Here is a 230,686-nt window from a genome sequence, read left to right on the forward strand (position 1 = left end):
AATATCATTTTTGTTTTTACCAGATACTGATCTGCAATTATTTTCCGGTCTGTTTTAAAATAGGCATAAGATGTTTCAAATAATGTTTTCAAGTCGAAAGGGTGGTCCTTTAGAAATTCATCTCCAAGCTGTATGACTTCATTATATTGTTTGTCATCATTCATCTGGTATAAGTTTCTGCCAAATTGAATGTCTTTATAGGGTTTATAAAATTTATTATCTGTAAAACCAATTAATAATGCCAGTACCTGCTTATCCGTAAGAGTGGAGTCCAGGTTATTATATCTTTTTAATAAGTGATCATAATGAAGGTCCGATTTTTTATTTTTTGTTTCCTTCAGGATATTGTCGAAATCTTTTTTATACTCAAATTTATTCTGAGCAAGGATTAACAGCGGAAAGAAGATGAATAAAATTAAGGCTCGCATGGTTTAGTAGTTTTTATAAAGGGCCAATTTACACAATATGTAAATACTATTTTGTTGGAATTGTGAATTACCCTTACTGTTATCTTAACAATAAGCTTATCGTTTCTGTTTTTTTTATCTATTGGTTTATTTTATTGATATTTTAACCAGATTGTCTGGGTTCCTTTGGATTGGGCGTAATGGACGAAATTTTGAAAATTATTTAAATCTTTAATGTGCTTAAGCTATTGCCGTTTAATTCAAATTTAGCAATTTGACTTTGAATTGTTTAGCTGATTTTGAGCTTTTTCTTTAAAAAATGAATCTTATATTGTAGATTACATTGAATATATAATTGGGGTAGAGATTTATTTGAGGTTATTACTATAAAACCTTCCTACTTCCTCATCACCATTTCCAAACCAATATTTATCCCAGAAAATCCAGAATTCATTCTTATTCTGAGAATCCTGTTCAATTCTGATGTTTGAAGTTTCATTTCCTGCCTTCATACGGACTTTCATTATCCTGCTGGTCCCGGAGTGATGTGGCTGAATATCCTTAATCTTTAACAATTCCGCTTTCAAAGCCTGATTGTCAAAAGTTCCAAATGTATAATCTGACTGGGTCATTTCTGTGTTTGACTTCTTTATTGTTTCGATGAACTCATTTTGGATATTCTTTAGAATGATTGTCTGTAAGGCAATCAATATTATGGCTACAATAAAAACCTGAGTAAGGAGAAACATTCCAATGAGTCTTAATTTTTGATAATTTTTCTTTAAGGATTGAACAACATTTGAAACCAATACTATTATAAAGCCCAGGAAAGCTGTTACTAATGAAAATGGTAATAGTGGAAACAATATTGAGTAGATATATTCAAAATTTTCTATCATAGGTATGTTTTGATTTTCTGTTGAATATGTTTACGGTGTTTATTTAGTATAATCTCCTTCGATAATCAATTTTTCCATAGCGCTTACAATTTCAGAAACAGGAATAGCGAATACCCCGGCGTCTCCTTTGTCAAACTCTTTTTTCCAGGTAGAATATCCGTCCATTTCAAGAGAATCAGGCATTTTGCTGTTTTCTTTATACACTTTAGTCACGCTTTTATCCAGGGCTTCTTCCGACATAGGGATATGGGTTAGTTTTTCTGCAAAACCAGTGGGACTATCAGGGTTTCTCATTTTTAAACCGCTGATAGAAATGTGAATAACTTTGCCTGTTTTAGGATATTCTTCAATCTTTAAAATGGTGACCGTTGAGTTTGCTTCTATAGGTCGGGTTTTGTAATTCCATTCCTGGCCTACACTGTATTTCATATCATTTTTGGTACAGCTTAAAAGAGTAAGAAGAGCAGGCTACTGTTAAGGTAAATAATTTAATCATGATCAATTGGTTTTTTAGTTGAGAATATATTTGATCTAATAATCTTAATCAGGCAGGCTATTCATACAAATGAGTTTTTATTTTTTTAGCTTAAAATAAAGGTTCTCCATTGAGGTCTGTGGTCAGAACTTCACTCATATAATCAAAAAAGGGACGCATGGCCAGCAGGGTTGAAACGACTTCCTTTTGAAAATTATCAGAAAGAACTTCTTTGTCAGTAAATTTCCGCATGACGATGTATTGTTTTTTCCTGATTAAATCTATTGCCGGATGATTTTTATCAAAGCCTCGCGGAGCTGTTTTTACAGACTCACCTTTCAGTTCACCGAAATATTTTATGAAGGTTTTGTCTGAGGTAATCTTTTCTATTTCTGTAGTACTGATTTCAAATTCTTTGCGGATGCGAAGTAAATCCTTAGTTTCCGGTCCCCAGAATCCACCACCTACAAAACTGTTTCCGGGTTCCAGCTGAATATAATATCCACCTCTGAGCATCGGTTTTGAACGGGAATACCCAACTCCAAAATTATTTTTATAGGGAGTCTGATCTTTAGAAAAACGAACATCTCTGTAAATTCTGAAAATATGAATTCCCTTTAAATTGTCATATTCCTGAAGTTCGGTATACACCTGATTGAAAAACGCTTTATTTTCCTTCACAACCAGGTCATATTCTATTTTGTGCTGGGCAAACCATTCGCGATTGTTGTTTTTTTCTAATTGCTTAAGGAATTCAAATGCTTTTTTCATAATGTTGGATGCAGGTTAGATGTTTTCACTTGGAGATATTGTTTTTCAAAGTTAAATACCTTTTATCACTTTATCTATACTATTATAAGCTAAATGTAAAATATCTTCGTTTGTGGAAAAACCAGCCTCTTCCAGAAATTGTATTTTGGACTTAATGTTATTGAATAATTCCAAATCCGGGTTTTTAACATTTTCGATATAAAATATGTCAAAGAGTAAACAGTCACAATCCTCGTAATCTTTTAGTAAAATAAATGATTTAAAGAACAATTGGTAATGATCAATATCCACTATTCTGTTCTCATCATAGTGTAATATGGTTCTTGCAAAAATGGAATGCTCGTAATCTTTAAAATTGACCAGGTCTTCCTCCAGTTCTTTCCAGTCGGACTGATTAAAGGTATCCAGGATTTTATATATCATTTCATTTCCTCCATTAAGCCAATAGTCACCATCTGTATTCCTGTCTTTTTCAATGATATGTTTAATCTCTGAAATTTTATGTGCTGGCATTTCTTATAATGAGTTTTTATTTTCCTAATATATTTTTTAAAAACAGGCCTATTTTAGATCCACTTTTCTGTTCGCTAACAAATGGAGCAGGAATATTAATGTCACTATTGTCTTTGGTCAAATTTTTAATTCCACTATATAAACTCTTTACTTCATTTGTAATGGTAGATACAGAGGTTAAGGGGTAAAATTTATCAGCGGCAGTCATTCCAACCGGGAAGTTGGTTCTTTCTAACCAAAATGGTTCCAGCAAATCACTTATAGGTTCCATGTGTATTTTATCATCAAAACTTTGTCTTGCTTTTTTGATGAAATCTTCATCCCAGTTTGAGTTTATACTTTCAAAATATTTTAATCCTTTTGCTGGGATGTGCAGCAAAAAAAATTGAGTTTTATCTCCGATTTTATAAATATCAAGAACTTTGAAATAGCTGTCAAGGTTCATACAGCAATGTCCAAACCTTTCATTGTCCGGATTTACCTGATATAATTTTGCTGCTTTTGCGGAAGCAATTAAAAATCTTGTATTAAATTTCATTCCGCCACCTCTACAGCTTACATCAAGGAAAAAACCGTTTCTGATGAGCTTTCCTTTTGTAAATTTTTCAGCTACAGAAGGTTTTAAATCACAATCTTTATAATATAATGTGGCTCCGGGATAGGTCCAGTTGATGATTTCTTCAGAATTTTCAAAAATGCCGTTTTCTATTGCTGCCATATCTTTTATTTCTGTTTATACATTTCAATTTTTTCAGATAATCTTTTGGCCAAATAATCATTACCATCTTTTAAATGCTCATAAATCATTTTGGCCTCCTCAAGATATTTTTCTTTCTTCGTCTGTTTCCAGTAATAAGGTGGTGCATATAGATTACAGATTCTATCAGCCATTTTAACCGCCCATATTTCTTTGGGTTGCGCTTTTATCCGGTCTAAACTATCCATCATCTGATCTTGCTTTTCAAGATCCGTGTTTTTGGTTAATGCAAGAACACCTTCTTTAACCTGTTGGCCATATTCTTTTTCAAGGTCTTCTATACTCAAGGTGGTATCTTCAATAGTATCGTGCAAAAAGGCACATTTTACAGCAAGCTCTGTATTAAAATCAGAAGTGTTTCTAGCAGCGTTCATGATTTCAAATACCACACTTCCGATATGATTGATGTATTCAATTTTTTCGTTTTTATTTTGACCTCCATAAGTTTGTCCACTATGGAGAATACTTACTTTTTGCCATATATTCTGCAAATCATCAATAGTAAAAGTATCGTTCATTTTTTTTATTTTAGTTGTAATAATCGATCTGGATTTTCAGCCAGTTTTCCAGTTCAGCGAATTTTTCGATAGGAATATATTCTTTGTAATTATTAATTTTATTTAATAATTCTTCATAATCTTCCGGTTCAAAGTAATCATTTGGATTTTCTTCGTATTCCATTTTTTCTTTATGACGTAATATCATTTGATTGGTTTCTTCAACATGTAAATCAGCAATGAGTTGTTTGGAAGATGAATAGTTGGCCACTACATATTCTTCAATAAAATAGTTCCAGCGCCCAAAATCTTCAGTACTTCTATAATGTAATTCTCCATTGGTAATTTCATATCGACTAATGGTTTCATTTTGAGTTACATAAAATAAAGCATCCTCTAAATAAGGAGATATCGTACTAAGGAAATCATTAAAATCTCTGTCAAATCCATATTTAGTGGATCCTTGAATGGAAATGTAGATGCCTGCTTCCCCGAAATCTATTATTCTGTCATCTTCATACCATTCAAATTTTAGGACTTTTCCATCATGAGAGTTTATGATGAATGTATTTTCAAAAATGTACAATATATTTTTGATATCATGAACTTCATTGATGATGGTGAATTTTTCTGAAAAAATAATCTCTTTGTCTTTGCGGACTTGTAGAATGGCACCACCATAAATCACTCTTGGCTTAAGCTGATATACATGACGTAGATTTCCCATTTTAAATTTTATATATTGTGTTGATTAGATAGCATGTAAAAAGATAAACCTCATTTAATTCTATCCAAATACTGTTTTCTTATAAGTTCAATGACAGGAACGAACAGGTTGATGTCTTCCGTTGAGGCAACCCAGGTATAATCCCTATTTTTATTGGCTAAGCTGATTCCAAATTTCCATTCGGAACCATCCAGAATGATTGCTTTTTGATCTCTTATGCTTTCAGGCAGTTTTATTTGCTCAAGTTTTGACAATTCCTTTTTCAATATTGCCGTATCTGTTTCAGAAAGAATTTTTTCATCAGTGATGACCCTCAGTCTGTCCAGATTATTAATTCCGGAAGTCCATTGTTTTAAGTTGTATTCCGTATCCCATTGCCTGAATTTCGAAAGGATACTTCCATCAGGCATTTCAGCTAAAATGATCTTATAGGGAAATCCTCCAATTGTTGGGAGCTCTGAGAAATAAGCAATGATCTTTTCTTCCGACCTTAGTTCAAAGTTTTCTATTTCAGCTTTAGCAGCGTTCATCAGTGCTTCTATACTGTTTGAAACTCTTTCCATTTTGTTGTCTGTGGGATTAGAAAGAAAGTGTCAATTTTCTACCAAAATCTAAAGAAAGCAGTGAGAGATATTGGTATAAATGAATAATTTTCATGGTTTTAGTTTTTAAAATTAATTGCTATTAGTCTATGGTTCAAGATTTACCTTTTTATTTTTCATTTTTAATTCAATGACTTTTCCCTCTCCGTCTTTTATCTGTTCAGTTTTTAAAGGAATGAAATCCTTAATTTTTTCAGTTTCATAAAAAAAATGACTTTTATCAACAGCGTATCTATAGTTCCCATCAAGAATTTTGAATGTATTGACATCAGCATTCTCTATTTTTGTGATCTGTCTTCCACCACTTGTAGGCCGGGAATAATATACATTTTTATGGTCTTTTGCAAACCAGGAGTCTTCGATCTGTTGAAATGAATTAGGATCGACTTCCTGTGAAATAATACCATTAAAATATTCAGCATCTTTTAATACTCCCTTAAATTCTCTTTGGGCAATCGTTTTTTCGTAAAGGAATCCAAATTCGTTTCTATAAAATGTATTTTTAATATGAGTTAATTCTACACTGTCCTGCAATTCGTATTGTGCGGGATATTTTTCAGACTTCCTGTTATCCTTTTGCAGAATGGCCTTTGTAGAAGGTTGTGAATATTCAGTTTTAGATTTTTTTTCGAAACAGGCCACGAAAAAAAATAATAAATACAATTTAAAAATAGTTCTGAAATTCATAGGAATGATTTTTTTGTAAAATACATAGCAGAACATATAAATGTAATAAAGTTTTCATTCAAAACAAGGATGTTTTAATAGTTTTTAAGTGATCCATATATTGATTATTTGGACGATTTCCCAAGCAGTATTATTTTTTCTGAGTATAAATGCTGTTCCATCACCATAAACTCCATCATGATAATTTGCTTCAATATAAGCAGTCTGTCTATCGTGAGAGAAAAAGACCTTTGAGAATTCTAAATATTTATAATTAATATGATTTTTTTTATCCTGTTCAATTTCAGATAATTTTAAATTTCTATATTTCTTCTGTATAGTTTTGCTTATTTCTGTAATCTTATTTTCATTGTATTGGGATAGGAAATCTTTATAGTCCTCTCTAAACAGAAATTTTTTTGCACTGGCATCCGGTTTTCCGTCTGCTCCTATGGGTAAAAAGTATTTTTCAAAATCATTTTGATCTATAGTATTAAAATTTATTTCAATTTTTATTAGGGTGCTGGAAATTTTGTCCTGGGTTACATCAGTTTTCTTCGCTTTAAGATGATTATAATCAATAATTTTTTCAATAATAAGATCATTGTCTGAACATTTGTTTTCCAGATTTTTAATAGAAAAATTCGAGAGTATAATAACGAAAAATAATAGGAGAGGTTTCATATATTTTGTATTGATTCACGTATTATCTGGTGATAAGATCTTTTTTGTGATCAAAAACTTATTGATCTTTCCAGTTATATTTGGTCATTGTATTAGTTAATTTTTGATCTACAACTTCAATACTGAGTTCTCCGTTTTCTTTTGTCAGTATAATCATACAACCTTTTTCTAAAATTCCGCTAGCATTAAATTCCAGTTCCTTTATTTTTATGGATTGGGTAATGCCATTACAGTCTGTTTCCTGTTTGAATGGCTCTCCTGTATGGCCGTAAAAATGATAATGGAAAATGACATGATCTAATATATTCCTGATTTCAGGCATACCATAATTCTCTTCGCCACTGTTGTCCTTATCATGAGTGATTAAGATATCAAAATTATCTTTTGTTTTAAGCAGTTTCCTGATTTCCTTTTTTTCATAATCCTGAACAAAACGCTTTTCAGATCTTCCTTTCCGGTCACCAATCCTTCCAATACCCACAAAAGTGAGGGTTTCATTTTCCGTTTTTAATTCCTGTTTTAACCCTGACTTGCAAACAAAGACTTTTTCATAAACATCAATGGGAAATAGGCTGTTTTGAAAATTTTTCTTTTCCAGTTCATCCAGAAAATCATGATCTTCATGATTACCACGAACACAAATCATATTGATATTGAGCTGATTTAAAAATGCCTGAATGTCTGGATTTATTTTTGTAAAGTCATCATGAAAACCAAGTTCATCCCTGTCATATTGTGCATGTTTTATGGTTGCTTTGTCCAGGTTTTCAATATTTGGGTAAGCTCCCATATCTCCGCATTGCAATATAAAATCAACGGCATTCCCAGTTTGTTTCTGATATAAATCAACCAATTTAAAGGGCAATAATATTTTACCGTGAATGTCAGAAAAAAGAGCAACTCTCATGATGTTTGTTTATTTAAAATTGATGGAAATGTTTTTTATTAAGTCCAATTTTTAGTGTGATTATATGCTTAAGGGATAAGAAAAGCAATCTATTCTATATGTTTTTATTTTAAATTTCCATTCTCCTCTTTTTCTGCTTTCATTGATAAATTCGTAGACCCTTCCATTTCGGGCATCCAGAAAAAACTGATTATATCGAATTATTTTTTCAGATTCGATTAGGATTTGTTTATAAAGTCTTTTTGTTCTTGCTAAGCATGAATCGGATTCTTCCACTTTATATTGATCCACTCTATAAGTAGAATAAATATAATTCTCAAATATTTTTGGTTTCAAATCAAGATTCGTTTCAGCATTTAAAACACTTTTCATTAATTCTTCGATTAGTAATCCAAACTCTTCTTGGGTTAGATTTAATTCAGAAACAGTATTTTTTATCTGTTTTTCAAATGTTGAATTCGTTTTAGGATATAGTTGTTTTTGATCCTCATTATCAAAATTCCAATAGTCAAAATACATATTTGAGAAAAATGGAACAGCATAGAACTTTTTATTCTTGCTAAAAACTAAAATCTCGTCATAATCTTCTTTTTTAGGATTTCTATAGAGTGAAATAGTGAGAGAGTCTAAATTCACTTCTTTTACTTTTTCAAAGTTTTTGGCAAGCATTGGAAAATTCTGTAAGGTAAACTCTATACTTTTCTTTTCCGAATGAAATTCATTTATTTTTGTTTTTTCACACGATAAAATACACAACAGTACTATAGCTGATGCAAAGTATTTGAATTGTAAATGTATACCTGTTTTCAATAGTATGCTTTTTTTATTTCTTAATTTCTTCAATTAATTTTTCAATTTCCTTTACAATATCTGAGTGGCTACTATTCTTTTCTTTGTCTATTGAAAATAATCTATTGCAAACTTTGACAATTCGGTCTAATACTGTATTGTCATTAGGTGACCAGGTTTCACCAGTCTTCATTTGTCCGTTTGTATCGGTTGTAGCAAAATAAAACATGGTTCCATCAAATCCTCTTTTTTCCTTTTCTGAGGTTTTCATTTGTTGGGTAAGAATTTGAAATAAATTTTCGATTTTTAAATAAAGAGTAGAATCTATTTCGGTTTTATGACTGATTAATTTAACCTGGTTACGTTTTTTAGCATACCAAAAATTTTCAGAAAATCTATTGGATATAATATAATACCTGTTATCTATTGTTTCAACTGAAAAAGCATATTCTTCGGAGAATGAAGGTATTGAAGTATAGCGTGCATAAGATTGTTGTGAAAAGTCTTTATAAAGTTTTGGAAAGATGTCGTTATAGTACTCCCTTAAAGAACCTTTATATTTGTCAAAATTTTCTGAAAGTTCTAAATATCCTTTTTGCCCGAAACATAAAAGTGTACTCAAAGTAAACGATAATATTAAAATTCTCTGTTTCATAGTTGTTTCCAAATTCAGTTCGCTTCCCAAGAAAGTATTTTGTGTAACTTTAATAGAGCAGTTATTTATAATCTAATTTTCTAGCAATTGTCTGTCAAATGCTATCTGTGCATTATTACCTTGCCAGATTACCTTAAAGCCAGATGGGAGAGCCATAAATTGAACGATTTCCGGGCTGAGTGTCATAAATTGTCCTACTGTCATTTGTTCGAAAGACATTGTTTCTTCATTAAAGCGATCTGTCATTGCAACCCATCCTGAGTCTGGATAATCTCCTATCCAACGGAACAAATTGGCCTGTAATCCTGTTTTGATCAACGGATCTACTGTAACAATCTGGTCAAAATCAGGAAAATCAGGTTCTGTTTTTACTCGAGTACAAACGGAAAGTTGTTGGTTCAGGATGTGAAGTGTACGGTTAAGACCTTCACCAAATCCTTGCTGTTCCGGGATGACTTCAAGAATTTCAAAAAAGTCTGACGCTTCATGAAATAGAATGCACCAGGAGAAACATGTAATTTTTTCTCCGCTTTTAATATCTGGTTTTTCATCTTGAATAAATTCAACCAGATATTGTAAAATTGGTTTTAGTTCATCTAGTGAAAGAGTAGTTTTTGCAATTTTTATTTCTTTCTCAATGGATGATTTTAGTCCTTTGGAATAATAATAACTTCCCTCAGAATAAAATTCTATATTTCTGATCTTAAATGTTTTGCTTCTGTTGAAAAATCCCATAGGATATTTTGGTTATTAGTTTTTTTGATTAACATTTCAATTTCCCTTACAATGCCCACCTTGTACACAGTCAGAATTTAGGTATTGTATTGCCCAGCGGATATCTGGTATTCTGTTTTATATTTCCAATATTTCCGTTTCAGTATTTTCATACCTGGTTTTTAAACTTTTAATTTTTGCTTCAAATTCACGATATATATCTTCAATTTCTCCTGGATAAAAATGAAGCCAGCGACTGTGATTTCTATATGCTTCCTGCCCTTCAGCAAGTTTTTTGTTTCTTTTGGATTCGTTTGGTACTAAAATTTTGTTGATGGTTAATTGGTGTGGCTTCAACATTTCAGTGAGTGTATCAAAGCTCGTAATACTTACTTTGAGATCACAGATTAGAATATCATCTTTTGAATGAATAATCTCTTCAGAAATATATTTAAGCTTCTTTTCGTGAGATTCTATTGATGAACGGTAATTAAATTTTTGAAGAATATCATGACAACTGACAATTTTAAAACCTGCAAATTCAGAAATGTTTATATCCTGTTTAGAAACCTGTAAAGTTAAAATTACGGTTATTTTCTTTTTTAACAAGTTTTCTTTTTTCTTGAAAAGGTCAAATAGTCCCATAGATGAGTTTTTGGATACGGTTATTTCTCAAATATAGGAAAGTTCTGATCATTCTAAAGTCTTGAAGTGTAAAAACCGCTTTGAAAAGAGCGGTTTTTATTATTGATTGGATCTCCACTATCCAAAGTTTCCTGAATTTGGATTAGTTGTATTATTTGCACAAAGCCAGGATATTCTATCTTTTGAACTTTTCTTCTAGCAGTTTTTCCATTTCATTATCTTTTATATTATAATGTCTTTTATTGAAAAAAACTGTGCCCCTACGAAATTTTGATTTGGCCAATTAATATTATTGTCTTTTAAATCTTTTTGATAAACTTTATTAATATCAATTTGGTGTATTATAACAGTATTATAGCTCCAGTCCATCTGTGTTTTTTACTCATTTTCAAAAATAAATCCACTTTCCCTGTCCATTTGTTTCCGCTCTTCCTTTGATATTCTTTTCCTTAAGACTCTGGTAGTATACGCTCCTTTTACAATGTTTTTATCAATATACATCCAATCCGTTATATTCTGAGGATTAACTTCAATAGTATCTCCCAGTTTTACCTCCATTGTTGAAATGGGTTCTCCATCTACAATTCCATAAAATTTATGGTCAGAATATTGAACTTCACTTATCCATATATGTTCGCCTCCGGAATCAGGAGTTGTAAATTTTTCTTTCAATGCGAAATTATAATAATCCGGATTGTGGCTCTCTATTGCTTGCCTGAACTGGTATAAAGAGTTTTGTGCATTTTCTATTGCGGTATTCATTTCATTGTCTTCTCCCTGTAAAATGTGTACACCAGGCTCATTATCTACTTTTATAATTTTATCTTTTTTCTGACAGCTTAGTATGGCAAGACATGAAAGCAAACAGATTGAATATTTAAAATGCATAATTTAATCTAATAATATTAATTTGATTTTCTAAATGGCTATCCATTGTTCTTATTCTTTGCTCTTCTTTATCATATTTTTACTTCGTAATGGGTAATGAGTTGGTTGGCATTCTTTAAAATGATTCCACGAGTATGCTTTTCAGCTCCAAGCTTTTTCTCAATATAATTTTTAAGTTTTCTTTGATCGGAGCGAATGAGTTGCCAGTCTAATCGATGAGCTTCTTGTTCATGATCCGGATGTATAGAATCTTTTGCTATCGCTCCTTTTTCGTTAAATCCCATAAACTGTGATGAATTGAGAAAACCATTTTGGATTCCGCCAAAATATAATCTTTGGATTCCCCAGCCTTCACTTGTGTATCGAAATGTGTAGCCGTTACAATATTTGGGATCTAATATCACTTTTCGAACTATATTTTTTGTTTGATCTAACGGATTCCAAAGCCCAAATGTAACGGCATTTTGTTTGCCATTTTCTAGATCAAATTTTTCCAGAATTTCGCTGGTTGAAAAATACTGTTTTAATTCTTCTCCAAATTCAGAATAATGATCAAAAACGAGATAATCAGTTTCTGAAAATATAAAATCCAATATTAATTTTTTATCCTCTAGTGTTCCGAAAAAATCTGTTTGCATGATATTGTATGGTTACTAATATTCAAATTTATCCATTGTTTTAATATCATTTATGCACAACTACATTACCATTATATTATTTTTTTGCTATCCGGAGTTTTCTAGTTTTGGGAGTATACCTTGGAATTGTTGTTCAAAATCGGGAGATTTTGCGCAGCGAGTACACTTTCGCTGATATCTGCCACCTGTATGCTTTTAATCGCTGAGCTGGTGACAGATGTCGTACTTCCGCCGATGATGTACAGTTTATTGTTATATACTTCTGCTGTGGCATGTCTTCTGGGAATCATATTGGATGATAATTGATGCAGTTTATTGGTTGTTGTATCAAAATAAGCCAGAAAAGTTTGATTATTATAACCCCCTGCAATAAAAATCTTATTACCGGATACAGCTAATGAATGTCCGGATATGGCAGCAGGCATTGTATATTGATTGGTCCAGAGATTAGTTTTGAGGTCGTAAACATTGATCAGACGGGATGAGGTACCATTAAAACCGCCAATCACATAAAGCTTATCATTCACAATTTTGCCTTTTGCTTCTCTGGCTGTGGGCATATTGGGTAGTGGATTCCATGTATTGGAAGCAATATCATAATATTGGAATGTATTAGAAAATACAGTGGTTTTAGCTCCGCTTAATCCGCTGCCGCCGAACACATATATTTTACCGCTATAGATGGCAGAGCCTGCATTTCCTGTATAGGAACGATTAACAGCTCCTTTTGTTATGGTATTGGTGGCAAGGTCTACAATTTCAAGATGGCTATTTCCCCAACCGTTAAAAATGTAAATTTTATTATTATAAGCCTCTGAATTAGCAAATTTCTTGGTCAGCAGAGTAGCATTGAGAACACTCCATTTGTTATCCGTAATATTATATTTCTCAATATAATTAGCATTACCTCCCTTGTCCTGATATCCGTTGCTCACATAGATATTATCATCCACAATGACGCTGGTTGCAGCACCTCTGCCTACAGACATATTGGCGAGATTTTTAAAATCAAGGGTTTGTGCATTGGCTAGTAGTGTGCCCAAGAATGAAAGGAATAATAATTTTGTTTTCAATGGTAGGAATTTTAGGGTTGGGTTCTCAATTTCAGAAACAGAAATAGTACGTGAAGCTAGGGCATCTCGTCAATTATTTTTCCTAATTGTTCAGCAATAGAATTTTTTGACATACTTACGATTTTCCATTTTTCGTCATCAAACTTTGAAATGGTGATAAAATGGTTTGCATCAAATTTAAAAGTGTAATAGTAAAAGCCGTCTATTTTGTCAACATTTCCAATAATTTCAATATTGTATTCTGTATTGTTGAAGTTGAAATTAATGATATTAGGTTTATCCATTTGGTTTTAGTTTAAAACAATTTTTATATTCTTCATAAGAAAAGTCATTATAAAAGCTTCTGAAAACTTTCTCAAAAAAACTTTCTAAATAAGCATTCATAGAATATAATGATCCTTCTGCTACTAACTTATTATATATTTCATCCATTTTTTAATTCTTGCTTTTGGATTAAGATTTGATATTTCTCTTCTGATGTATTTTTTGATTTGAATATTTAATATAGTATGAAACAAATATAGTAAAAGCGGGAACAGGAAAGGGAAATGATGCAAACCCATGTTAGCAACAGTTATTATTTTAATTGAATTTCAATCTTTTTATCTTCCATAAATAACTTTATCCAATTCGGATTCTCATTATTTCTTGGAATGCAGTCAATTAAGCTTTTATAATTTTCTATCGCTTGTTCCCCAAACTTGATTTTCATTTCATAAATTTCATTGCCACCATATCCAATCCAGGCTTTTGTTATGATTTGCCTGTTTTTTTCAATAGTATTATAAAGTAAAGATTTTGTGTCTTCTGGTAAATGTTTTATACCGTCACACCAAAAAGTTTTAGCATAATATTTTATATTTTCCCTTTCCTTTCAATAATAAGGTACGCTGCATCCAGCATTTTAATCATATGAATATACGGGTTTATCATATTACTTTCCGGTAGCTTATCATAAATTCCCAGTGAGAAATAGACCATCCCGGATATAGAATAATCAAATTCCTTGACGCTGTATTTTTTGAATGCTTTTTTTAAGACCAACAGTGGGGGTTCTTTCGGTTCATCTTTAGTAAGATTAACATAAGGATCTTTTTTCGTCCAGAATATATCCAAGACTGTATGTTTTTTAGCTTGTTGTTATTCAGTCTTCTTTTGCTAGATGCAGTTGAATGAAACTGTCTTTAAGTTGATATTCTTTATATTTAAATTTTGAGTTCAGTTCACTGCTGTTTCCTAAAACACCGCCAACTCCTGTGATTAATGGATGAATATTAAAATAGATGTCCGTTACCAAATCTTTGTCTATAAAGGCATTAAAAGCACCTGTTCCACCGCCAACTGCCATTTCGTGCCACCCTTTTTGTGACATATATTCAATAGCTTCTTCGGGACTTTTAACAGTCTTGTAGTCTTTTGATGGGTAAGCTTTTTCAGAGAGTACTACGATTTCTATTCCGCTGAAATGGTCTTTGACCTCCTGTGGGAAGGTTAAAAAATTTTCAAAAGTTTTCATGCCTATGACAAGGTTTCCAACTTTTTTAGCGAATGCCAAATAAAACTCCATTGCTTCCGGTGGCAGCTGATGATGTGGATGATCGGATAATAATACTTTACCATTAGCTGAAATGTTGGCAATTACTGTTACTTTCATTTTTAATTTTTTTACCGTGTAAAATTATCTGAAAGAAACTTTACCTTTACTATCCGTTACCTTTTGGAAAGTAACTATTGTATGAGTACTAAAAAAAATGACATCAGTAAAGAACAAATATTGGCCCTTAAAGATGCCATTGAATTGTTGGGCGGCAAATGGAAATTCTGTATTCTGCATAATTTGTATCATCACGAAACAATGCGTTTTAAAGATCTACAGGAAATAGCTCAGGGAATAAGTCCAAAAGTTTTATCCAAAGTGCTACAGGAATTGGAAGAGAATTTACTGATCACCCGAACAGTTAATAACACCAAACCTGTTACCGTTTCTTATGCACTTACCACACATGCCGAAGAAACTGAAGATGTTGTTAATGCCTTAATTAATTTTGGGTTGAAGCATAGAAAGAAGATAAAGGAGAAGTGATTTATATCATTAAGAAGCTGAGCTTACATCAAATCATCTTTTTGATTTGAAAGCTTTATTTTTTTCTCTCTTTTCAATAATAAGGTCCAGCATTTAATCATATCAATATTTGGATTTATCGGCAAGTTATCATATACTCCAAGTGAGCAATAAATTGGCTATCCGAAGTCTCCTGACTTCGGAGTCTTTTTTTAAGATCTATTTTTATTTTATCGGCTCAAAGTCAGGAGACTTTGCCAGCGGGAGAGATACCCTTTATCACCAAGCAAGATACAATCTGACAACCGTTCTTTAATGTCCTTCAAAAAGTGAATATCATGAATAGATGCCGGACTTAGGTCTATACTTTAAAAAACACCGTTCACAGAACAAACCGCGTGAAGTTGTAGCCATAAAAAGACATTTGCTGTGATGCGCAAAAACCTCTGTTTGGATAACAATACTGTTCATCTTTACATATTTTAGAGCGTGCGCTTAAAATAATTCCTATTTTTACAATTAATTTTTAACCAAAAATGGTCAATCTATTTTGGATTATGACACAAAAATAGAAATGAAAATAAAAAAAATATTATTTAGCATATTAACCGCTCTTGTTTTAATGATATCAATATTCCTTTATATGAATAGGGATAAATTTGTCTATGTAGGTTCAGTCGATATTATTGAAGTCGATTGCAGCAAAAAAAATCAAATCTTGAGCGAAGTTTTTGAAAGTGACCAAAGGATTAGAAAATCAAATGAACTCATCAAATACGCTAAAGAAGATCACAGGAATCAGGAATTAGTGATTAGCATTATTGAAAAGTGTGGTATGCCGACATTAAAGGAGGTGGATCAAAAACACATGGATGCAATCTGGTTGGGTCTGCAACATAGTACTAAGGAAATCAGAAAAAAGTATTTTCCACAAATAGAGAAAGCGGTAAAAAATCGAGACTTATCTAAACAGCAATATGCATTGATGAAAGATAGGATGTTAATGGACGAAGGAAAACCCCAAATATATGGTTCACAAATAGAAAATGGTAAATTGTATAAATTAGAAAATCCTGAAACTGTAAACGAAAGAAGAAAAGAAATGGGATTGGAACCAATAGAGGATTATTTAAAGTATTTTAATATTCAGTTCAATCCGAATTAACAACACAACATGTAATCACGTAGACGACTTTGCTCTCCGAAGTCTCCTGACTTTGGAGCCTTTTTTAAGGTCTATTTTTATGTTATCGGCTCAAAGTCGGGAGACCTTGCGCATCGGGGATCTTAGCAATACAATATTATTTACTGCATTTATTTTTCTACTGCTTTTAAAAGTTGATACTTTTCAATTTTTTTGGAATCAAATTTTTTTTCTGGTATTAGTTTGTATGCTTCAAATTCTAAACCTTTATTATTTTGCTTAAAATACTCAATTTCAATATAACTTGAGTCTATAGATAGTTGTGAGTTTCCTTCATTAAAAACTAATGAATCATTTTCTTTCTTAAAAATTAAATTTCCATTCTTCTCGTAGAAATCTATGAATTTAAATTCAGATAAACCCAATGTTGAATTTAAGGTATAAACTAAATTTTTAATATTAATTCCTTTATAATCTTGAATTTCCGTTCGGATAGGTTGTTTTTGTAATGAACGATCAATATTGGATATTGTTTTGATCGTTAAAGTATCATTATTCCACTTTATTTGAAATGGTCGAGAATTCTGTACTCTAAAGAAATCAGTATTATAGAAATCGGGGCTTTCTTTATATTTAACAATTTGTAAAGCATTTACAGATGAACCAAATGCCATTCCGCTTTCAATAGTATATAAATAAACATCGTATTTCTTATTTGTTGAAGATAATTTTTGAATATTCGAAATTTGATCTTTATCATATTTAGAGCAATTAATGAATAAAAAAATAAATATTAGACAACCGAAAATTCTTTTATTAGACAACTTTTTCATAGTATTTCCTTCAGCTGTTTCAACTTGATCATGTATCGTAAATTGAAGCTAAAACTTTAAGTTAAATTACAAATTTTAACTGAAGTAGAAAAATATGTTACCCTTGATACAGAACCTTTGTTATACATGATTTTACCTAGTTATCTTTTATTTTTTCGTCTCCTTTCAATAATGAGGTACGCTGCATCCAGCATTTTAATCAGATGAATGTATGGGTTTATCATATTCCTTTCCGGTAGGTTGTCATAGATGCCCAGTGAGAAATATACCATTCCGGAAATAAAATAATCAAATTCCTTAACACTGTATTCTTTGAAAGCTTTTTTAAAGACCAGCAGCGGATTTTGATATTCTTTCTCCGAAAGTAAGCCAAGACCCAATGGTGAAACATCTTCCAACTGAATATTGACAAACAAATTCTTTTCCTTCAACATTAAAAAGTAGCCTGCACGGACAAATGACCGCATCGCCTGATGAAAATGATAAATGAAAGAAGGTTCTTCTTTTATCCAGCTATTTCTTTTAAGGGCATAGCTCATGATGGTGTTTAAAAGTTCTTTGGTTGCTGCCAGATCATTAAGCTGAAAAAATGTTTCCATCTGCTGTAACTCGTAATATTTCTTCAGGCCTTTCCCAAGCCGGGATTGAAAGTCTGTTTTGTTTTTTTTCATGAGTTTGTATTTTTTGTTGTACGATTTTACCGGCAGTAAAGAAGTAAGCCCTGCAATGCCTGAACTTCCTGTCTATACAAGCCGAATGAATAGGTTAGAATTTGTGTTTTCTAAAAGCCCGAAAGCCGCAATGGATTGTACACCCCATTGTACTGTATCATGATACTTTATGTTGTAAAGCAGACTTAGAAAAAGATGATTGTAGAAAAGCAGAACAGCATGAAAATAAAAACGGCATGAGACTCTACAATATCCGACTTGAGGTACTGGTATACCTGTACACAGATAAGAGAGCTCACGCCTAGGTCGTGAGCCTTTTACTTATCCTCTCGTGTACTTTTAAATTACCAGTTTTCAAGTCGAGATTCTAAGCAATAGCTTCTAATTATTCTTTGAAGTATCGCAAAGCTACATTTATTGTAGCTTATTGTACAAATATAATATAATTTTTGAACTGTAGGTTAATTCAACTACATTTTTTTATTGTAAACTTTCCAAATTGCTCTGATAATGGTATTGCAATGGATAGAATTGAATTTCGAATAGCTTTTGGGAAAAGAGTTGAAAAATTTAGAAAGAAGATGGGATTAAGCTATCGGGAGTTAGCTCAAAAATGTGACGTAGACCATAGTAATATCAGTAAAATTGAAAAAGGAGAAGTTGATTTAAGGATTTCAACAATACAGGAATTAGCTAAAGGTTTAGAAGTTCATCCTCAAGAATTGTTTGATTTTAAAATAGAATAAAAACTAATCTCCGAAGTCTTCAGACTTCGGAGATTAGTTTTAAATAGATTAGTTTTAAATAGATTAGTTTTAAATAGATTGGTTTTATTTTCCAATATTACTTAATATTTACTATCTATAATAATTTAATATAAATTGTTAACTTAAACTTTTCAATATTCCATCGTTGATAATTGTATGTTTAAAATTAACCATATCTGGATATATGTAATTTGCTGTAATTCCCATCTCATTTAATTTAAGTCTTATTGCAGGAATTAATGATTTATGTATATTGATACAGCCTGAAACAGTATCTAGAATCATTAATTCATTAAATTTATCTTCCCCAAGAGAACTTTTAGTATGCTCTACATCTTCTTTATAAGTTCTTTCTAAAGGATACCAAGGATGATTATTAAATAGAAATAACCCCTCTTGATTAATGATATTTGCACTATTAAAAATTTTATAAAATTCGGTTTCAGGTAATATTATACTCATACAATTTAAATCAATTGATTCATATGAAATATCTTTTTCTTTGATATTTTTATCAAAAACCATTTGCCAGGTTAAAAATGCTGTATTCGATTTATAAGTGAAATATAGTGAAAAATAATTGTCGATTTCGTTATCACTAGGAGTAAAATTTATACCATCTATAGCAAAAAATAAAGCAACATATGGGTTATTAGTATAATCTAAAAATGGTGTTGGAACACCAAAATGTTGCATGTAACTTAGATAAGCTAAATCATTGTTTTCATCAATTCCTGAATTTATCAAAAGTTTTTTAACTACCTCATTATTCCATCTCTTTGTTGCGGAAATTAAGTTTGATATAAAGTCTTTATAATGTTCGCTGATCATATCATCAGCTACCTGTTTGTGCAGTTCTTGATTTATATACATTCGTTGAGCAGAATTATATAATTTATATTTGGCTTCTCCACAGCCTCTGTATATAAAGCCACTTCCTGTCTCTTGAAAACCTTTGATTAGCTCAAATATTTTCTGAACATTTTTATCCAATTTCGAATCACCATTTTTAAAAAAATCTTTTTTCTCTTCAAATGTTTTATATTCTTCTAATTTCATATTATTTTGCTTTTAATCCGAGTCTTTTTCATGTTGTATTAGTATTATAGATTAAAAATTCTAATAATTTAATCTAAAAAAACTAAAGCTATACGATGTGATCGTTTAGTAATTGGTTTAATGACTGAATTTGTAATGTATAGAGATAGTATGGATTATTCCATTGAATTTTTACAATACTATTAATTATTATTCGCTCTTTTTTCCAAATTTTCTAAATGCAGCAACAAATTGATATATTAAATATGAGTTTATTATTTTTGATATATTATCAATGACAATACTTGTAGGAGAAATTTCTGATTCTGATTTATCTAACAAAATTTTTGGTAAAAAGTCACTTTTTCTAATTGGGTTTAGAAATTCTAGTAGATAACTTGCATTTTTCCAAAAATAATTAACTCCATTACTTTTACAATTAATTTTGAAGCCTAGGCTATTACAATATAATGAATATAATATAATTGTTGTCGCAAATAAAAGTAATAATGCTCTTTCCCAGCTTTGGCCATGCTTATTTGTAAATTTATTAAGACTTAAATTAATTTTTTCAGCTCCACAGCTTAATGTACTTAAATATGTGTTTAATTCTTCAGTATGATATTGGCTTGCAGTTAGATTATCTCCCATATTCTGATATACTTTCTTTATTTGGCTAAGAGCAAGTTTCTGTTGAGATGTTTTATCAGTATTTGTACTATCTATGTTTATAGGATTAGGTAGAGATGTCCCTGCAAGAGCTATTTCTGTAATTTTTGATGAATCGAATATCATTTTTTGATCAAAAAAATTACAGTCAATAAATGTTGTTTTACCCAAATCTGAATTTTCAAAGGATAACGACTCCGAAATTGAAATTTTCGAAATTGTTATATTTCCAATATTTGTAAAGTTTTCAAATTTTAAAGTGTCTAAATCTAATTCGCTTAAATGATAGAAGGTATCTCTATTTGAATAGCGAGAAATTAGAAAATTCTTTATTCTTGGTTTTGAAGAATACTTTTTAGTATAAGTATTTGTTTTGATATCAAAAAATTTATCATCATTGGGTAAGCAATGAATTTTAACAGGGGTAACGCATTTGATTTCTAAACTACCAATATCACCGCCTGAAATCCAAATATTATTAGTATAACTTCCACCTTCAATTTCAAATCTATTTATTATAAGGCTTTGGTTAGTTTTCAAAACTTCATTTTCATTATTAAGAGTTCCATCAAGCGTGCCAAGCCAATGTTTGAAATTGCCGCCTAGTAAAATTAAGTTTTTGATAGTTCCGCCTCTAATACTTACAAAACCATTAAAATCACCTCTACGAAATAAAACCTTATTGAACTTTGCTCCAAGGAAAATTATGTTTTTATATGTGCCTCCATCAAAAATAATTTCTTTGTCATAAATTTCATTTTCTTCAAAAATAATATCATCACTTAATTTGAAATCTCCATTTAATATGATTTTATCACTCTCATATTGTACAATATATGAGAATAGTTTATCTTGTATAGATGTACCATTTAAAATTTGTTTGAAATCTTTAGAACTTATATCCATGGAAGTATGATTGGTTTTTTTGATAGTTTTAAGTAATAATTATCAATAAATTCCCCAATTTTTTCTCTTGCATGTTTCAAATCATAGTAAGTAGAACTTACAAATACTCTTGGTTTCATGAATTTGTTTAGTTATTAGTGTTTTAAATAAAACCCGAATCTACATATTATATTAATATTTTATATAATTAATGTTATATTTTTTGAAGATTGTTATTTTGTATATAAATTTCCTCCTAAACTAAAATATTAAAAAGGTTTTCCCTTACGGGAAACCATAAAACAAAAAACCGCTCCACAAAAGCAGAACGGTTTATATATTAAATTTGTCTTAGCCACTTGCTACTACATCATTCCTGGCATTCCACCACCCATTGGCATAGCTGGTTCAGCGCTCTTTACTTCAGTGATAACACATTTAGTAGTAAGAAGCATTCCAGATACAGAAGTTGTGTTTTCAAGGACAACTTTTTTACTTGTATTGTTGGTTGTATGTATCCTTGTCAAGGTTTTAAACCTTGACAAGGATATCAATCCAGGTATTACCTTTGCCAAAAAACTGAAACCTTACAAACAAAAAAACCGCTCTACAAAAGCAGAACGGTCTATATATTAAATTTGTCTTAGCGACATGCTACTACATAATTCCTGGCATTCCACCACCCATTGGCATAGTTGGTTCAGCGCTCTTCACTTCAGTGATAACACATTCAGTTGTTAAAAGCATTCCAGATACAGAAGCTGCGTTTTCAAGTGTATTTTATTGAAAATCAATTTCTTTTGTAAGAGGTATTGACTCTTTTTTCAGGAAATTACCATTATGAGCATCATAATAGAAACAGTTTAGGGTATTTTCTTTTTGATCATCATAAAAACTTATTGTGTATACCCATTTATTTGTTTTTGTATCAATAGATGTTTTAATGTCCCAGAAATTATTGTCACTGAATATATTTTTTTGATAGTTGGTGTTGAGCTTTGCTGCTATATTTCTTATGCTTACAAGTTTAATTTTCTTATCAATGAATTCTGGTCTGTCATCATACTGAACATCCATATCTTCTTCTTTTAATAGCTTTCCTTCTGTATTGTATTCTTTCCAGATGCCAGTAGGGTTATATCTTCCTAAATTTTCCTGTTTATAACTTAATTGTAAGTTTTTGAAATAAGAATAAATAGTCCAATGGGAGCCTTTGGTTATTTGTAAGAAGCCTTCTCCTTTTTTATTATAGCTCATGATAATGCTTGTTCCATCTTTACTATTGTAAAAAATACTTTCTTCTTTTACAGTTTGTAGTGTGTTTTTTTCAGGATGAGCAATTAAAGAATCTCTAATTCTTTTGTATGCTATGGTATCAAATTTATTTTCCTTTTTAAAAGGAAAGTACTGAGAATGGGAGAGATTATAGATAAAGAAAAAAATAAGAATTAATATGCTTTTTATCATGGATTGTTTTATGGTAAAAATACAAAAAAACCGTCCTACAAAAGCAGAACGGTTTATATATTAAATTTGTCTTAGCGACTTGCTATTACATCATTCCTGACATTCCACCACCCATTGGCATAGCTGGCTCAGCGCTCTTTACTTCAGTGATAACACATTCAGTTGTAAGAAGCATTCTAAATACAGAAGCTGTGTTTTCAAGAGCAACTCTTGTTACTTTAGTTGGGTCAATGATCCCTGCTTCAAGCATTTGAAGATATTAGTGTTTTAGCTAATATGATTCCATTTTCTCCATGAAATACATCATATTTTTCATTAAATTTTCTCTTCCAAAATAGTTTTTGACAAGCTCATTATTATTTTTACAAAAAGTTCTCTCATTATAAATAGTATAAAAAATAAGATACTGCTGTAATTTTTTTAAGCTTGGCATTCCGGAAAAATTATCTTCATAGATTAAATAGCTATTTTTTGTATTTGCTGTTAGAGTGAAAGGGGCACCATCAATTACTGAGCTTAGTAAATCTGTAATGCTTTTTTCTGAAATTGATTTTATACTATTAAAATCTATAATGATTTCTTTTTCCTTAAGTAATTTTAAAAATGCTGATTCAGAAATTTTGTAAATTTTATTTCCTTCAAAATTATTTTTCTCATACAGTTCCTTTATCATTTTTAAATCATTGTCATTAAGATCAATCGTATAGGACTTTAAATGAATTAAACTGTCTATTTTCTTTGCTTGCTTTTTTGATATTTTGGTTGAGGTATTCTCATATCGGATAGTGGGTAAGTATGTGATTTTACAACTTATGGTATTTTTATTTTGACCTGAAACAAAAATATTTGAAACAGTTATGAAAATTATGGATAATAAGATTTTCATGTTTTTTTTACGAATATAAAAAAACGCCCTACAAAAGCAGAGCGGTTTATATATTAAATTTGTCTTAGCGACTTGCTATTACATCATTCCTGGCATTCCACCACCTATTGGCATAGCTGGTTCAGCGCTCTTTACTTCAGTGATCACACATTCAGTTGTTAAAAGCATTCCAGATACAGAAGCTGTGTTTTCAAGGGTAGTTCTTGTTACTTTAGTCTTTATAAATTGCTAATCTTATTTGATCGAACCCATTTTTTCCCCTAAAACGAAATAGATAGGCATTCAATTTCTGACTTTGCCATTTGATATCATCTCTTACTGTTTCTTCTTTAGATTTTTCCAAATCTTCATATACTTCCAGGTATGGTTGTCCAAGATTTTCATTTAAATATTTTTTGATTTCTTGGAATTTTTCATCAAACTGATTAGTAGATATTTCAGCTTTTTCATTTTCATTCCATTCATAGAACTTGAATAGGGTTTGGTCATCTTTTGTAAAAAAATAATCTACTTTAAGAATGAAGTTATTTTCATTTCTTTGATAAGATTTAGGAATTTCAAATATATGCTTTTCAAAAGTTGGATAAATATCTTCTCCAATTTCCCAAAAATATCCAAGCGTGATATCTTTTGATTTTTTACTTATTTCTTCTTTCTTAATTTCAGAGAATTTTTTAAAAGAAAGATCAATTTCATTTTGAACAGGAACATTATTGAATTTACCTAATGAACAACTGTAAGATATTAGTATAATAAAGACAAAGAGAATTGTGGGTTTCATTATAGCATTATGTTGTTGTGAGATACTACGTATATTTTTTTCATAGTTAGACTTTTGTACTTATAATTAAAGTTACTTATGATAACCCAATATACAAAAACTCAATATAAATCTAAAAAACAAAACCGCTCTACAAAAAGCAGAACGGTTTTAATTTATTTATAGCAGTTAAGACTACATCATTCCTGGCATTCCACCACCCATTGGCATAGCTGGCTCAGCGCTCTTTACTTCAGTGATTACACATTCAGTTGTAAGAAGCATTCCAGATACAGAAGCTGCGTTTTCAAGGGCAACTCTTGTTACTTTAGTTGGGTCAATGATACCTGCTTCAAGCATGTGAACATACTCGTCAGTTTTAGCATTGTATCCGAAGTCTCCAGAACCTTCTGCTACTTTAGCAACGATTACAGAACCTTCACCTCCTGCGTTAGCAACGATTTGTCTTAATGGCTCTTCGATAGCTCTTTTCACGATTTTGATCCCTGTAGTTTCATCAGAATTGATTCCTGTAAGGTTGTCTAAAGCTGAGATTGCTCTTACTAAAGCAACACCACCTCCTGCAACGATACCTTCTTCTACAGCTGCTCTTGTAGCGTGTAGAGCATCATCAACTCTGTCTTTTTTCTCTTTCATTTCTACTTCAGAAGCTGCTCCTACATAAAGAACTGCAACACCACCAGCTAACTTAGCTAATCTTTCCTGAAGTTTCTCTCTGTCGTAGTCAGAAGTTGTAGTTTCCATCTGAGCTTTGATCTGAGCTACTCTTCCTTTGATTTTCGCTTCGTCACCACCACCGTTTACAACAGTTGTGTTGTCTTTGTCAATCGTTACTTTCTCAGCAGTTCCAAGCATATCTAAAGAGATGTTTTCCATAGTGAAACCTTGCTCTTCAGAGATCACCTGTCCACCTGTAAGGATTGCGATATCTTCTAACATTGCTTTTCTTCTGTCTCCGAATCCTGGAGCTTTTACAGCAGCAATTTTAAGAGAACCTCTTAGTTTGTTTACTACTAAAGTAGCTAAAGCTTCACCTTCAACTTCTTCAGAGATGATCAATAGAGATTTTCCACCTTGTGCAATTGGCTCAAGAACAGGAAGCAATTCTTTCATTGAAGAGATTTTCTTCTCTACTAAAAGGATATATGGGTTTTCTACTTCAGCTACCATTTTCTCAGGGTTAGTCACGAAGTAAGGAGACTGGTATCCTCTGTCGAATTGCATCCCTTCTACTACGTCTACAGTAGTATCGATACCTTTAGCTTCTTCTACAGTGATTACTCCTTCTTTACCTACTTTTCCGAAAGCTTCAGCGATCAAAGATCCGATAGTTTCGTCGTTGTTAGCAGATACAGAAGCAACTTGTTTTACCATTTCTGTAGAATCTCCAACTGTTTTAGATTGAGATTTTAAGTTTTCAACAACAGCAGTTACTGCTTTGTCGATTCCTCTTTTAAGATCCATTGGGTTAGCACCGGCAGCTACATTCTTAAGACCTTCTCTTACGATAGCCTGTGCCAATACAGTAGCGGTAGTAGTACCGTCTCCTGCGATATCATTAGTTTTGGAAGCAACTTCTTTTACCATTTGCGCTCCCATATTTTCTACTCTGTCTTCAAGTTCGATTTCTTTTGCAACAGACACCCCATCCTTAGTTACATGTGGAGCACCGAAAGATTTTTCGATCACTACATTTCTCCCTTTAGGACCTAAAGTTACTTTTACTGCATTAGCCAATGCATCAACACCTCTCTTTAAAGCGTCTCTTGATTCAATATCGAATTTTATTTCTTTTGCCATTTTTGATTAGATATTAGATGTTAGATGTCAGATATTAGACAGCTAACAATAGTTTTTTAATTTGATTTTTTTAATCTGAAATCTTAGCCAATAATTCCTAATAAGTCAGCTTCTCTTACGATTAAGTAATCTTTACCTTCTAACTTCAATTCAGCACCTGAATATTTTCCATAAAGAACTTTGTCACCTACCTGAACAGTTGTAGGCTCATCTTTTTTACCAGGTCCTACTGCCACTACAGTACCTTCTTGCGGCTTTTCCTTTGCAGTATCCGGGATAATAATACCTGAAGCTGTTTTAGTTTCTGCTGCGATTGGCTCTACCAGAACTCTGTCTGCCAATGGTTTAAAGTTTACTGACATAATATATTTATTTTTTAATTATTTCTGTGTTGTAATTCTCTAAATGTATGCCATGAGGCGTAGATGGCTGAAATGGCAGACTTTTGAGCCCGAATGTGAAAATATGGCAGAAAAATAAAATAAGAAAGCCGGAAAATTCCGGCTTTTATTGTAAGTGTTTAATTTTTATGAATCCTGCTTTATGGACATTGTTGTCCCGGTCCGATCCATAGAATACATTGTCCTTTGTAATTGCGTTCACAGCAATAACGTCCTGCTGCACCGCCGTTGATTGATTTCTGAGCATCTCTGCTTAGTAATTTTGCATTTTTCATAGTTAATAATATTTAATTTGTATACTTCCTGAACGTTTAAAGTCAATCAGGATTTTGACATTTGGTGTTTAATTAAATCAAAGATAAGTTTTTTCCTTAATATGTGATATATTTTTAATTGTTTTTTTTAGTATAAATTATTGGTTATCAGTTAATACTTGTTCGTTTGTTTGGAGCAGTATTGATTTCAGAAGAGGTGGAAGACAAAAAGAGAAGCCGGAAGATATCTCCGGCTTTTATAATTATTTGTTGTATCAGGGCAGATCTATGGACAAAATTGCCCTGGTCCGATCCAGCGGATACATTTCATATTGTCATCATAATCACAACAAACAAGTTTTCTCGCAGAACCTCCATTAATGGATTTCTGAGCATCTCTGTTTAATAATTTTGCATTTTTCATATATAATACCTTTGTTTTTTTAGCTCCTGAACATTTAATGTCAATCAGGTTTTTTTGACAGCCTGTGTTTTTATTGTTAATTCAAAGGTAAATGTTTTTAATACAGGTTGTTAATCTGTTTGTAGACAGGGAATTGCTATTGGTATTTTGAATGACTGTTTTTATGAGGTCATTTCTAAAAACATTCTTCTTCCACTCATATCCATTTCCTGTTTTACTATTTTTCTTGTTATCGTGTCAATATAATAAGTGGTGGTAGTGGTTTTGTTACTGATATCATCATTTGTTTTCACAACCCAGACCGGTTTCCCTTTATATTCTGACTTTTGGGTATCCAGAATATAGGCCTTCATCATTCCTTTTTTCTCAGATTTTGGATTGTAGTCGAAAATAGAAATTTCGGCAGAATAGTGTTCTTGCAATGGAAGAAATCTTATCAGCATTGCATAGCTGCTGCTGTCAAAATATTGGGTTGCAGGAATATCGATACTATCTTTTTTCTGCAACTTTTTATCCAGATAATATCCGGTCACTTTATCTTTACCGGACTTTAGAACCATGTCCCGCATGGAGTTATAAGAAGAATGATACTCAGGGGTAAAATTTGAAGTTTTTACAATAGTGGAATCTGTCCATTGAGCATCTGGAGCTTGTTTCATTTTTACTATTGTTTTGATAAGAAGATCTGTTTTGTTCAGCTTTTTGGTTTCTGTAATGATACTTCCGATTTCTATTTTTGTACCGGCATTTTCAGCATACCATACAGATTCTGATGTTTCATCTTTGATCAATTTAGAATTGATCTGTACATTTTCTGGGGTAAGAAACTTTTGTGAAAAGAGATTCACGCTGCTCACTAATAAAAGGAATAAAAATGTTCTCATGATCTTTTTATTAGTTAGTTGATCTGAAATTCAAAAAGTTACAATGCTATTTATTCTTTTTGAGGTTCAGGAGAAATATTTTCGTTTTCCATTGAAAATATCACACTGGTGATTTTCCATTCATTTTTAATTTTCACAAGTCCCCAGGATTCTTTGCCCCATAAACCTTTTTTTCCTCCAGCCCAGAAACTGAAATTAAATGTTACAGAAGCAATGCTGCCGTCAGTATCTATATTTACATTAGAAAATTTTTCTTCTTTTACAGATCCTTTAGTAGTGCTTCTGAACCAGGATTTATAATCTGCTGTTTTATGATCCGGAGATTTAGGGTCTTTTTCAATTCTTTTCTGCTGGGTTTTATCCTTATAAACCCCTACCCAGGTTACTGGCCCGTCATAAAATAAGCGATAGAGGCTGGTGCTGTCTTTGGTTTTTAAGCTGGTCATAAAAGTATCCAGCACTTTATGGAGTTCAGCTTTATCTTTTTCGGAGCCTGATTGTGTTTGCGAATAGGTGAGGTTAAATCCGAATAGAAAGATAATGAGCGTTATAATGATATTTTTCATGATTTTCTGTTGAGTTTGGATGAATCCAAATTACAAAAAATACAGAAATAGAATGAAAAAATATTGATTGTTAGTGTTTTAAAAAACAATGTCTAAAATTTTTCACAATGTTTCAGTTCTGGGTTTATCTGTTAAATGATTCTTTGAGGCCTGATTTATTTTCGAAATCACTGCCCCGGAAACGGCAATTCCTATAAAGTTGGTTACCGATCTGGCTTCATTCATAAAACGATCCACGCTATAGAGAAGAGCAATATCTGTCAACGGAATTTTTCCGAATCTGTTCAAAGTGAAAATAAGCGCCAAAAATCCTGAGCCTGGGACACCGGAGGCTGTTTTTGAAGTAATAGAAATGATGATAAAAAGCCACAGATAATCATTGAAACTTAAAGGGATCGTATAAAACTGAACCAGAAAACAACAGGTCACGGAAAGATAGATACAGGCTCCGGCAAGATTAAAATTATATCCTAAAGGAATAATAAATCTTAAAATTTTCCTGCTGTAGCCTTCAGATTCCATTTTCTCAAAAATGAGAGGAAAGGCTGTTTTAGAAGATGAGGTACTGACCACCAGGATAATTTCTTCTTTGATGTTCAGTAAAAATTTCCAAAGGTTAAACTTGAAGAGGTAAGAAACAGCCCCAAGAATTCCAAAAATGAAAACAATATCAGCAATATATACCGTGGCAACTACCTTACTCAAAGGAAGAAGGGTATTGATGCCATATACAGCAACACCATAGGCTATATTACAGAAAATAATGAGGGGAAGAATGATGTAAAGATACTTAATGACGGTGTAAAATATATTCACACCCTGATCCAATATATTCAGGAACTTTTCTTTTTTTGAAGAAAGATTCATAGCAATACCAATCACAATAGAGAGGAAAAGAAAGATACCATGCCTATTGAGATAGATAAGATTGGGCAGACCATCATTTTTGATTTCAAATGTCTTGGGTAAGGATGTATTGATTCTGGTAATATCAATTCCTGTATCAGAACCGGGCTGCATCATTAATCCAAAAACGAAACCCACTATTATGGCGATCGAAGTGATCACTAAGAAATATAAAATAGTCTGCCATACAATATTACGGGCATTTTTGAGCTCAGACAGCTGGCTGATTCCATAGGCGACTGCCATAAATATAACAGGGAGGATCAGTGTTTCCAGGATCATGAAAAAATACCGGCTCACCACTCCCAGTCTTATACTTTCCTCAGGAAGGTAATGGCCGGCCAATACTCCTCCTATCATTGCTGTAAATACATACAATGTAAGGTTTTTAAGGTATTTTCCGGTAAATGTTTTCTGAGGTTGTAAAGGGTTCATCGGGAAAAATAAGCTGTTTTTTACAAAACAAGTTTTAAGCGGTATTATTATTTCTGAAGTTGAAGATACTCATTATTCATTACATTCTTATCATATGGTTCCAAGAAGTAGCGCCCCTATAAGCATGATGATTGATGATCCGATTGCCCATTTTAAAGTATACTTCAGGTGATCAGAATATTCTACTCCTGCTAGTGATACCAACAGATACGTAGAAGGAACCAAAGGACTTAATAAATGAGATGCCTGACCAACAAGACTTGCTCTTCCTAATATTTCAGGAGCAATATCCAGCTGGCGTCCTGTTGCCTCAATAATAGGAAGTATTCCAAAATAATAGGCATCATTCGTGAGAAAGAAAGTAAGAGGAACACTAAAGATGGCTGTAATAATATTCAGATAACCACCCCAGCTTTTGGGAACAATGTCTATCATACTATTTCCCATAGCCTGCATGATGCCGGTTCCGTTAAGGATTCCCGTAAAGATTCCTGCTCCAAAGATCATTCCTGCTACAGACAATGCGTTTCCGGCATGTTTTGAAATAATTTTCTGCTGATCTTTTAGTTTTGGGTAATTGATAACAGAAGCAATACAAAAAGCAATCATAAAAGCAATACCTAATGGAACAATGTCTAATATCATCACAGTCAACAGAATAAGAGTCAAAATTAAATTCACCCAGATCAGTTTTGGACGGAGAAGCTGAGGATCAGATTCTCCGGCAATGTCTCCGGTACTGTATTTTGTATACTTCCCATATTTTGCGATGCGTTTTTTTTCTTTTTTCCCTAAGATGTAGGCTACAAAGATTACCCAGATGATGCCTAAAGCCATAATAGGAATCATAGGCACAAAAATTTCGGTGTGTCCCAGTTTCAGGGAGCTCATCACCCTTGCCGTAGGACCTCCCCAAGGTAAAATATTCATAATTCCACCGGCCAGCATAATAATGCAGGTCAGCGTTAATGGGTTCATTCCTTGTTTTTTATATAAAGGAAGCATGGCTGCTACAACAATGATATACGTAGAAGAGCCGTCACCATCCAGAGAAACCAATGTGGTCAGAATAGCAGTTCCTATAGTTGTTTTTACTGGATTGTCTCCAACTGCTTTTAAAATAAGATTGACTAAAGGCTCAAAAAGTCCGGTGTCTATCATTAAACTGAAATAAAGAATGGCAAAGATGAGCATAACCCCTGTAAGGGCTATTTCCTTGACTCCATTCTTCATCATTTCTCCCAATTGAGATCCAAAACCTGCTAAAAATGCAATGGCTACAGGGATAATGACTAAGGCGGTAAGAGGAGTCATCTTCTTCTTCATGATAAGCACCATAAAGATGATGATCATCAAAAATCCAAGGAATGTAAGCATAGGTGGTTGTATTTGAGGTTATTTATTTTTATTTTTTCTCCAGTCAAAATTGTTTCGATAGCCGATATAGGCATAGTTACTGGTAGATCCGGTTTCCAGCTGGTTGATAAAAGCAACTTCTATGGCTGAGTTTTTTCCTGTTTTTATTCCTATCCCGGCTGTTAAACGGTTGCTGTCAAAAGTTTCTTCTTTGCTGGCATTCATTCTGATTTCATTTTTCAGAATACCATAAAGCCTTTCTTTCTCCCCGGCTTTATTGAATGGGATTCTTAAAGAAATAAGATAACGGAGTCTTACAATGAATTCATTCGGATTACTGATAAACCGTTCCTCCACACGAAATCGGTGAGAAATAGAGGTTCTTCCGATATTACCTCCCAGACTTACCTGTTGGAAAGGTCTTTTTTCATACCTTTCTTTTTTGGTGTTATCAGATTTGTACGAGTCCAGAATAAGAAACATTGCTCCTACAGCAGGTCTTACTTCAGGAGCTACTTCATAATCTACATAGGCAGAAACCAGAAAAAGTCTGGTATCATAGGCGAGGTCAAAAGACCGGTATTGGGTAAGGGCTGTCAACGTACTTTTGTCTGTCAGTTTTGCAGACATGAGGTATTGGAACCACATATTATAACTGTCCCGGCTTTGAGCCATAACAAATTGACTGACACCTAGTAGAAAAAAGGTGATTAACGATAATTTAACTTTCATGTAAAATTGAATTAATATCCTGCTTTCTCAAATATATTTATAAGAAGGAGCCGTGAATTTATTTTTCAATCAATAGCAGTTTTTATCAGTAAACTGCAATCCGGGGAGAAAAAGGTCTTATATTTGGAAGATTGAAAATTGGATATTTTAGATGTTTTTTATTATAAATATTATATTTATATTATTGATTTTTAGAGTTTTACTTAGTGGTAAGATTTTAAAGAGACTGATGGAATATCATTGGGGGCTTTTGCTGAAGTTTCAGCACGTTTTCTTCTTTTTCTTCTTCTTTATCATCACTTTTTTCACCGAAAACTACTTTTTGGATGTTCCTGAGCTCATCTGGTCTGTATTATTTGTAATTATTTTCAATGTTGGGATTTACTATCTGGTCTATTTTTATCTTGTGCCAAGGTTTTATCTTTCCAATAAGTATCCGGAATTTATTCTGTATGCATTCATCTGTTTTTTAGTATCAAGTCTTTTTAGAATTTTGCTGGAACCTGCGGTGTTTCATATGAAATTTGATGAAACCCTTTCCAATACAAAATTCCTTTATAATGTCTATACCGCTCAGGGCATTGTGATACTGGTGGCGTCATTTCTGGGAATCACGAAGGATAAATTTTTGATCGAGCAGGATTTTAAAAATTTAGGGGAAGAAAAAGACCAATTGTATCTTGACCTTTTAAAATCGAAACTAAACCCTCATTTTTTGTTGAATACTCTTAATAATATTTATTCCAAAAGTTTTAATCCATCTGAAAAAACATCTGAGTCAATCTTACAGTTAAGCCGTTTGCTGCAGTATGTTATTTATGATACCAATAAGGAAAAAATTACGTTAATGCAGGAGTTTTCAACGATTAAATCATTGATTGGACTTTACCAGCTAAAGTATAATAACCTATTGGATATCAAGTTTGAAATAAAAGATGATGAAACGCTGGAACTTATTGAAGTACCGCCATCAGTTTGTCTTACTTTATTTGAAAATGCTTTAAAACATTCAGCAGTGGGAATTGAAGAGAATAGCTTTATCAAGGTATCTTACAAAATACAGGATCAGGAATTATTATTTGAAATTAAAAATTCTGTAGCCAAGAACCGGAATCTAGTGAATAACTTTAATGATAATGGATTTGGAAATGAAGCGGTCATCAGCATTCTGGAAAAATATTATCCTGAAAGATTTACTTTTATATCGGAAGCGGCTGAGAATAATACATACGAAACTACTTTAAAAATTAAACTATAATGGCTAACCTGACTATCGTAGGAGTGGATGATGAATATCCCGCGTTAGAACTTATCCGGCACTATTGTGATCAGATAGAAGATGTAGACTTGCTGGAGATATTTCAGAACCCGGAAGAGGCACTGCAATATTTACAGAAGAATAGGGTAGACCTTGTTATTCTGGATATTAATATGCCTTATATCAATGGGATTGACCTTTTACTTAAGCTTCCCTATAAACCATTATGTATATTTCTTACCCTTGAAACTCAGTATGCTGTAAAAGCATTTGAATTGGATGTAGTGCATTATCTGGTGAAACCTGTAGATTTCGAAACATTTAAAAGAGCAGTATATAAAGCAAAGGACTTTTTACAGTTTAAACAATCTGCAGAAGATAAAAAACAGGAAGATTTCATTATGTTTAAATCTAATTATATCATGAATAAAGTCCTTCTTCAAGATATAAAGTGGATTCAGGGGTTTGGAGAATATATTATTCTGATCACTCATTTGAAAAAATATATGATCCTGGAACGGATGTCCAATTTTGAAGAAAACTTTCATAATTTAGGATTTATCAGAATTCATAAATCTTATATTGTCCTTTCTTCTCATATCAGTTCATATGATTCAAATACGATTTATCTGAAAGGAGGAGAGCAGCTCCCATTGGGAAGAACTTATAAAAAACACCTGAAAGAATATTTAGGGTAAAAAGTATAGGTTAAATTTTTATATCTATTTCTAATGTAAAAATAAAAAGCTCACTGATTCAGTGAGCTTTTCGGTTTTTGTTTGCCGGCAATTATGCTTTTTAGCTTTTTCCTGCTGCCTGCATAGGATTTACTTTTCCATTAGAACTTCCTCTTGCAGAACTTCCATCCTGTTTCTGTTTGAAGAGCTGGAATTTTGAAGTTTCCCTACCGGAACCATTGTTGGTCCATAAATTATTGGTGGTATCAATATCAGCAGTTTCTCTCATAGGATCTAACTGAATTGATTTCAATTTTTTATCAAAATAATAGGTCTTTGAAACTTTTTGTTCGTTAAGTCTCCAGATCTGTGCCGAAGATTTATCGTACAGCTTTGTACCGTCTTCAAAGGTGAATTCGAGGATAATCGGCATTACTAATCCGCCTTTATTCAAAAAGTCGATCTGATAAGCGGTAATATTTTTAAATTTCTCTTTATCCTTAGCATCTAGAGGTGGAGTAGCATCTATTTTAGAAATATATTCCTTGGTGCTTACTTTTTCCTGACCTCTGTCATATCGGTAGTAAAAATCCTGTGCATCCTTATCCTGATCAACATAGAATTTAATATTTTTATCTTCTCTGTTTCTGATTTTTGAAAGATCTTCGAAACTATTTACCAATGGCTTTTCAACCTGATACTTTATTTCTGTAGCAGCTTTTGGATCGGTATCCAGATTAGGCGTTGCTACGGTTACCTTATCAATGGAGATATCTACAGGATCTGTTCCGTAGAACCATCCTCTCCAGAACCAGTCAAGGTCTTCACCACTGGCATCTTCCATAGTTCGGAAAAGGTCTGCAGGTTCAGGATGCTTAAAAGCCCATCTTTTCGCATAGGTTTTAAAAGCCTTATCAAAAAGTTCTCTTCCCATAATGGTTTCACGAAGAATATTCAGTCCTGTAGCAGGTTTTGAATACGCATTCGGACCATACTGAACAATGTTTTCTGAGTTGCTCATGATAGGTTCCAGCTGGTCTTTTGGAAGTTTCATATAATCTACGATTGTCCATGCCGGACCTCTTTTAGACGGGAATTTATTATCCCATTTTTCTTCCGTAAGATATTCCGTGAAAGTATTCAGACCTTCATCCATCCAGGCCCATTGTCTTTCATCAGAATTGATGATCATTGGGAAGAAGTTGTGGCCTACTTCGTGGATAATTACTCCGAGCATTCCATTTTTTGTTCCTTCAGAATACGTTCCGTCTTTTTCCGTTCTTCCGAAATTGAAGCAGATCATAGGATATTCCATCCCGTTGGCGGCTTCTACAGACTGAGCTACAGGATATGGATAAGGAATGGTAAATTCCGAATAGGTTTTTATTGTGTGAGCTACGGCCTTTGTGGAGAATTTTCTATAAAGTCCATAGGCTTCTTTAGGATAAAAACTCATTGCCATTACCTTATTATTGTTTTCAGGAATAGTAACATGCATTCCGTCCCATACAAATTTTCTTGAAGAAGTCCAGGCAAAATCCCTTACATCATTCGCTTCGAAAACCCATGTTTTTCTTTGTTTCGAATGATTCTTTTCCGCTTTTTTGGCTTCATCTAAAGTGACAATTTCTATAGGTTCAGAAGCATTTTCCGCTTTTCTGTATCTTGAAAGTTGATCTGAAGTTAATACCTGATCGTAGTTTTTACATTCTCCCGTTCCGCCTACAATGTGATCGGAAGGGACATTCATAGACACTTTAAAATTTCCGAAAACCAGGGCAAATTCACCTCTTCCGGTAAACTGATGGTTTTGCCAACCCTGGAAATCGCTGTATACACACATTCTTGGATACCATTGTGTCATCGTATACAGGTCATTGCCATCCTCAGGGAAATTTTCATAACCACCACGGCCTCCCATCTTCATTCTGTTGGAAATATTATAGTTCCAGTCTACTTTGAAAACGAATTTTTCTCCTTTTTTCAACGCTTTTGGAAGGTCAATACGCATCATGGTTTTGTTAACGGTATACTTTAGAGGAGTTCCGGAAGCATCCGTTACTTTTTCAAGAATAACTCCATATCCGTTATCCTTTACAGGAAGTTCCGTTACCTTAAGCTGTTGATCCGTTGTTGACGGGCGAAGGACTGATGATGTATCATATCCTGCATTCCTAATGCTTGAATGTTCATTTTCATCCAGCTGAAGCCAGATGTACTCCAGTTCATCCGGAGAATTGTTGTAATAGGTAACTGTTTCAGACCCTTTCAGATTTCTTTTATCCTCGTCAAGGTAAGCCGTAATATTGTAATCAGCCCTGTTTTGCCAGTATCCGTGTCCCGGAGCACCGGAAGCTGTTCTGTAAATATTGGGTGTTGGCAGAATACTTCCCAGCTGTTCAAACTTGTTTCCATGATTGCTGCCCGGATTATTCTGAATATTTTGTGCGGTGAAACCTGTATATGCAAATACAGAAAGTGAAAGTATAACAACTTTTAGTTTCATAACCGAAATGATTTAATAATGATCAAAGATAGTAATAAGCAGTTGAAATAGTGAAAAATTTTCATGTTTAGAAAGGAATTCTTTCCAAAGTCATTTTTAGAGATAATGCAAATACTCCGGATGAGACAAAAAGAATCCAGTCTTTTTTGTTAACCTTAAAAATAGTAAGCAGAATAAACAACAGTATTAAAATAGCACCTACAATGACGATCTGTCCCAATTCCAATCCGATATTGAAGCCCAATAATGGAATTGCAATGCCCTGACTTTTAGCAATCATCACTCTGGCAGTATTGGCAAAGCCCATTCCATGAACAAGTCCAAAGATCAGGGCAAGGTAGTAATTGGCCCGCATCAACGTCTGTTTCTGATTTTTCATAATAATATTATCCAGAGAGGTCAGAACAATGGTCAGGGGAATTAAAAATTCAACCCAATCAGAAGGAACCCTGAAAACATCAAGGATACTTAAAGCCAGTGTAACAGAATGTCCAATGGTAAATGCGGTGACAAGGATCAGAATCTTTTTCCAGTCACTGTAGGAATAAACAGCGATCAAGGCTAAGACAAATAACTGGTGGTCTAAGGCATCAAGAGAAATAATATGTTCCCACCCAAGGTTTAAATAAAAGAGAAAATCTTGCATATATAGTTTTTGTATTTTGTAAATAGGAATAAATTGTTGATTTTATTAGTTAATTATTGTATGTGTATGGAAATGAGTGCTTTGTTGTTGTGTTTGGTGTTAAATGTGTAATTTTATTGATGAAAAAAATATACACAATGAACTTTAAAAAATTATTTTGTACAAAAGTACACATTACAAGTGTAGGTAAAAGGCGTGTTCAAAATGCGATGTCTGTTTTTCTGATATTTTGTTGCTCTTTGTATTTTGGGCAAGTCCAAAAGTTAGATTCACGATTTAAAACTTTATTAAACAACAAAAAAAATGTAACCAAAGGAATTAAAGGAGAAGATTTGAATAATTTGGAAAAACAACTTGGTGCCCATTTGGTAGTAATGGCTAAGGGTACACAGACGATGTATTCCTGTATCATTTATACTAAGGATCCTGAACGTTTAAAATCGGAAGGTATTTTGGTTCAAAGTGTTCTACCTAATTTTGCCACTGCTTTGGTGAGCATCGAGGACATTGAAAGACTACTTCAACTTCCTTATGTGACTTCCATTATGGCACCACGTTTTGATAGTATCAATAACGATGCAAGCCGAGGACAATCAGGAGCCACACTTCTTCAAGATGGAGTTTTTAATAATACCGCTTATAACGGGAGTGGAATTTTGGTGGGAGTTTTTGATACAGGTATTGATTGGAAACATCCTGATTTTAGAGGAATAAATGATCAGACTAAAAGCAGAATTTATTCAATCTGGGATCAAACGCTGACTGCTCAAGGTACAGAAGCCCCACCAGCAGGGTTTAGTAACGGAGTAGAATATACCAGAACACAAATTGAGGATGAAATCGATGGGACTCCTACAAATTTTGTTCGTGAAAGAGATATAAACGGCCATGGCACCCATGTAGCCGGAACTGTAGCGGGGAATGGTGCTGCTTTCTCGGATCTAAGACATAAGGGGTTTGCTACAGATGCAGATATTGTGATTGTAAAAGGAGGAGATGGAACTTTTTCATCGAACAATACAATAGATGCATTAACTTATTTTAGAAAGGTAGCAACTGCACTTAATAGACCGATTGTAGTTAATATGAGTATTGCAGGGCATGTTTCAGCACATGATGGACTTGCAGCACAGGAAGTGGCTGTTGATTCTTTTACTGCATCAGGTCTAGGAAGAGTAGTGGTGATTGCCGCAGGAAATGATTTTGGTAAAAACATTCATAGGAATGTGGATATTGCTTCAAATGCTACCGGATCCTATGTATTCACAGTAGGGAGTGATACATCTACATCATCAGTGTTCTCATTTATAATGTTTGCGAATAATGATACTTCTGTAACTGCTAAATTAACAACCCCGGATGGACAGCAGTATACACAGAATATTTCTACAGATACCAACCATAGTATTCTGGGGGGAGCCTTTACAGCAACAATATATAATTATTGGCATGTAGACAATAACAAACGTTTTGTTGAGTTAGTCGTTACCAGAAATGCGGGAGCTACTGCTGATTGCCAGGGGATGTATACTTTGGAAATTACAAATAATGGAGCTGGCCAGATTTCTACAAATGGATGGCTTTACGGTCAAGAAGTTGCTACAACGCTAAAGGATGGCAATAATGATTATGTGATAGGTACTCCCGGAAATGCTACGAGTGCAATTACAGTGGCATCTTATAATGGAAGAGCTAACTATTTGAGTAGTGTAGATAGTAATTTACGTTTTGGGATAGGATCAACTGTAGAAGGAATTTCTACTTTTAGTAATAAAGGTCCAAGGATAGATAGTGTTTTGAAACCCGAGATTACTGCTTCTGGGCAGTTTGTAATTTCGGCACTGTCGTCATCTAGTCCAAGAGGTTTGGATCCACAGGCAGTAGACCGTATCAGTGATAAGTATGTTGTTGATAAGGGAACGAGTATGGCTTCTCCAGGGGTTGCGGGAGCGGTTGCTTTATTGTTGCAGGCGAATCCAAATTTAACGGCTTCAAATGTTAAATCCAGATTGACCAGTAATGCAAGAAAAGATGCTGAAACGGGTAATCTTCCCAATCCGAGATGGGGATATGGAAAATTAGATATATACAAAGCTGTTGCAGATGAGATAGGCTGTGCTGTTTCAGAATTTGAGAGTATTAATTATGATACACAGTTTTATGAGGATTCAGGTGTTGGTGCTGTTAATGTGGATAAGAGTTTTATGGCAGTAAAATATACACCTTCCAAAACCGGTAAATTAAGTGGAGTGAATTTTTTTGTTGCTCATGGAGATCTGGGAGATGTACCATTTACTATTGATATCAAAAAGGTTGACGCAAGTGGGAATCCAGGGGAATTGATTACCTCAAAATCATTTACTTCAATTAAAAATACTTTTTATCGAACAGGATGGAATTATATCAATCTTTCCGATTTAAATGTAAATATTACAATGAAGGAAGATTTTTATGTGGTGTTAAACACTTCAGCAGGAGTAATGACTTTGTTCTTTGAACAGGTATCCCCTAATGGTGGAAGAAGTAAGGTATCTAATGATGGTACAACTTGGATCTCTGCAGATGGTAATTTAAGAATCAGAGCTGTTGTGTATGAAGATAAACCTGAAATAAAAAAGCTGGCCACAGCTAATTTATCTAAAACCACAGCAATTACAACAGGCAAAAATTATTATACTAATAATTGCGAACTTATTACGAGAGTAGAAAAAGAGGCAATAAGTACTATTTCAGGAAATGTCACTTCAAAAGTATGGGTAGATGCTGCACAACCCAAGTATGTTTCAAGAAGATATGAAATAAATCCTACAACAGATGCTTTAATGGCAACAGGGAAGGTAACTCTTTATTTCAGTCAGGCCGATTTTGATGCTTACAACCTTACAGGCAATATAAAAAAATTACCTACTTCCAGTACTGATGATGTTAATAAAGCGAATATCATAATAGAAAAGTATGCAGGAACAAGTGCTGGAAATACAGGAACGGTAGCTTCTTTTGGCAGCCCTGCTACCATGGTTCCCCTGAATGTTTCTGATATTGTATGGAACGATACCTATAAATATTGGGAAATAAGCTTTCAAAATACAGGTTTTGGAGGATATTTTCTGAAAACAATCTCGTTATCGTCATTGGGAACGACAGATATTAAGTTGAATTCAGAAGTTAACCTTACTCCGAATCCGGCAAAAGATGTTGTTAATGTTATATTGGGAAGATATTCCAAAGCGACAGTAGCAATCTATGACGCCTCGGGGAAATTGATTAAAATAGCTAATGTTAATAAAAGTTTAACCAAAATTAGCGTCTCTGAACTGGTAAAAGGAATATACTTATTTACCGTTACACTGAATGATAATACGGTGGTTACTAAAAAAGTGATTAAAGATTAAATCTTATTATAATTAAATAATCAAAAGAGAGCAGCAGTTTTTATAACTGTTGCTTTTTTTATATTTGCTAAAAATAAGATGAATGTCTGGTAAACTTTTTTTTGGATTTCTTTTTATACTAACTTCTGTTTTTCAAAGTTTTGTGGATAAGGAAGCTTTTCACCCTTATCATGTAGGCTCTGTAGAAATTAACTATAGCTCAAAATCCAAAACTTTTGAAGTAACCGGAAGATTCTTTTTAGATGACCTAGAGAATGGATTAAGTAAAAAATATGCCGGCTCTTTTCATTTTAATGATGAAAAATATAAAGCTAATATCAACGAAGCTTTACAAAAATATTGTCAGGAGTATTTTAAACTAAAAACCAATAATAAGTTTTTAAAAATGAATTATATTGGGTATGAAGAAGATCATGAATCTGTAAATGTCTATCTTGAATCTGAACCCGTTGCTAATCCTAAGAAAGTGGAAACAGCTGTAAGTTTCCTGTACAATCTTTTTGATGATCAGATCAATATTGTCCATATCATTGTAAACGGAGATCGAAAGAGTGAAAAATTAACGTATCCTAACCGTTATCTGTATAAACAGTTTTAATTTTCCAACTGAATAAGAGTGTTGATTTCTTTTGCATGGGCCAAAAGATCAGGGAAAAAGTCATTATAACATTCCTGAAGGATATCTTTATGATTTAAAAAAGCTTCAAAAACAGGGATATCTTTATCCAGATATTTTGCTTTGTTCAATACATTTTGGATACTGAATTTAATGCCCCAGTCTTCACGGTAATTGTAAAGCCAGTCGTCATGTTCCATTTTGGCCAACATTATTTTGAAACTGTCAGGTAACCACTCTTCATTAGCATTTAAAACTCTGTACACCCGCTGAGAATGAGCCTTCCATTCCGTCAGGGAATTTAAAGAAAGATCATTGGCTACAAAATAATCCATAGAAACATCTACAAATGCTCCGGCGTAGAGTCTTACCAAAGGAGCAAAAACTTTTTTAGCTTCATGAATGGCAGGGTGGGAGTCTGTGAAAGTATCAATGGCGCGGTGTAAAGTAATTCCATCCTGAATGTCTTTTGGAAAAGAAAAACGATCCCTGTTTCGGATAAAGTCTTCCAAAAACTGGCCGACAATTTGTCCGTCAGTGAAAGTGAGAAAAGAATGAGCCAGATAATTCATAAACGAATATAAAAATTTTTAAACAAAGTTTTACTATTGCTTACCGTTTCTACCCAAACTCCTTTTTCAATTTCAAGATATTTAAACTCAATGTCGTTTAAGATAACCTCTTCCGGAGAAACAAGGCTGAGCTGAAGTTCATCATCATTAATAAGACATTTAAACTGTACCGGAAACGAAAATAGATTCTGAATCTGCAGATCTTTGTAACCATAAACAACTGTACAGTCTGAACCTAATGGTGTAAAACGTTCGTCGTCCTTGTAAATATCTATCGAATGTGGATATCGTTCCAGAACTTTCAATCCGGATTGAAGCGCCAGATAATATAAAATAGAAGAGAACTGACAGATCCCGCCACCAAAATCACTTGAAATAGTATTGTTGATGAGGTTTCTTCCTTCCTTAAAATTATTTTTTTCGCTAGGTTTTCCAATCATTTTCCAGAAAGAAAATACTTCACCGGGATGTATAATGAGGTTGTTGATTTTATCACCTACAACTTTTAAATTGTGAATTTTATTCTGATGAAAAGCCCCACTTTTAATAATTTGCTGGAAGCTGACGGTATATTCTCCAATATTTTCTGAACGATATTCTTTAGGATAAGCATAATTGTTTTTCCGTTCATTAAAATACCGCTGCAAAAGTTTCATCTGCAGTTTCCATGAATGAGGGAGCCAGTTTTTCAGTCGCTGTTTCATCTCTTTTCCAAAATGGTAATATGATAGGAAGCCCAGTTTTTCAGAAAGGAGCGGCAAAGAAAATTATCCAGTGGAAGAAAGAATCTTCTGATTGTTTTCGGCACTCTGTGAATCGGAAAAAATAACACTCCGGTTGTATTGATAACTTTCCATTGATCTTTTGAAAGCGCTGCAATATCTGAAACTGAAAAGCTGTTTCCGGCATGCCAGTCCTTTTGTGGAGAAACGGATTTTTTTCTGCTTTTTACAGGATAATCGAAAATAAGATTTCCATTCCTGTTTAATTTCTGATAACATTCGTTTAAAAATGCTTTCGTTTCTTCCCGGTTCTGATGCATGATGACATGAAAGCAGAAAATACAGTCGAATTCCTCATGAAAAGGGATGTCTGAAATTTCACCCGCTTTCAGAATTTTTTCACGATATTTCTGACGGGCGACATCCAGCATATTTTCACTGAAATCTGTTCCATGGGTAGCAAAATTTAACAAGCGACCTGTTCCGCATCCGAGATCCAGAACCTTTGTATATTTTTTGCCCCGGAAAAAAGAGGTTAAAAAAGACCTTTCCTGTTGGTCAATGTATTGTCCGTAAGAGTTCCCGAAGCGGTTCTCATCATAGGATTCTGCGAGGTTGCTGTAATATTCAAGAATACTAGTTTTCATCATTTGAAAAATCTTTTGTTAAGATCTTTAATTTTATTGACTTCTACAATTTTTTTTCCGGCATAATGAATTTTTTACAGTCCAGACTAATTGGATTGTTCTTTTCTGAATTCAGAAGGTGTCATCCCTGTCATTTTCTTAAAAATCGTATTAAAAGCTGTTTTTGAATTGAAACCGGACTCAAATGCAATTCCTAATACAGAGAGCTTATGATAAGAATCATCAGTAAGCATTTTCTTGGCATGTTCTACTCTGTATTTATTCACAAAATAGAAAAAATTCTCCTGAAAACCGGTGTTGAGAAGATAAGAAAGCTGGTGTGCATTGATCTTAATAAGATCTGATAATTTCAATAGGTTCAGATCACCGTCCAGATAAGGTTTTTCGGTTTCCATTAAGACAATTAGCCGTTGCTTTAAAGATTCAAATTCATCATCCGGAATCAGTTTTTTTCTTGATATTTCTTCCGTTTCACTTTCCAGTTCAATAGAAAGAAGTTCTTCCCGTTGGTTTTTGTTTACCGGATAAATCTCCTTTTGTCTGAGGACATAATAAAGCGTACTGTAAACAATAAATAGAAATAACAGATCCATAACTAAATGCTGATGCATTTTATACACAAAAGTGTTGAACAGTTCATAGACAACCGTTATCACAATGGTAACGAAAAGAAGAAAACTTAATCTGATCAGCCATTGCAGATCTATATTCTCTGTATTTGCTGAAATGGTTTCAATTCTCTTCTGATGTTTTCTGATTTTAAAATAAATAAGTGCAATGTAGGGAAGATTATGGGAGACATCAATAAGCATTACAATACTTCGGATAATCGGATTATTTTCCATATTAAAAAGTAATACCCAATAAATTACCGGAGTAATAAAGCAAATAAGATCTGTTCTTTTAAATCTGTAATCAGGATTGATAAAAAATATAACACTGAAAAATAAAAAAATAGGAGTAAAGATCTGTGCTGAATATAACGTAAGCGTAAACCATGAATCCGTTGGAATTCCACAGAAATGCAAAATATCAAGGAGCCAGTAACTGGACCAGAGGAATATAAATATCCCAAAAAAGAAGTTAGCCTTTTTGTTAACCCGCATAGGATTAATCAATACTGTAAATGAAAGCAAAGTCAAGCCTCCATAAAGCAGTACGAGGACAAACTTCTGAATATTTTCGGGTTGCATTGTTTACATTTTTTTAAAAAAGTCTTTCGTGGAAATCTTCAATTTTGCTTACTTCCTCAATCTTAATACCAAACTTTTTCTTCGGAAGTTTATTGAGATTGGAAATGAAAATTTTCTCGTAACCCAATTTTTCGGCTTCAGTAATTCTTTGTTCTGCCTGAGCAACCGGACGGATTTCTCCGCTTAAGCCGATCTCTCCGGCAAAGCAGTAATGTTCAGAAATGGCTATATCTTCATTGGATGAAAGAACAGAAGCTATAACTGCAAGGTCTAAAGCCGGATCATCCGTTTTTATTCCTCCGGTAATATTAAGGAAAACGTCTTTGGCTCCAAGTTGGAACCCAGCTCTTTTTTCGAGAACTGCCAGAAGCATATTCAGCCTTTTGGAATCAAATCCGGTACAGCTTCTTTGAGGAGTACCATAAACGGCTGTACTCACCAAAGCCTGAATTTCTAAAAGCATCGGTCTGTTACCTTCCAGGGTTACTGCAACTGAGTTTCCGGAAAGCTCTTCAAACTTTTTGGTGATAAGAATTTCTGAAGGATTTTTAATTTCCTTTAATCCCTGTGAGATCATTTCGTAGATTCCGATTTCAGAAGTAGATCCGAAACGGTTTTTATTGGCTCTCAATAATCTGAAAAGGTGATTTCTGTCTCCATCAAAGTTTAAAACCACATCTACCATGTGTTCCAGTACCTTGGGTCCGGCAATCTGACCGTCTTTGGTAATATGGCCTACCAAAAATACAGGAATACTGTTTTCTTTAGCATATTTAATGATTTCATTGGAGCATTCTCTGATTTGGGAAACGGTTCCGGGAGAACTTTCTATCAATTGGGACTGAAGTGTCTGAATAGAATCAATGATCATGAAATCCGGTTCCAGTTTTTTGGCTTCATGAAGAATTTTTTCCAGGGATGTTTCTGTAAAAAGGAAACAGTTCGGATTTTGAATATCTGTTAACCTGTCAGCTCTCATTTTAATCTGAGATGCACTTTCTTCCCCGGAAACATAGAAGATTTTTTTCTTCATTTTTAAGGCAAGCTGAAGCAGCAGGGTAGATTTCCCGATTCCGGGTTCGCCACCGATCAGGGTAACGGAGCCTAAGACAATTCCTCCTCCCAGAACGCGGTTTAGTTCTTCGGAAGGTGTTTTTATTCTTGGTTCTTCACTGGTTTCTACCTCAATGATATTGATGACATGTTGCTTGGTTTTTGAGAAAGGTACCGATTTGCTGTTGGGTTTTTCTACCACTTCTTCTACCAGAGTATTCCATTCTCCACAGTTTTTGCACTGTCCCATCCATTGGGAATATTGGGTTCCGCAGTTTTGACAGAAATATGCCGTTTTCAGTTTTGCCATACTGCGAAGTTATAAAAAAAGCTTTTTTTTCTGAGGCTTACAGAGATTTAAATATCAAAAACTCGTCTTATTCGCTTATAGTATGTGTTTGCATACTTGGAATAGATTTTATTCTCTCGCAGATTTGGCAGATTGAGTAGCTAAGAAAGATCAGTGTAATCTGCAAAATCTGCGAGAGAAATTATCAGTTAAGAACATTTACTTTCCCGGAAGAAACTGTGAAAATTCCAAAATCATCAATCAGCATCTTCTCTTTTTGAATAGTATTGAATGCCATAACTCTGTCCAGCTCTTTCTGTGAACGTCTTCTCATGATCCAGTCCTTATTCTGATGATTATTCAGTACATAGGCAATCATTTTCAATTGTGGATGCCAGGGTTGTCCTGTGTACACAATGTGAGAGTCCTTTTCTGAGATGGAAACAATTCCCTGAATAGCTTTACTTGCCATCTGATTATCTCCAAAAAGTTCAAGAATACCGGAAACGATGGTGATATTGGGTTCAATATTCAGTTTTTTATACGTCTCAGGATTAAAACAATCAAAATTAGTAAACCGGATCTGTTGGTAACCTTTTTCTTTAATCACCTTTTCACCGATTTCGATATTAGACTTTACAAACTCATTAATGACAATTTCAGCTTCAGGATATTTCTCTTTAATATCAAATAAATAATTTCCGGTACCTCCGGCAATATCAAGAATTTTAACAGCTCTTCCCTGTTGTTTAAGTACCTGAATATTTTGTTCTAAAAGCTGAAGTAAATGTTGTTTTCTGATACGGATTCCTTTCCAGCCAATGGCATTGAGATAATTCTTATCCATCATTTTTCCAAAACCTAATTTTCCTTTCGGCTGGTTCTGATAAACATAATCCAATGAAGCTCCGGAATCAAATCCATACTTTAATCCGATAGCCATTCCATTGCTTATTTTTCCGATCTTTCCCAGGGAGAGTTTCTGAAGTTTAAAGTTCAGATTGTTTCCAACATTATTTTTCAGATCCTGCTCTTCTTTTACAGAAAATGGGTCAGGGGAAAGATGGGTCTGTTTTGGAACTCTGTTGAAACATTTTTCAGCAAAATTCACAATTTTATCGTATACTTTTTCTTTTCCGGAATCGAATAAAATTCCGTGGAAGAAATCAGGCAGTACCTCGTACTTTTTTAAATCCGTATCCAGTTTGTCATGGAATATTTTTTGGTCTTTATTAAAAACCACATGATCTTTTTCTGCAGCTAAAATCAATGTTGGAGTATCTATTGCTTCAGCATCTTCTGTTAAACGTTTTCCAGCTTTGGCAAGATCAATAAGAAGCTCCGCATCAATGGATCTGGAGATCAATGGATCAGTATCGTAAGCTTTCTGTTGTTCAGGATCATGGGTCAGCATCTTCGATTTTACATAACTTTTGATGATTAACCCTTTTTTCAGCTTGGTTCCCAATGTAATCATTTCATTAGCCAAAGGAACAATAAGATTAATCCTGAATGCCGGTGCCAAAAGAGCCATGCCTGCAATACCAGGAGCAAAATCATGAGCCCAGGCAGCAGCAACCACTCCGCCTATACTATTGGCAACTACAAAAATATCTGAGATCTTCACCTCATATTTTGTGTAAAGAAATTTTGAAAAAGCATTCAGATCGCGAACATAATCCATGAAAACGGATGAGGTTGTAGCAGGAGTATGGCCATGGCCACGGAGATCAAAAGCAAAAATATTATATTTCGAAAACTGTGGTGACTGAGCAATATCATTAAGCCTTTCAGAATGTTCATGACCTCGGTGGATCATGATGATGCTTTTCTGATGGGGCTGGTAATTCCATTCCCTGTAAAAAATCTCATTGTTATCAAAACTTGTAAAATGTCCGCTGTTCATAGGTTAAAATTTTTTGAGAAAATCCTGCAGGTAAGAATGGATAATGATATGCTTATTGCTGGTTTTCATAATGGTTATTGCTTCCTCTAAGGGTAAAGATAAAATATTTTTGATTATCAGAATCCCGATTACAGAACTTCTGGTAAATCCCATTGTACAATGGATGAGTATTTTCCCATCTTCAGGAAGATGTCTGTGGGTTCTGCTGATTTCTGTGATGAGAGATTGTGTTCTTTCAAGATCAAATGTTCCTATATCTAAAATAGGACGGAAAAAATAATTAGCCTGCTCTTTTAGCAATAAGTTTTCCTCAATTTCAGGAGAAAGATCATATACAAAAGTATTTTTATCTGGCTTAAAATATTTTAAAGTTTCCTGATCCGGTTTTGATGAAATATAAATACGGGAAACGGGTTCAACAGGTGTTTTATTTTTTCGGAGAAGTCTCCAGAATATCCGGTACATTAAAAGATATGGGAAATAAAAGATCTTTTTGGTCCAGGAAATGTTTCCGTTTCTATCTTTTAAGAAATAGGTATTGTCTTTTTGATAATGATAACCGATGCAAAAATTCATCAGAGCCGGCCATAGCAGGATTAGTCCTAGTTGCCCTGAAAACTGATTCAATAATAATGCAGTTAGAATAAACATCCAGGCCGATAAAAAATAAAAATTAGCGACATGAAAATTCCTGTATTGGAAATCTTTTTTTCGGTAAGGAAAGATGATAAAACTGATATGAGAAAGTATAGCACCCGTTATGATGTCAATACCATGATGCTGATAGGTAGTTAACGTTGAAAATCCTAATAAAATAAGCAAGAATAGTAGAAAAGTCCTTCCTTTTTGTAATGTTCTGAAAACAGACCAGAAGATCAATGCATAGGAAATATGTAATGAAGGAGCCTGATTAAAAGGTGAATCAAATGTTTTTAAAAACTGAAAAGAATATCCCAAAATGAAATTTTCAATATCAGGTTTTTGTAAAGAAAACTTTAAAGGAAACAACAGAAAAGAGATCCCTGCAATAATTGTCACAAAGAGCATTCTTTGGGTCAAAACCTTAAGCTGTTCTTTATTAGTACAAAGGAAAAATACCAGATAGAAAAATAATCCACTGGTCATATACGGAATAATCGTCCATGGAATAAACGGAATATATTTTTCAAAGTTAAAAACAAACGATGGAACCTCCGGTAATGCTGAAATATGCCACGCCGTATAATTGTAAACCACAGTGAATACAACGGAACAAAGTATCAGAGCATACAACTTCTGCTGTATTTTCAATCGTTTTTCATCCATTTTGCTTTTCTGAACATAATGATATTTAGTAATGAAGAAGGAAGCAGGGATAAAGATTTCATCATCCACTTCATTTTTGCTGGAAAAATAACTAATTTTTCTTTGTCTTCAATGGCTTTGGTAATAATAGAAACTGCTGTTTCCAAATTGATGAGAAATGGTTTTTTGCTTAAATCATTTTGATTCAGCTTACGTAATTTTTCAGTATCCACATAGCCCGGTGCAATAGTGGTTACAGAAATTCCAAAAGGTTTCAGGGCACGGCGGTAAGCATCAGCAATCTGAATGACAGATCTTTTACTCTTAGTATATAAACTGGAATTTTCATAATTCATAATTCCGGAAACTGAGGCAATGACAGCAATATTTCCGCTTTTCTGCTTTTTCATAGCTTTTCTTGCAGCTTCAAAACAGTTCACCGTTCCTAAAATGTTAGTCTGCAGCATTTCCTCCGCTTCTTCATAGGAGATTTTTCTTGCCACATCTTCTGCATAGCTTCCGGCACAATTAATAAAGATATCAAGTTGATCTTTATCCACAAGGAAAGACTTTAATGTGGATAAAACAGAACTCATTTCACAAACATCTGTCTGGAAAACCTGCAAGGTTTCGAAATGGCTATCGGTAATTTTTGCAGGATCTCTTCCACAAACTCCTACACAATATCCTTTTGAAAGATAATGCCGGGCCAGAGAATAGCCAATACCAGATGTTCCGCCTGCAATAAAAACATTCATGAGTAAGTTGTGATTTTCAATTGTATGTAAAAATAAATTTTAAAAATGAAAAATAAGGATGTTTTGCTACGGATACATAATAATTTTATTTTCCCACAGATGTTGCAGATTTATACGGATGACTCGTTTTGAAGTGGATGTCTTGATCTCGGAAAAAATCAGAAAATTTTTGATTCATATTTTGACATTGTGGATAACTTTTTTATATTATAAATTAGACTTGTTTATGAAAAATCGTTTAACAGATGTAATTTATAACTTGTTGAATTTTTGATGAATATGGAGATGTGTTTTCTGCAATTCCATATTGTGGATAACTTTTTTAACCGCAGACTGTACAGATTTACGCAGGTGCTTGTGGATAATAAATCAGAAATTTTCAACACTTTTATGTGTTTTTTATACGAAGACTTGTTACTTGAAAATAATCTTGGAGGTTAAAACTTTTGTGGTTAAAAAAATTATAATTTAGTCTTTATTCCTTTCACGGTTTGATCAAAACCATACTGCCACTGCATTTCCATATCCTGTACAAATTGCTGATAAGTTTTCGGCAATGAAAAATCAATCTCCAATTTTTTCCAGTTAATGCTTTTTTCCGGATAATGACCTTTTAAAACTTCTTTTATGCTGGTAGTGTCAATCTGATAATCAACTTTAATCTGATTGGTTTCCAATAATCTTTCATTAGCATTGAAACCAAAAACCGAACGGATTAGTGCCTCTTCAATTGAGGTGTAAGGCTGTTTTTTCTCAGTAATGATTTCCTGGGAAAGATGTTTTGCCAGTTCAATGGGAATAAGATCAATAACTCCGCCCATAAAATAACTCTGTTTGAGAAGTACAGGACTCACGTAAAACATATCAGAGATAGAAGCTCTTGTACTTTCAAGTAGCGAAGCGTCTGTTATAAGTTTAGAATCTTTTTCAACGGCGCTGTTTTTAAAACTGTTGAAAGTAACGGAAATATGCTCCGCGTTTATTTTTTTCGCTGTTTCAGAATCAGTGAAGATTACTTTTCTGAACAATTTTTTTTCATTTCTTGTCTGTTGGGACTCCTGTGGACTAAAAAGAAGTTCAGATCCAATAATAAGGGTTGGAATTTCTTTTGAAAACCTAGTACCTTTTAGTGAGGGAAAACATTCAGAAAGATCTTGAGGCATTTTCACAATATACCGGTTGAAAACATCTTCAATGAATGGCGCTTTTCTTTTATCAAAGCATTTTTTTAATGAAAAAACACCTATCTCAGAGAGTTTTTTATGTTTGGTCAATGCTGTTTTTGATACAAACTGATAGTATTCTTCTGATTTCATATATTCCTTTCGGGAAAAATGATCAGGAAAAGCGTTGATAACAGTTGCTGCAAAAGATCCGCCACAGGTTGCAATGAGAATATCCGGTTTCATACCAAGTTCATCCAGGGCTGCAAAAATACCAAGGTAAATCATTAGCCTTGTTCCGCCTCCTGAGAAAATGACTGATCTTTTAAATTTTTCATCCATGATTTTAATTCTTTATCAAAAATGAAAGGATCCAGAAGAATAGTGGAGCATTAAAAATGAGACTGTCCATTCTGTCCAAAAGGCCTCCATGGCCGGGTAGGAGTGTGCCTGTATCTTTTACTTCTGTTTTCCTTTTTAGATAAGACATGAAAATATCTCCGCAAAACCCTGAAATTCCCAAGGCTATTCCAATAATACTATTGGTGAAGATACCGGTTTTCAGTAAAAAGGATCCTAAAATATTACTTAGGATCACCGTAAGAAAAATGCCTCCTATAAGTCCTTCTCGCGTTTTATTCGGACTGATTTTGGGTACGATTTTATGTTTGCCAAAGAATTTTCCCATCAGATACTGAAAAACATCATTGAGCTCTGTTACCACAACAATGAAAATAATGGAACTAAGCCCATTGGAACTGCATCTTATCCATAACAGATGTGGAAAAGCAAAAAGGCAGACCAGCAGAGCAATAAGAATCCCATACAATTGTTGTACAGAAGCTCTTACAATTAAAAAATAAAGAAAGACAGTAGCTCCTAAGATAGAACTGTACAAAAAGTAATATTCAATATTAAAAAAGTATAACAGTAAAAACTGGGCAATTCCAATGAATATAGCAGGATTTACAGGATTTACAACTTTAAGCATTCTTGAAAGTTCAAAGAAAGCCTGAAAGCTTATCCATGAAATAAAAATGGTCATGGCAAGAGGATGTGAAATTCCGAGGGCAAAAACTATAATGATATAAATCCAGGTCTTTACTCTTAAGGGAACGTCTGCGAATTTATTTTCTTCAGGCTTCATTCAGTGATTTCTTAAGTCGGGCATAGGTACTAATCAGTAGTAGAATGATGATGATTTCTATAATATAATTTGAAACCGCTGTGATGCTGACCCCAAAAAACACAAGTAAACCATATAATCCTAAGATAAGCGCACGATCACTTTTCCCCATAGGGCCATCATAACGACGCTCTTTTCCTACAATTTTTCCTATCAGTCCTGCAAATTCATTAATCACACTTAAGACAATGAAAATAACAATCAGGTATATACTTTCGGGCTGAAATTTTAACAAAGGGAAAAATATAATGACATCAGACACAATATCACCTACCTCATTTAAGACTTCTCCCAGTTTGCTGGTTTGGTTGAATCTCCTGGCCATCATTCCGTCTAAAGCATTTAAAGCCATTCTTAAAAGCAATCCGATCGGAAGACTCAGAAAAAGCCATTTTGATGAATCTGCATTCCAAAAAAGTACCCCAATTATAGCGGATAACAGAATTGAACTGATTGTAATCTGATTGGCCGTAATTTTATTCTTATTTAAAAATAATAAAACAGGAGTAAGCAGCTGCTGGAATTTTGGTTTGAGTTTATATACCGAAATCATGGTGATTATTACTTTGTATCATTTGTCTTTATCAAATATAGAGAAAAATTTTAATCAGGATTTATAATTGTTTGAAGGGTGTTTCTACATTTTAAAAATCTAAAAAATTGCTTTGTATCTCTTTTTCCCATAACTTTGCACAAACCTAATCTAATGAGTAAAAAGAATACAAAGTACATCTTTGTGACAGGAGGTGTAACTTCATCTTTGGGAAAAGGAATCGTGTCTGCTTCTTTGGGACTATTGCTAAAATCACGCGGTTTTAACGTAACGATCCAAAAACTTGATCCTTATATCAATATTGACCCGGGAACTTTGAATCCTTATGAACACGGAGAGTGTTATGTGACTGAAGATGGTGCGGAGACGGATCTGGATTTAGGTCACTACGAGCGTTACCTTGATGCTCCTACATCCCAAAACAACAACGTTACTACAGGAAAAATCTACCAGACTGTAATTGAAAAAGAAAGAAAAGGAGACTTTCTTGGAAAAACAGTTCAGGTAATTCCTCATATTACTAACGAAATTAAGCGTAGAATTAAAATCCTTTCTAAACAGAACTACGATATCATCATTACCGAAATCGGAGGAACTGTAGGGGATATTGAATCTTTACCATACATTGAAACTGTTCGTCAGCTGAAGTGGGAACTGGGAGAGAAAAATTCTATGGTGATCCACCTTACACTATTGCCTTACCTGGCTTCAAGTGGAGAATTAAAGACAAAACCATCTCAGCACTCCGTTCGTCAGTTGATGGAAAGCGGAATTATGGCTGATGTATTGGTTTGCAGAACAGAACATAAAATTCCAAAAGATCAGAGAGCAAAACTGGCTCAGTTCTGTAACGTTCCATTGGAAAACGTTATTGAATGTAAGGATATGGAAACTATTTATGAGGTTCCAATGTATCTTCAGAAACAAGATTTCGATGACGTAGTCTTGAAAGAACTGGATCTGAAAAGTGATAAAGATGCTGATCTTAAAGACTGGAAAACTTTTGTGAAAAAATTCCAGAACCCTAAGAGAACTGTTGAAATTGCATTGGTTGGAAAATATGTTTCCCTTCAGGATTCTTATATTTCTATTGCTGAAGCATTCAAACATGCAGGAGCTGACCTTGAAACTGAAGTAAAAGTAAGATGGGTATACAGTGGAGATATTACAGAAGAGAATATCAAAGAAACACTTAAAGGTGTTAATGGTATCCTTGTTGCTCCAGGTTTTGGAGACAGAGGGATTGAAGGAAAAGTTCTTACTGCAAAATATGCAAGAGAAAATAAAATTCCAATGTTGGGAATCTGTTTAGGAATGCAGATTATGACGGTTGAATTTGCAAGAAATGTTTTAGGACATACAAAAGCAAACTCTGTGGAATTTGATACGGCAACTCCGGATCCTGTAATTTCATTAATGGAGGAACAGAAAAATGTGATTGATAAAGGAGGGACGATGCGTCTTGGAGCGTGGAAATGTGCTTTGAAAAACGGATCTAAGCTATACGAAATCTATGGAAGTAAAAATATTTCTGAAAGACACCGTCACCGTTATGAATTCAACAGTGATTATCTTCAGGAATTTGAAAAGAACGGTTTCTTAGCTACAGGAACAAACCCGGAAACAGGATTGGTTGAAGCATTAGAATTACCAGGACATCCATTCTATGTAGGTGTACAATATCACCCGGAATACAAGAGTACGGTAGCTACACCGCATCCTCTATTCAGAGCTTTTATTAAAGCTTGTGAAACTTCTAAGTAAGATATTTTAGTGTGGGAAGAACATAATATTCAACCCAACATCAACAAATAAGGTAATTTTTTACCATAAACGTCTATCGATAAACTCAGGTTGATTTTTCTCAGCCTGAGTTTATTATATACTAATGTATTATAGTATAGAGTTTTGATAAAAAAACAGTATTTTTGTCAGCTCAAATAACGTACTGGTGTACGTACATTTTAAGTTTAAAATTTTAATCTAAAATAAAATGCAACAAAACAACGGAATCGATAAGAAGCAGATGATTAGTTTCGCGGTTTTATGCCTGGTTCTCTTCGGTGCAATGTTCTATTTCCAGAACAAGCAGATGAAAGAAGAAGAGTTAAAAGCTCAGCAGCAGAAAACGGAACAGGTGAAAAATGTCGTAAAACAAACTCAGGCCACCAATATCAATCCAAATGTAACTCCTAATGCGATTCAGACAGCTAATTTGTCTAACAAAGAATTGAATGTCGAATTCTCAAGCTTAGGGGGACAGGTTTCTAAAGTTCAGCTTTCAGAATACAAAGCATACAATAATAAAACGGATCAGGCTGACCTTCCGCTTTATCTTATCAATAAAAATAATTCAAACTACGGATTCCAGTTTAAAGATAAAACAGGGAAGGTAATCAATACTAAAGATTTAGTTTTCTCACCTACTGTTAACGGAAATGCTGTAACGATGACCGCTAACTATAATGGAGCTGTTATTCAGTTTATTTATACATTACTTCCAAAATATACACTTGATTTTAAAGTAAGAACTCAAGGTCTTGCAGCAGTTACTTCTGATAACAAAGCCGATTTTATCTGGGATTATAGTGTAAGAAACCTTGAAAAAGGTAGAGCTCAGGAACAATCTCACTCAGAATTCTCTTATGCTTTCAATAATTATAAAGATTATGATTATGATGGAAGAACCACAATGGAGGAGGAAAAAGAAACTCTTAACTGGATTGGAGTAAAACAGCAGTTCTTTACTTCTGTTATCGAAGCTAAGAATGGATTTACTCAAAGTAAGGGGAATCAGGAAAATGTAGAAGAAGGAGAATATCTGAAGAAATTAAACTATGAAGGTTTTGTTCAGATGACCGGAAGTGAGCTGAATCAGGATTTTACATGGTATTTTATGCCATTGGATTTACCATTATTAAAATCTTACGATAAAAATTTTGATGAAATTCTTCCGTTAGGTTGGTCTTTCATTGGAGCAATGAACCGTTATTTCTTCATGTGGTTATATGCAATTATTGCTGGATGGGGATTGTCAGCAGGTTGGGTAATTTTTGCAATGACAATTATCGTAAAATTGATTCTATCACCAATTATGTACAAGCAGCATAAGCTGAGTGCTATGATGAAGGTGATTCGTCCGGAAATTGATGAAGCAAATGCTAAGTTCAAGGATGCGGATCCAATGAAGAAGCAGCAGGCTACGATGGAGATCTACAGAAAAGCTGGAGTAAATCAGATGGCAGGATGTTTACCGGCGTTGGTACAGATCCCTATCTTCTATGCATTATTCCGTTTCTTCCCGAACTTTATTGATTTAAGAGGTCAAGGATTCTGGTTTGCAAAAGACTTAACGGCTTATGATGATTTGATTAAATTACCATTTAAAGTTCCGTTCCTTGGAGATCACTTAAGTATCTTTGCATTGGCTTGTACAATAGTTATCTTAATCTATACTGTAATGACCTCAGGAAACATGCAGCAGCCACAGCAGGAAGGAATGCCAAACATGAAAGTGTTAATGTATATCTTCCCGATTACATTCTTATTCTTCCTGAACACTTCAGCATCAGGTCTTTCATGGTATTACTTTGTATCGAATGCAATTAACATCCTAATCATCCTTGTTATTAAATATGTAATTCTGGATGAGAAGAAAATTCATGCTCAGATTCAGGCTAATAAAGAAAAGCCGAAAACGGAAGGTAAATTCCAGAAGAAGATGAGAGAAATGATGGAGCAAGCTCAACAGCAACAGCAAACTCAAGAAAAAAACAAAAAGAAATAATCGATAATCTATCATAATAAAAAAGAGAAGCAAATTGCTTCTCTTTTTTATTTTATATAAAGTTTAATTTTTTAATTAGTCATACTTTAATCTGAAAGACTGTCTGTGATGTTTTGTTGGCCCATGCTTAATTAATGCTTCCTGATGTCTTTTTGTAGCATATCCGAAATTGGTATTCCAGCCATATTCGGGATGTTCCTCGTGAAGATCAATCATTAATCTGTCTCTGTAGTTTTTAGCAAGGATGGAGGCTGCAGCAATGGCTAAAACTTTGGAATCACCTTTTATGATGCATTGATGGGGAATATAATTATAAGGATGGAATTTATTGCCATCTACCAAAATAAGTTCCGGTGTTATAGCCAGTTTGTCTAGGGCTCGATGCATTGCGTGGATACTGGCATTGAGGATGTTATGCTCATCAATGAATGCTGGTGGAAGTTCTGCTATGGCATAGCTCTTTACATTATCTCTGATATAGCTGTCCAGATTCATTCTGGTTTTAAACGTTAGTTGCTTGGAATCATTAATGAGACTTTGTTCAAAATTATCATCCAAAATAACAGCTGCGGCGACTACCGGCCCGCTTAAACACCCTCTCCCTACTTCATCACATCCTGCTTCAATGTAAATGTTTGACCAGCTTTTTATTAAGTCCATATTTTTTTCTACTGGTACAAAAATATAACTTTTTTTTAAGTTTTTTTTTTTTGATATTTCTCCAAATTGATAGTTGCTATGCATATCCTTGTTTTGTTGAAAATATCCCTTTTAATGGGTGTTTTCAATCTGTTTGTGTTATCGTTGTTTTGGTGAATTATTTACAATGATAACCCACTATTTGTTGAATTTGATTATGTTATTTTTAATATTTTAACAAATTGTTTGGTAATTTTAAGAAACTTTCACATATTTGTAGCCAAATAAAAAAAATAATACATTCATGAAGAAATTAACAACGAGTGTTCTGATTATTGCACTCTCTGCTTCTTTTATTAATGTAAATGCCCAGAAAAAAGGGAATGATACATTGAATACTCAGAATATCGGAGAGATTGTGGTAACGGGAGCATTGGGAATTAAGAAAAAGCAAGATGCGATTACGGGAAGTACAGCTCTTGTAAAAACCGAAGAGCTGACTAAAGCTGGTAACCCGAATGCTGTTCAGGCATTAACAGGTAAAGTATCCGGTCTTTATATCAACGTTCCTAATAGTTCGGTAAATGGACAGGCAACGATTAATTTAAGAGGACAGAGATCTTTAACAGGGGATAACGGTGCGCTAATCGTTATTGATGGTGCGCCTTCTACAGCTGCTATTTTCCAGCAGTTGCCTCCTGATGTTATTGAGAGTGTTAACGTATATAAAGGTCAGCAAGGATCTGCATTATATGGTGAAAGAGGAGCGAATGGTGTAATTGTTGTTACAACAAGAAAAGGAACGAAATCTGAAAAAATTCAGTTTACCCTGACTTCGAACATAGATGCGTCTTCTGTGTATAAAATGCCTATTATTCAGGATAAGTATGGCCAAGGAGGTCCTGGTGGTGACTTTACTCCTGGACTTCCGGAAATGGGTGGGACTACCTGGATTCCTTATGAAAATACATCTTGGGGTCCTCTTTATTCTGATCCTATTATAGCAGGAAAGAATTTAATTATAGGAACACCTGATGCAAACGGGCAGTTTGTTATGGGAAAATATGCTCCCAGAAAAAACCATTTTGCAGATTTTTTTAAAACAGGAATACTGTACCAAAATGGCTTAACTATGAATGTTGGTGGTAGTGATGCTTATGCGTTCTTCTCTTTCAACAGAACTCAAAATGATTTCGTTGTAGACAAAGACAGGTTAAATAGAAATAATATATTATTTAAAGCAGGAAAAAAATTAGGTAAATTAAGAGTGGATGGTACTTTCAATTTAGTTGATCAGCAAACATCTGAAACAAACTCGAATTTATATGATGACTTGATTCAAATGCCTTCAAATGTTGATATCAGAGCTTTCTCTAAACCTGATGCAGAGCATTATTTCACTACTTATGCAGATAATCCATATTGGACGATAGATAACGAAAGATATAATAATAAAAGTACGACTTTCAGTGGTATTTTAAATCTTGAATATACTTTTAATGATCATATTAGTTTATCATATTTAGGTAATGTTTTGAGTATTTCTGCGTTAGGGGAAAGTTATAATAATGGCTGGAGGTTCGGTAAAGTGTTTGCCCCTACAGGTACAGCTTATGATGACAAATCATTCTTAGATTTTAATCATACCAATATTGAATCCAGCTATTATAAAAGTGTAAGCAGAAGATTCAATTATTATGGAGATATAATGTTGAATTTTAATTATAAGCTTACGGATGATTTAGGATTGAAATTAAATATTGGTAATAACGTTCGAGATGATTCTTTTACAGTGGCTACTGTAGGAGGAACCAATCTTCAGATTCCAGGTTTTTATCATATAAATAATGTAGGAAATCCTTCTCCGTTTTCTGAACTTCAAAATACACAGACACGTATAAGAAGTATTGCGGGTTTTGCCAATTTAGATTTAGCATATAGAGACTTCTTATTTTTAAACTCAACATTTAGAATCGAAAAGAGTTCTGTATTATCTACACGTGATACTTTTACTCAAGAACTTAAGAATAAACCTTATTCATACTATTCGGTAGGTCTTTCATTCGTTCCAACAAAAGCTTTTGAAATATTGAAGGGAGGTGTTATGAATTATGCGAAAATTACAGCATCTTATACTAAGGTAGGAAGTACTGCAGCAATTGGTGCTTATGCAACTGATGAAGTTACCGGATTGATCCCATCTGGATTCCCAATGAATAATGCATCATATGTAATCAATAGAAATCCAACAAATCCTGATATTAAGCCTGAGTTTACGAATACTAAAGAAGCTTCAATTCAGTTAGGTTTCTTTGAGGATAGGATTACTTTGGGAGGATCTGTGTTTACATCTGGAGTTACAGATTTGATTACTAATTCTTCAATCTCTAATGCAGCTGGTATTACGACATTGAGAGATAATATTGGTGATGCAACCAATAAAGGGCTTGAATTGGACCTTGGGCTTACTCCGATAAGAACCAATGATTTCGAGTGGAATATCAGAGGTTCATATAGTACTTATAAATCTGAAGTTACAGATCTTAAGAACGGTGTGGATGATATCTTATTATTACAAGTTGGGCGTCCATCTGCAGGGATTTATGTTAAGAAAGGAGAGGAGTATCCTTTAATTAAAGGGACAAAGTACCAGAGAGATGATCAAGGTAGAATTATAGTTGGGAAAAATGGTGTGCCTTTAGCTACTTCAGGTTTTGAGGTGTTGGGTAAAGTAACTCCTGATTATATCTTAGGATTCAGCACTTCTTTCCGTTATAAAGGATTTAGACTTTCAGGTACTGCAGATTATAGAACCGGAAATAGCTTTATATCTATTACTAAACAATTACTTGGATTTACAGGAGCTTTAGAAAAATCTGCTGATTATGATAGAAGCCAGGGATATGTGGTACCTAACTCTGTGCAGAATGTAGGAACAGCTGCCAACCCAGTGTATGTTACCAATACTACTGCTGCTTTGGGAGCAGATTATAACGGTGCAATTACTTACTTCACGGCAAATGGTTATTATAGCTCTGTTGGTGAAGAATTCGTTGTGGATGGAACGGCTTTTAAAATTAGAGAAATTGCTTTGAGCTATACATTACCTAAGTCTATTCTCGCAAATACTTTCCTTAATAATCTTACGTTTGGGGTTTATGCCAGAAACCCTTTTGCTTGGTATGCTAAAAGTAATAGAAACTTTGCTGATCCTGAAACAGCTAGCAATACGGGTGCTGTCAATCAAAGACCTGGACAGGCGCTTGGAACTGGAGGACCAAATGCTTATGGTGTTGCCTATACCGGGCAGTATCCTACTACTAGAACTTTTGGGGTTAGTATGAGTGCATCATTTTAATTAAAATCAAGAAATGAAAAAAATAAATAAAATCAAATTAATTATGCCTTTAGCGGCATTGGCTCTAAGCTTAAGTGCTGTGTCATGTAATGATTACTTGGATATTAATGAAAGTCCAAATGCAGGGCATATCGAAAACGTTTTACCTGAGCAGGTAATTCCTGGTGCTATCAATGAATTGTTTATTACACAAGGAGGTGAAGGTGGAGGACGTTCCGGTTCAATGATGACTTTTGGAAACGTGATGATGAACAATTGGGCTACAGATGTTTATAATACCGGTGGGGTATATAATGCAGAATATACTCTAGGGGCTGTAAATGACAGTTTTTATAGTAATATTTGGAATAGAATTTATCTGTACGCTGCTAATCTTAAGTTAGTAGAAGATTATCCTAACGCTGATCATGCTCAGGATAATTATGTAGCGATCGCTAAAATTGCAAAAGCTTTCTATATGCAATACATTGTTGATTTATATGGAGATGCTCCGTATACTGAAGCTTTTTTACGTTCGGCTAATACTACTCCTAAATATGATGATGATAAAGAGATCTATAAGGCTTTGATTGGTGAACTTGAAGCTGCGAATGCTTTGATTGACCTGAAGCATCCTGATGCTAAAGCAGCTACTACTGATCCAATCTTTGGGGGAGTTATGAATAATTGGAAAGCATTTTCAAATACTATTAAGTTAAGAATGCTTTTAAGAATGTCTAATATGACAGGGGATATGGCAACTTACAGAGATCAGAAACTTGCTGCTCTGTCTGGAGCTCCATTTATTAAGGATAATGTTATTAATAATCCAGGATATTCTTCAGCTAACAATGCTAGAATGAGCCCTTTTCTAAGTTCTTATAAAACAACAGCGTCTGGTTCTGCTGCATCTACCTATATTTGTGCATCTGAGCATATTGCGAATTGTTTGAATGGAAATCTTATGAACTCTACTGAAGCTTATTATACTAAATTTAATGGGATTATAGATCCTAGAAGATTTAGATTATTTACATCAGTAACTTATAATACTGTTCCACAGGTGAAAGGGATCAGACAAGGAGCGAATGCAGGGCAGCCTGGTGCTCCGATTGATAACAAATCTTTATCTGCTTTGGCGCTTGGTAATTTTGTTGGATCAGCAACGGTAACTACTGTAGGACAACTTATTACTGCAGGAAATGCCAGGGGGGGGATTGTAATGTCTCTGGCTGAAAGTGAATTTTTACAGGCCGAGGCTGCTGTAAGGTATCCGTCATTATTTGGAGGAGCTCAAGGACACTTTGATGCAGGTATTGATGCGTCAGCTAAATGGCTGGGAGCTGCTGATATGACTGCTTATAAAGCAACAATTGCTACAAGACCAGGGCTTGGTCTTATGGGGTCTACGAATCAACAAATTGAAGGTATTATGACTCAGAAGTGGTTAGCTTTAACTAATGTTAACCCAACAGAGATGTTTATTGAGTATACTAGAACAGGGTATCCTGTAACTCCAATGGCTGTAACAAGCTCACAAGCGAACAGACCATTGAGGTTATTCTATCCTAATTCTGAATATGGTGCAAACGCTAACAACGTACCTAAGGTAACCACTGCTCAGATGTTTACTAAGAATCAGACTACTCCATTCTGGAATCAGAACTAATTCTATAAATTTTAATATATTTTTTGAAGGCTGCCCTTTTGGGTAGCCTTTTTTGATTCATTAGAGGAAACGATCTTCATAAAAATGTTTATTGGACTATGAAAAAAATACCGCTAAATGGGTGTGGGCGTAAAATTTTATTTTTATAAAATTCTGTAAAATACCCCAATTTTAAAAAAAATAAATCTGTTTTTTTTTAAAAGGTTTCATCTATGCTTTTGTTTTTTTAATTTATTTGTACTAAAGTCTTTTTTATTGTTTGCACGACGTTTTTAACAAAATTTTAAATAAAAAAAAAGATATGCATAACATTGTTTGTTTGTAGTAAGTATTGATTTTATTTTTCTTTAATTTATTTATTATATTGTAATACAGTGTTTTAAACATTATTTTGTTAATTTTATATATAGAGAATATCAATGAATTATCTAATTGGTATATATGGAAAAATAGTAATTAATTTTTTTTTAATTTTCGTTAAAAAGAATGATTTTAACGTATTTTAATAATTTATTGTTTGTTAATTTTTTGAATATTTAAAATATTGTTATTTTTTTTGAATTTTCCTTTGTGCTTTTAAGAAAGTTTTACAAATTTGTACGGATATAAAATTAATTTGATATGAAGAAACTAACTACGAGTCTACTTGTTGTGGTTTTGTCTTCATCTGTTGCAATTGTAAATGCACAGCAGAAGAAAAACGATACTGCTACACAGACTAAGGAAATTGAGGGTGTAGTGGTGACAGCACTCGGTATTAAGAGAGAAAAAAAAGCTCTTGGATACGCATCTCAAGAAATCAAAGGGGACCTTATTTCTGATGCAGGGCAGACGAATGCTGTAAGTGCATTATCAGGAAATGTTGCGGGGGTTCAGGTTACTGCTCCATCTTCTATGGGGGGGTCTACAAGAATTACAATGAGGGGGATCAGTTCTGTAACTGGTGAAAACCGTCCGTTAATTGTAGTTGACGGAGTTCCTTTGGATAACTCAAACGTTAACAATGAGGATACTCAAAGAGGAGCTGGAGGTAGAGATTATGGTGATGCTACATTTGATATCAACCCTGATGATATTGAAAGTGTAACAGTTTTAAAAGGAGGACCGGCCGCTGCCTTATACGGATATAGAGCTGGAAATGGTGCTATTATTTATACTACAAAATCAGCCAAGAAAGGAAGAACAGAAGTTCAGTTCAATACCGGTGTTGCTTTTGAATCTATCTACATAAGACCAAAATTACAAAACTTATATGGAGGTGGTTCAGAATTGGCTCTGCAAACTCAGAAAATTGATGGGGTAACTTACAATCTTCCTGAATTTGGAACAGATGAAAGCTGGGGTCCTAAATATGACCCGAATTTATACTATTTAGGCTGGGATTCTTTTGATCCTGAGTTTCCTGACCAATATATGAAGCTGAAACAATGGGTTGCTCCTAGAAAAGATGTTGATGACTTCTTTAGAGTTGGAACGACTTATACCAATAACATTTCTGTTGCTAAATCATTTGAAAATACGAATGTAAGATTATCTTATACCAATACAAAAATTAACGGTATTGTACCAAATTCAGAAATTAAGAAAGATAATTTCAGCTTAAATGTGAGCTCTAAATTATCTGACAACTTAAAAGCTGATGCACTCTTTAACTATGTTCATACTGCTGGTTTCAACAGACCTGAACAAGGGTATGGAGATAATTCAGTAGCACAGAAGTTTTATCAGTGGGGACAGAGACAGCTTGATTTTGCAGAACTTCAACGTTATAAATTACCATCAAATGGAATGCAAAGATCATGGAACAGAACATCATGGGATGATGGTACTCCTAATTTCTCTGACAACCCTTACTGGACTATCTATGAAAATACTTCAGATGACAACAGACATAGATTCTATGGAAATGCAGGGTTAACATATAATTTCTCTAAGAAAGTATATGTTTCCGGTAAAGTATATGGAGATACGTATTCACAAACCATCACTTCGAGAGTAGCTATTGGATCGGCTGCACAATCTCAGTATAACGTTAGAAAAAGTAATAACTCTGAATTCAACTATGAAGGAAGACTACACTATAATGATAATTTCGGAGATTTCAGTTTAAATACCTTTGCAGGATTTAACATTATGGACCGTAAGTGGGATATCATGGAAGGTAAATCTGTTGGGGGATTAATTATTCCTAATTTATATAACTTATCTAACAGTAGAGAAGTTCCAAAAGCAAGCAATGCATCTTATCACTTGGGGGTACGCAGTTTATTTGCGTCAGTTTCTTTGGGGTATAAAGATTTCTTATTCTTAGAGGCTACAGGTAGAAATGACTGGTTCTCCATGCTAAATGAAGATCAGTTCTATCCTTCCGTAACAGGTAGCTTTGTGTTCTCCAAAGTTCTTAAAGCAGACTGGATCTCTTTTGGAAAGGTGAGAGCAGGATGGTCAAGAATTGCAGGAGGTTCTGATCCTTTTATCAGAGGAACTTTTGCAACTATAGGGAATTCATTCTGGGGAAGCCCTACTTATTCTATGCCTGTTATTAAAGGAGAGCCAAACCTTAAACCTGAGGTCAAGACTACTAAGGAAATTGGTTTAGAAATGAACTTCTTTAAAAATAGAATTGGATTTGATGTTACTTATTATGATGTGAAAAGTACTGACCTGATCCTTCCGTTACCAATTGATCCTGCAACCGGATTTGGAAACAGAAGAATCAATGCCGGAGAGATGACCAACAAAGGTATCGAAGCTATGGTAAATATTACTCCTATAAGAACTGATGACTTCTCTTGGGATTTTACATGGAACTTTACGAGAAACAGAAACAAGCTTGTAGAATTACAGGGAACTCTTGAAAATTATATCCTGACTAATGCTCCGTTCAGAGTACAGTTAGCTGCTCAGGTTGGATATTCATACGGTACAATCCTGGGAACTGATTTTGTATATGATGCCAATGGAAATAAGGTAGTAAATGAAAATGGTGTTTATAAGGCATCCGAAATTAAGTCTTTAGGTTCAATACTTCCTGATTACAATATGGGATTCAGAAACTCATTCAAATATAAAAGTTTTGGACTATCATTCCTGATTGATGTTCAACAGGGTGGTAAATATTTCTCAACAACTCATATGTGGGGAATGAATAATGGTATGCTTGAAGAAACAGCTCTTGGAGGAAACAGAGAAGCTGGTATGATTCTTCCGGGTGTTAAAGAAAATGGTGCTCCTAACGATATTCTATTAGATGCTCCAACATGGGGGAAATCATATTATAACACTGTTGATGCACAGAATGTTTTTGATGCAAGTTACATTAAGTTAAGAGATATTACTTTATCTTATGATTTACCAAAATCATTTATAGGTAATTCTATTCAAGGTATCAGAGTATCTGCATTTGCAAGAAACCTTTTTGCTTGGAATCTTGCCTTCAAGGGAGTTGATCCGGAAAATACTTCTTATGGATCAGGTAATATTCAAGGGTTAGAAGGTGGTTCTTTACCATCTACAAGGATGTACGGAGTTAATGTGAATTTTAAATTTTAAATTACAATGAAAAAAATATTTTCAATAATAGCAGTAGCAGGTTTATCTTTAGCGCTTAACAGCTGTTCAGATAAACTAGATGAAATTGATGTCAATCCGAATTCTACAGAGAATCCTCTGCCGACCGGATTATTCAATAGTGGGAATAAAGAATATATGGACTATACAAGAGATGGGTGGGTATCAGGAAGAATGATGTTACCATTTGTTCAGTATTCTGCTCAAAGACAATATACTGAAGAGGACAGATATCAGTACAGACTTACTACGGGAACTCAATTGTGGGCAAGAAGCTACTACGTAGCACAGGATTATAAGAAAATTATTGATTATAATACCGATCCGGCTACTAAAGTTAAGATGCTTGCCTATGGAACTAATGAAAACCAGATTGCAGCGGCAAGAATTATGTTATCTTATGTGTTCGCTAACTTGGCAGATGCTTTTGGAGATATTCCTTATTGGTCTTATGGTAATAAAGATGCTGATTTCCAGGCATTAAATGTTGATGCAACATTACAGCCTAAATTTGCTACACAGCAAAAAGTATATACAGATGTCTTAAAAGAGCTTAAGGAAGCTTCAGAAATGCTTGATCTTTCTACAACAACCGTTTTCTCTGAAGGTGATCAATTGTTTAAAAGTCCTGCTAAGCTTAAGAAATTTGCAAACTCATTAAGATTGAGAATTGCAACCCGAGTAAAAGGAGTTGTTCCGGGAGCAGAGGCACATATTGCAGATGCTATCGCTTCAGGAGTAATGACCTCTAATGAGGATACTGTGGGCTTAACTTATGAAAGCAACCTGGTTAATCCATCACCATTCTTTTCAACTTACATTGACAGATCTGATTTTGCTGTTTCAAAACCTTTTGTTCAGTTGCTTAAAGGAGAATCTGGAGTTTTTGGGGTAGATCCTAGAATTTTTAAATATGCAGCTCCAATAACTGTGTCCGCAAGTGATATCAGAGCAGGTACAATGACTGAAGCTACAGATATTAGCCAAATCCAGGGAATGCCTTATGGTGTGCCATCTACATTGACATCAAGTCAGGCGGGTACAACAAGTTACTTTGGTAAAAATATTCTAAAACCTGGCGCTACCGAAATATTCATGGAATATGCAGAAGTAGAGTTTTTATTATCAGAAGCGAATGGCTGGGCACAAGATCATTACGAAAAAGGAGTGAGAGCTTCTATGCAAAGATGGGGAATTGATGCTGCTAAAATCAACACATTCGTAAGTGCACTTCCTGCAGCTAGTAAGGCTAATGTAATGACGCAAAAGTATATTGCATTATTCATGCAGTCTAATGAAGCCTGGTCAGAATATAGAAGAACCGGATACCCGGATACATTGTTAAAGCCTGGGCAAACAGCTAATCTTAATAAGCCATCTGCAACAGGGCAAACTACTTATACCTTTACCTCGCTTATTGCTGGTTTAACAGATGTACCAACCAGAATTTTCTATCCAACTACCGTGCAGACATTAAATTCAGCGAATTATCAAGCTGCTTCTGCTTCTATTGGAGGAGATAAAATGGATACCAAATTAATTTGGGATAAAAATTAATACACTTAACAACATTCATATTATACCGCCTTCGGGCGGTTTTTTTATTTCATCTATGTATATAAAAAAAGAGGTCTTTAAGACCTCTTTTTTTATCCACCACAATTTACAGATTTCGGTACGCAGGCTCCCCATTCCTGGCATTGCTTGTAGCCATCAGGGCATCTTCCCCATGGTTCGCAGCAAGGAGCATTTCCGGCAGTAATTTTTTTAAGATCTGTTTTTGTGAATTTTTTTAGATTTTTCATAATAAAATTTTGTTTAATTAGTAATGATAAATATATGAAAAATATAGGCAAGGCTTTGGTTTTCAGAGTGATTGTTAAAAAACATATCAAATAATTGAATGTCTTCACTTGCATTATAGACTTGTCTTTTTTATTTCACTAAATTTGTACTTTAAATTTTGAGATGAATATTAAAGATATTATAGAACAAAAACTTTCAGAGGTCATTTTAAATGTATATCAGTTAAAAGACATCAATCTGGAAATTCAGGAAAATAAAACGGAATTTGAAGGTGATTTTACCATCGTTACTTTTCCGTTGGTAAAACAATTGAAGAAGAATCCTGAAAGTATTGGAGTTGAATTAGGAGAAGCTTTAACGGAGCAGACAGATCTTTTTGAAAGCTTTAATGTTGTTAAAGGATTCCTTAATGTTAAAGTTAAAAACCAACTGTTTGTAGATAACTTCAGATCCGTTCATAATGGTTTTTCAACAATAGATAAGAAAAATGCTACTGTAATGGTAGAATATTCTTCACCTAATACCAACAAACCTCTGCACTTAGGGCATATCAGAAATAACCTGTTAGGGTTCTCCGTAGCTCAGATTCTTAAAGAGGCTGGTTACGATGTGATCAAAACCCAGATCATCAATGACAGAGGAATTCATATCTGTAAATCAATGTTGGCTTGGGAAAAATTCGGGAACGGAGAAACCCCTGAAACAACTCATACTAAAGGAGATAAGTTTGTTGGAAACTACTATGTAGAATTTGACAAAAACTATAAGAAAGAAATTTCTGAACTTGTAGGCCAGGGAATAGGAGAAGAGCAGGCTAAAAAAGATGCTCCTATCATAAAAGAAGCTCAAAAGATGCTTTTGGATTGGGAAAATGGCGATGAAACGGTAAGAAATCTTTGGGCAGAAATGAATTCTTGGGTATACAAAGGCTTCAATGATACTTATAAAAGATTAGGCGTTGACTTTGATCAGGTTCAGTATGAAAGCAATACTTATATTTTAGGAAAAGATCTTATCCAGACAGGTTTGGATAAAGGAGTTTTATACCAAAAAGAAGATGGTTCAGTTTGGTGTGACCTTACAGATGAAGGATTAGACCAAAAGCTATTACTACGTTCTGATGGTACTTCAGTTTATATGACCCAGGATTTAGGAACGGCTGTAGAACGTTTTAAACAAAACGATATTCAGAAGCTTATTTATACGGTAGGTAATGAACAGGATTACCACTTCCAGGTTTTATTTAAAATTCTTAAGAAATTAGGATACGAATGGGCAGATCAGTTATTCCACCTTTCTTACGGAATGGTTGAATTACCGGAAGGTAAAATGAAATCCCGTGAAGGAACTGTTGTAGATGCTGATGACCTAATGCAGGAAATGTATGAAACAGCAAAATCTAAAGCACAGGAACTAGGGAAGTTGGAAACTCTTTCTGATGAGGATAAAGAAACATCGTATGAGACGGTTGGTCTTGGAGCACTGAAGTATTTCATGCTGAAAGTGGATCCTAAGAAGAAAATGCTATTCAATCCTGCTGAAAGTATAGACTTTAATGGAAATACAGGGCCGTTTATTCAATATACTTACGCTCGTATTCAGTCATTGTTATCGAAGGCAGAGTTTGCCTATAGAGAAACGGCTGATGTGGTATTGAATCAGTTTGAGAAAGAGCTGATAATGCAATTGGCCAACTTTAAAACAGTAGTGGCTAAATCAGCAGAAACATTAAGTCCTGCTTTAGTAGCAAACTATGTATATGATCTTGTAAAATCTTATAACTCATTTTACCAGAATAATCCGATCCTGAATCAGGATGATGAAAATATGAAACAGTTCCGTCTGAATCTATCAGACCTTACAGCAAAAACGATCAAAAAATCGTTGGAATTGCTGGGAATCGGAACAGTAAACAGAATGTAAAAAGTAAGCCTCCTGAACTTCAGGAGGCTTTTTTTATACTAATAATCTGTAAATTCTAATTTAGAAGCTGCTTGAAATAATAAGATAGACGGAATTTTAAGAATACGAACTGCGTTACCCAATACCGTCATTCACTTTTCTCCTCATGCATCTGTTTCAGACTATCTGCATATAGCTTCGCAGCACTCCATCGGGCATGTTTTGACAATATTACTTTATATCCCTTTTTGTAGGTGTATACTTTAGTGAATTTGGCCCCGAAAAATATGAGCATACAGGAATAGTTAATCCACATCATAATAAGGATTACCGTTCCGGCAGCTCCAAATGCTGAAGTAGGTTTAACTTGGTTGAAATAAAGACTTAGTAAAAATTTTCCCAGGGTAAATAAGGCCGTTGTTAAAAAAGCACCTCTCCAAACAGATTTCCAGGTGATCTGCACATCCGGGAGTACTTTAAACATTAGGGCAAATAAAAGCATGACAAGCCCAAACCCGATTGAAAAATTAACAACCTCAACAAGAAGATAGGTTTCGAATCCAAAATACTGGGTGATGATTGTATTGAAAAGGCTGATTAATGAAGATAGAACCATTGTGATCATAAGCAGGAAGCCAAGAATAAGAATCATTCCCAAAGAGTTGGCTCTATCCAGTAAAAACTTAAGCAGAGCTTTTTTAGGGGCAGATTCTACATCCCAAAGGGAATTCAATGTATGCTGAAGCTGAAAGAATAGGGTAGTGGAACCAAAAACCAATGCTCCTACTCCTATGGCTTTCATAAAGATATTCTTTTTGTCAATTAGAGCTCCGGCGAGCATTCCTTCTATGCTCTTGGCTACATCAGGACCCATAATTCCACTGATTTGAGTACTGATCTGTCCACGGATGGCTTCTTCACCAAAGAAATTTCCCAGCACCCAGATGATAATGATTAATAATCCCGGGATGGAAAATATGGCGTAATAAGCCAGGCTCGCTGAATCTTTGGACGCAGAAGAACTGTTCCATTCAGTAAAGGTTTCTTTTAAAACCTCCCAGAAAAATTTAATATTATTGATCATACTAAAAAGGATATCCGATGGCAATATTTAATACAAGATTGTCTTTCCTCCAGCTTGAATCTCCGAAATTGATTTTGTCGAAGGCCCATCTGTCTCCCTTTTCATAATAAGGTACTCTCAATGGCATGGCTAAATCCAGCCTTAACACTAATATAGAAAAATCCAGCCTTAGACCAACCCCAGCTCCTACAGCAATTTCATTCAGAAAGTCTTTTGAAAACTTAGCACCTGGTCTTAGGGGATCACTATTCAGTAACCAGATATTTCCCGCATCTACAAAGACTGCGGCATTTAAAAATTTATATAAATTAGCGCGGTATTCTGCATTTAATTCCAGCTTAATATCACCGGATTGGTCGAAATAAGTTCCTGGCTTTATCGTTCTTGGGTCAAAGCTTCCAGGTCCTAATGTTCTCGCACGGAAGGCTCTGATGCTGTTACTGCCTCCCGAGAAAAACTGCTTGGAGAAAGGAACAAATTCTGAGTTTCCATATGGATAAGCAATTCCTGCAATAAGCCTTGTAGCCAATGAGGATTTTTCAGTGAATTTATGGTAAAACCTGAAATCATTTTCAATTTTAGCATATTGGCTGAAAGGAATTCCGAAGATCTTTTTTTCCTTATCTTCTTTTACGTTAGCTCCGGTAACCAGGCCTGTGATATTTCCTGCCAGATCAAGGGTTCCTTTATAATAAAAGGTATTCTTTTTTGGCAGCATGGTATTGGTGTAAGTATAAGAATAGGTAGGACCAAAGATAAGCTGCTTTGCAACAATTCTCTTCATTGCCGGATTATCAGCAGAGTTGGCTTCATATTCTGCAGTAACTTTTTCCGGAGATACCAGGGTGATATCAATTACTTTCAGCTCATGTTCTTTTCTGGCATTTTCCTTCCATAAATATCCGAATGAAGCGGTGAAATTATTAAGCGTGTAATATTTTGTCCTGTTCTGGAATTCATATCCCAATGTAATATTCGTTCTCGGAACAAATTCACTGGAAGAATGAAAGCGGAAAGGAGCTACAATTCTCGGAATGGAAAGCTGAACATTGGTTCCTGCACGGAAAATATTATTCGCATCCTGAGCACCTCCCATCTGGAAATCAAAAGCTCCATAGATAGATGCTTTAAATTGTTCCGCTCCCCTGAAGAAATTTCTATGGGTCCAGTTCAGATTAAGTTCACTCCCTGCATAGTTGGCAGAATTGGTTCTTCCCAAGGCTTCAAGCCTTAAAGATTGAATCTGTCTGGGAGTCAATAAATAATATGCATCAAACTTATGACTCAAAGAATCCGAAGTTACAAATTCATTTTTCACAAATTTGAATACTCCTAAACTGATTAGTCGGTTCAGGGTAAGATTGTGATTGGAACGGTTGTAAAGATCCCCTTTTTTAAAATATAAAGCTCTGTCGAAGATCTTCGGCTTGAATTTATGCTGCGGATCAATCACATAAATATCATCAAATGCATACTTGCTCAGAGAATCACTGTTCATCGGAACGCTGTATTTTCCTGCTTTTACATCCTGAATATTATAGTTAGGGAATACAATTACCTTATCAATACTGAATTGTTGGGTAGACAGAGCCGGAGTGTTCTCTTTCAGTTTTACATTCAGCTCAACTTTATGATTTTTGTTGACTGTACTGTCTGCCTGTACAATGATATTATCCGGATGGAAATAATAAAACCCTCTTTCCTTTAAATTATTATCAATTCTTTCCCTTTCTGCTTTAATAACATCCAGATCAAATGGTCTTCCGTTTTTAAGAAGCGTCTTCCCTGCTACATTCTGAATTTCCTGATTAACAAGAGTAGAATCTTTCTGAAACTTCACCCCATCAACCAAATACCTGGCGCCGGGCTTTAAGGTATAAATTACTTTCGCCTTTTTATTTTTTGAAACCGTATCATACGTTGCTTTTGCATTGAAATATCCTTTATTTTCAGAATAATTTTCAATGATGTCTTTATTGAATTCGCGGTCCACATCCCCTAATAATACAGGTTTTTCCCCCATTTTATATTTAAGCCAGTAATTGAAGCCTTTATCTTTTTTAGGTTCTTTGGCAATATTGTAGAAATAGAGCTTAGGGCGCATTCCTAAAAATGTAGAATTCGGTTTAGGAGTAAGATTGGCTTCCAATGCAGCCTGAAGGTCCTTTTTTTCTTTTTTGGAAATAGTGTCATTCTCAATCTTTACTTCAGCACCTGTATAAAGCATCTGGTTTTCTTTCAAAAACCTGGTGTTACTACAGGAAACTACAGCCGAAGCAATTCCGGAAACCAACAGATATTTACAATATGTATGAAATGTATTATTCATTATTTAAATTCTACCACTTGATTGTTTTGATTCTTTTTAGGCTTTTTCTCTTTAGATTTCTGGAAAATCTCGCGGAACTTGTCATAATCCAGCGTGATGATAAATCCAACTCCGGTTTCTATGATTTGCCCCTGAAGAGCTACTTGATATTCATCCTTACGATAAGCCCGCAACATATACCTTCCATCTTTGGAAAGGCTGTAATCTACAGAAACATTTCCTGCAATATTCGTCATGTTTTCATTCTGACGGGCTTGCCCTTCCAATCCGAAGTTACTTCCTACCGTTACTTTCAGCCTGTCATTCAGTAATTTTTTGCTGATATCCACATTGAGATCAGTTCTGGTATTTTTCTGTCCGGTGGAATAATCTTCCGAAGAATCCAATCCAAAGTTAAGATCTACTCCTTTGATCAGTCCGGATGCCAGATTGTTTAACTGTTGAGAAAGAATTTTACTTACACTCTGTCTTGCCATTGTTTCAGCAGACATTCCTGCGCCGCTTTCAAACGGATTTTCCCCGATGAAACGGTTCAGAAGCAATAGTGCAAATACTTGTTTATTCAATTCAGATTCCTGGGTTCTAAGCTGAGCCAGTTTCTGATCAATGACATCCTTTACATTGGATGATACCGCATTGTTTTTCTCTTCTGTGGTAATATCGAAAGTCAGCTGCGGTTTCAGTAATTCACCTTTCATTTTTAACAGTGTATTGAAAGGTATTCTCTGCTTATACTGATTCATGGTGGCAGCACTTTCATTACCAATCTGCTGTTCTACGAGATCAATGGGAGCAGCTTCAGTTTTATATACTGCTGTAATATCCATGATCGCTGTCGTTGGTTCTCCTGTCCAGGTTATGGTGCTTCCTTTCTGGATATCAAACTTACGCTTCAGGAAACTCACTGAAAGATCATAGCTTCCTTTGTTCACTTCATAAACTCCTACCAATGTAGTTTTTCCTGAAGGATCAATACCCCCCGTTAATTCAGCTTCTCCCTGAAGCTGGACGAAATCCCCGTTGGCTTTATCTATGACAATGGATAGTTTTGCTTCTTTGCTTACTTCAATATTAACGCTTACATCCATTCCTTTGATGCGGCTTTGAGTATCCAGCGAATCTGTCTTGATTGTTTTATTTAAAACTACCTGATCCTGATCCACAAATTCTACAATGCCATCTCTTTCCTGTAAAGAAGGATTAGATTGAGGAAGAACAAACGTGAAATCTGTATTATCTGCAACACTCAGTCTTCCATCTACTTTTGGTAAATCCAGATTTCCTCGGATACGGAGACCGGCATCAATCGCAAGAATACCATACATCATGGCATCGTTTGATTTCTGTGAGTTAACCACTTTGAAATCCTTGGCGTTTACATTAAGATTGAATGCGAAATCTCTGTAGGTTTGGGTAAGAACTTGCCCATCTACAATCAGAGCATTCCCGTCCTTATCTTTGATTTTAAATTTATTAAATTCTATACCACGGTTGGTGAAATCAATCTCATCATTCAGTTTTCTGAAATCACTTCCTGTTTTTGCAATTTCCAGTCCTGCATCATTGAATTTTACTTTTCCGAGAATATTCGGCTGATCTGTTGTTCCGGTAATTTTCAGGTTCCCGGAAAGGTAGCCTTCCGTATTGGTAATTGCATTCATAGAGAAACCTTGAATACTCTTCATCTGAAGTTGGTTGATGGCCATATTCAGGTCAAAAGAACTTGAAGCAGTATTGTAATCTCCAAGAATTCTTACATCATTATTGTTTCCGGAAAGGGCAATGTCAGCATTTAAAAGTTTCGGTGAAGAATTATTTACTTTTACTGCCAGGTTTCCGACAGGACTTCCATAGACAATAAGATTGGAAACATTTAGATCAGAGGTGAAAGTCATATCTTTCATTACATCTCTAAGCTGGGCTGTTCCGTTAATTGTTCCTCTGGCCAGAACTGTATCTTTTTTAATCAATTCTGTAACAGTTTCGATTTTAAAATCTTTTAAGGCTATGTTCAAAGGGCTACTTGGGATTTCACTTTCCGACTGAATGGAAATCTCGCTTCCACCATTACTTAATCTGAAATTATCCGCTAAAATTCCTTTTTTGCTGATCTGAATTTTATTGTTCTCAGCCACGTTCCAATCCGCATAATTTAGTTTTAAACCATTTGGATTCAGGGAAACCTCTGTAATGTCATTCAATGATTTTGCATTTCCTGCAATCAGGAATTGAGTGGCGTCTTTATCATCTTTTGTGGTGATATTGTAGTTGATCGTATTGTCAGCAACATCCCCATCAATATTGATTTTTTTCAATGAAAAGCTCGAACTTTTTAAAGCGGCAACATTCAGACTGTATTGTAATGCCTGATTTTCATTAGTGACTTTTAATGTTCCTTTTTCAATCGTATTTTCACCATACAGCAATTGAGGAATCTGGCCGTCAATTTCAATTTTTTGAGAATCGGCATCATAGTTTCCTGCCAAATTAATGGTTTCAAAACTTTTCAGATCCGGAACAAATTTTCTGATCAGATCATCATTCTTAATCTTTGCAGTAAAGTTGAAATGCTGGCCTGGATCAATTTTTTGAGACTTATCCGGTTTCTGGAACTGATAATACTGATTAATAGTTTGGGTTAAGGCACCGAAAATCTGTGTAAGTTTGTATTTTCCTTTCAGTTCAACATCTGCAATCTGAGAATTGAAAATAATCTGTGTAGAATCTTTAGTAGATAAAGTTTTCAGATTCACTTCCTGTACCGGATACACTTCTTTGGTATCAGAAAAAGCGAAATCTTTAAGGTTTAAATAACCGTTCAGATTATTCGGATCAAGGCTGGTAAAGTCACCATCTATTTTTCCGGCAAGAATCATTGGTTTTTCATAGAAACCGAGTTTGTTGACATCCAGTTTGATAACTTCACCATTGACCTTAACGGTTGGATTTTTTTCATCATAGACTCCTGAAGCGGTTAGCAATAAGCTGGCGTTAGGATCTTTTGAATTTAAAACAACATGGTAAGCCCCTTTATTGATCTTACCGGTTAAGTCCATGTTCTGATAGCGGTAGCTTTTGTAAGTGGCAGAAGCTACATGTCCTTTTACATTGGCATTGGCATTTTTGAAATCAAAACTCTCTCCTTTAGCAGAAATTTGAGCTGTGACAGGACCAATATCTTTATTCTGGATGATCTTTCCAACCTGTATTCCCTGAAGATTGGCTTTCACATCATATAATTCATGATTTTTTCTACGCATATCCACATTGGCAACAATGGCTGCATTTCCAAGGGTAGAATAGAGGTTAAGGTCTGTATTGACTATTTTTGTTGTTCCCTTTGCCGTTCCTTTAATGCTGAAATTTGACGGAAGAGAGATATTCGATGGAATCGTATTTTTTGGAACTAAATTGAAAATCGTTTTAGCGTTGGAAGAAAATTCCCCAATTCTCAGATCGTAATACAGCTGATCAGGATTCATAGCATTTTTCACTCTTCCGGATGCATTTACTCTTAACTGGTCCAGTCCTGTGACTTTAAGATCCTGAATTAAAAGATCATTTATGCTTCCTTTTACATTGGCATTGACATTCAGAATTGCATTTGGATACTTATTGAAAGGAACTGTATTTTTTAAAGTAGGAACAAGATTTAAAATATCAGAAAACCCGATTTTTGAATCTTTGATATTCGCGGAAATTTTCACAGCCCCTAAATTTGAAGACAGTTCGTCAATGGAATTATAATTTAAAATAACCTCATCACGCAACACTGTTTTTGGAGTTTGCAGGTATAAACTCTTCAGATAAGCTTCTTTTTCAGCATAGACAAAATCTGTATTGAATTTCTGGATATCCAAGCCTCTTGCTTCCTGAATTTCTGCGGAATTAACCGTTCCTGCAAAAGTATTGTTCTCCATTTTGAAACTTCTCACCTCAACATTCATTTTAGAGAAATTCAGGTGATTGAAATCTATACCTTGTTTGGTTGGAGCAATGGCGGTGTTATTATAGGCAACTTTTACATCATTTAAAACCAGCTTTCCTAACAGAAGATTCATCGCTTTATCCTTTTCGGAAGCTTTTGAAACTTCAGGTTCTTTTTTATTTTTCGGATTGGCATTTTGAGCCGGAAGATAAAGGTTGGCATTGATATCAGCTCCGGAAAGGAATATATTGCCAATGTTGAAAGCATTATTCTCAAGATCAAGTTTATTGACCTTCGTACTTAGTTCTTTAAATAGAACTTTAGCGTATGTCTTGGTATTTTCATCACCATAGTCAATATTGAAGTGAGTAAGTTTGATTCCTCTTAAGCCAATATTCATCGGCTTTTTCTCATTAAGGGAGTCTACTTTTTTCTCCACCTTTTTAGAAACTTCTTCTACAATACCTTGTTTGAGTTTTAATTTTAATCCATCAAGATTAATATCATTGACCGCGTAGGCATTTTTATTGAGATCGAATTTCTTTACTCTGGTATCAAAAGATTTAAAATAAAGATTAATATCATTCTTCGATTGTTGATCATTGAAGGTAACCCCAACATCTTTTAAATTGATTTTATCAAGAGAAATAATGAAGGGTTTGGAAGAGCTTTCTTCTTTATCAGTGGTTGCAAAAGCATCTATGATATAATCAAAATTGAATTTGCCATCCGGTTTTCTTACAACATTGGCGCGGGCTCCTTCCATATCTACAGAGGTAATGTCCGCTGTAGAGTTGATAAGCTTCAGCATCTGTAAGCCTACATCAAGTTTTTTTACAGCTAATAGAGTATCTACATCCTGCCCTTTGAGATAGAGATTTTCCATGACAAGACTGTTGGGGAATCCAATATAGACTCTTTCCAGGCTTACTTTGGTGTTGATTTTTTTCTCCAGGTAAACAATCAATCGGTCTTTGATGAAGTTTTGAACGGCTGGAAGTCTTAAGCTTAGGATCAACAGGGTAAGCAAAACCAATATTGAAATAAAGGTTATTGCAATACGCCTTAGTAGTTTGGTAGTGTTGATTTTCAGTTTCAAAAGTGAGAAGGTTTCTAACAAAGATAATAATACTATTTTATTCAGTCTTTGTTGTGGTATCCCTTATGAATGCAAAAATCCTGCCTTGGCTGCCTTATTATGGAATTTTTAGTTGTGTAGTTGTCAAGTGAATAGTTGAGTAAGACGAGCCAAGGTGTGGATTTTATTTTTTAAAAAGCCCCCTTTAAATCATTTTTTTAATGTTGAAAAGGTTAGCAAAAATGAAAATTCAAATGTTAGTGTAGTTGCAAAGGGGGCTTGGCATGGTTTATATGAATTAAGATAATAAATTTTCTAGTTGTTTCCGTTTTCCCATTTTACATCCTCTCCCTGTGGTGCAGCACCGCCTTGAGCTTCAGTAATAGGAGCAGTTTCCTGGTTGATGTGATAGATATAGGCTGCAATTTTTTCAGCATCTCTTCCGGTAATGGTTCCATCCTTGATGAAAGGTCTCATGGTAGGATTGTTTGGAGAACCATTTTCAAGCATCCAGAAAACATTTTTAAATAAACTTTTTTCTTTGATATTAATCCAGTGAGTATCGGTAAGGTTAGGACCAATTCCTCCTTTTCCTCCATCTCCGTGGCAGGTTACACAATTGGTTTTGAATAATTCCTGACCTTCTGCTATATTATCTGCACTGTATTTTGCACTTTCCAGATTAATCTGTGGAGCAGTTTTCTCATATTCTGCGATGGACGCCAGCATCGTTTTGGCTTCTTTGGTGTATTCAGCTTCCGGGTGGGCATAATCTGTGAATGAAAAGGCCATCAGATACACTACACAAAAGATACATCCAAACCAGAACAGACCTATCCACCATTTGGGAAGAGAGTTGTCAAGTTCTGTAATTCCATCGAAACCATGGTCAATCAGAATATCTTTTTCTTCGGTAGCAGATTGTTTTTTGAAGGCAGAGTTCCAAAGTTTCTGATAATAAGGAACATTCTTTTCCTCAAGATATTGTTTTTTCTCTTCCTCTGATAGTCTGCTGAAACTTTCATTTTCAATCATGTCTCCAATGGAGTTCATAATCATCAGAAGGATAATCGCAATCAATATCAGTGCCCAGAAAAAGGGTGAGGAAAAATATCCTGAATCACTGGCAAACATTTCAAAGGCCATGATCGTTAAGCCGATTGTTGTTGCGATATATATTGAAATTGGGGTTCTCGTTTTCATTACATCAATTTTTAATGATTACTCAGCACTTGCGGTTTGGATCTGTGTTGTTTTAATATCTGTACCTAATCTTTGCAGGTAGGCGATCATTGCTACAATTTCTCTTTGTTCAAGCGGTACATAAGCTCCTCCTTTTGCTGTTTTTTCTTTAGTCATCTGATCTTTTACATCGGTAGCTTCTGAATAAATTCTCTGTACAATAGCTTTTGACTGGTTGTCTGCCCATTGGTTAGCAGAATCGATCTGAGCTTTGGTGTAAGGAACATCAAATGTGTTTTTCATTAGCTTCATTTTATCCACCATCTGAGTACGGTTCAGTTTGTTGGTAATCAGCCAGGGGAAACGTGGCATGATAGAACCTGCAGAGGTAATTCTTGGGTTGTACATGTGCTTAAAGTGCCATGAATCCGGGTTTCTGCCTCCTTCTCTGTGAAGATCCGGTCCTGTTCTCTTAGAGCCCCAAAGGAAGGGTCTGTCGTAGATAAATTCTCCAGCTTTAGAGTATTGTCCGTTCTTTCCTTCAAATCTTACTACTTCATCACGGAAAGGTCGGATCATCTGAGAGTGACAGGAGTTACATCCTTCACGGATATATAAATCTCTTCCTTCAAGCTCTAAAGGGGTGTATGGTTTCACCGCAGTGATTGTTGGAACACTTTGCTTCAGTGATAAGGTTGGAACGATTTCCACAAGCCCACCGATAGCTATGGTAATGAAGGCCAGGATAGAAAGTAGGGTAGGTGTTCTTTCTAACCAAAGGTGTACACCTTCACCTTCTTTTCTTGTTCCCCCAATATTAGCTAATGCAGGGGCTTCTGCCGGAACATTTTTCTGGAATGAACCTACTTTAATAGTTTTGATAACGTTGATCACCATTAAAATAGCTCCTGAAAGATAGAATATCCCTCCTAAGAATCTCATTTTAAAGTAAGGAATGATCGCTGTAACGGTGTCCAGCCAGTTTTTCCATAATAAGGTTCCATCCGGGTTGAACTGTTTCCACATCAATCCCTGTGTGAACCCTGCAATATACATCGGCACGGCATAGAATATGATTCCTAATGTTCCCAGCCAGAAGTGCCAGTTGGCAAGTTTTACAGACCAAAGTTTTGTTCTCCACATGATTGGAACCAGGTAATATACCACCCCGAATGCCATGAAACCATTCCATCCAAGAGCTCCTAAGTGTACGTGACCAATAACCCAGTCAGTATAGTGACCAATTTTATTTAAAGATTTGGTTGCTAATAAAGGTCCTTCGAAAGTGGCCATCCCATAACAGGTAATGGCTACCACAAAGAATTTAAGGATCGGATTTTCTCTTACTTTATCCCAGGCTCCTCTTAACGTAAGAAGACCATTCAGCATTCCTCCCCAAGATGGAGCAATCAACATGATAGAAAACCCAGTTCCTACAGCCTGTGCCCAAGCTGGTAATGCTGTATATTGTAGATGGTGAGGACCGGCCCAAAGGTATACAAAGATCAGCGACCAGAAGTGAATAATGGATAATTTGTATGAGAATACCGGTCGCTGAGCTGCTTTTGGCATAAAGTAATACATAAGACCCAGTACAGGGGTTGTTAATACAAATGCTACTGCATTGTGACCATACCACCATTGTACTAATGCATCTTTTACACCTGAGTATACAGAATAAGATTTCCAGCTTGTGAAAGATAACGGAACTTCCAGGTTATTGAAGATGTGAAGCATGGCTACGGCAATCCATGTGGCCAGATAAAACCAGATGGCTACATATAAATGTCTTACTCTTCTTTTGGCAATAGTTCCGAACATATTGATTCCGAATACAATCCATGAGAATGCAATTAATATATCAATAGGCCATTCATGTTCAGCATATTCTTTTGAAGTGTTGATTCCCATTAAGAATGTAATCACTACGGCAACAATCATAAACTGCCATGACCAGAAGTGAATCCATGAGAGGGTATCACTATACATCCTTGTTTTCAGTAATCGCTGCATGCTATAGTACGCACCACAGAAGAAGGAATTACATACGAAGGCAAAAATTACAGCACTGGTGTGAAGCATTCTGATTCTTCCGAAGCCCATCGCTCCCTGAGTATTAATTAATCCCTGAATATTGCCCGAAGCTAAACTTTTAATAGTTGTATCATCTGTACCGAATAAAAATTCAGGTAATTCAGGATAAAAAAGCATCAATGCGGCAGTAAGTCCCAGCAGAAATCCGACAAGTCCGAATGCGATTGTTGCATAGAGGAATGCTCTGACAATATTATTGTCATAATTAAATTTTTGCGTCTCCATAAATTCCAATAGTGTTTACCGAGGTGATATTTGCTCTGAAAAGGGTTTATTTTTCGCCGTTTTCTATGTTAAAAGTAAATATCATGTAACGTGTATAATGTTTTGCCAAAGGTATTTATTAACTTTGTTGGAGGCTAATAGATAATCTTCTAAAATATACCGAAAACTACTAAAACAGAAATGATGAAAATATGTGGACAAAATATCAGGAAAATCCGTAGGAGTAAAGATTTTACGCAAGAGTATATGGCTTTTGAAATGGGTATTTCCCAAAAGGCATATTCCGATATTGAGAATTCCAAGGTGAAGATTAACCTGGAAATCCTGACTAAAATCTCAGATATTTTAGAGATCAAGCCTTCCGATATTTGCAGCATCTCTCACAAATGTGGAATAGATGATTATGAAGATAAATACCAGGGATTGCTGGAGTATATGAAAAAGAATAATATCCCGGTTCCGGATGAGTATCTGGAAAATGGGAAATAATATAGCTGTTCTGGCAACGGGATTTTAAATAATGACTGATTAATCAGCCTTTACTCAATGGTAAAGGCTGATTTTTTATAATTATTATAAGTCCACCTCTGAATTGAAAAGGATCGTTATTAGGTTTTCTTCTTTTAGCCCGCTGGATTTCTCAATTAACCCCGTGGAATGTGAATTTCTCTGAAAAGTTTTTATATATTTAGCGACCGAATAATTCATTCAATGAGCAACGAAAATAAAACAGGACAAAACGAGACTTTAGTTAGAGGATTAACAAATCGACATATACAATTAATTGCCCTTGGAGGTGCCATAGGAACCGGATTATTTCTGGGAATCGGACCGGCAGCGGTGTTAGCTGGTCCCTCAGTGATTTTAGGGTATGCCTTAGCCGGAATTATTGCCTTTTTTATCATGCGTCAGCTTGGTGAAATGGTTGTTCAGGAACCGGTATCGGGAAGTTTTAGTCACTTTGCTTATAAATATTGGGGAAATTTTCCGGGCTTTGCCTCAGGGTGGAACTATTGGATTCTTTATATTCTGGTAAGTATGGCTGAGCTTACAGCAATTGGTCATTATATTCATTTCTGGTGGCCGGAAATACCACTCTGGGTATCCAGTTTATTCTTTTTTGTAGTCATCACTGCGCTTAACCTTGCTTCTGTAAAAGTGTATGGAGAAACTGAATTCTGGTTTTCTATTATCAAAGTAATAGCAATTATTGCGATGATTGTTTTCGGTATTTATCTGTTGATTAGTGGAACCGGAGGTGAAAAAGCTACAGTCACAAACTTATGGAATGACGGCGGATTTTTTCCGAAAGGATTATTCAATAAAACGGAAACCGGATATTCCGGATTATTTGCAGCAATGGCTATGATTATGTTCTCTTTCGGAGGATTGGAACTCATCGGGATTACTGCTGCTGAAGCTAAAAATCCTGAGAAAACTATTCCACAGGCAACCAATCAGGTGATCTACAGAATTTTAATTTTCTATGTTGGAGCCTTAGTGATCCTGTTTTCATTAAGTCCATGGAGAGAAATTACAGAAGGTTCAAGTCCGTTTGTGATGGTGTTTCAAAATTTAAATGGATTAGAATTCAGTCTTTTCGGTAAAGTAATCCAATTCAATACTTTGATTGCAAATATTCTTAATCTTATTGTATTAACTGCTGCTTTATCTGTATATAACAGTAGTGTTTACAGTAATAGCCGTATGCTTTTCGGATTGGCTCAACAGAGGAATGCTCCTAAGTTTTTGAAAAAGCTTAATAAAAATTCTGTGCCTATCAATGCAATCATTGTATCTTCATGTTTTGCCGGAATCTGTATTATCATTAATAAACTAGTACCGGAAAAAGCATTTCAGTACCTGATGGCTCTCGTAGTGTCTACTCTGATTATTAACTGGATAATGATCTGTTATACCCATTTGAAATTTAAGAAATCAATTACCAAAGAAGGAATTCAATCGAAATTTCCATCTATATTCTATCCGGTTTCCAATTATATCTGTATTGCGTTTTTAGTTCTTATATTAGGACTGATGAGTATTACAGGAATGGAAATTCAGGTGATTCTGATTCCAGTATGGATAGGATTTTTATTTGTAATGTATAAGCTTTATAAACCAAGCTAACATATAATTAACCATATTTAATGTAATGAAAGATGAAAGCCAATGTGAGGTTTTCATCTTTTTTTATTATTATTTTTCCGTAAATTGGTAATAAAGAATTAAATACTTGGAAATGAAATTTTGATCCTTATAATGTGTCAGAATCAAGTTTTTTTTGATGATTTGTTGTTTTTATAATAATGTGATATGCAGGCTAATTTTAGTGAGATACAGAAGATCATCGACCATATTGAAGTCAATTTTGATAGGGAGGTCACAGCTCATGAAATAGAGTCTATATCTCATTACTCATATCGAAATTTTCAACGTATTTTTTTCAAGCTTTTCAACGAAACGGTTTCTGGCTTTCAAAAGCGTCTGCGTCTTGAGAATGCCTACAAAAAACTGATCTATACAGAAGATAGTCTTTCTGAAATAGCATGGCAGGTGGGATATTTCAACATTCAATCCTTTTCAAAAGCATTTAAAAAACAATATTCAATATCACCGGCAGAGGCAAGGAAACAGAAACAGGATATTTTCAAAAAATTTATAGAGAACCATCAGACAGATCTTAAAATTGAGTTTAAATATAAAGATGCAGTCTCTGTTTACTGCAAGTTTATTAAAGCTAAAGACTATAATAACGAAGAAATAGATGCTCTATGGAAAGAAATTGAACCGGATACTGAAATATTCGACGCAGCCTACGGAGTAATTCGTGATCAGCCTTTAATTACCAATCATTCGCATTGCAGATATGGTGCAGCTGTGACTTCTGATGAGGTAATCAAAGGATTTGTGGTAAGTGAAATTTTTGGCGGAAAATACGCAAGGTTCACTCATTATGGTCCTTATGGAAATATTTTGGAGACCTATCGTTCATTTTATCAATTGTGGCTTTCTGAAAAACAGTTTTTGTTGGATAACTCCGATGTTATTGAAGAGTATGAAGAACCGGAGATCACTCATATTTATTTTCCATTGTATGGGTAAGATGTCCTTTTTGGACAAGAATTGCTTTTTAGAGTCTTTAATTTTGCAACAGTAAATAACCAGAAGGGAATTTATACTGCAAAACTTAAAAAGACAAAGTACAATGAACAAAAAATTATTTCTCCTGACTTTATTTTTCTCTTTCTATAGCAAAGCGCAAATTTCTGTTCAGGCTTATGCTGGAAATAAAGAAACAGAAGTGCTGGGGATTTATGATAAAGATTTTGGAAGTAAATGGAATTATTTTGCTTCGGGAACTATTGGATATGATTATAATCTGAAAAAAGTAAATCCTGAACTCTATCAAAATATTAATTATGGAATAGGAAGGAATCTAGGAGTTTCTGCAGGAGTTCATATTTCAGATAAAGATATTATGCCTTCTGTAGGATTGGCTTACGGAAAAGGAAATGATGTTTTTGGAATTAGTGTTTTTCCTGCATTTACTTACTCTACAGATGCAAGGGAATTCGGATTTGGGTTATATTCTTTACTGGAATATACTCCAAAAATTAATGATCACCTGAATTTTTACAGCATGTTGATTCTTGAGTCTGATTTTAGTTTTAAAGAACACCAGTCCAGTAATCAAATCATTCGTCTGGGACTGGAAAACAGAAAGAACATGCAGTTCGGGATAGGAAGTAATGTTTCCCAGACCGGAAGCAGTTTTGAAACCGATATCAACTTCGGAATATTTATTGGAAAGAAATTTTAACAATATGAACAAATTATTCACCCTTACTTTTATACTTGGATTTATGTATACTATGGGACAAACCTATCATTTTCCTGAAGAATCTTCACTTCACGAAGGAACCTGGCTGCAGTGGCCTCACCACTATCAGCATGGCGCAACGTATCGCCAAAGAGTAGAACAAACCTGGATTGATATGACAAAAGCATTGCAATCCGGTGAAAAGGTACACATTATAGCTTATAATGCGGATGAAAAAAAGAGAATCATTAAGCTTTTAGAAGAAAATAAGATTCCGATGAAGAATGTTGACTTTAGGATTTATCCTACTGATGATGTATGGATCAGAGATAACGGCCCCATCTTCGTAAAGGATAATAAAGGAAATGTTTTAATTGAAGATTGGGGGTTCAATGGCTGGGGCGAAAAGTTCGACTTTGAAAACTGTGATGCAATTCCACAGCGTATAGGAAAAGATCTGGGAGTAAAAGTGATTAATCTGAATGAAGAAATGGTGAATGAAGGTGGAGCTGTAGAAACCGATGGAAATGGAGTTCTGATGGCCTGTAAAAGTTCAGTAATCAGTCAGAAGAAAGAATCTACAAGAAATAAAGGAATTACAGAACAGGAAGCGGAAGAAATGTTTGAAACCTATTATGGAGTTTCCAAAGTGATATGGCTGGATGGTGTTACCGGATTAGATGTTACAGATATGCACATTGACGGTTTCATGAAGTTTGCCAACTCTTCTACCATGATCACGATGAACGAAGACGATCTCGTAGAACTGGGGCTTTCCGATAAAGATATCAATACACTGTATACAGCTTCTAATGCTGAAGGTAAGGAATATAAAAAAGTATATCTGCCAGCTACCAAAAATAAAGTGAAGACAGCTTATGGAAAACAGCTGGATGAAAAAGGTTCTTATGTTAATTATTATGTAGCGAATACTGTAGTTCTGGTTCCTAATTACGGAGATCCTAATGATCAGGTTGCTAATCAGATTATTCAGAAGCAATATCCCGACAGAAAAGTAATCGGGATAGATGTGAGAAATTTATATGAAAACGGAGGGATGGTACATTGTGTTACCCAGCAGCAGCCTGCCGGAAAATTGATGAAGTAGCATAGAACTTATTAAAACATTATGATACAACTATAATTAGAGGTATTATAATGTTTTTTTTGTAGGTTGATTTTTTTATAGAAATTGCATACTTATTTATTTCATCTTTTGTATTTGTGTAGAAGGTTAATAAAAAACATGATAATTAATAGTTAGGTAGATTTTGTTATTAATATGTAATGCGGTATAATCAATGATTTACATACTGTTTGATGGCTTGGTCTGTTATTTTTTTGTAAATTAGTAATGGAGGATTATTCAAATTCGGGTGAGAATTGTAATCTGTTTTTGAAATTCCGGCGGACGAGCCGAACACCGCATCACAAAGTAGGCAGACTTAAAAAATGCTCCTATGGCTAATCTATTTCAAACCCTTACCAATACGGTTAAACATTGGTATATTCCATTGATTTTTGGAATTCTCTTTCTGCTCTGTGGTTTTTATGTATTCAGCGTGCCACTTGCAACGTATGTTACACTTTCCATTTTTTTCAGTGTTTCATTCCTGTTCTCGGGGATTACAGAAATATTCTTTTCCATACAGAACAGTAAATCTCTTCAGGGTTGGGGCTGGTTTCTGGTAAGTGGACTTCTGACTACAGCAATTGGGATTTATCTGATTGCTTATCCGCAGATTTCAATGTCTATTCTTCCGTTTGTGGTGGGATTTACTTTGTTATTCCGTTCTTTTCAGCTACTGGGTTTTGCTTTTGATCTGAAAAGTATGAAGATAATGAGTTGGGGGAATGTAGCTCTGGCAAGTGTAGGAGGTATTATCTTTTCTTTACTGTTGATATTTAACCCAATATTTACAGGGATTTCTTTGGTAACATTAACAGGGGTTTCCTTCATTTTTATTGGAATAGCTTCTATTATGCTGGCTTTAGACCTCAGAAAAGTTAAAAAAATTCCTGGAAAAGTAAGCCAGGAACTTAGGGATAAGATCAGATCTTTACAGGATGAAATTGATGATCTCAAAAAATAATTGATTAGCAAATCATAATAAGGATCTCCATTGGAGGTCTTTTTTTTGAATTAAATAGCCTTGTCAAGGTTTAAAACCTTGACAAGGCTACCAAGTCCTTCCTAATGAATCTTCTATTATTCTTAAAATTAATTTGCTGGAATTTTTAATTCTTACTTTCCAGGCTTTTCTTTCTATTGTTTTTATTAAATTAGCTTTAGTCTGAAGTAACTGATTACTTTTAAATACATCATAGAAATATGAAAAAAATACACTAATAAGCTGTATGGCCATATCTGCTATAGCATTCTTCCAAACAACTAAAGCCAAAGGAGGAGATAGGTTGGTCAATAAATATAAATTAAGGCAGCCCGAGGATTTTTCTGTCCCACCGCCGGTTAATCCTTTTCTGCTCAGTTTCCTGATGGGAATAAAGCATTTGTAAAAAGTTGCTGATACAAAATCTACAGAAATAAAATGGGGTAGCAGGAAAAAATAACAAAAGGAGATAAAGTGATAGATATTGTGAGAATCCCATTTCGTTATAAAAATGGAAAATAGCAATTATTATGATTTGGAAAAGAATGTTACTATAATTCAATCAATACTTAAAATAAAAATTGATACTTAGACAAGTAGATTTCATCAAAATATATTGATAATTTTACCTCAATCATAATGATGAAAGCTATTAAAAGAATTTTCAGCTAAAAAATAATTAATTATGGAAGGTGAAGTGAATTTAAAGAACATTTTGAAAAATTTAAATCCATCATTGAATGAAGGAAGATATGTGTATTGTACAGTTGAAAATATCGATAAAATTCCCTTGTCTAAAATCTTGTTTCTTTTTAAGGAAATAGAGAGTATAACAGTGGTAGTGAAAAAAGAAGATGCAGAAGAACTGAATTTAGGTTTTAGCTATGTGGCTTCATGGATTACTTTAGAAGTTCATTCTTCTTTATCAGCAGTTGGGCTAACGGCAAAATTTTCACAGGCTTTGAGTGAAGCCGGGATTAGCTGCAATGTAGTCGCAGCTTATTTTCATGATCATATTTTTGTTGATGAGAAAGACGCTGTGAAGGCTATTGAGGTATTGAACACTCTTAAAGGTTAGCATTGTTAGTTATTTATAAACATGATAAATCGATTAGGTCATGGAAGATGAAGGTATAACGATTTTAGATATCAGGAAACTTATCAATATTCTGTCCGATAAATTGGAAAAACTAGACGATAAAGAGGTTGTGAAACTTGAAGATGATTTGTATTGGAATATTCTTGATGAGGAATTGTATAACCCTTATGATGAACCTGCTCAACTTACAATGGGAAGTCTTACAGAAGATTGGGAATTCTTACAAAACGTTCTAAACAGAGAACGGGAGATAATTGATTATGATTTGTATAAACTGGCTTCCATCTTAAAGTTTCTTGGAAAGAAGGGTATGATTACCTAAAAAGTAGAGCGTTTTATTGTTTGTAAAGATGTCTAGATAAAGACCTGTAAATGTATTTCTACAAAACGATTATTCCTGATAGACTTATGAAACTTAAAACAATATGAAAAATAATATCCAATGAAATACTTAAAAGTTTTTATTTTTATAATCTGCATTTTTTTTATTTTCCATTGTACGGACAAGAATGAAAAAAATATACAAGATTTTAATACATATTCATTCAATACTGTTTTGAAAGGTGAAGGAGCGTATAATATAGGCTATGAATTTGAGGTCAATAAAAAATATTATGCAGAGAAAGAGTATGACTTTATTTATTATTCAAAAAGCTTAAGGGAAAGACGGTTTCTGATACCAAGAAGTTTGGAAAATGATGAGTTTCCTATTTATTGGAGAGAAGTTAATCTTCCTTTTAAAATTATTAAAAAAGCCAACAGTGATACATTACTCATTATCAAAAACAATAAAAAATTTATATTTAAAAGAATAAAAAATAGTGATTAAATAAAATGGCATTAATAACATTATTGATAGGTTTAGTTTTGATCTATTTTAAATTAAGCTCTAAAGAAAACGTCTTTAACGTGAAAAGATATGATGATTCTATGTATGATAAAATGCTTTATTATAGAGGGTGGGTTATAGCTGTTTTATTAATTGTGATCTCTTTGGCAGCCCTTTTTAAAAATGCTATAGATTTCATTAAATAGAAGTGTTTATAATCATAACTGCTTCCTTTCGTGAACGATCAGTAAAAATCTGACTCTAAAACGAATTCGATTGTGAAAATTTGAAGGAAAACTAAAATTAAAACAGGTGCGTATAGTATCTGTATTTTATTACATACATAAAAACAAAAAACCACCCTTAAAAAGAGTGGTTTGTAGACCCACAGGGATTCGAACCCCGACTGACGGTACCAAAAACCGGAGTGCTACCGTTACACTATAGGTCTGCTTTATTTTGGTTTTGCAAATTTATATATTTTTTTCTTATTTACAAATATCTTCCCTGAAAATTCTTATTTTTTACTTAATATAGAGTCTCATTTTTCTATTCAAATATATCTCTAACCTAAAAACAAAAACCATCCTTAAAAAGGATGGTTTGTAGACCCACAGGGATTCGAACCCCGAATGACGGTACCAAAAACCGGAGTGTTACCGTTACACTATAGGTCTGTTTTATTTTGGTGGTGCAAATTTACAGCTTTTTTCTTTAGATGCAAGAACTTTTTGATTTTTTTTTTAAATTTACTGTGGATTTTATTTACGGAAAATATGCTGATAGACTTCAATAATCTCAATATTAATCAATTATCCTTTCATTCGGATTTTGAAAAAAAAGTAAGAAATTTTTTAGAAGAATGGATTTCTGAAGGGAATACTGTAAAAGTACAGACTTCAGGATCTACAGGAATTCCTAAAATTTTCGGAATCGAAAAAAAGAAAATGATAAATTCTGCAGTAATGACCTGCAATTTTTTAGGCTTAAAAGAAGGTGATACTGCATTACTATGCCTGCCTGTAGAATATATTTCAGGCAAAATGATGGTGGTACGTTCTATGGAAAGAAAGCTCAGACTAATAGTGAATGAACCCTCTTTACATCCTGTTGATCATTTGGATCAGGAAGTAGACTTCTGTGCCATGACCCCACTTCAGGTGGAAAATTCATTAGATAAACTCCATTTAATCAAAAATTTGATTATTGGGGGAGCTGCTGTTTCTAAAAGTTTGAAAAATAAAATCCTTCAGATGAATCTGGACCTGTCAAATAAGATCTTTGAGACCTATGGAATGTCTGAAACACTTTCTCATATTGCTTTAAAACGATTGATGCCTGAACCGGAAGATTATTTCACTGCTTTTGAAAACGTTACCATTTCCCTGGATGAAAGAGGTTGTCTCAACATCTTTGCTCCTAACGTTAATGCGGAAGTTTTGGTAACTAATGATTTAGTTGAAATTAAAAATAATAAACAGTTTAGGTTTCTGGGAAGAATAGATAATGTAATTAATTCTGGTGGAGCGAAAATTTTTCCGGAAGCATTGGAAGCACTTGTCAAAAAAGAAATTCCGAATGAAGCAATCTTTGTAGGTTTACCTGATGAAAGGTTAGGCCAGAAATTGATATTAATTGTTGAGGGAGATCAATCTGATGAAATGGTTCAGAAAATTTCAAGGGTTTCTTTTGAAAAGAATTTCCACAAACCGAAAGAAATTATTTTTATCGGTAAAATTCCAAGAACACCTAATGGGAAGGTTAACAGGATGGAGCTATATAAACTTATTAGTAAAGATATTTAAAAAGTGAAATTCAGCGAATCTAACCTCCAAAATTAAAAAAAATGAAAGATTTTTCAAGAGAGCTCAGTTTCAAAACTTCCCGAAGCAGTGGAGCAGGAGGACAGAACGTTAATAAAGTAGAAACTTCAGTTACTGTACTCTGGAAAGTGATGGTTTCTGAATTTTTTAATGATGAAGAAAAAGCATTGATTCAGGAGAAACTTAAAAACAGAATCAATGCAGATGGCTTTTTGTTTCTAACGGTTTCTGAGAGCAGGACCCAACTTATGAATAAAAATAAAGCCATCGGGAAAATAACAGAAATTGTTAACAAATCTTTGATCATTCCTAAGAAAAGAACTGCTACAAAACCATCAAAAGGCCAGAAACAAAAGCGATTGGATGCAAAGAAAAAGCTTTCTGATAAAAAGGAAAACAGACGCTTTAAACTTTAATGAAACTCTTTCGCTGAATTTTATTTTTTGCCGAAATTATTAGCCATGATAAAAAACCAATTCTATAGCAGCCATAGATTTGAGCGAAAATAAAGTAGAGATTACGAGAGTTTCCTTAAGTGCAGTGGCTGCATTCCGTTTTTAAGTTCTATATTTGTAGGAATTAAAACAACATCATAATGACAGCAACCATCTTTTTATCTGAGGATCGCCGACGAGCAGGATTGTTGCTGTCATTATTGTATCTGCATACAGATTCTTTTCTGAAAAGTTCTAAGGACTTTATCAATTAAGCCCTGTCAGGATCCAAGACAGGGAATTATTCCGGATTTTTTATTTATTGTTTTTTGCGGTTTTCTATGAAAGAAGGCATATTTGCGCCTGGATTTTACATTGGATCGTTTGGGAAATACTGCATTTTTAATCTTAAAATTGAAAAAAAAATGTCCGATCATATTACGGTAACCACTGGAATTTATGATGCTATAAAAGATACCCTTAGAAGGAAAAAAGTAAGCATCGAAGAAGAGAAAAGATTAACTGAAGAACTGAGAAAAGCCAAACAGGTGCTGAGAAGAAACCTGTCTGAAGATATTGTTACAGTTAACAAAAAAGTGACTTTAAGAGATCATACACTGGATTTTGAACACGAATATATTTTTGTGCCATCTACCAGAGAAAAGCTTAAGAAGAATAAACACTCCATCCTTTCAAATATTGCATTGGCTGTAGTTGGGTATAAAGTAGGAGATATCATCAACTGGCCTTTCAGGGAAGGGGAAAGAAAAATTGAAATTGTAAAAGTGGAAGCCTGGGAAGGATAAAACTTTGTCATATAGGGTTGAATTTACGAAGAAAACGTAGTCCATGTTGGGCTGCGTTTTCTGTTTCTGGAGAATAAGTGTTGGAAAACGCTAAGGCGCAAGTTTTTTACATACATGATGTTTTAAGGCGCGAAGATTTTATCTGCAATAAAATTGTATGCTGTTGAATGATTTGCCACGAATGCACGAATAATTTTAATTATGCTTGTAACTATGTGGTGAAAGATTTTAAAACAAATAGGCACATAGATTTTAGAGAAGATAAGGAGTTATCTGATTTTCATATAAAGAGCATTCATAAAAGAAATTCGCGCATTCGTGGCTAAAAATAAGTGTTATTCTTGCTGAAGATCTTTGCTCTTCTGGCGCCTTTGCGTTTATCCAACAAAATATGTCCTAATGCAATTTTGAGTCTGATTATTTAACAAATGATAAAAAAGCATCTTGGTATGAGACTTTCTTCAAGTGCTTGGGCTGCATTCCGTTTTTAAGTTTTATCTTTGCAAAAATTAAAAAAATGAGCAAACCGATAACTGAATTCATAGAAAAGTATTACCTGCACTTCAACGCAGCTGCATTGGTGGATGCTTCTAAAGGATATGTTGCACATCTTAAAGATGGCGGAAAAATGATGATTACTTTAGCTGGAGCAATGTCTACTGCTGAATTAGGAAAGATTCTTGCTGAAATGATCCGTCAGGGGAAAGTAGATTTTATCTCTTGTACAGGTGCCAATCTTGAAGAAGATCTAATGAACCTTGTAGCACACTCTCACTATGAAAGAGTTCCTCATTACAGAGATTTAACTGCTCAGGATGAGTGGGATCTTTTAGAAAGAGGTTTGAACAGAGTTACAGATACTTGTATTCCTGAAGAAGAAGCTTTCAGAAGACTACAAAAACATATCGTAGAGATCTGGAAAGATGCTGAAGCTAAAGGAGAAAGATATTTCCCTCACGAATTCATGTACAAAATGATCCTTTCAGGGGTATTGGAGCAGTATTATGAAATTCCTAGAGAAAACTCATGGATGATTGCTGCTGCAGAAGCAAACTTACCAATCGTAGTTCCGGGATGGGAAGATTCTACAATGGGTAACATCTTCGCTTCTTACTGCATCAAAGGAGAGCTTAAGGCTACTACAATGAAATCAGGTATTGAATATATGACTTATCTTGCTGACTGGTATACTAAAAACTCAGCTGGAAAAGGAGTTGGTTTCTTCCAGATTGGTGGTGGTATCGCAGGAGATTTCCCTATCTGTGTAGTACCAATGCTATACCAGGATATGGAAATGCATGACATTCCTTTCTGGTCTTATTTCTGTCAGATCTCTGATTCTACAACATCTTACGGTTCTTATTCAGGAGCTGTTCCAAATGAAAAAATCACTTGGGGTAAATTAGATATCACTACACCGAAGTTTATCGTTGAAAGTGATGCAACAATCTGTGCACCATTGATGTTCTCTTATATTCTAGAGAATGCTTAATTAATAACTCTTTACGAGATTACAATATTTAGCGCTTCAATCTTTTGAAGCGCTTTTTTATTTGGGCTTCTGATACTCTTTTTTTTGCGCTCGCAGATTTTGCAGATAACGCAGATTCTTTTTTAATGGTTAGAAACTACAAAACCACAAAATTTTTTGCCACGAATGCACAAATATATGAAGTATGATATTCTATGTGCCTATGTGGTTCAATCTTTTTAAATCACATAGGCACATAGATTATAAGTGTAATTTAAATTATTCGTGCATTTGTGGCAATCATTCAGTAGTATACAATTTTATCAGAGATAAAATCCTTGCGCCTTAAAGCATTATGCAGGTAAAAAAACTTGCATCTTAGCGATTTCCAACAAACTCAGAGTTAATATAAAAATAAACATTTGAGTTATCCGCCAAATCTGCGAGTCAATAAATTTATTCTAATCAAAATCTGTGAAAATCTGAGAGAAATAAGATTAATCCAAAGAATTAACCAGCACGAAATAACGATATGCCAGAATTCCTTTTTCAACTTTTGTCAGCTTGTTCGGATCCTTATTACTGAGCTTCGGAAGAACCTTTTTATTAATTACATTCAGTAAATGGAAAAATGATTTTTTCATATCTTTATCTTTTAATGAAACATCATTGAGGTTGTAAGAGTTCAAAAATGATGCAAAAACTCAAAATTCTTTTCCCAAGACTTTAGATATGGACGAAATTTTCAAACAACAGGTATACGAAGTAGCGAAGCTTATTCCAAAAGGAAGGGTTTCTACCTATGGTGCTATAGCAAAAGCGGTAGGGTATCCTAATCATTCCCGTCATGTAGGAAAAGCAATGGGTGGTTGTCCTGAAGATGTTCCTGCTCACCGCGTCATTTCCAGCTCAGGAACCTTATCTGTCCCGGAGTTCCAGAAGAAGCTAGAAGCGGAAGGAATTACTGTGGAAAACTTAAGGATAAAAGGGTTTAAAAAACTGTTTTGGGATCCTATGGTGGAATTGTAACCATCACAAAGTGATTATTGGATTTGCTTTAATAGTATATCTGGTTAACTTTGCGAAGAAATATATTATTTAAATATTTTATAACAAAACCATGAAAAAAACTCTACTATTACTCTTAATCACTGTAAAGTGTTGTCTTTTATATGCCCAAACAGCTCCAACTATGGAATGGCAAAAAGTAACAGCAACAATAGGATTCCATACTCGAACCAATGATATTACCCAAACTTCTGATGGTGGATATATTTCAATAGGACAAACAAATACAGTACCCGGATCTAATTATGATTGTGTAATTAATAAGATCGATGCAAATGGAAACCCTGTCTGGAGTAAAACTATTGGTGGATCCAGTGTAGACTACGGTAGAAAAATTATAAAGTTAGCTGATGGTAATTTTATGATTATTGGTACTACAAAATCTACAGATGGTGATATGTCTGGTCATTATGACTCTGAAAAGATGTGGGTTTTCAAAATGGATGGGACTGGAAATTTTATTTGGAAAAAGTTTTATTTTGGAGAAGGGCTTTATGATATACTACCTGTTGCAGACGGATATATTTTGCTTGGAGGAATATTAAATGGTGGTTTTTCAGATATCAGAGTTAACAAAATTACTTTAAGTGGGGATTTGGTGTGGTCTAAGACATATGGAGGTACTGCTGATGAGGTGGGAGCCAGAATAGGCACAACTCCAGACAATAATTATATCATTTTTGCTGATACAAGATCTAATGATGGAACAATTACTAATAATCATGGAGGGCAGGATATATGGATACTCAAGTTAGACTCTTCAGGAAATTTACTGTCTCAAAAAACGTATGGTGGCTCTGGATGGGAGTCTGCTACTGATTTTGTTAAAGATGTTGACGGTTATGTATTTTGGGGACAAACAGGCTCTATGGATGGAGATTTAGCTGGTATTGCAACTGATGCTGATAATGATTTTTGGATTTTCAAAACTGATTTTGATGGCAATATTATGTGGCAGAAAAAGATTGGAAGTGAGTATGCAGAATATTATAATATGGGCAAAATTATAAAATCTACAGATAACAATTATATTACATTAGGAGTTGTATGGAATGGTAATAAAACGGTATATGAAAGTGGGTATCATGGTGCATCTGATATTTGGTTAGTGAAGTTTGACCGATTAGGAAATATTCTATGGAAGAGATGCTGGGGAGGGTCCTTTTATGATGAGGCTATGAATTTTGTACAGAATACTGACGGAAGTATCGTTGTTGCAGGGAGTACACGATCTGTGAATGGAGATTTGGTAGGCTCAGGAAAAAATACAGAATGGGAGGATGGTTGGATTTTTAAATTATATCCGGAAGCTGTTTTATCAACCCATGAAATTGGAAGTAAGCAGGCAAATATTTATCCAAATCCAACTTCTAATTTTATAAACATTGAAACCAATACAAAAATAGAAAATATAGAAATCTTTACTTCAACTGGACAGTTTCTAAAAAGATCAAAAGAAAAGAAAATTGATATTTCATCTTTTACAAAAGGAATTTATGTCTTTAAATTACAGACTTCTGAAGGAATAAAAATCTATAAAATTATTAAGGAATAATAAAAGAATCCAGCGGCTTTGCCGCTGGATTCTTTTACTTTATATGCGAATTTAAATTTCGATTACTTCTTTGCTCTTGTTGAAGGAGTTTGAGGACCTTTTAATTCCTCTTTCAGTCTTGCATTTTCTTCTTTTAATAAAGCAATATATTCTTGAAGGTTTTCAACAATTGATCCCGGGATATTATTATATTGATGCTGAGTATTAATCGCACCTGCAGATTGGTCATTAAATACAGGATGATCATTATTAACAACTATAGCAGCTGTCTCTTCTTCATAAATATCTTCTAAAGGAACATCTAAAAAACGGGCAATTTTGTTCCACTCATCAGGAATAATTTTTACATCACCACTTTCTTTTCTGCTATAGTTGGATACATCTGTAGCGATAAAATCAGCTATCTGCTGCTGAGTATAGCCTTTTTGCTTTCTGATAAGACGTAATTTTTCTTTTTGCATGACCGACATTTTATACAAAAATGGCGAAAAAGCACAATGTATACAATAGAAAACTGAAAAAAGAGCCGATAAATTTTCACTAGGGAGTGAAGATGAACTACAAAAGGCACAAAAGCTTTATGATTAAACACTTTAGTTTACTTAAGTAAGTTCAACAATAATGCCGCATAAAAGTATACATCAGCAGAAAATCTTTTGTGACTGTTGGGGTAAGGGATTAAAGGCTTTAGTTTCAAAAAAATAAATGATTAATCATTCTGTAATGTTGGAAAACGCTAAGACACAAAGGTTTTATCAGGATTGTGTATATGTAAGGGGCAAGAAGCTCAAAGATTTTCGGCAAGAATAACACTTATTTTTAGCCACGAATGCACGAATTTTTTATTGAAGCTCATATAAAGTATGATAATTTTATTTCCTTATATTGTTTAAAATCTTTTATTACATCGGCGCATAAGTTATAAGTGTAATTAAAATTATTCGTGCATTCGTGGCAATATTCATCGGTCTACAATTTTATAGTAGATAAAATCCCTGCGCCTTAAAACATCATGCATTAATAAAAAAAATTGCGCCTTGGCGTTTCCAACATTTAATGCAAAAAAAAGACTGTCTCATTCGAAACAGTCTTCTGTAATTTATTTTTCAAGTTGCTTATAGCTTCTCTGTATAAAATCTGTAAGGTCTTTTCCTTTCAGTAGATTTTGAGATAACTTAGCAAGATCTAAAGCGTATTTAATCAGGCTTTCTTTCTCTTCAGTATTCTCAGTTTTCAAGATCTGATTAGAAAGTTCACTGTTGGAATTCACAACAAGGTTGTACATTTCCGGGAAACCACCCATTCCAAACATACCGCCACCACCTGTTGCCTGCATTTCTTTCATTCTTCTCATGAATTCAGGTTGAGTAATGGTGAATGGAGCATCGCTGCTGTCAAGATCCTCTAACTGAACAGTGAATTTAGAATCATGGATCGCTTCTTCTACATTCTTTTTCAAAGATTCTTTTTCAGTTTCGTTTAGTTTTGAAATAACAGGTTCATCTTTCTTGATAAGATTATTGATGTGATCTGCATCTACTCTTGCGAATGAAATATTTTCTTTTGTAGTTTCCAGCTTCTGGATCACGTGGGAAGTGATTGGAGAGTCTAATAACAGGACTTCATATCCTTTATCTTTTGCAGATTGGATATAACTGTGTTGCTCATCGGCATTGGTTGCATATAGAATTACAAGCTTGTTATCCTTATCCGTTTGAGTAGGCTTGATTTTATCTACCAATTCATTCCAAAGGAAGTATTTTCCGTCTGTTGTTGGGTATAATGTGAATTTATCTGCTTTTTCAGCAAATTTCTCTTCTGTAACCACTCCGTATTCGATGACTACTTTAATGTCATTCCATTTTTGTTCATAGTCTTCACGGTTTTCATTGATTAAAGAAGCCATTTTATCTGCTACTTTTTTCGTGATGTAAGAAGAAATTTTCTTTACAGCACCGTCTGCCTGAAGATAAGAACGGGATACGTTCAATGGGATATCCGGAGAATCAATTACTCCTCTTAAAAGCATTAGGAAATCCGGAACGATACCTTTTACCTCATCCGTAACGAATACCTGGTTTTGGTATAACTGGATTTTATCCTTATCAATATTTAAATTGTTGCTTAATTTAGGGAAGAATAAAACTCCTGTAAGGTTGAAAGGATAATCTACATTCAGGTGAATGTGGAATAAAGGTTCTTCGAACTGCATTGGATATAGTTCGTGATAGAACTTCATATAATCCTCGTTGGTAAGATCACTTGGAGCAATCGTCCATGCTGGAGTAGGATTATTGATAATATTATCTACTTCCTCAGTTTCTGCAATGGCATCTTCCGGAGCGTCTTCCGGTAAAGGAAGCGTATGTGTTTTTGTTCCGAATTTAATAGGAACAGGCATGAATTTGTTATACTTTAATAACAGTTCACGGATTTTTCCTTCTTCTAAAAACTCTACAGAGTCTTCTGCGATGTAAAGAATAATTTCCGTTCCTCTTTCTGTTTTATCAGTCGTTTCTTCAAGAGTAAATTCAGGACTTCCGTCGCAGATCCATCTTACTGCAGGTTCATCTTTGTAAGATTTGGTAAGGATTTCCACTTTTTCAGCCACCATGAAAGCAGAGTAGAACCCAAGTCCGAAGTGTCCGATAATTCCTGAATCCTTTGCACTATCTTTATATTTTTCCAAAAACTCTTCAGCTCCTGAAAAAGCTACCTGATTGATGTATTTTTCAACCTCCTCACTGGTCATACCGATACCCTGGTCGATGATACGTAAGGTTTTTTGCTCTTTATCAATTTTAACCTCAAGTTTAGGATTTCCGTATTCTACCTTTGCTTCACCTATACTTGTTAAATGCTTTAGCTTTAAAGTAGCGTCCGTAGCATTGGAAATCAGCTCTCTTAAGAATATTTCGTGGTCACTGTAAAGAAACTTTTTAATAAGTGGGAAAATGTTTTCCACCGATACATTAATATTTCCTTTCGTCATAATATTTTAGATTTTTAATTTTCAAATATTTCTCAAAAAAAATACCATGAAGCAGAAAGTGACAGAATGACATTCTTTTGATGGGTGGAAATGAGGAATATTGTGGATTTGTCAAAGAAATATCATACTTTTAGTCCTTAAAAATTTTTAAAAATGAAGATGAAATGTACAGTTTTTATTCTGTTCATGATGGCCTGTTGCCTGTATGGACAGAAAAAGCCATTAGACCATTCTGTGTACGACAGTTGGCAGAATATTGGCTCGAGAAAAATCTCGAATGACGGAAAATGGGTGGCCTATTCTGTGGATGTTCAGGAAGGAAATTCTAACCTTTTTTTATATTCAGTTAAAAATAAAACTTCAAAAAATTTTGCCAGAGGAACAAAGGTGGATTTTACGAATGATTCGAGGTTTGCCGTTTTTCAAATCCGCCCGTTGTATAAAGATATAAAAGCGGTAAAAGATAAGAAGCTTAAAAAGAATAAGTTAACAAAAGACAGTCTTGCGATTGTTGATATTTTGAGTGGTCAGACAGAGAAAATTCCTAATGTAAAAACATTTAAAATCCCGGAAAAGGCAGGTTCATATATTGCATACCTTCTGGAAGATACCAAAGATAAATCTTCTAATGATGCTTCTGATAAAGAAGATGGAGAGGAAAATAAAGAGGAAGATAAAAATGTAAAGCCATTGCAGTTAGTGGTTCGTAATCTTTTGGATGGGAAGAGTACAACTTATGATAATGTGATTCGCTATGAGTTCAGTAAAAATGGGAGGCAACTCGCTTTTATAACGAAGAAACCGGACGAAAAAAAGGATAAAAAAGAGGGAAAGGATTCAGCAGATGAAAAATCTTCAGATAAAAAGGATACTGACAAATCAAAACCAAAGAAATATGCACTTGAAACCGTACAGGTAGTAGATCTGCAGAAAGGAGCAGTTACTAAAATTTCAGAAATGGAAGGTGATTTTTCACAGTTATCTTTTGATGAAGAAGGGAGCCAGCTGGCATTTGTGGGAACTTCTTCTGCACAGAATGATCTGGTGAAGCTGTATAATCTGTATTATTTTAATTTTAAAGGAAATAAAAAGGAGCAGATAACCCATGAAAGTGGGCAAATGAAAAAAGATTGGGTAATTTCTGAAAACCGTTTGCCTTTATTCAGTAAAAATGGAAAGCAGCTGTATTTCGGGGTTGCTCCCAAACCTATTGCAAAAGATACTGCGATGATTGCCAATGATCACGCAGTGGTAGATATCTGGAATTACAGAGATGATTATTTGCAAACCGTACAGCTAAAGGAATTGAAAAATGATCTGAAAAAATCTTATGCAGCAGTAATGCAAACGGAGAAACCGGATTTCTTCAGAAACATTGATGGTGAAGATTTAGATACTTTAAGAGTAGTAAACCAAGGAAATGCTGAATTTGCACTAGGAGTTACCAGTTTAAACAACCGTATCTCTTCACAATGGGAAGGTTCAACAAAGAAAACATATTTCCTTATCGATAATAAAACAGGAGACAGAACCGAAATTATTAAAAATTTGGACGGTTCAGTGGCTGTATCTCCACTGGGAAAATTTGTTGTCATTTTTGACAGAGAAAAAGGGAGATGGTTGAGCTATAATGTTAAAACCAAACAAACACTTCCACTGAGTACAGGATTACCGGTTTCTTTTGTGGATGAAGAGTTTGATATGCCAGACTTTCCATACTCTTATGGTATTGCGTCATGGACGGATAATGATGAATCTGTGATTATTAAAGACCGTTATGATCTTTGGGAGTTTTTCCTGAATGGTTCGAAAAAGCCAAGAAATATTACCAATGGATTTGGGCGTAAAAATAAAATAACATTTGATACTTATGATTTAGATAAGGATATTAAAAGCTTAAACCGAAAGTCTTCTATTTACTTATCAGCATTTGATAATACATCTAAAGCTAATGGGATTTTTAAAACCTCTATTCAGTCGAATGCTGATCCTGTAAAAATTCAAATGGAAGATGTATGGGGATACAGAAGTCTTCAAAAAGCGAAGAATGCAGAAGAATATATTTTAGTAAAAGAATCATATACAGATTCTCCGAATATTTTTACAACATCAGACATATCAAAACAACAAAAGCTAAGCGATACCAATCTACAGCAGAAGCTTTATAATTGGGGAACTGATGAATTGGTACATTGGACTACCCCAAAGGGAAATACGTCTACGGGAGTCTTATTTAAACCGGAAAATTTTGATCCGAATAAAAAATACCCTATGATTGTCTATTTCTATGAAAAACTTTCTGATAATCTGAACCGTTATGTAGCTCCGTCTCCAACACCTTCAAGGTTAAATATTTCTTATTTTGTGAGTAATGGATATTTGGTTTTCACACCTGATATTTCGTATACAGATGGCCTTCCCGGAGAATCTGCAATGGAATATATTAATTCCGGGGTTGAAAAGCTGAAGCAAAATACTTGGGTAGATGGTACTAAAATAGGAATTCAGGGACAAAGCTGGGGCGGTTATCAGGTAGCTTATCTGATTGCTCATACTGATATGTATGCAGCGGCGTGGAGTGGAGCTCCTGTTGTCAACATGACTTCCGCCTACGGAGGAATCCGATGGAGTACGGGAATGAACAGACAGTTTCAATATGAAAAATCGCAAAGTAGATTAGGAAAGAACTTATGGGAAGCTCCGGATCTTTATATTAAAAATTCACCGCTTTTTACTATCGATAAAGTAAAAACTCCGGTAGTTATTATGAGCAATGATAAAGATGGAGCAGTGCCATGGTATCAGGGAATTGAAATGTTTACCGCGTTACGCCGCCTTGGAAAACCAGTATGGCTTCTGAATTATAATGGTGACGATCACAACCTTATCAAACGTCAGAACAGAAAAGATATTCAAATTCGTGAACAGCAGTTTTTTGATTACTATCTCAAAGGTGCTAAGGCTCCGGTTTGGATGACAAAAGGAGTTCCGGCTACCCAAAAAGGAAAAGATTGGGGATTTGACTTAACAGATGATAAACCTAATTAAAATAAATTCGGCGGAGCCTTTGGCTCCGCCGAATTTATTTTAAAATTTCTCAAAAAAAAACAAGGATAAACTGACACAATGGCATTTTTTTATGATGGGCCTATTGTGAGCTTTTATTATATTTACCGCCAATTTTAACAACAATATGGGAATCTTTGATTTTTTTAAGAAGAAAAATAACAGACAGGAAAATGTCAGTACTCCGGTTCAGCAGCAAGAAATGCCAGAGGAGAAAATAGCAGAAGAGAAAGTAGAGGAAATAGTAGAGACCATTCCGGAAATGCCAGTGCAGTCACACGCTGTAGAAGAGAAAAAGGTAAATGAATTATATGAAAAAGTCAAGATTTATAGTGATTATATCGTGTATTCTATTGCACTTCAACTGAGAGGAGATTTTGCCCCAATTTCAGCATTTGAAAAAGAAAATGGCGAAGTAGAGGGATTTGCTTATATGGTTACAGATCCTACTTATGGGCTTTCACCACAGGTGGTGCTTAGTAACATGAAAGAGAAGTTTGAAAGAGAACTGAAAGAAGGGAAGATAAAGTCATATGCTGTTCTATACCATTCTCAGTTTAATGATGATGGAAATCATGCTTTGGCTATGAATCCCGAAGATCTTAAAGCAATTACATTATCATATCACTTTAATGATTCTGAAGAAGGTAAAATTGCATTACCTTATGTTTTTGAGAATGAAAATGTCACGTTTAAAGGTTTTGCAGGATTCTCTCATGAAGAAAATAATGAGATTATGAATACTCAGTTGGTGGATGGTAAAGATTACTTCACAAACAAGTATGAAATTAAAAGTCCTGAAAGTACAAATGAAGCAGGAATTATTCTGAAGAAATCGAATGTTCATTCTCTAGCGAATATGTGGGGTGGAATTTTTGGGTTTCAGAATTTCCAGACTCAGGAGAAATTTGCTCAATATTTAATGGAAACCATGGCTTTATGCAGAGTAGATGAGATTGATGCAGAGGAAAAGGCTAAGCATACAGAATTTGGAGATATAAAGTTCAGAACGATTATTTCAGATGATTTTAATGGTATTTATCCGGAAGTAAAAACTAATTTCTCTCTTGATTTTGAAACAAAAGAAATTCGTGAATGGGAAAATGTGGATCATAATGAAGCTATTGTAGGTGGAGTTGCGAGAGATACTTTTGGACTTTGGTTCTTTCCTACAGATTATGCAGAAAACAAAAATAAATATTTTACACAAAATAAATTAAATGTTACGATCAGTGGGATTGTTTTCGTTTTAGATCTTCATGAGAGTTTTGATTTACCGGACGGTACAAAGACTGATGAAGAGTTTACTGCATACAAGCCAAGTCAGGACCTTCCAGATTATGGATGTATTGATTTTATTGGTAAGGTACTCGACATTAAAGAAACTGAAGTATTGGAGGATGGAAGTGTAAAAGGATATATGCTGAAATTAAGACTGATTACCAATCCGGAAATGGAAGACTTCTTCACAGTTGATGCTTTTGTGAACAAAGAAAATATGAGATTTGAAACGCTTACAGTAGGAATGCAGGTTGCAGGAGCAATGCAGTTACAGGGAAAAATTACTGGATAAGAAATATCTATAAAATAAAAACGGTCTGAAAAAATTCAGACCGTTTTTTATTTACTATTTGTTTTTCAACTCTTCTTTGATCTTGTTCTCCAATTCCTCGGCAAGTTCAGGATTGTCTTTTAAGACATCTTTTACAGCATCACGCCCTTGGCCTAGTTTAGATTCTTCATAACTGAACCAAGAACCACTTTTCTTCACAATTCCCATATCAACAGCAGTATCAAGAATTTCTCCTACTTTAGAAACTCCTTCACCATACATAATATCGAATTCTGCCTGTTTGAAAGGTGGAGCGACTTTGTTTTTCACAATCTTCACTTTCACACGGCTTCCGATTGCTTCATCTCCATTTTTGATTGGTGCGCTTGCTTTTCTGATATCAATTCTTACAGAAGCATAGAATTTAAGAGCGTTACCTCCGGTAGTAGTTTCAGGGTTACCAAACATTACACCAATTTTTTCTCTTAACTGGTTGATGAAAATTACAGTACATTTCGTTCTTGAAATGGTAGCTGTAAGTTTTCTTAATGCCTGAGACATCAATCTTGCGTGAAGTCCCATTTTAGAATCTCCCATTTCCCCTTCAATCTCAGCTTTTGGAGTAAGAGCCGCAACAGAGTCAATAACAACAATGTCAATAGCTCCTGAACGGATCAGGTTATCAGCAATTTCTAAAGCCTGTTCCCCGTTATCCGGCTGAGAAATGATAAGGTTTTCCAAATCGATTCCTAATTTTGCAGCATATGTTCTGTCGAAAGCATGCTCAGCATCAATGAATGCAGCAATACCACCAGCTTTTTGAGCTTCAGCAATTGCGTGAAGGGTTAATGTTGTTTTACCTGAAGATTCAGGTCCATATATTTCAATGATTCTTCCTTTTGGATATCCTCCTATACCTAATGCGATATCTAATCCTAAAGATCCGGAAGGAATTACTTCTATAGTACTGTCTATAGCACTATCACCTAAAGTCATTACTGTTCCCTTTCCGTATGTTTTATCTAGCTTGTCAAGCACTAACGCGAGTGCTTTCTTCTTATCATCAATGTTACTCATCTCTATTAAATAATTTCTCAAAAATACATAATTTCCCAATCAAAAACTAATATTATTTCTCTGTGAAACCGGTTTTTAGAGTTAAAAAATGATAAAATTTTAGGGCTGATGTTCTTCATAACGAGATAGATGTGAATGCAAGCTTGAAGAGGCTTGAAAACATAAATTTAAGATAAGAAAGTTACGGTTGGAAACAGGAAGTGTGAGGATGGAAGCTATATTGAACCGAATGATTTCTAGGAGTTATAGTCTTTACAATTTATTTACTATAAAAAAAGCTTATCTTAAAACATTCTTTTAAAGATCATGCTATGGACAGAAAATTAAAATTATTCCTGATTAAATCTTTTGCTGTATTAGCTGTTATCCATCTGGCTTACTTTATATATGGATATGTAAAGTTTAAAGGTCTTCAGGAAATTTATGATAACACAGAATTTTACAGGTTTAAATTTTACGATGATGTTTCCATTTCTCACGTTTTCGTAACCGGTCTTTTTTTGTTTTTCTTTGTTATTTTTCTCTTTATAAATCATCCCAAAAAAAGTAATAGTATTTCCCAAAAATTGAGAATGGGTGGTATACTTCTATTAGTGTCCTTTTTGTCCCTGACCTTTTTCATCAGTTATAGTTTTGGTTTCAATGCAAAACTAAGAACCGTGTTGCCCGAAAAGGATCTTAATAAAGATAAAACACTACTCAATGTCTTACAGCCTTTTTTATACAACTATACTTCCTATAGTTCAGAGAACCTGTTTAATCCCAAAAATATTTTATACCCCAAACCTTACCCTGTGGTTGAACTAAGAGATACGGTGTACTACGAACCGGGTAATAATAAAGATTATTCCTCGACAGAATTGAGGTATTATAGTATTGATACTCTGAGAATGCTGAGTTCTGATGATAAGAAATTAAGCGATAGATCGAAAGTGGTACTTGGCATTCTTGGGCTTAATGCCGAGGAGCTGGGAAGAAGATTTATTTCTAAAAAGGAGATAGGGGACAGTACTGAAATTCTATTTCAAGGAATAGAGGTATATCCCGAATATGATGATAAAATGTGTGTTTTTCTGGAAAATAAATATTTGTTTTTTCCATTACATAGCATTCCTGAGCAGAAGCAACAGTATCAAAATGCAGTCAAAAGGTACAATTTGCTTTACAACTACAGTCAGGATTCATTGCTTGTCTCGTTTCAGAAACTGGATGTCCTTTTTAAAAAATATGGTGTAGAAGCGGAGATTGTTCCTAAAGATCTGACTAAAGATGTCTTTTATTACCGGGATCACCGGCAGGAACCTTTGAATGCAATACGAAATACTTACGAAAGAAAGGGCTTAAGGGATAAATTTGCAACCCTTGATCGCTTGTTCTACAAGCCGAATTATCTTCATCCTTCCATCAGAGAGATCTTTTTCAGTGCTGTGATTGGTGTGTGGTTTATTTTATTGGTCATGTATCTGATCTGGAATTTCACTAGAAAAAATCTTTCTTCAGATAGCATTAAAGAAAATAGCTAAAGGTAACCTTACATGTTTTCAACTGTATTGAGAATATTAATTTTTAGATGAGGATAGGTACCCGTTTTTAATGGAAATTTGAATTTTTAGTGATGTTCAGATAGTCTTTCAATACCTTCACTTGGTCTTTATTTCCTCTTTTTATCCTTGAATCACGACTTACAAGCCTATCATAGATTTTGTTGAAGAGTATTTTCGATTTTGGAAACAGCATTTTGTTGGAAACTTCAGGGATCTGAAGTCGTTTGCAGACTTCATCATCCAGCAGAAACCAGGTACAGCAGATATGAAGGTATCTCAGGTTTTTTCTTTGGAGTTCAAATTTTAAAATAGGATTTTCTAATGATTCATCCAATAATGAATGGGCCAAAAGAACAGAATCTTTATCAGATGGTGGCTGAATAGAAGTCCATAAATAGAAATATTCTGTAGCCTGTTTTTTATCATCAGGAAGAAGCTGCTCAGGGATGCCCAGTAGATATCCAACGTACTTCCACAGATGAAAAATACCCTGTTCTTCTTCAAGAGAGATCGTATTTCCTAATTTTTGAAGACTGTGGAGAAAAACCAGACTGAATCCTATGTAAGTAGCCATCATATCCCAGGAATTAATAGGTTCACCCCAGTTTTCTGTATCCCATTCCTTATAATGTTTTTTAATGGAAAGTCTTGCGTAGGAATGGATCAGGCGGGTTTTGATAGCAAACTCGTAGCCTTTAGCATGAATTTCCAATGCATTATATCGGGTAGCATTTACCCAGAAATCCAAAGTTTCTGAAAGACGCTTCACAGCTCCTTTTTTCAATGCTTCTGTAACAATGAGAGGTTTGTTGAGGTAAGCATAATCATACCCTCCGATCAGGCAGTAATCTCTTAGAGAAATTAAAGAATCGAGGTTACTTCGCATACAGAGTTCGGCACCGCTTTTTAAAAGATTATAATCAAGCCACTCAGGAATTCTTTGTGTTTGTGCAAATAGTTTTTTTACACTTGCAGGAACGTCATCATTTTCTGAAACACCATTTCGGATATACCCTTCAATTTCTCGGGAAGCTTCATGATATTTTTTAGTAAAATAGACCTCTTTTACCACATCATCTCCGGTTTCGTCCACATGATAAAAGAAAGGAGCATATTTTTCAAAATCTTTAAAACTCACTTCAGCACCGGAAAACTCTATCAATAGTTTTCCGTTACCACTTTCCCAAAAGTTTTTAAAATGAGGTGCATCTTTAAACCGTGGCTGTATCATTGTTCATTCCTTTATCTATAAAAGTACAAGTTTTACACCGAAACTATTAAGTGAGATTTGTCAGTAATATCGTTAATATCATTTTTTAATGAGGAATTGATCTGTTTTAAGTTATTAAAAAATACCACAAAAGGGTAATTTACTTGTGTTCATTGAATTTTGAAATTTGTGTTAAAAAATAGCCATGAAAAAATATTTATTATTACTAGTACTTTTAGGAGTCGTAGTTTCAGCACAAGAGAGTTTTAAGAGGGTGTATCATATCCCGGCATCGAAAGGTGAGATTTTATTAAAAAAGGATGTTTCAGTAAAGTTTGACAAATGGAGTAAAGGTGAGTTAGATTCCATTAAACAGATTTATGTTCCTGAAAGCATGATTAAAATTAGTGAACAAATTTCAATTAATAGTGTATTGCAAACTGTAACAAGAGAAATTAAAGTTGACACAGCCTTTTATAAAACTTTAACTGTTAAAAGAAGTGAGATTGCTAAATGTGGCTTTTGGGGATATGTTAAGTTTGATGATAACAAAATTATAGCTAATAAAAATAGCTGTAAAAAAGATGAAAAGGATAATATTTATTACTATCAGCTTAAGAATCGGGATCAGTTAAGTCTTTATTTCATTGAAGGAACAGTTTCAGCATTTACAGTACCAATAAAATACAGGTTTAAGCAACCAAATGTTTCAGAAGAATTTTCTTCAGCAAGCTTAAATGCCAATCTATTTGGGGGAATTTCTTTTGGTATGTCCAGCTTTTTTTATAGAGATAAGGTTGGAAGTGTAACAAATAATCATAAATTAACATTAGGTACATTTGTCGGTTCTTCTGTTGTTGAGCTTAATAGTAATAATACCTCTGCTTCTGTAGATCCTCTCCCTAATGATAGAAAAATAATAAAAGGGTTAGCCAGTATAGGATTGGGGATTGCCTATTCTTATAATAAAGTAAATTTTGCAGGTTTTTTGGGTTGGGATTATGCAATAGGAGATGAGGCAGAAAAATGGAATTATAATAAAAAACCCTGGATAGGAATTGCAATCGGTTATTCTTTGTTTAATTTATAAATTTATAGTGAGGACTGAACAAAAAAGCCTTCCCATCGGGAAGGCTTTATATTACTTATTGCTTATCGCTCATTACTTATGATAAAGAAGCAGCGTGTACAAGCATATCAACTAACTTGTTAGAGTAACCCATTTCGTTGTCATACCAAGAAACAAGTTTCACAAAGTTAGGAGAAAGCATGATACCAGCATCTTTGTCGAAGATAGAAGTTCTCTTATCTCCTACGAAGTCCTGAGATACTACAGCCTCTTCAGTATATCCTAGGATACCTTTTAATTCACCTTCAGAAGCAGCTTTAATTACTGCACAGATTTCTTCATAAGAAGCAGCTTTTTCAATTCTCACTGTTAAATCTACTACAGAAACGTCAACAGTTGGTACTCTGAAAGACATACCTGTTAATTTTCCGTTTAATGAAGGGATTACTTTTCCTACCGCTTTAGCAGCACCTGTAGAAGAAGGGATAATGTTGTTTAGAGCAGCTCTACCACCTCTCCAGTCTTTCATTGAAGGACCGTCAACAGTTTTTTGAGTAGCTGTTGTAGCGTGTACAGTAGTCATTAAACCTTCTACGATTCCGAAATTATCGTGGATTACTTTAGCTAAAGGAGCTAAACAGTTTGTAGTACAAGAAGCGTTTGATAAAATTTTGATATCATCAGTAAGTTCCTTGTGGTTTACTCCCATTACGAACATTGGAGTATCATCTTTAGAAGGAGCAGAAAGGATTACTTTCTTAGCACCAGCAGTAATGTGTTTTGCAGCACTGTCTTTATCAAGGAATAAACCAGTAGATTCAACTACGTAATCTGCACCAATTTCGTCCCACTTTAGGTTACTTGGATCTTTCTCAGCAGTTACTCTGATTTTTTTTCCGTTTACCACAAGATCATTTCCTTCTACAGAAACTTCACCTGGGAAAATACCGTGTACAGAGTCATATTTTAACATGTAAGCCATGTATTCTGCATTGATTAGGTCATTGATTCCTACAACTTCAATGTTGTCTCTTTCAGTCATTGCTCTGAAAACAAGACGTCCAATTCTACCAAAACCGTTGATACCTACTTTAATTGTTGACATAATAGTTTGTTTTTATTAGATTTATAAAAATAATTAGATTGCTAAAATTTCTGAAATCAACATTAAATCTTTATTGATTTCGTTATGTTTTTTAATGGCTTCTTCAATAGGTGTATACACCACATCATTGGAACGCATTCCTGCCATTACATTGCTTTGCCCCTCCATTAATCCTACTACGGCACCATATCCCAATCTGCTGGCAAGTACTCTGTCTGCACAACTAGGAGATCCTCCTCTTTGCATATGTCCCAACACTGCTACACGAATGTCATAATCAGGGAATATTTGTTTTGTTTTTTCTGCCAGTTCATAAACATTGGCCAGTTTTTCACCTTCAGCTACCACTACGATGCTGGATGACTTTCCTGTTTTTTCAGCTTTTCTGAATTTCTCAAAAAGATCATCCGTGCTGTCTTTTTTCTCAGGAATAAGAATATCCAGAGCACCTGTTGCCAATCCACTGTTTAAAGCAATAAAGCCGGCATCACGACCCATTACCTCTACAAAGAAAACTCTGTTGTGAGATGTTGCTGTATCACGGATTTTGTCAATCGCTTCCATCGCAGTATTCAGCGCAGTGTCATATCCTATCGTATTATCTGTTCCGAAAATATCATTATCGATGGTTCCTGGAATGCCGATTACTCTGATTCCAAATTCCTCATTGAAGATCTTGGCACCAGTAAAAGTTCCGTCTCCACCAATACATACCAATCCTTCAATACCCAGCTTTACGCAGTTATCATAAGCCTTCTGACGGCCTTCTTTGGTTCTGAATTCAGTAGATCTGGCAGACTTTAGAATCGTTCCACCTTGGTTGATTATATTTTTTACGGAACGGGCTCCCATTTTCAGGAAATCATTGCTGATAAGGCCATTGTAGCCTTCCCTTACTCCGTAGCATTCAATATTATAGTAATTAGCGGTTCTTACTACCGCTCTTAATGCTGCATTCATACCTGGAGAGTCTCCTCCTGAAGTAAGAACTGCAATCTTTTTTACAGCACTCTCTTTCATCTAGTAAAAAATTTCGAACACAAATTTACAAAAACAAGTTCAGATAATCGTAGTAACTTTTCAATAGTTTTGAATATATAGAATTAAAAGCTTCTGAAGTTTGTCGGTTTAAAAATATATCGCGCGGTTTTAGTCTCTGAAGCATTCACATCAAGATCATACCATGGCGAAATGTTTTTCTGAAAAGGATTGGATAACAGGTGTATAGATTGAGCGGGTGTGAATCCCTCACTCAATAGAAATAATTTTTCACCCTCCTTATTCTGGCAAACTCCGGCAATAAAAACCACATGTCCCGGACTTCCGGGAGTGATCAGAATATCTCCTGTTTTTAAATCAGAGCTTTTTAACACCGGTTGGGTTTCCTTATTGAGTGAAATAGTTCCCGCATAATTGAAGATGAGGTCCAGATAATCTCTGAAACCCTGATAAGAATCATCAAATCCTGCCGTTTTTCTGAAGCTTACAGCATTACCATTAACGAAAGCTCTTGTTCCGTTTTTATAATCATTCCAAGTGAGAAGATGGCCACTGGTAAAATGAAACTTAATATCATCTGTCTTTTTTATTTTGTATAAAAATTCAGCTCTCAGGCGGATCACTGCATCTGCACATTGTTGAAGATCTTTATTTCCGGTATCAATATCAAAAACAGCTTCATGAAGATGCTGTGTGGAAATAGGAGAACCGTCATATCTTAAAATCTGACTTCCATAAGGTTTCAGTTTAAAATTTTCAATGAAATATCCAAAAGAATCAGGCTTTTCTTCCTGCCACTGATAATCTTTGGGGGGAGAAAATCTTTCCTTGATGGTATTTTTATCTTGATGGATTTTTGAGGTATTTTCTGCGATGAGGTGTTCATTCTTATCGGGTTCTTCCAAAAGTCTGTCACCTGGCTTTTCTTTACCGCAACTTATGACCAATAGAATAATGATGAAACTTAATGTAATTTTTTTCACGGTGTTTTTTTGATTCGGTTACAAATATGAGAATTTTTGTGAGATTTTGAAACTGTGAGTTGGCCCACCTTTGGTTTTGTTGGAAAGTGCTAAGAAACAAAAGGATTTACAAGGTTTTTTTAGCCACGTATGCACGAATGTTCATATTAAAATAAAATAGCTCTAAGATCTATGTTTCTATGCGGTTCAATCTTTTTTAATCACATAGAAATATAGATGATAAGTGTACATTAAACTATTCGTGCATCCGTGGTGATTATTCAGCAGTATTCAATTTTATCATAGATAAAATCCTTGCGCCTTAATAATACAGCCTATTCATAGTAATCTTGCGTCTTTGCGTTTTCCAACACATTATCACCTTCAGGAATCAACAGTTTTCCCCAATCATTCAACTGCCACAGAATGGTAACCAACTTTTCCCCAAGTTCAGTCAGAGTATATTCAACTCTGGGAGGAAGCTCATTAAAAGACTGCTTCGCCAGAATGCCATCCTCAACCATTTCGGTAAGCTGCTGATTAAGAACCCTCCGGTCTACTTTCGCAATTCCACGCAAAAATTCACTGGGACGTTTCTTTCCCTCATTAATCTGCCAAACGATGGGAATTTTCCATTTTCCACTAATGGTATTAACGGCGACTTCCAATGGACAAATTTTATTTTCTTCAGCTCTTCCCTTTATTTCCATAAAATTGACTTTTTTATCCCTATGGGTGAAAAATATGCGTTATTGCTTATTTATAGCGGCTTTTAGACCTTTGTAAAAATAATAAAATTTAGAAAAATGAATACACTGGCCAAACAGATCGAACATTTGAATCAGGAATTATCTTCGCAGCTTCCACAGGAAATACTGGAGGCATTTGGAAACTCTATAGAGGATTTAAAGACAAAAAAAATTAATGAAAACAGCGTTCAGATAGGAGATCAGATGCCGGAATTTTCATTGCCCAATGCTTTTGGGGAAATAATCAACTCTGAAGACATCCTAAAAGATGGGAAAATGATTTTAGCCTTTTACAGAGGAAGCTGGTGTCCTTACTGTAATCTGGAGTTAAAATTTTTACAGGATCATCTTTCCAGAATAAAAGATAAAGGAGCTACTTTAATTGCTGTTTCTCCACAAAGTCCGGATCACTCTCTTAGTATGGTGGAAAAAAATAATCTTGAGTTTGAAGTATTGACTGATCTTGATAATAGTTTTGCTAAAAAACTTGGAATTGCTTTTCAACTGCAGGATTTAGTTCTTCCTTATTATAAAGATCTTGGAATAAATCTTTCTGATTTTAATAAAAATGATGATAATGTTTTACCGGTTCCAGCTGTTTTTGTGGTGAATGAGAATAGAGTAGTTACGTATAAATTTTTAGACGTAAATTACATGAATCGAGTAGATGTGGAAGCATTAATAAATTCATTATGACAGAAAAAAGAAAAGGAGCCCGCTCTATAAAAGATATTCCTGCTGATATTTTATTACAGTTGAACAGAGGTGAAATCGAAACAGCTAATCTTACAGAATGGCTGGCCGTAGACCAAAGACTTTTACTTAAAAATTTATTAGAACAGAATAATAGAGTAGAATATTTAAATCCGATTCTGGAAAAGGTGGGTCAGTTGAAAAAGCAGACAGTCAATACAACCAATGAAGCTATTGGATTGGGAATCCTTGATCTTGCACTCAAAAACCGGGATGAAAATTTTCTTTCAAAGTTATCCACACACCAGGCGGATCTGGTTCGATGCTGGGCAGCTTATACCATTGGGCGAAATAACGCTTTTAATATTGAAGAAAAGCTGGAAAAGATCAAATCCTTTGCCTCAGACACTCATTTTGGGGTAAGAGAGATCTGTTGGATGACAGTACGTCCGGACATTTCGAAAAACCTTGAAGAAAGTTTGTCAATCTTATCAGGATGGACGAATCATGATAATGAAAATATCAGACGCTTTGCCAGTGAATCCACAAGACCAAGAGGAGTGTGGTGTGAGCATATCGATGAATTAAAACAAAATCCCGGATTAGGACTGGAAATCTTAGAATCATTAAAATCTGATCCTTCAAAATATGTACAGGATAGTGTCGGCAATTGGCTGAATGACGCCAGCAAATCCCAACCGGAATTTGTAGTGGAGATATGTGATGAGTGGCTTCGGAAAAGTGATACCAAAGAAACTCAATATATTGTTAAAAAAGCACTGCGTACCCTCCGTAAGTGAAAGTTATCCAAAAAGTTATAATTTGAATTAAAAATATACTCAGATTTTTTCCATATCAAACTATCAGCTAAATTTTATAGTATCACATCAAAAGACGATTGATTTTTGATGCTGAGTTTTAACCTACCCTTGTCAAGATTATAAACCTTGACAAGGGTAGAAAGAGAGAAAACCAGATTGAAGCATTTTGGAAATCAATAAATGAATTGTATTAAAATCATCTGCATAAATCTGTAGTTAAAAAAGTTATCCACAATATGGGGTTGTAGAAAAATATTGATATATCTATCATAAATACAATTGATTATAAAATGTTCTGTTGAAAGGGTTTTTCAGCAATAACTCTAATTGATAAGCTGAAAAAGTTATCCACAATATTGGAATAAGAATTAAAGCCATTTTAAATTTTTTCAGATCAAACTATCAGCTAAATTTTATAGTATCATATCAAAAGACGATTGATTTTTGATGCTGAGTTTTAACCTACCCTTGTCAAGGTTATAAACCTTGACAAGGGTAAAGTGACATAAAACCAGATCGAGGCACTTTGAAAATCAATAAATGAAATGAATAGTATTAAAATCATCTACGTAAATCTGTGGTTAAAAAAGTTATCCACAATATGGAATTGTAGAAAAGTAGGTCTCGTATTTATCATAAAATTAAGAGGTTATAAAATCCCTATTTTAAAAGACTTTTCAAAAATAAGTCTAATCTTCAATGTGAAGAAGTTATCCACAATGTTAAATATGATTAAGAAATGTTCTCGAATTTTTCCGCTCAAAATATCCTTCTAAAAAAGAATCATCCGTGTAAATCTGTTCAATCCGTGGTTAAAAAAGTTATCCACAATATGGGATTGTCGATTAATAGATGCTCTATCTATCATAATTATAGTAGTTTATGAAATATGCTTGTTGAAAAGGTTTTTCAGAAATAATTCTAATAAATTGTGTTGAAAAGTTATCCACAATGTCAGAATATGAATTAAAACTCTTTTCAAAGTTTTCAGATCAAAATATCAACTGAGAAGAGAATTATCGGTGAAGATCTGTGTAATCCGTGGTTGAAAAAGTTATCCACAATATGGGATTGTCGATTAATAGATGCTATATCTATCATAATTACAGTAGTTTATGGAGTATGCTTATTGAAGAGGTTTTTCAGAAATAAGTCTAATAAATCGTGTTGAAAAGTTATCCACAATGTCAGAATATGAATTAAAAATCCTCTCAAATTTCTTCAGCTCAAAATGTCATTTAAAAAAGAATCATCCGTGTAAATCTGTTCAATCCGTGGTTAAAAAAGTTATCCACAATATGGGGTTGTCGATTAATAGATGCTATATCTATCATATTTATAGTAGTTTATGAAATATGCTTGTTGAAAAGGTTTTTCAGAAATAAGTCTAATAAATCGTGTTGGAAAGTTATCCACAATATGGAAATTTGAATTTGAATCATCCCTATTTAAAATCACCATTTCTCAGTCAGATACTTCCAATATCTTTTAGGAACATGTTGTACATGAAGTTTCAGGTTTTTCCTTTCAATAATATTGGTTTTTGTAAAATATCGCTGCCAAAGCGTTTGATAGTTCTTTTCCTCCTCATGAAAGTTCTCCTGATAATTCCTGATATCCAGTTTTTCATCCGGATAAAAGAAATCTGAGGTTTCCAGATCATAAAGAATTCCATAGTTTCTTCTCAAGTCATAGATCATCCACTTCTGATCCTGATAACGGTCACTAAAATGTTTTCTGATCAAAGGAAGAACATTGAAATCAGGATCTATTTTTGAGAAGAAAATATCGTCCTGCATTTTCTCGAAACGGACAAAAGCGGTCATTCGATGACTTTCTCTGTCAACTGACTTACAGATTTTGGAAATCTTCATGATATCAGCATCTGCGTAGTTTTCCAGAATATTTTCTTCTGGATTTTTTATAGATTGTCTTACTGCGGATAATGTTACTTTCTCCAATTCCGGATCTTCAGATAAGAAAACTTTTAAAAGTTTATAAATACCCTGCTTACCAAGATTTTGTTCCAATTTTTTCAGGACCCGATCAGATTTATCTGCTTGGGTAATGACTTCATGGATCTCAGCAAAAATATTTTCCTGATGGAATCTTTCTTTGCTTGCTATTTCTACATTCTGATAACGGTATTCGAAAACTTCAAATATCGCTGTGAAAAGGCCCTCAAAACTGCCATCATAAAGTATTGTGTGCATCTGATATAATAAATCTAAATTGTATAAATAATTTTTTGAAAACTGTCAGACGATTTAATCATCTTTAAAAGCTTTCTAACCCAAGAAAGTTTATTAAATTTATTTTTCGGAATCCGTCTTTAAATTCAGTACCGAAGATACTCTAAAAATAAAATACTAGGATGAACTCAATGATCATAAAACCTAAAAATGAGATTCTGAAAAAATATATTCAGTATTTCCTGTTCTTTAAAAAAACGGATCAGGAACTTTTAAATTATACTACTTTTCCCAATACTAATCTCTGTCTTGCAATTTATAAACACAATCAGGTTTCCTATACCAATGAAGGTGAAACTAACCTTTGTGAAATTACCAACGGTAATACTTTTATAAGCCGGTTATATGGATTTCATAAAACTCCTTTTAATGTAAATATTCATTGTGCCCTGGATCAGATATGCATTGTTTTTCAACCTTCGGCTCTAAGGGTTTTTACTGATGAGTCTTATGAAAATCTCATGCTTTCCGAGACTGTTTTTGATGAGATATTTCCTTTTGAAAGAAATTTCCTTGATGAAATTTTTGATATGCCTGATTTTGCAAAAAGAGCTGATGCGCTTGAAATTTTGCTTTGTGAAAATTTAAAAGACAATATCCCCTACAAAATAAAAGAGGCATTGATCCTTATTAATAATAATGAATTTCTAAGTATTGATGAGCTTTCTAAGAACCTTAAAATTAGTGAAACTACATTATTCCGTTTATTTAAAAATAATTTGGGACAGAATCCTAAATCTTACCTAAAAACAATACGATTCAGGAACGTATTAAATGATATTTTGAAACCGAGAAATTCTCTCACAGGAATTGCATATCAAAATCAATATTATGATCAGTCTCATTTTATTAAAGATTTTAAAAATCTTACAGGATTCGCACCCAATAAAATAGCAGAAAAAATATCTGTGACCCAAAAAGATTTAGCATGGATTTATCAAAAATTAGAAAATGAATGATTTTTACAATTTTTATACTCTTTAATTGTTGTTTTTTGCCTGAAAATATTGTTAATGAAAATTAAACTTTTTGTGTGGATTGCTGTTGTGTTTTCCTGTAATCTTTGGAATGCACAGACCTCATGTAATTGTAAAGAGGTGTTACAGAAAATAATTTTGAAAATTGAAAGCGAATATCCCGGATTTGATACCAAAACAAAAGATAAGCTTCTGTATGAAACCTTGAAGAAAAATACGCTTACTTCTTCTGATAATGTGAAGAATGATGAGGCTTGCCTGGATGTGTTGAAAAGCTATACAGGTTTTTTCAAAGACAGGCATATTTGGGTTCTGCCCAACCAGGTCAGCCAGGCTGTTCCAAAGCCGGAGATTAATACTAAGCCATTAGATATAAATCTTAAAAAGTTTATTAAAGATATTCAAAAGCAAAAAGATGAATTTGAAGGAATTTGGAAAAATGACGATTATGAAATTGGTGTCAAGAAAATAAATGACAAAGAATATGTAGGATTTATTATAAAAGCCGACCCAAAATACTGGAAACCTAACGAAATTAAATTCAGGTTATTCTCAGATGGAAGTTATGAATATTACAGCCAGGATCATTCTATACAAAAAGGAAAATATAAGATGTATGACAACACACTTTTATCCTTTAATGAGATCAAAATCAATTTTGTAAAACAACTCCCTCATCCAGCATTGAGTGCTACAGAAATTGAAAGTAAAATAAGCGAAATCAATGGAACTTATATCAAAAAAATAAGCCCAAAAACAGTGATGATCAGGCTTCAATATTTCAGTTATTCATTTGTAGATAAAATAGAAAAACTACTGAAAGACAATAAGAAAACTTTGGAGGAAGCAGAGTTCTGGATTATTGATGTAAGAGGTAATGGAGGAGGAACAGATAATGCTTATAGAAATATTTTGCCTTACATTATGACCAATTCTATAAGAAAACTTGGCGTTGAATATTTAGCTTCACCTACATTAATTCAGACTTCGGAAAATTATTTAAAAGGAATAATGAAAGATTCTATTAAAAATAAAGAAGAAATAATCAATTTAAAGACAAGAATTGCGCAGCTAAAAAATAGACCGGGAGAGTATGTGAATCATAACCAGAGTAAGGTCGCTGTTGATTCAGTTTTTCCAGCTGCTAAAAGTCCTGTTCAAATTGTAATCTTAGCAGATAACCATACCGGAAGTGCTGCTGAAAATTTTCTATTAAGTGCAAAACAAAGCAAAAAAGTTAAAATTATGGGAACTCCGTCTTCAGGAGTTCTGGACTATGCTAATGCAATGTTTTTCGACTATGGATGCAATGATTATAAATTACTGATGCCTACTTACCGATCTTTCAGATTACCGGACTATCCTATTGATAACATTGGAGTTCAGCCAGATATTTATCTTGACGAAAGTGTTAAAGACTGGGTTTATTTTGCGGTAGGTTATTTGGAAAATTAAAATAAACTCAACTGCTGTGAAAATTGATTATGAAATTTAGAAGAACTTCCACCAATCAATAGTTGTCTGAAGTTTTTATCCGTTAAATATTTCAGATAGGCATTGCCTGCATTAAAATCAATAAAATATTTAGCTCTGTTAACAGCTGTTCCCAATTGTTTCAAATGATCCAGTGTTAACATCTGAAAACGTCTTGCACTGATGATTTTCTGAGCAGATTTGACTCCAATTCCCGGAATTCTTAAAATCATCTGATAATCGGCAGTCTGGATATTTACTGGAAACTGATGTAAATTTCGGAGTGCCCAGCTCAGCTTGGGGTCCATTTCTAAATCAAGAAAAGGAATATTGGGATCTAAGATTTCTTCGGCTTTAAAGCCATAAAATCGCATCAGCCAGTCAGATTGGTATAATCTGTTTTCACGAAGCATCGGAACTGCAGTAGTGAGTGAAGGAAGTCTGTTGTCCTCTAAAACCGGAACATATCCTGAATAATAAACTCTTTTTAAGTTGAAATTTTTATAAAAGTGATCTGCAACTTTGATAATTTGCAGATCATTTTCATTAGTGGCTCCTACAATCATTTGTGTAGATTGTCCTGCAGGGGCAAATTTAGGAACCTTCTTTAAAATCTTTTTTTCGTCCTGATACTGGATTATCCCTTTTTGAATATATCTCATAGGGTTGATCATATCCTCTCTGTTCTTTTCAGGAGCTAATAATTTTAAACCACTTTCGGTTGGGATTTCCAGATTTACCGAAAGCCTGTCCGCATATAATGCTGCTTCCTGCATTAATTCATCGCTCGCTCCCGGAATAGATTTCAAATGAATATAACCGTTGAAATTCTCTTCCAGACGTAATTTTTTGGCAACTCTTACAAGCCGTTCCATCGTTGTATCTGCATTTTTGAAAATTCCGGAACTTAGAAATAATCCTTCAATATAATTCCTGCGGTAAAAATTAATGGTCAGGTCTACAACTTCCTCTACCGTAAATGCGGCCCTTTTTATATCATTTGAACTTCTGGATACACAATAAGCACAATCATAAATACAATGATTAGTCAGTAAAATCTTGAGTAAAGAAACACATCTTCCATCTTCGGTATAGGTATGACAAATGCCGCTTGCGGAACTATCCCCCAAAGCCCCTTTTTTATTCTTTCTGGTTCCTCCGCTTGATGAGCACGAAACATCATATTTTGCAGCATCTGCGAGGATTTCAAGCTTTTCTTTAAGACGGTCAAAATTCATACAGTATAGGGATCGATATTATTTATATCGTAATTATGTTTTAATTTTGTTCAAATTTAGTTCCAAAATTGATAAATGTCAACCTTTTTTCATAGAAGTTATCAACAAAAAAGAGTCTCAAAATCATTATATTTACGCCTCATTAAAGTTTATATCATGAATCATAAACCGATCGAAGGTTTTTCCAAGCTTCCAAAGCAGGGGAAAATCGACTGGCTTGTAAACGAATATCTTGAAGGTAATCAGGAATATCAAAATATATTAAAGCAATATTGGAATGAAGATGCAGATCTTCAGAAACTTCACGAAGAGTTTTCTGAAAATACAATTTCCAATTTCTATATGCCCTACGGAATTGCGCCCAATTTTTTAATTGACGGAAAATTATTGGCACTTCCAATGGCCGTTGAGGAAAGTTCAGTAGTAGCAGCTGCTTCCAAAGCTGCAAAATTCTGGATTGATAAAGGAGGTTTTAAAACAACTATTATCAATACAGAAAAATTGGGGCATACCCATTTTATTTTCGATGTAGAACCTCACAAATTATTACATTTCTTTAATTTCAGTTTAAAGAAAAAATTACTTGAATCTACAGAAGATATTACGGCCAATATGAGAAGACGTGGCGGTGGTATTCTGAATATCAGCCTTGTGGATAAAACAGCAGAAATGCCTAATTACTACCAGCTGAAGGCTAGTTTTGATACAGTAGACTCAATGGGAGCTAACTTTATCAATTCATGTCTTGAACAGTTTGGAAAAACCCTGAGACAGGAAGTTGCAACAAGCGATGACTTCACTCAGGAAGAAAAGAATTCATTGCAGATCGTAATGAATATCCTTTCCAACTTTACCCCTGATTGTATCGTAAGAGCTGAAGTTTCCTGTAAAATGGAAGACCTGAAAGATGACAGCGGAATTTCTCCTGAAGAATTTGCTGCTAAATTTAAGCAAGCCGTTACCATCGCGGAAATTGAACCTTACCGTGCAACCACTCACAATAAAGGAGTGATGAACGGAGTAGATGCTGTAGTAATTGCTACCGGAAACGACTTCAGAGCAACAGAAGCTTGTGCCCATGCATATGCAGCAAGAGACGGACAATACAGATCATTAACTCATTGTACAACTGATAACGGAGTTTTCAGATTCTGGATAGACCTTCCTATTTCTGTAGGAGTAGTAGGAGGTTTAACAAATCTTCACCCTTTGGTAAAATTCTCTTTAGCTTTACTTGGAAAACCATCCGCTCAGGAATTGATGAGTATTCTGGCTGTTTCAGGATTGGCCCAAAACTTTGGGGCATTGCGTTCATTAGTAACAACAGGAATTCAGAAAGGTCACATGAAAATGCACTTACTGAACATTCTGAACCAATTAGGTGCTACAGAAGAAGAAAAAGAACATTTTGTAACATACTTTAAAGACAAGACAGTTAGCCATCATGAGGTTATCAATGAGTTTAACCGAATGAGAGAAAACTAATGTTACAGATAATTCTGCCCATCCTGTTTCTGGCCTTTGGATTCTATTTAAAGAAAACAACATCACCTGGTTTCAGAACTTCCAAGAAATTTGCCAATATGTTTATTATACTGGGGATTTCTACCTTGGTAGCCAAGTTTATTTTAATGTATTTAAATTCAAAATAGTGAAAAAAAAGGTCTTATTTTTCATGCTGGTTTCCGGTTTAAGTTTTTCACAACAGAAAAATTTAAAAATAAGTGACTTGCAGCCAAAAACGAAAGACTTTGTTTTTCCTGTTATTTCCTATTCCGATAATTCCGGAATAGAGAACAAGATCAATCTTTTTCTTCAGGTAAGCGAACTGGAATATATTCCCGCGTCAGAAGGAAATCCTTCTGAAAAGGTGAATGCAGGAGCTACTTCATACGCGAACTATGTATATTTCTATGATTGGAAAAAGTTGGAAACCCCTAAAAATATTCTAAGTATCAGTATTGATGGTGAAGCTTCAGGAGCTTATCCCGAAGAATTTTCAGACTGGAAAAATTTTGACTTGAGGACTGGGAATTATATCAATGCTGAAGATTTGTTTCAGGTGGGGGCTATTAAGACTATGAATGGTTTGATTCAGAAGAAAATCGAAAAGAGAGTCAATAGCTTTCTCATCAAGCTAAAATCTCAAAAAAATGCCTCAGAAGAAGTTCAGGAACAGATTGGCTTATACGAAGGGTGTTTCACGGATTACACATTGAATGGCATCAGGTATTTCTTTGGAAAAGATAAGTTGACCTTTGTGGCAGGCAGATGCTCCAATCATGCGATGCGGGCTCTGGATGATTTGGGAAGCCATAAACTTGAATTCACCTTTAAAGAACTTGAAAAATATTGGAGCCCTTATGCCAAAAATCTGATTTCCGGTTCTGAAAAAATTGATAGAACAAGTCCTGGAAATAAATTGTACAAAGGAAAAATTGATGGAAAATATCCGATTACGGTTTTGTTCAACGAAATCAATGAAGACGATTCCTTCTCAGCAACTTATTGGTATGATAAGAATAAGAAACAAATCAACTGGAGAGGAGAATTTGTTCATGACCATTTTTCAATCACAGAAGACGGTTACCATAGTGAAGAATTGAAACAATGGATACCAAGAGCCTTAGTGGAAGCCGATTTAAAAGGAAATAAAATCATTGGAACCTGGCAGGATAATAAAACAAAAAAATATTTAACCCTAGAATTAGAAGAGTTATAAAATGAAAACAATTACTTTAGTTTTTGGAGCAGTTTACGGAATGATATCTGTAATCCTGGGTGCATTCGGAGCACATGCTTTAAAGAAAATATTAGCTGTTGAAAGACTGGAAAGTTTTGAAACCGGAGTACGATATCAGATGTACGCAGCATTTTTTCTGTTGATCATCGGATATATTTTAAAATTTGAAACTTCTGCAGAAAAATGGACGTCCATTTTAATGATTGCAGGAACATTGTTATTCTCAGTGAGTATCTATTTCCTGAGCATGCAGGATTACCTGGGAATGAACCTTAAATTCTTAGGACCTATCACTCCGCTGGGAGGTTTGATGATGATTTTAAGTTGGGGAATGCTGATTCTTTATTTTGCTAAAAACAAAATTTAAAAATGAAAATCAATAGAAGAAGACGGATTATAAGAACGTTTAACCTTTTGGATCAACCGATGAGGTTCAATCCGTTCGTATTCAGCCGTACTTTTTTCATGTGGGCCTTTACAGGGCTGGTAGGAGGTATTATTGCCGGTGGATATTGGATCGTGCTGGAACATTTTACTGAGTTTTTAGCCCATTTCCAGGGCTGGCAGGTAATTCCAACAATGGCAATCTGTGGACTGCTGGCAGGTTTGGTCATTCATTTTATAGGTGACCCTGGAGAAATCCATCTTATTGTGAATAACATCAGATTCAACAAAGGAAAACTGGAACCTAAAAATAATCCATCCATGATTCTTTCCTCCCTCTTTTGTGTGGCATCTGGCGGAAGTTTAGGACCGGAAGCTCCTTTAGTACAGGTTACCGGATCTACAGGAACCTGGCTTGGGAAAATTTTCAGATTAAAAGGCGAAGAACTGCGTTCATTGAGTATTGCAGGGATGGCTTCAGGTTTTACCGCTCTTTTTGGAGCGCCACTTGGAGGAAGTCTCTTCTCATTGGAAATTTTACATCATAAGCATGCGGTTGAATATTATAAAGCCATTATTCCGGCATTGGTTGCAAGCTGTTTCAGTTATCTGATGTTTGCTTTAATTATTCATTTGGGAATTGGAGCAACCTGGGATCTGAAAGCTTATCATTACACCGGAGTGTATGATTTTCTATACGCAACTTTATTTGGGGCTGTAGGAACCTTTTTTGGCTGGATTTTCATCTTTGTAGTGAAATTCTTCAAAAAGGTTTTTGAATACAGAAAATTTCCAATCTACATCAAAACATTAGCAGGAGGGCTTCTGTTAGGAATTATTGCTTACAATTTTCCGATCACAAGATACTTTGGACACAACGAAATCAATCAGTTAATCGGAGGTAATTTCGGATTGAACTTCCTGATTTTGGTTTTGGTTTTTAAAATATTAGCCATTGCTATTACGGTTACTTCAGGCTGGAGAGGAGGTTTTATCATTCCGCTATTCTTTGTAGGAACGACTTTGGGACTCATTATCCACAATTTATTTCCAAGTGTAGACACAACTTTAGCTATTGTAAGCTGTATGGCTGCTATTAATGCTTGTGTAACAAGAACACCAATGAGTACAACCATTATTCTGGGAACATTAACTGGGTTTACCTATTTTGTTCCGATTTTGTTCGCTAGTCTTACAGGATATTTCCTTGCTCCGAGAATTCCTTTTATCGGTTCTCAGTCGGAAAAGCTTGTGGAAGAGTGATTATAGATTAATAATATATTAAAAAGTCAATGTTTAGGGATAAAAACATTGGCTTTTTTGTTTTTTTATGATAGTTTTGCCGCTCGAAATTTGAAACTAATGAACAGGAAGGAATTTATTTCAAGTACCCTTAGCGGTATCTTATTAATGGGGCTTAGCTCATCGCTTATATCATGTATAACAGATAGTATAGAAAATGATGAGATCTATTCTGAAAGCTCCAGTGATGATAAAAAAACTATTTTTTTAATATCATCAGGACGCAGTAAAAATATCAAAAGTAAAAAACTTATTTCTGCAAAAGTAACTTTAGAGCGTGCTATAGCCGGAAACTTTGTGATTTTTGGTTATATAGCCCCAACAAGCAAATTGGTGAAGGTGTATTCTGCAAAAAACAATCTTAAGATTTTTGAATTAGACAATAAACTCAGTTATGTAATTTTTAATCAGCCTGTTGAAATGAATTTACAGGAGTCTGATAAAAAACAGCATTTCAGATATCTTGATGTGGAACAAATGAATGATATAAAGAATTTTAAAACTTTAACTTTTTAGGAATGAGTTGGGTAACTATTACAGATAAGATATCAATGAATCCGGATGCATGTATTGGATGTGGTTTGTGTATTGAGGTGTGTCCTACTGAGGCTATAAAACAGAAAAGTATATATTTGGATGTTGATGGATATGTGATGTTAAAAGACAGACTTATTTATATCAATCCGGATGACTGTGTAAGTTGTGGAGCGTGTGTACCTGGCTGTCCTACATGGGCTATAAGTGATGGTGGTATTCCGGGAGGAAGCGGGAATGGAGGAAATGGGAATGGCAGCGGAACTGGCGGAAGTAATCCACAGGATCCAAAAGATGTTAAAAATGATGATCTTAAACCTTTTAAATGCGCGTATCAACTGGTTCAGCAATTGCCTAATTTGGACAATAATATAGGAGATATGATGAAGTCTGTTTTTCAAAATAATAGCAATGTTAATATTAAATTCAGACCTAAAAGCGGTATGGGAAATGTAGATGGAACTACCTTTGCTTCTTATACCAATATGGGAACATTTAACGCTACAATCAATATTAATGAAGATATTTTAAACTATGCAACTAAAGAGTATATTTTGGTCACATTATATCATGAAGTTCTTCATGCATATCTCGGATATGAAAAATACAGGTTAGGTGATGAAGCGTTTTATGAAGAATATCCCAGTGTTGTAGTGGGAGTAGATTATGATGCGAGTGGAGTGGCCATCAACAGGTTTACATTTTTATCAGATCATGGTCAGCTTGGCCCCTATATAAATGATCTTCAAGGTATTCTTTTAGATTATAATCCAAGCCTTCCTCCTGAAGTAGCAAGAGCAATGGCAAAAGCAGGAATTACAAAGCTGACACCGGAAGAATCTGCATTAAATAGTGCAGAAAGAGATACTTCTAAAGGAGGAAGTAAAGGAACTGTATGTTTATAAAAATATTAAAAATGAAAAGGATCTTATTCATATTGGTGTGCATTCCCTGTTTTGTTTTCTCACAAAAATATTTTTTACTGGATAGTTTAAAAAACGATTTCAAGGTAGAAACATATACGTTGGATACCTCTGAATTGTATGGAGTAAAGAAAAATATCAATGTGTATAATGTTCACCTTACCAAACATGATATTCTTTTACTTACAGTGCTTCCTGATCTGGATGAAAGAATCCTTCCGGGAACAGATGAAAGAGGGCAAAACTGGACTATACTGGATGTCGGGAAGTTAAAAAAGGAGGATATTATCTCAAAATCAAAAGTAAAAGAAATAGCTTCTGACTGGATGGCTTCCAATACTCCGGACAAAAAAACTATGGATTTCAGGGTAGTGAAAAAAATGAATGACAGTTATTATGTTTCAAAAATGTGCCTGACTGAACTTTTCAGGATTACTTCTCTAAAAACACCTTTTATTTCTTCATATGGATCACTGAATATTGCTGAACCGAAAACTACAATAAAGGAGGTGGAGAAGAGTTTTAAAGAGCAGTTTCCCAACCGGAAATTCATTATGGATGTGACAGATATAGACTATCTTAAGAATCTTGATGATCCGTTCAGTTTTAGAAATTATCTTTCCAAAGAATATACAATCCAAGGAAAAAAAGCCTATCAGTTTTGGACTTTTGACGGCTGGTGGATCATTGATGGATATAATGAGCACCGTGGAATAGACAGATTGGTATATATGCCGGAAAAAGGAATTGTAGGCGGGTCCTATGATTTTTATTTCAGATACCGCTCCAGGATTTCAGATTACAAGTTATGGAACAATATTGTGAATGAAAAAGTAATGATTGCTGAAGAGGTGAAATAATAGGATCACTATTGAGATGAACTTAAACTAATTGATTTTTATCAATAATTTTAAATTTGCCTTCAACTTCTCTTTGGTAATTCTTTAAATCTAAACTCTTTTTAGTAAATTTGTCAACCTTTAAATATTAAAATAAAATAATAAAAATAATATGAATCTTCACGAGTATCAATCAAAAGAGATTTTATCAAAGTATGGAGTAGCTATCCAACGTGGTTTCGTTGCAAACAACGTAGAAGAAGCTGTAGCAGCTGCTGAAAAATTGACTGCTGAAACCGGAGCTCAGGCTTGGGTTGTAAAAGCACAGATTCACGCGGGTGGTCGTGGTAAAGGTGGGGGTGTTAAGTTTTCTCCAAACATGGATAAACTTAAAGAAAACGCTCAGAATATCATCGGAATGCAGTTGGTAACTCCACAAACTTCTGCTGAAGGTAAAAAAGTACACTCTGTTTTGGTTGCAGAAGATGTTTATTATCCTGGAGAATCTGAAACTAAAGAATTTTATGTTTCTATTCTTTTAGATAGAGCTGAAGGGAAAAATACAATCGTATATTCTACTGAAGGAGGTATGGATATTGAGCACGTTGCAGAAGTAACTCCTCACTTAATCCACAACGAACTTATTGATCCAGCTATCGGTCTTCAAGGATTCCAGGCTAGAAAAATTGCTTTCAACCTAGGTCTTGAAGGGAATGCTTTTAAAGAATTTGTGAAATTTATTTCATCTCTTTACAATGCTTACACAGGTATTGATGCTTCTCTTTTCGAAATCAACCCAGTGTTGAAAACTTCTGATAACAAAATTATCGCTGTAGATGCTAAAGTAACTTTAGATGACAACTCATTGTTCCGTCACAAAGACTTAGCTGAACTTAGAGATACAAGAGAAGAAGATCCAATGGATGTTGAAGCTGGTGAAGCTGGTCTTAACTTCGTAAAATTGGATGGTAACGTTGCTTGTATGGTAAACGGTGCTGGTCTTGCAATGGCAACTATGGATATCATCAAATTATCAGGTGGTAACCCTGCTAACTTCCTTGACGTAGGAGGTACTGCTGATGCTCAGAGAGTACAGACTGCTTTCGGAATCATCTTAAGAGATCCAAACGTAAAAGCAATCCTAATCAACATCTTCGGAGGTATCGTAAGATGTGACAGAGTTGCTCAGGGTGTTGTAGATGCTTACAAAGCTATGGGTAGCCTTCCGGTTCCATTGATCGTAAGATTACAGGGAACTAACGCTGTAGAAGCTAAAAAATTAATTGACGAGTCTGGTCTTCCGGTTCACTCTGCAATTACTTTAGAAGAAGCTGCAAACAAAGTAAAAGAAGTTTTAGCATAATCTAAAATTTTCAGATAAAATAAGAAACCGTTTCATTTTTGGAACGGTTTTTTAATGCGTATAATAAACTATATTTATGAAAAACTTATACATCCCTGAGCCTTGCTCTGAAAACTGGGAATCTATGTCTCCACAGGAAAAGGGCAGGTTTTGTTCTGTCTGCAGTAAATGTGTGATTGATTTTACTCAAAAGAGTCCTCATGAAATTGAACATATCCTCACTGAAAAAGAAAATGAAAAGGTTTGTGGTAGATTTTATAATCATCAGCTAAATATTGAAGATGGTCCATCACAAAAAGTTAAAAATCAATTCTTCAGATTTATTCCGAATGTTTTTCAAAACAGTAAAATTACACTTGCAGTACTTTCTTTGGTTCTGTTTCTAGCCGGATGTTCAAAAGAAAAAGAGATGAAAACGGGTGAGGTAGCTGTAGAGCTCAATGAAGATACGCTGCCTAATGAAAATATAACGTTGGGAGAGCCTCTTAAGATAAATAATGATACTGTTGCCCAGATGCCCAAAAAAGACAGTGCTGTAGTTTCTAAAAAGCATAATAAGAAATAGCTTACCGGATATTATAAGAACACAAAGTCTTTTTTAAGATACATTTCTATGTAAAATCTATGTGGTTCAGAATTTTTAAACCCCATAGGCTTTATACATAATTAAAATTATTCATGCATCCGTGGCGATTATCATCCAGCATACAATTTTATCGAAGATAAAATCCTCGCGCCTTAAAAACACTCACATATCCTAAAATCTTTGAGCCATTGCGTTTACCAACAAATAAAAGCTGCTCCAAAAATTGAAACAGCTTTTTATGATTCTAGTTTATCCACAAACATCTGAGAAATCCGCTGGAAATATATTATTTACTTATTTTTCTTCTCTTTTCAATGTAAAAGATTCTTCCTTCGTCAGATGACAGTAAGACAAATCATATATAGTTATCTAATACTACTTATCCTGACTTTCAGGTAAGTTACTTTCTCCATTTGTAATACTAATACTCGTTGGAGTTACCAACTGGATTTTATCCACATCAAATCGCTCCTTAATGTTTAAATAAGCTTTACTTTTTACCTGTGCCAGATTAGCTCCAATTTTAATCCAGAATTTAACCTGTAGATTAAATGAACCCTGTTTCAGATCGGTAAAAATGACCTCTGCGGTATCCAACTTATCCACATTATCAAGGTTTTTTACCACCTCCAGAATACTTTTCTGGGCTTTACTGATATCTTCATCAGCAGGAATTTCAAAATTTAAGATGATTCTGCGCTGAGGTGAAGCTGTAATATTATAAAATGGAGCATTGAAAACAACCTGATTCGGGATGTAAGCTTTCTTACCATCATCAGTAAGAATTTTTGTAGTTAAAAATCCGATTTCCTGTACCGTACCGGAATGAGCTCCGATGGTAATATAATCACCCACTTTAAAGGCTTTATCAATGCCAATAAGCATTCCTGAAAAGATACTTGAAACAAGGTCTTTTAATGCGACTCCGGCAATAACTCCGGCTACTCCCAAACTTCCTATAAATTTCCACAGGAATCCACTGAATCCCATAATTTCAAGGGAAATAAAAGTTCCCATCAGCATAATCAGGAACCTGAATATACTGATTAAGGTCACGAGTGAGCTCTCTTTATCACTTTTAGGGAAGAATTTGTGAAATAGTTTTACAGCAATCTGGCTCATGTATTTACTTGTAATGAGGAAGAATGTAAATACTAAAATGCCGACAATCAGTTTAGGGGTAAGCTCTGCAAACGTTACATACCAACTTTCCAATACCTTATACACCATGTCAATATAGGTGAGTCCGGTTTTCTCCATGAATAAAATTTTACCTTAAAGATATAAATTTTCATTAAAAATTTTGTTAGTGTCAAAAAGTCTATTAAATTTGTAGACTAACAAATGCGAAATATTATGTCAATCAAATTAGGAGATACAGCACCCAACTTTCATGCAGAAACCTCTGCAGGGGATATTAATTTTTATAGTTACCTGGGGGATTCCTGGGGAATTCTGTTTTCGCATCCGGCAGATTATACACCGGTGTGCACTACAGAATTGGGATATACTTCTAAATTACAATCTGAATTTGCCCAAAGAGACACAAAGGTAATTGCTTTAAGTGTGGATGGGGTAGAGGATCATCAGAACTGGGTAAAAGACATTAATGAAACTCAGCATACTGAAGTTCAGTTTCCGATCATAGCGGATAAGGATAGAAAAGTTTCAGAACTGTATGATTTTATTCATCCTAATGCTTCTGCTACAGCAACAGTGCGTTCGTTATTGATTATTGATCCAGCGAAAAAGGTAAGGCTTATTATTACCTATCCTGCCTCTACAGGACGGAATTTTAATGAAATCCTGAGGGTATTGGATTCTTTACAATTGGTTGACAATTATCAGGTGGCTACTCCTGTCAACTGGGAAAACGGAGAGGATGTTATCGTTCCGCCAACGGTTTCTACAGAAGAGGCCATCAAAAAGTTCCCTAAAGGCGTTACGGAAATAAAGCCGTACCTAAGATATACTCCCCAACCCAATACATGATTTATTTGATTTTTTATAGTTTAGTTTTAATTTGTACGAAGAGCGCCCCGAAAATAAATTTCGGGGCGCTTTCAAATTTTTTATAAAGTGTATAAGTAATTGATTACTTAACGTCGTTAATAACTTGCTTAGCTTTAGAAGTTGGTAAGTAAACACTAAATCCAAGATTAAAAGTAATGTTAGATGTTAATCCTGTATTTCCAAAACCTGTAACACCAGCATATTTTACTAAACCTTCTAGTCCGATATTTGGAGTGATAAAGTAAGAATAACCTGGTCCTGCACCAAAGTCAAGACCTGTAGTAGAGTTACCTCCTTGGCTGATAGAATATCCACCAACACCTACGTTACCTTCGAAGAACCATCTTCCGTGATGTAATAAGTTGTTAACACCTTGTTCTCCCGGAGAAAGATAGTAACGTCCTAAAGCTCCTACACCATAATCAAATCTTGTACTTGAATCTTTAGAAGATTTACCGATACCTAAATTTACATATCCACCAACAGCTACATTATCTTCAATGAAATAAGCTCCTTTTGGTTGTAGGTTAATTTGGTATCCACCACCTGTGTTTAATCCGAAATTACTTGTTACTAAACTACTTCCTACCATCCAATTACCTTTCTGAATCTGAGCGTTTGCAGTTGCTGTTAAACCTGCTACGGCTAATACTCCTGTTAAAATAAGTTTTTTCATAATTTATTATTTTAATAATTAAATGTTTATTATTCACGAATTATAGAAAAAACAATAAATGTGCCAGAGTCTTAATTTTAGACAATTTTTCTAAATTAATGTTAATAATATCAATGAGATATGATGGAAATTTTTAACATTATTATTGAATATTTCATAATTATTAATAATGAAGTCAGAAAGCCAAAAGGGAATATTATTGAATTTTTGAAAAATCTTAATTCTCTTTTATCATTTTAAATACACAAAAGGAGAATAGATATAATAAGTCCTGCAATCGTAAACTTGATTCCACGCTTGAAAGCTTTTGTCTTAGGATTAAACATCCAGAAACTCGAAATCACAAAGAAGAAAAGTGCAACTCCGAAAAATACACTTAGAGGTGCTATGGCATCTTTAGACTGTGATTTGTGAAGAGAAACCATTTTATCCAGTACAAAAGGCAGTTCCATTTTTGAATACTTAGCAACCCCTGTAGAAGAGTCATAGGTTCCTTTTTTAAAATGAAGAACGGTACCTTCAGTTTTTTCCACTTCAAGACCTTTCATTTTCAATTCCTTTTTCAGTTCTTTTTCAGAAAGGTTTGCGGATAAAGTCTTTTCGTACTTTTTTTCACTCTTTAGAAAATCGGTGTCTCTGTAGACCAAAATAATTCCACTTACGGCATACACAGCCATAATACCTGCCAGGAAATACCCCAGATAACGGTGTGTAATTCTCATGAAACTTCTTGTGTCTTTAATCTTATCCATATCGTTTTTTTGTTTTGTTTTTAAATTTCAAAAGTGGAAGCTGCAAAAATGCAATTTCCACTTTTAATAAAGAAGTAATTATATGTTTAATTCTACAGTTTGTATGTCAACGTAAAATAATAATTTCTTGGAGTAATCGGGTTTACTGAATAATTCTCGTGAACATTATAATTGACTGTATCAAATAGATTACCCACTCTTCCCTGGATAGAGAACTTATTCCACTCGTAGCCAACTGATACAGAAACAGTAGTATAGTCTTTTAAATCAAACATTCTACTCACATTGTCTCTACTTGTATTTGTGGATTTTGAATCATTCCATCCCGCGATTCTGTCTCCGATATAATAAATTCCAGCTCCAACTTTTAATCCTTTTACATAATTTGTAAATTTATAGAAAACAGAAGCATTCGCTGTTGTAGCTGGTGTTCTTACCAGTCTTTGTTTTTCAACATATCCCTTTTCAGGAGTGTCAAGGTAAACAGAATTGTTATATGAAAAACCTCCGATGATAGATAAGTTTTCTGTAGGATTTCCTGTAATATCTAATTCTACACCACGGCTTCTCATATTTCCTGCAAATTCTTTAAGATTGGTATCTGTTGAATTTACCGGTGCTCCGTTTGTAGAAGAAGCGAACCAATACGTTTGATAATAATTATTGTACATAATCTGGTAAGCCGTTAAGTTAACCGCTAAAGCATTGTTCCAGAAATTCTTTTTAACACCAATTTCGTATTGATCAACGGTTGATGGTTTTATGCTTTGTCTTGATAAAGTTGTTAACTGATTTTGAACATCTTTATCAATTTTAGTGGTATTTACTGTACCAAATTGATCCGAAGTATATCCTGCATTTGATGCAAACGAATTTGTATACGTTGCAAATACCGAAAGGTTTTCATTTGGTGCATAAACCAAACCTACTTTTGGAGAAAATGCATTGTCAGATGTTGAAGAATTGGCTACTTCAATTTTATCATTTAATGTAAAACGAGTAGTCAGTGTAGGCATATTTTCTATATAAGACCATCTTAGCCCGGCAATTACTTTTAGTTGCTTTGTTAAGCTGATAAAATCCTGTGCATAGAAGCCGATTCTTCTTGTATTGATTCTATTTCTTGTACTAAGAGTAGAATTTGGTATACCTACATTTCCCCATGTTGAAGGATCATCAAGATATAAAAGATTTGTTGGACCCGTGATAGTATAAGCATAAGCATCTGCCTGGCTATAATCTGCATCTGCACCAATTAATACTTTATGGTTGATTGTTCCGGTATTGAACTCACCATTAATGTTTACTTGTGCAGAAGTGTAATTTTGCTCGTTGTAAGTTTTACCAAAAGGCCTTTTCCACGATAATCTGTTAGGATCTACAGTTTTATCTTTAGTGTCATATATCCATTGTACTCTTTCAGAAGAAAAATAATCTTTAGTATAGTTTTGGTAAGAAGCCGTAGCATTCAAAGACCATCTTTCGTTAAATTGGTGGTTAAAGGTTACATTCGTAGAAGCTTGCTGTACATCCTGATATTGCCAGTATGTTCCAAAGAAGACATTTCTGGGAAGAGCGTCATTCAATCTGTAGCTTTGGTTTTTTTCGGTAATAGATCCAAGTCCGAAATCCGGGGTGAAATTATTTTTAAGATAATCTGCCTCAACAATTAATTGAGATTTTTCACTTAAGTTAAATAAAAATGAAGGGTTGAAGTAATATTTTTCAGACTGTACAACATCTCTGAAACTTTCAGCATATTCGTAAGTTCCGTTTACTCGGAAAGCAATATTTTTAGATAATGGGCCATAAACATCAACTGTTGGTTTATAAGTATTCCAGCTTCCACCATTTAGTCCTAGACTTCCGCCAAAATTGAATTTAGGCTTTTTGGTAATCATGTTAATAATACCTCCGGCAGCCGTATTTCCATAAAGCATTGCGTTGGCTCCTTTTAAAACTTCTACTCTTTCAAGACCACTTACTTCCGGAAAAACTCCGCTATTTATTCTTGATCCATTCTTGAAAATATTATCATTTCCTAAAATAAAACCACGCCCACCAAAGCTGTCCTGAGAATTTCCTCTGGATGAAGTAATATACATCCCGTTTACATTCTGAAGAACATCACTCAATTGTTTTGCCTGTTGCTGCTCAATGATTTCATGGGTAACGATAGCAATCGGTTGAGGGGTTTCCATTACCGTCAGATTAGACTTTGTCGATAATGGTCTCGCCTGGTTTGGATTTCCAGTTTTGTGAAGATTAATGTCTTCAATGGTTTGGGTTCTGATAGTATCTGCTTCAACGTTTTTCAGCTGTGAACTTGCTGAAACAGCGATAAATAGAAGGCCTAAAGAAAGTAGTTGTCTTTTCATTTTATTTTTATGTAGAACAGTTTTAAATAAGGCGCAAATGTAAGTATTTGTTTAGAATGAATAAAAATTAATGTATGATTTTTGTCATGTCTTTTAAGGGTGAAATATATGGATTGTTTCTATCCTTATTGTAGATGGATAATCCGGCGTTTTTTATGAATATATTTGTTGAAAAATTAAAATATGCAACTGGTAAAAGCAGGGCTTTGTGCCTTTGGAATGAGTGGAAAAGTATTTCATGCTCCTTTTTTAAAAGAACATCCGGGGTTCTTTATTTCTGCAATAGTGGAAAGAAGTAAAGAAGATTCTAAAGAAAAATATCCTGAGGCTACTATTTATCGTTCGGTAGAAGAGATGCTGCAGAATGCAGATATAGAATTAGTCATTATCAACACTCCGGTTCAGACTCATTATGAATATGCTAAAAAAGCATTGGAAGCTGGTAAAAACATTATCGTTGAAAAACCATTTACTGTAAATGTAGAAGAAGCGGAAGAGCTGGTAACACTGGCAGAAGAGAAAGGATTATTTTTAAGTGTGTATCAAAACAGAAGATTTGACCGTGATTTCCAGCAGGTACAAAAAGTTTTAAAGGAAGGGAAATTAGGAAATATCAAAGAGGCAGAGATCCGTTTTGACAGATTCCGTACTACGCCAAGCGGTAAACAGCATAAAGAAAATCCGGATCAGATAGGTTCGGGTTCACTGCATGACCTTGGAGCGCATCTTGTGGACCAGGCGGTACAGTATTTCGGGTATCCTGAAAAACTTTTTGCTGATGTATTTTCAATGAAAGGCACAGAATATGCCAATGATTATTTTGAAATCCTTCTGTTCTATAAAAATGATCTGAGAGTACGATTAAAATCTTCCGTTTTCACTAAAGAAGATCATTACGCTTATAAAATTCATGGTGATAGAGGAAGTCTCCTTCAGGAAAGAACCGATAATCAGGAAACGGAATTAGTGGCAGGTGCCATTCCTGTTTATGGAAAAGAATGGATGCAGCCTTTGAAAGAAGCAGACGGAATTTTAAACTATCTGAATGAAAATTCAGAAACAGAAAGAATATTTACTTCAAGCGAAGCCGGAAATTATATGGATTATTACCAGCAAATCTATGAACATATTGTATTTGGATATCCTTTACCTTCACCGGGAAAAGAAGTGATTCAGAATATGACGATCATCGATGCATCCATTACAAGTACAGAAGAAGGAAAGATCATCGTACTATAAATTAACAAATGAGTTATCAATGAGTTCAAAGTTTAAAGTTCAAGGTTACTGGTAATCTGAAGTAGAATTTTTCTGCTTTTTCACCCTAAAACGCTCTTACTCTCAAACTTTCTGAACTCATTCATAACTCCTATTTTTTACATGATTTCCTGAAGTTCAAGCCATCTCATCTCATAGTTCTCCAGTTTTTCAGAGATCGTTTCCAGTTCAGAAGAAAGTTTGGCTATTTTTTCATAATCAGATTCATTATTGAGCTGATCTAGTATTTTTGCACGCTGCTCTTCCAGCCCTGGTATTTCTTTTTCAATAGTTTCCAGTTCCCTTTGTTCTTTAAAAGTTAATTTTCTTTTCTGAGCATTGGAAGATGAAGTATTTTCTGTAGCAACAACTGTTTCTTTTATAGGTATAGGTTCAGCTTTTGCCGTTGTATTTTTTTCTAAAGCTTCTTCACGGCTTCTGGCCTCACGGTATTCTGAGAAGTTTCCTACAAAATCTCTAATTTTTCCATCCCCTTCAAAAGCAAGAACGTGATCTACAATTCTGTCCATGAAATATCTGTCGTGGGAAACGATGATCAGAGATCCCTGGAATTGCTGTAGGAAGTTTTCAAGAACCGTTAATGTAGGAAGGTCCAAGTCATTTGTAGGTTCGTCAAAAATCAAAAAGTTAGGATTCTGATATAAAATATACATCAGGTGCAGTCTTCTTTTTTCTCCTCCTGATAATTTTGAGATAGGAGAGTACTGTGTCTGGTCGTCAAATAAGAATAATCTCAGGAATTGTGATGCAGAAAGGCTTCTGCCATTGGCTAAAGGATAGAATTCTGCAATTTCCTTAATGAAATCAATCACACGTTCATCCTCTTTATAAGTAAGACCTTTCTGGGCAAAATATCCGAAAGAAATAGTTTCTCCTGTTTCAATCCCACCTTTATCTATCTTTTCCAATCCCTGGATAATATTCAGTAAAGTAGATTTTCCGGCACCGTTTTTTCCAATGATTCCTACTTTCTCACCACGCTGGAACTGGTAGCTGAAATCTTTTAACAGGACCTTATTTCCAAAGCTTTTATCAATGTTTTTCAGTTCCAGAATTTTATTTCCCAGACGCTTCATTTCAAAATCAAGTTCCAGACCCTGTTTTCTGGTGTCTGTTTTAGCTACCTTTTCTGTTTCATAGAAAGAGTCAATTCTGCTTTTAGATTTTGTGGTTCTTGCTTTCGGTTGTCTTCGCATCCATTCCAGTTCCTTTCTGTAAAGGTTATTGGCTTTATCGATGGTTGCATTCATATTATCTTCACGGATCATTTTGTTCTCAAGATAGGTTGCATATGAACCATTGTGAACGTAAAGATTTCTGTCTTCCATTTCCCAGATAATATCGCAGACACTGTCCAGAAAATATCGGTCGTGGGTAACGAGCAGTAACGTTATTTTTGCTTTGGTCAGATAGTTTTCAAGCCATTCCACCATATCCACATCAAGGTGGTTGGTAGGTTCATCCATGATCAGTAGAGTATGCTTATGTTCAGCTCTGGTTTCTGTCAATAATTTGGCTAAAGCAACACGCTTGACCTGGCCTCCGGAAAGCGTTCCCATTTTGGCATCAAGATCCGTAATTTTAAGCTGAGAAAGAATCTGTTTCATTTCATTTTCAAGATCCCAGGCTTTATGGGCTTCCATATCAGCCAGTGCTTTTTCAATAAAATCATGATCTGTGGAATGAAGAGATTTGTGATAATTCTTCAAAGCAAGAATAGGTTCAGAATCCAGAGTCATCATGAATTCCTCAATGCTCAGATTGGAATCAAAATCAATTTCCTGGTCGAATAAAACAACCTGGATATCTTTATTAATGATTGCAGTGCCGCTGTCTGCAATTTCTTTACCCATTAAAATTTTCAGAAGGGTAGATTTTCCACTTCCGTTTTTGGCAACAATGGCAATTTTGTCTCCTTCATTGATGTGAAAGGATATGTTTTCAAACAAAACTTTGATGCCGTAAGATTTGGTAAGATTTTCTGCAGAAACGTAATTCATTGGGAATTAATAGTTTGATTTTAATTTTGAAATGAGTCGCAAAAATACGAAAATGTCAGCACAAAACTTTCCGGAAGTTCTTTTATAAAAATGAATATTTATAATTTTTTAATAAACTGTACCTGCTATCTGAGAAAACGATTTGGTAAATTTGGTATAAAGTATTCAGACTTAAACAATAATAATTTAAAAAACCGATTAAGAACAAATGAAAAAAGTGATTGTCGATATGGATGGGGTAATGGCAGATGTATACCATCAGCTGATTCAGTTTGAAAAAAGAGATACCGGAAAGGAAGTTGAGCTTAATGAAATAACAGGAAAACCTGAACTGGAAGTTTTTCCCAATGGTAAGAAACATGTGAATGAAGTAGGGTTTTTCAGAACATTACCTCTAATGAAAGGAAGTAAGGAAGCAATAGAATATCTGAACAGTAAATATGAATTGTATATTGTCTCCGCAGGAATGGAGTTTCCGAACAGCTTAAGAGAAAAATATGACTGGCTGGCTGAACATTTTCCATTCATTACCTGGGAACAGATTGTCCTTTGCGGAAGTAAAAAAGTTGTGGCAGGAGATGTAATGATTGATGATTATCCTAAGAATTTGGACCATTTCTCAGGGGAACGACTGATTTTCACCCAGCCTCATAATGAACTGGTGGAAAATGAAACCTATAGAAGAGTGAATTCATGGGAGGAAATCATGGAAATTTTATAGAGGACAGTTAATATGTAAAGGGTTGTTAGAAATTTAAAATAACTTTAACTAAAAAGGAATTAATTTTAATAATGCCTTATGAATGTTGGCCGTTCTAAATAGATAAGTTTGCACCAAACTTTTAACATGAAACAACTTAGCATTTTATCTTTAATTTTTACAGTTTCAGTTTTCAATGCACAGGTCATTTCCGGGAACATTATTTCTAAAAATGAAAATCAACCCGTGCCTTATGTGAAAATTGGGGTAGAAAAGAAGACTACCGGAACAATTTCAGACGGAAAAGGAAATTTTTCAATAGATCTTACCGGTTTGGACCCGCAACAAAAAGTAAAAATAGAAGTACCAGGGTATGAGCTGTATGAAGAAACAGTACAGAATTTTAAAGCCCATGATCTTCAGAAGGTATTTTTGAACGAGAAAACTAAAACCATCAAAGAAATTGCGATTAAACCTAAAAAGCTGGTAGATAAAAATTGGGGTGTAAAAACGAAAACCAAAAGTATTTTATATTTTGTTAATCCAGTAGGAGACAAAGCTGGTTTCTTGGGGGAAACTGCTTTAGAATTTAATGCAAAGAAAAATTCCAAAATCAAGAACATTAATCTGAATATCGCTAAATATTCTTCTACGGAACCGGTTTTGATGCGTTACAGTATCTATAGTGAGAAAGATGGTTATCCGGATGAGAACCTCTTGGATGAAGAAATTACAGTGGAGCTTACTGAGGATATGATTAAAGATGGAACTTACACGCTCGATGTTAATGATCATAATATCTGGGTGAAAGGAAAGTTCTTTGTAGGGATTAATTTTTTAAAAGAATTTAACGGATTCATTAAAATCAGTGCTGCATTGTTCAAAACGGGCTTCATCAGAGAGTTCTATGGAGACTGGACAAAAATGACAATTGCTGCACCAGCCATTAATATCGATGTGAAAATGGATAAAAACGGGAACGATAAAGATACCAAGGATGATGATGGCGGCTATACTGATGACATTATTTCTCAGGGATGGCTTGCTGATAATTCAAAAAATATTGAGGAAGCAGATAAATCCATATATGGTAAAAATGATTCTGCCGGAAAATACCTGGAATTGAAAGATACAAATCTTTATTATGAAGTATATGGAGAAGGTGAACCTTTGGTATTGCTTCACGGAAATTCAGGGAGTATTAAAGATTTTTATCAGCAAATCCCGGTTCTGGCCAAGCAGTATAAAGTGATCGCAGTAGATACAAGAGGACAAGGGAAAAGCAAAGACACTTCCAAAAAAGATTTTACATATAAAGTTTTTGCTGATGATGTAAAAGCATTGGCAGATGAACTAAAATTGGATAAAATAAATATAGTTGGTTGGAGTGATGGTGGAAATACAGGGCTTGAATTTGCGCTGAAATATCCTGAACGTCTTAATAAACTGGTTACTATTGGAGCGAATGCTTTTCCTGAAGGAGTAGAAGATAAGCTTATCGAACGGTTTACCAATCAGATGAAACAACTAAATGATATGGGGTCCGAAGAAACATTTGGGGAACGCAGACTTTTAAAAATAATGCTTACACAGCCTGATATCAGTAAAAATGATCTAGATAAAATAAAAAGTCCCGTTTTAGTTATTGCTGGTGACAGAGATGTAATTAAACCGGATCATACCGAATTTATTTCGAAACAGATTCCTAATACTGAAATGAAAATATACAAGGACACTACCCACATGGTGCCTTTTGAAAAACCAGATCAGCTTAATGCAGATATTCTGAGTTTCCTTGGAAAGAAATAAATAGGAGGGAAGCGGGAAGATGGAGGTAGGAAGCTTTTTTGGATCATTAGAAAATAAACTTAAAGTTGATATTTGGTGTTCAGGAAACTTCCATCTCCCGGCATCCATCTATCCAGCCTTATTAATCTAATGTGAGTCTTTTCAGAGACCATGAATTGCCGTTGTAGATATCCAAATCTACCTTAGTATTAATCCCATGAACGATTCCGTTTTCTGTAAATTGCCAGAAATCCCACTGGTCATCAGGAGATGGTGTTGGGACGTCATTGTAATTGGCCAGCCACAGAGGATAATCTTTAAACTCTCCCTTCAGAAAATCCTTATAGTAATGGTAATATGTATAAATAATAGGCTTTTCACCGTAGGTTTCTTCCACAATTTTACACCATACTTTTAAATCTTCTATCAGTTTTTTATTCGTTTTTCGTTTTGGAATCTTTTCAATATCCAGAATCGGAGGAAGGTCGCCGCTCTCTAGTTTTACATTTGCTAAAAAATTATTAGCCTGCATCACCGGATCTTCATCAGCCCTGTAAAAATGATAAGCGCCACGGATCAGTTTGTGTTTTTTAGCCATTTCCCAAAACTCATCAAAATGTTTATCCGCACTTTTATTTCCCATAGTAGCACGCATGACTACAAATTCCAAAGGAATGGTTTTATTACCGATACTGAGACTGTCCCATTTGATGTCTTCCCTGTTTTGATAGTGAGAAACATCAAAGCCATAGGTTTTATCAAGATTATTGGCTAACACTCTCTGGATTCTTGAACTTTCCTTTTCGCTGTTGTGAAGTTTTTTATGTATGAATTTATTAAAGTATAATGCATAATAATAGCTTACAGATTGCTTGAGATAAAACCCAGTCCCGATTAAAGCTACAATTAAGATGGCTAATATCACTCTTCGACGGAAAAAATAGCTGTTCCGTCTGTTCTTATGAATCTGTTTGGCAGTTTTTTTGGTGTACTTTTTTGGTGTCATAAAGTTTTGCAAAACTAACTTTTTTCACACCTAAATGCTAAATAAAATCAGTAAATTTGTGTATTATGGAAACACGCGAAAAAATCATCATTATAGGAGGAGGATTTGCGGGGCTGCAGCTTGCAAAAACATTGAATAATAAGAACAAAAAGGTCATTGTTCTGGATCGGATGAACCACCACATGTTTCAGCCGCTTTTTTATCAGGTAGCCTCTGGAAGAATAGAACCTTCCAATATTTCTTTTCCCTTCAGAAAAATTTTTCAGCAATCCAGAAACACACAGTTCCGGATGACGGACGTTAGAGAAATTGATGCCGCAAACAATAAAGTTATTACAGATGAGGCAGAGTTTACTTATGATAAACTCATCATTGCAACAGGTTGTAAAACTAATTTTTTCGGTAATAAAGACCTGGAAGGGAAAGCCTTCGGAATGAAAAATACCCAGGAAGCGATCAGCATCAGAAATCATGTTCTGATGACGTTTGAAAAACTGATTATTGAAAAAAGCCGAAGCGATGACGGAAACTGGAATATCGTTATTGTAGGAAGTGGCCCTACCGGTGTAGAGCTTGCAGGAGCCTTTGCCGAAATGAAAAAAGATATTCTACCAAGAGATTATCCTTATATGAATTTCGATCAGTTAAAGATTATTCTCGTAAGCTCTACAGAAAAACCTCTGGCAGTAATGAGCAGTGAAGCTCAAGAAAAATCTGAAAAGTACCTTAAAGATCTTGGAGTCACATTCATGAGCGGAGAAGTTGTTACAGATTATGATGGAGATAAAGTACATTTGAAAAGCGGTAAAGAAATACCATCCAATAATGTCATCTGGGCTGCAGGAGTTACAGGAAATGTAATTGATGGTTTCCCTGAAGAAAAATTAGTCAGAAACAGATATATCGTAGACCGATACAACAAAATAAAAGGGTATGATAATGTGTATGCTATCGGAGATATTGCCTATATGGAAACTCCAAAGTACCCACAAGGACATCCACAGGTAGCCAATGTTGCCATTAATCAGGCCAAAAATCTAGGTAAAAATCTCTTAAAGAAAAATGAAAGTGAATGGAAAGAATATGAATACGATGACAAAGGTTCTCTGGCAACCATAGGGAAGCACAGAGCGGTCGTAGATCTGCCTTTCATAAAATTTCAGGGATTTTTAGCATGGTATTTCTGGATGTTTCTCCATTTAATGCTAATTTTGAGCGTTAGAAATAAGCTGGCCATATTCTTCAACTGGATGTGGAGCTATATCAACAAGGATTCTTCCTTAAGATTAATTATTATACCTACTAAGAAAAACGGAACATTACAATGAGAATTGATATCATAAGCGTACTTCCAGAATTGATGGAAAGTCCATTTCAAACCTCTATTTTAAAAAGAGCAATGGACAAAGGACTGGCAGAAGTACATTTTCATCACCTGAGAGACTGGGCAATCAATAAACATAAGCAAATTGATGATGAACCTTACGGCGGTGGCGCAGGAATGGTGATGATGGTAGAACCATTGGATAAATGTATCTCAGAACTAAAGTCTCAAAGAGAATATGATGAGGTAATCTATCTGACCCCAGATGGGGTAACTCTTAATCAGAAAATAGCCAATTCTCTTTCTATTAAAGAAAACCTGATTTTTCTTTGTGGACATTATAAAGGAATAGATCAAAGGGTAAGAGACCTTCATATTACCAAAGAAATATCTATTGGTGATTATGTGCTTACAGGCGGTGAACTTGCTGCATGTGTATTGGCAGATTCTATTATAAGACTGCTCCCGGGAGTTTTAAATGATGAACAGAGTGCTTTAACAGACAGTTTTCAGGATGATCTTCTGTCGCCACCTATTTATACAAGACCGGAAAGCTATAAAGGACTTGATGTTCCCAAGATTTTACTCAGTGGAAACTTTCGTAAAATTGAAGAATGGCGTCATGACGAAGCAGTAAGAATTACTAAAGAAAAACGTCCTGATCTCCTTTAATATAGTGTTACAGATCATTTAAGCCCTGTTTTTTTTAATTATTCTATTTGTCTACAAATTAAATGGAATAATATTTGTTATTATTGTAAGTGAAAAGAAAAATATTAGCAACTTTGGCTTTATAGTTGGAATTTTGTTTCGATTATTTGTTGTTTTATTTATTATTTTAATTTTTATATATTGAATAAAATTGCGAATTAATTGAAAATTTAATTCACTACAAATGGTTTTATTGATTTTTTTTATTACTTTTGAAATATTTCTTATTAGAAATTGATTTATCATATTGTAAATTGATCAATGAAATTTGAAAAAAAATAATAAATTTACATTTAGAAGAAAAGAACATATTAATTAAAGTATAGAAATTTGTGTTGATGGAACTGTTCTCTTTTTATAATGTTGAAAATTTATTTTTACCCGATCCGAAACCTGTCCATAAATTAGATCCTACTAAGTCAGGTTTAAGAAATTGGGATGAGAGAAGATATAATAATAAACTTTTTAAAATCTCTCACGTATTTCAATTGATGAAGGAGGAAAATGAAGTATTGCCATTTATCATAGGATTATCTGAGGTTTCCGGAAGGAAAGTTTTAGAAGATCTTGTAGAAATGGATCCCTTTAATTCTGAATATGGAATTGTGCATTACAATTCTATGGATGAAAGAAAGGTAGATGTAGCCATGTTATACGATAAAAATAAAGTAGAGGTCATAGATTCTGAGACCATTACTTTCTTTTTTGAAATAACCTATAAAAACACTGGAAATTACGACACAACCAGAGACGTACTGTTTTCGAAAATTAAATATAAAGGGGAAATTATTAATGTCTTTATCGCCCATCTTCCCTCTAAGCGCGAAAAAGATATCAATAAACCCAAGAGAACTTTTATATTGAATGAGATCCGGCAGCGGATTATGAAAATTGTAGGTGATGATAATGAACATGTCATATTGTGTGGTGATTTTAACGAAAACCCGGATGATGAAAATTTAGTGCAAATTCTCTATGACAACGATCATGAGAAGGTTCTAATGAACCCTTTTCAGGAGTTGTTTTCTACAAGAAATTATTCTACTTTTCATTATAAATCTGGATTGCTCTATGATCAGATTATTATGTCAAGATCCCTCCTTGATAATAAGACGCTGGCTTTTCAGGAAGCCTGTGTGTTCAATTCTGAAAAAATTAGCAGCAGGACCAGAAATTTTGAAGGTCGACCTTTCCGAACTTATGCCGGTACCCGGTATTTAGGCGGATACAGCGATCACTTCCCGGTTTTTGTAAAGTTTAAAAGCTTATCATAAAAAAACATAAATAATAAAAAAGTAGAAAATGAAAAATTCGAGCAACACAAGCTATCATTTAGATTCTATCGACAAAGAAATCATTTACATGTTGATGGATAATGCTAAAACTTCTTTAGCACACATTTCAAAAAATGTAGGAATTTCCACAACAGCAGTACACCAAAGGATTAAAAAACTGGAACATGCAGGAGTTATTGAAAACTCAATTTCATTCCTGAATCCTAAAAAAATCGGGTATAAGGTGATTTCATACATTGGGGTATTCCTGGATCAGCCAAGCCATTATCCTGAAGTGGTAAAATCTTTGCATGATATCAATGAAGTAGTGGAAGCCCACTATACAACCGGTAATTATACAATATTCCTGAAAGTTCTTTGTAAGGATAACGACCATTTGATGCAAATCCTTAACAAACTCCAAAAACTGAAAGGAGTAACAAGAACAGAAACTTTCATATCTTTGGAACAAGGTATTTACAGACAATTGAAAGTATAACGATATGAACATAGCCCAATATTTGGATTCAACTTACTTGAAGACACCGGAACAATCAGGTATTTCACATGAAGGAACTCTTCAGATTGATAAAGAACTTGCCCAGGTAGCCATAGATAATGGAATTTTTGCCGTCATGATCCGTCCGGATTATGTAGCTGAGATCAAAAAATATATTCAGGAGAGAAATTCAAATGTTGCAGTAGGAACTGTAATAGGATTCCACGAAGGAACATACTCAATAGAAGAGAAACTTGCTGAAGCTTCAAAAGCTATTGAAGATGGAGCAGATGAACTGGATTTTGTAATTAATTACAATGCCTACCTTCAGGGAAATACTACATTGGTAAAAGAAGAATTTGTGAAATGTACGAAGTTATCTTTGGACCATCATAAAATTGCCAAATGGATTATTGAAATTGCTGCTCTAACTGATGAGCAGATCGCAGACATTACCAAAAGTATTTCAAATTGGGCAGAAGAGAATTTTTCAGCGAATGATTTATCTGAAATTTTCGTTAAATCATCAACCGGCTTTTATGAGACTGCAGATGGAAAACCTAACGGAGCAACATTTGAAGGTATAAAGATAATGCTTGATAATGCAGGAAAACTTCCTGTAAAAGCTGCCGGAGGAGTAAGAACTCCTGAAGATGCTGAAAAAATGATCAATATGGGAGTAAAGAGAATCGGAACTTCTTCTGCATTGGGATTAATTAAAAATGAATCTTCATCAGGCGGATATTAAAATCGATATTCAAGAACAATAAAAAAACCATCAATTCAATTTGATGGTTTTTATTTTTTATACCTGGGCCTGGTATTCTTCATAGAATTGTTGGGTTTCCTTAATTAGGGCATCCATTTCTTCTAATGTGAAAACTTCCAGGAATTTTTTTCTGAAATCTTTAAAGTGAGGAACTCCACGGAAATAATTACCGTAATGCTGTCTCATTTCTACCAATCCTAATCTTTCCCCTTTCCATTCTGCACTCCATTCTGCATGTTGACGCACCGCTAATAACCGGTCTGAAATAGTGGGAGCAGGTAAGTGTTCTCCTGTTTTAAAGAAATGCTTGATTTCATTAAATATCCATGGATAGCCAATGGCTGCACGTCCGATCATGATTCCGTCACAAGCATACTTCTGTTTGTATTCCAGTGCTTTTTCCGGAGAATCGATATCACCGTTCCCGAAAATTGGAATTTCAATATTAGGATTTTGTTTGATTCTTGAAATATGTTCCCAATCTGCCTCCCCTTTGTACATCTGTGAACGGGTTCTGGCATGTATGGTAAGCGCTTTGATTCCGGTTTCCTGTAGACGTTCTGCCACTTCATCTATATTGATACAGGTGCTGTCCCATCCCAGACGGGTTTTCACCGTTACAGGGAGGTGAGTGGAACTCACTACTGCTTTTGTAAGACGAACCATCAGGTCGATGTCCTTTAAAACTCCGGCACCGGCACCTTTGCAGACTACTTTTTTTACAGGACAACCAAAATTAATGTCTACAAGGTCTGGATTTACTGTCTCAACAATTCTCGCAGACATGGCCATTGCTTCTTCATCACCACCGAAGATCTGTATCCCGACTGGTCTTTCATAATCGAAAATATCCAGCTTTTTACGGCTCTTCATAGCATCACGAATCAATCCTTCAGAAGAAATAAATTCCGAATACATTAAATCTGCACCATGCATTTTACATAAACGTCTGTATGGAGGATCACTTACATCTTCCATCGGAGCCAGCAAAAGTGGAAATTCCGGCAGTTCTATGTTGCCTATTTTTATCATGGTGCAAATTTACAAAATTCTGATTATTAGAAAATATGATATTATCTATTAATGTAAGTGATGAGTTTGAAATGAGTGGGAGAGTATTAGGGAGGGAAAGTTTTAGGGTTTTAGAGTATGAAAGTATGAGAGTGGGGAGAAAAATTGTTATAATAAGAATGACTGATTTTAAACCTTAAATCTCTAGAAGCTTGCTTTTACCTGCATGCTTCCAATATGAATCGTTCTTTCTCCTGAATTTCTTCCTTCGTAATTTAGGTTCAATTGGATGAATGAATTAATGGCCTGTTGGATGAATACACTCCATACCTGGTTTTTTCCTGGTTTCAGACCGTCAAGCATCTGGTTACCCACAATACTGAAATTGTTTCCATTGAAATTATTGTTGATAAAGGAGAAGTTTCCGCGAACGGAGGTTTTTCTGAATTCCCATTGAACGGTTCCTGTAATATCAAAAGCTTTTAATAATTCTTCCCCGTCTATTCTTTGTTTCTGGCGGTAAGCAGAAGAAAGTTCTGCCTGAAGAGCATCTGTAAATTTATAAGTGGCTTTTGGCTTGGTTTCAAAATTATTTAAACGGTAATCTCTAGTTGTAAATAACTGCGATGAGTTTTTGATATCATGAACGGAGTTTTCCCAGTCTACTCTGAATTCCTTATTGAACCAGTATCCAATATTCAGGAAGTGAGAAGTCTGTTCACGTTCTTCATTACTGAAATTAGCATTGATGAGATTGTCATTCGTAATAAATCGATAATTCCCGTTCCAACCGGATTTATCAGTCGGATTAAATTGTATGGAGGCTAAAATATTTTGATTTTTAAGGATCTGATCACTGTTTTTTTCAAACGGATTCAACACCAAAACTTTATCTTTTTTATAGAATGAATTCTGAGAGTTTAATGAAATGTTGAAGTTCCAACGTTTTAGGAAGGCATTTTCCGAATTAAAGACAATGGCCGGATTTACAAATAAAGCTAGCTGTATTTTATTTTTATTGGATGGGATGTATCGTACGGAATTGGTATAAACCCTGATGTATTTAGCTAAATCAGAATATTCAGCAATTTCAAATTCATCAAGCTGTTGAATGCCGTCACCATTGTAATCCGTCCATTTATAAACACCCTGTCCGTCTGTTACTTTAATATATTGAAACTCTCTCTGCGCTTCCTGTCCGTTTCCAAGTTCATAGAATGCCTGTAAACGCATCCCGTTTCTGAAAAGCTGTTGATTATAGAGAATATTTCCAACCACAAAATCATTGTTTCTGGTTACCTCAATATCAGTACCCTGATAGAAGAATTTCCGGTAATGAATCAATGCATTTAAAGTCGTTTTTTCGGTTTTGATGATTTGGCTTTCCGCCATGAATCCCAGGATATTGTTCATGTTCTGAAGTCTGTTGTCCCGTACAGAATCATTATCCCTCATATATACCTTGGCAAGCAGCTTTGTACGGGTGCTGTCCCCGATTTTCTTTTGAACAAAGATTTCCTTCCAGCTGAAGCTTGTGACATCCATAAGCTGGGTATCATTGTATTTCTTCTCATTATGCTCCATGCTTCCTCCTAAAGTCCAGCTTCCTTTCTTTCCGGTAAATTCTGTTGAAACTCCACCACGGATAAACTTTGTGTCCTGAAGGGTAGCATTGGTATTCAGGAATGATAAGTTTCCTTTTGTAAAGAAACTTCCGGTGATCCAACCGAAATCCAGGTCATTTTTAAGTCCTTTATAAGAATCCTGTTCATTTAAATAATTGACACGGTAATTCAAAGTAGATTTATTATTCCATTTATTTAAAAAGCTGAAAATAAATCGATTCTGTGTTTTTTTGTTGAATTCCTGAGCTAAGTTGAAGTCTCTGGAGAATTCCACGTCATTGATACGGTCCAGAATATGGAACTGTTTGTCTATATATTGGTATTCAAAGCTTGGTGTTCCTTTCCATGAGTTTTTTGTAAATGTTTTATTCCCAAAAATACGCCATGCATAGCCCATATTCTGGCCAGAATCCTTTGATGAAAATAAATTGATGTCATAATTACTCAAAGAAATATCAGCTCCGATTTTTCCTTCTTCCAGCAAATATTCAGAATTAAGAGAGAACACCTGAGATTTCTGTGGAGAAGGAAGTTTTCTTACTGCTCTGTAATCTCCGGCATTAGGACCTACATATTCAAAAACACGTCCGTTATTGGTAGTCTGCGCCGTTTTATAATCTCCCTGATTAGCTCCGAAATAGGTGAACGAAACCTGATAAAGAGTTTCATTTGGATCTGTAGAAAGTTCATAAAAACTTCCGGCAGTTAAACGGTATAAGATCTTGTTAACATCATATTCCGTAACCACTCCAGATGGAGCATACATCAAATTGGGATCATTTCCTGCATTAGCAAGGATCTGTTCATCTTCTTTTGATAGACTTAGTGCAAGAGGAGCATTTTTATTATCATTCTCCATAAACCAGTTCAGCCCAACCTTGAATTTTTCTCTCTGATGTTCCAGTTTTCCTGTAAATAAATATCTTGAATAATTCCTGTTCGCGTAGTTGTAGGAAATAGTGACGAAGTTTTGCTGGAAAATAGGACGGAAGCTGGTAAAAGTAACCTCACCGGTATTATAGTTGATGACATAATCCTGGTTTTCACCACGCTTCATTAGGATTCCGTCAATAAATACCTGCTCGGAACCGGAAATCAGCGTAATAAACTGCTCTCCGTTTTTTCCTGTCAAACGATAAGGACCCTGGTTCCCTTCAACTCCCTGAAAACGGATCCTGTGAAATTCACTTCGCGCCACCCCTGCAGAAATGTCCAGAAATGTTTTATTCTCCTTTCCGAATTCAGTCTGAAACTGAATCCCCATGCTTCTTCTCTGGTATTTGGCAAAATAATTTTTAGATTCCATCAGGTCAAGATGCCCTGCTCTAAGAATAGATTTATCTTTAATATTAAGTTGCATGTAGATTTTGTCAAACTCTTCTAAAGTCTGAGTATATCCGTCTGCCTGAATAGGTAAATTATGATCGGAAATACTTGCTAAAATAGTCACATCTTTGGAAAGGCGGCCAGAGATCTGGAGATCCATGGAACTCTGCACAGATTGTCCCTGATTATTACCAAATGTAATCCCACGGATAATGGAACCTTTGGAATTAAGTTCTCCTAAAAATCTTTTTTTATCATTTTTAGCCAGTACAGCTTCGTCAACAACAATTCTGTTGTGGGTGCGTATAAAGTCTAAAGTATCTTTTGCAAAAATGTCCTGTTCAAACTTCGCTGCGAGAATACTGTCCTTTTTTATGCTGTCTTCAGGAACGTTTGGATTTTTCCATGAGAATACCTGAGCATTTCCTGAAAATATGCCAAAGAAAAATACAACGACTAGGATAAAAATATTCCGCAACTCCTGAAAAATAATTCGTAAAAATAACTAAAAAATGTTAATAGCAATGAACCAACTATTATTAACAAAAAGTTAACCTATTTATTGTGTGAAATTAGAAAAATGATGTAATTTTGTTACGAAAATTATTAATAAATAAAATTTTAAATCATGAAAAAACTTTATTCGTTTTTTGCTACAGTAATGGTAGCAAGTGGAATCTTTGCTCAACAAACTGTTGTTTTATCTGAAAATTTTACATCTTACTCAGCGGGTGGAAATACTGCTTCAACAGGTGCTAATGCTCCTGATGCAACAGATGTTTACAGTGCATCAGGAAATCCTGTAGCAAACTTTCCTACTGGATCGAAAGTATACAGTGCAGGGGGAATGGCGAAATTAGGAACAGGTTCTGTTATTGGAACTATGACTTCAAAGACTTTAGATTTGTCAACTGATGGAGGAAATGTAGTAATCACTTTTGATGTTAAAGGATGGACAGGTACTCCAAGTACTATCATTGTAAAAGTAACTAACTTAGCAAACCAAACTGTATCTTATTCAGCTGTTATGAGTGGAACTCCTGAATCAAAAACAGTAAACTTTACAGGTGGTCAAGCAAACTCAACAGTTACGTTTGAAACTCCTAGTTCTTCTCTTAGAGCTTACTTAGATAATATCGTTATCAAAACTGTTGGTGGTTCATTAGCTGTTACAGAAATCAAAGGAAAGTCTTCTGCTAACTTCGTGAAAAACACTTTCGTGAAAAACAGCGAAATTACTTTCGGAGCAGATGTTAAAGATGTAAAAGTATACAACATGTTTGGACAGATTGTAAAAGAAGCTTCTGTAAAACAAAACGGAACTGTAAATGTTGCTGAATTAGCAAAAGGAAACTATATCGTAACAGGTACAGTAAACAAAGAAGCGGTATCTCAAAAAATCTTAAAAGACTAATTTAAATTTAGTTTTTAGATCAAAATATGATCCGGCCATTTCGAAGAAATGGCCGGATTTTTTTATGTTAATAACTTAATTTTAATTGTTGGAATATAGCATGTTTATGACAGAATTTTTGTAATTTCCCAACTAAATGGTTTTGTTTTTGATATTTTTACAACGACATCATGTTTAAAATTATTTAAATGAAAAAAATATTTACTATTGCTTGTTTAACTTTGGTAACTGCTTTTGCAAATGCCCAGATTGTGATCAATGAGATCTATGGCGGGAATGGAAATTCAGGAGCTGTTTTCAAAAATAATTATATTGTTCTGAAAAATATAGGAACCACACTGGTTTCTTTGACAGGGGCAAGTATACAATATGCACCGGCAATCGGAGCTTTTACAGAATACCATACGCTGCCTGATCTTACCTTGGGACCGGAGGAGACTTATCTGATCCAGGAAGCAGCAGTGGATGGAGGAGTGGAAGCATTACAAACACCGGATTTTATTGCGACAACAGTTACGAATTTTGACGGAACTCCCAATAAATCTGCTGGAATAAGAATTTCAGGTACATCCGGAAAATTAGTATTGGCTGGAAATATTGTACAGGTGACAAGCCCGTCAGCCTCTAATGTACTGGACTTTGTAGGGTATGGTGCTAATGCAGACCAGTTTAAAGGTGATGGTCCCGCTCCTTCTCCTACAGCATCAACTGCTATCAGAAGGACTGTAGAGAATAACAGCGATAATATGGCAGATTTTTCTGCAGAAGGAGCTGGAAAAGGAGGGTTTGTTCAGAATCCGTTTGTTAAAGATGGTAAGGTAGTTTTCGGAATGCAGATCAAAGATGTCAGGATATATGATACATTCAGGCAGGTTGTTAAAAAATCACCTACAAAATTTGCCCAGAATATAGATATTACAGAACTTCCTAAGGGAACCTATTTTGTAACGGGAACAATAAATAATGCACCGGTTTCACAAAAGATCGTAAAAGATTAGTTTTTCAATATTTTTTGATAAGGAGCAGCTTATGTTTTAAGCTGTTCCTTTATTTTTAATACCAGCCTCTTCTTGCTGCATTGATGATAGATCCAAGGTTAAGAACCAGCGTATATCTGATCCGTTTCGCATAATCTTTGAATCCAGGCTCAAATCCCAATGAAGACTGCACCGGAAAATAAACTTCAAGGAAATCCGGGATGATTCTTACCTTAATTCCGCTGTCCCAGATAAATTTTTCAGAATGATCCTTGTTTTTATATACTCCTGCATCGGCATATACATGAAAAATCTTCCATATGCTGGAGTCTACATTTACAGAAGTGATCCATTGATTAACCGTTCCGGGAAGAAACGATTTGAACCCTCCGTCAGCCAGAATAAACTGCTGTGAAAGAAGACCACTGCTGGCACTTTCTCCTAACAGATTATAAGAGAATGTGTAGTTGGATACTCTTGAGATCCCATAATTGAATAAGTCATTTCGGGTATCATTTCTTAGAAAATATCCTGCAAATAATCGGACGCTCAGCTTTTGTTTTGGAGCAAATTCCCATCTGTAGAATCCTTCGGCGGTGATTTTGTTGAAGTCTTCCATGCCCTGAGCGCTCAGGCTCAAGCTTTTTTCGTGGATCATCTGGCTGTCACTATAACCGTATCCCAATCCCCAAAGGTTGTATTTTTTGTAGTCATCATTGGCGATCATGACAGGGCTCAGATCTCTTTCAAAATAATTATAAGAAACTCCAATACTCCTGCTTACTGTACTCCTTGGATTTTTCCTGAAGCTGAATGTTGAAAATGCAGAACCTTTTCTGTATGCTAATCCATAGTCATAGTGAAAATAAGATCCGGAAACTCCAAATGTAATACTTCTGAATACACTTTCAGCTGGCAGAAAAGAGTAGGAAACTGCTCCCGAACCAGTCAGTTTACCTGTTCCTGTACTATATGTTGGCGTAAATGAATACAGAAATTTCTGATCAAAAAAGGATTGATTTTTAAAATTAGCACCCAATAAGAATTTATCGTAAGTGTTGTTAAAACGAATTCTGGGGCTTATATAAATTTCATTGTATTCTGGGTTCGGAATATCCTTTATAAGTTTAAATTTGAGCTTTTTGGTATTTAGAAATAATCCTTTGGCATATAAGAAATTATCCCGATAGCTGGACTCCGGGAAAATGTAATCATTATTTAAGGTTACTTTATAAATATTATCAGATACAGGAAGAGAAATATCTTTAGTTTTCTCATTTTCTCCTGTTTCTATCCAATAGGATTTTATTTCTCCGTCTCTGGTTTCTGTTTCAAGTTTTACAGGAATAGAAGCATCTGTATTTTTGGCAATTTTGATCTGTAAAGAATCATTTTCCTTTTTAATATGTTTCAGCTTAAAATTCACTCTGTTTTTTTGATTGAAAAAATGACCCAGATAATGGGCAGACTTTTCTTTTTCAGACAGCTGTTTCAGGAAATCATCAGGATTTACTTTTCTTCCTGAGTTTTTTGAAAGATATTCTTTTATAAGATTATTAAAGCTCTGATCCCCCATTTTATCAGCAGAATAATTAAACAGGCTTCCTGTCTCAAAACTGCTGATCGCCATATCATTAAAGTTGCTTAAAGAGGTGAATTTTTCATCAATTTTCTGATCCAGGTTCTGAAGCATAATATATTGATAAGCTAATCCGTAACGGTCCAGAAGTTTTACCTTGGATGCATGAAATAATTTTAAAGGTTTGATCCCGAATATTTTGGCTTCCGGCAGCATCCCTAAAAGTTTGGTGTCTTTATAGAACTTTTTCAGGTATTGAATTTCAAGATATGATTTTAAACCGCTTTTAAACCAATGATCTTTTTGTTTATCAGCAATGATATTCTCATCAAGAACTTTTTTGGTAATAATTCCGAAGTAATCAAGGTCTGTTTTTTCAGCATCAGTAAATAAAGGGAATCTGAATTTCCAGAAAGTAATATCATTATTCCCGAAGAAATCTTCTTTTGCTCTGAACTTATCTGAGATAAATATACTCTTCGGAAGAGATCCGATTTTTTCTTTAAGGAACTTTAAATGAAGAGGTAAGTAAAACTCCAGGTTCTGTTTTTCTTCAGGCTTAAGGTTATAACCAAACTTAATTTCAGTATCTGTACCATCAATATTGGTTTTTATGATAGGATAAGTATTGGGTGAAACTGAAAATTCAGGATCAGAATCCAAATAACCCTGGAAGGAGTTCATCTGAATCTGAGGTAGGTTACTTTCGATAAAGCTGTTTACCGGAATATCAAAATTTACTGTCCAGAAAGTGTTGAAACTAACGGGCTCTTCAATATCGTGGTATTTTCTTTCAGAAATATTGTCCGGATCAAAATGATCCGGAACAATAAAGAAATATTTTAAAGCAGTATTCTGACCGGATGTTCCATATCCCGTAAATTTTTTATCGGGAAGCTGCATACGGTAGTGTAGCTGCAGGGTGATACTTTCGCCGGGTTTTAATGCTTCTTTCAGGGGAAGGAAAAGATTTTCATCTGAAATAGCATTTACGGATATTTCCTGGTTTTCTGGATCTTTAATATCCAGTTCCAGTAATTTTCCCAGTTCAGGACTCTTTGCAAAATGCAAATCATTGTTTCTGTCTTCCAGTTTTCTGTAGACTAAAGAAGTTCCACGTCTATTATAGGCGGAAACCCAATTCAGAAGTTTTACAGTTTGCAGTTCTTTGTCAGAATGATTGTAATAAACAATCTCCTGGTTTACCTCAAGGGTTTTTCTGTCAGGAGAAAGTTTTGCTCCAATATATATACTGTCTTTCTGTGCAGAAACCTGTACGACTCCACAAAACAAAATAAGACAAATGCTGATCTTTTTCAAATATCCGTGATAAAGTCTCAAATATAGCTTATTTTGTATATACTTTATAAGATTTTAGTTTTGAATTTCTTTTTTTTCCAAAGAATTAATATAAGCATTCCAACCTTCATTTTTATAAGTTACAGCTGCTGCTTCCGGATTTTCAGATTTATAGATTCCTCTTCCTACGATGATGAAGTCTGTATGTAAAGTTTTGAAAACATGTTCCGGAGTATTGTACTGCTGTCCTTTTCCATCTCCTGAATCTGCAAGGTTTACCCCAGGAGTGAATAGCAGAAGATCTTCAGGAATTTTATTTTGAGAAACCCCTCCGATTACATTAGGATGCGATAAAGCTACTTTTAAAGCCTCCTCACGGTAGCTGGTTGTTGTTAAAGCTCCTTTTGAAGACATTCCAACGATGGCTACGACCCCTACATTTTTGAAGCAGTCCAATGATTCGAAACCTCCGATTACCTGAGAAGTTACAAAATCAGCCCAATCTGTAATTTTGAAAACTCCGCTTGTAAACTGTAATTCTTGAGTATTTCCAATATCTGCAAATTTTCTATCCTCCATCAATAGGAACTGATGTTTTACAGCGATTTCTTTTAATGGAGTGATCGTTTTTTCATAATCAAAATCGGAAATAATATCGATATGAGTCTTTAAAGCAATAATGTGCGGACCTACTTTTTCTGCTAATTCCAATAGTTCCTGAGTAGTTGTTACATCAGCAGAAGCGATCAGGTTTGATTTTTTTGCCAAAGCTGTTTCCAGTAATTTTTTCGAAACAGAATGTTGAGTGTTGCTCAGCTTCTGCTCATAAGAACTTCTGGTTTCTTCTTCAAACTGAATGTGATTACCCTGTAAGAAATCCTGAATTCTCTTCACTTCTTCATCAGATAACTCTCCGGTTTCCTGAAGAATTCCACATACTTCAGAAATGTTGAAAAGAGTGTGTACTCTATACCCTTTGCTTTCCAACAGCTGTTTTCCACCCTGCTCTCTGTCCAGTACTACTACAATATCTGCAACTTTAAGGTCTTCCTGTTCTACTTCAGCAATTGTTTCCACCAAAGATTTTCCGGAAGTGATAACATCTTCTACCAAAAGGCAGTTTTGACCTTTCTGATAAATTCCTTCGATCAGTTTTTTGGTACCGTAGCTTTTTGCTTCTTTTCTCTTAATAATTAATGGAATATAACTTTCCAGTGACATCGCTGTTGCCATAGGAAGAGCAGCATAAGGAACTCCACAGATTAAATCAAAATTATCCAATGGAAGCATTTCCAATAAATAATTAGCAAGATTTTTTAAAATTTTAGGATCCGAAGCCAAAGGTCTCAGGTCTACATAAAAAGGACTTTCGATGCCACTTTTCAAGGTAAACCTTCCAAATTTAATGATGCCTAGCTTGTAGCATTCCAAGAAGAATTCTTTTTTACTTTCCATTATTTTTTATTAGATAGTGCAAATTTAAGGATTTGAAATAAGGCTTAAAAATTTATCACCTATTTGATTAATAAAAAACCATCCTGCATTAAACAGAATGGTTTTAAAAAATATAAATAAACTATTATTTTACGATTTCAGCATCAATGACCTGAGATCCATTGTATTTTTGTTCAGCCTCCCAAAGTAAGAATTTGTCAACCTCTTTGACGAGTTTTGGAATGGTGAGTGACAATACGGCCAGATCATCCATTACTCCAAGTACCGGGATGGCAAATTCAGGAAGGAGGTCAATAGGAGAGATCACATATAAAATTCCCAGTAGGGGAAGAATAATGTCAATGGATTTCATAGGATAAGTTCCTTTTCTCCACATTTTGACCATTCTGAAAATATCAGGGATCTTTTTTACAAAGCCCTTGTGACTGATAGCTTCTTTTGCAAGATTTAATTTTGAATATTTCATTTTGTGTTTGGATTTAAACAAATTTTTCAACACTATAAATTTCACAAATCCTGTACCAACAAATTATAAAATTTAGTTAAAAAATTATTTGATGATATTATCAATGAATTGATGCACAGTCTCTGTGTCCCAATCTTTTGTGGCATCTTCCTTAATGATGATTCTGCCGGTTTTATCCAGAAGGAAAGTAGTTGGGAAAACTTTAGGAAGGATCTTTTCAGATAGGGGACTCTGCGCAATATAGACCGGTACCGTATAGTTATTCTCCTTTAAAAATTTTCTTACATCCTCCTCCTTATCATTCATTGCAATGAGTACAAAATCTACATTGTTTTTTCTGGAATCATACAGCTTCTGAATAGATGGCCATTCTTTTCTGCATGGCGGACACCAGGTTCCCCAGAAGTTCAGGAAAACCGCTTTGTTTCTAAAGTTCTTAAGGTTAGTGCTTGGAGCATTGATTCCCTTAAGATCTACATCATAATCCTCTTCATTGATGTGTACTGCATTTTCAATGGTAGCAATAGGGAAGAACTGATTTTTCAGAAAATCCTTTACTCCCGGTATAAATGCAATGATACCGATGATGACAATTAATGCAATATAAATAATCCCTTTTTTCATATTCTGTTGTTTATAACAGATCTAAGATTTCCTGAACGGCATCCTTACCTCTGTTTTTAGCATAATAAATCTGCAAATCATTATAGAAGGTGTCTTTTGGATACCCTTCGGGGTCTGCTTTATATTTCATTAATAATTCATACCCGTACTTTGGGCGTGGGCCCCATGAATTCTTTACATTAAAATCCTTGTCCAGTATTAATACTTTAGGAATAGACTCTGTACCGTTGGTTAAAAACTGGTTGATCAGGCTTTTGTCATTATCTCTTAGAAAAACTCTGATCTCATTATGACCTTCAAAGAATTTAAAAAGCGCAGGAACTGTTGCACTGGCATCTCCACACCAAGCCTCGGAAATAATTAAAATCTTTCCGTCAAAATTTTTGGCTGCTAATTCTTTTCTCTGGTCTTCATCCGGAACATACTTCTTTATTGTTCTGTCCATTCTATGAAGCCCAAGCTCATAATATTGTTTATATTCGATTTCCTGTTCGTTAGCAGGATTATCTAATCTTTGTTGTGCGATTTGAAGGTATTCTTCAAACGAAATTCCCTGATCCCAGTAATTTTTCATCACCCGAATATTTAGTTAAAAATTATTGATATTTCTTGTTTTATTAATCAAAAATAGGTCTGCCAGTACAAATGCAGCAAGGCTTTCCACTACAGGAACAGCTCTAGGTACTACACATGGATCGTGACGTCCCTTTCCTTCTACAATAACAGGATTTCCTTCTTTATCAATACTGTCCTGAGGTCTCAGAATCGTTGCCACCGGCTTGAATGCTACGCGGAAATAAATATCCATTCCGTTGGAAATTCCTCCCTGAATACCTCCTGACAAGTTAGATTTTGTAGTAAAATCAGTATTAAACTGATCGTTATGTTCTTTCCCTGTCATTTTTGCTCCACAGAAACCGCTTCCATATTCAAAACCTTTGCAGGCATTGATATTCAGCATTGCTTTTGCCAGTTCTGCCTGAAGTTTTGAAAATATAGGTTCACCAATTCCTACAGGAACATTTTTGATCACGCATGTAATGGTTCCACCGATTGTATTTCCTTCCTTTTTTATTTCTTTGATTCTGGCAATCATTTTTTCTGCTGTTTCAGCATCCGGGCAACGTACATCATTGCTTTCAGTTTGAGAAAAGTCTAGAGCCTGATAGGGTTTTTCACAGAAAATATCACCTACAGAAGAAACATAAGCATTGATCTCAATTTCTGGTAAAAGCTGTTTGGCTAAAGCTCCTGCCACTACCCAGTTCATGGTTTCCCTTGCCGAAGATTTACCTCCGCCACGATGATCCCTGAAACCAAATTTCTGATCATATGTAAAATCTGCATGACTCGGACGGTACGCTCCAGCTATATGGTCGTAATCCTTTGATTTCTGATTTTCGTTTTCAATGATAAAACCGATGGGTGTACCTGTTGTTTTTCCATCAAAGATTCCGGAAAGGAACTTTACTGTGTCACTTTCTTTTCGTTGTGTAACAATAGCAGACTGGCCGGGTTTTCTTCGGTTCAGTTCATATTGAACCTTATCGAGATCTACCGTTAAACCTGCCGGAAAATTATTGATGATACCGCCATAAGCCACTCCGTGACTTTCTCCAAATGTTGTAAGACTAAGAAGATTACCTAATGTGTTGAACATAATACAAAATTACCTTTTTTTCTTCATATAATAAAGTTTCAGCATTTGTTCTATTTATCAGTGTTTTCGATAATATTGATCACTGCTGAGGCTTCTTTTTTTTCTCCGGAAGTCATTCTTTTCCAGATAAATCCTTTGCTGATGTCATTTTTGTTGACAGGCTGAGGGAAAATTTCAGCTTTTACATCGTCAAAAATAAAGCTTGGAGATATAGCCGGCAAGGGAGTTTCAAAATTATAAGGATAATTTCTGGAGACATTGAATTCTAAATTCCCAACCTTACAAGTATTGAATTGTTGGTAATAGTAAACTGATGGTTGATAAAACTGATCTTTTTTAAATCCGGCCATAAAATTCCCAAGCTGAAAACTTGGAATGTATTTTTGAATAATACCAGGAAAAGTCAAAAGTGAAATAAAGAATAAACTAAGTACAGAAAAAGCAGCAATAGATTTTTTTCTGTCCCAGTATTCATAAAACAAAACAAAAAATATGATGAAAAATACATCAATAAAAAACCTGTATTGTGCTGAGAATGCTAGCACCAATATACTTTTTATCCATAGGGAAATACAGATCAGGGTGATGAGTCTCTTTTTTTTAACCCAGGCAAAGACTGAAAAAGTAAATAGGCTTACTATAAAAAGGATATTTATTTTTGATTTAATCCCCTTCAGAAAAAACCAGTTTTTTATATGCTCCAATGTGGAAAACTTCTTAATTTCTTCATAAGAATACTGCATGTCATAGGTTTTCATGACAGCATACTTGGAAGAGGTTTTCAATATTTCATCATTCGGTTTCCAGCTGAAACCAAAGTCTCCGATAGATACTGGGAATACAGGGTATCCGAATGTCCATATATTTTTAATAAAGAATAAAACTAAGATGATACTTCCGAAAAACAGGGTTTTAAAATTTGATTTGAAAATAAAAGTTTGACAAAGAAAAACCAGTACAGGAAGCCAGATCATGGTAGGTTTTATAGAAAAAACAAAAACTGAAAAAGCAAAGAGGAGACTGGTGTTTTTATTTCCGGATATTATCTCATTCAGAATAATTAAAGAAAAGACAATGACCGGAAGATCAGGACTTGGTGATTGTGAAAAAAATAATAAAATCGGGATAAAACACAGATGAATCCAGTTTTTTTTTTCAATACTGTATAGGGTGTAAATAATCAGGAGAATGGAATTGATTCTCAGAAAAGGATCTGAAAAATTGGAAAAACCAGCCTGGAAAATATGCCACACTGACATCTGCCCCAAGGTAAGATCCAGATTGGAAATACCCTTGATGAGTCCATATTCTGTAAGCCACTTGATTGTGGGAACATAATATCCGAAATGATCTAATATATAAGGATAATAAGCTCCGGTGAATAGAATGATGATGGAAATAAACAGAGTTAAAAAGCAATCTCTTTTTGAAAACCGGTAAAATTCCAGATAAAGTTTTTCTTTAAAGAAATAAAGGATCCCCAATAAAATACTGATGGTCTCTACATATATATTCAGAGGAGTGAAAAAGGAAATAACGGTCCATACAAGACTTATTCCCATAATTCCTGAAAGTATTTTTCCTGAAATTCCCTGAAATAATATTCCTGAAAATTTTTCCATGATTTTTCCGAGTCCCAATAAGACCGGAAGAAGAAAAATAGTGGAAAACAGAATCAGTATCATAAAAAAAAGATTGCCTAAAAATAAGCAATCTTTATATTTTGTGGTGAAAAAATTTATCTTCGAGGCTGTACTCGTCCGTCTTTTCTGTCCTGAGATCTACCGATAGTATATCCTGTAGCTCCACCTACGACACCTCCGATCACAGCTCCAAGACCTCTGTTTTTCTTGGCAATGATGGCTCCGGCAGCAGCACCACCTACAGTTCCAATAATGGTTCCTTTTGCGGCTTTACTCATTCCTTTTTTCTGAGTAGTTCCCTGTGAAGCACTGCTTCCGTTATCTGCATATCCGCCATTGCTTCCGCCTCCTGAATTGGAGTTAGAGTTTCTGTCACGGTATACTGTTCTTGTTTCTCTTATAACTCTTGGTTTTGAATTATTTTCAGCAATAGCTTTCGCTTTTTTGGTTTCAGTAATACTATCAGCTTTTTTCTGAGCTTCGTATACCAGCTTTTCTTTTTCAATAGCCAGTTTCTGTCTTTCTATTTCAAGCTGTCTCGACTGGAATTCAAGCTTTTGCTCTTCCAACGATTTTTCAGCAACTTTATCATCTTTCTTGCAGGCCGTAAATAAGAAAACGGATAAAAAACCTGCTAATACTATCTTTTTCATAATTCAAATTTTAATAAGCTTAAGCCAAAACGGCTTTAGTTTTAGTTTTATTTCCAATTATGAAGCCAAAAATTAGTTAAAGAATGTTAAAGTTAATGTTGAAATAATTGAATTAATTCTAAATCCTAATACATTTCATCGTAATAAAGGGGATTTGTAAAATTTGAGCAAAGTATTTGTAAGGAGAATTAAAGTTTTAAAATTTGAAAATTATTCGTTATAAACGAGATTTATCATTGCTCCCTGGTTTGCTGAGGAATTTTTTATTAGAAGAAATTCGTAAAATATAGTTAATCCATAATTTTTGTTGATTTAATTTACGATGCTTATTTTTGAGTTACTAAATTACTTTCAATATGAAAAAATCAATTTTTACAGTAGCCGCTGTAGTAGGATTACTGGCTGTTACTACTTCGTTTTCTTCCACTGATGTTGTGGAATCTCCGTCTAAAGCTCGTACAGAAGTATCTGTGAAGGATACAAAAACAAAGACATATCCGGTTCGTTATGGATTGATCTCTATGAATGGAACGAAAATGCTTTCAGGTTCAGGATTTGATCTGGGAGGTTTTGTCGCCAAAAATACAGCTACGGGAGTGGATTATTTCACTGGCCAATACAATCACCGTGCGCTTCCACAATATTCTGAGGAAGATCTTCCGGAAGGAACTTATGAATTTTCAGGCATTCAGGGCCAGGGTGGCTGGGTAGGTTATGGAACAGTAATTGCTACTGTATCAGATGAAAATATAGATGATGACGGATACATTACGATATATGTTCCAATCACATGGGAAGAATAACTTTGTCAAAACAAAATATTTATCTACATTTACAAATCCTCTAATGAGGATTTTTTAATCGATAATATGGGTAATTAATAACTGTTAAATATACCGGAACGGGATATAGAAACAGTTTATACAATATTCTGTTTGGATTTTTCTGAATAGATTTTTTTCATCATTTGTGTTTTTTAGGCCTCCGAAAGGAGGCCTTTTCTTTTTTGTGGTGGTTGATGACTGTACTCATATATTTTTGGAGACGGTTCAGGTATCTTTGAGTAAACATTTTCTATTCCATATATCCTTATGATTAATTACAAGTTCCTCATTTCGGGGAACTTTTTATGTGTAAAAAGTAGAATAGGAAGTTGGGATTTACTTTCAGAACGTAATATTTGCAGGTTTTTTATGACTGTACGCATAAAATAGATAAAATGTAAGATCTAATTTTGAGTTAGAATTAAAAAGATTAATTTTTATTTCTGATATAAAATTTTTTTTCATCATTTGTGTTTTTTGAGGCCTCCACCCGGAGGCTTTTTTATTGATCAAAAAGGATTCTGCCATCAAAAGGATGATCCCAGACAACAAAGATGCTGTCATTTAATCTTCGAACCGGGGCTTGCAGCATTTCATACTCTCCATTTTCATTCAGTTTCTGTACAATAAGGTTTATTCCTTCACCTATTTCATTCGTCTTAAACTCAATCTGAAATTGCTTTTCATTGTTTTCAGCAAAATCTGTTTTTTTTAACTGTTTTTGTGACATGATATTAGATTTAGATATTATGTTAAATAATAGAATGAATTATGCCAAGTTGTAATTTTTTGTGCCTTTTCTGGATTATGCTGGATTTTTGAAGAATTTTTAAATTTCTTTAATTTTTATTTTTATACTTTTTTTCAATTATTAAATTGTTAATAATTGTAGATCTGGATTTGTATTGTTTGTGTTTAGTGGAGTTATTATTTGTATATATTTAAAGTTCAATTTGTTTTGAGTGTTTATTTTTTAATTTAATTTTCTCTGTTTATTAAATTAATTTTATTTTTTTTTCATAAAAAATAACTTTTGGCACGATTTTTCAATATACCAATGCAACTCATGTTTAATTTGAGTTTTCATGGTTATTAGTTTTTATCCTCGGAATTTCCGAGGATTTTTTTTGTTTGTATATGACAGTACTTATAAAAGATAGTATTGATGTTGATTTATCTTTGAGCAAGATCATTTTCTGTCCATCACTTTTTGTATTATTGAACAGGCTCTTTTTGATTGAAAGAGCTTAATGATTAATAATATTTTTTAATATTTCAATTTTTTCGAGCAATGCAATATTCTCTTTTTCCAGTTGGGAAATGTAAGTATGCATATTTTCCCCGGAGATTTCGTTGGAAGGATGTGACGTATAATCTGCTTCATAAATTTCTTCAACAGGAACATTGAAGAAGAGAGCTATCTTTTCCCATTCATTTTTCGTGATTTTTATATAGCCATTTTCTTTCCGGCTGTAATTGGAAACTTCTGTAGGAATGATATCTGCTACCTGTTGTTGAGAATAGCCTTTTTGTTTTCTGATGGCGCGTAGTTTTGCTTTTTTCATTGGATAGGCTTTATGCAAATGTGTAGAAAAAAGAGATACGGAGGTTATGGGTTTCCGTAATGTAGAGTGTAAGTATGAATAATCCGATCTATAGACTGTTGTTTCGTTAAGTCATTTTTTATCTTCAGCTTAGTTTTTCGGTTGGATTATTTTAAGATTGATAAGTAAAATATGGCAAAAAATATAATAAAAAAACCCTCTAAATAAAATTTAGAGGTTTTAGAGGTACCTAGCGGATTCGAACCGCTGTAGATGGTGTTGCAGACCACTGCCTAGCCGCTCGGCCAAAGTACCATGTCTTACCATTTTTGAGGTGTGCAAATATAGCTAAATTTCTATATAATCCAAAGTTTTTATGCAATTTCTTTCTTTCCCAGACCGTCAATTTCGCTTTTAGCCTGTTTTTCAGACTCATAATTTTTAATATTAATTACCCTTGTATCTGTCCAACTGTCATGCCATCCATTAACTCCGAAAAAAGAGAGTCCATCAAAGGGGACAAGTCTGGCAAGATTTCTATAAATAATTTGTTGGGTTGTTGGTTTTGTGGCATCAGTACTTATTACTTTGGTACCTGTAATATATTTTCCTACTGTTCTCCCGTTTAAAAAATTTTCCATCGAAAAGTAATAAATAAAACAGTTAATATTTCCGATGAGGAACTGCCACCATATAGCACTGTTACCGTAAAAGTAGAAATATTCAATATCAGTAAGGGCATAAAGAATATCAGAGATCATAGTTATGATAAGATTGAGAATGATTAGTATAAACAGATCAATAAGATTATTCAAAAACCTGATTCCCAGCGAAGCTTTATGATCTTCAACTATTTTTAAAAATTTTCTCATGGATGGTTATTAGTTTTTTAAATTTTAGAATTTTAGAATCCGTTGACAAGAAGCTTTAAAGTGGCATTAGTGTCAATGACTGCAGTGATTCCTGTATTGTTGAGAAGTATTTTACTTGGTTTAAGATTGAATACTTTTCCACTCATCTTTAATCCTTTATAATATTCTTTGTTGAAAGCGTCCTCAATGCTTTTTCTGGATGTTTCTTCAAGTTCCTGGGTTGGAATTCCGTATTCTTCTTCAATCATTTTTACAATTTTCCCCTGAAATAGGACAGAAGCTGTTTTTTGAAGAATATTCATTGTTTTAAGTTTGAACTTGGTATCCGATAAAACTATTTTTCTTTTGGCTTCATCATACACCGGAATTCCTGAAATAACAGCTGTTCCTTTGATGTAACCATCTGTTTGTGCTTCAATGACGATTCTGTTATCCAAACCATATACTCTGATATCTGTTACCTTTACTTTGGAATCCCTGATGTCGAATTCTTTATTTAAAAATGTTTTTCTGGCCATATTGCTGGCTTCTGTAAAAGGAATGTTAGCCGTAGTCTGTAAAACAAATTTATCTGCAACAGTGGGAGAGAAATTGAAATTACTTGCTGAAGTTATAGATGGAGAGGTAGCCGGTTTACTTCCGGTAAAAGTTTCTGAGAAAATATCAATTCCAAGAGTTGCATTGATCTGATTTCCGTAGAATTTTAGCGGGGTTATATTAACGCCTACCGGACTTACTTTCAGCCAGGTATTATATTCTTCAGAAATATTGAATGGCTGTGCAAATGTATTCCAGGCCATAACGGCATATTGCTGAAAATTCAGTTGGGTTGCCATTTGCTGATCTATGGTTTTGCAAAATTTTAGCTGTTGCTCCTTCAGGCTTTTTTCAACAATAGGAGTGATAGGAATCTGTATTCTGCCATAATCCAGAACTGGTTTTGTTACCCATCTGAAACCGTTAGGCTGAGTGTTGGTGGTAATGGTCCAATTGTTTTTAAAACTAACAGTTGTATTAAAGGACATTACCGTTTCAAAAGTGGTATTCTGGTAAGAATAAACTCCCAGGGTTCCGATTCCTTTTTCTGCCCAGATTTTTAAAGGAACTTCAATCAGGAGGTTTTGGCTGGTTCCTCCTACCAGACGGATAGGTCTGGTTTTCCAGACTTTAACTTTAAACTGGTCATTATTGTTATCTGTATAAGAATCGTCTTGATAGATAAGATCTTTTACAGAAGCGTTTACCATATTGCTGAGTTCTGTAAGCGGGATCGTTACCGGCATGGTAATGCTGGATCTGATCTTCGGAAAGTTATAACTGGCTAATTGATTATCAACACTTCCCTGACCGAAAGCATTGATGAATGCTACTAAAAATAATATTTTAATGAGTTTCAATTTTGTATTTTTTTAATGAAATAAAAATAAGAATTTTAATTTTCCGGCTTAAAACTTTTTTCAAGCTCAATGCCTGCTCCTTTCATTTCTCCCTGCATAGGCGGTGCTGTTTTGGTAAGTTTAAGCCTGATATAGCTGATCTGTGGAAAATGGTCATGAATTTTTGAGATAATTCTTCCAGCCACATGTTCCAGAAGCTTGGATTTTATCTTCATTTCCTGATGAATAATATCATTAATATCGGCATAGCTTATGGTGTCATTCAGATCATCAGATTCTGAGGCTTTCCACAGATCGGTATGAAATTCTGCATTTAAAATATAATAAGTCCCAATAATATTTTCTTCCGGCAAAACCCCGTGATAGGCATATATTTTTACATCTTCAAGATATATTTTACTCATTGTTTAATTTTTGTCAAGCAAAAATCGCTTTAATTCTTCAAAATCTGAATTTATTTCTACAGTTTTTTTGTCCTTTTTCATCAGGTCATTCAGAGACTGGGGAATTTCAATTTTAGTTTTGATTGCAGCTTCTACTGCATCAGGAAATTTAACAGGATGTGCTGTTCCGAGAATGAACCCTTTTTTACCCGGATTTTCCTGAAGGTATTGTTGCAGTGAAGCAAAGGCTACGGCGCTATGGGGATCCAGAATATAATGGTACTTAGTATAAGTTTCTGTAATAGTTTGCATCGTTTTTTGGTCACCAATAGAATAGCCCGATATTTTATTTTTTAAAAGGTCAAATTCATTGTTAAAGAGTTCAAGGATTCTGACAAAATTACTGGGATCCCCCACATCCATAGCATTGGATAGGGTTGCAATTGCTTTTTTAGGATTGAATTTTTTAGTTTTTAAATATTCAGGAATTACGTCGTTAGCATTACAGGCTGCAATAAAATGGTCGGCAGGAAGACCACGGAGATGTGCTAAAATTCCTGCGCAGATATTTCCGAAATTCCCACTTGGAACACAGATAACAGGTGCTTTCTTTTCTATCTTTTGCCATTGTTTTAAGGCTAGCAGATAATAAATCTGCTGGGGAAGCCATCTTGCAATATTGATGGAATTGGCAGAAGTCAGAAATAATTGACTGTTGATTTCCTCATTTGCAAAGGCCTGCTTTACCAGACTTTGGCAGTCATCAAAACTCCCATTGACTTCCAGGGCATAAATATTTTTTCCTAATGCTGTAAGCTGTTTTTCCTGAACAGGACTTATTCTGTTTTTAGGATAAAGAATAACGACATCAATTCCAGGGATATCATAGAATCCATGGGCAACAGCTCCACCGGTATCTCCTGAAGTAGCGACCAAAACAGTAACTTTTTTCTTCTTATCTTCTAAAAAATAAGACAGACATCTGCTCATAAATCCTGCGCCAATATCTTTGAATGCCAGGGTAGGACCATGAAAAAGCTCAAGCACTGAGATGTCATCATTTATTTTTTTTAAAGGAATTTCAAAACTTATGGTTTCTGCAACGATCTTTCTTAGTATTTCTGAAGGAATTTCATCTCCGGTAAAATCTTTCATGCATTGATAAGCAATTTCTTCATCAGAATATTGATGAAGATTCTGAATGAATTCTTCTTTGAAATACGGAATATTTCCGGGAAAGAATAATCCTTTATTTTTCCCCTGTCCTTTTATGGTTGCAGTTCTGAAATCAACGTTTTCCTGACTGTCTTTTAAATTATAATATTTCATCTGTTTTTTATTCTAATTTGGTTCTTCAACGATTTCAATTCCTACCGGATTTATTTTGGAAACATAGATGAGGTTGTCTATTTGGATTTCGTCATACATTGCTTTCATCATACCGGCAATTTTTTCAGCTGTTTCTTTTTCTTCTGTAAGCATAAAAATGGAGGGTCCAGACCCTGAAATTCCTCCTCCCAGGGCTCCGATCTGAAGGCTTTTCGACTTAATTTCATCAAATCTCGGAATTAAGATACTCCGCACAGGTTCTACGATGACATCGTTGAGACTTCTGCCGATCAGTGAAAAATCATTTTTCTGAATACCGGCTACGAGACCAGCAATGTTTCCCCATTGTTCAACGGCACTTTTTAAGGTGATGGTTTTCTTTAAGATCTGCCTTGAATCGGAAGTTTTAACTTCCACCTGAGGATGTACCGCAGCAACAAATAAATCAGGTGCATTCAATGGAATGATATCAATCGGGTTTGTAGATTTTACCAATGTGATCCCACCATAGATGCAAGGGGCAATATTGTCTGCATGACGAACACCTGAGGCGAGTTCTTCTCCAAACATTGCAAAATGGATCATTTCATCTTTTGACATGATATTTCCTAATACAATATTGGCTCCCAAGGCGGCTCCGGCGGCGCTAGCCGCACTGGAGCCGAGCCCGCTTCCAGGTTTTATATTTTTGTGAATAATGACCTCAAAACCATTTTTTAAATTGAAATGTTCCTGAATTTTTAAAAGCACAATTCCTGCAACATTTTTAAAGGGTTCTTCAGGAAGTCCAAACGGATCTGTATGTCTGATAATGATTTCATGAGTTTCTAATAACCGGATTTCCATTTCATCATAAGGTTCATATACTGCCATGCCCAGGATGTCAAATCCACATACAAGATTGGCTACGGTAGCCGGAATTTTTAATTTTATTTTTTTCATATTTTTTGTTTTTAAACTGAACGGATAATGTCTGCGAAAATACCACTGGCTGTTACTTCAGCGCCTGCACCAGCACCTTTGATAACCAAGGGCTGTTCGGAATATCTTAAGGTTTTAAAAATAACAATATTGTCTTTTCCATAAAGATGAAACAGATCACTTCCAGGAGCCACATGCTGTAACCCTACTTTAGCTTTTCCATCCTTAAACTCTGCTGTATATTTCAGAATTTTTCCTTCTTTCTGTGCATTATCAAACAGAGATTTAAAATGATTTTCATATTCTGTGAGTTTTTCATAGAACTGTTCTACATTTCCTTCCATACAGGCCTCAGGAAGGAATCCTATATTTTCAATCTCCTCAAACTGTAATGGATACCCAGCTTCTCTGGCAAGGATCAAAATTTTTCTGGCCACATCGGTTCCTGAAAGATCGAGTCTTGGATCCGGTTCTGTATATCCTTCTTTCTGTGCCTGGGCTACTACTTCAGAAAATGTTCTGCTTCCGTCATAAGCATTAAAAACAAAATTTAATGTTCCGCTAAGAACAGCTTCAATGGAAGTTATTTTATCCCCACTTTTAATGAGATCATTGATGGTGCCTATTACCGGAAGTCCTGCTCCTACATTGGTCTCAAAATGGAAACTGCAACTGTGGTTTCTTGCCGTATTCTTTAATGTTGTATACTTTTCAAAATCTGATGAAGCGGCAATTTTATTGCAGGCAACAATATTGATGCTCCTTTTTAATAGACTCTCATATACTTCTGGGATTTCAGAACTTGCTGTTATATCTACAAAAACCGAGTTTCTTAAATTGCGGATTATGATTTCTTCAGCAAATCTCTGAGCGGAGGCTTCAGTTCCTGACTCATTCCAACTGATATATTCTTCTTTAGAAATACCTTTGTCTGCAAAGATCATTTTCCGGCTGTTGGAAAGGCCGGCAATTCTTAAATTGATGAAATGATTTTCCCGCAGATATTGATTTTGGTCATAGATCTGCTGGATGAGTTTAGTACCTACGTTTCCGGTTCCGCAGATATAAAGATGTATCTGTTTTATTTCGGATTCAAAAAAATCTTCATGAAGAACATTGACTGCTTTTTTGGCATCTTTTTCAGCAATGACAACACTGATGTTTCTTTCTGATGAACCTTGTGCAATTGTTCTTATATTGATGCCGTTATTCCCCAGACATCCAAACATTTTGGCACTTACACCACTTCTGCTTTTCATTTTTTCACCCACTAAGGCTACAATAGAAAGTCCGGTTTCAATAGTGACAGGTGCTATTCTTTTTAAATTAATATCATCCGCAAAGGAAACATTAATTGTACTTTCAGCGGCTGCTATATCTTTCTCATGAATAGCTATGGTAATGGAATGTTCCGAAGATCCCTGAGTAATCAGAATAACGTTTATTTTTTCCTGACTCAGACATTGAAACAGTTTGGCCGAAATTCCGGGAATTCCTACCATTCCACTACCTTCCAAAGTGAGAAGTGCAATATTACCCATATTTGAAATCCCTACAGCGACCTCCTGTTTTTCGTTTTCTGAAATATTCAGATTATGGGTAACCAGTGTTCCCTGTGCTTCCGGATCAAATGTGTTTTTGATTTTAAGATTAATATTTCTAACCATCACTGGCTGAATTGATGGTGGATAAATGACTTTCGCTCCGAAATGAGAAAGCTCCATGGCTTCATGGTAGGAAATTTCTGCAATAGGTTTTGCATGGGAAGCCAGACGGGGATCTGCAGTCATCATTCCGCTCACATCTGTCCATATCTGAAGTTCTTCAGCATGAATAGCAGCAGCAATAATAGCAGCAGTATAATCTGATCCTCCACGTCCTAATGTTGTCATGTGGCCATTTTCATCATGAGCTGTAAAGCCTGGTCCTATGATGACCTGATGCTGATGCTGACTGAAATAATTTTTAAAGTTATTTTCGGTGATGTTGAAATTTACTTTTGCATTGGTAAAATTGCTGTCAGTTATAATGAGTTCGGAAGTATTCATCCATAAACAGTCTAATCCCTGATGCTGGAGTCTGGCTGCAATAATGCTTGAGGACAGAAATTCTCCATAGGCTGCAATTCTGTCTTTGATTTTTGGAGTAAGCTCACCAAGAACGAAAACTCCGTTGTAAAGATCTTCGAGATCATTAAATTGTTTTTTCACAAAGCTCAATAAAGAACTTTGTTCTAAGACCGGGATAAGTTCCTTGACAAGATTCAGATGTTTTTCTTCTGCTTTTTTAAGAAGTGACTGATAGTCGTTATTTTTAACGGAAGCACTGTCTGCAGCCTGAATAAGAAGGTCTGTTACTCCATGAAGTGCGGATACTATAACTACAACATTGTCTTGTGAAGATTCCTTTTTCACAATGTTTTCTACCAACTGGATATTCTGAGAATTGGCGACTGATGTTCCGCCGAATTTTAAAATTTTCATCAATTATTGATTTGAGGTTAGATAAAACGAAAGAGTTACTCTTTATAAAAGAGTACAGGGTACTGGAATAATATGTGAAAATTTACCCCTTTATGGGGTAGTTGTTGTAGTTGTGAATGTGGAAACAGCAGATACTCCTGAAATGGGTGACTTCAGGATAGAAATATCAGATATGTTTCTTGAAAAATTCATTGTAACAGAACAAATGTACAAATTATTTTGGAATGGCCAACTTTTATTACAAATAAAATGATAAATCCTTTTGTTGAGAAATATTTTGTGTAATTGATTAAAAATCTTATATTTATGATATTAACTAAAATAAAAATCCTATGAAAAATTCAAAAAAAATTAAGAGAGAAAATTTAAAATCAATTAATGGAGGAGGACCTGGTGATTGCTATGAAAATTGTCCTGTGGGGCCTTATGGTCCAAATGATGTAAGATCATGTGAGAACTTTAATAGCTTACCTGAATGTTGTAAAGGAAGGGTAATTGTAAGCAGTGAATGCTTTGGGCCTTATTAATCTTTTTTAATAGAATAAAATTATTATACAACAGTATTTTCTACTTATTATTTTAAAATTAAAACATTATGAAAACAATTAAAAAATTAACACGAGAGCAAAAGAAAAGTATCAGTGGTGGTGCAACACAAATTCAAATTGATGCTTGTGGCAGTGAGCAGCTTGTCTGTTTTATGGGAGGAGGTAAATGGGGATGTTGGCTAAAGCCGGGTGGGAAATGTTATGCTCCAATGCTGTAACTTGAATCAGATTACAATCATTCAAAATTTTTATAGTATGAAAAAATTATCAAGATTCAGTCTTAAAAGTATTGAAGGGGCCAATGCATCTATTTGTAAGGGATGTCCTAGCCATGTTATGTATGGACCGGGGCCAGAATATGGTGGAACATGTGAAAATTATTTTACACTACCTGATTATTGCAGAAACAGAAACTGTGTAGGAGTAAGTATTTACTGTTTTGGGGATAGGTAATAGAAATAATTATAATATTTTTTTTAAAATACTAATTAATAATAAACTTAAACATGAAAAAACTATCAAGAACAAAACTGAAAAATATCAAAGGTAAGGAACAGCAGGGATGTAGTGGTTGTCCTACAGGCGGAAATTATGGTGATGGGCCTGAGTACACGAATAGTTGCTGGAGCTATTGGGCATTATCTCCGAACTGCAGAAACTGTGTAGACGTAAGTGCAGATTGCTACGGCCCGGATTATTCGGACTATTATAGCAAATAAGTATATTAACATCAAAAATTAAACTACTATGAAAAATCTAAAGAAATTAAACAGAAAAGCACTAGAAGAATTGCACGGAGCAGGTCCATCAAGATGCGGTGGGTGCCCACAAAATGCTACTTTTGGAAATGGGCCTAATGATTATTCGTGCGCTACTTACCAAGCACTTCCCACTTATTGTAAAATGTGTGTGATTGTCAGCAGTGATTGCATGGATGGTGGAGTATCTTAAAGAACCTCTAAGGAGTTTTGAAATAAAAAAAGAGGCTATCTCACTTTTGAGACAGCCTCTTTTGTTTACTTTATGCTTTTAGAAAGATCAAGCATCGCCTCAATTGGCTTCAATGCTTTTAATCTTAATTCTTCGTCGATAAGAATTTCAGGAAGCTCGTATTTCATACATAAATACAGTTTTTCCATGGTGTTACGTTTCATGTAAAAACATTCTGAACAGTTACAACTCTCGTCAAAAACCAATGCAGGAATCAATTCCTTGTGTGGTGCACGTTTTCTCATTTCGTGAAGAATTCCTTCTTCTGTTGCAATGATGAATGTCTGACAATCGTCTTTTTCTACATAGTTCAATAGGGCAGAAGTAGAACCAATGAAGTGGGCTAATTTTAGAACAGCTTCTTCACTTTCCGGGTGTGCAATCATTTTTGCATCCGGATTGTCTGCAAGTTGTTTTGCAATTCTTTCCATTGAAAATGCTTCATGTACTATGCAGCTTCCGTCCCAAAGGATCATATCACGACCTGTCTTTTTAGATAGATATCTTCCCAGATTTTTATCTGGTGCGAAAATAATAGGTCTGTCTTTTGGAAGGGCTTCAATCACTGTTTCAGCATTGGAGCTTGTTACGATGATATCACTTTCTGCCTTAGTTTCAGCATTACAGTTAATGTATGTTGCAATTAAGGCATCAGGATGTTGCTCACGCATTTTTCTCAATCCTTCTCCTGAACATCCGTCTGCCAGAGAGCATCCGGCCATGGTATCAGGAAGAACTACTTTTTTAGTTGGGTTAAGAATTTTTGCGGCTTCAGCCATGAAATGTACTCCGCAGAATACAATCATATCAGCATTGGTTTCTTTTGCCTGTCTTGCCAACTGCAAAGAATCTCCAAGGAAATCAGCGATATCCTGAATTGCTCCCGGTTGATAATAATGGGCAAGGATGACAGCATTTTTCTCTTCCTTAAGTTTCAGAATGGCTTTTACCAAGTCTTCTCCCTGAGGAATCGCAATATCTTTTATATCCAGGAATCCTTTTACAGGAATCGCAGATTTAGCTTTTTCTAATGTTTCGGTACTCATATCAACTTCAATGTTTTTTATTATCAGAAGTTAGAGGTTAGAAATGAGAAGTTAGATTTTGATGAAAGCATATTACTTACATCCTCTGACCTCCATCTTCCAGCCATTAATTATTGATAAAACTTTTTATTAAACTTTCTATTTCTTTTTTAGCTTCATCAAGATCGGAATTGATGACGATCCTGTCAAATTCGCTGGCATAAGACATTTCTTCTTCAGCCTTTTCCACGCGGGTGTTAATGGTTTCAGCATCATCCGTATTTCTTGAAATCAATCTTCGTTCCAGTTCTTCAATGGAAGGCGGTTCTATAAAAATAGATAAAGCCTTTTCTCCGAAGTATTTTTTCAGGGAAATTCCTCCTTTTACGTCTACATCAAAAATAACAACTTTTCCCTGATTCCAGATCTTTTCCACTTCAGATTTTAAAGTTCCATAATATTTATCAGTGTATACTTCTTCATATTCTACAAAAGCATCTTCTGAAATTTTCTGTCTGAATTCATCAGGCGATAAAAAATGATAGTCCACAGCATGTACTTCACTTCCTCTAGGTTGTCTCGTAGTACATGAGATTGAAAATTCCAGTTCCGGGAAAGTTTCCAGGGAATGCTTTACCAATGTAGTTTTTCCGCTTCCAGACGGTGCTGAAAATATAATTACTTTATCCATTCAGATTAGAGATTTTTAGATTGGAGATATGAGATTTTGTCTCATATTTCTTGTCTATAGGTCTATGGTCTATAATACGTTTAACGTTTGTTCTTTAATTTTCTCCAAATCATCCTTCATCATCACTACCAGTTTCTGAATTTCAGCATGATTGGCCTTGGAACCTAATGTATTGATCTCTCTTCCGATTTCCTGAGAAATAAAGCCCAGTTTTTTACCGTTGAAAGATTCATTGTCCATTACTTCCTTGTAATATTTCAAATGCTGAGTAAGTCTTACTTTTTCTTCTGAAATATCCAGTTTTTCCGTGAAATAAGCCATTTCCTGGTAGAAACGGGTTTCGTCTACATTTTCGAATTCTTTCAGAGTCTTTTGATAACGTTCTTTTACACTTACGATTCTTTCTTCTTCAAAAGGAATCACTTCGCCCAGATACTGTTCAATATTCTGAATATTTCTGTTTAATTCTTCATGTAAAATACCGCCTTCAGTTTTTCTGAACTCTTCAAATCTATCAACTGCAGCATGAACGATTTTCGCTAATGCTTCCCATTCACCTTCTGTCAGTTCATCAGGTCTTGAGGAGATGGCATCCGGAAGCCTTACTGCCATTTTCAGGTATTCGAAATCAGGACCATCTGATGCAATATTTTTAAATTCATTAATGTATGAATCAATTAAACCTTTATTGATTTTTACATCATTAGATTCTTCAAGGTTTTCAAGATTGACATAACAGTCAACTTTTCCACGGATAATTCTATCGTTAAGAATTTTTCTGATCTCAAATTCTTTTTCTTTGTAACGTAAAGGAATTTTGATATTTAAATCAAAGCTCTTGCTGTTCAGTGATTTAATATCTATTGTTATTTTTTTTCCTTCAAAAACACCTTCGGCTCTACCGAAGCCAGTCATTGATAAAATCATAGTTTTTTATTGTTCTACAAAGATAAACATTTAAATTAGCACAGTGAAATCTGTAAAAGATTCTATTTTACTGATAAAATAATGTATGTGAACTGATGAAAAATCTGATTTCTGTAGTAGGACCCACCGGAATAGGCAAAACAAAACTGGCAATTGATCTGGCGAAACATTTCAATACCGAGATTATTTCCTGTGATTCCCGGCAGTTTTTCAAGGAGATGAAAATAGGAACTGCAGCCCCCTCTGAAGAAGAATTGGCTGAAGCACCTCATCATTTTATCGGAAATCTTTCAGTAGAAGAATACTATTCTATCGGGCAATATGAAGAAGATGCTCTGAAAAAACTTAATGAACTTTTTCAAAATCATGACACCGTAATTTTGGTTGGTGGAAGTATGATGTATGAAAAAGCTGTGATTGAAGGGCTGAATGATCTGCCTGAAGCTGATGTTGAAAATCAGGAAAAGCTTCAGAAACTTATGGAAGAGGAGGGAGTTGAAAAGCTTCAGCAAATTTTAAAAGAGTTAGATCCTGAGTATTTTGAAGTAGTGGATATTCACAATCACCGAAGACTTTTACGTGCCATTGATGTGATCTGGCAAACGGATAAAAAATATTCTGAACAGATTGCTGTTTCCCAGGATTCCAGAGATTTCAACGTGATAAGAATAGGAATTGAAGCTCCAAGAGAAGAGTTGTACGACAGAATCAATCGCAGGGTTGATATTATGATCGAAAAAGGTCTTTTGGATGAGGTGAAAGGTTTAGAGAGATTCAAAGGATTGACAGCTCTGAATACAGTTGGCTATGCTGAACTATTCAAATATTTTGATGGCGAATGGGATTTTGATTTTGCCGTTTCTGAAATTAAAAAAAATAGCCGAAGATATGCTAAACGTCAATTGACATGGTATAGAAAGGCAGATGATATTCATTATTTACAAATAGGATATTCTCAGGAGAATTATAATGATTTGATTCTTTGGATTACAGATAAATTTCAGAATTGATTTTTTGAACGTTAAGGTTTATTAATGTGGCAAGCAGGCTAAGATGACCCTCACTTTAAGGAAGAATATTTTAAAAACTATTCTTAATGAAACTGATTTTTTAAATTATCTTAATGGTTTAGATAATTATAATAACTCCAATAAAGGATGGCCAAAAGTCATTTCATTATTTGTTAAATTAAAGGTATAAATATCGTGTTTTTCAGCTCTTTTTCCACCAGTAAAATTGAATAGTGATTCATTCATTCCAATATCTAAATTTACATAATGAATGGAATTGTCAATTAATTTTTTTTGAACTAAATTATCTTCAATAACATTGTTGTCATTGTGGCTCTCGTTTAAAATGGGATTAAAAAGTTTAATATATAGCCTTTCAAGTAGTCTGACTGAAGTTTTACTGTTTAAGTCTTTTATTTCATTAAAAATCTCCATTGGATTATTATAAAATGTATTTAATCCCAAATAAGAAAAACGAATATGTAAAAAATATACTACAAGTTTATCTTTGGGTTCTTTGAGAGTTGTTGCTTTTAATATTTTTTCATGCCGATAAAATCGGTTTTCTTTATCAAATGTTTCGCCTACATATAAAACTTCTGGTTTTGAAAATCGGTTAAAAAGGAATCCTTTTGATCTTAATCTACAAACAAAGTAAATTCTTGATGAAGCAATGATTTCATTCGTTTTATCATATAAATCCATAAATTCTTTATCAATTACTTTTTCATAGGGAAGCATGTAAGCATTTTGAATTTTGTAAGAAATTGTATCATTCATATATGACTAATTTTGGATAGATTAGGTGTGTTACTTTTTGTATAAAGTTATGAAAATTAGATGAATGAAAAGAAATAATTTATTTTTTTTAATAACAAAAAAATGCGGTCCTATAAAGAACCGCATTCAAACAATATAATTTAATTTACTACTTCCAACCGCCGCCCAGCGCTCTGTATAAATCTACAATGCTGCTTAATCTCTGTCTTTTAATGGAAGCAAGATTCAACTCGGCCTGAAGTGAATTTCCCTGGGCGGTAATCACTTCAAGATAATTGGCTGAACCTCCTCTGTAAAGAAGCTGTGCACTTTTAATTCCATCTTTCAATGTTGTGGATTGTTCGGCCGCTTTTTGCTCCTGAACTTTTAAATTCTCATTGGAAACCAAAGCATCGGAAACTTCACCTACAGCATTCAATACAGACTGACGGAATGCCAGTACATTTTTCTCTCTTTGAATTTTAGCTACCTCGAAATCAGTTTTCAATTGTCTTTTCTGAAAAATAGGCTGGGTAATCCCTCCTAACACAGACCCAAATAATGATGCCGGAATCTGAAACCAGTTATCAAATTTGAATGAATTGACACCTCCATTGGCCGTAATCTTTAGTGCAGGATACATATTGGCCTGAGCAATTCCTACCATGGCATTGGATTCCAGCAAAACAAGTTCCTGCTGGCGTACATCAGGTCTGCGGCTTACCATAGCTGCCGGAAGCCCTGCTGTGATATTTTGAGGCAAGGAAGTATCAGACATCTCAAGGGTTCTGTTAACTTTATTAGGAGTTTCCCCAACCAAAATACTCAATGCATTTTCCTGAATAGCGATATTCTGTTCTAATTGGGAAATCAGAAGTTCCGTGGCTTGCTTTTGAGCTGTAGCCTGCTGAACTCCTAAAGAGGTTGTGTCACCACTTTCCCACATTTTTTGTGTAATCAATAGAGTATTGCTGGTTAACTCCAAATTGGATTTTGCAATCGTAAGCTGCTTATCCAGCATCAAAAGATTATAATATCCCTGTGCAATAGCAGCTACCACTTGGGTTTGAATTGCTTTCGAACCTTCATAGGTCTGCAGATACTGCATTCTGGAAACTTCCTGTTGGTTTTTTATTTTCCCCCAGATGTCAGCTTCCCATGAAAGATTGAATGCTGCATTATAATCTTCAACATGATTTTGGCCTAAAAATAAATTCATGCTCTGACCATTCATGCTATTTTTAGATGGTCTGGAAATCTGTGCAGCTACTCCGAAACCAACATCCGGATATTGCATATATTTTGCCTGTTTCAGTTTTTCCTGTGAGGAAGCTACCTGTTTTAAGGCAATCTGAAGGTCATAATTGTTTTTAATTCCTTTTTCAATCAGTTCCTGTAAAATAGGATCGCTGAAAAACTGTTTCCATTCCAGATTGGCAATGCTTGCAGTATCAGCTGTAGCAGTGTACTGGAATTTTTCCGGTAACGGAAGGTCCGGCTCCGTGTATGCCAGTTTTGACACACACGAAACAGATCCTAAAGCTATGGCGAATGTTAATATAATATTTTTTATTCTTTTCATAGTTTTTGTTTAATAAACTTTAATGAACTAAACAGTGGTGAGGTTTATTGTTTCCCACAGATAACACAGATGTTTGTGGTTTAATAATCTCTCTCTTTTTATCATTTAATTAATAGTTGAAGCTAAAAGCTCTTCTTCCATCTGTTTTTTCAGAAGTCTTTTCTTTTTTCTGCTTGGCATTTTTTCATGCAGATATTGGAAGACAACATACATCACCGGGATAATGAAAATTCCGAATACCACTCCTGTAAGCATTCCACCTACGGTACTGTATCCAATAGAGTGGTTTCCTTTTGCAGAAGCTCCCTGCGTCCAAACTAATGGTAGCATCCCCACAATAAAGGCAAAAGAAGTCATTAGGATTGGTCTTAAACGTAATCTTGAAGCTTGAAGTGCTGATTCAATCAGTGATCTTCCTGCTTTTCTTCTTTGTACAGCAAATTCTACAATAAGGATAGCATTTTTTGCCAATAATCCGACCAGCATGATTAGCCCAACCTGAACGTAGATATTGTTATCAATTCCTGCCAGTCCTGTGAAAGCAAATACCCCGAATATTCCGGTTGGAATGGTTAAGATAATGGCAAATGGAAGGATATAACTTTCGTATTGAGCCGCTAACAGGAAGTACACAAATAAGATACTTAATAAGAAAATAAACGTTGTTTGTCCTCCTGTTTTGATCTCTTCACGGGTAATTCCGGTCCATTCATATCCATAACCTCTCGGAAGAGATTGTTTGGCCACTTCTTCTACAGCTTTGATGGCATCTCCGGTACTGTATCCAGGTTTCGGAGTTCCATTAATGGTTACCGCGTTGAAAAGGTTGTTTCTGGTTACGGTTTCCGGTCCAAATGTTCTTTTTAAGGTTACCAGTGTTTTAGCAGGAACCATTTCTCCCAATTTGTTTTTCACGTAGATTCCTTCCAAAGAATTAATATCTGTACGATAAGGAATATCTGCCTGAGCCATTACCCTATAATATTTTCCGAATCTGTTGAAATCCGAAACAAAGCTACTTCCATAATAAATCTGCATCGTCTGCATTAATTCTGTTATAGAAACTCCTAATTGATTGGCTTTGTCTGTATCTACATCAATGGTGTATTGTGGATTTCCGGCTGCATAAGTTGTAAATGCAAAGGCAATTTCCGGACGTTTCATCAGTTCACCAATGAACTGCTGCGTCGTTGTTCCCAATTGCTCAAAAGAACCGTTGGTTTTATCCTGCAACATAAATTCGAAACCGGAAACGTTACCAAATCCCTGAATCGTAGGGAAATTGAAGAAGAAAGCATTGGCATCTTTTACCTGGCTTACTTTACCTGTCAGTGCAGCAGCAATCTGATCCGGATCTTTCATTTCTCCACGTTGATCATAATCTTTAAGCTTGATGAAACCTGCAGAATAAGGAGAAGCGTTGGCGTTACTGATAAAGTTCATCCCATCGGCTACCCAAAGATGATTGGTGGCTTTTTCTCCTTTGATGATTTTATCAATCTGTTCAGTCGCTCTGTGTGTTCTTTCCAGTGAACTTCCCGGAGGAGTATTCACAGCATAAAGAACAAATCCCTGGTCTTCTGTTGGAATAAATCCTGAGGGTGCTTTTTTGATCATAAAAATACTGGCCGCAGTAATTAAAACAAGACCTCCGATAGAAACCCATTTGTTTTTAATTAAAAACTTAAGGCTGTAAATATATTTTTTGGTCATATTGTTGAAGCTTGCATTGAATGCATTGAAAAATCTTGCTCCAAACCCTTTTTTGTGACCATGCTCACCATGTTCTCCCTGAGGATCATTTAAAAACATTGCACATAAAGCTGGGCTTAATGTCAATGCATTGACTGCTGAGATCAGGATCGCAATTACTAACGTGAAAGCGAATTGTCTGTAGAAAACTCCTGCAGGTCCCTGCATAAATCCTACCGGAATAAATACCGCACACATCACCAACGTAATGGAAATAATAGCTCCGGAAATTTCGCTCATAGAGTTTACAGTTGCCTGCTCAACTTGCATTCCTGTATGTTCCATTTTAGAATGGACGGCTTCTACCACTACAATGGCATCATCTACTACAATACCGATGGCGAGTACCAATGCGAATAATGTAAGCATGTTGATACTGAACCCAAATAACTGTAGGAAGAAGAATGTTCCGATAATGGCTACCGGTACTGCAATGGCTGGAATTAAGGTAGATCTGAAATCCTGAAGGAAAATAAATACTACAATAAATACCAAAACGAAAGCAATTACTAATGTTTCAACCACCTGGTGGATAGATGCATCAAGGAAATCCTTAGAATTATACATAATAATCGGTTTCACTCCTTTAGGCAGGGTCGTACTGAACTGATCTACCTGTTTTTCAATCTCAGTCAAGATTTCATTGGCATTAGAGCCAGCAGTTTGTAAAATGGCAAATCCGGCAACGGGTTTTCCATCTACTCTGTTTGTAGCGGTATAGGTATAAGAACCAAATTCTACTCTTGCAACATCTTTTAATCTTAAGAATGAACCATCACTATTTGCTTTAATAGCAATGCTTTCGTAATCTTCGCCTTTATTTAGCTTTCCTTTATATTTAAGGATATATTCATAAGTTTCCTTACTTCCTTGCCCTAAACGTCCTGGAGCTGCTTCAAGGTTATGATCTTTGATGGCATTCAGAACTTCCTGTGGGGAAAGATTGTTAGCAGCTAATCGATCCGGTTTTAGCCAGATTCTCATGGAATAGTCTCTTGTTCCGAAAACCTGAGCCTGGGCAACCCCTGGAATACGCTGAATCTGTGGAATTACATTGATTTTAAGATAGTTTTGTAAAAAGAGTTCATCATATTGTTTCGGATCATCACTGGATAATCCCATAAACATGATCATACTGTTCTGAACTTTCTGAGTAGAAATTCCGGCTTGTATCACTTCCTGAGGAAGCTGACTCATCGCTTTTGATACCCGGTTCTGAACGTTTACCGCGGCATTATCTGGATCAGATCCCTGCTTAAAGAAAACGCTCAGCGTCATCGTTCCGTCATTACTGGAGTTGGAAGTCATATAGGTCATATTTTCCACTCCGTTTACAGCTTCCTCAATGGGGGTTGCTACAGAACGTGCTACTACTTCAGCATTTGCTCCCGGATAAAAAGCTGTTACCTGAACACTTGGTGGTGCAATATCCGGAAACAGGGCAATGGGCAAATTAAAGAGAGACAAGGCTCCCAATAATAAGAGTATTATGGAGATGACCGTTGAAAGTACCGGTCTTTCTATAAATTGTTTTAACATAAGAAGTTTATTTTTTTAAGTCTTCCGTTTCAGAATAATTACAAAGGTTTTACTCTCAGTAAACTGTCTGAGGAAATAGCTTTAGGTCTAACAGAAGCGCCATCTTTTAAGTTTCCGATTCCGGTGTAGACAATTTTTTCTCCAGGTGAAAGCCCTTCAGAGATAAAGTAATAACTGTCTGTTTTTCCTGATATTTTGATAGGTTTTCCTGTTACCTTTTGATCTTTACCCATTACATAGACATACGTTTTATCCTGAATTTCGAAAGTAGATTCCTGAGGAATTACCACTGCATTTGAAATCAGTTGTGGCATACGTACTCTTCCTGTATTCCCAGTTCTCAAAGACCCGTTAGTATTAGGGAAAACAGCACGTACACTGATGGCTCCTGTTGTTTTATCGAACTGTCCGTCTACAATACTCAGTCTTCCTTTTTCAGGATAGGTACTGTTGTCTGCAATAACCAAATCTACCATTGGCATATTTTTCAGCTTTTCTTCCAAACTGGCTCCCGGATATTTATTCTGAAAAGCAATAAAATCAAGTTCACTTAGAGAGAAATAGGCGTAAATTTCACTGATATCTGATAATAAAGTCAATGGATTAGGATCAGTTCTTGAGATCAGACTTCCTTTTTTGAAAGGGATTCTTCCTATATATCCGCTTACCGGTGCTGTAATGGTTGTAAATCCTATATTTATTTTTGCACTTCCAACAGAGGCTCTGGCTTGTGATGCGGCTGCAACAGCTGCTTCATAATTGGCTTTTGCTGTTTTAAGCTGTACATCAGAAACCACTTTTGCAGCAACCAATGGCTGAAGTCTGTCAACTTCTACTTTTGCCTTTTGTATATTGGCATTGGCAGCCTGAAGATTGGCTTGAGCCATATTCATCTGCTCGCCATAACTTCTTGAATCTATTTTAAATAAAGGCTGTCCGGCTCTTACATAAGCGCCTTCCTCTACATAAATTCTATCAAGATATCCATCAACCTGTGATCTGATTTCCACATTATTTTTCCCTTCTAAAGCAGTTGGGAATTCCTGATATGTGGTAGCAGGAGAGGTGATAACGGTATAAACCGGAAGTTCTGGAGCTGGTGGGGCAGTATTGGATCCTTCCGCAGCCTTGGTGCAGCTCTGTAAAAGAATTATACTTGAAATAAGTACAATAAACCTTGTTTTTCCAGGTATGTTCATTGTTAATTTAATTTTTTAATAAAGTGTTAGATTGAAGTAATGTTTTCTTTTTAATAAATGCTGTTTTTTTTCCTAACAGTGTTAATGATTTGTTCAAAAAAAATTACAGAATTTTTAATGTCCGATGAGATCGATTGTTTCCATAATTGAAAAATGTTTTTAATGTATTTAAGTATATAAAGAGTGAGGTGTAATATGTGTTAATTTTGCTAACGGTGTTAATTATAAAAGAAAAAATAATTACCTTTAACAACTGAATAAAGTAGAGTTTTACATAAATAGTTTTTTAATTGTATTAGGAATCAACTGTGAATGATATTAATTCAGTGTTAATTTTCCTAACGGTGTTAATTTTTAGTCCAAAAAAATATTATAAAGACTTAATAAAGGACGAAACTGTTTCATCCAAAGTCGATTTATTCATAGTAGACGGAATATCTCCTGTACGCATCATCATAATAGAAATCATTCCATGAACCGCTGAAAATAAGGCATGAGACATATGACATGCATTATCTGTATTTGATCCGTTTTTCTCAATAATGTTATAAGTACATTCGTAAATAAGCTCCTGGAATGAAGAAAATTCTTTTTTCATCTGTCCTTTTCCACAACATTGCATTCCCAGACCAAACATAAGTTGGTAATATTCCTTATTATTAAAAGCAAAGGCCCAATAGGCATCTACAAGAGCTACAAGTTGCTCTTCCGGAGTGCTATATTGTTGTTGTGCTTTTAGTAATTCTATGTGTAATTTATGGAAGCCATCTAAAGAAATTTCAAATAAAATAGCATCCTTATTTTCGAAATAATCATACACCACCGGTGCGCTGTATTCAATAGCGTCTGCTATTTTACGCATGGAAAGTGATGCCCAGCCCTCAGACTTAGCCAAAGTGAATGCAGCCTGCAAAATACTTGCACGGATGGATTCTTTTTCTCTTTGACGACGTTCATGTAAGCCCATGATATTCTTTTCTAACAGTGTTAGCAAAACTACAAACTTTTAAGGATATCTTCCAAACATTATTTTGATTTTCATGGAAAAAGAAATAATTTAAAATAGACTGGAAGTTGGAAGAATGGGTACTGGAAGTAGTTTAAGTGTGTAATTTTGAAATTATTGTAAAAATTAATAAAATATATAGTTTTACTCGATAAATATATTGGGAAAAATAACTTCCATCTTCCAGCCTCTATGTTCCTTACCATATAACCAAAGAAATTTCTATCTTTGTGAAACTAAAGAAAAAGGATATGAATACTCCCTCAAATATGTTGGCATTAGGTACAAAAGCTCCGTTTTTTGAGCTTCCAAACCCGTCAAAAACGAATGAACTTCAGTCTTTAGAAGAGCTGAAAGGAGAAAAAGGAACACTGGTGATCTTCATGTGCAACCATTGTCCGTTTGTTCTTCACGCAATTGATAAAATCAATGAATTGTATGAAGATTACAATGAAAAAGGAATTGAATTCATCGCAATCAATGCTAATAATGTTGAAAAATATCCAGATGATTCTCCTGAAAAAATGATTGAATTCCAAATCGAAAGAAATTTTGATTTCCCTTATTTATTTGATGAGAGCCAGACTATTGCCAGAGCTTACGATGCTGCATGTACTCCTGATTTCTATTTCTTTGATGATAAATTAGATCTTGTATACAGAGGTCAGATGGATGATTCAAGACCAGGGAACAATAAAGATATTACCGGAGAAGATCTTATCATAGCTTTTGAAAATCTTTTAGCTGGAGAAGCACAGGAAGAAATTCAGAGACCAAGTATGGGATGTAATATTAAATGGAAATAGTTCCTGTTTTAGGTTCTTATTGGTAATAATATAGGGCTGTTCTTTTTAGAGCAGCTTTTTTTGTTTCTATAAATTTTCAGGTCTCTATAGATTATTTTTCTCGCTGATTCAGATGATTACGCAGATTTTTTATTAAGGTATTTTATACGTAAACATCTGTATGAATCTGTCGAAAAAAGTTATCCACAATATGAGATTGTAGAAAATATATTTATGTATCTGGTATAAAATCAATAGCTTATAAAGCTCCTTGTTAAGGTTTTTTTCAAAAATAAATATAGTTTATTTTGTGAAAAAGTTATCCACAATGTCGGAATGTGAATTTGAAATCTTAAGTTAAACATCAGCTGAATTTTATATTAGTGGCTGACTTTTAAAATATCCTTGACAAGGATACCAATTTGGAAAACCAGATGAGAAATATTAAAAAACCATCTGTGTAAATCTGTATAATCTGTGGGAAAATAAAATTTTACAATTTACAGGGGACTATTGTAACCACAAAAGTCACAAAAGATTTTAAACATTTAAGTAATTTTTTAAGTTAAAAGTATGCTGTATAAGAAGCACACATAAGTTTAGAAAATCTCTGATTTTCTTATCGGGCAATATCTGCGAAATTTGCTTGATCTGCGAGAGTTTTACTAGATATTAACCTTATTATGAGCATAATCTTTAATGAACTCTGAAGGTGTTTTCCCTGTGTACTTTTTAAACATCCTATTAAAATAAGTCACATTATTGAAACCACAACTGTAGCTGCATTCTGAAATAGATTTATCCTGAGCCATCAGCAGGCAGGCTTTATTGATCCGATAACGGTTCACAAATTCTGTAAAAGTGATCTGGGTTGCTTTTTTAAAGAAATTACAAAAAGCAGGTAAGGTAAGATTAGCTAGTTTTGCTACATCTTCAATATTAATTTCCTTATCGTAATGATGTTCTACATAAGTGAAGATATTTTCAAGGCGTGTTTTATTCTTTGAAATAATGGTATAAGGCATGATTTCTTTATTCAAAAGGTCATAATCTTTGCACTTGGACAGTTCAAAAAGAATTTCCAGAAGCAGCAAATATCTTTTATAACCTTCCGATTCAAGCATAAGTCTGAGCTTCGGAAGCATGGCTTTTTTTACCCTATGATGAAAATGAATACCATATTTTGAAAGTTCCAATAAATTTTTGATGGATCTTGCTTCTACTTCCTGTTGGGGAAACTGGAGAATTTCCTCCTTGAACTGAAGCACAATTTCTTCATGTGGATCAATAGAATTCAACCCAAATCCTGAATGTGGAATATTAGAACCAATCAGAACGAGATCTCCATGGGTATAATTGCTTTTATGATAGCCAACGTGACGGGTTCCGCTCCCGGAAATAACACACACAAGCTCAATTTCCGGATGATAGTGGTACTCCCATTTGAATTCTGAAATAGGAGAGTTATTATGAATTGTCCGAAAAGAGCTTTTCTCATTGGGAATTACTCTTTCAAAAGTAACTTTCATTTAATTAATCATATTTAATCACTAAAAATACTAATTATATTAATATTGTTCAAATATTGATTTATTGTGTTAAATTATTGTGAACAGAAATGCTTCTATCTTAGCCGCAAAGAAATAACCTGAATGAAAAACATCAACATCAAGGCGGTTTTGTTTTTGAACTATTTTGTTTTCGCAATTCTTCTGAATTCTGTGGGAACTGTTATTTTGCAGGTTCAGCAAAATTTTGGAATTTCAAAATCATCTGCGAGTGTATTGGAAGGATTTAAAGATCTTCCGATTGCGATCTGTTCATTCATTCTTGCTTCATTTCTTCCTAAAATCGGAATTAAAAAATCAATGCTGATTGCATTATTTCTGGTGAGTGGAATGTGTTTTGTGATGCCGTTTACGAATGATTTCTGGATCTTCAAATTATTATTTGCCATTGTAGGAGTTTCTTTCGCTCTGATTAAAATTTCTGTTTTTACTTCTATAGGTTTAGTAACAGAGACAGATAAAGAACACTCAAGTTTTATGGGATTTCTGGAAGGGTTTTTCATGATTGGTGTATTGGCAGGAAATGTTTTATTCAGTTTATATATTGATGATCATAATCCGAAATCTACTCACTGGCTGAATGTCTATTGGGTGTTAGGAGTGCTTTCATCACTGTCATTTTTATTTTTATTCTTTTCAAAACTGAATGAAAAAGAAGCGAAAAGTGAAAAAACTGATTTATTAGGTGATTTGAAGAACAGTATAAGCTTGTTCAGTTATAAAAAAGTATTGTTTTTTTTACTGTGTGCTTTCCTTTTTGTATTGGTAGAGCAGAGCTTCCAGACATGGACCCCCACATTTTATAAAGAAATTTTAAAAGTTCCAACGTCTATGAGTATTCAGGCAGGAGCAGTTTTAGCAGGAGCCTTTGCCCTGGGAAGATTTTTATCCGGTTTCTTTTCCCGAAAAATTAGCTGGATTTATGTGGTATCGTTCTGCGTTATTGGTTTTGCGGTAAGTTTAATTTTAGTACTTCCCTTAACTCATAATATTCATATTGATGCCGGAACAAATTGGCTGAATGCGCCACTTGTAGTGTATTTATTTCCATTAATGGGAGGCTTACTGGCTCCGATTTATCCGAGTATCAATTCAGTGATTCTGGCTTCTATTCCGAAATATTTACACAGTGCAATGTCTGGTTTAATCGTAGTTTTTTCAGCAATTGGAGGAACAATAGGTTCAATTATTACAGGCTTTGTATTTCAGGAATTCAGTGGGCAGCAGGCATTTTATCTGTCCCTGATTCCACTTTCATTGTTGATAACTTCAGCAATTTTCATGAATAAATTAAAAATTAATCCTAAAAAATAATGAGTAATCAGCTTTATATCAAAGAAATCCAGGTGCTTTTTGATGCCGTACAGAAGTCGAAAATTTTTGAAGATCAAAAAATGATGACCGATGCAGTTCCTTTATTTCCGATTGCAGAGATCAATGCAAAATATGAGCAGGAGAAAAATTCTACAGGCTTTGATCTGAAGAATTTTGTGATGACTCATTTTGATTTTCTGGGGGCTAAAGTGTCTGTCCGAAGAGAAGATCATCTTCCCATTGAGCAGCATATAGAAAAGCTTTGGGATGAATTAACACGCACAGCTTACGAAGAAAAAGGAACACTTTTAAAATTACCAAAACCTTATATCGTTCCCGGTGGACGTTTCAATGAATTTTTTTATTGGGACAGCTATTTTATTATGCTTGGTTTACAGGTTTCCGGTAGAGTGGAAATGATGGAGAATATTGTGGAAAACTGTTCCTATCTGATTCAAAATGTTGGTTTTGTTCCCAATGCGAGCAGGACTCATTTCTTGAGCCGCTCGCAGCCACCTTACTTTTCTTTGATGCTGCAACTGGTTGCGGAGACAAAGAATGATGAAATTATTTATTCAAAATATCACGATACTTTAGAGAAGGAATATGCTTTCTGGATGAATGGGGAAGAGGAAGTAGACAGTAATACAGGAATCAAAAGAGTAGTGAAAACTCAGGATGGAGATATTTTAAATAGATATTATGATGCAGAAAATGAACCTCGTCCGGAAAGTTACCTGATTGACATCGAAGATCAGGAGAGTGCTTCAGGAGAAGAGTTTTACAGAAATATAAGAAGCGCCTGTGAATCCGGCTGGGATTTTTCCAGCAGATGGTTTGAAGACGGAGAACATATACAGACCATTGAAACGCTTAACCTTGCTCAGGTAGATCTAAACTGTCTTTTATGGCATCTGGAAACCACATTGGCAAAATCATCAGCGCTTCAGAATCTGAAAGACAAAGAAAATTATTTTACTGAAAGAGCAGCAAATCGAAGACATATGATTAATAAATACTTCTGGGATGAAAAGACGAAGATTTACAGAGATTATCATATCAAAAAAAACACAAAAACAGCGTCTGAACATATTGCTGCTCTTTACCCTTTATTCCTTGGAATTGCAGATCAGGAGCAGGCTGAAGCTGTAGCGGAAATTATTTCTGAAAAGTTTTTATACCCGGGTGGATTGGTTACTACTACCAAAAAAACAGGACAGCAATGGGATTTACCCAATGCCTGGGCACCTTACCAATGGCTTGGTTTTGAAGCAATGAAAAATTATGGCTTTAATGAAACGGCAGAAGAGATAAAAAACAACTGGTGTTCAAATGTAGAAAGGGTATATAAAAATACAGGAAAACTGATGGAAAAATACAATGCATTAGATACGGAAACAATAGCAGGAGGCGGGGAATATCCCAATCAGGATGGATTCGGTTGGACGAATGGTGTGTATTTAAAACTACAACAAAACTGAAACTAACAATAAAAAAATAAGGCTATGAAAAAAAAATCGATATTCTTAATTGCCGCAACTGCTGTATTGTATTTCAATAAAGCGTATGCACAGGAAACTCCACAGGATTCTGTGAAAGTTTCTTCTATCGATCAGGTTGTCATTACAGGAAATTCCAATCCCAAGAAAAAAATAGAATCCAGTACCGCTATTTCAACATTTAGTGCCAAAGAAATTCAAAAACAGAATCCGATCAGTGCCGCAGCTTTGCTACAGAGAGTTCCGGGGTTTGCTGTGGAAACTTCAGGTGGGGAAGTAGGAAATAACCTTTTTGCAAGAGGTATTCCTTCCGCAGGAGCTTATGAATTTGTGCAGGTGCAGGAAGATGGTCTTCCGGTTTTTGAAGATGGAGCCCTTCAATTCGCTAATGCTGATAATTTTTTCCGTGTAGATAATTCCGTAAGCAGATTAGAAGCTTTGAGAGGAGGTTCCGGATCTATTTATGCCAATAATTCCCCAGGAGGACTTATCAACTTTATTACGAGAGAAGGAACCAATGATTTTAGAGGAACTGCTAAGCTGGAAACCAGTACTTATGGTCTTATCCGTACAGATCTTAATATTGGTGGAGCTTTGGTGAAAGATAAATTATTCTTTAATATCGGCGGTTTCTACAGGTCGGATGACGGAATCAGAAAAACAGGATTCAAAGCGAATAATGGCGGACAGATCAGGATGAACCTGAAGTATGTCTTTGATAAAGGCTATGTGAAAGTGTACTATAAAAAACTGGATGACAGAAATACATTCTTCCTTCCGATTCCTTTGACGCAGGATGGAGATAAATTAAAAGGGTTCAATGGTTTTGATCCTAATTATGGAACTTACAGCTATAGAGCAATAAGTCAGTTAAATATCCCACAAGCCGGAGGTGGTTTCTTCAGCAGAAATCTGGAAGATGGAATTCATCCGAAAGTAGATGTATTGGGTGCTGAGTTTAAATATGACCTAGGCGGAAATTTCAGCGTTATCAATAAAACAAGATATACCAATATTGATATGAACTATACAGGGATTTTCCCTGCCGGAGCACCCAAAAATGCTGCTAAGTTTGCCCAAGACCTGGGAATGACCAATTATCAGTATTCATTGGTAAGCAGTGGAGCCGTGGTTAATCCTGAGTATGTACAGAAGCTTGGTTTCTGGGCTATTGATAAGAAGATGAATAATTTTATGAATGATTTACAGTTCAATTATAAATTTGATAAAGGAAATGTAACTGCCGGATTTTATAAATCAAACTGGAAATCCCATCAATACTGGAACTGGAGTAATATCCTGACCACTGCTACAGACAGACCAGAACTTTTGAACTTGGTAGACCCGTCCCTTAGCCCAAGCAGTACTGGATATTCTAAGACCTATAATGGTGTTACGGATATGTCTACTTTACTTAGGGATTCACAGATTCAGGGAAGTCTGAATGACCTTTATTTAAATGTAGATTATAACGTAACTGATGCATTAAGTTTTAATGGAGGGATCCGTTACAGTCGTGATTATTATAGAGGATATAAAGTAAATACCACTACGGCCAATCTTAATAATTCCGGTTTAACGGTTGATGGAACTCATGGTTTTAATACTACAACAGCAGATGATAACATGAATGTTCTGGGGAATCAGTTTACTTATTGGTATTATGATATTAATAAAGTCTCTTATACTTTGGCTTCCAATTATAAGATCAATCGTGAAAATGCGGTATATGCCCGTTTTTCCCATGGTTTCAGATCTCCGAATGAAGAAGCATACTATAATAATATAGGGAAACTGGATCTTGTAAAACCCGTATTAACGAACCAATTGGAAGTGGGATATAAGTACTATTCGCGTACTTTTGATATTGCAGTAATTCCTTTTTATTCGGCGCTTAAAAATCTTTCGTTTACGGATGTCTATTCAGACGGAACCTCAGAGAATAAATTTGCCAATACGACCAATCTTGGGGTAGAAATTGAAGGGTATGCCAGATTATTCAACAATATTTTTGAAGTTACTTTCAATGGGACCATTCAGAATCCTAAGTATAAGGATTTTACAGGAAGAAATGCTGACGGCAGTACTTTCAACTATGATGGAAATGTAGTAAGAAGAATTCCTAAGTTCTATTTCAATATTGCTCCTGCGGTAAATATTACCAAAGAATGGAGAGCGTATGTAAGTATGAATTATTATGGAAAACGTTTTCAGGATGAAGGGAATACAGATGATAATATTCTGCCTTCATTCACAGAATTTGGGGCAGGAATGTCTTATCAGCTTGGTAAAATCCGTTTTGCTGTAGACGGAACCAATATCTTTAATACGATCGGTATTACAGAGGGGGATCCAAGATCTCAGACCGTATCAGGATCTAATATCAGAATGGCAAGACCTATTATGGGAGCAGCTGCAAGAGCTTCAATCACTTTAGATTTCTAAACTCTATTTCTTTATAACATGAAACCGTCAGAACTTAGTCCTGACGGTTTTATTTTTGTCTGCTAGAAAAGTTTTTTTATAATTTCTATTCAGATAGTCTTATGTAAAGAACTCTATTGCATGTGGTATAGGTCTCTTATATGATTTAATCAAATTTATAAAAGCCAGTTAATTTATCCCAATGCTTTTTGGTCAAAGGAGAGAGCCAGCTATCAAATTCGTATCGCATATCAATTTTTTTATATGGACATATCTGTTGGATTCCCTCTATTAATCCTGCCAAAATTAAATTTTCAACTTCGGAATCAGCATCATTAAGGATGATTTCAACTTTATCAAAAAATGATTGAAGGGCTTTTGATTTTTTCTTTTGAAATAACACTATTATGAAAGCGCTAACAGCCATCATGTCAAAATATAAAAGCCGTTCACAATTGTCTTTATATTCTTTATTGTAATATTTACTCCATTTTTTCTTCAAATATGATGAATCTGATACCAGTAGATCAAATACAGCGTCAATCTGATTAATAGTGTATGTTTTGTTCATAAACATTCGTCTTTTTTAGTCTTTCCATGTGCCTTTAAATTCCCCATTATAGAATGACCCATTTCCTTTTGCTAAAAGCTCACAATCTTTTGGAAGTTCACGGGATATTTGTAAAAGACCTTCAAATGTGTAATTGTTATTCTGAACGTAAATACTAAGCTTTTCAAGATATTTCAAAGCCGTTAATTTTTTCAGCCCATTTTCAGTAATTGATGTTTCTTGTATTTCAAGATTCTCTAAACTCTCCAGCTCTATCAAATAGGGAACGCATTCATCTGTAAGTTGTAAGTTGTCTTTTAATCGAAGATATCTCAGAGTGTACAGATTTTGTAAATATTGTATGCCTTCGTTTGTAATTTCGGTATCCTGTAAATTTAAATTATCAATCATACTGCAGTCTGATACATGAGCCAATCCTTCATCGTTGAGGTTTGTATTGGTAAAAGTAGCAGATCTAAGATTAGGAAATTGACTCAGGTAAGATAATTCACTGAAATTACTTAAAGATTCTCCCCATTCCAGCCTGAAATGATCACTGTTGATATCATAGTAATGATTTCCTATTTTTATTGAGTTTTCCATTGAATAATTATTTAAACAGGCTGTATCACCAAAATTATAATTTACAACAAGGTTCAATTCACTGCAATATCAATTTGTAATCTTAGAAGTTTTATTTTTTTACTTCAAAAACGGATTATACTGTTTCTCAAAACCAATCGATGTAGGATTTCCATGACCTGAGAAGACCTGTGTTTCAGGATCCAGTACGAAAAGTTTTGTTTTAATCCCATCAATCAGTTGCTCATAGTTTCCTTTGTAAAGATCTGTTCTGCCGATACTGCCTTCAAAAAGCACATCGCCGGAGATCATAAACTTCTGATTTTCGTTATGATAAACCACACTTCCTGGTGAATGTCCCGGAACATGGTAAATTTTAAATTTTTCACCGTCCAGATCAAGTTCTTCTCCTTCGTTAACGTATACAATGTCTACTTGTACTGGATCAACAGGGAATCCGAATCTCAATCCGCTTGCCTGAAGCATATCAAGAACTTCCTGATCTTCCTGATGCATATTTACCGGAACTTTAAAGGTGTCAAATGCCCATTGAAGTCCTAAAACATGATCAATATGCGCATGCGTTAAAAGAATTTTCTGAATGTTCAGCTCATTTTCTTTGATGAAGTTATCAATGGCTTTGGTTTCCTGCTCATTCATATTCCCCGGATCAATTAACCAGGCATTTTTGTTTTCGTTATAAAGTATATAGGTGTTTTCACTTGCAAAGTTGCATACGAAGCCTTGAATCTGAAGCATAATCTTAATATTTTGACTCAAAAATACGATATTATTAAGAAAATGGCTATTTTTCGCTATCTTCGTCATAATGAAAACTTTGCGAATACTCTTACTTTCCTTAGGTGGGCTGGTGTATGGACAGAATATCCAAAGCATCCAGTTATTTAATCCACAGACGAATGATGAAACACCGGTCATTAAGTTCGGTGAACAATTGGTGTTGAGTTTTGATGATCTTACCAATGGTAGCGAGATCTACCGGTATACCATCAAACATTATGACAGAAACTGGAATGATGATAATCTGTTTTTTACGGAGTTTGCCAATGGAACTATGAATGCACTTTTGGATAAGTTTCAGTATTCATTCAATACACTGCAGGCTTATACCCATTATAAGCTGACTTTTCCCAATGATAAAATTCAACCGAAAATATCAGGAAACTTTGAATTGATCGTTTATAAAGACTCTGCAGATAAACCTCTTTTCAAGAGACGTTTTTATCTGGTGGAAGATGTGGCGACCTTGGGAGTTAAAGTTTCGAGAATAGCAGATGCCAAGAATCCGAATATCAATCAGAGATTAGAAATACAGGCTTTACCGAAAGCGGGTGATCTTTCTTCTAATGTCAACTCAATGAGTTTGAATGTGATGCAGAATAATAACCCGAATATGACCATTTCCAATCTGAAGCCAAGTTCTGTTTTGGGGAATCAACTGCTTTTCCAGCAGATGAATCTTGCTTTTCCGGGAGATAATGAATTTTATTATTTCGATAATAAAAATATGACTGTTGCTGCCGATATGGTTCGTGCGGTAGAAGTAAAAGATGATACGAATCAGACCTATTTACATCCGGTATGGGCATTTCCTTTAAATTATCAATATCAACCTGACGTAAACGGGGCCTGGTATTACAGACGAAATGATCTGGGAAGAGAAAGAGATGCTGAAAGAGAAGCAGATTATTCATGGGTGCATTTTTATCTTGAATCTGACCCTGTAGATAAAGATATCTACATTCTGGGTGGGTTTAATGGTTTTAAACCAAGTAAAGAAAATCAGATGCAGTATGATGCTGCAACTAAACAATACGTAGCTAAATTATTTCTGAAGCAAGGGTTTTACAACTATATTTTAGCCACAAAGCAAGGAGAGGCACCATTGGATTTTGGTGAAGTGAACGGTAATTTCTGGCAGACAGAAAACCTTTATCAGGCGTTCCTTTATTTTGCTCCCTTTGGCAGAAACTATGATGGGTTAATGGGGTATGGTGAATTCAGGACTCCTGTTAGAAAATGATAAGATTTATATCGATTTTAATTTTTTTTTGTGTTTTTATTTCCTGTAAAAATGAAAATAGAAGTGAACTTGATGATTTTCGTGATGAGTTGAGACCTTATCTACAAAAGCTTTCAAAGGAAAAAAAGGTTCCGGTTTCTGATACTGTAGCGAGAAATATACTGAATAAGAAAGCGACAAAGGAAGAGCTGATAAAATTAATGAACTTTGAAAAACCCCTGTTGAGAGTAATTTCTTATAGAGAAATTGTCAATAGAGGAGAAACCGAATATTTTGATCTTTTGCTTAATCACCTTAATGATAAAGATAAAGTTACCTGGGAGTATTATGAAGATGCTGGGGGAAGCTTTACAGTATCAGATCTGATGATTCTGAAAGCTCATGACAAAAATGGGTTGTCTCCGATTCAAAAGAAGGTTTTAGTAGAGAAAGTTCTTTTAGAACATCCTTATCTTGAAGTTTCAGATGAGATGATCCGGGATATTGATCCGGATGAGAAGTTTTATAAGCTTATCAAAGATAGGGCTCAGGGTAATAATGAAAAATGTGGGATACAATTGGGAGCAGCCTTTGCCCTGAGTAAATTCAAAAAGAAAGAAGATGTTGAGCTTTTGTATAACTTATTTAGTAAAAGTATCAATCGTAATCCTTGTGGTAGTTTTATCTTTAAAAGTATAGAGCGCTTTCCTGATGAAAAATTCTTTCCTTTATTGAAAATTTATTTTGAAAAGCAGGTTAAGGATCAATTGAGCCCTAAACTCAATATTACTGAAGAAATGTTATTTTTTGTAAGGGCAGTTGCTGCTTATAAAAATAAAGAAGCATTAGAAATATTACAGTACATAGAAAAAAATAATACCTATATCAATAAAGGATATTGGCCACCTTCCAATAAAAAATATGTTTTAAAAGCAATTCACTTTCACTATGATAAAATCTACGATGAATTGCTAATTAAAATCAAAAATGAATTAAGTGAGTGTGATCAAAAGAATCTGACATATGAGTATGAATATGATGAAAGAAAAGAATGGTAGTTGCCATATTTAACTGTTAAAATTAAAAATATAAAAGGCTGTCTCTGTAGAGATAGCCTTAATTTTTTAATTACTCTTCCCTATTTTGATAAATTTCATACAATAAAATGTTTTGCATAGTGAAAATATTAATTCTTAAATTATTGATTTTTTTAAAATTAATTCATTAAAATTTTCATAATAATAAAAATTATTTTTAATTATTTCTCTTTGTTTTAAAATCATTATTGTGGTTTGTTTAATGATTTATATTTTCAATTGGATTTCCTTTAAGTTATATATCATTTTGTTGTGAAAAGTTTATACCTTCGTTTTCACATTTAACAAAATAATATTATGAAAGCAAAATTTATTTTAGCAGTAAGCGTTGCAGCATGCTCTTTCGTTTTTGGACAAAACACCCCATCAAAAGTCGTTCCTGGTAAAAGTGGATTACATTCAGAATTTATAAGATTTGATAAAAACGGACCCGCCTTTCAGGGAGGTCCTGTTTTATATGATGAAACATCTGAGAGACTTTCACCAGGGCAGGCTCGTAAATTAGGAATTGAAACAGATAAATTAGGCTTTGAAACCCATCGGTTCCAACAGACCGTTAATGACATTCCAGTAGAATATGGAATGATGTCTGTACAGACAAAAGATGGTAAAATTGTAGGACAATCCGGGAAATGGGTTCTTAAAGTTTCACAGGGAATAGAAAAGAAATCGAATATTTCTGAAAATATAGCCTTACAGAATGCTTTGGCTTTTGTAGGTGCAGACCAATACAAATGGCAAAATAAAGAAGACGAAGAATTCATTAAAAAAGAACTGAAAGATGATAATGCAAGTTTTGCTCCTAAGGGTGAACTTGTATATTATTCTGAACCTACAGATGAAAAGCTAAGAGACCTGAAACTTGCTTATAAGTTTGATATTTATGCTGAAAAACCATTGAGCAGACAATATGTATTTGTAGATGCCAAGAATGGAAAAGTTCTGGGAACAGATGCAATTATCCATGAAATAAATACGCCGGGAACCGCTACTACCGTGTACAGTGGAAGCCGAAATATAACTACTGATTCCTATGGCGGGAGCTACAGGCTGAGAGAAACAGGAAGAAATGGCGGAACAGCTGTGGAAACCTATAACCTGAAAAAGACAACTAACTTCGCATCAGCTGTAGATTTTACAGATACTGATAATGCATGGAATAATGTAAATACAAATAAGGATCAATATGCTGCCGATGCCCATTGGGGAGCTGAAATGACCTTGGATTACTACTTTACAAAATTCGGAAGAAAAAGTATAGACAACAATCACTTTGCTATAAAGTCTTATGTTCACTACGGCAATAATATTTTCAATGCCTATTGGGATGGAGCGAGAATGCTTTACGGAGATGGAAGCTCTACAACGAATGGTGGAAAACCTTTAACTGCTATTGATGTTTGTGGCCATGAAATTACCCACGGAATGACTTCCAAAACAGCGAATCTTGTGTATCAAAGAGAACCGGGAGCACTTAATGAAGGTTTTTCTGATATTTTTGGGAACACAATAGAGCGCTGGGCCAGACCTACCCAGGCAAGCTGGACGCTTGGAGAAGATTTCAGTTATGTGATCCGTGATATGGCAAATCCTAATGCTTACCGTCAGCCGGATACCTATAAAGGAACCTATTGGAAAGATGCTTCCACTACAGGGTGTGCAGTACCTTCACAAACGACCAATGATTATTGTGGCGTTCATACCAATTCAGGAGTGCTTAATTTCTGGTATTACTTATTGGTAACAGGAGGAACAGGAACCAACGATAATGGTTTTGCCTATAATGTTTCCGGAATAGGGCTGGATAAGGCAGGAGCTATTGCTTACAGAACACTGACTACTTATCTTACTTCTACTTCCACTTATGCCAATACAAGAACCTATTCTTTACAGGCAGCAGCTGACCTATATGGTGCAGGAAGTAATGAAGTAATACAGGTTACCAATGCCTGGAATGCAGTAGGAGTGGGCGGAGGAACTTCTCCGGCAGGACTTATTGCAGCAGCAGTCAACGAGTCTCCTTACGCCATCAGCCCAAATCCGGCAACAGACAGATTTACTGTAGTGTTTAATGGAAAAGCTGGTAAAGGAACTGTAGAATTGGTTAATTTAACGGGAAGAAGAGAACTTTCTGAAAAAGTTAATCTTACTGATGGTGCAAATAGAGTAGAAATACAGCTGCCATCCAATATGCTTCCTGGTGTTTATATTGTAACCGTGAACGGACAGAAAGCCGGAAATCTTATCAAAAAATAAACTTTAGTATATTTCAAGAGAAAGGCCACAGAAATTTTTCTGCGGCCTTTTTTTATATTTCATTTCAATGATCTATACCAGGTAGAAATCATTCAGTTTTTCTTCACAAAGCGTTTTTACCACTTCTATCCATCGGTCTTCATCATTCAGGCACGGAATATAGTGGAAATTTTCACCACCGCCATGCATGAATTGTTCTTTTCCTTCTTCAGAAATCTCTTCCAGAGTTTCAAGACAGTCTGAAACAAACGCAGGACAAACCACAGCAAGGTTTTTAACACCCTTTTTAGGAATTGTTTCCAGTGTTTTATCCGTATAAGGCTCAATCCATTTGTCTTTTCCTAATCTTGACTGGAAAGAAACAATGGTTTTTTCCTTTGGAAGTCCCATCTTAGCAATCACAGCCTCAGTGGTTTTATAGCATTGGTGTCTGTAGCAATAAGCATTGTGGGTGTCTACCTGGCTGTTGATACAGTTGGCATCATCTATTTTACAGGTATTGGAAGGATCCGTTTTGTACAGATGTCTTTCCGGAACCCCATGATAAGAAAACTGAAGGGCATCAAAATTCTCAGGAAGTTTTTCCTTGATACTTTCAGCCAGACAGTTGATGTAAATATCCCTGTTATAAAAAGGTTGAATATAATTGATTTTTACCTCTGGAAATTTCTTCTTTCTTACCTCTTCTGCTTTTTCAATAACAGTTTCCGTTGTACTCATTGCATATTGCGGATATAGAGGGAAAAGAACAATTTCAGAAATACCCTGATCCACAAGTTTCTGAATTCCGGTTTCAATACTGGGTTCTGCATATCTCATCCCGATTTCCACCGGAACATCTACCAGCTTTTGAAGTTTTTTCTGAATTTTTTCAGTAATAACAATTAAAGGTGAACCTTCATCCGTCCATACTGTTTTATAGGCTTCAGCAGATTGGGCTGGTCTTGTTTTCAGGATAATACCTTGCACAAGAAGAGCACGAAAGATCCAACGGTAATCGATTACTCTTTCATCCATCAAAAATTCATCAAGATATTCCTTTACATCATTTACAGCCGTAGATCTGGGCGATCCGAGGTTAACCAGTAAAATTCCTTTTTTATTCAATTTGTTTATTTTAATGATGATACAGACTTTTCAAAATCCGTTACCAATTCTAATACTTTAGCAAAGATATTGTTTTCAACTGAGCCATCAGGCTCCAGTTTACCCTTTATTCCTTTTATTAAAAGCTGATGTTTATCATCAGTTTTCGCTCCCAATGTTTTTAAAAGCAACAACAATTCTTCATGACCTTTCTCTCCACTGGCAGAACCCGTAACAAATGCAACAGGTTTGTCAGAAAAAACATTCGTGGAAACACACCATTCCAGTACATTTTTTAATCTGCTCGGAATACTGAAAATATATTCCGGGGTAGAAATAATAACCCCTGCAGAATGATCAATGTATTCTCTGATCTTTACAATTTCCTCAGGAGTGTCAACATCAGTTAATGCCGTGTCAAAATGAGGAAGAATAGAAAGATCATCATACATCTGAAAATGGATATTGGGAAGCTTTTCCATTATCTGTTCCATCAGTTTCTGATTACTGGAACTCTTTGTTGCACTTCCAATAATGATCAGAATTTTTTTAGGAGTGGTCATAATGATGAATTATCCGTTTACAGCTTCCACTCTTTCTACAAGATCCGGAACGAATTGTTTTAAAATATTTTCAATTCCATTCTTCAAGGTAGCCGTAGAGCTTGGGCATCCTGAACAAGCTCCCTGTAAAAGCATTTTAGCTGTTTTGGTAGATTGATCGTATTCCATTAAAGAAATTTTACCACCATCATTCTCTACAGCCGGAGCTACATATTCATTTAAAATATCAGAAATTTTCTGCTCATCATCTGTATAATCTCTGTTGATGATTTTTTCTACCGGGTTTTCATGCTTCTGAGGTTCAATATTTGAAATTTCACCACCATTCTGAAGGTAATCAGCAATAAGAGCACGTACAGTGATCATTACCTCATGCCATTCCACAGAGTTATCTCTGGTAACTGCTACAAAGTTATCAGAAATAAAAACCTCTTTAGCAAAATTAAATTCCTTAAAGATAGCAGCGGCCAAAGGAACTTCAGATGCTGCTTCTCTTGATTTTACCTCTATAAAACCTTCCATAAGCAATTTGTTGGAAACAAATTTCATTACATTCGGGTTAGGGGTCATCTCAGAATAGATCTGATACATTTCTTTTTTCTTCTGAAGATAAATTCTCGGATTGGCCAATAATTCATCTTCAATCACATTTTTCAGACTTTCAGCTACATGTTCCCATTCAATAGTATCCTGTTTTGCTACTGCTACAAAATTAGCGGTGATAAAAACTCTTTCCACAAAAGGATAATTGAAAAGCTCCTGTGCTAAAGGGATTTCTGAAACATCTGAATTTCTGTCTAACTCCAAAGACCCTGGAATCAAGTTGTAATCTGCAACAAATTTCATCACTTTTGGGTTTTCAGTTGGTTCTATAAGTACGGTACGCATTTTTTCGTTAAATTTGAGATACAAAAATACGCATTAGAAGTTAGAAGCTGTAAACTGGAAGTTAGATTTTTGCTATCACTGTAATTTAGAAGTTAGATGCTAAAAATAAATAGATAGGAAATACTGACTTTCAATAGGCTTATTTTCAAATTTTCAAATTAAAACTATGGCACTTGTAAAAGAACTTTTAGGGAAAATACCACAGATCGGAGAGAATACGTTTTTAGCTGAAACAGCTACCATTATTGGCGATGTTACCATGGGGAAAGACTGCAGTGTTTGGTATAATGCAGTGATCAGAGGTGATGTCCATTATATCAAAATGGGAGATAAGGTAAATGTTCAGGACAATGCAATGCTGCACTGTACCTATCAGAAACATCCACTGAATATTGGAAATAATGTTTCCATTGGACATAATGCTATTGTTCACGGATGTACAATTAAAGATAATGTACTGATCGGAATGGGCGCTATTGTGATGGATGCTTGCCTCGTTGAGGAAAATTCAATTGTAGGAGCAGGTTCTGTAGTTACTCAGGGAACCCATATTAAATCCGGAGAAGTCTGGGGTGGAGTTCCTGCCAAAAAGATCAAGGACATCAACGCCCAGCTATTGGAAGGTGAGGTGAACAGAATTGCAGATAACTATGTGAAATATTCATCATGGTATAAGGAGAATGTGAAAGATTACGAATTGTAGAATTCGGGATTTCAATTAACATATAAACAACAAAAGCTCTGTCTTCCGACGGAGCTTTGTATATCAAGCCTTTGTAGTGATTTGATATAGAACCTTTGCTTTATTTTTTATTGTGAATCCGGTGTAATCAATCTTGCCTCTCCCTTGATGCATTTAACCGAGGTTGGGGGCATAATCATTATACAATCAGATGTAATATTATATTTTTCGTTAAAAATCCTTGCCTTATCCGTATACTCATTGATTCTTGGCAAAATTGAAGTTTCAATTTTTTTAGGATAAGCGATATATTGCTGAGGCCCGCCGCAGGATTTTACGCCCATGGGAGCAAACGTCCAGTCGCTGGCATTCGTACAATTTTCCCCTTTGGCTTCAGCTTCAATAGAAGCTTTTAATCTATCTATCTGTGCCTGATCATACTTTTGGCTTTCTTCATCTACTGGCCGATTGGCAATATCTATAGGAAGATTGGTATCAAGGTTTTTTGTCGTATTACAGGAAACTAAAGTTAGTATAGTACATAATACTATTACAGGAATAGGAAGGAAAAATTTTTTCACAATAGACTTTTTTCTTTTTAAGAATTTTCAAAACTTATGCCAAGGTAAGAAAATCAAATTCATTTCCGTATTTTTGACAACGATGAACAATCATTTTTTTGACTTAATAGAGTACACGAACAGAAGTGTTTTTCTGACCGGAAAAGCAGGAACAGGAAAAACAACATTTCTTAACGATTTAGTAAGACGAACAAAGAAAAAGCATATTGTAATTGCGCCTACGGGAATTGCTGCAATTAATGCGGGTGGGGTAACCATCCACTCCATGTTTGGATTACCCCTGAGAACTTTTCTGCCTACGACAGAAAGGATAGATACCAGTTTGGCTAATAATATAGCTGATCTGATGCCCCATTTCAAATACCGAAAAGATAAGCTGAAACTTTTAAGAGAGGTTGAGATCATTATTATTGATGAGGTTTCCATGCTAAGGGCAGATGTGCTGGATATGATGGATTTTTCTTTACGATTTATCAGAAGAAATAATCAACGGTTTGGTGGGGTACAGATGCTGTTTATAGGGGATTTGTTTCAGCTTCCGCCGGTGGTGAGAGATGAACATATTCTGAAAATGTATTATGATTCCCCATTCTTTTTTGACAGTCATGCTATTAAAGATATTCCGATTGTTACCATTGAACTTACAAAAGTTTACAGACAGTCTGATCAGGGATTTCTGGACATACTGAATGCTATCCGTGATGGTGATGTTGCCAATATAGATTTTAATCAGCTTAACCAGAGATATGATCCGGATTTTGATATGGGTAAGGAATCTTACGTTTATCTGTGCTCTCATAATAAAATGGCTGACGAGATCAATCAGGAGAAGCTGAAAGAAATAAAAGTAGACGCCAAAACTTATGAAGCAAAACTGGTGGGGGATTTCAAGGAAAATCAATTTCCCAATGAACAGTTTTTGGAACTGAAAATAGGCGCTCAGATCATGTTTATCAGAAATGATATTTCCGGAGAAAAGAAGTACTTCAATGGAAAACTTGGTGAAATCATTGGACTTGATGAAGATGAAATTCGGGTTGTGCTGGATGAAAGTGAAAGAGAAATCACCGTAAAAAAAGAAACCTGGGAACAGAAAAAATATTTCCTGGATACTGATAAAACGATCAAGGAAGAAGTTTTGGGAAGTTTTGAGCAGTTTCCGATCAAATTAGCCTGGGCTGTTACTATTCATAAAAGCCAGGGGCTTACGTTTGATAAAGTGATCATTGATGCCGGAAAAAGTTTTACAGCAGGTCAGGTTTACGTAGCTTTATCACGTTGCAGAACACTGGAGGGAATTGTTTTGAAATCAAAAATTACTCCTGAAGTTATTTTTAAAGACAACAGAATTCTGCAATTTCATAGTAATACAGTTGCTAACGATCATATAGATGCTATTTTGAATCAGGAAAAGTATGATTACAGTATCAGAAAAGTTCTTCGTACGATTGATTGTCAGTGGTTTTTAAATGAAGTAGAGGAGTGGAATAAGCTTTCCTCCGTTACTAAAAATATAGATCGTGTTAAAGCTAATCAGCTGTATCTTCAGTTGAAACACGAAGCAACTAATCTTGGGAAAATCTTTGAAAAACTGGAGCGTGTTATCTTTCAAAAGGTGAATAATTTCATTGAAAAGAAAGAAGAATGGACTGAAATTGAAAGTAAGTCAAAAGGAGCCGTTAATTTCTTCTTTACTGAATCCAGAAATAAAATTTTCGATCCATTAAAAGAATTTTATGCAGAAATCAAGGGTGCGAAAGGATTGAAGCAATACAACGAAGAAGTGAAAAGCTGGCTTGAAGATATTGAAGAATATCTGAACAGTTTAAAAGATATTCATCTTCTTGAAACAAGACTTCTGGATGAAAAGAATGATAAGGAAGTCAGCATGAAAATCGCTAAAGTTCCTTCACAGGTTTTAACTTTCCAACTTTTTGAACAGGGAAAGACCATTGGAGAAATTGCATTGGAAAGAGGACTGGTAAAAGAAACGGTTATCGGTCATCTTGCTAAGTTTGCTGAACAGGGATTGCTGGATATTTCAAGAGTCATTACTTCAGATAAAATTAAGGCTTTTGAAGATGAATTTTATAAAAATCCACATGAGACTTTAACAGAGTGGAAGAATGCCTTACCAAGTCATTTTGAATTTAATGAGATCAGGATCCTGATTAATCATTACAACTATAAAAAAGAAAAGAATTCCTAGGAATTCTTTTCTTTTTTATGATTTATGCAGAGCTTTAAAGTTTAAGGGTACATTGCATTAATAGTATTGATATCCCCGGTTGTGAATCCTGTCCTATTGTAAGTGAAGTTGGTATTATTGGCTCTTTTAATAGTAGGCTGTCCGTTTTTAGAATAAGAATTTGGCCAATACATCATCACAGAATTGATATTGAAAGGTCCTATATCTGTTCCGGAAGTATATTTATTGAAATTATAAGCTTGCCCATCCTGAATATTGCCCCATTGAATGCTTACATACTGATCTCTGTCCTGACGGGAATGTTCGTGATAAAGTCCTACGGTATGCCCCATTTCATGAATGACCGACCCCACCGAAATGTACTGATCCAGAGAAACAGTCTGCTTACCACCCTGATATCCGATATGAGCCCATCCATCTGATCCGTTTGAACTTCCGAAGATAAATTCTACATAATTGGATTGGTTGGTACGCAGAACCCAGCGGGTATTTGTCTTGGAATTATATTCATTAACTGCAGTGTTGATTTTATTCACATTAATAGATCCCATATTACCTGCAATGGTATAATAAATGGTACGGTTGGGCCATCTGTACAAGCTGGCACCTCCTTTATTGGCTGTGCTTTCTTCTGTCAGCTGTTGATCGGAAAGAACAATGTCTCCCTGGAAAAAATTCATTCCATTTTTTCTTTCATAGGTAATTTCCTGACCTCCTAATTGTCCTTTTTTAAGATAGGAAACCTCCAGTGCTGCGGTTTGGGTTTCACTCGCGATTTCGTCATTATTTTTGCTACAAGAGGATAATGTGGCAGCGATTACAATGCCGATAAGGAAAGTTCTTTTTGTAAATACTTTCTGGAAAAACAAGTTATTGATTTTTTTGTTCATGATAAAGATTTTTTCAAATTGTTATACTAATATAGTGATATTTCTCTTTATGATGAATTAAATATATTGAAATGTTTATATTGGTAATGGATTTGTAATTTCGTAAGGAGTGTGATGAGTTTATTTTAGTAATGTTGATAGTATAAGGATAATTTGTAATTAAAAGTTTTGATAATATTGATAATGAAAATGCTGAGCATAATGAAGGTAATAAGAATTTGTTATCAGGTGATCCATTTCATTAACAAGTGCATTCATCTTTTTTATCCGGTCAGTTTTTTCTTGTCCTGCAGTCTCAAAATCAATTTTATTTTCTTCTTCAATTATTTGTCTCAAAGACTGTATATAAAGTTTTTTTTGTTTTGAAATATCATAACGATCCTGGCTATTTGCTTTTTCCTGATCAAGTGAAAACAAAAAAATTAAATATTCAGCATATGCAGGAATTCTTTTTTTTTGATGACCAAAATAGGTGCCTCCGTAAGCAATATAACCAAATATAGAATTGATATTAGAGAAAATACGGATAAACGTCCTACGTTGTTCCTTATATTTTTCAATTCCATTTCTCTGTTTTAAAAAATAGGTATATAATGTATAGTAATAATCCTGACCTGCTTCACTTCCGAATCCAGCATTATTACCAAAACAGAAATAAAATTTGTCTGGATTTTCAGGGAAATCATAAAAAAACTCAGGATGCTTATCAATTAATTCATTGAAATTCTTTTTACTATACTTGAAATTATCACCTGTTTCTGTAGTAATCCTTACCGTATCTAATTTTGTATAGTATTTTGAATTAGCACTCCTTTTAGAAGTGTCTGGATTTTTAGGATTACAGCAGATTAAAGATCCTAAAGAAAGCATAATAAGAAATATTTTTTTCATAGAACAGTTTCTATCCAAATGATAACCATAAGTATTTCTAATTCTTCCATGAGTTTATAAGTTATTAATTACTCAAATATACAAAAGGAATTAAGTTGTTCTAAAATTTAATTACATATACAAAATCACATGAGTAAAAATTAAATTCCAATAGTTTTTCCCTGAACTTATCAATAGATCCTATTAATTACAAAAAGTAACTAATGCAGTTCAGATGTTTTAAATTTGTATGGTTTAAAAAAGGAGATTCTTCTATGTCACCTTTAAAAAATAACATCTCAATATGAAAAATTTTGAAATTTCTGTTTTAGACCTTGCACCGGTAAAGCAAGGGAAAAGCATTCATGATACTTTTCAGGACAGTTTGTCCTTAGCCAATTACGCAGAAAGTTTAGGCTATAAAAGATTCTGGCTGGCGGAACATCATAATATGGAAAGTATTGCCAGTTCAGCAACCTCTGTTTTAATTGGTTTTATTGCCAATGGAACAAAAACGATCAGAGTAGGATCAGGTGGAATTATGCTTCCGAATCACAGTTCGTTAATCATTGCAGAACAATTTGGAACACTGGAATCACTTTTTCCGGGAAGAATTGATCTTGGATTGGGTAGGGCTCCCGGAACTGATGGGTTGACCGCTCAGGCATTGGGGAGAAATCCCGCGATCATCAACGAGCAGTTTCCAAGACAGATTCTGGAACTTCAAAGATACTTTTCCAAAGAAAATGCTGATGCAATGGTGCGTGCTATTCCAGGGGAAGGATTAGATATTCCGCTTTATATTTTAGGATCCAGTACAGACAGTGCATGGCTGGCCGCAGAACTGGGGCTACCTTATGCTTTTGCTGGACATTTTGCTCCTGAACAGATGGAAATGGCTTTTAAAATTTACAGAGAACATTTTCAACCTTCAGAATATTCGGATAAACCTTATATTATTGCCTGTGTCAATGGAGTAGCAGCAGAAACCTCTGAGGAAGCACACAAAATTTCCACGACTTTGTTTCAGGCGTTTATCAATATTGTGAGAAATGACAGAAAGCCTTTTGCTCCGCCGGTAGATGATATGGATGAGATCTGGTCACCTATGGAGAAATCAATGGTTTTACAGAAGCTGAGATATACGTTTATCGGAGATCAGACTGAAATTAAGGAGAAGCTTAAAGACTTCCAGGAAAAATTCAATGTAGATGAACTGATGATCAATTCTCATATTTACGATCATCAGAAAAGATTAAGATCTTACGAGATTATCAGAGAAGCCGTGAACTCTTTATCCAAAGCGTAATAAACCATTCATATAAATTGGCAGATGCTTATTTTTATGAGTATCTTTGCACACAAATAAAAAGTAAAAATGTCTGATATTAAATTAAATACTATTCCGGAGGCCATTGAAGACCTTAGAAATGGGAAAATAATCATAGTAGTAGATGATGAAGACAGAGAGAATGAAGGAGATTTTCTTTGCGCAGCAGAACTAACAACACCGGAAATTATTAATTTCATGGCGCTTCACGGAAGAGGGTTAATTTGTATGCCGCTTCCTGAAAAAAGATGTGATGAACTTGGGCTTGAAGTAATGGTAAGCAGAAGCAGCGACCCTAAAGAAACTGCTTTTACCGTATCTGTTGACCTTTTAGGAAACGGAACTTCTACAGGTATTTCTGCAGGAGACAGAGCAAAAACGATTTTAGCTTTGATGGATGAAAAATCCAAACCTACAGATTTCATGAGACCTGGCCACATTTTCCCGCTTCGTGCAAGAAAAGGAGGTGTTTTGAAAAGAGCCGGACATACTGAAGCAGCCATTGATCTTACCCATTTAGCAGGTTTAAAGGAAGGTGGAGTAATCTGTGAAATCATGAACGAAGACGGTACAATGTCCCGTTTACCTGAGCTTCACGCATTTGCTCAGAAGCATGATATGAAGATTGTTTCTATTGAAGATCTTATTCACTATCAGCTTAAAAAAGGAAACCTTGTAGAAAGACTGGAAGAGAAAAAAGTAAAAACACACTATGGAGAGTTTGACTTTTATGCATTCAGAGAGACTTCTAACGATCAAATCCACTTTGCATTGACAAAAGGAGCATGGACAGTAGATGAGCCGGTTTTGGTGAGAGTACAGTCTTCAGACTCTTATTTTGATGTATTGACAAGATTAAATAATGGGGAAAAACCTTTACTGGAAAAAGTTACCAACATGGTGAACGAGGCAGGAAAGGGAGCAATCATTTTCATCAACAACGTTTCAAATTCTGAAAATACATTAAGAAAACTTCAGCAGTTCCTGAATTATCAGGACGGACAGGAGCAGCACCCTACTTTAGCATATAACTATAGAGATTATGGTATTGGAACGCAGATCTTAAAGAATTTAGGAATCAATAAGTTTAAAGTAATCACTCAAAATCCTAATATCAAACCTCAGGTGGGAGGATATGATGTAGAAGTTACTGAGTTGGTAAAACTATAAAAAGAAAGAATCAATAGTGAATTTGCTTCACTTTAAATGATTTTTTACCATATGAAATAAAAGGTTTAGGATTTTTCTAAACCTTTTTTTATTTTTAAACCATGATGGAGTCTCTAAAAAAACATATCCGGGAGTATGTAGATATTTCAGATGAAAAGCTGGAAAAATATTGTAATGCTTTTATGCTTCAGAAAGTAAAGAAGAAAGAACTTTTGCTAGTGGAAGGAAGTATCTGTGATTTTGAAGGATTTGTAGTGAAAGGATGTTTTAAGGTTTTTCATACCGATCGAAATGCTGCGGAACAAATATTATATTTTGCTATTGAAAACTGGTGGATCTCAGATATAGACAGTTTTATCAACAGAATTCCATCCAAACTTACCATTCAGGCGCTTGAAGACAGTGAAATTCTTTTGATTTCAAAAAAGGATAAAGAAAAACTGTATCATGAAATGCCGGAAGTGGAAAGATTAATGAGGCTCAAGTTTCAGAGTTCAATTATCGCTTTACAACGCAGAATTATTGATAATTTGAGCAAATCTTCGGAAGAACGCTATATTGAATTTTTAATAAAATATCCCCAAACGGTTCATCGTCTTACGAATATTCAGATTGCTGCTTATCTTGGGGTAACCCCTGAATCTCTGAGCAGGCTTCGTAAAAAAATTGTAGGAAAGGCTTAGTGAAGTTGATAATGAGTTTTTTTACTTAACTATCCTTAATCGTTTAAAAATAAAAGTCACAACAAAATAATATCTGTTGTGACTTTTATTTATGATTAAAATTTATCTGTATTTAAACTACAGTGTTATTTCGTCAAAATTTCTGAACCCATTCAGTAAATCCTTTACCGTCATTCTTTTTTTACCTTCTAACTGAAGCTCCATGGGAAAATAAACTCCGTCCTGAGTATAGATTTTAAATTCATTTTTAGAAATATCCAATGTTCCGGCAGATTTACCATGATTGGAAATTTCAAATTTTCCACTAAATATTTTTAATCCCTTTTCTTCTTCGCCAATTTTCAAAGTAGTGAAGGCAGCAGGGTATGGAGACATTCCAAGGATGAATTGATGTACCGTTTTTGAAGGTAATTCCCAGTTGATTCTGGTATCTTCTTTAAATATTTTATAGGCATTTTTAGGATGCTCAACCTGTGGCTGAGGGGTTTCTTCGATGGTATTTTCGGCTAATCCATCCAAGGTTTTTACCACTAATTTTGAACCCATTTCCATTAATCTGTCATGAAGATGGCCTGCATTTTCGTCAGGTAAAACTTCAATTTCCTCCTGAAGAAGGGTATTCCCCTCGTCAATTTTTTCATTGATAAAGAAAGTTGTTGCCCCTGTTTTTTCTTCACCATTGATGACAGCATAATTGATAGGAGCCGCTCCTCTGTAATCAGGAAGAAGAGAAGCATGAAGATTGAATGTCCCCATTTTTGGCATCTCAAAAAGAATTTTAGGCATCATTCTGAATGCTACCACAACAAAAACATCAGCATCAAGCTTTCTTAGCTCTTCTAAAAATTCATTATTTCTTAATTTTTCCGGTTGAAAAACAGGAATGTTATTTTCTGAAGCATACACTTTTACAGGGGACTGATTGATTTTCTGACCACGTCCGCTTGCTTTATCTGTAACAGTTACCACGCCTACTACCTGATGATGAGATTGATGAATAGCCTCCAAAGAAGTTTTTGCAAACTCAGGAGTACCTAAAAAAACGACTTTCAATGATTTCATACTGCAAAGATAAGTTTTTGCTTTGAGAGTGGGCAGTGTATAAGAGTTGAGAGAAGAGAAAATGTTTTTTCTAAAATTTTAAATTAAAATTTAAATCCTGCTCTTGCTTCTTTATGTCTTACTACTCATGATTCAGTGCATACGTTCTGAAATTCAGCATTTTTACCTTCCCGGAGTCTAATAGAAAAATTAAGTTTTCCAGTATACTTTCTTTGGAATGATAGCTTAACTGTACAGACAATTCCTCTATAGTTGCTGATCTTTTTGCCAGTAAATTAATGATCTGCTGGGAAATATTTTTTCCAAAAATAGATTGTTTGTTCTTTTCACATACAGAGCACTGGCCGCAGTTCTTTGAATTTTTTTCTCCGAAATAAGCAAGGATAAGCTTCATTTTACAATAGTCTTTATCCTCTGAATAGAACTTCATCTCTTCCCATTTCTGGATTTTGTTTCTCTGAATATGTTCAAAAAGCTTCCAATAAGTGCTATTCACAGCTCTTTCATCACGGGGTTTCAGAAACTTTATGCTTGATAGGGCTCCGTCTATGTATTCAAGATAGTTTTTCTGTTGAAGTTCTTTTAAACGTTCTTTGATCAAAGGAACGCTGACCTGAATTTTATTGCTGACCTGCTGCTCACTGAACAGTACTTTATGTGTAGTAATTCCGGACATGCTACGGAGAAGAAGCTCTATGAAATAAGCATCTTTTTGGGGCAGCTGATCTATTTCATCAGATTTAATAAAAAGCTCCAGAGATGATAGGCTCTTATTGTCATTGTAATAAATGATTTCCTGGTTATGGAGGAAATTGAGAACGTTATTGATCTTGGCTTTTGATAACCTTGTGAAGTTTTGTATGCCGGCTGTATTCAGCTGGAATGTTTTCTCTGGTAATTCGAATTCTGCTACCTGGAAAATAGAGTAGAGGTAGCTGATGATTTTCAGAAATTCTGCTTTGTTAGGAGTCTGATTTTTCAGGATTTGATCAAAATTCAAAAGTTCCTGTTTGTTCCAAAGCATAAATGCAAAACTTTCTTGGTCATCTCTTCCCGCTCTTCCTATTTCCTGATAATAATTTTCAAGCGAGGCTGCAGGAGAGTAATGGAGAACAAAGCGGACATTATCCTTGTCAATACCCATTCCAAAAGCATTGGTAGAAATTAAGACCTGATTGTCACTATTGTTCCAGGTATTTTGCCTTGTATTTTTTTCTTTTGTTGTTAAACCCGCATGATAATAATCTACATTATTCAGCTGATTTTTCTTTAAGAATTCTGCGAGGAGTTCTGCTTCCTTTCTGGTTCTTACATATACGATTCCTGAATCTGTATTGTATTTCAAAATATCTAGAACCCGCTGGAATTTATCAGAAACTTCTTCTGTGAAGATTTTAATATTATTTCTTTTAAAACTCTTCTGAAAAACAGAAGGGTTTCTTAGTTCAAGTTTGTTTTTGATCTCTTCCAGTACCTTTGGTGTTGCTGTAGCCGTTAATGCTAAACATGGAATTTCCGGATGATTATTTCTGAAGCCTTTAATATTCTGATAACTCGGACGGAAATCCTGTCCCCATTCAGAAATACAGTGTGCTTCATCAACGGCAATGAATGATAATTCAATTTCTTCAATATTTTGCAGAAACTGAAGATTGGTTAATCTTTCCGGAGATACATAAAGGAGTTTGGTAAGACCTTCTTTACAACGGTTGTAAATAGTCTCAGCATCATACTCATCAAGTTCAGAAGATAGATATTCTGCTTCTATACCACGGAATTTAAGCTGATTCACCTGATCTTTCATTAAAGCCAGCAAAGGAGAAATTACTACGCAGGTTCCTTCTTTTAATAAAGCCGGAAGCTGATAGCATAATGATTTTCCGGCACCTGTTGGAAGCAGTACCAGCGTATCTTTTTCATTAATAACAGCATTGATTATTTCTTCCTGAGAATCTCTGAAGCCGGTGTAGCCCCAGAAATACTTAAGAGTATCATATTTTAGCTTTTGAAAATCCTGCGGAGAAATCATGATGTAAAAATAAGGAAAGTATCAGGACAAAAAAAGCCACGCAGTGCGTGACTTTTATATAGTAACTTAATAAGTTTATTATTTTGCTTCGAAGTATACTCTTCTGTTGGCTCTGTTTTTCCATTCAGGGCACTTCGTAGCTGGTTCGCACTCAGGATATTTAAGGTCTTTTTCACCTTTACCTACTGCGTTTAATTTACCAGACTGAACTCCGCTTTTGATCAGATAATTCTTAACGTTGTTAGCTCTTCTTTGAGATAATTTCTGGTTGTAAGCATCAGTACCTCTTGTATCTGTAGCTCCTACAACATTGTAAGCACCATTTGAAGAATTGATATAGTTTACAGCGTTATTTAAGATAGGAGTGTTTGAAGGTAGAATTCTGTCAGAATTTAAATCAAATTCAATTCCTTCCAGTTTAGTTTCTGTTTCCACTACAGGTCCTGTAGTTGTCGTAGGGCAACCATTGTTTTCAACCGGTCCTGGAACTGTTACACATTTATCGTAAAGATCAATTACACCATCAAGGTCTGTATCAAGAGCAACACCGGCACCGTCTACTCTCGCTCCTGCAGGAGTATCAAGTTGTCTGTCCCAATCGTCACATACTCCATCATTATCAGCATCTCCTTTTTTACAAACTTCGATATCCTGATTTTTGTTAGCTAAGACATCAAGCTTGTAGTAGATTTCCTGAAGTGGATCATGCCACATTAAGTGAGATTCGTGTTTTCCTAATTTTACAGAAAGACCTAAAGTTGCATTGAAGAAGTTATCAGAAACCTGTGATGAATGTCTATTGACTTCACTATATGGATCACCTCCACCATCAAAGGTATCGTCACCTGTCATTACATACATTAATCTTCCTTCAATATCAACTCTTCTGTTCACTTTGAATTTTAGACCTGTACCAGCCTGCATGAACATAGATCCTAATTTGAAAGGCTTTACTTCAGTCATCAATCTCTGTCCATTGATATCTTTCTGATATGCTTTGTAAGCAATAGTACCTACTCCAGCATATCCGTGAAGAGCCCATCTGTAAGGAGAATGGTTATCAACTCTTCTCAAAAGATTAGAGAAGTTAATATCTCCCAATACTGATATTGCATCATATTGAGTTCTTGCTCCTACAGCTCTTGCATCTGGGGCAGAATCTTTGGTATTGAACCATCCTTGTCTTGTTTCACCTCTGTCATACTGTAAGTTGATCCCAAATGCATGGGTAATCGCTTTATCAATACTGATATACGCTGAATATCCAAAAAGGTTCTTACCATTACCGTTTTTGATAGATGTTAAATCTGCTGATTGCATTAGTGGAACACCAACTCCCGCAGAGATAGACCAGTCATTAAATCTTTTTGATTGATTGGTGAATGGGGAAACATTGGCAGACCCTGACGAGAACGTATTAGGATACTCTCCTTTTGAAACTGCCGTTGAGTCTTGTGCGTAAATAGCAGTGGGAAGTGCCAAAGCTAATGCAACAATTGCTAAACTTAATTTCATAGTGTTATTTTTTTAGTTAAGTTATTTTAAATGATTTTTTTACGCTAAAAAGTGATTTTAGTTTTATTTTTTTCTGAATAATAGTGGGTGTATCTTGAGGATTTTGTACCTATTGTCCCTAAAATGATATAAAGGTAGGTAAAATATTTCGTAGTAGAAAAAAATAAACCGAAAAGAATGTTCTTTTCGGTTTATTCATATTGTAAGAAATTACTTTTTCTTCTTTTTAGAAACTGCTTTTTTCTTTATTGGTTTTTTTACAGGAGCATCTTCATAGTCTTTCTTTGTAATGGAATTCCATTCAGAACTTTCTATAAATTTTACTGTAACTTTTCTGTCTGCTAATCTTTCGGCATCAGAAGCGGAAGCTGGTATCGTTGCTTCTGCTGAACCTACTCCTTTTGATTTCAGTACATTATCACTTACTCCTCTGTTTTCCAAAGCTCCTACTACAGCAGCAGCTCTTTCTTTAGACAGTCTCAGGTTGTAGGCTGCGTTGCCTTTAATATCAGTATGCCCTGTTAGTAAGTAGTTTCCTCCGTTCTCTTTGATAATTGACGCAGCAAGGTCTAGTTTACTGTTAGATTCAGGTCTGATAGTCGCTTTATTAAAGTTAAAGTAGATATCCTTAAGAGTTTTTTCTACTTCTACAGCAGTTTGATTATTGTCTTTTTTCACAGGACAACCGTTGTTTTCAACTGGTCCTGGAACTGTTACACATTTATCGTAAAGATCAATTACACCATCAAGGTCTGTATCAAGAGCAACACCGGCACCGTCTACTCTCGCTCCTGCAGGAGTATCAAGTTGTCTGTCCCAATCGTCACATACTCCATCATTATCAGCATCTCCTTTTTTACAAACTTCGATATCCTGATTTTTGTTAGCTAAGACATCAAGCTTGTAGTAGATTTCCTGAAGTGGATCATGCCACATTAAGTGAGATTCGTGTTTTCCTAATTTGAAAGAAAGACCTAAAGTTGCATTGAAGAAGTTATCAGAAACCTGTGAAGAACGTCTATTAACTTCACTATATGGATCACCTCCACCATCAAAGGTATCATCACCTGTCATTACATACATTAATCTTCCTTCAATATCAACTCTTCTGTTCACCTTAAATTTCAAACCTGTACCAGCCTGCATAAACATTGAGCCTAGTTTGAATGGTTTTACTTCAGTCATCAATCTTTGTCCATTAGCATCTTTCTGATATGCTTTGTAAGCAATAGTACCTACACCGGCATATCCGTGAAGAGCCCATCTGTAAGTGGAATGATTATCCACTCTTCTCAAAAGATTAGAGAAGTTAATATCTCCCAATACTGAGATTGCATCATACTGAGTTCTTGCTCCTACTGCTCTTGCATCTGGGGCAGAATCTTTGGTATTGAACCATCCTTGTCTTGTTTCACCTCTGTCATACTGTAAGTTGATCCCAAATGCATGAGTAATCGCTTTATCTATACTTACATATGCTGAATATCCAAAAAGATTTTTACCATTACCGTTTTTGATAGATGTTAAATCTGCTGATTGCATCAGTGGAACTCCAGCTCCTACTGAAATAGACCAGTCATTGAATCTTTTTGATTGGTTGGTAAATGGGGATACATTGGCAGAACCTGAAGAAAAAGTATTAGGATACTTTCCATCTGTTGCTACTGATGAATCCTGTGCATAGCTGACGGTAGGGATCGTCAATGCTAATGCAACAATTGCTAAACTTAATTTCATCGTGTATTATTTATTTTGTTTTTGAAAAACAGGTTATTAGATTTTCTATTTTTTAATTGGGCATCCATTGTTTTCAGCTGGTCCAGGAACTGTTACACACTTATCATATAAGTCTATAACACCGTCAAGATCCATATCTAAGGCAACACCTGCACCATCTACTCTCGCTCCAGCAGGTGTATCAAGTTGTCTATCCCAATCATCACATACTCCATCATTATCCTGATCTCCTTTTTCACAAACAACAAGATCTGTCGTTGCATTTTCTAAAACATTGGTTTTATAATAAGCTTCCTGAAGCGGATCATGCCATGCTAAATGAGAAAGATGTTTTCCTAATTTGAAAGATACCCCTAAAGATACTGTCCAAGCATTGTAAGATCTTCTGTTGTTAAGTATTGTATATCTATATCCAGATTCTGTAGGAGCCTTAGGATCGTAGCTGGAATTATTATATCCACTTCCGTCAAATGACTGCTCACCACTAATGATATACATTGTTCTGGCTTCAACATCAATAAGTGGAGATACGTTATATTTTAATCCTAACCCTGCCTGATAGAATACAGAATTAATATCAAGATCTTGTTTCACAAATAAAGGAGTCCTTTTAGGGTTGTCACTCCATCTGTTTCGGTCATTGTCATGTAAAGAAGTCCTGTACCCCTGAAGTCCAATTCCTCCATAACCATGTAAAGCCCATCTGTATGGGGAATGATTATCTACTCTTCTTAATAGGTTAGAAAAGTTAATATCTCCCATTATTGCTAATTGGTCAAACTGAGTGGTTCCGGTAGCTACTCCAGCTGCTACTCCAGGTGCTCCTGGAAGTTGACCTGTTTGTTTAGTCTCACCTCTGGTATACATAAGGTTTAAACCAAAAGTGTGAGAGATTTGTTTGTCAATGCTTATATAAGCATTATATCCCCAATTGGTTTTATCTGAACGGAGAGATTTCAGTGCAGAATGAACCATAAATGCAGAACCTCCTCCAACAGAAATCGACCAGTCTCTGAAACGTCTGGCTTTGTTGTCAAACGTCTGTACATTCGCGGAACCTGAGGAAAAGGTATTAGGATACTCAGTAGAAGTGTTTACTGTAGTACTGCTATTCTGAGCGAAAGCTGCAATTGGCAAGGTTGTAGCCAATAATAATAAACCTAATTTCATACAATATGTTTTATGTTTTAAATAAAATCTTTTAATAACACTCTTGAAAAATCCCTTTCAAAAAGATGTTTTTTATGAGGGATTTCTAATCTTTCTGATTTAAAGTTTAATTCATTATACTTAATGATGTCAATATCTATTACCCTGTCTGTGTAACCTCCTGATACTTTTGAATCATTAATTCTTCCCATTTCAGCCTCAATGTTTTTAATGCAATCAAGCAGCTGAATTGGTGAAAGATGCGTGAATATTATTGTTGCAATATTACAAAAAATATTGGAACTGGCAAATTCTACGGGATCAGACATTAAAAATTCGCTTGTCTGTGAAATGTGATTCCCTGCATCACTTATTTTTTGCAAAGCTGTCTCGATATTTTTTTTTTGCTCTCCAAGGTTACTTCCTAGTAACAAAACTACCTTTTGCTGCGACATATTAGAAAATTGATTGAATTTATGAGAAGTTTCTTTAAAAATGTTTTGGCAAATATAGTAGCTATAATAATACTTTGCGCTGTATTTTTCATCTTTTTCATTATGATGCTTGTGTTTAGTTCTATGGGAAGTGACAAGTCTGTGACAGTGAAAAAGAATTCGGTTCTTACAATTAATTTAAAGACCAATATCATAGACAGCCCTACTGAAGAGCAAATGGATCTCTTTGGGTTTGGCAACCAGAATAAAAATGTTCTTCTGTATGATGTTTTGGAAGCTATCAATAAAGCTAAAACGGATGATAATATTAAAGGGATCAGTATTGAGACAGATGACCTGAATGCAGGACTAACTCAAATTGATGATCTTAGAAATGCTATTGAAGATTTCAAAAAAAGCGGAAAATTTGTATACGCTTATGGAAACGGAGTTTCACAGTCTGCTTATTATCTTGGGTCAGTAGCTGATCAGTACTATCTTCATCCTGCCGGAGGGATTGAATTAAAAGGACTTTCTACTGAGGTTACATTCTTTAAAGATTTTGCAGATAAATATGGTATCGGAATTGAAGTAATCCGTCACGGTAAGTTTAAGTCTGCGGTAGAACCGTTTTTAAGAAATGATATTTCGCCGGAAAATAAAGAACAGCTAAGTACCCTGCTGAATGACCTTTGGAAAAATACTTCCTATAAAATGGCTGCCTCTAGAAAAATAGATACAGCTCAGTTCAGAACTGTTGTTGACAGTTTATATGGAATGATTCCTGAACAGGGATTAAAATATAAACTGGCAGATAAGCTTATCCAGAAGTCAGAATATGAGGATTTGCTTAAAACTAAATTAAATGTAAAAGATAAAGAAAAGCTGAATAAGATTTCTTTAACGAACTATATCAGTTCTTTTGCTGATGAAGATCAGTCAGGGGAAAAGGTAGCAGTATTATATGCATCAGGTTCTATTAATAATGGAGATGAGTATAACGATATTCATTCTGAAAAATATGTTAAATACATTAAAAAGCTTCAGGAGGATGATAAGGTAAAAGCTGTAGTATTCAGAATCAATTCTCCGGGAGGGAGTGCGAATGCTTCTGACGAAATTTTATTTGAATTACAGCAATTGAAAAAGAAAAAGCCACTGATCGTTTCTTTTGGAGATTATGCCGCTTCTGGTGGTTATTATGTAGCGATGGCTGCCGATAAAATTTATTCTGAGCCTAATACGCTTACAGGTTCTATCGGAGTATTCGGAGTATTGCCTTATTATAAAGATATCGCAAACAAAAATGGAATCCGTGCTGATGTTGTTGCGACCAATGCCAATTCAATGTACTATTCAGGATTAAACGGAGTAACCCCTTACGGAGTAAACATGATGACGAAAAGTGTAGAGGGAACTTATAAAAGATTTGTACACTTCGTGACCCAGAACAGAAAGAAAACATTCGAGCAGATTGACAATGTAGGTGGTGGTAGAGTATGGAGTGGTGTTCGTGCTAAAGAGATCGGTTTGGTAGATGAATTGGGAACTCTTAATGATGCTGTAAAGTTTGCAGCGCAGAAAGCAGGAGTGAAGTCTTACTATGTGGAATCTTATCCTAAGAGAATAACTCCATTTGAACAGATTTTCAAAGATCTTAATGAAGAAGATGTTTCTGCAAGAATTATTAAAAATAAAATAGGGAAATCCAATTATGAGATTTTACAGCAGATTACAGACAAAAAATTACAGTCTGAGGTAAAAATGGAAATGCCTTATCAGATTAGAATCAACAACTAACTAAATTATATTGTACACAAAAATCCCGGATCTGAATTTCAGATCCGGGATTTTATTTTTTATCAGCGTTACATTAGCTTTTCTTTGTGGCCATTCCGTAAATCCAGAGGACAATTAAAGCTCCTCCGATGGCAAGAATCCAGCTTCTCGGATTCCAGAATGAAGTAACATCTCCCCAGTGTAGAATGTAAACTCCTATAGCTCCTCCTACAAATGCGCCTATAATTCCGAGGATAATAGTGATTAACCAGCCTCCTCCCTGAGTTCCGGGCATGATCATTTTAGCGATTGCACCTGCAATAAGACCGAATAAGATCCATGTTATAATTCCCATAGTTGCAAATTTTTTAATGATTAATATTTAAAATAGATTTGTTTACTAAATGTAAGGGAAAACATGATGAAAATCATCTTTTCTTGAAGAATGAGTCTACAAATTCCGTACCATTGAAAAGTTGCAGATCCTGCATTTTTTCACCTACCCCTATATATTTTACCGGAATCTGGAATTGATCTGAGATGCCGATAACAACCCCTCCTTTTGCTGTTCCGTCTAGTTTTGTTACAGCTAAAGCATTCACTTCAGTAGCTGCTGTAAACTGTTTTGCCTGTTCGAATGCATTTTGTCCTGTAGAACCGTCAAGCACCAATAGAATTTCATGCGGAGCATCAGGAATTACCTTTTGCATTACTCTTTTGATCTTGGAAAGTTCATTCATAAGATTGATCTTATTATGAAGTCTTCCTGCAGTATCAATGATGACAACATCTGCATTTTGAGCTACAGCACTTTGTACTGTATCAAACGCTACTGAAGCCGGATCGGAACCCATTTCCTGTTTTACAATAGGAACACCCACTCTTTCACTCCAGATGATAAGCTGGTCAACGGCTGCCGCTCTAAAGGTGTCTGCTGCTCCAAGAACTACTTTTTTACCTTCAGATTTGAACTGGTGAGCCAGTTTTCCAATCGTTGTTGTTTTTCCAACCCCATTTACACCGACCACCATAATGACATATGGCTTTTTTGAAGTATCAATATTTCCTGTTCCAGCATGAGGGTTTTCAAGCAATAGTCCTGAAATTTCCTCACGAAGAATATTATCCAGTTCACCTACTCCAACATATTTGTCGCGGGCAACACGCTCTTCAATTCTTTCTATGATTTTGATGGTTGTAGAGGCGCCTACATCAGATGCAATCAGTATTTCCTCCAGATTATCCAGAACTTCATCATCTACTTTGCTTTTACCGACTACGGCCTTCGTCATTTTTTCAAAGAACCCCTGGCTGGATTTTTCCAATCCTTTATCCAGAGTTTCTTTTTCTTCTTTTTTGAAAATATTTTTAAACCAACTCATAGTTTTAGTTTATTCTTATCTTTTGTTTTTAATCACTGCTGTGGCTTCCACTTCTATCAGTATATCATTCCTGAAAAGTTGGGTTACCTCTACAAGGCTGCTTACAGGAGGGTTCTGAATATTGATATACTCATCCCTTACTTTTCTGAAATATGGGGTTTTTGATATGTCTGTAACGAAAATACCCAGCTTGACAATGTCTTTGCCTGTACCTCCATACTCCTTCAGAATGTTTTCAATGTTTTTGAAAATCTGCTGAGTCTGTTCTTCTACATTGTTTCCCACCAGATTTCCTTTTGAATCCAACGGAACCTGACCAGATAATAAAATCATTTTGGAAGTGCCGCAATCAATGCTTACTGATTGTGATAATCCCGGAATGCTGAAAACTTCAGGAGAACTTTTATATTCTAATGGGTTCATCGTTTTCTGACTGAATGAAAGTTGAAAAATAACTGTACTTATCAGAACAAGAAACTTCGTCATATTTCACTGATTAATAATCTGGTGAACAAAGATAACAAAAAAACTACCCAAATTATGAGTAGTTTTTTATATTGTAAATAAAGTATTGATTATTTTTTCAAAAAACCATCTACTTCATCAGCATTCATTACTTTTTCTTCGAAAACGTAAGCCCCTGATTTAGGAGACTTCACCATTTTCACCACTTTAGTCATTTTTTTAGATTGACCGCTTTGTAGGGTTGCTACTACTTTCTTTGCCATGGTAAGTTATTATTTAAAAATTACTTAATTTCTTTGTGAAGGGTAGATCTCTTAAGAACAGGATTGTATTTTTTCAATTCCAATCTCTCTGTAGTGTTCTTTTTATTTTTTGTAGAAATGTATCTAGACATTCCTGGCATACCACTTTCTTTGTGCTCTGTACATTCAAGGATTACTTGAACTCTGTTTCCTTTTTTTGCCATGATTTATTAATTCTTTTTAATCAATCCGTTTCTAGTAGCTCTTTCAATAGCTTCCTCGATTCCAATCTTGTTAATCACTCTCAATCCATGAGCTGATACTTTCAGTGTAACGTGCTTATCTTGCTCCGGAAGGTAAAACTTCTTCTCTAATAAGTTAATTTCAAAACGACGCTTCGTTTTGTTATTAGCGTGAGAAACGTTGTTACCAACCATTGCACGCTTTCCTGTTATTTGGCAAATTCTTGACATATCTCGATGTTCTTATTTGTATAATATTTGAGAGTGCAAAATAACGAAGAATTTTTTAGATAGACAAATCTTTTAGAAAATATTTGATAAATAAGTGACTGATTATAAATATTGATTTTTTAAAATACCCGAATTTCTGGGATACCGCAGGAAATCAGTGCTGATATATTTCATACAGGCTTTTTTTAATCAGAGAAAATTAATACCCTATCTTTGTTTTTAATTAATCTAAATAAAAACAAGTATGAAGAGAATTTATATTCTATTGTCTATGCTGCCTGTGGGACTATGTGCACAGAATTTTACGGAGATTCAGACCGGGATAAATAATTTTTATTTCTCTGCTTCCGATATTGCTGATGTGGATAATAACGGAACTCTGGATATTGCAGTCAATGGAGCCATAGATTCAGATGGAGACGGGAATCCGGATGCTACTTATAATGAAGTGTATCAAAATACCGGAACCACTTTTCAGCCCTACACGGACCTGGGTGGAGATGTAACACATTTGGGAGATATCAAATTCATTGATTATAATAATGATGGATTGATGGATATTATTTCCACAGGATTGAGTTATATGGATATTGTGAACTACAAGCATTATCGTTTTAAGAACACTGGAGTAGGCTTTACAAGAGAAGAAGAGCTCCCGGGGAAAATATACGGATCTATGGAAGTTTTTGATTTTAATCATGACGGAAAACAAGACTATGCTATTAATGGTACTCAATATGCTCACGGCGGAGGTTTCAGGAATACTCTGGATCTCTATAAGAATACGGGACAGGGATTTGATCTGATTGAAAACTGGGCAGATGGAACTCAGAACGGAAGCTTTAAGGTTGTGGATCTTAATAATGATCATCTCTTGGATCTTATTATCATAGGGTCAGATATTAATGGTGATCCGGTTTCCAAAGTATATATGAATCAGAACGGAACACTGGTGAATACACAGGCTCTTGATTCACTGATTTCAGGTAAAATCGAAACAGCCGATTTTAACGCTGACGGTTATCAGGATGTAGTTGTTATAGGTAAGGATGCTAATGATGATGTTTACTTTGCTGTTCTGATGAATGACGGAACCGGCAATCTGGTAACCCAGCAGATTCCATCAGAAGTTTCTGAGGCTTCAATAAGTGTTGGAGATCTGAATAATGACGGGTATTATGACTTTATTGTTGCTGGAGATATCAATTATAATGCGGTTGTAAAGACTTATTTATATAACCCAACAAGCCAGTCATTTGATGAAGGAACTGTTACAGGCTTACACAGCTTGGGAGGTCCGGGAATGATACAATTGTTTGATTTTAATAATGATCAGCATCTGGATGTCCTGTTAAGTGGATTTGATTGGGTGAACCCTGATATTCCATCACTCACAAAGGTTTTTAAAAATAATGCTACACAGCAGAATGCAAAACCGACTGCACCTACTCAGCTTAACCTGACTAAAAACGGCAACCGATTCAATTTTACTTGGAGTGGGGCAACGGATGACAAAACGCCGGCAAATGCTTTACGATATGAAATTAAAGTAGGATCTATACAGGGGGGGCATGATATTGCCAAATATATCGTCACCACACCTTCATGGTTCCTGGATCTTGATCCATCTGTTCAGAATGTATACTGGAGTGTAAGATCAATTGATGCTTCAAAGGCGTATTCTGATATCTCTACACAAGGAACATTGTCAACCAAAGAAAATACGATAAATCGTGAGAAAGACTTTGTTATTTATCCAAACCCTACTTCTGATAAAGTTTATATTAAAGGTGAGAAGATTTCAGAAGCTGAAATGTACTCAATGGAAGGAAGAAAGGTGAATGTGATTTTAAACAGAGACCAATCTATTGATGTTTCTCATCTCCCTAAAGGTGTATATCTATTAAAACTGAAGATAAAAAATGAAATAACCACCAAAAAAATTACGATTAAATAACTGAATCATTTATTCTATCTTGAGAGAAGTCAGACGTCCAGCTGGCTTCTCTTTTTTTATTATGGCAATTTGCTGGAGGATTGGTTTCAGGAAATGTTTTTAAATGTTTATCGCAGATCTCGTGGATTACACAGATGTTTGTATTTTATTTCCCACGGATTTCACAGATTTGCATAGATGTTTGTGGGTATTGATGTAGAAATTAGTGGTATTTGTTTTTAAATAAAAAAAATCTGCGTTATCAGCTTAATCAGCGAGAGCTTAATAGCTCTCAGATCTTGCAGATAACGCAGATTATATTGTATAAGGATAAATATCAGTATGATTGATATTTAAACACTATGCTTTCTTTATTTTTGCCTGAAACCTTTTAATCAGATAATAGAATAATAAAAATCCTAAAGCGAACATTGAAAATCTTGAAAGAAGATCTCCTGCTCTTGAGTAGAATGTCATTCCTTCGTAAAGGTTGATCTTTGCAAATAATGCGGTTTGGTCACCATAGAAAGTATCAGCTACCACTTCACCTTTTGCATCAATGTGCGCTGAAATTCCACTGTTGGCAGCACGGGCAATTTCTCTTCTGGTTTCAATGGCTCTCAGTCTGGCGTAGGATAAAAGCTGTCTGTGCCCTTCAGTAACGCCCCACCATGAGTCATTGGTCATAATTCCCAGGAAGTTAGCTCCCTTTTTTACATAATCAGTAACAAACTCTCCATAAATACTTTCGTAGCAGATAATGGGTGCCATTTTACCTTTATTGTAAGGGTTGGAAAAGGCCATTCTTTCTTTGTCTGTCCCTAAAGAAGCCACTGTTCCTCCTAAGTTCAACATGGCATCTCCTAAAAGAGGTTTTAAAATATTCATATAAGGAAAGATCTCAACGCCAGGAACCAGTTTTCCTTTGTGATAGACCTGGGTCTTTTGTTGCGGAGCAAGCTGAATAGCGGTGTTGTAACTTGCTGCCCAAACTCCCTGATTAATTTCATAGGCTTCTTTGGGGCGCGTTGCAGGGTCAAAAAATAAACGGTGGGAAGAGATTCCTGTGGCAAAAACAGATCCCGGATGTTTAGATAAAAATTCTTTGACATTGTTTAAAAGCAAACTTTTTTCAATACCGGTTTCAGAAATAGAGCCTCTGCCGGGAAGAGCAGTTTCCGGAGCAATATAGTAATCTATTTTTGTGGTTGAATTTTTTTCTGCCAAAGCCAAAAGATCCTGTTCAATCGTTAAACTGTCTTTGGAATATTTTTCAGTATAAGGATCAAGATCGGGTTGAAGCATCAGTACATTCACCTGTCCGGATGGCTTTTCATTAAAGCTGTTATATTTAATGATGGAAATGATCATCGGAATAGCGATTAAAGCGGCTATAATTGACGAGTTTTTAATCAGGTCTTTTCTCTTTCTTCCTGCTTCCCAGGTTCTGATGGTATAGAAAATAAGAACGTTGATTAATAAGATCCAGAAACTTCCACCGGTAGCTCCTAAGGTATCATACCATTGAATCAGTTTTGGATAATCTGAAAATACATTTCCTAAATTCAGCCATGGCCAGGTAAGTTCCCATCCTAAATGAAATTTTTCAAAACTCATCCAGATAGCAATCAAAAATCCTAATCCCCAGTAGGTTCCCTGAGCATTTTTATACCAATGGTAGCATTGAAAAACCAAAGAATATAAAAGTGAATTTACCAGAACAGGGAAGACAACAGCCATCATAGAGTGGCTTCCATCAGGATTCTTAGAACCATACAGCCAGCCTGTGGTGACAATATTCCAGATGATAAAACAAAGATAGGACAGTCCGAAGATAATCCAGCTTTTTCTTTTATAGTCTGAAAATTTTGAAATTCCATGTTCCATCATCAGAAGAGGAACGAGGGCGAAAAATATAAAAAACGGGACTCCATAAGTAGGCCAAGAGACCGACAGCAGCATTGCTGAAATAAGTGTTAGCAGAACGTATTTCATTAAATTATTTTAATATACAAATTTAATGTTTTTGAAATGAATATATTAGCATCCGATGTTAAAGAAAATATATAAAATTGTTATTGCTCCTTACACGCTGCTTCTGCTTTACCTGATGTTTCTCGGAATGGGAAGGTTTCAGTATGAAGATAACCTGATTACGGTGGAACCCGTGTTTTCTACCATTAAATTTATTCAGGGTGCTATGAGCTGGAAAGATATTGTCATTATTGTGATCGGTAATATTGTGATGTTTATTCCCTTTGGTTTTATGGGATGGGTCTTCCCTAAGCTCATGGATCTTAAATCCCTCGTTTTAAATTTTATTCCGGCTATTACCATTGTGGAAGCTCTTCAGTATTTTACAAGAATGGGAATATTTGAAGTAGACGATATCCTCCTCAATACATTTGGGGTTTATTTAGGGTGGTTATTTCGCAGATATCTTGAAAAAAGATTTAGCTGTTGAGCTCTTTTGCCCTTTTTTCAGCATTTAAAATTCCTTGCTGTAGAATTTCCTTGAAACTGTTTTCTTCAAAAGTTTTTAAAGCAGCTTCTGTAGTTCCGCCTTTGGATGCCACATCTTTGATAAGTTCATCAAGGTTCTTCTCAGAATTATTAATGAGATGATAGGCTCCCAGCATGGTTTGTTTTACAAATAATTTGGACAGATTTTCTTCAATTCCCATCTCAACTCCTGCTTTAATCATAGCATCAATAATATAATAGAAATAAGCAGGTCCGCTGCCGGAAAGCGCCGTAACACCATCCAGAAGATTTTCTTCTTCTAAATAAACCGATCTTCCGGTACTGTTCAGTAATCTTTCGATGTTGATAAGCTGACTGAAAGAAATACCGTCTGCAGCAGTATAGCCTGTGATTCCCATTCCTAAAAGGGTAGGGGAATTGGGCATTGCTCTTACAACCAGGGGATGTTTCAGTGACTTTTGAATTTTCTCAATATTAATTCCGGCCATAATAGATAAAACCATTTGATTTTCCTTTAATGTAAACCTGAAATTCTGAGCAACCGTTTGAAAATCCTGTGGTTTTACGGCAATAATAATCAGATCGGCATCAAGTTCTGTGACTTCGTCAAAGGTGGAAGTTTTGGATTTGGGAAATTCTTCCGCTATTTTTGAGATTTTAGTCTGGCTTCGTGTAATCAGGTGAAGGTTTTCCGGTTTAATAAGTTCATATTTCAAAAATGATTTTGAAAATGACAGTCCCATATTTCCGGCGCCCAAAATAGCTATTTTCATATTGTGTTGATTTTAAAACGAAAATAATGTTTTTTATTGGGATGAGGAAGAGAAAAGGGAGTTAGAAGATGGAAGATGGAAGATGGAAGCGGAGGTTGTTGTAAGGTTGAGTTTGCTGGATTGCTTTTTTATGAATTTGAAATAGATCAGAAATATCGGGTGATTAAACGCCTTAAGAGTTTCCGGACTCATGCTTCCACATAAAAAGGGCTGGCATTTGCCAGCCCTTTTTTATTCTGTAGGAAATTCAGGTCGTCTCATTTTATATTTTGTTCCTGAAAGGGCTTCCAGGAAGGAAATTAAAGCTTTTTTCTCTTCTTTTGTAAGCTTTAAAGGTTTTAGCAGAGGGTCTGTTACAGGATAAAGTGGATCATTCTGTTTGGTTTCAGGAGAAGGATCTATCATGTGCATTCCGCTATTGTACATATTGACTACACCTTCCAGGTCTCCGAATAATCCGTTGTGCATCCATGGCTGGGTAAGCATGAGATCTCTTAATTGTGGTGTTTTGAATTTTCCTGCATCTTCGGCTTTCTTGGTAATATTATATAATCCCAGATCTTCATATTTTCTTTTATAGTAGGTAAGGCCGATATTATGAAAAGATTCGTCTGTAAGATACTGACCGCTGTGACAGTTCATACATCGTGCTTTTGTTCTGAAAACATGCATTCCATAGATCTCTTCATCGGATAAGGCATTGTGTTTTCCTTCCAGAAATTTATCAAAGCGGCTTGGCTGGCTTTTGATGGTTTTCTGAAAATCAGCGATGGCTTTTACAATTCTTTCATAGGTCACTTTTTCATCTCCATAAGCATTCTTGAAAAGAAGTTTATATCCTTTCAATGTCTGTATTTTTGCTGGCAATGTTTTTACATCCATCGCCATTTCGTGATGAGCTCCAAGAGGACCGGCAGCCTGTTCTTCAAGTGTTTTTGCTCTTCCATCCCAGAAGAATAGGTTTCTTTCTGCAATATTGTAAAGAGATATTGTATTTCTGTTTCCCTGAAGATGGTTATTACCTAAAGCTACATGTCTTCGGTCTGACCAACCCATTTCAGGGTCATGGCATGAACTGCATGAGATCTGATTGGATTGAGATAATTTAGGATCAAAGAATAACATTTTTCCGAGGATAATATTGGGTTTATCCTGTTCCGCAAAAAATGTAGAATCTGTTTTAATGGGTGAGAATTCCTGCCATTTTACCCCATAGTCAATATTGGGTTTTGGCCAGTCTGAGATTGCTTTTTTATAACTTTTAACAATGTCTTCAACCGTGGGATCCTGAAGTTCCATTAAGTTTTGATTTACCTTTGGTGTAAAGCTTAATAGTATCATACTTACTCCACCTAATCCCCAATATATTAGTTTTTTCATCTCTAAAACGTTATCCCTATACTTGCACCTGCAAAATTATTGTTTTTTTTCTGAATCTTCTGAGATTGATACTGCACTCCTATAAAGAAAACAGGAAGTTTTTTAAGTTTAAAATCATATCGTGCAGAAGCTCCGAAAGTTGTTATATCACTGGCCTGGAAAATATGATCTTCCAGCATCCAGGCATCTACAGATGAATATCCGGAGGTCGTTAAAGCATTTACGCTATTTCCAACCACCCTTTGGGAGAAATAGGGCTGAACGGTAAGTATTTGATTATCTTTGATCTGTTGTTTGTAATCAGCATTGATTCCAAAGTAGCAGTATACAAACTTTTGCCCGGCAGCAGGATAGAGTCTTCTTTCTTTGATTTCTTCGTATGCGAAAAACGGAGTTGCAGTAATAGAGAAGGTTTCCTTATTATACTGATAAAATCCTTTTACAGCTGTGGTATAGTCTTCCTTACGGTAGGATTTTCTTTTATAGATCTTTTGTAAACTTGCTGTATTCAGTGAGTATCCGTATTCATAGCCTGTTTTTACAGAAGAACTGAAGCTGGCTGAAAATCCGAAACGGTTTTTCTCATTAATACTGAAAAATTTTGCACCTTCCACTTCAAGTGTTTTATTTTCAAGATCGGAAAGATCATAAAATAAGTTGGACGATGGGCTGTTGACATAACTTTTAATATTATTCGATTTTCCTAAAACAGCCTGAAGGTAAAAATCTTTTCCTTGTTTGTTCATGATCTGCAAACCTCCTTTATAGGCAAATTCCTCAAAAGTAACATTAGGATTGGCTGTTCCGTTAAAAAGATAGTTTGAAAATCCGAAACCAGTCATCTGGTATACAAAAGGTCTTCCTAATAAACTTTGGAAAGTAAGAGAACTGTTTTGGGTATATTTACTGAATTCACCGAATATCCCTACTTCATATTCCCTGAACATTTTGTAGTTCACCCCTGCTTTGATATTGAGATCAGAGGTTGTACTCTTCAGTCGCGGGTCTTTAGCACGGAATCCCATTTGAGCAACATAGCCTATCTGAGCTGCAATGCTCCATTTGTTCCATTTCTGTAGATATCCGCCAGAAAACTGATAACGTTCCATATTCAGTTTGCCACCTGCAGAATCTACGGTGGTATAAGGAGCTACACGATCATAATCCAATGATTCATTCCACCTTACAAGTCCTGTTTTCAGGTTTTGATAGCTGGCATTTCCCCATACATAACGATTGGGTTTTAGCTTTTGAAATGATTTAGCTTCGACGGTTAAACCTTGGTCTCCGTTTCCCAATTGCTGACGGTAAACTTTCTTATCATGGTTATGGTATCCAACCCTGAATTCTGAAAACGAATTAGGACTGTATGCTGACATTGAAGCCGGATTATTGAAAAAATTATCTTTAAAACTTCTTTCCGTATCATATTGATTATTGATGGTCTTAAAGAGGCTGATGCTGTCCTGTGCTTTCACAGAAAGAAAACACAGGTTGACCAGTAACAGAAAGAAAGTTGTTTTTCTATTTAGCATAATGTATTGAAAAGTGTAACATTATTTTGGATGAACAATACCATTTTTTAAACTTGCTTCGGAATCTCTCATGAAGTCATTGGAAGAGTTGTTGGTATCCATATACAGATTGCTATTTGCTCCCATTGTTCCAATTATTTTACGTCTTACGGTTTTTCCGAAACGGTTTGGATCACTGTCTATACTCCCTACAGAAGTCCATCCTGCATCAATGCTTGGAGAAGTCAGAAGATGTACAAATTTTGTAGGAACACTGTTGTTAACTCCATCTATAATCCATGAATTTGGAATTGAATATGAGTTTCTTGTCATAACAGTTCCTGCTGAAGAGATATAGCTGTAATCGTATTTGTTTTTTTGCAGGAAGGTATTCTTTGTCTCACCAGCTGGAAAACGGGCAATCACAAAACTTTCAAAACCTCTGTTATGGATAGTGAACATATTGTTTGCTGCAGTATAGGCCAAATCTGCATTGGGTACATCCGGATTATCTACCTGCCCCAGTGCCGGAACTGATGATGGAAATTCAAAGTCGGCATTATGCAAATCAAAAGCTGTACTTGTCTGTGCCTTATGATTGATGGCATTATCTGCTACCACAATAAAATCACCAGGTTTTACAGGATATTTTTTAATTTTTCCTTCCGGATCGGTAGGCAGAATCAGAACTCCTTTTACCGGAAAATATTTGGTGACATCATATGGGGTAGGGTTATCATCTTCAGTGGTCATGAACCTTGAGTTGGCGATGATCAGGTTATCCGCATAAAGAACCTTGTTCGTATTGTT

212 protein-coding genes, 3 tRNA genes and 1 pseudogene (2 of these 216 only partly in view) are annotated in these 230,686 nt (G+C 34.9%); 81 read left to right on the forward strand and 135 right to left on the reverse strand.

Going from position 1 to position 230,686, the window contains the following annotated elements:
- The 22 genes from M2372_RS13475 to M2372_RS13580 all read right to left on the reverse strand — a co-directional run.
- A protein-coding gene (locus M2372_RS13475; RefSeq protein WP_123320797.1) for a DUF4919 domain-containing protein crosses the window boundary here: on the reverse strand, positions 1-428 show its 5' portion. 238 nt of this gene lie to the left of the window's left edge; the window shows 428 of its 666 coding nt (coding positions 1-428); its start codon is at positions 426-428; its stop codon lies beyond the left edge, outside the window.
- 347 nt (positions 429-775) lie between these two features.
- Positions 776-1,306: a hypothetical protein gene (locus M2372_RS13480; protein ID WP_148060810.1), complete on the reverse strand. Its 531-nt coding sequence runs from the start codon at positions 1,304-1,306 to the stop codon at positions 776-778.
- Positions 1,307-1,345: 39 nt separating this feature from the next.
- Positions 1,346-1,735, reverse strand: a complete 390-nt coding sequence (locus M2372_RS13485; protein ID WP_185018894.1) for a hypothetical protein — start codon at positions 1,733-1,735, stop codon at positions 1,346-1,348.
- Between the two features lie 157 nt (positions 1,736-1,892).
- Positions 1,893-2,552, reverse strand: coding sequence for a DUF2461 domain-containing protein (locus M2372_RS13490; RefSeq protein ID WP_123320795.1), 660 nt, complete (start codon positions 2,550-2,552; stop codon positions 1,893-1,895).
- A gap of 51 nt (positions 2,553-2,603) precedes the next feature.
- Positions 2,604-3,065 (reverse strand): hypothetical protein, encoded by a 462-nt coding sequence (locus M2372_RS13495; RefSeq protein ID WP_123320794.1) that lies wholly within the window; start codon positions 3,063-3,065, stop codon positions 2,604-2,606.
- A gap of 16 nt (positions 3,066-3,081) precedes the next feature.
- Positions 3,082-3,783, reverse strand: coding sequence for a hypothetical protein (locus M2372_RS13500; protein WP_123320793.1), 702 nt, complete (start codon positions 3,781-3,783; stop codon positions 3,082-3,084).
- 5 nt (positions 3,784-3,788) lie between these two features.
- A complete protein-coding gene (locus M2372_RS13505; protein ID WP_123320792.1) occupies positions 3,789-4,340 on the reverse strand; it encodes an HD domain-containing protein in 552 nt (183 codons plus the stop codon).
- Between the two features lie 10 nt (positions 4,341-4,350).
- A complete protein-coding gene (locus M2372_RS13510; RefSeq protein WP_123320791.1) occupies positions 4,351-5,046 on the reverse strand; it encodes a hypothetical protein in 696 nt (231 codons plus the stop codon).
- Between the two features lie 50 nt (positions 5,047-5,096).
- Positions 5,097-5,609: a hypothetical protein gene (locus M2372_RS13515; protein ID WP_123320790.1), complete on the reverse strand. Its 513-nt coding sequence runs from the start codon at positions 5,607-5,609 to the stop codon at positions 5,097-5,099.
- 126 nt (positions 5,610-5,735) lie between these two features.
- A complete protein-coding gene (locus tag M2372_RS13520) occupies positions 5,736-6,335 on the reverse strand; it encodes a DKNYY domain-containing protein (RefSeq protein ID WP_185018892.1) in 600 nt (199 codons plus the stop codon).
- A gap of 84 nt (positions 6,336-6,419) precedes the next feature.
- Positions 6,420-6,998 (reverse strand): hypothetical protein, encoded by a 579-nt coding sequence (locus M2372_RS13525; RefSeq protein WP_123320788.1) that lies wholly within the window; start codon positions 6,996-6,998, stop codon positions 6,420-6,422.
- Between the two features lie 58 nt (positions 6,999-7,056).
- Positions 7,057-7,905, reverse strand: a complete 849-nt coding sequence (locus tag M2372_RS13530) for a metallophosphoesterase (protein ID WP_123320787.1) — start codon at positions 7,903-7,905, stop codon at positions 7,057-7,059.
- Positions 7,906-7,965: 60 nt separating this feature from the next.
- A complete protein-coding gene (locus M2372_RS13535; protein ID WP_148060809.1) occupies positions 7,966-8,715 on the reverse strand; it encodes a hypothetical protein in 750 nt (249 codons plus the stop codon).
- A 13-nt stretch (positions 8,716-8,728) separates the two neighbouring features.
- Positions 8,729-9,349, reverse strand: coding sequence for a hypothetical protein (locus tag M2372_RS13540; protein WP_123320785.1), 621 nt, complete (start codon positions 9,347-9,349; stop codon positions 8,729-8,731).
- 72 nt (positions 9,350-9,421) lie between these two features.
- The gene (locus M2372_RS13545) at positions 9,422-10,084 is read right to left on the reverse strand and encodes a hypothetical protein (RefSeq protein ID WP_115970347.1); all 663 of its coding nucleotides are present in this window, start codon (positions 10,082-10,084) and stop codon (positions 9,422-9,424) included.
- A gap of 117 nt (positions 10,085-10,201) precedes the next feature.
- Entirely contained in the window at positions 10,202-10,672 is a 471-nt protein-coding gene (locus M2372_RS13550; RefSeq protein WP_148060808.1) for a hypothetical protein, read from the reverse strand.
- A gap of 414 nt (positions 10,673-11,086) precedes the next feature.
- Positions 11,087-11,596 carry a DUF2314 domain-containing protein gene (locus M2372_RS13555; RefSeq protein ID WP_123320783.1) on the reverse strand — a complete coding sequence of 170 codons (510 nt, stop codon included), beginning with the start codon at positions 11,594-11,596 and terminating at the stop codon, positions 11,087-11,089.
- A gap of 71 nt (positions 11,597-11,667) precedes the next feature.
- Positions 11,668-12,234 (reverse strand): hypothetical protein, encoded by a 567-nt coding sequence (locus tag M2372_RS13560; protein ID WP_115970350.1) that lies wholly within the window; start codon positions 12,232-12,234, stop codon positions 11,668-11,670.
- A 101-nt stretch (positions 12,235-12,335) separates the two neighbouring features.
- On the reverse strand, positions 12,336-13,307 hold the full coding sequence (locus M2372_RS13565) for a kelch repeat-containing protein (RefSeq protein ID WP_148060807.1): 972 nt from the start codon (positions 13,305-13,307) through the stop codon (positions 12,336-12,338).
- 56 nt (positions 13,308-13,363) lie between these two features.
- Positions 13,364-13,591, reverse strand: a complete 228-nt coding sequence (locus tag M2372_RS13570) for a hypothetical protein (protein WP_123320781.1) — start codon at positions 13,589-13,591, stop codon at positions 13,364-13,366.
- Positions 13,592-14,162: 571 nt separating this feature from the next.
- The gene (locus M2372_RS13575) at positions 14,163-14,423 is read right to left on the reverse strand and encodes a hypothetical protein (RefSeq protein WP_123320780.1); all 261 of its coding nucleotides are present in this window, start codon (positions 14,421-14,423) and stop codon (positions 14,163-14,165) included.
- A 28-nt stretch (positions 14,424-14,451) separates the two neighbouring features.
- Complete coding sequence (locus M2372_RS13580) at positions 14,452-14,961, reverse strand: dihydrofolate reductase family protein (protein ID WP_123320779.1); 510 nt, start codon at positions 14,959-14,961, stop codon at positions 14,452-14,454.
- An 81-nt stretch (positions 14,962-15,042) separates the two neighbouring features.
- Here M2372_RS13580 and M2372_RS13585 point away from each other — a divergent pair, with 81 nt between their 5' ends.
- On the forward strand, positions 15,043-15,390 hold the full coding sequence (locus M2372_RS13585; RefSeq protein WP_123320778.1) for a helix-turn-helix domain-containing protein: 348 nt from the start codon (positions 15,043-15,045) through the stop codon (positions 15,388-15,390).
- Between the two features lie 242 nt (positions 15,391-15,632).
- Here the strand turns inward: M2372_RS13585 and M2372_RS13590 are convergent.
- Positions 15,633-15,865 (reverse strand): annotated as a pseudogene (locus tag M2372_RS13590) (transposase); the annotation flags it as partial.
- Positions 15,866-15,943: 78 nt separating this feature from the next.
- Here M2372_RS13590 and M2372_RS13595 point away from each other — a divergent pair.
- A complete protein-coding gene (locus M2372_RS13595) occupies positions 15,944-16,534 on the forward strand; it encodes a DUF6624 domain-containing protein (protein ID WP_123320777.1) in 591 nt (196 codons plus the stop codon).
- Positions 16,535-16,683: 149 nt separating this feature from the next.
- On the opposite strand, the gene M2372_RS13600 is transcribed toward M2372_RS13595, so the two are convergent.
- Positions 16,684-17,346 (reverse strand): hypothetical protein, encoded by a 663-nt coding sequence (locus M2372_RS13600; RefSeq protein ID WP_123320776.1) that lies wholly within the window; start codon positions 17,344-17,346, stop codon positions 16,684-16,686.
- 140 nt (positions 17,347-17,486) lie between these two features.
- Positions 17,487-18,017: a hypothetical protein gene (locus tag M2372_RS13605; protein WP_123320775.1), complete on the reverse strand. Its 531-nt coding sequence runs from the start codon at positions 18,015-18,017 to the stop codon at positions 17,487-17,489.
- A 521-nt stretch (positions 18,018-18,538) separates the two neighbouring features.
- Between M2372_RS13605 and M2372_RS13610 the strand changes: the two genes are divergently transcribed.
- Positions 18,539-18,763 carry a helix-turn-helix domain-containing protein gene (locus M2372_RS13610; protein WP_068944690.1) on the forward strand — a complete coding sequence of 75 codons (225 nt, stop codon included), beginning with the start codon at positions 18,539-18,541 and terminating at the stop codon, positions 18,761-18,763.
- A 138-nt stretch (positions 18,764-18,901) separates the two neighbouring features.
- Here the strand turns inward: M2372_RS13610 and M2372_RS13615 are convergent, their stop codons facing one another.
- The 17 genes from M2372_RS13615 to M2372_RS13690 form a co-directional block, all read right to left on the reverse strand.
- On the reverse strand, positions 18,902-19,843 hold the full coding sequence (locus tag M2372_RS13615; protein WP_123320774.1) for an FRG domain-containing protein: 942 nt from the start codon (positions 19,841-19,843) through the stop codon (positions 18,902-18,904).
- A gap of 189 nt (positions 19,844-20,032) precedes the next feature.
- On the reverse strand, positions 20,033-21,397 hold the full coding sequence (locus M2372_RS13620; protein WP_123320773.1) for a hypothetical protein: 1,365 nt from the start codon (positions 21,395-21,397) through the stop codon (positions 20,033-20,035).
- Positions 21,388-21,516: a DUF4062 domain-containing protein gene (locus tag M2372_RS25640; protein WP_123320772.1), complete on the reverse strand. Its 129-nt coding sequence runs from the start codon at positions 21,514-21,516 to the stop codon at positions 21,388-21,390. Before M2372_RS25640 ends, M2372_RS13620 begins: the two co-directional genes overlap by 10 nt.
- Positions 21,517-21,741: 225 nt before the next feature.
- Complete coding sequence (locus M2372_RS13625) at positions 21,742-21,903, reverse strand: hypothetical protein (protein ID WP_185018912.1); 162 nt, start codon at positions 21,901-21,903, stop codon at positions 21,742-21,744.
- A gap of 253 nt (positions 21,904-22,156) precedes the next feature.
- Positions 22,157-22,843: a hypothetical protein gene (locus M2372_RS13630; protein ID WP_123320770.1), complete on the reverse strand. Its 687-nt coding sequence runs from the start codon at positions 22,841-22,843 to the stop codon at positions 22,157-22,159.
- 85 nt (positions 22,844-22,928) lie between these two features.
- Positions 22,929-23,093, reverse strand: coding sequence for a hypothetical protein (locus tag M2372_RS13635; RefSeq protein WP_409013140.1), 165 nt, complete (start codon positions 23,091-23,093; stop codon positions 22,929-22,931).
- A 21-nt stretch (positions 23,094-23,114) separates the two neighbouring features.
- Positions 23,115-23,729: a hypothetical protein gene (locus M2372_RS13640; RefSeq protein ID WP_123320769.1), complete on the reverse strand. Its 615-nt coding sequence runs from the start codon at positions 23,727-23,729 to the stop codon at positions 23,115-23,117.
- A 211-nt stretch (positions 23,730-23,940) separates the two neighbouring features.
- Positions 23,941-24,510, reverse strand: coding sequence for a hypothetical protein (locus M2372_RS13645; protein ID WP_123320768.1), 570 nt, complete (start codon positions 24,508-24,510; stop codon positions 23,941-23,943).
- 174 nt (positions 24,511-24,684) lie between these two features.
- Positions 24,685-26,310 carry a chaperonin GroEL gene (gene groL / locus M2372_RS13650; RefSeq protein WP_123320767.1) on the reverse strand — a complete coding sequence of 542 codons (1,626 nt, stop codon included), beginning with the start codon at positions 26,308-26,310 and terminating at the stop codon, positions 24,685-24,687.
- A gap of 83 nt (positions 26,311-26,393) precedes the next feature.
- Positions 26,394-26,672: a co-chaperone GroES gene (groES, locus tag M2372_RS13655; RefSeq protein ID WP_034696138.1), complete on the reverse strand. Its 279-nt coding sequence runs from the start codon at positions 26,670-26,672 to the stop codon at positions 26,394-26,396.
- Between the two features lie 179 nt (positions 26,673-26,851).
- The gene (locus M2372_RS13660) at positions 26,852-26,986 is read right to left on the reverse strand and encodes a hypothetical protein (RefSeq protein WP_259080891.1); all 135 of its coding nucleotides are present in this window, start codon (positions 26,984-26,986) and stop codon (positions 26,852-26,854) included.
- Between the two features lie 265 nt (positions 26,987-27,251).
- Positions 27,252-27,389, reverse strand: coding sequence for a hypothetical protein (locus tag M2372_RS13665; RefSeq protein ID WP_165852192.1), 138 nt, complete (start codon positions 27,387-27,389; stop codon positions 27,252-27,254).
- Between the two features lie 161 nt (positions 27,390-27,550).
- On the reverse strand, positions 27,551-28,273 hold the full coding sequence (locus M2372_RS13670) for a hypothetical protein (RefSeq protein ID WP_123320766.1): 723 nt from the start codon (positions 28,271-28,273) through the stop codon (positions 27,551-27,553).
- 50 nt (positions 28,274-28,323) lie between these two features.
- On the reverse strand, positions 28,324-28,839 hold the full coding sequence (locus tag M2372_RS13675) for a nuclear transport factor 2 family protein (protein WP_123320765.1): 516 nt from the start codon (positions 28,837-28,839) through the stop codon (positions 28,324-28,326).
- 102 nt (positions 28,840-28,941) lie between these two features.
- Positions 28,942-30,180, reverse strand: coding sequence for a cation:dicarboxylate symporter family transporter (locus tag M2372_RS13680; protein ID WP_123320764.1), 1,239 nt, complete (start codon positions 30,178-30,180; stop codon positions 28,942-28,944).
- Positions 30,181-30,270: 90 nt separating this feature from the next.
- Positions 30,271-31,557: a CitMHS family transporter gene (locus M2372_RS13685; RefSeq protein WP_123320763.1), complete on the reverse strand. Its 1,287-nt coding sequence runs from the start codon at positions 31,555-31,557 to the stop codon at positions 30,271-30,273.
- Between the two features lie 18 nt (positions 31,558-31,575).
- Positions 31,576-32,268, reverse strand: coding sequence for a DUF2490 domain-containing protein (locus M2372_RS13690; protein WP_123320762.1), 693 nt, complete (start codon positions 32,266-32,268; stop codon positions 31,576-31,578).
- A 229-nt stretch (positions 32,269-32,497) separates the two neighbouring features.
- On the opposite strand from M2372_RS13690, the gene M2372_RS13695 reads away from it, so the two are divergent.
- Complete coding sequence (locus M2372_RS13695) at positions 32,498-33,526, forward strand: sensor histidine kinase (RefSeq protein ID WP_115970378.1); 1,029 nt, start codon at positions 32,498-32,500, stop codon at positions 33,524-33,526.
- Positions 33,526-34,224, forward strand: coding sequence for a LytTR family DNA-binding domain-containing protein (locus M2372_RS13700; protein WP_123320761.1), 699 nt, complete (start codon positions 33,526-33,528; stop codon positions 34,222-34,224). The genes M2372_RS13695 and M2372_RS13700 overlap by 1 nt, the downstream gene beginning before the upstream one ends.
- Positions 34,225-34,324: 100 nt before the next feature.
- On the opposite strand, the gene M2372_RS13705 is transcribed toward M2372_RS13700, so the two are convergent.
- The gene (locus tag M2372_RS13705; protein ID WP_123320760.1) at positions 34,325-36,709 is read right to left on the reverse strand and encodes a M1 family metallopeptidase; all 2,385 of its coding nucleotides are present in this window, start codon (positions 36,707-36,709) and stop codon (positions 34,325-34,327) included.
- Positions 36,710-36,776: 67 nt separating this feature from the next.
- Positions 36,777-37,355, reverse strand: a complete 579-nt coding sequence (locus M2372_RS13710; protein ID WP_115970432.1) for a HupE/UreJ family protein — start codon at positions 37,353-37,355, stop codon at positions 36,777-36,779.
- Positions 37,356-37,696: 341 nt separating this feature from the next.
- Here M2372_RS13710 and M2372_RS13715 point away from each other — a divergent pair, with 341 nt between their 5' ends.
- Both M2372_RS13715 and M2372_RS13720 read left to right on the forward strand, forming a co-directional pair.
- Positions 37,697-40,747: a S8/S53 family peptidase gene (locus tag M2372_RS13715; RefSeq protein WP_185018889.1), complete on the forward strand. Its 3,051-nt coding sequence runs from the start codon at positions 37,697-37,699 to the stop codon at positions 40,745-40,747.
- Between the two features lie 82 nt (positions 40,748-40,829).
- Complete coding sequence (locus M2372_RS13720) at positions 40,830-41,345, forward strand: DUF6702 family protein (protein WP_123320758.1); 516 nt, start codon at positions 40,830-40,832, stop codon at positions 41,343-41,345.
- Here M2372_RS13720 and M2372_RS13725 read toward each other — a convergent pair.
- From M2372_RS13725 to M2372_RS13775, 11 genes are all read right to left on the reverse strand, one after another.
- Positions 41,342-41,935, reverse strand: a complete 594-nt coding sequence (locus M2372_RS13725) for an ACP phosphodiesterase (RefSeq protein WP_115970381.1) — start codon at positions 41,933-41,935, stop codon at positions 41,342-41,344. The genes M2372_RS13720 and M2372_RS13725 overlap by 4 nt on opposite strands.
- On the reverse strand, positions 41,932-42,639 hold the full coding sequence (locus tag M2372_RS13730) for a VanW family protein (RefSeq protein WP_123320757.1): 708 nt from the start codon (positions 42,637-42,639) through the stop codon (positions 41,932-41,934). Before M2372_RS13730 ends, M2372_RS13725 begins: the two co-directional genes overlap by 4 nt.
- Positions 42,636-43,307: a class I SAM-dependent methyltransferase gene (locus M2372_RS13735; protein WP_123320756.1), complete on the reverse strand. Its 672-nt coding sequence runs from the start codon at positions 43,305-43,307 to the stop codon at positions 42,636-42,638. The genes M2372_RS13730 and M2372_RS13735 overlap by 4 nt, the downstream gene beginning before the upstream one ends.
- An 83-nt stretch (positions 43,308-43,390) precedes the next feature.
- Positions 43,391-44,497 carry a helix-turn-helix domain-containing protein gene (locus tag M2372_RS13740; RefSeq protein ID WP_123320755.1) on the reverse strand — a complete coding sequence of 369 codons (1,107 nt, stop codon included), beginning with the start codon at positions 44,495-44,497 and terminating at the stop codon, positions 43,391-43,393.
- Positions 44,498-44,510: 13 nt separating this feature from the next.
- Positions 44,511-45,860: a DNA repair protein RadA gene (gene radA / locus M2372_RS13745; RefSeq protein WP_115970388.1), complete on the reverse strand. Its 1,350-nt coding sequence runs from the start codon at positions 45,858-45,860 to the stop codon at positions 44,511-44,513.
- A 184-nt stretch (positions 45,861-46,044) separates the two neighbouring features.
- Positions 46,045-47,745, reverse strand: coding sequence for a bifunctional alpha/beta hydrolase/class I SAM-dependent methyltransferase (locus M2372_RS13750; protein ID WP_123320754.1), 1,701 nt, complete (start codon positions 47,743-47,745; stop codon positions 46,045-46,047).
- Between the two features lie 3 nt (positions 47,746-47,748).
- Complete coding sequence (locus M2372_RS13755; RefSeq protein ID WP_123320753.1) at positions 47,749-49,050, reverse strand: phosphatase PAP2 family protein; 1,302 nt, start codon at positions 49,048-49,050, stop codon at positions 47,749-47,751.
- Positions 49,032-49,787: an SDR family oxidoreductase gene (locus tag M2372_RS13760; protein ID WP_123320752.1), complete on the reverse strand. Its 756-nt coding sequence runs from the start codon at positions 49,785-49,787 to the stop codon at positions 49,032-49,034. The genes M2372_RS13755 and M2372_RS13760 overlap by 19 nt, the downstream gene beginning before the upstream one ends.
- Positions 49,788-50,248: 461 nt before the next feature.
- A complete protein-coding gene (locus M2372_RS13765; protein ID WP_123320751.1) occupies positions 50,249-51,292 on the reverse strand; it encodes a patatin-like phospholipase family protein in 1,044 nt (347 codons plus the stop codon).
- Positions 51,293-51,296: 4 nt separating this feature from the next.
- Entirely contained in the window at positions 51,297-52,097 is an 801-nt protein-coding gene (locus M2372_RS13770; protein ID WP_123320750.1) for a phosphatidate cytidylyltransferase, read from the reverse strand.
- A complete protein-coding gene (locus M2372_RS13775; protein ID WP_123320749.1) occupies positions 52,087-52,689 on the reverse strand; it encodes a CDP-alcohol phosphatidyltransferase family protein in 603 nt (200 codons plus the stop codon). The genes M2372_RS13770 and M2372_RS13775 overlap by 11 nt, the downstream gene beginning before the upstream one ends.
- A gap of 153 nt (positions 52,690-52,842) precedes the next feature.
- On the opposite strand from M2372_RS13775, the gene M2372_RS13780 reads away from it, so the two are divergent.
- A complete protein-coding gene (locus M2372_RS13780; RefSeq protein WP_115970395.1) occupies positions 52,843-54,453 on the forward strand; it encodes a CTP synthase in 1,611 nt (536 codons plus the stop codon).
- A gap of 229 nt (positions 54,454-54,682) precedes the next feature.
- Positions 54,683-56,476: a membrane protein insertase YidC gene (yidC, locus tag M2372_RS13785; protein WP_123320748.1), complete on the forward strand. Its 1,794-nt coding sequence runs from the start codon at positions 54,683-54,685 to the stop codon at positions 56,474-56,476.
- A gap of 75 nt (positions 56,477-56,551) precedes the next feature.
- Here yidC and M2372_RS13790 read toward each other — a convergent pair whose 3' ends face one another.
- Positions 56,552-57,136, reverse strand: coding sequence for a ribonuclease HII (locus tag M2372_RS13790; RefSeq protein ID WP_123320991.1), 585 nt, complete (start codon positions 57,134-57,136; stop codon positions 56,552-56,554).
- Positions 57,137-57,419: 283 nt separating this feature from the next.
- Here M2372_RS13790 and M2372_RS13795 point away from each other — a divergent pair, with 283 nt between their 5' ends.
- The 4 genes from M2372_RS13795 (at position 57,420) to M2372_RS13810 (ending at position 67,248) form a co-directional block, all read left to right on the forward strand.
- Entirely contained in the window at positions 57,420-60,473 is a 3,054-nt protein-coding gene (locus M2372_RS13795) for a SusC/RagA family TonB-linked outer membrane protein (protein ID WP_123320747.1), read from the forward strand.
- A 13-nt stretch (positions 60,474-60,486) separates the two neighbouring features.
- Positions 60,487-62,121, forward strand: coding sequence for a SusD/RagB family nutrient-binding outer membrane lipoprotein (locus M2372_RS13800; protein ID WP_123320746.1), 1,635 nt, complete (start codon positions 60,487-60,489; stop codon positions 62,119-62,121).
- A 621-nt stretch (positions 62,122-62,742) separates the two neighbouring features.
- Positions 62,743-65,673: a SusC/RagA family TonB-linked outer membrane protein gene (locus M2372_RS13805; RefSeq protein WP_123320745.1), complete on the forward strand. Its 2,931-nt coding sequence runs from the start codon at positions 62,743-62,745 to the stop codon at positions 65,671-65,673.
- A 6-nt stretch (positions 65,674-65,679) separates the two neighbouring features.
- Positions 65,680-67,248 (forward strand): SusD/RagB family nutrient-binding outer membrane lipoprotein, encoded by a 1,569-nt coding sequence (locus tag M2372_RS13810; protein ID WP_123320744.1) that lies wholly within the window; start codon positions 65,680-65,682, stop codon positions 67,246-67,248.
- A gap of 92 nt (positions 67,249-67,340) precedes the next feature.
- Here the strand turns inward: M2372_RS13810 and M2372_RS13815 are convergent, their stop codons facing one another.
- Positions 67,341-67,496 carry a hypothetical protein gene (locus M2372_RS13815; protein ID WP_164464442.1) on the reverse strand — a complete coding sequence of 52 codons (156 nt, stop codon included), beginning with the start codon at positions 67,494-67,496 and terminating at the stop codon, positions 67,341-67,343.
- Between the two features lie 163 nt (positions 67,497-67,659).
- Between M2372_RS13815 and argS the strand changes: the two genes are divergently transcribed.
- A complete protein-coding gene (gene argS, locus M2372_RS13820; RefSeq protein WP_123320743.1) occupies positions 67,660-69,420 on the forward strand; it encodes an arginine--tRNA ligase in 1,761 nt (586 codons plus the stop codon).
- A gap of 127 nt (positions 69,421-69,547) precedes the next feature.
- Here the strand turns inward: argS and M2372_RS13825 are convergent, their stop codons facing one another.
- From M2372_RS13825 to ccoN, 5 genes are all read right to left on the reverse strand, one after another.
- Positions 69,548-70,483 carry a YihY/virulence factor BrkB family protein gene (locus M2372_RS13825; RefSeq protein WP_115970402.1) on the reverse strand — a complete coding sequence of 312 codons (936 nt, stop codon included), beginning with the start codon at positions 70,481-70,483 and terminating at the stop codon, positions 69,548-69,550.
- A 1-nt stretch (position 70,484) separates the two neighbouring features.
- Positions 70,485-72,812, reverse strand: coding sequence for a BamA/TamA family outer membrane protein (locus tag M2372_RS13830; RefSeq protein WP_123320742.1), 2,328 nt, complete (start codon positions 72,810-72,812; stop codon positions 70,485-70,487).
- Positions 72,812-77,839 (reverse strand): translocation/assembly module TamB, encoded by a 5,028-nt coding sequence (locus M2372_RS13835; RefSeq protein ID WP_123320741.1) that lies wholly within the window; start codon positions 77,837-77,839, stop codon positions 72,812-72,814. The genes M2372_RS13830 and M2372_RS13835 overlap by 1 nt, the downstream gene beginning before the upstream one ends.
- Positions 77,840-78,133: 294 nt before the next feature.
- The gene (locus tag M2372_RS13840) at positions 78,134-79,021 is read right to left on the reverse strand and encodes a cbb3-type cytochrome c oxidase N-terminal domain-containing protein (RefSeq protein WP_123320740.1); all 888 of its coding nucleotides are present in this window, start codon (positions 79,019-79,021) and stop codon (positions 78,134-78,136) included.
- An 18-nt stretch (positions 79,022-79,039) separates the two neighbouring features.
- Positions 79,040-81,319 carry a cytochrome-c oxidase, cbb3-type subunit I gene (gene ccoN / locus M2372_RS13845; protein ID WP_123320990.1) on the reverse strand — a complete coding sequence of 760 codons (2,280 nt, stop codon included), beginning with the start codon at positions 81,317-81,319 and terminating at the stop codon, positions 79,040-79,042.
- Between the two features lie 180 nt (positions 81,320-81,499).
- On the opposite strand from ccoN, the gene M2372_RS13850 reads away from it, so the two are divergent.
- The 10 genes from M2372_RS13850 (at position 81,500) to M2372_RS13895 (ending at position 89,387) form a co-directional block, all read left to right on the forward strand.
- A complete protein-coding gene (locus M2372_RS13850; RefSeq protein WP_228455773.1) occupies positions 81,500-81,808 on the forward strand; it encodes a helix-turn-helix domain-containing protein in 309 nt (102 codons plus the stop codon).
- 222 nt (positions 81,809-82,030) lie between these two features.
- Positions 82,031-83,449: an amino acid permease gene (locus tag M2372_RS13855; RefSeq protein ID WP_123320739.1), complete on the forward strand. Its 1,419-nt coding sequence runs from the start codon at positions 82,031-82,033 to the stop codon at positions 83,447-83,449.
- A 186-nt stretch (positions 83,450-83,635) separates the two neighbouring features.
- Positions 83,636-84,424: a GyrI-like domain-containing protein gene (locus M2372_RS13860; protein ID WP_123320738.1), complete on the forward strand. Its 789-nt coding sequence runs from the start codon at positions 83,636-83,638 to the stop codon at positions 84,422-84,424.
- 103 nt (positions 84,425-84,527) lie between these two features.
- Positions 84,528-85,142, forward strand: a complete 615-nt coding sequence (locus M2372_RS13865) for a hypothetical protein (protein ID WP_123320737.1) — start codon at positions 84,528-84,530, stop codon at positions 85,140-85,142.
- A 4-nt stretch (positions 85,143-85,146) separates the two neighbouring features.
- Positions 85,147-86,250 (forward strand): agmatine/peptidylarginine deiminase, encoded by a 1,104-nt coding sequence (locus M2372_RS13870; RefSeq protein WP_123320988.1) that lies wholly within the window; start codon positions 85,147-85,149, stop codon positions 86,248-86,250.
- 352 nt (positions 86,251-86,602) lie between these two features.
- Entirely contained in the window at positions 86,603-87,235 is a 633-nt protein-coding gene (locus M2372_RS13875; RefSeq protein WP_123320736.1) for an HdeD family acid-resistance protein, read from the forward strand.
- A 703-nt stretch (positions 87,236-87,938) separates the two neighbouring features.
- On the forward strand, positions 87,939-88,331 hold the full coding sequence (locus tag M2372_RS13880) for an ACT domain-containing protein (RefSeq protein ID WP_123320734.1): 393 nt from the start codon (positions 87,939-87,941) through the stop codon (positions 88,329-88,331).
- Between the two features lie 40 nt (positions 88,332-88,371).
- Entirely contained in the window at positions 88,372-88,674 is a 303-nt protein-coding gene (locus M2372_RS13885; protein ID WP_123320733.1) for a hypothetical protein, read from the forward strand.
- A 120-nt stretch (positions 88,675-88,794) separates the two neighbouring features.
- Positions 88,795-89,181, forward strand: a complete 387-nt coding sequence (locus M2372_RS13890; protein ID WP_115970415.1) for a hypothetical protein — start codon at positions 88,795-88,797, stop codon at positions 89,179-89,181.
- Positions 89,182-89,186: 5 nt separating this feature from the next.
- Positions 89,187-89,387: a hypothetical protein gene (locus M2372_RS13895; protein WP_115970416.1), complete on the forward strand. Its 201-nt coding sequence runs from the start codon at positions 89,187-89,189 to the stop codon at positions 89,385-89,387.
- A gap of 174 nt (positions 89,388-89,561) precedes the next feature.
- On the opposite strand, the gene M2372_RS13900 is transcribed toward M2372_RS13895, so the two are convergent.
- Positions 89,562-89,632: transfer RNA gene (locus tag M2372_RS13900), tRNA-Gln, on the reverse strand.
- 155 nt (positions 89,633-89,787) lie between these two features.
- A tRNA-Gln gene (locus M2372_RS13905) sits at positions 89,788-89,858 on the reverse strand.
- 99 nt (positions 89,859-89,957) lie between these two features.
- Here M2372_RS13905 and M2372_RS13910 point away from each other — a divergent pair.
- The 4 genes from M2372_RS13910 to M2372_RS13925 all read left to right on the forward strand — a co-directional run bounded on the left by M2372_RS13910 (position 89,958) and on the right by M2372_RS13925 (position 93,736).
- Complete coding sequence (locus M2372_RS13910) at positions 89,958-90,986, forward strand: AMP-binding protein (RefSeq protein WP_123320732.1); 1,029 nt, start codon at positions 89,958-89,960, stop codon at positions 90,984-90,986.
- Positions 90,987-91,027: 41 nt separating this feature from the next.
- The gene (arfB, locus tag M2372_RS13915) at positions 91,028-91,420 is read left to right on the forward strand and encodes an alternative ribosome rescue aminoacyl-tRNA hydrolase ArfB (protein WP_115973923.1); all 393 of its coding nucleotides are present in this window, start codon (positions 91,028-91,030) and stop codon (positions 91,418-91,420) included.
- Between the two features lie 443 nt (positions 91,421-91,863).
- Complete coding sequence (locus tag M2372_RS13920) at positions 91,864-92,244, forward strand: GreA/GreB family elongation factor (protein WP_123320987.1); 381 nt, start codon at positions 91,864-91,866, stop codon at positions 92,242-92,244.
- A 517-nt stretch (positions 92,245-92,761) separates the two neighbouring features.
- Positions 92,762-93,736: a deoxyhypusine synthase family protein gene (locus tag M2372_RS13925; protein WP_045500886.1), complete on the forward strand. Its 975-nt coding sequence runs from the start codon at positions 92,762-92,764 to the stop codon at positions 93,734-93,736.
- 476 nt (positions 93,737-94,212) lie between these two features.
- Here the strand turns inward: M2372_RS13925 and M2372_RS13930 are convergent, their stop codons facing one another.
- On the reverse strand, positions 94,213-94,359 hold the full coding sequence (locus M2372_RS13930; protein ID WP_167387032.1) for a hypothetical protein: 147 nt from the start codon (positions 94,357-94,359) through the stop codon (positions 94,213-94,215).
- 88 nt (positions 94,360-94,447) lie between these two features.
- Between M2372_RS13930 and M2372_RS13935 the strand changes: the two genes are divergently transcribed.
- Positions 94,448-94,744 carry an MGMT family protein gene (locus M2372_RS13935; protein ID WP_115973921.1) on the forward strand — a complete coding sequence of 99 codons (297 nt, stop codon included), beginning with the start codon at positions 94,448-94,450 and terminating at the stop codon, positions 94,742-94,744.
- Positions 94,745-94,835: 91 nt separating this feature from the next.
- Entirely contained in the window at positions 94,836-96,338 is a 1,503-nt protein-coding gene (locus M2372_RS13940; protein ID WP_123320730.1) for a T9SS type A sorting domain-containing protein, read from the forward strand.
- 62 nt (positions 96,339-96,400) lie between these two features.
- Here the strand turns inward: M2372_RS13940 and M2372_RS13945 are convergent, their stop codons facing one another.
- Positions 96,401-96,799, reverse strand: a complete 399-nt coding sequence (locus M2372_RS13945) for a helix-turn-helix transcriptional regulator (RefSeq protein ID WP_115973919.1) — start codon at positions 96,797-96,799, stop codon at positions 96,401-96,403.
- A 638-nt stretch (positions 96,800-97,437) separates the two neighbouring features.
- Positions 97,438-99,330, reverse strand: coding sequence for a molecular chaperone HtpG (gene htpG / locus M2372_RS13950; RefSeq protein ID WP_123320729.1), 1,893 nt, complete (start codon positions 99,328-99,330; stop codon positions 97,438-97,440).
- Positions 99,331-99,483: 153 nt separating this feature from the next.
- On the opposite strand from htpG, the gene M2372_RS13955 reads away from it, so the two are divergent.
- Positions 99,484-102,378: a prolyl oligopeptidase family serine peptidase gene (locus M2372_RS13955; RefSeq protein ID WP_123320728.1), complete on the forward strand. Its 2,895-nt coding sequence runs from the start codon at positions 99,484-99,486 to the stop codon at positions 102,376-102,378.
- Positions 102,379-102,523: 145 nt separating this feature from the next.
- On the forward strand, positions 102,524-103,969 hold the full coding sequence (locus tag M2372_RS13960; protein ID WP_123320727.1) for a hypothetical protein: 1,446 nt from the start codon (positions 102,524-102,526) through the stop codon (positions 103,967-103,969).
- Between the two features lie 54 nt (positions 103,970-104,023).
- Here the strand turns inward: M2372_RS13960 and recA are convergent, their stop codons facing one another.
- The gene (gene recA, locus M2372_RS13965) at positions 104,024-105,025 is read right to left on the reverse strand and encodes a recombinase RecA (RefSeq protein ID WP_115973915.1); all 1,002 of its coding nucleotides are present in this window, start codon (positions 105,023-105,025) and stop codon (positions 104,024-104,026) included.
- A gap of 311 nt (positions 105,026-105,336) precedes the next feature.
- Between recA and M2372_RS13970 the strand changes: the two genes are divergently transcribed.
- The gene (locus M2372_RS13970) at positions 105,337-106,548 is read left to right on the forward strand and encodes a hypothetical protein (RefSeq protein WP_123320726.1); all 1,212 of its coding nucleotides are present in this window, start codon (positions 105,337-105,339) and stop codon (positions 106,546-106,548) included.
- A gap of 67 nt (positions 106,549-106,615) precedes the next feature.
- On the opposite strand, the gene M2372_RS13975 is transcribed toward M2372_RS13970, so the two are convergent.
- Positions 106,616-107,800: an oxygenase MpaB family protein gene (locus M2372_RS13975; RefSeq protein WP_123320725.1), complete on the reverse strand. Its 1,185-nt coding sequence runs from the start codon at positions 107,798-107,800 to the stop codon at positions 106,616-106,618.
- Positions 107,801-107,984: 184 nt separating this feature from the next.
- Here M2372_RS13975 and M2372_RS13980 point away from each other — a divergent pair, with 184 nt between their 5' ends.
- Positions 107,985-108,869 carry a hypothetical protein gene (locus tag M2372_RS13980; protein WP_115973912.1) on the forward strand — a complete coding sequence of 295 codons (885 nt, stop codon included), beginning with the start codon at positions 107,985-107,987 and terminating at the stop codon, positions 108,867-108,869.
- A 76-nt stretch (positions 108,870-108,945) separates the two neighbouring features.
- Here the strand turns inward: M2372_RS13980 and gap are convergent, their stop codons facing one another.
- The 4 genes from gap to M2372_RS14000 all read right to left on the reverse strand — a co-directional run bounded on the left by gap (position 108,946) and on the right by M2372_RS14000 (position 112,624).
- Complete coding sequence (gene gap, locus M2372_RS13985; protein WP_115974003.1) at positions 108,946-109,953, reverse strand: type I glyceraldehyde-3-phosphate dehydrogenase; 1,008 nt, start codon at positions 109,951-109,953, stop codon at positions 108,946-108,948.
- Between the two features lie 33 nt (positions 109,954-109,986).
- The gene (gene pfkA / locus M2372_RS13990; protein ID WP_115974004.1) at positions 109,987-110,973 is read right to left on the reverse strand and encodes a 6-phosphofructokinase; all 987 of its coding nucleotides are present in this window, start codon (positions 110,971-110,973) and stop codon (positions 109,987-109,989) included.
- A gap of 83 nt (positions 110,974-111,056) precedes the next feature.
- Positions 111,057-111,935, reverse strand: a complete 879-nt coding sequence (locus tag M2372_RS13995; RefSeq protein WP_228455771.1) for a DUF4846 domain-containing protein — start codon at positions 111,933-111,935, stop codon at positions 111,057-111,059.
- 314 nt (positions 111,936-112,249) lie between these two features.
- The gene (locus M2372_RS14000; protein ID WP_123320724.1) at positions 112,250-112,624 is read right to left on the reverse strand and encodes a helix-turn-helix domain-containing protein; all 375 of its coding nucleotides are present in this window, start codon (positions 112,622-112,624) and stop codon (positions 112,250-112,252) included.
- 96 nt (positions 112,625-112,720) lie between these two features.
- Here M2372_RS14000 and M2372_RS14005 point away from each other — a divergent pair, with 96 nt between their 5' ends.
- Positions 112,721-113,359 (forward strand): peroxiredoxin-like family protein, encoded by a 639-nt coding sequence (locus tag M2372_RS14005; protein WP_123320723.1) that lies wholly within the window; start codon positions 112,721-112,723, stop codon positions 113,357-113,359.
- On the forward strand, positions 113,356-114,156 hold the full coding sequence (locus M2372_RS14010) for a DNA alkylation repair protein (RefSeq protein WP_123320722.1): 801 nt from the start codon (positions 113,356-113,358) through the stop codon (positions 114,154-114,156). Before M2372_RS14005 ends, M2372_RS14010 begins: the two co-directional genes overlap by 4 nt.
- Before the next feature lie 1,475 nt (positions 114,157-115,631).
- Here M2372_RS14010 and M2372_RS14015 read toward each other — a convergent pair.
- Complete coding sequence (locus M2372_RS14015) at positions 115,632-116,390, reverse strand: TIGR03915 family putative DNA repair protein (protein WP_123320721.1); 759 nt, start codon at positions 116,388-116,390, stop codon at positions 115,632-115,634.
- A gap of 161 nt (positions 116,391-116,551) precedes the next feature.
- Here M2372_RS14015 and M2372_RS14020 point away from each other — a divergent pair, with 161 nt between their 5' ends.
- Entirely contained in the window at positions 116,552-117,388 is an 837-nt protein-coding gene (locus M2372_RS14020; protein WP_123320720.1) for a helix-turn-helix transcriptional regulator, read from the forward strand.
- Between the two features lie 54 nt (positions 117,389-117,442).
- Positions 117,443-118,861, forward strand: a complete 1,419-nt coding sequence (locus tag M2372_RS14025; protein WP_123320719.1) for a S41 family peptidase — start codon at positions 117,443-117,445, stop codon at positions 118,859-118,861.
- Here the strand turns inward: M2372_RS14025 and M2372_RS14030 are convergent.
- Complete coding sequence (locus M2372_RS14030) at positions 118,858-120,117, reverse strand: putative DNA modification/repair radical SAM protein (protein WP_123320718.1); 1,260 nt, start codon at positions 120,115-120,117, stop codon at positions 118,858-118,860. The genes M2372_RS14025 and M2372_RS14030 overlap by 4 nt on opposite strands.
- Positions 120,118-120,273: 156 nt before the next feature.
- Here M2372_RS14030 and M2372_RS14035 point away from each other — a divergent pair, with 156 nt between their 5' ends.
- From M2372_RS14035 to M2372_RS14080, 10 genes are all read left to right on the forward strand, one after another.
- On the forward strand, positions 120,274-121,602 hold the full coding sequence (locus M2372_RS14035; protein WP_123320717.1) for a hydroxymethylglutaryl-CoA reductase, degradative: 1,329 nt from the start codon (positions 120,274-120,276) through the stop codon (positions 121,600-121,602).
- Entirely contained in the window at positions 121,602-121,769 is a 168-nt protein-coding gene (locus M2372_RS14040; RefSeq protein ID WP_259080897.1) for a hypothetical protein, read from the forward strand. The genes M2372_RS14035 and M2372_RS14040 overlap by 1 nt, the downstream gene beginning before the upstream one ends.
- Positions 121,769-122,839, forward strand: coding sequence for a hypothetical protein (locus M2372_RS14045; protein WP_123320716.1), 1,071 nt, complete (start codon positions 121,769-121,771; stop codon positions 122,837-122,839). Before M2372_RS14040 ends, M2372_RS14045 begins: the two co-directional genes overlap by 1 nt.
- Before the next feature lies 1 nt (position 122,840).
- Positions 122,841-123,227, forward strand: coding sequence for a DUF423 domain-containing protein (locus M2372_RS14050; RefSeq protein WP_115973606.1), 387 nt, complete (start codon positions 122,841-122,843; stop codon positions 123,225-123,227).
- Positions 123,228-123,229: 2 nt separating this feature from the next.
- The gene (locus M2372_RS14055) at positions 123,230-124,507 is read left to right on the forward strand and encodes a chloride channel protein (RefSeq protein WP_115973607.1); all 1,278 of its coding nucleotides are present in this window, start codon (positions 123,230-123,232) and stop codon (positions 124,505-124,507) included.
- A gap of 48 nt (positions 124,508-124,555) precedes the next feature.
- Positions 124,556-125,062 carry a hypothetical protein gene (locus M2372_RS14060; RefSeq protein ID WP_148060806.1) on the forward strand — a complete coding sequence of 169 codons (507 nt, stop codon included), beginning with the start codon at positions 124,556-124,558 and terminating at the stop codon, positions 125,060-125,062.
- A gap of 2 nt (positions 125,063-125,064) precedes the next feature.
- A complete protein-coding gene (locus M2372_RS14065) occupies positions 125,065-125,985 on the forward strand; it encodes an ATP-binding protein (protein WP_228455770.1) in 921 nt (306 codons plus the stop codon).
- 11 nt (positions 125,986-125,996) lie between these two features.
- A complete protein-coding gene (locus tag M2372_RS14070) occupies positions 125,997-126,863 on the forward strand; it encodes a hypothetical protein (protein ID WP_228455769.1) in 867 nt (288 codons plus the stop codon).
- Between the two features lie 151 nt (positions 126,864-127,014).
- A complete protein-coding gene (sucC, locus tag M2372_RS14075) occupies positions 127,015-128,205 on the forward strand; it encodes an ADP-forming succinate--CoA ligase subunit beta (RefSeq protein ID WP_047386334.1) in 1,191 nt (396 codons plus the stop codon).
- 76 nt (positions 128,206-128,281) lie between these two features.
- Entirely contained in the window at positions 128,282-128,770 is a 489-nt protein-coding gene (locus M2372_RS14080) for a hypothetical protein (RefSeq protein ID WP_123320714.1), read from the forward strand.
- 396 nt (positions 128,771-129,166) lie between these two features.
- On the opposite strand, the gene M2372_RS14085 is transcribed toward M2372_RS14080, so the two are convergent.
- Positions 129,167-130,051, reverse strand: a complete 885-nt coding sequence (locus M2372_RS14085; RefSeq protein WP_123320713.1) for a mechanosensitive ion channel family protein — start codon at positions 130,049-130,051, stop codon at positions 129,167-129,169.
- 96 nt (positions 130,052-130,147) lie between these two features.
- Here M2372_RS14085 and M2372_RS14090 point away from each other — a divergent pair, with 96 nt between their 5' ends.
- Entirely contained in the window at positions 130,148-130,783 is a 636-nt protein-coding gene (locus tag M2372_RS14090) for a peroxiredoxin (RefSeq protein WP_123320712.1), read from the forward strand.
- A gap of 103 nt (positions 130,784-130,886) precedes the next feature.
- On the opposite strand, the gene M2372_RS14095 is transcribed toward M2372_RS14090, so the two are convergent.
- From M2372_RS14095 to M2372_RS14105, 3 genes are all read right to left on the reverse strand, one after another.
- Positions 130,887-131,480 (reverse strand): hypothetical protein, encoded by a 594-nt coding sequence (locus tag M2372_RS14095; protein WP_115973611.1) that lies wholly within the window; start codon positions 131,478-131,480, stop codon positions 130,887-130,889.
- Positions 131,481-131,716: 236 nt separating this feature from the next.
- Complete coding sequence (locus M2372_RS14100; protein WP_115973612.1) at positions 131,717-132,232, reverse strand: hypothetical protein; 516 nt, start codon at positions 132,230-132,232, stop codon at positions 131,717-131,719.
- Positions 132,233-132,324: 92 nt separating this feature from the next.
- On the reverse strand, positions 132,325-134,610 hold the full coding sequence (locus tag M2372_RS14105) for a TonB-dependent siderophore receptor (protein ID WP_123320711.1): 2,286 nt from the start codon (positions 134,608-134,610) through the stop codon (positions 132,325-132,327).
- A 183-nt stretch (positions 134,611-134,793) separates the two neighbouring features.
- Between M2372_RS14105 and M2372_RS14110 the strand changes: the two genes are divergently transcribed.
- Positions 134,794-135,849: a Gfo/Idh/MocA family oxidoreductase gene (locus M2372_RS14110; RefSeq protein ID WP_123320710.1), complete on the forward strand. Its 1,056-nt coding sequence runs from the start codon at positions 134,794-134,796 to the stop codon at positions 135,847-135,849.
- Positions 135,850-135,986: 137 nt separating this feature from the next.
- On the opposite strand, the gene M2372_RS14115 is transcribed toward M2372_RS14110, so the two are convergent.
- The gene (locus tag M2372_RS14115; protein ID WP_123320709.1) at positions 135,987-137,888 is read right to left on the reverse strand and encodes an ABC-F family ATP-binding cassette domain-containing protein; all 1,902 of its coding nucleotides are present in this window, start codon (positions 137,886-137,888) and stop codon (positions 135,987-135,989) included.
- A 208-nt stretch (positions 137,889-138,096) separates the two neighbouring features.
- Between M2372_RS14115 and M2372_RS14120 the strand changes: the two genes are divergently transcribed.
- Positions 138,097-138,609, forward strand: a complete 513-nt coding sequence (locus M2372_RS14120) for a 5' nucleotidase, NT5C type (protein WP_115973616.1) — start codon at positions 138,097-138,099, stop codon at positions 138,607-138,609.
- 126 nt (positions 138,610-138,735) lie between these two features.
- A complete protein-coding gene (locus tag M2372_RS14125) occupies positions 138,736-140,397 on the forward strand; it encodes an alpha/beta fold hydrolase (protein ID WP_123320708.1) in 1,662 nt (553 codons plus the stop codon).
- 121 nt (positions 140,398-140,518) lie between these two features.
- Here the strand turns inward: M2372_RS14125 and M2372_RS14130 are convergent, their stop codons facing one another.
- The gene (locus tag M2372_RS14130) at positions 140,519-141,382 is read right to left on the reverse strand and encodes a glycoside hydrolase family 25 protein (RefSeq protein ID WP_115973618.1); all 864 of its coding nucleotides are present in this window, start codon (positions 141,380-141,382) and stop codon (positions 140,519-140,521) included.
- A gap of 65 nt (positions 141,383-141,447) precedes the next feature.
- Between M2372_RS14130 and M2372_RS14135 the strand changes: the two genes are divergently transcribed.
- The 5 genes from M2372_RS14135 to deoC all read left to right on the forward strand — a co-directional run bounded on the left by M2372_RS14135 (position 141,448) and on the right by deoC (position 145,938).
- The gene (locus M2372_RS14135) at positions 141,448-142,710 is read left to right on the forward strand and encodes an NAD(P)/FAD-dependent oxidoreductase (RefSeq protein ID WP_123320707.1); all 1,263 of its coding nucleotides are present in this window, start codon (positions 141,448-141,450) and stop codon (positions 142,708-142,710) included.
- Positions 142,707-143,378: a tRNA (guanosine(37)-N1)-methyltransferase TrmD gene (gene trmD / locus M2372_RS14140; protein WP_115973620.1), complete on the forward strand. Its 672-nt coding sequence runs from the start codon at positions 142,707-142,709 to the stop codon at positions 143,376-143,378. Before M2372_RS14135 ends, trmD begins: the two co-directional genes overlap by 4 nt.
- Before the next feature lie 377 nt (positions 143,379-143,755).
- Entirely contained in the window at positions 143,756-144,691 is a 936-nt protein-coding gene (locus tag M2372_RS14145; RefSeq protein ID WP_115973622.1) for an endonuclease/exonuclease/phosphatase family protein, read from the forward strand.
- Between the two features lie 28 nt (positions 144,692-144,719).
- Positions 144,720-145,190: an Lrp/AsnC ligand binding domain-containing protein gene (locus M2372_RS14150; RefSeq protein WP_047379047.1), complete on the forward strand. Its 471-nt coding sequence runs from the start codon at positions 144,720-144,722 to the stop codon at positions 145,188-145,190.
- Between the two features lie 4 nt (positions 145,191-145,194).
- The gene (gene deoC / locus M2372_RS14155; RefSeq protein ID WP_123320706.1) at positions 145,195-145,938 is read left to right on the forward strand and encodes a deoxyribose-phosphate aldolase; all 744 of its coding nucleotides are present in this window, start codon (positions 145,195-145,197) and stop codon (positions 145,936-145,938) included.
- Between the two features lie 57 nt (positions 145,939-145,995).
- Here deoC and dusB read toward each other — a convergent pair whose 3' ends face one another.
- Positions 145,996-146,991, reverse strand: coding sequence for a tRNA dihydrouridine synthase DusB (dusB, locus tag M2372_RS14160; RefSeq protein ID WP_123320705.1), 996 nt, complete (start codon positions 146,989-146,991; stop codon positions 145,996-145,998).
- A gap of 183 nt (positions 146,992-147,174) precedes the next feature.
- Entirely contained in the window at positions 147,175-150,399 is a 3,225-nt protein-coding gene (locus M2372_RS14165; protein WP_123320704.1) for a hypothetical protein, read from the reverse strand.
- Positions 150,400-150,549: 150 nt separating this feature from the next.
- On the opposite strand from M2372_RS14165, the gene M2372_RS14170 reads away from it, so the two are divergent.
- Together M2372_RS14170 and M2372_RS14175 are read left to right on the forward strand one after the other, a co-directional pair.
- A complete protein-coding gene (locus M2372_RS14170) occupies positions 150,550-151,335 on the forward strand; it encodes a T9SS type A sorting domain-containing protein (RefSeq protein ID WP_123320703.1) in 786 nt (261 codons plus the stop codon).
- Positions 151,336-151,523: 188 nt separating this feature from the next.
- Positions 151,524-152,333, forward strand: coding sequence for a T9SS type A sorting domain-containing protein (locus M2372_RS14175; protein ID WP_123320702.1), 810 nt, complete (start codon positions 151,524-151,526; stop codon positions 152,331-152,333).
- 55 nt (positions 152,334-152,388) lie between these two features.
- Here M2372_RS14175 and M2372_RS14180 read toward each other — a convergent pair whose 3' ends face one another.
- From M2372_RS14180 to M2372_RS14215, 8 genes are all read right to left on the reverse strand, one after another.
- Positions 152,389-155,232, reverse strand: a complete 2,844-nt coding sequence (locus M2372_RS14180) for an aminopeptidase (RefSeq protein ID WP_228455768.1) — start codon at positions 155,230-155,232, stop codon at positions 152,389-152,391.
- 33 nt (positions 155,233-155,265) lie between these two features.
- Positions 155,266-156,645 (reverse strand): orotidine-5'-phosphate decarboxylase, encoded by a 1,380-nt coding sequence (gene pyrF / locus M2372_RS14185; RefSeq protein ID WP_123320700.1) that lies wholly within the window; start codon positions 156,643-156,645, stop codon positions 155,266-155,268.
- Positions 156,646-156,769: 124 nt separating this feature from the next.
- Positions 156,770-157,111: a YkvA family protein gene (locus tag M2372_RS14190; protein ID WP_123320699.1), complete on the reverse strand. Its 342-nt coding sequence runs from the start codon at positions 157,109-157,111 to the stop codon at positions 156,770-156,772.
- A gap of 84 nt (positions 157,112-157,195) precedes the next feature.
- Complete coding sequence (locus M2372_RS14195) at positions 157,196-157,735, reverse strand: TlpA disulfide reductase family protein (protein WP_115973631.1); 540 nt, start codon at positions 157,733-157,735, stop codon at positions 157,196-157,198.
- A gap of 10 nt (positions 157,736-157,745) precedes the next feature.
- Positions 157,746-158,309, reverse strand: a complete 564-nt coding sequence (locus M2372_RS14200) for a thioredoxin family protein (protein WP_115973632.1) — start codon at positions 158,307-158,309, stop codon at positions 157,746-157,748.
- A 15-nt stretch (positions 158,310-158,324) separates the two neighbouring features.
- Positions 158,325-159,395 carry a chorismate synthase gene (gene aroC / locus M2372_RS14205; protein WP_068944604.1) on the reverse strand — a complete coding sequence of 357 codons (1,071 nt, stop codon included), beginning with the start codon at positions 159,393-159,395 and terminating at the stop codon, positions 158,325-158,327.
- 50 nt (positions 159,396-159,445) lie between these two features.
- Positions 159,446-161,017, reverse strand: coding sequence for an LIC_10190 family membrane protein (locus M2372_RS14210; protein ID WP_228455767.1), 1,572 nt, complete (start codon positions 161,015-161,017; stop codon positions 159,446-159,448).
- A gap of 116 nt (positions 161,018-161,133) precedes the next feature.
- Positions 161,134-161,691 (reverse strand): YMGG-like glycine zipper-containing protein, encoded by a 558-nt coding sequence (locus tag M2372_RS14215; RefSeq protein ID WP_123320697.1) that lies wholly within the window; start codon positions 161,689-161,691, stop codon positions 161,134-161,136.
- A gap of 356 nt (positions 161,692-162,047) precedes the next feature.
- On the opposite strand from M2372_RS14215, the gene M2372_RS14220 reads away from it, so the two are divergent.
- On the forward strand, positions 162,048-162,494 hold the full coding sequence (locus M2372_RS14220) for a hypothetical protein (RefSeq protein WP_115973635.1): 447 nt from the start codon (positions 162,048-162,050) through the stop codon (positions 162,492-162,494).
- A 523-nt stretch (positions 162,495-163,017) separates the two neighbouring features.
- Here the strand turns inward: M2372_RS14220 and M2372_RS14225 are convergent.
- From M2372_RS14225 to thrA, 9 genes are all read right to left on the reverse strand, one after another.
- Complete coding sequence (locus M2372_RS14225; protein ID WP_123320696.1) at positions 163,018-163,245, reverse strand: glutathione synthase; 228 nt, start codon at positions 163,243-163,245, stop codon at positions 163,018-163,020.
- A 517-nt stretch (positions 163,246-163,762) separates the two neighbouring features.
- Positions 163,763-164,080, reverse strand: a complete 318-nt coding sequence (locus M2372_RS14230; RefSeq protein WP_115973638.1) for a helix-turn-helix domain-containing protein — start codon at positions 164,078-164,080, stop codon at positions 163,763-163,765.
- A 223-nt stretch (positions 164,081-164,303) separates the two neighbouring features.
- Positions 164,304-164,374, reverse strand: a tRNA-Cys gene (locus M2372_RS14235).
- Between the two features lie 59 nt (positions 164,375-164,433).
- Positions 164,434-164,931 carry an RDD family protein gene (locus M2372_RS14240; protein WP_123320695.1) on the reverse strand — a complete coding sequence of 166 codons (498 nt, stop codon included), beginning with the start codon at positions 164,929-164,931 and terminating at the stop codon, positions 164,434-164,436.
- A 32-nt stretch (positions 164,932-164,963) separates the two neighbouring features.
- Positions 164,964-166,328: a DUF4403 family protein gene (locus tag M2372_RS14245; RefSeq protein ID WP_123320694.1), complete on the reverse strand. Its 1,365-nt coding sequence runs from the start codon at positions 166,326-166,328 to the stop codon at positions 164,964-164,966.
- A 35-nt stretch (positions 166,329-166,363) separates the two neighbouring features.
- Positions 166,364-166,732: a dihydroneopterin aldolase gene (gene folB, locus M2372_RS14250; protein ID WP_115973643.1), complete on the reverse strand. Its 369-nt coding sequence runs from the start codon at positions 166,730-166,732 to the stop codon at positions 166,364-166,366.
- 3 nt (positions 166,733-166,735) lie between these two features.
- Positions 166,736-168,040 (reverse strand): threonine synthase, encoded by a 1,305-nt coding sequence (thrC, locus tag M2372_RS14255; protein WP_123320693.1) that lies wholly within the window; start codon positions 168,038-168,040, stop codon positions 166,736-166,738.
- A 12-nt stretch (positions 168,041-168,052) separates the two neighbouring features.
- Positions 168,053-168,982, reverse strand: a complete 930-nt coding sequence (locus M2372_RS14260; RefSeq protein WP_123320692.1) for a homoserine kinase — start codon at positions 168,980-168,982, stop codon at positions 168,053-168,055.
- Between the two features lie 11 nt (positions 168,983-168,993).
- On the reverse strand, positions 168,994-171,444 hold the full coding sequence (thrA, locus tag M2372_RS14265) for a bifunctional aspartate kinase/homoserine dehydrogenase I (RefSeq protein ID WP_123320691.1): 2,451 nt from the start codon (positions 171,442-171,444) through the stop codon (positions 168,994-168,996).
- 332 nt (positions 171,445-171,776) lie between these two features.
- Here thrA and M2372_RS14270 point away from each other — a divergent pair, with 332 nt between their 5' ends.
- The 5 genes from M2372_RS14270 (at position 171,777) to M2372_RS25645 (ending at position 172,943) form a co-directional block, all read left to right on the forward strand.
- Positions 171,777-171,971, forward strand: coding sequence for a bacteriocin-like protein (locus M2372_RS14270; RefSeq protein ID WP_123320690.1), 195 nt, complete (start codon positions 171,777-171,779; stop codon positions 171,969-171,971).
- Positions 171,972-172,039: 68 nt separating this feature from the next.
- Positions 172,040-172,210, forward strand: a complete 171-nt coding sequence (locus tag M2372_RS14275) for a bacteriocin-like protein (RefSeq protein WP_165852318.1) — start codon at positions 172,040-172,042, stop codon at positions 172,208-172,210.
- Between the two features lie 37 nt (positions 172,211-172,247).
- A complete protein-coding gene (locus M2372_RS14280) occupies positions 172,248-172,445 on the forward strand; it encodes a hypothetical protein (protein WP_148060805.1) in 198 nt (65 codons plus the stop codon).
- Positions 172,446-172,498: 53 nt separating this feature from the next.
- Positions 172,499-172,711, forward strand: a complete 213-nt coding sequence (locus M2372_RS14285; RefSeq protein ID WP_115973648.1) for a hypothetical protein — start codon at positions 172,499-172,501, stop codon at positions 172,709-172,711.
- A 28-nt stretch (positions 172,712-172,739) separates the two neighbouring features.
- Entirely contained in the window at positions 172,740-172,943 is a 204-nt protein-coding gene (locus M2372_RS25645; protein ID WP_123947439.1) for a bacteriocin-like protein, read from the forward strand.
- A 65-nt stretch (positions 172,944-173,008) separates the two neighbouring features.
- Here M2372_RS25645 and nadA read toward each other — a convergent pair whose 3' ends face one another.
- The 3 genes from nadA to M2372_RS14300 form a co-directional block, all read right to left on the reverse strand.
- Positions 173,009-174,028, reverse strand: a complete 1,020-nt coding sequence (gene nadA / locus M2372_RS14290) for a quinolinate synthase NadA (protein ID WP_123320689.1) — start codon at positions 174,026-174,028, stop codon at positions 173,009-173,011.
- Positions 174,029-174,134: 106 nt separating this feature from the next.
- A complete protein-coding gene (gene gmk, locus M2372_RS14295; protein WP_123320688.1) occupies positions 174,135-174,698 on the reverse strand; it encodes a guanylate kinase in 564 nt (187 codons plus the stop codon).
- A 69-nt stretch (positions 174,699-174,767) separates the two neighbouring features.
- Complete coding sequence (locus M2372_RS14300; protein ID WP_115973651.1) at positions 174,768-175,625, reverse strand: YicC family protein; 858 nt, start codon at positions 175,623-175,625, stop codon at positions 174,768-174,770.
- Positions 175,626-175,720: 95 nt separating this feature from the next.
- Here M2372_RS14300 and miaA point away from each other — a divergent pair, with 95 nt between their 5' ends.
- Positions 175,721-176,635, forward strand: coding sequence for a tRNA (adenosine(37)-N6)-dimethylallyltransferase MiaA (gene miaA / locus M2372_RS14305; protein WP_123320687.1), 915 nt, complete (start codon positions 175,721-175,723; stop codon positions 176,633-176,635).
- Between the two features lie 126 nt (positions 176,636-176,761).
- Here miaA and M2372_RS14310 read toward each other — a convergent pair whose 3' ends face one another.
- The 5 genes from M2372_RS14310 to M2372_RS14330 form a co-directional block, all read right to left on the reverse strand.
- Positions 176,762-177,415, reverse strand: coding sequence for a hypothetical protein (locus M2372_RS14310; protein WP_115973653.1), 654 nt, complete (start codon positions 177,413-177,415; stop codon positions 176,762-176,764).
- 148 nt (positions 177,416-177,563) lie between these two features.
- Entirely contained in the window at positions 177,564-178,976 is a 1,413-nt protein-coding gene (locus M2372_RS14315) for an efflux transporter outer membrane subunit (RefSeq protein WP_123320686.1), read from the reverse strand.
- A 105-nt stretch (positions 178,977-179,081) separates the two neighbouring features.
- Positions 179,082-182,267, reverse strand: coding sequence for an efflux RND transporter permease subunit (locus M2372_RS14320; RefSeq protein WP_123320685.1), 3,186 nt, complete (start codon positions 182,265-182,267; stop codon positions 179,082-179,084).
- 38 nt (positions 182,268-182,305) lie between these two features.
- Positions 182,306-183,466, reverse strand: a complete 1,161-nt coding sequence (locus M2372_RS14325; protein ID WP_115973656.1) for an efflux RND transporter periplasmic adaptor subunit — start codon at positions 183,464-183,466, stop codon at positions 182,306-182,308.
- 370 nt (positions 183,467-183,836) lie between these two features.
- Complete coding sequence (locus tag M2372_RS14330; protein ID WP_115973657.1) at positions 183,837-184,433, reverse strand: TetR/AcrR family transcriptional regulator; 597 nt, start codon at positions 184,431-184,433, stop codon at positions 183,837-183,839.
- A gap of 290 nt (positions 184,434-184,723) precedes the next feature.
- Between M2372_RS14330 and M2372_RS14335 the strand changes: the two genes are divergently transcribed.
- Positions 184,724-185,278 carry a thioredoxin family protein gene (locus M2372_RS14335; RefSeq protein WP_115973658.1) on the forward strand — a complete coding sequence of 185 codons (555 nt, stop codon included), beginning with the start codon at positions 184,724-184,726 and terminating at the stop codon, positions 185,276-185,278.
- Between the two features lie 644 nt (positions 185,279-185,922).
- Here the strand turns inward: M2372_RS14335 and M2372_RS14340 are convergent.
- Positions 185,923-186,786, reverse strand: coding sequence for an AraC family transcriptional regulator (locus M2372_RS14340; RefSeq protein WP_123320684.1), 864 nt, complete (start codon positions 186,784-186,786; stop codon positions 185,923-185,925).
- 123 nt (positions 186,787-186,909) lie between these two features.
- Here M2372_RS14340 and M2372_RS14345 point away from each other — a divergent pair, with 123 nt between their 5' ends.
- From M2372_RS14345 to M2372_RS14355, 3 genes are read left to right on the forward strand one after another with little or no spacing between them, the layout of a single operon-like run.
- Positions 186,910-188,139 carry a sugar MFS transporter gene (locus M2372_RS14345; RefSeq protein ID WP_123320683.1) on the forward strand — a complete coding sequence of 410 codons (1,230 nt, stop codon included), beginning with the start codon at positions 186,910-186,912 and terminating at the stop codon, positions 188,137-188,139.
- A complete protein-coding gene (locus M2372_RS14350) occupies positions 188,139-189,620 on the forward strand; it encodes a trehalase family glycosidase (RefSeq protein ID WP_123320682.1) in 1,482 nt (493 codons plus the stop codon). The genes M2372_RS14345 and M2372_RS14350 overlap by 1 nt, the downstream gene beginning before the upstream one ends.
- Before the next feature lie 24 nt (positions 189,621-189,644).
- Positions 189,645-192,083, forward strand: coding sequence for a TonB-dependent receptor (locus tag M2372_RS14355; RefSeq protein WP_123320681.1), 2,439 nt, complete (start codon positions 189,645-189,647; stop codon positions 192,081-192,083).
- A 145-nt stretch (positions 192,084-192,228) separates the two neighbouring features.
- On the opposite strand, the gene M2372_RS14360 is transcribed toward M2372_RS14355, so the two are convergent.
- The 3 genes from M2372_RS14360 to M2372_RS14370 form a co-directional block, all read right to left on the reverse strand.
- On the reverse strand, positions 192,229-192,633 hold the full coding sequence (locus M2372_RS14360; protein WP_123320680.1) for a hypothetical protein: 405 nt from the start codon (positions 192,631-192,633) through the stop codon (positions 192,229-192,231).
- Positions 192,634-192,648: 15 nt separating this feature from the next.
- Positions 192,649-193,215, reverse strand: coding sequence for a hypothetical protein (locus M2372_RS14365; protein ID WP_148060804.1), 567 nt, complete (start codon positions 193,213-193,215; stop codon positions 192,649-192,651).
- Positions 193,216-193,314: 99 nt separating this feature from the next.
- Positions 193,315-193,953: an MBL fold metallo-hydrolase gene (locus M2372_RS14370; RefSeq protein WP_123320983.1), complete on the reverse strand. Its 639-nt coding sequence runs from the start codon at positions 193,951-193,953 to the stop codon at positions 193,315-193,317.
- 70 nt (positions 193,954-194,023) lie between these two features.
- Between M2372_RS14370 and M2372_RS14375 the strand changes: the two genes are divergently transcribed.
- The 3 genes from M2372_RS14375 (at position 194,024) to M2372_RS14385 (ending at position 198,570) form a co-directional block, all read left to right on the forward strand.
- On the forward strand, positions 194,024-195,238 hold the full coding sequence (locus M2372_RS14375; RefSeq protein ID WP_115973665.1) for a DUF5103 domain-containing protein: 1,215 nt from the start codon (positions 194,024-194,026) through the stop codon (positions 195,236-195,238).
- Positions 195,235-196,275 carry a hypothetical protein gene (locus tag M2372_RS14380; RefSeq protein ID WP_123320678.1) on the forward strand — a complete coding sequence of 347 codons (1,041 nt, stop codon included), beginning with the start codon at positions 195,235-195,237 and terminating at the stop codon, positions 196,273-196,275. Before M2372_RS14375 ends, M2372_RS14380 begins: the two co-directional genes overlap by 4 nt.
- A 336-nt stretch (positions 196,276-196,611) precedes the next feature.
- Positions 196,612-198,570 carry a M4 family metallopeptidase gene (locus tag M2372_RS14385; protein ID WP_123320677.1) on the forward strand — a complete coding sequence of 653 codons (1,959 nt, stop codon included), beginning with the start codon at positions 196,612-196,614 and terminating at the stop codon, positions 198,568-198,570.
- Positions 198,571-198,642: 72 nt separating this feature from the next.
- Here M2372_RS14385 and hemH read toward each other — a convergent pair whose 3' ends face one another.
- From hemH to M2372_RS14400, 3 genes are read right to left on the reverse strand one after another with little or no spacing between them, the layout of a single operon-like run.
- Positions 198,643-199,677: a ferrochelatase gene (gene hemH, locus M2372_RS14390; protein ID WP_115973667.1), complete on the reverse strand. Its 1,035-nt coding sequence runs from the start codon at positions 199,675-199,677 to the stop codon at positions 198,643-198,645.
- Between the two features lie 5 nt (positions 199,678-199,682).
- Complete coding sequence (locus M2372_RS14395) at positions 199,683-200,219, reverse strand: NADPH-dependent FMN reductase (RefSeq protein ID WP_123320676.1); 537 nt, start codon at positions 200,217-200,219, stop codon at positions 199,683-199,685.
- A gap of 9 nt (positions 200,220-200,228) precedes the next feature.
- Positions 200,229-201,107 (reverse strand): NifU family protein, encoded by an 879-nt coding sequence (locus M2372_RS14400; protein ID WP_123320675.1) that lies wholly within the window; start codon positions 201,105-201,107, stop codon positions 200,229-200,231.
- Between the two features lie 166 nt (positions 201,108-201,273).
- On the opposite strand from M2372_RS14400, the gene M2372_RS14405 reads away from it, so the two are divergent.
- Positions 201,274-201,810, forward strand: coding sequence for a gamma carbonic anhydrase family protein (locus M2372_RS14405; RefSeq protein WP_115973670.1), 537 nt, complete (start codon positions 201,274-201,276; stop codon positions 201,808-201,810).
- A 107-nt stretch (positions 201,811-201,917) separates the two neighbouring features.
- Here M2372_RS14405 and M2372_RS14410 read toward each other — a convergent pair whose 3' ends face one another.
- Positions 201,918-202,370, reverse strand: coding sequence for a hypothetical protein (locus M2372_RS14410; RefSeq protein WP_123320674.1), 453 nt, complete (start codon positions 202,368-202,370; stop codon positions 201,918-201,920).
- An 82-nt stretch (positions 202,371-202,452) separates the two neighbouring features.
- Here M2372_RS14410 and M2372_RS14415 point away from each other — a divergent pair, with 82 nt between their 5' ends.
- Positions 202,453-204,579, forward strand: coding sequence for a helix-turn-helix domain-containing protein (locus M2372_RS14415; protein WP_115973672.1), 2,127 nt, complete (start codon positions 202,453-202,455; stop codon positions 204,577-204,579).
- A gap of 41 nt (positions 204,580-204,620) precedes the next feature.
- On the opposite strand, the gene M2372_RS14420 is transcribed toward M2372_RS14415, so the two are convergent.
- Together M2372_RS14420 and M2372_RS14425 are read right to left on the reverse strand one after the other, a co-directional pair.
- Complete coding sequence (locus M2372_RS14420) at positions 204,621-205,469, reverse strand: M12 family metallopeptidase (RefSeq protein ID WP_123320673.1); 849 nt, start codon at positions 205,467-205,469, stop codon at positions 204,621-204,623.
- Between the two features lie 159 nt (positions 205,470-205,628).
- Positions 205,629-206,360 carry a hypothetical protein gene (locus M2372_RS14425; protein ID WP_123320672.1) on the reverse strand — a complete coding sequence of 244 codons (732 nt, stop codon included), beginning with the start codon at positions 206,358-206,360 and terminating at the stop codon, positions 205,629-205,631.
- 283 nt (positions 206,361-206,643) lie between these two features.
- On the opposite strand from M2372_RS14425, the gene M2372_RS14430 reads away from it, so the two are divergent.
- The 3 genes from M2372_RS14430 to M2372_RS14440 all read left to right on the forward strand — a co-directional run bounded on the left by M2372_RS14430 (position 206,644) and on the right by M2372_RS14440 (position 209,522).
- Positions 206,644-207,648, forward strand: a complete 1,005-nt coding sequence (locus tag M2372_RS14430) for an LLM class flavin-dependent oxidoreductase (RefSeq protein WP_123320671.1) — start codon at positions 206,644-206,646, stop codon at positions 207,646-207,648.
- A 69-nt stretch (positions 207,649-207,717) separates the two neighbouring features.
- Positions 207,718-208,839, forward strand: a complete 1,122-nt coding sequence (ribB, locus tag M2372_RS14435; RefSeq protein WP_123320670.1) for a 3,4-dihydroxy-2-butanone-4-phosphate synthase — start codon at positions 207,718-207,720, stop codon at positions 208,837-208,839.
- Between the two features lie 101 nt (positions 208,840-208,940).
- Positions 208,941-209,522: a Crp/Fnr family transcriptional regulator gene (locus M2372_RS14440; protein ID WP_123320669.1), complete on the forward strand. Its 582-nt coding sequence runs from the start codon at positions 208,941-208,943 to the stop codon at positions 209,520-209,522.
- Between the two features lie 117 nt (positions 209,523-209,639).
- Here M2372_RS14440 and fmt read toward each other — a convergent pair whose 3' ends face one another.
- The 6 genes from fmt to folK all read right to left on the reverse strand — a co-directional run bounded on the left by fmt (position 209,640) and on the right by folK (position 217,469).
- On the reverse strand, positions 209,640-210,584 hold the full coding sequence (gene fmt, locus M2372_RS14445; RefSeq protein ID WP_123320668.1) for a methionyl-tRNA formyltransferase: 945 nt from the start codon (positions 210,582-210,584) through the stop codon (positions 209,640-209,642).
- Positions 210,585-210,705: 121 nt separating this feature from the next.
- Positions 210,706-212,613 (reverse strand): ATP-dependent DNA helicase RecQ, encoded by a 1,908-nt coding sequence (locus M2372_RS14450; protein WP_123320667.1) that lies wholly within the window; start codon positions 212,611-212,613, stop codon positions 210,706-210,708.
- Positions 212,614-212,691: 78 nt separating this feature from the next.
- Positions 212,692-214,128, reverse strand: coding sequence for an OmpA family protein (locus M2372_RS14455; RefSeq protein ID WP_115973679.1), 1,437 nt, complete (start codon positions 214,126-214,128; stop codon positions 212,692-212,694).
- Between the two features lie 210 nt (positions 214,129-214,338).
- Positions 214,339-215,865 carry an OmpA family protein gene (locus M2372_RS14460; protein ID WP_123320666.1) on the reverse strand — a complete coding sequence of 509 codons (1,527 nt, stop codon included), beginning with the start codon at positions 215,863-215,865 and terminating at the stop codon, positions 214,339-214,341.
- Between the two features lie 45 nt (positions 215,866-215,910).
- Positions 215,911-217,035 carry an OmpA family protein gene (locus M2372_RS14465; RefSeq protein WP_123320665.1) on the reverse strand — a complete coding sequence of 375 codons (1,125 nt, stop codon included), beginning with the start codon at positions 217,033-217,035 and terminating at the stop codon, positions 215,911-215,913.
- 17 nt (positions 217,036-217,052) lie between these two features.
- The gene (gene folK / locus M2372_RS14470) at positions 217,053-217,469 is read right to left on the reverse strand and encodes a 2-amino-4-hydroxy-6-hydroxymethyldihydropteridine diphosphokinase (RefSeq protein WP_115968685.1); all 417 of its coding nucleotides are present in this window, start codon (positions 217,467-217,469) and stop codon (positions 217,053-217,055) included.
- Between the two features lie 21 nt (positions 217,470-217,490).
- On the opposite strand from folK, the gene sppA reads away from it, so the two are divergent.
- Positions 217,491-219,248: a signal peptide peptidase SppA gene (gene sppA / locus M2372_RS14475; protein ID WP_123320664.1), complete on the forward strand. Its 1,758-nt coding sequence runs from the start codon at positions 217,491-217,493 to the stop codon at positions 219,246-219,248.
- 73 nt (positions 219,249-219,321) lie between these two features.
- On the opposite strand, the gene M2372_RS14480 is transcribed toward sppA, so the two are convergent.
- From M2372_RS14480 to rpmB, 6 genes are all read right to left on the reverse strand, one after another.
- The gene (locus tag M2372_RS14480) at positions 219,322-219,582 is read right to left on the reverse strand and encodes a GlsB/YeaQ/YmgE family stress response membrane protein (RefSeq protein ID WP_115968688.1); all 261 of its coding nucleotides are present in this window, start codon (positions 219,580-219,582) and stop codon (positions 219,322-219,324) included.
- Between the two features lie 73 nt (positions 219,583-219,655).
- Positions 219,656-220,609: a signal recognition particle-docking protein FtsY gene (gene ftsY, locus M2372_RS14485; RefSeq protein WP_115968689.1), complete on the reverse strand. Its 954-nt coding sequence runs from the start codon at positions 220,607-220,609 to the stop codon at positions 219,656-219,658.
- Positions 220,610-220,624: 15 nt separating this feature from the next.
- Positions 220,625-221,095, reverse strand: coding sequence for a RidA family protein (locus M2372_RS14490; RefSeq protein ID WP_123320663.1), 471 nt, complete (start codon positions 221,093-221,095; stop codon positions 220,625-220,627).
- An 89-nt stretch (positions 221,096-221,184) separates the two neighbouring features.
- Complete coding sequence (locus M2372_RS14495; protein WP_115968692.1) at positions 221,185-221,337, reverse strand: DUF4295 domain-containing protein; 153 nt, start codon at positions 221,335-221,337, stop codon at positions 221,185-221,187.
- 20 nt (positions 221,338-221,357) lie between these two features.
- Entirely contained in the window at positions 221,358-221,540 is a 183-nt protein-coding gene (rpmG, locus tag M2372_RS14500; protein ID WP_027373683.1) for a 50S ribosomal protein L33, read from the reverse strand.
- Between the two features lie 6 nt (positions 221,541-221,546).
- The gene (rpmB, locus tag M2372_RS14505) at positions 221,547-221,789 is read right to left on the reverse strand and encodes a 50S ribosomal protein L28 (protein WP_002976757.1); all 243 of its coding nucleotides are present in this window, start codon (positions 221,787-221,789) and stop codon (positions 221,547-221,549) included.
- Between the two features lie 244 nt (positions 221,790-222,033).
- Between rpmB and M2372_RS14510 the strand changes: the two genes are divergently transcribed.
- The gene (locus M2372_RS14510) at positions 222,034-223,746 is read left to right on the forward strand and encodes a T9SS type A sorting domain-containing protein (RefSeq protein WP_228455766.1); all 1,713 of its coding nucleotides are present in this window, start codon (positions 222,034-222,036) and stop codon (positions 223,744-223,746) included.
- Positions 223,747-224,085: 339 nt separating this feature from the next.
- Here the strand turns inward: M2372_RS14510 and lnt are convergent, their stop codons facing one another.
- On the reverse strand, positions 224,086-225,720 hold the full coding sequence (gene lnt / locus M2372_RS14515) for an apolipoprotein N-acyltransferase (protein ID WP_123320662.1): 1,635 nt from the start codon (positions 225,718-225,720) through the stop codon (positions 224,086-224,088).
- 55 nt (positions 225,721-225,775) lie between these two features.
- On the opposite strand from lnt, the gene M2372_RS14520 reads away from it, so the two are divergent.
- Positions 225,776-226,189 carry a VanZ family protein gene (locus M2372_RS14520; RefSeq protein WP_123320661.1) on the forward strand — a complete coding sequence of 138 codons (414 nt, stop codon included), beginning with the start codon at positions 225,776-225,778 and terminating at the stop codon, positions 226,187-226,189.
- On the opposite strand, the gene proC is transcribed toward M2372_RS14520, so the two are convergent.
- The 4 genes from proC to M2372_RS14540 form a co-directional block, all read right to left on the reverse strand.
- Complete coding sequence (gene proC / locus M2372_RS14525; RefSeq protein WP_115968698.1) at positions 226,179-226,982, reverse strand: pyrroline-5-carboxylate reductase; 804 nt, start codon at positions 226,980-226,982, stop codon at positions 226,179-226,181. The two genes, M2372_RS14520 and proC, sit on opposite strands and share 11 nt — an antisense overlap.
- Positions 226,983-227,213: 231 nt before the next feature.
- The gene (locus tag M2372_RS14530) at positions 227,214-228,362 is read right to left on the reverse strand and encodes a cytochrome-c peroxidase (protein ID WP_123320660.1); all 1,149 of its coding nucleotides are present in this window, start codon (positions 228,360-228,362) and stop codon (positions 227,214-227,216) included.
- A 2-nt stretch (positions 228,363-228,364) separates the two neighbouring features.
- Positions 228,365-229,897: a DUF6850 family outer membrane beta-barrel protein gene (locus tag M2372_RS14535; protein WP_123320659.1), complete on the reverse strand. Its 1,533-nt coding sequence runs from the start codon at positions 229,895-229,897 to the stop codon at positions 228,365-228,367.
- Positions 229,898-229,918: 21 nt separating this feature from the next.
- Positions 229,919-230,686: the 3' portion of a DUF4876 domain-containing protein gene (locus tag M2372_RS14540; RefSeq protein ID WP_123320658.1), read on the reverse strand. 477 nt of this gene lie beyond the right edge of the window; 768 of the gene's 1,245 nt are visible here — the last part of the coding sequence; its start codon lies off the right edge, out of view; it ends in the stop codon at positions 229,919-229,921.

This window comes from Chryseobacterium sp. BIGb0232 (assembly GCF_024810195.1).
GTDB classification, from domain to species: domain Bacteria; phylum Bacteroidota; class Bacteroidia; order Flavobacteriales; family Weeksellaceae; genus Chryseobacterium; species Chryseobacterium pennae.

What these genes read in the sequence shown, in the direction of transcription:
- M2372_RS13480 (WP_148060810.1), bottom strand. Translation starts at nt 1,306, where the DNA reads ATGATAGAAAATTTTGAATATATCTACTCAATATTGTTTCCACTATTA.
- M2372_RS13485 (WP_185018894.1), bottom strand. Translation starts at nt 1,735, where the DNA reads ATGAAATACAGTGTAGGCCAGGAATGGAATTACAAAACCCGACCTATA.
- M2372_RS13490 (WP_123320795.1), bottom strand. Translation starts at nt 2,552, where the DNA reads ATGAAAAAAGCATTTGAATTCCTTAAGCAATTAGAAAAAAACAACAAT.
- M2372_RS13495 (WP_123320794.1), bottom strand. Translation starts at nt 3,065, where the DNA reads ATGCCAGCACATAAAATTTCAGAGATTAAACATATCATTGAAAAAGAC.
- M2372_RS13500 (WP_123320793.1), bottom strand. Translation starts at nt 3,783, where the DNA reads ATGGCAGCAATAGAAAACGGCATTTTTGAAAATTCTGAAGAAATCATC.
- M2372_RS13505 (WP_123320792.1), bottom strand. Translation starts at nt 4,340, where the DNA reads ATGAACGATACTTTTACTATTGATGATTTGCAGAATATATGGCAAAAA.
- M2372_RS13510 (WP_123320791.1), bottom strand. Translation starts at nt 5,046, where the DNA reads ATGGGAAATCTACGTCATGTATATCAGCTTAAGCCAAGAGTGATTTAT.
- M2372_RS13515 (WP_123320790.1), bottom strand. Translation starts at nt 5,609, where the DNA reads ATGGAAAGAGTTTCAAACAGTATAGAAGCACTGATGAACGCTGCTAAA.
- M2372_RS13520 (WP_185018892.1), bottom strand. Translation starts at nt 6,335, where the DNA reads ATGAATTTCAGAACTATTTTTAAATTGTATTTATTATTTTTTTTCGTG.
- M2372_RS13525 (WP_123320788.1), bottom strand. Translation starts at nt 6,998, where the DNA reads ATGAAACCTCTCCTATTATTTTTCGTTATTATACTCTCGAATTTTTCT.
- M2372_RS13530 (WP_123320787.1), bottom strand. Translation starts at nt 7,905, where the DNA reads ATGAGAGTTGCTCTTTTTTCTGACATTCACGGTAAAATATTATTGCCC.
- M2372_RS13540 (WP_123320785.1), bottom strand. Translation starts at nt 9,349, where the DNA reads ATGAAACAGAGAATTTTAATATTATCGTTTACTTTGAGTACACTTTTA.
- M2372_RS13545 (WP_115970347.1), bottom strand. Translation starts at nt 10,084, where the DNA reads ATGGGATTTTTCAACAGAAGCAAAACATTTAAGATCAGAAATATAGAA.
- M2372_RS13555 (WP_123320783.1), bottom strand. Translation starts at nt 11,596, where the DNA reads ATGCATTTTAAATATTCAATCTGTTTGCTTTCATGTCTTGCCATACTA.
- M2372_RS13560 (WP_115970350.1), bottom strand. Translation starts at nt 12,234, where the DNA reads ATGCAAACAGATTTTTTCGGAACACTAGAGGATAAAAAATTAATATTG.
- M2372_RS13570 (WP_123320781.1), bottom strand. Translation starts at nt 13,591, where the DNA reads ATGGATAAACCTAATATCATTAATTTCAACTTCAACAATACAGAATAC.
- M2372_RS13580 (WP_123320779.1), bottom strand. Translation starts at nt 14,961, where the DNA reads ATGAAAGTAACAGTAATTGCCAACATTTCAGCTAATGGTAAAGTATTA.
- M2372_RS13585 (WP_123320778.1), top strand. Translation starts at nt 15,043, where the DNA reads ATGAGTACTAAAAAAAATGACATCAGTAAAGAACAAATATTGGCCCTT.
- M2372_RS13595 (WP_123320777.1), top strand. Translation starts at nt 15,944, where the DNA reads ATGAAAATAAAAAAAATATTATTTAGCATATTAACCGCTCTTGTTTTA.
- M2372_RS13600 (WP_123320776.1), bottom strand. Translation starts at nt 17,346, where the DNA reads ATGAAAAAGTTGTCTAATAAAAGAATTTTCGGTTGTCTAATATTTATT.
- M2372_RS13605 (WP_123320775.1), bottom strand. Translation starts at nt 18,017, where the DNA reads ATGAAAAAAAACAAAACAGACTTTCAATCCCGGCTTGGGAAAGGCCTG.
- M2372_RS13610 (WP_068944690.1), top strand. Translation starts at nt 18,539, where the DNA reads ATGGATAGAATTGAATTTCGAATAGCTTTTGGGAAAAGAGTTGAAAAA.
- M2372_RS13615 (WP_123320774.1), bottom strand. Translation starts at nt 19,843, where the DNA reads ATGAAATTAGAAGAATATAAAACATTTGAAGAGAAAAAAGATTTTTTT.
- M2372_RS13620 (WP_123320773.1), bottom strand. Translation starts at nt 21,397, where the DNA reads ATGGATATAAGTTCTAAAGATTTCAAACAAATTTTAAATGGTACATCT.
- M2372_RS25640 (WP_123320772.1), bottom strand. Translation starts at nt 21,516, where the DNA reads ATGAAACCAAGAGTATTTGTAAGTTCTACTTACTATGATTTGAAACAT.
- M2372_RS13630 (WP_123320770.1), bottom strand. Translation starts at nt 22,843, where the DNA reads ATGATAAAAAGCATATTAATTCTTATTTTTTTCTTTATCTATAATCTC.
- M2372_RS13635 (WP_409013140.1), bottom strand. Translation starts at nt 23,093, where the DNA reads ATGCTTGAAGCAGGGATCATTGACCCAACTAAAGTAACAAGAGTTGCT.
- M2372_RS13640 (WP_123320769.1), bottom strand. Translation starts at nt 23,729, where the DNA reads ATGAAAATCTTATTATCCATAATTTTCATAACTGTTTCAAATATTTTT.
- M2372_RS13645 (WP_123320768.1), bottom strand. Translation starts at nt 24,510, where the DNA reads ATGAAACCCACAATTCTCTTTGTCTTTATTATACTAATATCTTACAGT.
- groL (WP_123320767.1), bottom strand. Translation starts at nt 26,310, where the DNA reads ATGGCAAAAGAAATAAAATTCGATATTGAATCAAGAGACGCTTTAAAG.
- groES (WP_034696138.1), bottom strand. Translation starts at nt 26,672, where the DNA reads ATGTCAGTAAACTTTAAACCATTGGCAGACAGAGTTCTGGTAGAGCCA.
- M2372_RS13660 (WP_259080891.1), bottom strand. Translation starts at nt 26,986, where the DNA reads ATGAAAAATGCAAAATTACTAAGCAGAGATGCTCAGAAATCAATCAAC.
- M2372_RS13665 (WP_165852192.1), bottom strand. Translation starts at nt 27,389, where the DNA reads ATGAAAAATGCAAAATTATTAAACAGAGATGCTCAGAAATCCATTAAT.
- M2372_RS13670 (WP_123320766.1), bottom strand. Translation starts at nt 28,273, where the DNA reads ATGAGAACATTTTTATTCCTTTTATTAGTGAGCAGCGTGAATCTCTTT.
- M2372_RS13675 (WP_123320765.1), bottom strand. Translation starts at nt 28,839, where the DNA reads ATGAAAAATATCATTATAACGCTCATTATCTTTCTATTCGGATTTAAC.
- M2372_RS13680 (WP_123320764.1), bottom strand. Translation starts at nt 30,180, where the DNA reads ATGAACCCTTTACAACCTCAGAAAACATTTACCGGAAAATACCTTAAA.
- M2372_RS13685 (WP_123320763.1), bottom strand. Translation starts at nt 31,557, where the DNA reads ATGCTTACATTCCTTGGATTTTTGATGATCATCATCTTTATGGTGCTT.
- M2372_RS13690 (WP_123320762.1), bottom strand. Translation starts at nt 32,268, where the DNA reads ATGAAAGTTAAATTATCGTTAATCACCTTTTTTCTACTAGGTGTCAGT.
- M2372_RS13695 (WP_115970378.1), top strand. Translation starts at nt 32,498, where the DNA reads ATGGAATATCATTGGGGGCTTTTGCTGAAGTTTCAGCACGTTTTCTTC.
- M2372_RS13700 (WP_123320761.1), top strand. Translation starts at nt 33,526, where the DNA reads ATGGCTAACCTGACTATCGTAGGAGTGGATGATGAATATCCCGCGTTA.
- M2372_RS13705 (WP_123320760.1), bottom strand. Translation starts at nt 36,709, where the DNA reads ATGAAACTAAAAGTTGTTATACTTTCACTTTCTGTATTTGCATATACA.
- M2372_RS13710 (WP_115970432.1), bottom strand. Translation starts at nt 37,355, where the DNA reads ATGCAAGATTTTCTCTTTTATTTAAACCTTGGGTGGGAACATATTATT.
- M2372_RS13720 (WP_123320758.1), top strand. Translation starts at nt 40,830, where the DNA reads ATGTCTGGTAAACTTTTTTTTGGATTTCTTTTTATACTAACTTCTGTT.
- M2372_RS13725 (WP_115970381.1), bottom strand. Translation starts at nt 41,935, where the DNA reads ATGAATTATCTGGCTCATTCTTTTCTCACTTTCACTGACGGACAAATT.
- M2372_RS13730 (WP_123320757.1), bottom strand. Translation starts at nt 42,639, where the DNA reads ATGAAACAGCGACTGAAAAACTGGCTCCCTCATTCATGGAAACTGCAG.
- M2372_RS13735 (WP_123320756.1), bottom strand. Translation starts at nt 43,307, where the DNA reads ATGATGAAAACTAGTATTCTTGAATATTACAGCAACCTCGCAGAATCC.
- M2372_RS13740 (WP_123320755.1), bottom strand. Translation starts at nt 44,497, where the DNA reads ATGCAACCCGAAAATATTCAGAAGTTTGTCCTCGTACTGCTTTATGGA.
- radA (WP_115970388.1), bottom strand. Translation starts at nt 45,860, where the DNA reads ATGGCAAAACTGAAAACGGCATATTTCTGTCAAAACTGCGGAACCCAA.
- M2372_RS13750 (WP_123320754.1), bottom strand. Translation starts at nt 47,745, where the DNA reads ATGAACAGCGGACATTTTACAAGTTTTGATAACAATGAGATTTTTTAC.
- M2372_RS13755 (WP_123320753.1), bottom strand. Translation starts at nt 49,050, where the DNA reads ATGGATGAAAAACGATTGAAAATACAGCAGAAGTTGTATGCTCTGATA.
- M2372_RS13760 (WP_123320752.1), bottom strand. Translation starts at nt 49,787, where the DNA reads ATGAATGTTTTTATTGCAGGCGGAACATCTGGTATTGGCTATTCTCTG.
- M2372_RS13765 (WP_123320751.1), bottom strand. Translation starts at nt 51,292, where the DNA reads ATGGATGAAAAATTTAAAAGATCAGTCATTTTCTCAGGAGGCGGAACA.
- M2372_RS13770 (WP_123320750.1), bottom strand. Translation starts at nt 52,097, where the DNA reads ATGAAGCCTGAAGAAAATAAATTCGCAGACGTTCCCTTAAGAGTAAAG.
- M2372_RS13775 (WP_123320749.1), bottom strand. Translation starts at nt 52,689, where the DNA reads ATGATTTCGGTATATAAACTCAAACCAAAATTCCAGCAGCTGCTTACT.
- M2372_RS13780 (WP_115970395.1), top strand. Translation starts at nt 52,843, where the DNA reads ATGAGTAAAAAGAATACAAAGTACATCTTTGTGACAGGAGGTGTAACT.
- yidC (WP_123320748.1), top strand. Translation starts at nt 54,683, where the DNA reads ATGCAACAAAACAACGGAATCGATAAGAAGCAGATGATTAGTTTCGCG.
- M2372_RS13790 (WP_123320991.1), bottom strand. Translation starts at nt 57,136, where the DNA reads ATGGACTTAATAAAAAGCTGGTCAAACATTTACATTGAAGCAGGATGT.
- M2372_RS13795 (WP_123320747.1), top strand. Translation starts at nt 57,420, where the DNA reads ATGAAGAAATTAACAACGAGTGTTCTGATTATTGCACTCTCTGCTTCT.
- M2372_RS13800 (WP_123320746.1), top strand. Translation starts at nt 60,487, where the DNA reads ATGAAAAAAATAAATAAAATCAAATTAATTATGCCTTTAGCGGCATTG.
- M2372_RS13805 (WP_123320745.1), top strand. Translation starts at nt 62,743, where the DNA reads ATGAAGAAACTAACTACGAGTCTACTTGTTGTGGTTTTGTCTTCATCT.
- M2372_RS13810 (WP_123320744.1), top strand. Translation starts at nt 65,680, where the DNA reads ATGAAAAAAATATTTTCAATAATAGCAGTAGCAGGTTTATCTTTAGCG.
- M2372_RS13815 (WP_164464442.1), bottom strand. Translation starts at nt 67,496, where the DNA reads ATGAAAAATCTAAAAAAATTCACAAAAACAGATCTTAAAAAAATTACT.
- argS (WP_123320743.1), top strand. Translation starts at nt 67,660, where the DNA reads ATGAATATTAAAGATATTATAGAACAAAAACTTTCAGAGGTCATTTTA.
- M2372_RS13825 (WP_115970402.1), bottom strand. Translation starts at nt 70,483, where the DNA reads ATGATCAATAATATTAAATTTTTCTGGGAGGTTTTAAAAGAAACCTTT.
- M2372_RS13830 (WP_123320742.1), bottom strand. Translation starts at nt 72,812, where the DNA reads ATGAATAATACATTTCATACATATTGTAAATATCTGTTGGTTTCCGGA.
- M2372_RS13840 (WP_123320740.1), bottom strand. Translation starts at nt 79,021, where the DNA reads ATGAAAACGAGAACCCCAATTTCAATATATATCGCAACAACAATCGGC.
- ccoN (WP_123320990.1), bottom strand. Translation starts at nt 81,319, where the DNA reads ATGGAGACGCAAAAATTTAATTATGACAATAATATTGTCAGAGCATTC.
- M2372_RS13850 (WP_228455773.1), top strand. Translation starts at nt 81,500, where the DNA reads ATGATGAAAATATGTGGACAAAATATCAGGAAAATCCGTAGGAGTAAA.
- M2372_RS13855 (WP_123320739.1), top strand. Translation starts at nt 82,031, where the DNA reads ATGAGCAACGAAAATAAAACAGGACAAAACGAGACTTTAGTTAGAGGA.
- M2372_RS13860 (WP_123320738.1), top strand. Translation starts at nt 83,636, where the DNA reads ATGCAGGCTAATTTTAGTGAGATACAGAAGATCATCGACCATATTGAA.
- M2372_RS13865 (WP_123320737.1), top strand. Translation starts at nt 84,528, where the DNA reads ATGAACAAAAAATTATTTCTCCTGACTTTATTTTTCTCTTTCTATAGC.
- M2372_RS13870 (WP_123320988.1), top strand. Translation starts at nt 85,147, where the DNA reads ATGAACAAATTATTCACCCTTACTTTTATACTTGGATTTATGTATACT.
- M2372_RS13875 (WP_123320736.1), top strand. Translation starts at nt 86,603, where the DNA reads ATGGCTAATCTATTTCAAACCCTTACCAATACGGTTAAACATTGGTAT.
- M2372_RS13880 (WP_123320734.1), top strand. Translation starts at nt 87,939, where the DNA reads ATGGAAGGTGAAGTGAATTTAAAGAACATTTTGAAAAATTTAAATCCA.
- M2372_RS13885 (WP_123320733.1), top strand. Translation starts at nt 88,372, where the DNA reads ATGGAAGATGAAGGTATAACGATTTTAGATATCAGGAAACTTATCAAT.
- M2372_RS13890 (WP_115970415.1), top strand. Translation starts at nt 88,795, where the DNA reads ATGAAATACTTAAAAGTTTTTATTTTTATAATCTGCATTTTTTTTATT.
- M2372_RS13895 (WP_115970416.1), top strand. Translation starts at nt 89,187, where the DNA reads ATGGCATTAATAACATTATTGATAGGTTTAGTTTTGATCTATTTTAAA.
- M2372_RS13910 (WP_123320732.1), top strand. Translation starts at nt 89,958, where the DNA reads ATGCTGATAGACTTCAATAATCTCAATATTAATCAATTATCCTTTCAT.
- arfB (WP_115973923.1), top strand. Translation starts at nt 91,028, where the DNA reads ATGAAAGATTTTTCAAGAGAGCTCAGTTTCAAAACTTCCCGAAGCAGT.
- M2372_RS13920 (WP_123320987.1), top strand. Translation starts at nt 91,864, where the DNA reads ATGTCCGATCATATTACGGTAACCACTGGAATTTATGATGCTATAAAA.
- M2372_RS13925 (WP_045500886.1), top strand. Translation starts at nt 92,762, where the DNA reads ATGAGCAAACCGATAACTGAATTCATAGAAAAGTATTACCTGCACTTC.
- M2372_RS13930 (WP_167387032.1), bottom strand. Translation starts at nt 94,359, where the DNA reads ATGAAAAAATCATTTTTCCATTTACTGAATGTAATTAATAAAAAGGTT.
- M2372_RS13935 (WP_115973921.1), top strand. Translation starts at nt 94,448, where the DNA reads ATGGACGAAATTTTCAAACAACAGGTATACGAAGTAGCGAAGCTTATT.
- M2372_RS13940 (WP_123320730.1), top strand. Translation starts at nt 94,836, where the DNA reads ATGAAAAAAACTCTACTATTACTCTTAATCACTGTAAAGTGTTGTCTT.
- M2372_RS13945 (WP_115973919.1), bottom strand. Translation starts at nt 96,799, where the DNA reads ATGCAAAAAGAAAAATTACGTCTTATCAGAAAGCAAAAAGGCTATACT.
- htpG (WP_123320729.1), bottom strand. Translation starts at nt 99,330, where the DNA reads ATGACGAAAGGAAATATTAATGTATCGGTGGAAAACATTTTCCCACTT.
- M2372_RS13955 (WP_123320728.1), top strand. Translation starts at nt 99,484, where the DNA reads ATGAAGATGAAATGTACAGTTTTTATTCTGTTCATGATGGCCTGTTGC.
- M2372_RS13960 (WP_123320727.1), top strand. Translation starts at nt 102,524, where the DNA reads ATGGGAATCTTTGATTTTTTTAAGAAGAAAAATAACAGACAGGAAAAT.
- recA (WP_115973915.1), bottom strand. Translation starts at nt 105,025, where the DNA reads ATGAGTAACATTGATGATAAGAAGAAAGCACTCGCGTTAGTGCTTGAC.
- M2372_RS13970 (WP_123320726.1), top strand. Translation starts at nt 105,337, where the DNA reads ATGGACAGAAAATTAAAATTATTCCTGATTAAATCTTTTGCTGTATTA.
- M2372_RS13975 (WP_123320725.1), bottom strand. Translation starts at nt 107,800, where the DNA reads ATGATACAGCCACGGTTTAAAGATGCACCTCATTTTAAAAACTTTTGG.
- M2372_RS13980 (WP_115973912.1), top strand. Translation starts at nt 107,985, where the DNA reads ATGAAAAAATATTTATTATTACTAGTACTTTTAGGAGTCGTAGTTTCA.
- gap (WP_115974003.1), bottom strand. Translation starts at nt 109,953, where the DNA reads ATGTCAACAATTAAAGTAGGTATCAACGGTTTTGGTAGAATTGGACGT.
- pfkA (WP_115974004.1), bottom strand. Translation starts at nt 110,973, where the DNA reads ATGAAAGAGAGTGCTGTAAAAAAGATTGCAGTTCTTACTTCAGGAGGA.
- M2372_RS14000 (WP_123320724.1), bottom strand. Translation starts at nt 112,624, where the DNA reads ATGGAAATAAAGGGAAGAGCTGAAGAAAATAAAATTTGTCCATTGGAA.
- M2372_RS14005 (WP_123320723.1), top strand. Translation starts at nt 112,721, where the DNA reads ATGAATACACTGGCCAAACAGATCGAACATTTGAATCAGGAATTATCT.
- M2372_RS14010 (WP_123320722.1), top strand. Translation starts at nt 113,356, where the DNA reads ATGACAGAAAAAAGAAAAGGAGCCCGCTCTATAAAAGATATTCCTGCT.
- M2372_RS14015 (WP_123320721.1), bottom strand. Translation starts at nt 116,390, where the DNA reads ATGCACACAATACTTTATGATGGCAGTTTTGAGGGCCTTTTCACAGCG.
- M2372_RS14020 (WP_123320720.1), top strand. Translation starts at nt 116,552, where the DNA reads ATGAACTCAATGATCATAAAACCTAAAAATGAGATTCTGAAAAAATAT.
- M2372_RS14025 (WP_123320719.1), top strand. Translation starts at nt 117,443, where the DNA reads ATGAAAATTAAACTTTTTGTGTGGATTGCTGTTGTGTTTTCCTGTAAT.
- M2372_RS14030 (WP_123320718.1), bottom strand. Translation starts at nt 120,117, where the DNA reads ATGAATTTTGACCGTCTTAAAGAAAAGCTTGAAATCCTCGCAGATGCT.
- M2372_RS14035 (WP_123320717.1), top strand. Translation starts at nt 120,274, where the DNA reads ATGAATCATAAACCGATCGAAGGTTTTTCCAAGCTTCCAAAGCAGGGG.
- M2372_RS14040 (WP_259080897.1), top strand. Translation starts at nt 121,602, where the DNA reads ATGTTACAGATAATTCTGCCCATCCTGTTTCTGGCCTTTGGATTCTAT.
- M2372_RS14050 (WP_115973606.1), top strand. Translation starts at nt 122,841, where the DNA reads ATGAAAACAATTACTTTAGTTTTTGGAGCAGTTTACGGAATGATATCT.
- M2372_RS14055 (WP_115973607.1), top strand. Translation starts at nt 123,230, where the DNA reads ATGAAAATCAATAGAAGAAGACGGATTATAAGAACGTTTAACCTTTTG.
- M2372_RS14065 (WP_228455770.1), top strand. Translation starts at nt 125,065, where the DNA reads ATGAGTTGGGTAACTATTACAGATAAGATATCAATGAATCCGGATGCA.
- M2372_RS14070 (WP_228455769.1), top strand. Translation starts at nt 125,997, where the DNA reads ATGAAAAGGATCTTATTCATATTGGTGTGCATTCCCTGTTTTGTTTTC.
- sucC (WP_047386334.1), top strand. Translation starts at nt 127,015, where the DNA reads ATGAATCTTCACGAGTATCAATCAAAAGAGATTTTATCAAAGTATGGA.
- M2372_RS14080 (WP_123320714.1), top strand. Translation starts at nt 128,282, where the DNA reads ATGAAAAACTTATACATCCCTGAGCCTTGCTCTGAAAACTGGGAATCT.
- M2372_RS14085 (WP_123320713.1), bottom strand. Translation starts at nt 130,051, where the DNA reads ATGGAGAAAACCGGACTCACCTATATTGACATGGTGTATAAGGTATTG.
- M2372_RS14090 (WP_123320712.1), top strand. Translation starts at nt 130,148, where the DNA reads ATGTCAATCAAATTAGGAGATACAGCACCCAACTTTCATGCAGAAACC.
- M2372_RS14095 (WP_115973611.1), bottom strand. Translation starts at nt 131,480, where the DNA reads ATGAAAAAACTTATTTTAACAGGAGTATTAGCCGTAGCAGGTTTAACA.
- M2372_RS14100 (WP_115973612.1), bottom strand. Translation starts at nt 132,232, where the DNA reads ATGGATAAGATTAAAGACACAAGAAGTTTCATGAGAATTACACACCGT.
- M2372_RS14105 (WP_123320711.1), bottom strand. Translation starts at nt 134,610, where the DNA reads ATGAAAAGACAACTACTTTCTTTAGGCCTTCTATTTATCGCTGTTTCA.
- M2372_RS14110 (WP_123320710.1), top strand. Translation starts at nt 134,794, where the DNA reads ATGCAACTGGTAAAAGCAGGGCTTTGTGCCTTTGGAATGAGTGGAAAA.
- M2372_RS14115 (WP_123320709.1), bottom strand. Translation starts at nt 137,888, where the DNA reads ATGAATTACGTTTCTGCAGAAAATCTTACCAAATCTTACGGCATCAAA.
- M2372_RS14120 (WP_115973616.1), top strand. Translation starts at nt 138,097, where the DNA reads ATGAAAAAAGTGATTGTCGATATGGATGGGGTAATGGCAGATGTATAC.
- M2372_RS14125 (WP_123320708.1), top strand. Translation starts at nt 138,736, where the DNA reads ATGAAACAACTTAGCATTTTATCTTTAATTTTTACAGTTTCAGTTTTC.
- M2372_RS14130 (WP_115973618.1), bottom strand. Translation starts at nt 141,382, where the DNA reads ATGACACCAAAAAAGTACACCAAAAAAACTGCCAAACAGATTCATAAG.
- M2372_RS14135 (WP_123320707.1), top strand. Translation starts at nt 141,448, where the DNA reads ATGGAAACACGCGAAAAAATCATCATTATAGGAGGAGGATTTGCGGGG.
- trmD (WP_115973620.1), top strand. Translation starts at nt 142,707, where the DNA reads ATGAGAATTGATATCATAAGCGTACTTCCAGAATTGATGGAAAGTCCA.
- M2372_RS14145 (WP_115973622.1), top strand. Translation starts at nt 143,756, where the DNA reads ATGGAACTGTTCTCTTTTTATAATGTTGAAAATTTATTTTTACCCGAT.
- M2372_RS14150 (WP_047379047.1), top strand. Translation starts at nt 144,720, where the DNA reads ATGAAAAATTCGAGCAACACAAGCTATCATTTAGATTCTATCGACAAA.
- deoC (WP_123320706.1), top strand. Translation starts at nt 145,195, where the DNA reads ATGAACATAGCCCAATATTTGGATTCAACTTACTTGAAGACACCGGAA.
- dusB (WP_123320705.1), bottom strand. Translation starts at nt 146,991, where the DNA reads ATGATAAAAATAGGCAACATAGAACTGCCGGAATTTCCACTTTTGCTG.
- M2372_RS14170 (WP_123320703.1), top strand. Translation starts at nt 150,550, where the DNA reads ATGAAAAAACTTTATTCGTTTTTTGCTACAGTAATGGTAGCAAGTGGA.
- M2372_RS14175 (WP_123320702.1), top strand. Translation starts at nt 151,524, where the DNA reads ATGAAAAAAATATTTACTATTGCTTGTTTAACTTTGGTAACTGCTTTT.
- pyrF (WP_123320700.1), bottom strand. Translation starts at nt 156,645, where the DNA reads ATGGAAAGTAAAAAAGAATTCTTCTTGGAATGCTACAAGCTAGGCATC.
- M2372_RS14190 (WP_123320699.1), bottom strand. Translation starts at nt 157,111, where the DNA reads ATGAAATATTCAAAATTAAATCTTGCAAAAGAAGCTATCAGTCACAAG.
- M2372_RS14195 (WP_115973631.1), bottom strand. Translation starts at nt 157,735, where the DNA reads ATGAAAAAAGGGATTATTTATATTGCATTAATTGTCATCATCGGTATC.
- M2372_RS14200 (WP_115973632.1), bottom strand. Translation starts at nt 158,309, where the DNA reads ATGAAAAATTACTGGGATCAGGGAATTTCGTTTGAAGAATACCTTCAA.
- aroC (WP_068944604.1), bottom strand. Translation starts at nt 159,395, where the DNA reads ATGTTCAACACATTAGGTAATCTTCTTAGTCTTACAACATTTGGAGAA.
- M2372_RS14210 (WP_228455767.1), bottom strand. Translation starts at nt 161,017, where the DNA reads ATGGAAAAATTTTCAGGAATATTATTTCAGGGAATTTCAGGAAAAATA.
- M2372_RS14215 (WP_123320697.1), bottom strand. Translation starts at nt 161,691, where the DNA reads ATGAAAAAGATAGTATTAGCAGGTTTTTTATCCGTTTTCTTATTTACG.
- M2372_RS14220 (WP_115973635.1), top strand. Translation starts at nt 162,048, where the DNA reads ATGAAAAAATCAATTTTTACAGTAGCCGCTGTAGTAGGATTACTGGCT.
- M2372_RS14225 (WP_123320696.1), bottom strand. Translation starts at nt 163,245, where the DNA reads ATGTCACAAAAACAGTTAAAAAAAACAGATTTTGCTGAAAACAATGAA.
- M2372_RS14230 (WP_115973638.1), bottom strand. Translation starts at nt 164,080, where the DNA reads ATGAAAAAAGCAAAACTACGCGCCATCAGAAAACAAAAAGGCTATTCT.
- M2372_RS14240 (WP_123320695.1), bottom strand. Translation starts at nt 164,931, where the DNA reads ATGAGAAAATTTTTAAAAATAGTTGAAGATCATAAAGCTTCGCTGGGA.
- folB (WP_115973643.1), bottom strand. Translation starts at nt 166,732, where the DNA reads ATGAGTAAAATATATCTTGAAGATGTAAAAATATATGCCTATCACGGG.
- thrC (WP_123320693.1), bottom strand. Translation starts at nt 168,040, where the DNA reads ATGAAATATTATAATTTAAAAGACAGTCAGGAAAACGTTGATTTCAGA.
- M2372_RS14260 (WP_123320692.1), bottom strand. Translation starts at nt 168,982, where the DNA reads ATGAAAAAAATAAAATTAAAAATTCCGGCTACCGTAGCCAATCTTGTA.
- thrA (WP_123320691.1), bottom strand. Translation starts at nt 171,444, where the DNA reads ATGAAAATTTTAAAATTCGGCGGAACATCAGTCGCCAATTCTCAGAAT.
- M2372_RS14270 (WP_123320690.1), top strand. Translation starts at nt 171,777, where the DNA reads ATGAAAAATTCAAAAAAAATTAAGAGAGAAAATTTAAAATCAATTAAT.
- M2372_RS14275 (WP_165852318.1), top strand. Translation starts at nt 172,040, where the DNA reads ATGAAAACAATTAAAAAATTAACACGAGAGCAAAAGAAAAGTATCAGT.
- M2372_RS14280 (WP_148060805.1), top strand. Translation starts at nt 172,248, where the DNA reads ATGAAAAAATTATCAAGATTCAGTCTTAAAAGTATTGAAGGGGCCAAT.
- M2372_RS14285 (WP_115973648.1), top strand. Translation starts at nt 172,499, where the DNA reads ATGAAAAAACTATCAAGAACAAAACTGAAAAATATCAAAGGTAAGGAA.
- M2372_RS25645 (WP_123947439.1), top strand. Translation starts at nt 172,740, where the DNA reads ATGAAAAATCTAAAGAAATTAAACAGAAAAGCACTAGAAGAATTGCAC.
- nadA (WP_123320689.1), bottom strand. Translation starts at nt 174,028, where the DNA reads ATGAGTACCGAAACATTAGAAAAAGCTAAATCTGCGATTCCTGTAAAA.
- gmk (WP_123320688.1), bottom strand. Translation starts at nt 174,698, where the DNA reads ATGGATAAAGTAATTATATTTTCAGCACCGTCTGGAAGCGGAAAAACT.
- M2372_RS14300 (WP_115973651.1), bottom strand. Translation starts at nt 175,625, where the DNA reads ATGATTTTATCAATGACTGGCTTCGGTAGAGCCGAAGGTGTTTTTGAA.
- miaA (WP_123320687.1), top strand. Translation starts at nt 175,721, where the DNA reads ATGAAAAATCTGATTTCTGTAGTAGGACCCACCGGAATAGGCAAAACA.
- M2372_RS14310 (WP_115973653.1), bottom strand. Translation starts at nt 177,415, where the DNA reads ATGAATGATACAATTTCTTACAAAATTCAAAATGCTTACATGCTTCCC.
- M2372_RS14315 (WP_123320686.1), bottom strand. Translation starts at nt 178,976, where the DNA reads ATGAAAAGAATAAAAAATATTATATTAACATTCGCCATAGCTTTAGGA.
- M2372_RS14320 (WP_123320685.1), bottom strand. Translation starts at nt 182,267, where the DNA reads ATGTTAAAACAATTTATAGAAAGACCGGTACTTTCAACGGTCATCTCC.
- M2372_RS14325 (WP_115973656.1), bottom strand. Translation starts at nt 183,466, where the DNA reads ATGAACATACCTGGAAAAACAAGGTTTATTGTACTTATTTCAAGTATA.
- M2372_RS14330 (WP_115973657.1), bottom strand. Translation starts at nt 184,433, where the DNA reads ATGGGCTTACATGAACGTCGTCAAAGAGAAAAAGAATCCATCCGTGCA.
- M2372_RS14335 (WP_115973658.1), top strand. Translation starts at nt 184,724, where the DNA reads ATGAATACTCCCTCAAATATGTTGGCATTAGGTACAAAAGCTCCGTTT.
- M2372_RS14340 (WP_123320684.1), bottom strand. Translation starts at nt 186,786, where the DNA reads ATGAAAGTTACTTTTGAAAGAGTAATTCCCAATGAGAAAAGCTCTTTT.
- M2372_RS14345 (WP_123320683.1), top strand. Translation starts at nt 186,910, where the DNA reads ATGAAAAACATCAACATCAAGGCGGTTTTGTTTTTGAACTATTTTGTT.
- M2372_RS14350 (WP_123320682.1), top strand. Translation starts at nt 188,139, where the DNA reads ATGAGTAATCAGCTTTATATCAAAGAAATCCAGGTGCTTTTTGATGCC.
- M2372_RS14355 (WP_123320681.1), top strand. Translation starts at nt 189,645, where the DNA reads ATGAAAAAAAAATCGATATTCTTAATTGCCGCAACTGCTGTATTGTAT.
- M2372_RS14360 (WP_123320680.1), bottom strand. Translation starts at nt 192,633, where the DNA reads ATGAACAAAACATACACTATTAATCAGATTGACGCTGTATTTGATCTA.
- M2372_RS14365 (WP_148060804.1), bottom strand. Translation starts at nt 193,215, where the DNA reads ATGGAAAACTCAATAAAAATAGGAAATCATTACTATGATATCAACAGT.
- M2372_RS14370 (WP_123320983.1), bottom strand. Translation starts at nt 193,953, where the DNA reads ATGCTTCAGATTCAAGGCTTCGTATGCAACTTTGCAAGTGAAAACACC.
- M2372_RS14375 (WP_115973665.1), top strand. Translation starts at nt 194,024, where the DNA reads ATGAAAACTTTGCGAATACTCTTACTTTCCTTAGGTGGGCTGGTGTAT.
- M2372_RS14380 (WP_123320678.1), top strand. Translation starts at nt 195,235, where the DNA reads ATGATAAGATTTATATCGATTTTAATTTTTTTTTGTGTTTTTATTTCC.
- M2372_RS14385 (WP_123320677.1), top strand. Translation starts at nt 196,612, where the DNA reads ATGAAAGCAAAATTTATTTTAGCAGTAAGCGTTGCAGCATGCTCTTTC.
- M2372_RS14395 (WP_123320676.1), bottom strand. Translation starts at nt 200,219, where the DNA reads ATGACCACTCCTAAAAAAATTCTGATCATTATTGGAAGTGCAACAAAG.
- M2372_RS14400 (WP_123320675.1), bottom strand. Translation starts at nt 201,107, where the DNA reads ATGCGTACCGTACTTATAGAACCAACTGAAAACCCAAAAGTGATGAAA.
- M2372_RS14405 (WP_115973670.1), top strand. Translation starts at nt 201,274, where the DNA reads ATGGCACTTGTAAAAGAACTTTTAGGGAAAATACCACAGATCGGAGAG.
- M2372_RS14415 (WP_115973672.1), top strand. Translation starts at nt 202,453, where the DNA reads ATGAACAATCATTTTTTTGACTTAATAGAGTACACGAACAGAAGTGTT.
- M2372_RS14420 (WP_123320673.1), bottom strand. Translation starts at nt 205,469, where the DNA reads ATGAACAAAAAAATCAATAACTTGTTTTTCCAGAAAGTATTTACAAAA.
- M2372_RS14425 (WP_123320672.1), bottom strand. Translation starts at nt 206,360, where the DNA reads ATGAAAAAAATATTTCTTATTATGCTTTCTTTAGGATCTTTAATCTGC.
- M2372_RS14430 (WP_123320671.1), top strand. Translation starts at nt 206,644, where the DNA reads ATGAAAAATTTTGAAATTTCTGTTTTAGACCTTGCACCGGTAAAGCAA.
- ribB (WP_123320670.1), top strand. Translation starts at nt 207,718, where the DNA reads ATGTCTGATATTAAATTAAATACTATTCCGGAGGCCATTGAAGACCTT.
- M2372_RS14440 (WP_123320669.1), top strand. Translation starts at nt 208,941, where the DNA reads ATGATGGAGTCTCTAAAAAAACATATCCGGGAGTATGTAGATATTTCA.
- fmt (WP_123320668.1), bottom strand. Translation starts at nt 210,584, where the DNA reads ATGAAATCATTGAAAGTCGTTTTTTTAGGTACTCCTGAGTTTGCAAAA.
- M2372_RS14450 (WP_123320667.1), bottom strand. Translation starts at nt 212,613, where the DNA reads ATGATTTCTCCGCAGGATTTTCAAAAGCTAAAATATGATACTCTTAAG.
- M2372_RS14455 (WP_115973679.1), bottom strand. Translation starts at nt 214,128, where the DNA reads ATGAAATTAAGTTTAGCAATTGTTGCATTAGCTTTGGCACTTCCCACT.
- M2372_RS14460 (WP_123320666.1), bottom strand. Translation starts at nt 215,865, where the DNA reads ATGAAATTAAGTTTAGCAATTGTTGCATTAGCATTGACGATCCCTACC.
- M2372_RS14465 (WP_123320665.1), bottom strand. Translation starts at nt 217,035, where the DNA reads ATGAAATTAGGTTTATTATTATTGGCTACAACCTTGCCAATTGCAGCT.
- folK (WP_115968685.1), bottom strand. Translation starts at nt 217,469, where the DNA reads ATGTCGCAGCAAAAGGTAGTTTTGTTACTAGGAAGTAACCTTGGAGAG.
- sppA (WP_123320664.1), top strand. Translation starts at nt 217,491, where the DNA reads ATGAGAAGTTTCTTTAAAAATGTTTTGGCAAATATAGTAGCTATAATA.
- M2372_RS14480 (WP_115968688.1), bottom strand. Translation starts at nt 219,582, where the DNA reads ATGGGAATTATAACATGGATCTTATTCGGTCTTATTGCAGGTGCAATC.
- ftsY (WP_115968689.1), bottom strand. Translation starts at nt 220,609, where the DNA reads ATGAGTTGGTTTAAAAATATTTTCAAAAAAGAAGAAAAAGAAACTCTG.
- M2372_RS14490 (WP_123320663.1), bottom strand. Translation starts at nt 221,095, where the DNA reads ATGACGAAGTTTCTTGTTCTGATAAGTACAGTTATTTTTCAACTTTCA.
- M2372_RS14495 (WP_115968692.1), bottom strand. Translation starts at nt 221,337, where the DNA reads ATGGCAAAGAAAGTAGTAGCAACCCTACAAAGCGGTCAATCTAAAAAA.
- rpmG (WP_027373683.1), bottom strand. Translation starts at nt 221,540, where the DNA reads ATGGCAAAAAAAGGAAACAGAGTTCAAGTAATCCTTGAATGTACAGAG.
- rpmB (WP_002976757.1), bottom strand. Translation starts at nt 221,789, where the DNA reads ATGTCAAGAATTTGCCAAATAACAGGAAAGCGTGCAATGGTTGGTAAC.
- M2372_RS14510 (WP_228455766.1), top strand. Translation starts at nt 222,034, where the DNA reads ATGAAGAGAATTTATATTCTATTGTCTATGCTGCCTGTGGGACTATGT.
- lnt (WP_123320662.1), bottom strand. Translation starts at nt 225,720, where the DNA reads ATGAAATACGTTCTGCTAACACTTATTTCAGCAATGCTGCTGTCGGTC.
- M2372_RS14520 (WP_123320661.1), top strand. Translation starts at nt 225,776, where the DNA reads ATGTTAAAGAAAATATATAAAATTGTTATTGCTCCTTACACGCTGCTT.
- proC (WP_115968698.1), bottom strand. Translation starts at nt 226,982, where the DNA reads ATGAAAATAGCTATTTTGGGCGCCGGAAATATGGGACTGTCATTTTCA.
- M2372_RS14530 (WP_123320660.1), bottom strand. Translation starts at nt 228,362, where the DNA reads ATGAAAAAACTAATATATTGGGGATTAGGTGGAGTAAGTATGATACTA.
- M2372_RS14535 (WP_123320659.1), bottom strand. Translation starts at nt 229,897, where the DNA reads ATGCTAAATAGAAAAACAACTTTCTTTCTGTTACTGGTCAACCTGTGT.